This window comes from Pseudoalteromonas tetraodonis (assembly GCF_002310835.1).
GTDB lineage: Bacteria > Pseudomonadota > Gammaproteobacteria > Enterobacterales > Alteromonadaceae > Pseudoalteromonas > Pseudoalteromonas tetraodonis.
The window spans coordinates 288,357-519,042 of the sequence record NZ_CP011042.1; the positions used below are offsets into that span (position 1 = coordinate 288,357).

The 230,686-nt window shown below is 39.6% G+C and carries 192 protein-coding genes, 4 pseudogenes, 1 riboswitch and 1 other annotated feature (1 of these 198 running past the window's edge); of the genes and pseudogenes, 106 read left to right on the forward strand and 90 right to left on the reverse strand.

Going from position 1 to position 230,686, the window contains the following annotated elements; all coding sequences use genetic code 11:
* The 3 genes in view from PTET_RS17040 to PTET_RS17050 are tightly spaced (at most 47 nt apart) and all read left to right on the forward strand, a layout consistent with a single transcriptional unit that may run on beyond the window.
* Positions 1-26: the final stretch of a flavodoxin family protein gene (locus PTET_RS17040; protein WP_096039010.1), read on the forward strand. It extends 439 nt beyond the left edge of the window; only the last 26 of its 465 coding nucleotides appear in the window; its start codon lies off the left edge, out of view; its stop codon occupies positions 24-26.
* A 47-nt stretch (positions 27-73) separates the two neighbouring features.
* A complete protein-coding gene (locus PTET_RS17045) occupies positions 74-598 on the forward strand; it encodes a DsrE family protein (RefSeq protein WP_013462991.1) in 525 nt (174 codons plus the stop codon).
* Positions 598-1,215, forward strand: a complete 618-nt coding sequence (locus PTET_RS17050; RefSeq protein ID WP_096039011.1) for a GDSL-type esterase/lipase family protein — start codon at positions 598-600, stop codon at positions 1,213-1,215. Before PTET_RS17045 ends, PTET_RS17050 begins: the two co-directional genes overlap by 1 nt.
* 35 nt (positions 1,216-1,250) lie before the next feature.
* Here PTET_RS17050 and PTET_RS17055 read toward each other — a convergent pair.
* Positions 1,251-3,499, reverse strand: a pseudogene (locus tag PTET_RS17055) (TonB-dependent receptor).
* Between the two features lie 280 nt (positions 3,500-3,779).
* Between PTET_RS17055 and PTET_RS17060 the strand changes: the two are divergent.
* The 5 genes from PTET_RS17060 to PTET_RS17080 all read left to right on the forward strand — a co-directional run bounded on the left by PTET_RS17060 (position 3,780) and on the right by PTET_RS17080 (position 9,775).
* Positions 3,780-4,787, forward strand: coding sequence for a LacI family DNA-binding transcriptional regulator (locus PTET_RS17060; protein WP_010389326.1), 1,008 nt, complete (start codon positions 3,780-3,782; stop codon positions 4,785-4,787).
* Between the two features lie 169 nt (positions 4,788-4,956).
* Complete coding sequence (locus PTET_RS17065) at positions 4,957-6,195, forward strand: MFS transporter (protein ID WP_013462994.1); 1,239 nt, start codon at positions 4,957-4,959, stop codon at positions 6,193-6,195.
* A gap of 15 nt (positions 6,196-6,210) precedes the next feature.
* A complete protein-coding gene (treF, locus tag PTET_RS17070) occupies positions 6,211-7,707 on the forward strand; it encodes an alpha,alpha-trehalase TreF (RefSeq protein ID WP_013462995.1) in 1,497 nt (498 codons plus the stop codon).
* 103 nt (positions 7,708-7,810) lie between these two features.
* Complete coding sequence (locus PTET_RS17075; protein WP_096039012.1) at positions 7,811-8,500, forward strand: response regulator transcription factor; 690 nt, start codon at positions 7,811-7,813, stop codon at positions 8,498-8,500.
* Between the two features lie 72 nt (positions 8,501-8,572).
* Positions 8,573-9,775: an IS256 family transposase gene (locus tag PTET_RS17080; RefSeq protein WP_096039013.1), complete on the forward strand. Its 1,203-nt coding sequence runs from the start codon at positions 8,573-8,575 to the stop codon at positions 9,773-9,775.
* A gap of 78 nt (positions 9,776-9,853) precedes the next feature.
* Here PTET_RS17080 and PTET_RS17085 read toward each other — a convergent pair whose 3' ends face one another.
* From PTET_RS17085 to PTET_RS17100, 4 genes are read right to left on the reverse strand one after another with little or no spacing between them, the layout of a single operon-like run.
* Entirely contained in the window at positions 9,854-10,627 is a 774-nt protein-coding gene (locus PTET_RS17085; protein WP_024602690.1) for a CsgG/HfaB family protein, read from the reverse strand.
* Entirely contained in the window at positions 10,627-11,049 is a 423-nt protein-coding gene (locus tag PTET_RS17090; protein ID WP_036983769.1) for a curli assembly protein CsgF, read from the reverse strand. Before PTET_RS17090 ends, PTET_RS17085 begins: the two co-directional genes overlap by 1 nt.
* On the reverse strand, positions 11,043-11,435 hold the full coding sequence (locus tag PTET_RS17095; protein WP_036983770.1) for a curli production assembly/transport protein CsgE: 393 nt from the start codon (positions 11,433-11,435) through the stop codon (positions 11,043-11,045). The genes PTET_RS17090 and PTET_RS17095 overlap by 7 nt, the downstream gene beginning before the upstream one ends.
* Positions 11,436-11,476: 41 nt before the next feature.
* Positions 11,477-12,913 carry a curlin gene (locus tag PTET_RS17100; RefSeq protein WP_069439121.1) on the reverse strand — a complete coding sequence of 479 codons (1,437 nt, stop codon included), beginning with the start codon at positions 12,911-12,913 and terminating at the stop codon, positions 11,477-11,479.
* Between the two features lie 570 nt (positions 12,914-13,483).
* On the opposite strand from PTET_RS17100, the gene PTET_RS17105 reads away from it, so the two are divergent.
* From PTET_RS17105 to PTET_RS19250, 3 genes and pseudogenes are all read left to right on the forward strand, one after another.
* Complete coding sequence (locus tag PTET_RS17105) at positions 13,484-15,991, forward strand: S8 family serine peptidase (protein ID WP_036983773.1); 2,508 nt, start codon at positions 13,484-13,486, stop codon at positions 15,989-15,991.
* Positions 15,992-16,210: 219 nt separating this feature from the next.
* Positions 16,211-16,483: a hypothetical protein gene (locus PTET_RS19245; protein WP_069439123.1), complete on the forward strand. Its 273-nt coding sequence runs from the start codon at positions 16,211-16,213 to the stop codon at positions 16,481-16,483.
* Positions 16,484-16,575: 92 nt separating this feature from the next.
* Positions 16,576-17,013: pseudogene (locus tag PTET_RS19250) on the forward strand (glycosyl hydrolase family 18 protein); the annotation flags it as partial.
* Positions 17,014-17,129: 116 nt separating this feature from the next.
* On the opposite strand, the gene PTET_RS17120 reads toward PTET_RS19250, so the two are convergent.
* Positions 17,130-17,612: a putative 4-hydroxy-4-methyl-2-oxoglutarate aldolase gene (locus PTET_RS17120; protein WP_036983776.1), complete on the reverse strand. Its 483-nt coding sequence runs from the start codon at positions 17,610-17,612 to the stop codon at positions 17,130-17,132.
* Between the two features lie 348 nt (positions 17,613-17,960).
* Here PTET_RS17120 and PTET_RS17125 point away from each other — a divergent pair, with 348 nt between their 5' ends.
* A complete protein-coding gene (locus tag PTET_RS17125) occupies positions 17,961-19,424 on the forward strand; it encodes a carbon starvation CstA family protein (protein WP_013463008.1) in 1,464 nt (487 codons plus the stop codon).
* 72 nt (positions 19,425-19,496) lie between these two features.
* Here PTET_RS17125 and PTET_RS17130 read toward each other — a convergent pair whose 3' ends face one another.
* Complete coding sequence (locus PTET_RS17130) at positions 19,497-20,015, reverse strand: TetR/AcrR family transcriptional regulator (protein WP_096039014.1); 519 nt, start codon at positions 20,013-20,015, stop codon at positions 19,497-19,499.
* Positions 20,016-20,191: 176 nt separating this feature from the next.
* On the opposite strand from PTET_RS17130, the pseudogene PTET_RS17135 reads away from it, so the two are divergent.
* From PTET_RS17135 to PTET_RS17145, 3 genes and pseudogenes are all read left to right on the forward strand, one after another.
* Positions 20,192-20,809 (forward strand): annotated as a pseudogene (locus PTET_RS17135) (glutathione S-transferase).
* A 14-nt stretch (positions 20,810-20,823) separates the two neighbouring features.
* Positions 20,824-21,516: a cupin domain-containing protein gene (locus tag PTET_RS17140; protein ID WP_096039015.1), complete on the forward strand. Its 693-nt coding sequence runs from the start codon at positions 20,824-20,826 to the stop codon at positions 21,514-21,516.
* A gap of 120 nt (positions 21,517-21,636) precedes the next feature.
* Positions 21,637-22,038 carry a SpoIIAA family protein gene (locus tag PTET_RS17145; RefSeq protein ID WP_096039016.1) on the forward strand — a complete coding sequence of 134 codons (402 nt, stop codon included), beginning with the start codon at positions 21,637-21,639 and terminating at the stop codon, positions 22,036-22,038.
* 198 nt (positions 22,039-22,236) lie between these two features.
* Here PTET_RS17145 and PTET_RS17150 read toward each other — a convergent pair whose 3' ends face one another.
* From PTET_RS17150 to PTET_RS17160, 3 genes are all read right to left on the reverse strand, one after another.
* Complete coding sequence (locus PTET_RS17150; RefSeq protein WP_069439127.1) at positions 22,237-23,181, reverse strand: carbohydrate kinase family protein; 945 nt, start codon at positions 23,179-23,181, stop codon at positions 22,237-22,239.
* A gap of 125 nt (positions 23,182-23,306) precedes the next feature.
* Complete coding sequence (locus PTET_RS17155; protein WP_036983783.1) at positions 23,307-25,700, reverse strand: TonB-dependent siderophore receptor; 2,394 nt, start codon at positions 25,698-25,700, stop codon at positions 23,307-23,309.
* Positions 25,701-25,866: 166 nt separating this feature from the next.
* Positions 25,867-27,096, reverse strand: a complete 1,230-nt coding sequence (locus PTET_RS17160; RefSeq protein ID WP_036983784.1) for an MFS transporter — start codon at positions 27,094-27,096, stop codon at positions 25,867-25,869.
* Between the two features lie 175 nt (positions 27,097-27,271).
* On the opposite strand from PTET_RS17160, the gene gtfA reads away from it, so the two are divergent.
* Positions 27,272-28,744 carry a sucrose phosphorylase gene (gene gtfA, locus PTET_RS17165; RefSeq protein ID WP_076921972.1) on the forward strand — a complete coding sequence of 491 codons (1,473 nt, stop codon included), beginning with the start codon at positions 27,272-27,274 and terminating at the stop codon, positions 28,742-28,744.
* Positions 28,745-28,816: 72 nt separating this feature from the next.
* Here the strand turns inward: gtfA and PTET_RS17170 are convergent, their stop codons facing one another.
* On the reverse strand, positions 28,817-29,848 hold the full coding sequence (locus PTET_RS17170; protein ID WP_016900594.1) for a LacI family DNA-binding transcriptional regulator: 1,032 nt from the start codon (positions 29,846-29,848) through the stop codon (positions 28,817-28,819).
* Positions 29,849-29,929: 81 nt separating this feature from the next.
* A complete protein-coding gene (locus PTET_RS17175) occupies positions 29,930-30,823 on the reverse strand; it encodes an AraC family transcriptional regulator (RefSeq protein ID WP_069439129.1) in 894 nt (297 codons plus the stop codon).
* Positions 30,824-31,018: 195 nt separating this feature from the next.
* On the opposite strand from PTET_RS17175, the gene exaC reads away from it, so the two are divergent.
* From exaC to PTET_RS17200, 5 genes are all read left to right on the forward strand, one after another.
* Entirely contained in the window at positions 31,019-32,539 is a 1,521-nt protein-coding gene (gene exaC / locus PTET_RS17180) for an acetaldehyde dehydrogenase ExaC (RefSeq protein ID WP_064663761.1), read from the forward strand.
* 302 nt (positions 32,540-32,841) lie between these two features.
* A complete protein-coding gene (locus PTET_RS17185; RefSeq protein ID WP_028834199.1) occupies positions 32,842-33,447 on the forward strand; it encodes a DUF998 domain-containing protein in 606 nt (201 codons plus the stop codon).
* Between the two features lie 104 nt (positions 33,448-33,551).
* Complete coding sequence (locus PTET_RS17190; RefSeq protein ID WP_096039017.1) at positions 33,552-33,770, forward strand: hypothetical protein; 219 nt, start codon at positions 33,552-33,554, stop codon at positions 33,768-33,770.
* Between the two features lie 61 nt (positions 33,771-33,831).
* A complete protein-coding gene (locus PTET_RS17195; protein ID WP_096039018.1) occupies positions 33,832-34,359 on the forward strand; it encodes a GNAT family N-acetyltransferase in 528 nt (175 codons plus the stop codon).
* A gap of 515 nt (positions 34,360-34,874) precedes the next feature.
* Complete coding sequence (locus PTET_RS17200) at positions 34,875-36,347, forward strand: S41 family peptidase (RefSeq protein ID WP_013463025.1); 1,473 nt, start codon at positions 34,875-34,877, stop codon at positions 36,345-36,347.
* A 73-nt stretch (positions 36,348-36,420) separates the two neighbouring features.
* Here PTET_RS17200 and PTET_RS17205 read toward each other — a convergent pair whose 3' ends face one another.
* From PTET_RS17205 to PTET_RS17250, 10 genes are all read right to left on the reverse strand, one after another.
* Positions 36,421-39,414 (reverse strand): TonB-dependent receptor, encoded by a 2,994-nt coding sequence (locus PTET_RS17205; protein ID WP_024602712.1) that lies wholly within the window; start codon positions 39,412-39,414, stop codon positions 36,421-36,423.
* 74 nt (positions 39,415-39,488) lie between these two features.
* Entirely contained in the window at positions 39,489-42,146 is a 2,658-nt protein-coding gene (locus tag PTET_RS17210; RefSeq protein WP_013463027.1) for a glycoside hydrolase family 16 protein, read from the reverse strand.
* Between the two features lie 271 nt (positions 42,147-42,417).
* Entirely contained in the window at positions 42,418-43,206 is a 789-nt protein-coding gene (locus PTET_RS17215) for a sterol desaturase family protein (protein WP_013463028.1), read from the reverse strand.
* The gene (locus PTET_RS17220; protein ID WP_013463029.1) at positions 43,199-43,849 is read right to left on the reverse strand and encodes a CDP-alcohol phosphatidyltransferase family protein; all 651 of its coding nucleotides are present in this window, start codon (positions 43,847-43,849) and stop codon (positions 43,199-43,201) included. Before PTET_RS17220 ends, PTET_RS17215 begins: the two co-directional genes overlap by 8 nt.
* A gap of 28 nt (positions 43,850-43,877) precedes the next feature.
* Positions 43,878-44,516 carry an ATP-binding cassette domain-containing protein gene (locus tag PTET_RS17225; RefSeq protein ID WP_013463030.1) on the reverse strand — a complete coding sequence of 213 codons (639 nt, stop codon included), beginning with the start codon at positions 44,514-44,516 and terminating at the stop codon, positions 43,878-43,880.
* Between the two features lie 24 nt (positions 44,517-44,540).
* A complete protein-coding gene (locus tag PTET_RS17230; protein WP_096039019.1) occupies positions 44,541-46,256 on the reverse strand; it encodes an ABC transporter permease in 1,716 nt (571 codons plus the stop codon).
* Complete coding sequence (locus PTET_RS17235) at positions 46,253-47,530, reverse strand: ABC transporter substrate-binding protein (RefSeq protein WP_013463032.1); 1,278 nt, start codon at positions 47,528-47,530, stop codon at positions 46,253-46,255. Before PTET_RS17235 ends, PTET_RS17230 begins: the two co-directional genes overlap by 4 nt.
* Positions 47,517-48,341: a DUF547 domain-containing protein gene (locus PTET_RS17240; RefSeq protein ID WP_013463033.1), complete on the reverse strand. Its 825-nt coding sequence runs from the start codon at positions 48,339-48,341 to the stop codon at positions 47,517-47,519. Before PTET_RS17240 ends, PTET_RS17235 begins: the two co-directional genes overlap by 14 nt.
* A complete protein-coding gene (locus PTET_RS17245; protein WP_041695985.1) occupies positions 48,322-50,475 on the reverse strand; it encodes an FAD-dependent oxidoreductase in 2,154 nt (717 codons plus the stop codon). The genes PTET_RS17240 and PTET_RS17245 overlap by 20 nt, the downstream gene beginning before the upstream one ends.
* Before the next feature lie 14 nt (positions 50,476-50,489).
* Positions 50,490-52,844: a TonB-dependent receptor gene (locus tag PTET_RS17250; RefSeq protein ID WP_013463035.1), complete on the reverse strand. Its 2,355-nt coding sequence runs from the start codon at positions 52,842-52,844 to the stop codon at positions 50,490-50,492.
* A gap of 231 nt (positions 52,845-53,075) precedes the next feature.
* On the opposite strand from PTET_RS17250, the gene PTET_RS17255 reads away from it, so the two are divergent.
* Positions 53,076-53,489 carry a hypothetical protein gene (locus tag PTET_RS17255; protein ID WP_013463037.1) on the forward strand — a complete coding sequence of 138 codons (414 nt, stop codon included), beginning with the start codon at positions 53,076-53,078 and terminating at the stop codon, positions 53,487-53,489.
* A 359-nt stretch (positions 53,490-53,848) separates the two neighbouring features.
* On the opposite strand, the gene PTET_RS17260 is transcribed toward PTET_RS17255, so the two are convergent.
* From PTET_RS17260 to PTET_RS17275, 4 genes are all read right to left on the reverse strand, one after another.
* On the reverse strand, positions 53,849-55,516 hold the full coding sequence (locus PTET_RS17260) for an RluA family pseudouridine synthase (protein WP_029610025.1): 1,668 nt from the start codon (positions 55,514-55,516) through the stop codon (positions 53,849-53,851).
* A gap of 151 nt (positions 55,517-55,667) precedes the next feature.
* Positions 55,668-57,716 carry a S9 family peptidase gene (locus tag PTET_RS17265; RefSeq protein WP_013463040.1) on the reverse strand — a complete coding sequence of 683 codons (2,049 nt, stop codon included), beginning with the start codon at positions 57,714-57,716 and terminating at the stop codon, positions 55,668-55,670.
* A gap of 128 nt (positions 57,717-57,844) precedes the next feature.
* On the reverse strand, positions 57,845-59,071 hold the full coding sequence (locus tag PTET_RS17270; protein ID WP_028834183.1) for a threonine/serine exporter family protein: 1,227 nt from the start codon (positions 59,069-59,071) through the stop codon (positions 57,845-57,847).
* A gap of 123 nt (positions 59,072-59,194) precedes the next feature.
* Positions 59,195-60,418 (reverse strand): glycosyltransferase family 4 protein, encoded by a 1,224-nt coding sequence (locus tag PTET_RS17275; RefSeq protein ID WP_013463042.1) that lies wholly within the window; start codon positions 60,416-60,418, stop codon positions 59,195-59,197.
* 508 nt (positions 60,419-60,926) lie between these two features.
* Between PTET_RS17275 and PTET_RS17285 the strand changes: the two genes are divergently transcribed.
* The 3 genes from PTET_RS17285 to PTET_RS17295 all read left to right on the forward strand — a co-directional run bounded on the left by PTET_RS17285 (position 60,927) and on the right by PTET_RS17295 (position 65,561).
* Positions 60,927-63,377 carry a S9 family peptidase gene (locus PTET_RS17285; RefSeq protein WP_013463043.1) on the forward strand — a complete coding sequence of 817 codons (2,451 nt, stop codon included), beginning with the start codon at positions 60,927-60,929 and terminating at the stop codon, positions 63,375-63,377.
* A gap of 242 nt (positions 63,378-63,619) precedes the next feature.
* A complete protein-coding gene (locus PTET_RS17290) occupies positions 63,620-64,237 on the forward strand; it encodes a LysE family translocator (protein ID WP_013463044.1) in 618 nt (205 codons plus the stop codon).
* A gap of 121 nt (positions 64,238-64,358) precedes the next feature.
* Positions 64,359-65,561, forward strand: a complete 1,203-nt coding sequence (locus tag PTET_RS17295; protein WP_096039020.1) for an IS256 family transposase — start codon at positions 64,359-64,361, stop codon at positions 65,559-65,561.
* Between the two features lie 39 nt (positions 65,562-65,600).
* Here PTET_RS17295 and PTET_RS17300 read toward each other — a convergent pair whose 3' ends face one another.
* The 6 genes from PTET_RS17300 to PTET_RS17325 all read right to left on the reverse strand — a co-directional run bounded on the left by PTET_RS17300 (position 65,601) and on the right by PTET_RS17325 (position 71,135).
* Positions 65,601-66,161 carry an LPP20 family lipoprotein gene (locus PTET_RS17300; RefSeq protein ID WP_013463046.1) on the reverse strand — a complete coding sequence of 187 codons (561 nt, stop codon included), beginning with the start codon at positions 66,159-66,161 and terminating at the stop codon, positions 65,601-65,603.
* Positions 66,151-67,449: a transglycosylase SLT domain-containing protein gene (locus tag PTET_RS17305; protein ID WP_013463047.1), complete on the reverse strand. Its 1,299-nt coding sequence runs from the start codon at positions 67,447-67,449 to the stop codon at positions 66,151-66,153. The genes PTET_RS17300 and PTET_RS17305 overlap by 11 nt, the downstream gene beginning before the upstream one ends.
* Before the next feature lie 9 nt (positions 67,450-67,458).
* Positions 67,459-68,244: an ETEC_3214 domain-containing protein gene (locus tag PTET_RS17310; protein ID WP_013463048.1), complete on the reverse strand. Its 786-nt coding sequence runs from the start codon at positions 68,242-68,244 to the stop codon at positions 67,459-67,461.
* Between the two features lie 67 nt (positions 68,245-68,311).
* Positions 68,312-69,148 (reverse strand): TonB-dependent receptor, encoded by an 837-nt coding sequence (locus tag PTET_RS17315; protein WP_138765091.1) that lies wholly within the window; start codon positions 69,146-69,148, stop codon positions 68,312-68,314.
* 54 nt (positions 69,149-69,202) lie between these two features.
* Complete coding sequence (locus PTET_RS17320) at positions 69,203-70,270, reverse strand: hypothetical protein (RefSeq protein ID WP_013463050.1); 1,068 nt, start codon at positions 70,268-70,270, stop codon at positions 69,203-69,205.
* A 274-nt stretch (positions 70,271-70,544) separates the two neighbouring features.
* Entirely contained in the window at positions 70,545-71,135 is a 591-nt protein-coding gene (locus PTET_RS17325) for a MarR family winged helix-turn-helix transcriptional regulator (RefSeq protein ID WP_236613548.1), read from the reverse strand.
* 160 nt (positions 71,136-71,295) lie between these two features.
* Here PTET_RS17325 and PTET_RS19255 point away from each other — a divergent pair, with 160 nt between their 5' ends.
* Entirely contained in the window at positions 71,296-71,748 is a 453-nt protein-coding gene (locus PTET_RS19255) for an alpha/beta fold hydrolase (RefSeq protein ID WP_236613549.1), read from the forward strand.
* 384 nt (positions 71,749-72,132) lie between these two features.
* On the opposite strand, the gene uvrA is transcribed toward PTET_RS19255, so the two are convergent.
* Complete coding sequence (gene uvrA / locus PTET_RS17335; protein ID WP_013463053.1) at positions 72,133-74,700, reverse strand: excinuclease ABC subunit UvrA; 2,568 nt, start codon at positions 74,698-74,700, stop codon at positions 72,133-72,135.
* 339 nt (positions 74,701-75,039) lie between these two features.
* Here uvrA and PTET_RS17340 point away from each other — a divergent pair, with 339 nt between their 5' ends.
* Positions 75,040-75,657: a LysE family translocator gene (locus tag PTET_RS17340; protein WP_096039021.1), complete on the forward strand. Its 618-nt coding sequence runs from the start codon at positions 75,040-75,042 to the stop codon at positions 75,655-75,657.
* A 75-nt stretch (positions 75,658-75,732) separates the two neighbouring features.
* Here the strand turns inward: PTET_RS17340 and PTET_RS17345 are convergent, their stop codons facing one another.
* Positions 75,733-76,575, reverse strand: a complete 843-nt coding sequence (locus PTET_RS17345) for a LysR family transcriptional regulator (RefSeq protein WP_096039022.1) — start codon at positions 76,573-76,575, stop codon at positions 75,733-75,735.
* Between the two features lie 121 nt (positions 76,576-76,696).
* On the opposite strand from PTET_RS17345, the gene PTET_RS17350 reads away from it, so the two are divergent.
* Both PTET_RS17350 and PTET_RS17355 read left to right on the forward strand, forming a co-directional pair.
* Positions 76,697-78,682 (forward strand): ligand-gated channel protein, encoded by a 1,986-nt coding sequence (locus PTET_RS17350; RefSeq protein ID WP_096039023.1) that lies wholly within the window; start codon positions 76,697-76,699, stop codon positions 78,680-78,682.
* Positions 78,683-78,951: 269 nt separating this feature from the next.
* Complete coding sequence (locus PTET_RS17355; RefSeq protein ID WP_096039024.1) at positions 78,952-79,806, forward strand: PA4780 family RIO1-like protein kinase; 855 nt, start codon at positions 78,952-78,954, stop codon at positions 79,804-79,806.
* Between the two features lie 180 nt (positions 79,807-79,986).
* Here the strand turns inward: PTET_RS17355 and PTET_RS17360 are convergent, their stop codons facing one another.
* Positions 79,987-80,421: a hypothetical protein gene (locus PTET_RS17360; RefSeq protein ID WP_244186388.1), complete on the reverse strand. Its 435-nt coding sequence runs from the start codon at positions 80,419-80,421 to the stop codon at positions 79,987-79,989.
* Between the two features lie 501 nt (positions 80,422-80,922).
* Here PTET_RS17360 and PTET_RS17365 point away from each other — a divergent pair.
* From PTET_RS17365 to PTET_RS17405, 8 genes are all read left to right on the forward strand, one after another.
* Positions 80,923-81,417 carry a GNAT family N-acetyltransferase gene (locus PTET_RS17365; RefSeq protein WP_096039026.1) on the forward strand — a complete coding sequence of 165 codons (495 nt, stop codon included), beginning with the start codon at positions 80,923-80,925 and terminating at the stop codon, positions 81,415-81,417.
* Positions 81,418-81,713: 296 nt separating this feature from the next.
* On the forward strand, positions 81,714-82,784 hold the full coding sequence (locus PTET_RS17370; RefSeq protein WP_096039027.1) for a DUF4297 domain-containing protein: 1,071 nt from the start codon (positions 81,714-81,716) through the stop codon (positions 82,782-82,784).
* Positions 82,784-84,424 carry an SMC family protein gene (locus PTET_RS17375; protein WP_096039028.1) on the forward strand — a complete coding sequence of 547 codons (1,641 nt, stop codon included), beginning with the start codon at positions 82,784-82,786 and terminating at the stop codon, positions 84,422-84,424. Before PTET_RS17370 ends, PTET_RS17375 begins: the two co-directional genes overlap by 1 nt.
* Before the next feature lie 704 nt (positions 84,425-85,128).
* Positions 85,129-85,638: a M23 family metallopeptidase gene (locus tag PTET_RS17385; RefSeq protein WP_096039030.1), complete on the forward strand. Its 510-nt coding sequence runs from the start codon at positions 85,129-85,131 to the stop codon at positions 85,636-85,638.
* 103 nt (positions 85,639-85,741) lie between these two features.
* The gene (locus PTET_RS17390) at positions 85,742-86,086 is read left to right on the forward strand and encodes a 5-carboxymethyl-2-hydroxymuconate Delta-isomerase (protein ID WP_096039031.1); all 345 of its coding nucleotides are present in this window, start codon (positions 85,742-85,744) and stop codon (positions 86,084-86,086) included.
* A 48-nt stretch (positions 86,087-86,134) separates the two neighbouring features.
* Positions 86,135-86,536, forward strand: a complete 402-nt coding sequence (locus PTET_RS17395) for a hypothetical protein (RefSeq protein ID WP_147154761.1) — start codon at positions 86,135-86,137, stop codon at positions 86,534-86,536.
* Positions 86,537-86,590: 54 nt separating this feature from the next.
* Complete coding sequence (locus PTET_RS17400) at positions 86,591-87,067, forward strand: hypothetical protein (protein ID WP_096039033.1); 477 nt, start codon at positions 86,591-86,593, stop codon at positions 87,065-87,067.
* Between the two features lie 156 nt (positions 87,068-87,223).
* Positions 87,224-87,589, forward strand: a complete 366-nt coding sequence (locus tag PTET_RS17405) for an energy transducer TonB (RefSeq protein WP_174818650.1) — start codon at positions 87,224-87,226, stop codon at positions 87,587-87,589.
* A gap of 385 nt (positions 87,590-87,974) precedes the next feature.
* Here the strand turns inward: PTET_RS17405 and PTET_RS17415 are convergent, their stop codons facing one another.
* On the reverse strand, positions 87,975-89,564 hold the full coding sequence (locus PTET_RS17415; RefSeq protein ID WP_096039036.1) for a tetratricopeptide repeat-containing sulfotransferase family protein: 1,590 nt from the start codon (positions 89,562-89,564) through the stop codon (positions 87,975-87,977).
* 110 nt (positions 89,565-89,674) lie between these two features.
* Positions 89,675-92,089 carry a TonB-dependent receptor gene (locus PTET_RS17420; protein WP_096039037.1) on the reverse strand — a complete coding sequence of 805 codons (2,415 nt, stop codon included), beginning with the start codon at positions 92,087-92,089 and terminating at the stop codon, positions 89,675-89,677.
* Between the two features lie 374 nt (positions 92,090-92,463).
* On the opposite strand from PTET_RS17420, the gene PTET_RS17425 reads away from it, so the two are divergent.
* Positions 92,464-93,558, forward strand: coding sequence for an NADH:flavin oxidoreductase/NADH oxidase (locus PTET_RS17425; RefSeq protein WP_096039038.1), 1,095 nt, complete (start codon positions 92,464-92,466; stop codon positions 93,556-93,558).
* A 76-nt stretch (positions 93,559-93,634) separates the two neighbouring features.
* On the opposite strand, the gene PTET_RS17430 is transcribed toward PTET_RS17425, so the two are convergent.
* The 3 genes from PTET_RS17430 to PTET_RS17440 all read right to left on the reverse strand — a co-directional run bounded on the left by PTET_RS17430 (position 93,635) and on the right by PTET_RS17440 (position 96,734).
* A complete protein-coding gene (locus tag PTET_RS17430; protein ID WP_096039039.1) occupies positions 93,635-94,501 on the reverse strand; it encodes an EamA family transporter in 867 nt (288 codons plus the stop codon).
* Positions 94,502-94,693: 192 nt separating this feature from the next.
* Positions 94,694-95,695, reverse strand: coding sequence for a Gfo/Idh/MocA family protein (locus PTET_RS17435; protein ID WP_016899601.1), 1,002 nt, complete (start codon positions 95,693-95,695; stop codon positions 94,694-94,696).
* Between the two features lie 37 nt (positions 95,696-95,732).
* Complete coding sequence (locus tag PTET_RS17440; protein ID WP_096039040.1) at positions 95,733-96,734, reverse strand: AraC family transcriptional regulator; 1,002 nt, start codon at positions 96,732-96,734, stop codon at positions 95,733-95,735.
* An 89-nt stretch (positions 96,735-96,823) separates the two neighbouring features.
* Here PTET_RS17440 and PTET_RS17445 point away from each other — a divergent pair, with 89 nt between their 5' ends.
* The gene (locus PTET_RS17445; RefSeq protein ID WP_096039041.1) at positions 96,824-98,434 is read left to right on the forward strand and encodes a GMC family oxidoreductase; all 1,611 of its coding nucleotides are present in this window, start codon (positions 96,824-96,826) and stop codon (positions 98,432-98,434) included.
* Here PTET_RS17445 and PTET_RS17450 read toward each other — a convergent pair.
* The 3 genes from PTET_RS17450 to PTET_RS17460 form a co-directional block, all read right to left on the reverse strand.
* A complete protein-coding gene (locus tag PTET_RS17450) occupies positions 98,431-99,240 on the reverse strand; it encodes a class I SAM-dependent methyltransferase (RefSeq protein ID WP_096039042.1) in 810 nt (269 codons plus the stop codon). The genes PTET_RS17445 and PTET_RS17450 overlap by 4 nt on opposite strands.
* A 6-nt stretch (positions 99,241-99,246) precedes the next feature.
* The gene (locus tag PTET_RS17455) at positions 99,247-99,645 is read right to left on the reverse strand and encodes a hypothetical protein (protein ID WP_028834167.1); all 399 of its coding nucleotides are present in this window, start codon (positions 99,643-99,645) and stop codon (positions 99,247-99,249) included.
* A 67-nt stretch (positions 99,646-99,712) separates the two neighbouring features.
* On the reverse strand, positions 99,713-100,132 hold the full coding sequence (locus PTET_RS17460; RefSeq protein WP_013463075.1) for a DUF3429 domain-containing protein: 420 nt from the start codon (positions 100,130-100,132) through the stop codon (positions 99,713-99,715).
* 299 nt (positions 100,133-100,431) lie between these two features.
* On the opposite strand from PTET_RS17460, the gene ahpC reads away from it, so the two are divergent.
* Positions 100,432-101,001, forward strand: coding sequence for an alkyl hydroperoxide reductase subunit C (gene ahpC, locus PTET_RS17465; RefSeq protein WP_008115650.1), 570 nt, complete (start codon positions 100,432-100,434; stop codon positions 100,999-101,001).
* Between the two features lie 164 nt (positions 101,002-101,165).
* A complete protein-coding gene (gene ahpF, locus PTET_RS17470) occupies positions 101,166-102,743 on the forward strand; it encodes an alkyl hydroperoxide reductase subunit F (RefSeq protein WP_096039043.1) in 1,578 nt (525 codons plus the stop codon).
* A gap of 95 nt (positions 102,744-102,838) precedes the next feature.
* Here the strand turns inward: ahpF and PTET_RS17475 are convergent, their stop codons facing one another.
* The 4 genes from PTET_RS17475 to PTET_RS17495 form a co-directional block, all read right to left on the reverse strand.
* The gene (locus PTET_RS17475; RefSeq protein WP_013463077.1) at positions 102,839-103,030 is read right to left on the reverse strand and encodes a DUF3185 family protein; all 192 of its coding nucleotides are present in this window, start codon (positions 103,028-103,030) and stop codon (positions 102,839-102,841) included.
* A 48-nt stretch (positions 103,031-103,078) separates the two neighbouring features.
* Positions 103,079-105,103, reverse strand: a complete 2,025-nt coding sequence (locus tag PTET_RS17480) for a hybrid sensor histidine kinase/response regulator (RefSeq protein WP_096039044.1) — start codon at positions 105,101-105,103, stop codon at positions 103,079-103,081.
* 336 nt (positions 105,104-105,439) lie between these two features.
* Positions 105,440-106,303 carry a patatin-like phospholipase family protein gene (locus PTET_RS17490; RefSeq protein ID WP_407681292.1) on the reverse strand — a complete coding sequence of 288 codons (864 nt, stop codon included), beginning with the start codon at positions 106,301-106,303 and terminating at the stop codon, positions 105,440-105,442.
* A 65-nt stretch (positions 106,304-106,368) separates the two neighbouring features.
* A complete protein-coding gene (locus PTET_RS17495) occupies positions 106,369-107,343 on the reverse strand; it encodes a GlxA family transcriptional regulator (RefSeq protein ID WP_096039046.1) in 975 nt (324 codons plus the stop codon).
* Between the two features lie 151 nt (positions 107,344-107,494).
* On the opposite strand from PTET_RS17495, the gene PTET_RS17500 reads away from it, so the two are divergent.
* Complete coding sequence (locus tag PTET_RS17500) at positions 107,495-108,082, forward strand: cysteine hydrolase family protein (RefSeq protein WP_033103066.1); 588 nt, start codon at positions 107,495-107,497, stop codon at positions 108,080-108,082.
* 120 nt (positions 108,083-108,202) lie between these two features.
* Here the strand turns inward: PTET_RS17500 and PTET_RS17505 are convergent, their stop codons facing one another.
* Entirely contained in the window at positions 108,203-109,627 is a 1,425-nt protein-coding gene (locus PTET_RS17505) for a sensor domain-containing diguanylate cyclase (RefSeq protein ID WP_096039047.1), read from the reverse strand.
* 223 nt (positions 109,628-109,850) lie between these two features.
* On the opposite strand from PTET_RS17505, the gene PTET_RS17510 reads away from it, so the two are divergent.
* Positions 109,851-110,744 (forward strand): cation diffusion facilitator family transporter, encoded by an 894-nt coding sequence (locus PTET_RS17510; RefSeq protein WP_013463085.1) that lies wholly within the window; start codon positions 109,851-109,853, stop codon positions 110,742-110,744.
* 42 nt (positions 110,745-110,786) lie between these two features.
* Here PTET_RS17510 and PTET_RS17515 read toward each other — a convergent pair whose 3' ends face one another.
* Positions 110,787-115,286 carry an EAL domain-containing protein gene (locus PTET_RS17515; protein WP_096039048.1) on the reverse strand — a complete coding sequence of 1,500 codons (4,500 nt, stop codon included), beginning with the start codon at positions 115,284-115,286 and terminating at the stop codon, positions 110,787-110,789.
* A gap of 159 nt (positions 115,287-115,445) precedes the next feature.
* Here PTET_RS17515 and PTET_RS17520 point away from each other — a divergent pair, with 159 nt between their 5' ends.
* The 3 genes from PTET_RS17520 (at position 115,446) to PTET_RS17530 (ending at position 118,105) form a co-directional block, all read left to right on the forward strand.
* Positions 115,446-116,000, forward strand: a complete 555-nt coding sequence (locus tag PTET_RS17520) for an isochorismatase family protein (protein ID WP_096039049.1) — start codon at positions 115,446-115,448, stop codon at positions 115,998-116,000.
* 130 nt (positions 116,001-116,130) lie between these two features.
* Positions 116,131-117,597 carry a methyl-accepting chemotaxis protein gene (locus PTET_RS17525; RefSeq protein ID WP_024601071.1) on the forward strand — a complete coding sequence of 489 codons (1,467 nt, stop codon included), beginning with the start codon at positions 116,131-116,133 and terminating at the stop codon, positions 117,595-117,597.
* Positions 117,581-118,105 carry a DUF6436 domain-containing protein gene (locus tag PTET_RS17530; RefSeq protein ID WP_013463088.1) on the forward strand — a complete coding sequence of 175 codons (525 nt, stop codon included), beginning with the start codon at positions 117,581-117,583 and terminating at the stop codon, positions 118,103-118,105. The genes PTET_RS17525 and PTET_RS17530 overlap by 17 nt, the downstream gene beginning before the upstream one ends.
* A 106-nt stretch (positions 118,106-118,211) precedes the next feature.
* Here the strand turns inward: PTET_RS17530 and PTET_RS17535 are convergent, their stop codons facing one another.
* Positions 118,212-118,769, reverse strand: coding sequence for a TMEM165/GDT1 family protein (locus tag PTET_RS17535; protein WP_096039050.1), 558 nt, complete (start codon positions 118,767-118,769; stop codon positions 118,212-118,214).
* Positions 118,770-118,852: 83 nt separating this feature from the next.
* A riboswitch (yybP-ykoY riboswitch) is annotated at positions 118,853-118,955 on the reverse strand.
* Between the two features lie 178 nt (positions 118,956-119,133).
* Between PTET_RS17535 and PTET_RS17540 the strand changes: the two genes are divergently transcribed.
* Positions 119,134-119,445 carry a hypothetical protein gene (locus PTET_RS17540; protein ID WP_013463090.1) on the forward strand — a complete coding sequence of 104 codons (312 nt, stop codon included), beginning with the start codon at positions 119,134-119,136 and terminating at the stop codon, positions 119,443-119,445.
* A 95-nt stretch (positions 119,446-119,540) separates the two neighbouring features.
* Here the strand turns inward: PTET_RS17540 and PTET_RS17545 are convergent, their stop codons facing one another.
* Positions 119,541-121,166, reverse strand: a complete 1,626-nt coding sequence (locus PTET_RS17545; RefSeq protein WP_013463091.1) for a methyl-accepting chemotaxis protein — start codon at positions 121,164-121,166, stop codon at positions 119,541-119,543.
* Between the two features lie 1,166 nt (positions 121,167-122,332).
* Between PTET_RS17545 and PTET_RS17550 the strand changes: the two genes are divergently transcribed.
* The gene (locus PTET_RS17550; protein WP_013463092.1) at positions 122,333-122,905 is read left to right on the forward strand and encodes a YolA family protein; all 573 of its coding nucleotides are present in this window, start codon (positions 122,333-122,335) and stop codon (positions 122,903-122,905) included.
* A gap of 43 nt (positions 122,906-122,948) precedes the next feature.
* Here the strand turns inward: PTET_RS17550 and PTET_RS17555 are convergent, their stop codons facing one another.
* From PTET_RS17555 to PTET_RS17565, 3 genes are all read right to left on the reverse strand, one after another.
* Positions 122,949-123,386, reverse strand: coding sequence for a hypothetical protein (locus PTET_RS17555; RefSeq protein ID WP_013463093.1), 438 nt, complete (start codon positions 123,384-123,386; stop codon positions 122,949-122,951).
* Between the two features lie 240 nt (positions 123,387-123,626).
* Positions 123,627-124,007: a hypothetical protein gene (locus PTET_RS17560; protein WP_024606317.1), complete on the reverse strand. Its 381-nt coding sequence runs from the start codon at positions 124,005-124,007 to the stop codon at positions 123,627-123,629.
* Positions 124,008-124,179: 172 nt separating this feature from the next.
* Positions 124,180-125,399, reverse strand: a protein-coding gene (locus tag PTET_RS17565; RefSeq protein WP_236613520.1) for an IS3 family transposase whose coding sequence is annotated in 2 segments (ribosomal slippage) — positions 124,180-125,111 and positions 125,111-125,399 — 1,221 coding nt in all. Because the reading frame shifts where the segments join, the coding sequence is not laid out codon by codon here.
* Positions 125,005-125,121, reverse strand: a sequence feature (AL1L pseudoknot). It overlaps the preceding gene by 117 nt.
* A gap of 91 nt (positions 125,400-125,490) precedes the next feature.
* On the opposite strand from PTET_RS17565, the gene PTET_RS19080 reads away from it, so the two are divergent.
* Both PTET_RS19080 and PTET_RS17570 read left to right on the forward strand, forming a co-directional pair.
* Positions 125,491-125,655, forward strand: a complete 165-nt coding sequence (locus PTET_RS19080; RefSeq protein WP_157743020.1) for a hypothetical protein — start codon at positions 125,491-125,493, stop codon at positions 125,653-125,655.
* Positions 125,656-125,775: 120 nt separating this feature from the next.
* Positions 125,776-126,450 carry a hypothetical protein gene (locus PTET_RS17570; protein ID WP_013463096.1) on the forward strand — a complete coding sequence of 225 codons (675 nt, stop codon included), beginning with the start codon at positions 125,776-125,778 and terminating at the stop codon, positions 126,448-126,450.
* Between the two features lie 582 nt (positions 126,451-127,032).
* Here the strand turns inward: PTET_RS17570 and PTET_RS17575 are convergent.
* From PTET_RS17575 to PTET_RS17585, 3 genes are all read right to left on the reverse strand, one after another.
* Positions 127,033-127,362, reverse strand: coding sequence for a hypothetical protein (locus PTET_RS17575; protein WP_147154729.1), 330 nt, complete (start codon positions 127,360-127,362; stop codon positions 127,033-127,035).
* A gap of 105 nt (positions 127,363-127,467) precedes the next feature.
* Positions 127,468-127,767, reverse strand: a complete 300-nt coding sequence (locus PTET_RS17580; RefSeq protein WP_013463102.1) for a hypothetical protein — start codon at positions 127,765-127,767, stop codon at positions 127,468-127,470.
* A gap of 50 nt (positions 127,768-127,817) precedes the next feature.
* Positions 127,818-128,987 (reverse strand): acyltransferase family protein, encoded by a 1,170-nt coding sequence (locus PTET_RS17585; RefSeq protein ID WP_041695990.1) that lies wholly within the window; start codon positions 128,985-128,987, stop codon positions 127,818-127,820.
* Positions 128,988-129,137: 150 nt separating this feature from the next.
* Between PTET_RS17585 and PTET_RS17590 the strand changes: the two genes are divergently transcribed.
* The 3 genes from PTET_RS17590 (at position 129,138) to PTET_RS17605 (ending at position 131,608) form a co-directional block, all read left to right on the forward strand.
* Complete coding sequence (locus tag PTET_RS17590) at positions 129,138-130,283, forward strand: sensor histidine kinase (RefSeq protein ID WP_013463100.1); 1,146 nt, start codon at positions 129,138-129,140, stop codon at positions 130,281-130,283.
* Entirely contained in the window at positions 130,261-130,875 is a 615-nt protein-coding gene (locus tag PTET_RS17595) for a response regulator (RefSeq protein ID WP_013463099.1), read from the forward strand. The genes PTET_RS17590 and PTET_RS17595 overlap by 23 nt, the downstream gene beginning before the upstream one ends.
* Positions 130,876-131,413: 538 nt before the next feature.
* Positions 131,414-131,608, forward strand: a complete 195-nt coding sequence (locus PTET_RS17605) for a (2Fe-2S)-binding protein (RefSeq protein ID WP_013463106.1) — start codon at positions 131,414-131,416, stop codon at positions 131,606-131,608.
* 106 nt (positions 131,609-131,714) lie between these two features.
* Here PTET_RS17605 and bfr (PTET_RS17610) read toward each other — a convergent pair whose 3' ends face one another.
* Positions 131,715-132,179, reverse strand: coding sequence for a bacterioferritin (gene bfr / locus PTET_RS17610; protein ID WP_008112262.1), 465 nt, complete (start codon positions 132,177-132,179; stop codon positions 131,715-131,717).
* Positions 132,180-132,190: 11 nt separating this feature from the next.
* Positions 132,191-132,664, reverse strand: coding sequence for a bacterioferritin (bfr, locus tag PTET_RS17615; protein ID WP_013463107.1), 474 nt, complete (start codon positions 132,662-132,664; stop codon positions 132,191-132,193).
* A 381-nt stretch (positions 132,665-133,045) separates the two neighbouring features.
* Between bfr (PTET_RS17615) and PTET_RS19085 the strand changes: the two genes are divergently transcribed.
* On the forward strand, positions 133,046-133,207 hold the full coding sequence (locus PTET_RS19085; RefSeq protein ID WP_013463108.1) for a hypothetical protein: 162 nt from the start codon (positions 133,046-133,048) through the stop codon (positions 133,205-133,207).
* A gap of 135 nt (positions 133,208-133,342) precedes the next feature.
* Here PTET_RS19085 and PTET_RS17620 read toward each other — a convergent pair whose 3' ends face one another.
* Entirely contained in the window at positions 133,343-134,197 is an 855-nt protein-coding gene (locus PTET_RS17620; RefSeq protein WP_013463109.1) for a cation diffusion facilitator family transporter, read from the reverse strand.
* A gap of 266 nt (positions 134,198-134,463) precedes the next feature.
* Here PTET_RS17620 and PTET_RS17625 point away from each other — a divergent pair, with 266 nt between their 5' ends.
* From PTET_RS17625 to PTET_RS17640, 4 genes are all read left to right on the forward strand, one after another.
* On the forward strand, positions 134,464-134,952 hold the full coding sequence (locus tag PTET_RS17625) for a GNAT family N-acetyltransferase (RefSeq protein ID WP_013463110.1): 489 nt from the start codon (positions 134,464-134,466) through the stop codon (positions 134,950-134,952).
* 70 nt (positions 134,953-135,022) lie between these two features.
* Positions 135,023-136,375, forward strand: coding sequence for a DNA-3-methyladenine glycosylase 2 family protein (locus tag PTET_RS17630; RefSeq protein ID WP_013463111.1), 1,353 nt, complete (start codon positions 135,023-135,025; stop codon positions 136,373-136,375).
* Positions 136,372-136,839, forward strand: coding sequence for a methylated-DNA--[protein]-cysteine S-methyltransferase (locus PTET_RS17635; RefSeq protein ID WP_013463112.1), 468 nt, complete (start codon positions 136,372-136,374; stop codon positions 136,837-136,839). Before PTET_RS17630 ends, PTET_RS17635 begins: the two co-directional genes overlap by 4 nt.
* An 80-nt stretch (positions 136,840-136,919) precedes the next feature.
* Positions 136,920-137,504 (forward strand): thymidine kinase, encoded by a 585-nt coding sequence (locus PTET_RS17640; RefSeq protein ID WP_013463113.1) that lies wholly within the window; start codon positions 136,920-136,922, stop codon positions 137,502-137,504.
* On the opposite strand, the gene ltaE is transcribed toward PTET_RS17640, so the two are convergent.
* The gene (ltaE, locus tag PTET_RS17645) at positions 137,487-138,491 is read right to left on the reverse strand and encodes a low-specificity L-threonine aldolase (protein WP_013463114.1); all 1,005 of its coding nucleotides are present in this window, start codon (positions 138,489-138,491) and stop codon (positions 137,487-137,489) included. The genes PTET_RS17640 and ltaE overlap by 18 nt on opposite strands.
* A gap of 18 nt (positions 138,492-138,509) precedes the next feature.
* A complete protein-coding gene (gene rlmF / locus PTET_RS17650) occupies positions 138,510-139,442 on the reverse strand; it encodes a 23S rRNA (adenine(1618)-N(6))-methyltransferase RlmF (RefSeq protein WP_013463115.1) in 933 nt (310 codons plus the stop codon).
* 129 nt (positions 139,443-139,571) lie between these two features.
* Between rlmF and PTET_RS17655 the strand changes: the two genes are divergently transcribed.
* The gene (locus tag PTET_RS17655) at positions 139,572-140,480 is read left to right on the forward strand and encodes an alpha/beta fold hydrolase (RefSeq protein ID WP_013463116.1); all 909 of its coding nucleotides are present in this window, start codon (positions 139,572-139,574) and stop codon (positions 140,478-140,480) included.
* On the opposite strand, the gene PTET_RS17660 is transcribed toward PTET_RS17655, so the two are convergent.
* The 3 genes from PTET_RS17660 to PTET_RS17670 all read right to left on the reverse strand — a co-directional run bounded on the left by PTET_RS17660 (position 140,449) and on the right by PTET_RS17670 (position 145,097).
* Positions 140,449-141,891, reverse strand: coding sequence for a tetratricopeptide repeat-containing sulfotransferase family protein (locus tag PTET_RS17660; protein ID WP_013463117.1), 1,443 nt, complete (start codon positions 141,889-141,891; stop codon positions 140,449-140,451). The two genes, PTET_RS17655 and PTET_RS17660, sit on opposite strands and share 32 nt — an antisense overlap.
* Before the next feature lie 144 nt (positions 141,892-142,035).
* On the reverse strand, positions 142,036-144,606 hold the full coding sequence (locus PTET_RS17665; RefSeq protein ID WP_013463118.1) for a TonB-dependent receptor plug domain-containing protein: 2,571 nt from the start codon (positions 144,604-144,606) through the stop codon (positions 142,036-142,038).
* Positions 144,607-144,938: 332 nt separating this feature from the next.
* Positions 144,939-145,097 carry an oxidoreductase-like domain-containing protein gene (locus PTET_RS17670; protein WP_076921669.1) on the reverse strand — a complete coding sequence of 53 codons (159 nt, stop codon included), beginning with the start codon at positions 145,095-145,097 and terminating at the stop codon, positions 144,939-144,941.
* 104 nt (positions 145,098-145,201) lie between these two features.
* Between PTET_RS17670 and PTET_RS17675 the strand changes: the two genes are divergently transcribed.
* Positions 145,202-145,624, forward strand: a complete 423-nt coding sequence (locus PTET_RS17675; RefSeq protein WP_013463120.1) for a hypothetical protein — start codon at positions 145,202-145,204, stop codon at positions 145,622-145,624.
* An 83-nt stretch (positions 145,625-145,707) separates the two neighbouring features.
* Complete coding sequence (locus PTET_RS17680) at positions 145,708-147,069, forward strand: leucyl aminopeptidase family protein (RefSeq protein WP_013463121.1); 1,362 nt, start codon at positions 145,708-145,710, stop codon at positions 147,067-147,069.
* Between the two features lie 39 nt (positions 147,070-147,108).
* Here the strand turns inward: PTET_RS17680 and gloA2 are convergent, their stop codons facing one another.
* Together gloA2 and PTET_RS17690 are read right to left on the reverse strand one after the other, a co-directional pair.
* Positions 147,109-147,495, reverse strand: coding sequence for an SMU1112c/YaeR family gloxylase I-like metalloprotein (gene gloA2, locus PTET_RS17685; RefSeq protein ID WP_008464296.1), 387 nt, complete (start codon positions 147,493-147,495; stop codon positions 147,109-147,111).
* Between the two features lie 80 nt (positions 147,496-147,575).
* Complete coding sequence (locus PTET_RS17690) at positions 147,576-148,655, reverse strand: ketoacyl-ACP synthase III (protein ID WP_013463122.1); 1,080 nt, start codon at positions 148,653-148,655, stop codon at positions 147,576-147,578.
* Positions 148,656-149,048: 393 nt separating this feature from the next.
* Here PTET_RS17690 and PTET_RS17695 point away from each other — a divergent pair, with 393 nt between their 5' ends.
* The 5 genes from PTET_RS17695 to PTET_RS17715 all read left to right on the forward strand — a co-directional run bounded on the left by PTET_RS17695 (position 149,049) and on the right by PTET_RS17715 (position 152,521).
* Positions 149,049-150,287, forward strand: a complete 1,239-nt coding sequence (locus tag PTET_RS17695) for a sensor histidine kinase (protein ID WP_096039052.1) — start codon at positions 149,049-149,051, stop codon at positions 150,285-150,287.
* Complete coding sequence (locus PTET_RS17700) at positions 150,284-150,808, forward strand: response regulator transcription factor (RefSeq protein WP_096039053.1); 525 nt, start codon at positions 150,284-150,286, stop codon at positions 150,806-150,808. The genes PTET_RS17695 and PTET_RS17700 overlap by 4 nt, the downstream gene beginning before the upstream one ends.
* Positions 150,809-150,831: 23 nt before the next feature.
* The gene (locus PTET_RS17705; protein ID WP_096039054.1) at positions 150,832-151,251 is read left to right on the forward strand and encodes a thiol-disulfide oxidoreductase DCC family protein; all 420 of its coding nucleotides are present in this window, start codon (positions 150,832-150,834) and stop codon (positions 151,249-151,251) included.
* Between the two features lie 78 nt (positions 151,252-151,329).
* Positions 151,330-151,608 carry a peptidylprolyl isomerase PpiC gene (gene ppiC / locus PTET_RS17710; protein WP_008464312.1) on the forward strand — a complete coding sequence of 93 codons (279 nt, stop codon included), beginning with the start codon at positions 151,330-151,332 and terminating at the stop codon, positions 151,606-151,608.
* A gap of 76 nt (positions 151,609-151,684) precedes the next feature.
* A complete protein-coding gene (locus PTET_RS17715) occupies positions 151,685-152,521 on the forward strand; it encodes a substrate-binding periplasmic protein (RefSeq protein ID WP_096039055.1) in 837 nt (278 codons plus the stop codon).
* Positions 152,522-152,530: 9 nt separating this feature from the next.
* Here the strand turns inward: PTET_RS17715 and PTET_RS17720 are convergent, their stop codons facing one another.
* The 5 genes from PTET_RS17720 to PTET_RS17740 all read right to left on the reverse strand — a co-directional run bounded on the left by PTET_RS17720 (position 152,531) and on the right by PTET_RS17740 (position 156,409).
* Positions 152,531-153,190: a DsbA family oxidoreductase gene (locus PTET_RS17720; RefSeq protein ID WP_036983869.1), complete on the reverse strand. Its 660-nt coding sequence runs from the start codon at positions 153,188-153,190 to the stop codon at positions 152,531-152,533.
* Positions 153,191-153,309: 119 nt separating this feature from the next.
* On the reverse strand, positions 153,310-154,530 hold the full coding sequence (locus PTET_RS17725) for a M24 family metallopeptidase (RefSeq protein ID WP_096039056.1): 1,221 nt from the start codon (positions 154,528-154,530) through the stop codon (positions 153,310-153,312).
* A gap of 138 nt (positions 154,531-154,668) precedes the next feature.
* Positions 154,669-155,277: a flavin reductase family protein gene (locus tag PTET_RS17730; protein ID WP_036983871.1), complete on the reverse strand. Its 609-nt coding sequence runs from the start codon at positions 155,275-155,277 to the stop codon at positions 154,669-154,671.
* Positions 155,278-155,288: 11 nt separating this feature from the next.
* Positions 155,289-156,014, reverse strand: a complete 726-nt coding sequence (locus tag PTET_RS17735; protein WP_096039057.1) for an SDR family NAD(P)-dependent oxidoreductase — start codon at positions 156,012-156,014, stop codon at positions 155,289-155,291.
* Complete coding sequence (locus PTET_RS17740) at positions 156,011-156,409, reverse strand: thiol-disulfide oxidoreductase DCC family protein (RefSeq protein WP_016899157.1); 399 nt, start codon at positions 156,407-156,409, stop codon at positions 156,011-156,013. The genes PTET_RS17735 and PTET_RS17740 overlap by 4 nt, the downstream gene beginning before the upstream one ends.
* A gap of 120 nt (positions 156,410-156,529) precedes the next feature.
* Between PTET_RS17740 and ppc the strand changes: the two genes are divergently transcribed.
* The gene (ppc, locus tag PTET_RS17745; RefSeq protein WP_096039058.1) at positions 156,530-159,175 is read left to right on the forward strand and encodes a phosphoenolpyruvate carboxylase; all 2,646 of its coding nucleotides are present in this window, start codon (positions 156,530-156,532) and stop codon (positions 159,173-159,175) included.
* 122 nt (positions 159,176-159,297) lie between these two features.
* Positions 159,298-160,227 carry a cytidine deaminase gene (gene cdd, locus PTET_RS17750; RefSeq protein ID WP_096039111.1) on the forward strand — a complete coding sequence of 310 codons (930 nt, stop codon included), beginning with the start codon at positions 159,298-159,300 and terminating at the stop codon, positions 160,225-160,227.
* Here the strand turns inward: cdd and udp are convergent.
* On the reverse strand, positions 160,216-160,971 hold the full coding sequence (gene udp, locus PTET_RS17755; RefSeq protein ID WP_008112319.1) for a uridine phosphorylase: 756 nt from the start codon (positions 160,969-160,971) through the stop codon (positions 160,216-160,218). The genes cdd and udp overlap by 12 nt on opposite strands.
* A 412-nt stretch (positions 160,972-161,383) precedes the next feature.
* Here udp and PTET_RS17760 point away from each other — a divergent pair, with 412 nt between their 5' ends.
* From PTET_RS17760 to PTET_RS17795, 8 genes are all read left to right on the forward strand, one after another.
* The gene (locus PTET_RS17760) at positions 161,384-162,493 is read left to right on the forward strand and encodes an arginase family protein (protein ID WP_013463135.1); all 1,110 of its coding nucleotides are present in this window, start codon (positions 161,384-161,386) and stop codon (positions 162,491-162,493) included.
* Between the two features lie 97 nt (positions 162,494-162,590).
* On the forward strand, positions 162,591-163,292 hold the full coding sequence (locus PTET_RS17765) for a substrate-binding periplasmic protein (RefSeq protein WP_041695991.1): 702 nt from the start codon (positions 162,591-162,593) through the stop codon (positions 163,290-163,292).
* 120 nt (positions 163,293-163,412) lie between these two features.
* Positions 163,413-164,702, forward strand: coding sequence for a hemolysin family protein (locus PTET_RS17770; RefSeq protein ID WP_013463137.1), 1,290 nt, complete (start codon positions 163,413-163,415; stop codon positions 164,700-164,702).
* 209 nt (positions 164,703-164,911) lie between these two features.
* Positions 164,912-166,075, forward strand: a complete 1,164-nt coding sequence (locus tag PTET_RS17775; protein ID WP_013463138.1) for an efflux RND transporter periplasmic adaptor subunit — start codon at positions 164,912-164,914, stop codon at positions 166,073-166,075.
* 11 nt (positions 166,076-166,086) lie between these two features.
* Complete coding sequence (locus tag PTET_RS17780) at positions 166,087-169,218, forward strand: efflux RND transporter permease subunit (RefSeq protein WP_013463139.1); 3,132 nt, start codon at positions 166,087-166,089, stop codon at positions 169,216-169,218.
* Positions 169,218-170,627 (forward strand): efflux transporter outer membrane subunit, encoded by a 1,410-nt coding sequence (locus tag PTET_RS17785; RefSeq protein ID WP_013463140.1) that lies wholly within the window; start codon positions 169,218-169,220, stop codon positions 170,625-170,627. Before PTET_RS17780 ends, PTET_RS17785 begins: the two co-directional genes overlap by 1 nt.
* A 138-nt stretch (positions 170,628-170,765) precedes the next feature.
* Positions 170,766-171,386, forward strand: a complete 621-nt coding sequence (locus tag PTET_RS17790; protein ID WP_013463141.1) for a TetR/AcrR family transcriptional regulator — start codon at positions 170,766-170,768, stop codon at positions 171,384-171,386.
* A 309-nt stretch (positions 171,387-171,695) separates the two neighbouring features.
* Positions 171,696-173,318, forward strand: coding sequence for a diacylglycerol kinase family protein (locus PTET_RS17795; RefSeq protein ID WP_013463142.1), 1,623 nt, complete (start codon positions 171,696-171,698; stop codon positions 173,316-173,318).
* A 42-nt stretch (positions 173,319-173,360) separates the two neighbouring features.
* Here PTET_RS17795 and PTET_RS17800 read toward each other — a convergent pair whose 3' ends face one another.
* Together PTET_RS17800 and PTET_RS17805 are read right to left on the reverse strand one after the other, a co-directional pair.
* Positions 173,361-173,669 carry a VF530 family protein gene (locus tag PTET_RS17800; RefSeq protein ID WP_013463143.1) on the reverse strand — a complete coding sequence of 103 codons (309 nt, stop codon included), beginning with the start codon at positions 173,667-173,669 and terminating at the stop codon, positions 173,361-173,363.
* Between the two features lie 97 nt (positions 173,670-173,766).
* Positions 173,767-174,069 carry a DUF1496 domain-containing protein gene (locus tag PTET_RS17805; protein WP_013463144.1) on the reverse strand — a complete coding sequence of 101 codons (303 nt, stop codon included), beginning with the start codon at positions 174,067-174,069 and terminating at the stop codon, positions 173,767-173,769.
* Between the two features lie 102 nt (positions 174,070-174,171).
* Here PTET_RS17805 and PTET_RS17810 point away from each other — a divergent pair, with 102 nt between their 5' ends.
* Positions 174,172-174,405 carry a TIGR02647 family protein gene (locus PTET_RS17810; RefSeq protein WP_008112333.1) on the forward strand — a complete coding sequence of 78 codons (234 nt, stop codon included), beginning with the start codon at positions 174,172-174,174 and terminating at the stop codon, positions 174,403-174,405.
* A 9-nt stretch (positions 174,406-174,414) separates the two neighbouring features.
* Here the strand turns inward: PTET_RS17810 and maiA are convergent, their stop codons facing one another.
* Together maiA and hmgA are read right to left on the reverse strand one after the other, a co-directional pair.
* Positions 174,415-175,044, reverse strand: coding sequence for a maleylacetoacetate isomerase (maiA, locus tag PTET_RS17815; RefSeq protein WP_016899147.1), 630 nt, complete (start codon positions 175,042-175,044; stop codon positions 174,415-174,417).
* Positions 175,045-175,051: 7 nt separating this feature from the next.
* Positions 175,052-176,353 carry a homogentisate 1,2-dioxygenase gene (hmgA, locus tag PTET_RS17820; protein WP_096039059.1) on the reverse strand — a complete coding sequence of 434 codons (1,302 nt, stop codon included), beginning with the start codon at positions 176,351-176,353 and terminating at the stop codon, positions 175,052-175,054.
* 152 nt (positions 176,354-176,505) lie between these two features.
* On the opposite strand from hmgA, the gene PTET_RS17825 reads away from it, so the two are divergent.
* Complete coding sequence (locus PTET_RS17825; protein WP_013463147.1) at positions 176,506-176,937, forward strand: MarR family winged helix-turn-helix transcriptional regulator; 432 nt, start codon at positions 176,506-176,508, stop codon at positions 176,935-176,937.
* A gap of 48 nt (positions 176,938-176,985) precedes the next feature.
* On the opposite strand, the gene PTET_RS17830 is transcribed toward PTET_RS17825, so the two are convergent.
* The 3 genes from PTET_RS17830 to PTET_RS17840 all read right to left on the reverse strand — a co-directional run bounded on the left by PTET_RS17830 (position 176,986) and on the right by PTET_RS17840 (position 184,606).
* Entirely contained in the window at positions 176,986-180,174 is a 3,189-nt protein-coding gene (locus PTET_RS17830) for a TonB-dependent receptor (RefSeq protein WP_013463148.1), read from the reverse strand.
* Between the two features lie 327 nt (positions 180,175-180,501).
* On the reverse strand, positions 180,502-183,708 hold the full coding sequence (locus PTET_RS17835) for a TonB-dependent receptor (RefSeq protein ID WP_096039060.1): 3,207 nt from the start codon (positions 183,706-183,708) through the stop codon (positions 180,502-180,504).
* A 43-nt stretch (positions 183,709-183,751) separates the two neighbouring features.
* The gene (locus PTET_RS17840; RefSeq protein WP_013463150.1) at positions 183,752-184,606 is read right to left on the reverse strand and encodes a S1/P1 nuclease; all 855 of its coding nucleotides are present in this window, start codon (positions 184,604-184,606) and stop codon (positions 183,752-183,754) included.
* 236 nt (positions 184,607-184,842) lie between these two features.
* Between PTET_RS17840 and PTET_RS17845 the strand changes: the two genes are divergently transcribed.
* Together PTET_RS17845 and PTET_RS17850 are read left to right on the forward strand one after the other, a co-directional pair.
* Positions 184,843-185,712, forward strand: coding sequence for a type 2 periplasmic-binding domain-containing protein (locus PTET_RS17845; protein WP_013463151.1), 870 nt, complete (start codon positions 184,843-184,845; stop codon positions 185,710-185,712).
* On the forward strand, positions 185,712-186,659 hold the full coding sequence (locus tag PTET_RS17850; protein WP_016899144.1) for a hypothetical protein: 948 nt from the start codon (positions 185,712-185,714) through the stop codon (positions 186,657-186,659). Before PTET_RS17845 ends, PTET_RS17850 begins: the two co-directional genes overlap by 1 nt.
* 125 nt (positions 186,660-186,784) lie before the next feature.
* Here the strand turns inward: PTET_RS17850 and ushA are convergent, their stop codons facing one another.
* On the reverse strand, positions 186,785-188,404 hold the full coding sequence (gene ushA, locus PTET_RS17855; RefSeq protein ID WP_013463153.1) for a bifunctional UDP-sugar hydrolase/5'-nucleotidase UshA: 1,620 nt from the start codon (positions 188,402-188,404) through the stop codon (positions 186,785-186,787).
* Between the two features lie 75 nt (positions 188,405-188,479).
* Entirely contained in the window at positions 188,480-188,674 is a 195-nt protein-coding gene (locus tag PTET_RS17860) for a hypothetical protein (RefSeq protein ID WP_013463154.1), read from the reverse strand.
* Positions 188,675-188,969: 295 nt separating this feature from the next.
* Between PTET_RS17860 and PTET_RS17865 the strand changes: the two genes are divergently transcribed.
* Positions 188,970-189,713 (forward strand): peptidylprolyl isomerase, encoded by a 744-nt coding sequence (locus PTET_RS17865; protein ID WP_096039061.1) that lies wholly within the window; start codon positions 188,970-188,972, stop codon positions 189,711-189,713.
* A 309-nt stretch (positions 189,714-190,022) separates the two neighbouring features.
* Here PTET_RS17865 and PTET_RS17870 read toward each other — a convergent pair whose 3' ends face one another.
* Positions 190,023-190,442 carry an MAPEG family protein gene (locus PTET_RS17870; protein WP_029609943.1) on the reverse strand — a complete coding sequence of 140 codons (420 nt, stop codon included), beginning with the start codon at positions 190,440-190,442 and terminating at the stop codon, positions 190,023-190,025.
* Between the two features lie 153 nt (positions 190,443-190,595).
* On the opposite strand from PTET_RS17870, the gene PTET_RS17875 reads away from it, so the two are divergent.
* A complete protein-coding gene (locus tag PTET_RS17875; RefSeq protein ID WP_096039062.1) occupies positions 190,596-193,478 on the forward strand; it encodes an insulinase family protein in 2,883 nt (960 codons plus the stop codon).
* A 102-nt stretch (positions 193,479-193,580) separates the two neighbouring features.
* On the opposite strand, the gene PTET_RS17880 is transcribed toward PTET_RS17875, so the two are convergent.
* Positions 193,581-194,963 carry a Na+/H+ antiporter NhaC family protein gene (locus tag PTET_RS17880; protein WP_096039063.1) on the reverse strand — a complete coding sequence of 461 codons (1,383 nt, stop codon included), beginning with the start codon at positions 194,961-194,963 and terminating at the stop codon, positions 193,581-193,583.
* 303 nt (positions 194,964-195,266) lie between these two features.
* On the opposite strand from PTET_RS17880, the gene PTET_RS17885 reads away from it, so the two are divergent.
* Positions 195,267-195,782 carry a GNAT family N-acetyltransferase gene (locus PTET_RS17885; RefSeq protein WP_096039064.1) on the forward strand — a complete coding sequence of 172 codons (516 nt, stop codon included), beginning with the start codon at positions 195,267-195,269 and terminating at the stop codon, positions 195,780-195,782.
* Here PTET_RS17885 and PTET_RS17890 read toward each other — a convergent pair.
* From PTET_RS17890 to PTET_RS17900, 3 genes and pseudogenes are all read right to left on the reverse strand, one after another.
* Positions 195,779-196,387 carry a PqiC family protein gene (locus PTET_RS17890; protein WP_013463162.1) on the reverse strand — a complete coding sequence of 203 codons (609 nt, stop codon included), beginning with the start codon at positions 196,385-196,387 and terminating at the stop codon, positions 195,779-195,781. The two genes, PTET_RS17885 and PTET_RS17890, sit on opposite strands and share 4 nt — an antisense overlap.
* A complete protein-coding gene (gene pqiB, locus PTET_RS17895; protein ID WP_096039065.1) occupies positions 196,387-198,042 on the reverse strand; it encodes an intermembrane transport protein PqiB in 1,656 nt (551 codons plus the stop codon). The genes PTET_RS17890 and pqiB overlap by 1 nt, the downstream gene beginning before the upstream one ends.
* Positions 198,039-199,267, reverse strand: a pseudogene (locus tag PTET_RS17900) (PqiA/YebS family transporter subunit). The gene pqiB and the pseudogene PTET_RS17900 overlap by 4 nt, the downstream one beginning before the upstream one ends.
* A gap of 130 nt (positions 199,268-199,397) precedes the next feature.
* On the opposite strand from PTET_RS17900, the gene PTET_RS17905 reads away from it, so the two are divergent.
* The gene (locus PTET_RS17905; protein ID WP_013463165.1) at positions 199,398-200,168 is read left to right on the forward strand and encodes a substrate-binding periplasmic protein; all 771 of its coding nucleotides are present in this window, start codon (positions 199,398-199,400) and stop codon (positions 200,166-200,168) included.
* On the opposite strand, the gene PTET_RS17910 is transcribed toward PTET_RS17905, so the two are convergent.
* Positions 200,169-200,978 (reverse strand): thioesterase family protein, encoded by an 810-nt coding sequence (locus tag PTET_RS17910; RefSeq protein ID WP_013463166.1) that lies wholly within the window; start codon positions 200,976-200,978, stop codon positions 200,169-200,171.
* A gap of 239 nt (positions 200,979-201,217) precedes the next feature.
* Here PTET_RS17910 and dnaK point away from each other — a divergent pair, with 239 nt between their 5' ends.
* From dnaK to PTET_RS17965, 11 genes are all read left to right on the forward strand, one after another.
* Positions 201,218-203,134, forward strand: coding sequence for a molecular chaperone DnaK (gene dnaK / locus PTET_RS17915; protein WP_013463167.1), 1,917 nt, complete (start codon positions 201,218-201,220; stop codon positions 203,132-203,134).
* Between the two features lie 215 nt (positions 203,135-203,349).
* Positions 203,350-204,489, forward strand: a complete 1,140-nt coding sequence (gene dnaJ / locus PTET_RS17920) for a molecular chaperone DnaJ (RefSeq protein WP_013463168.1) — start codon at positions 203,350-203,352, stop codon at positions 204,487-204,489.
* A 104-nt stretch (positions 204,490-204,593) separates the two neighbouring features.
* Positions 204,594-205,055, forward strand: coding sequence for a Cys-tRNA(Pro) deacylase (ybaK, locus tag PTET_RS17925; RefSeq protein ID WP_096039066.1), 462 nt, complete (start codon positions 204,594-204,596; stop codon positions 205,053-205,055).
* A gap of 182 nt (positions 205,056-205,237) precedes the next feature.
* Positions 205,238-205,606 (forward strand): response regulator, encoded by a 369-nt coding sequence (locus tag PTET_RS17930; protein ID WP_058155943.1) that lies wholly within the window; start codon positions 205,238-205,240, stop codon positions 205,604-205,606.
* Positions 205,607-205,741: 135 nt separating this feature from the next.
* Positions 205,742-205,993, forward strand: coding sequence for a hypothetical protein (locus PTET_RS19260; RefSeq protein ID WP_013463170.1), 252 nt, complete (start codon positions 205,742-205,744; stop codon positions 205,991-205,993).
* Positions 205,994-206,156: 163 nt separating this feature from the next.
* Positions 206,157-206,420, forward strand: coding sequence for a CBU_0592 family membrane protein (locus tag PTET_RS17940; protein ID WP_029609945.1), 264 nt, complete (start codon positions 206,157-206,159; stop codon positions 206,418-206,420).
* Positions 206,421-206,591: 171 nt separating this feature from the next.
* The gene (locus PTET_RS17945) at positions 206,592-208,322 is read left to right on the forward strand and encodes a sensor histidine kinase (protein ID WP_013463172.1); all 1,731 of its coding nucleotides are present in this window, start codon (positions 206,592-206,594) and stop codon (positions 208,320-208,322) included.
* Entirely contained in the window at positions 208,315-209,676 is a 1,362-nt protein-coding gene (locus tag PTET_RS17950; protein ID WP_096039067.1) for a sigma-54-dependent transcriptional regulator, read from the forward strand. The genes PTET_RS17945 and PTET_RS17950 overlap by 8 nt, the downstream gene beginning before the upstream one ends.
* A gap of 174 nt (positions 209,677-209,850) precedes the next feature.
* Positions 209,851-210,807, forward strand: coding sequence for a porin (locus PTET_RS17955; RefSeq protein ID WP_013463174.1), 957 nt, complete (start codon positions 209,851-209,853; stop codon positions 210,805-210,807).
* An 11-nt stretch (positions 210,808-210,818) separates the two neighbouring features.
* Positions 210,819-212,294, forward strand: coding sequence for an SLC13 family permease (locus PTET_RS17960; protein WP_096039068.1), 1,476 nt, complete (start codon positions 210,819-210,821; stop codon positions 212,292-212,294).
* 188 nt (positions 212,295-212,482) lie between these two features.
* Positions 212,483-213,901, forward strand: a complete 1,419-nt coding sequence (locus PTET_RS17965; protein ID WP_096039069.1) for a coniferyl aldehyde dehydrogenase — start codon at positions 212,483-212,485, stop codon at positions 213,899-213,901.
* 63 nt (positions 213,902-213,964) lie between these two features.
* On the opposite strand, the gene PTET_RS17970 is transcribed toward PTET_RS17965, so the two are convergent.
* The gene (locus PTET_RS17970) at positions 213,965-214,690 is read right to left on the reverse strand and encodes a tetratricopeptide repeat protein (RefSeq protein ID WP_013463177.1); all 726 of its coding nucleotides are present in this window, start codon (positions 214,688-214,690) and stop codon (positions 213,965-213,967) included.
* A 316-nt stretch (positions 214,691-215,006) separates the two neighbouring features.
* Here PTET_RS17970 and PTET_RS17975 point away from each other — a divergent pair, with 316 nt between their 5' ends.
* Both PTET_RS17975 and PTET_RS17980 read left to right on the forward strand, forming a co-directional pair.
* Positions 215,007-215,870, forward strand: a complete 864-nt coding sequence (locus PTET_RS17975; protein ID WP_013463178.1) for a DUF6279 family lipoprotein — start codon at positions 215,007-215,009, stop codon at positions 215,868-215,870.
* Between the two features lie 111 nt (positions 215,871-215,981).
* Positions 215,982-217,004 (forward strand): GGDEF domain-containing protein, encoded by a 1,023-nt coding sequence (locus tag PTET_RS17980; protein WP_147154726.1) that lies wholly within the window; start codon positions 215,982-215,984, stop codon positions 217,002-217,004.
* Here the strand turns inward: PTET_RS17980 and PTET_RS17985 are convergent.
* Positions 217,001-217,939: a LysR family transcriptional regulator gene (locus PTET_RS17985; RefSeq protein WP_096039070.1), complete on the reverse strand. Its 939-nt coding sequence runs from the start codon at positions 217,937-217,939 to the stop codon at positions 217,001-217,003. The two genes, PTET_RS17980 and PTET_RS17985, sit on opposite strands and share 4 nt — an antisense overlap.
* Positions 217,940-218,057: 118 nt before the next feature.
* Between PTET_RS17985 and PTET_RS17990 the strand changes: the two genes are divergently transcribed.
* The 9 genes from PTET_RS17990 (at position 218,058) to PTET_RS18035 (ending at position 230,608) form a co-directional block, all read left to right on the forward strand.
* Positions 218,058-219,227 (forward strand): efflux RND transporter periplasmic adaptor subunit, encoded by a 1,170-nt coding sequence (locus PTET_RS17990; protein WP_013463181.1) that lies wholly within the window; start codon positions 218,058-218,060, stop codon positions 219,225-219,227.
* Positions 219,228-219,236: 9 nt separating this feature from the next.
* The gene (locus PTET_RS17995; protein ID WP_096039071.1) at positions 219,237-222,386 is read left to right on the forward strand and encodes an efflux RND transporter permease subunit; all 3,150 of its coding nucleotides are present in this window, start codon (positions 219,237-219,239) and stop codon (positions 222,384-222,386) included.
* Positions 222,379-223,791, forward strand: a complete 1,413-nt coding sequence (locus tag PTET_RS18000) for a TolC family protein (protein WP_013463183.1) — start codon at positions 222,379-222,381, stop codon at positions 223,789-223,791. Before PTET_RS17995 ends, PTET_RS18000 begins: the two co-directional genes overlap by 8 nt.
* A gap of 8 nt (positions 223,792-223,799) precedes the next feature.
* Positions 223,800-224,825 (forward strand): zinc-binding dehydrogenase, encoded by a 1,026-nt coding sequence (locus PTET_RS18005; RefSeq protein ID WP_013463184.1) that lies wholly within the window; start codon positions 223,800-223,802, stop codon positions 224,823-224,825.
* A 292-nt stretch (positions 224,826-225,117) separates the two neighbouring features.
* A complete protein-coding gene (locus tag PTET_RS18010) occupies positions 225,118-227,373 on the forward strand; it encodes an acyl-CoA dehydrogenase (protein WP_013463185.1) in 2,256 nt (751 codons plus the stop codon).
* 323 nt (positions 227,374-227,696) lie between these two features.
* Positions 227,697-228,014, forward strand: a complete 318-nt coding sequence (locus PTET_RS18015) for a heavy metal-binding domain-containing protein (RefSeq protein ID WP_010388994.1) — start codon at positions 227,697-227,699, stop codon at positions 228,012-228,014.
* A gap of 240 nt (positions 228,015-228,254) precedes the next feature.
* Positions 228,255-228,959, forward strand: a complete 705-nt coding sequence (locus PTET_RS18020; RefSeq protein WP_096039072.1) for a polysaccharide deacetylase family protein — start codon at positions 228,255-228,257, stop codon at positions 228,957-228,959.
* Between the two features lie 519 nt (positions 228,960-229,478).
* Positions 229,479-229,988, forward strand: a complete 510-nt coding sequence (locus tag PTET_RS18030; protein WP_013463188.1) for a hypothetical protein — start codon at positions 229,479-229,481, stop codon at positions 229,986-229,988.
* A gap of 107 nt (positions 229,989-230,095) precedes the next feature.
* Positions 230,096-230,608, forward strand: a complete 513-nt coding sequence (locus tag PTET_RS18035) for a DUF4410 domain-containing protein (RefSeq protein ID WP_010388992.1) — start codon at positions 230,096-230,098, stop codon at positions 230,606-230,608.
* Positions 230,609-230,686: the final 78 nt, after the last annotated feature.

Consider the following 230,686-nt stretch of genomic DNA (forward strand, 5'->3'; position numbering starts at 1 on the left):
CGCATTCACATATTCAGGCTAGTTAATCACGTTAAATAGCGTTAGGCTAAACAAAAAGTAAAAAGGATGATGTATGAAAACGTTACTTATTGGCTCAAGCTTACTTTTGGCTAGCTTTAGTACTCTTGCTGCAGAGCCTGCGCCTGTTATTAAAGACTATGGTTATTTTTATAATGTGCCCGAGAATGTGTCTGATTTAAGCCAAGCGCAGTTTAAGATAGCTTTTGATGTAGGTAAAGGCGCTGAAAAGGGCGCGCAAAATAATCATATTAATTCGTTAGCGCGATTTATTAATATGCATGTGGCTCACGGCGTAAAACCAGAAAATATTCAGCTTGCGCTGGTGGTACACGGTGGAGCCAGCGTTGATGTACTGCAAAACAGTGATTATAAAGCTCGGTTTGAAAAAGATAACAAAACCGAATCTTTAATTAAACAGCTGCTTGCTAATAACACGCAGGTATATGTATGCGGGCAGTCGGCAATGCATATGAAGGTAGCAGCAGATCAGCTTATACCTGGGGTGAAAATGGCGCTTTCTGCGATGACTGCGCATGCGCAGTTACAGCAACAAGGCTATACATTGAATCCGTTTTAATGAATATTCTGTGTTTTGGTGATTCCAATACCTTTGGTATTTCTCCTGTTGATGGCAAACGGCTGAGCGAAATTGAACGCTGGCCTACTTTATTAAAGCAGCAGTTGGGCACCGGCTTTGAAGTGATTGAAGCCGGGGAGCCTAATCGTACTTTAGTCAATAACCCCCCGTTTATGGGAGATAAATCGGGCATTAAATATTTAAAACCGTATCTGGAAGCGCACACTGTTGATGTTGTTATTATTCAGCTTGGCACCAATGACTTAAAAGCACGTTTTGCACTGTTTGTTATCGATATTGGCAAAGCGCTTGAGGAGTTAATTTTAGCCATTAAAGCCTTTTATCATTGTAAAACAATATCAAAGATAATCATTATAAGCCCGCCCAAGGTTCGTGAAGTGGGAAGTTATAAAAGCATTTACGCAGGTGCAGGTAAAAAAGCTGAACAATTATCCATTGAGTTCAAAGCCGCCTCTGATCGTCACACGTGTGAATTTTTAGATTGTTATCCGCTGATAAAACCATGCAAGAAAGAGGGCATACACTTACCCGTTAGTGCGCATAGAGAGCTTGCTAATAGGTTGACACCTATAATAAAAAAAGCCGCCGTGTACTAAACACCGCGACTTTAATTTATTGCTTAGGGAGTGTATTAAAATGCGTAACTAACACTTAAGCGTGTTGTACGCGGCATAATGTAACGGCCATTGGGGGCGTCGGCATTGCGTGGGTCGCCTTCAGTGATGCCTTGCTCGTCGGTTAGGTTATCTATGGCTAATTGCAGTTTAATGCCTTCCATTGGTTCAATAATTAAACCTAAGTCTACTTTTTCGTAGCCATCAAGTGTCACGGTGTTTTCGTTATTACCAAAGCGGTCATCCACCGCTGAAATTGTTCCATATAAAGTGGCATACATGCCGTCTACTTCAAAGTCATAGCTTGGTGTTACACGTACTTGCCATTTAGGCTGGCGCTGTGCTTCATTGCCTTTATTTTCTGGACTTTCAGTGATTTCGGTTTGTTGTAATGTGGTATTTAAATTAACAGAAAAGCCAGATTCATGATTAAAGTTGTAATCAAGTTCAACACCATACGCTTCGTTGGTTAAAATTTCAGCCGGCACACCCGGGCGACTTACAAAGGTATCGCCTTTTACTTCATTGACAAAAAAGGTGGCGTAGAAGTCGGTAGAGTCTGAAATAAGCTTGTAACCTAGTTCGCCCTGCGTTACTTCTTTAATGAGTTTTTCACCCCCTTGGTATGCGCCAAAGTTATCTCTAAAGTCATCAAAATATGGCATTTTATAACCACGGTTAACACGTGCAAACACGCCCATGTCGTCATTAATTGAATAGTTTAAACCGGTTGTCCATGAGGTTTTACTTTCATCGTAATCAACAGTTTTAGTGATAATACCGTCAAGGTCTTCATCAACACTGTACTGCACATCATGGTTTTCTTTACGTACACCTAAATCAAGCGTAAATGCATCTGCAAATTTATATTGGCTTGTAAAGTAAAGGGCATTGGTGCGTGCATCGCCTGTTGAGCTAATATCGTAATTAAAACCACACCCGTCAGTGTTTTGGTTACATTCAATACCATTTAATAACTCACCACCAGCTTCCAGCACATGATACGCGGTATTACCTAAGCTCCACCAATCGCTCGCAGATGTGCTTGCTGTGTAATAACCAAAAGTGGCTGATAAGTCACCAAATTGTTTTGAAAAAGCTAAGTCGTTAGTAAACGAGCTTATTTCTTTTAATACTACCCAGCGACCCAGTTGCTGAATCGCAGTGTCACTAGCATATTCGGTGTTAGTTACCGCACCGAATGCCGTTTGGCCATTGTCGGCCACTTCACCAACGGTTGTTGCTGAACCATTGGGTACTAGGCCAAATGTATTGGCATCGCCTTTGGTAATATTGAAGCGATCAATAAATTGCCAGCCATTATCAAATTCAAGTTTAATACTACCGCCGGATACATGGCCATCCCATCCTCGGCCATCACCTAGGTCAATGTCGTGTGGTTGCGCATTTGGGCCGGTAAAAATCGTCGCTTGACGGTTAAGTGTGCCAAGTTGGGTATATTCAGCATCAATGCCATTAACATTGAGTGGTGTTGGTAGGTACCATGCGCCATGATCGTCTGTTTGACGGGTATAAAAGTTAAGCTCGCCATTGTCTAACTCTTTAGTAATGTTAATTGTAAATTGGCTGCCTTTTTCAGAAGTAAAGCCTGCATCACGGATACCAGGAGAGCTTTTAACATAGCCGCCTACCATAAAATATAGGTCGTCGGTGATTTCACCACTTACTACAGCATCAACCCGTTGTAAGTCGTAATCTGAGGTGGTGTATTTAAATAAGCCTTGAGTATCTTCACTGCCACGTTTTAATCTAAAGTTGGTTGTTAAACCAGGCTGACCATTGGATAGCACAGGATTAGGACCACCACGCAGTGCTTCCATTGTTTCGATCGTTTCATCGATTCTAAATAACGATGAGTTTTCTAAAAATGAAAGAGTAGGCGCAGGGTAAACTGGCGAGCCTTCAATACTGAGTGTTAAAAATGGCGCATCACCACCTCCTGGAAACCCACGCACAAATACGTTGGCACCAGACTCACCGCCAGAGCTTTCAACCCACACACCGGGAACGGCTTTAAATAAGTCAGCAGTACTTTTAGGTGATAATTTTATAATTTGTGATGAATCAATATTTGTTACAGCGTAGCTGGCATCAATCTTTCTGATCCCAACACCTGCGGGTGTACCAGAAACGCAATTCGCTCAACTTTTTTTTCTTTTGCTTGTTCTGCTGCAAGAGCAGCGTGTGTGCTTAGGGCTAAAGTAATTGCACAGGCTAGCATGCTTTTTGTTTTATTGAATTTCATGTGTGAGATTCCGTTTTTAGTGTGTTAAACAGTGTGTATTACAGCGAGATTGATTAAATTTTAATGTAAACAGGCTGTATAAATTGAAACTCTAGAGATAAATGCAAACGTTTGCAATATTTATTTGTAAATTATTTATTAATAAGGGCTGTTGTTTTATTGAGCGTAATTACACAAGAGCGTAATTTTTAAGTTAATGGGCAAGCCAGTAAAAAATAATAATGCTATATTGTCAGTAAGTTAGATATAGCAACAGCCGCAGTGGAGCGTTTAGGGTTTTATGAATAATAAAAAAATTAAATTAGCTGATTTAGCAAAGCTTGCTGGGGTGTCTACCTCAACGGTTTCGCGCGCGCTGAATAATAACCCGCTCATTAAGCAAGAAACCCGCGACAAGCTTCAGCAGCTTGCAAAAAAACATAATTTTAGCCTTAACACGGCGGCTAGCCGTTTGCGTACGCAAAAGACCAATGTTGTTGCCGTCATTATTAATCTTGATGAGCAAACCGAGCAATCAATCAGCGATCCATTTTTACTCAAGGTAGTGAGCGAAATTAACCTTGCGCTTAATCAACAGGGGTTAGAGTTGTTGTTATCTAACTCTATTATGGCGCAAGATGACTGGGCTAATTACTTTATTAATGGCCGCCGAGCAGATGGCATTATTGTTGTGGGGCAAGGAAAAAACCAAACTAATATAGAAGCGGCTGCCGATGCAGGTATTCCTTTAGTTGTATGGGGGGATCCAAAAACACAAAGCAATTATCCTATTGTCGGCAGCGATAACTACTTAGGAGGAATGCAAGCGACCGCTCATTTAATAGAACACGGTGCTAAAAATATTTTATTTTTAGGCGATCCTGAGCATGGTGAAATTAGTGAAAGGCATCGTGGTTACGCTGCTGCACTTTCTACCCATAAACTTGAGCAGCATGTTATATCCATTGATCTTACCAGTCGCTCTGCGTATCAAGCAATTAATCAATTATTACGTGAAAAAGGGTTGTATTTTGACGCGATTATGGCCTGTAGTGACATGGTTGCACTGGGGGCGATGAAAGCGCTGAAAGAGCGCTACGTGAGTATTCCCAACGATGTGGCTCTGGTTGGATTTGATGACATTGCCATGGCTGATATCAGCCATCCTTCACTTTCTACAATTAAACAAAACACCCAATTTGCTGCGACTTTGTTAGTTAAAAAGTTAATACAACAGTTTTCAGGTGAAAAAGTCGAATCACAAGTTATTGATATAGAGTTAATTACTCGCCAATCAAGCAAACGTTAATCTAGTATGCATGTATATTAATTGTTAAATTTAAAATGCAAACGATTGCAATGATATTTATTCTACTCTAAACTCAGGATTCACTGACTAACACACACGGTAATTTACCAGTTATGGGTAATTTGCTTTATAAACGTTATGGCGTATGTCGCTATAAACGAGGCACGCAATGAGTAAAATAAAAATCACACTGGCAATTGCTGCAAGCTATTTTATTTTCGCAATTTTATTAAATAGCGTAGGCACTGTTATTTTGCAGGCTATAAACACATTAGGGGTAAGCAAAACAGAAGCGTCGGTTTTAGAGGGGTTTAAAGACTTATCAATTGCAATAATGTCATTTGTTGTTGCTTCATTTATACCACGTTTAGGCTACAAGCTTGCAATGCTGCTAGCACTGATAGTTGTCGCTATAGCGTGTTTGAGTACGGCTGTAATAAGTGACTTTTACATGTTTAAAGTGTTATTTGCTGCTGTGGGTTGTGGTTTTGCGGTCGTTAAGGTGTCGGTTTATTCAATTATTGGCCAAGTGACTGAGGATGCAAATAGTCACTCATCATTACTGAACACCATAGAAGGCATTTTTATGGTGGGTGTATTAAGTGGCTATTGGGTATTCACCGCATTTATAGACCCTGTTGATAGCAATGCCTGGTTGAACGTTTATTACGTATTAGCAGCGCTTACGCTTTTGGTGATTATCAGTGTCGTAATAGCACCAATAAAGCCTGCTATCAAAGGTCAAAAAAGCAACTCGGGTTGGAGTGACTTTATTGCTATGCTCAAACTTACCTATCAACCGTTAGTGCTGATTTTTATTATTAGTGCATTTTTGTATGTGTTAATCGAGCAAGGGGTAGGGACTTGGTTGCCTACATTTAATAATCAAGTTTTGCAATTACCAGTAGCTATTAGTATTCAACTAGCGAGTATTTTTGCCGCAGCTCTTGCTTTAGGGCGTTTAGTGGCGGGCCAAGTATTAAAGCATATTCATTGGTTTGTAGTACTTAGCTGTTGTTTAGTTGCTATGGCTGCATTGATCATTATTACCTTACCACTAACGGAAAACTTACCTAAAAGCGAGGTGAATAGTTTATTTGATGCGCCTCTGGCGGCGTTTGTTTTGCCATTAATTGGCTTTTTTATGGCACCCATTTATCCGGTACTCAACTCAGTCATGCTCAGTGCGCTTCAAAAGCATCAACATGCTGCAATGACAGGGTTAATCGTTGTGTTTTCAGCACTTGGTGGCACCACAGGGTCGGTGATAACCGGGTATGTATTTGAGCACTTTAGTGGCCAGCATGCTTTTTATCTTTCACTTGTGCCCATTAGTTTAATTTTTATTAGCGTGATTATTTTTAAAAAACGCACCCATGCCATTTCACAACACGCAGTCAATAGTTAATAGATTAGGACAGTTATGAGTTTTTTTAATAGCCAATTATTTAAAGATGTACAAACACAGCACATATTTAGCGACTGTAAAACGTTTGCTGATGCAACAGCGCGTGTTGATTGGCAAAGTGCCTGTAAACAGTATGAGCAAATAGCACCCCTTGATAAAACTCAATTAAGAGACTTTGTTGATGCGCATTTTATAACAACACCCTTATTAACAATGAAAGGGGCTGCAAATACCACCAGTGTAAAAGGCTACATAAACTCACTGTGGAGCGGCCTTCGACGTGAAGCCGATACACCCAAAGCTAATTCTTTACTCGCTTTAAAGCACAGCTATATTGTGCCTGGTGGACGTTTTCAAGAAATTTATTATTGGGATAGTTACTTTACTGCGCTAGGTTTAATTGATGCAGATAAAAGTGATGTAGTAGAAGACATGCTACAAAACTTTATAGACTTAATTAACGATTACGGCTGCATTCCAAATGGTAACCGCAGTTATTATTTATCGCGTTCACAACCGCCTATTTTAGCGCTGATGGTTGATCTTTTATGGCAGCACACTCACAGTAAAACACATAATTTAGCTTGGCTTAAATTGTGTGTTGAAGCTTTAACAAAAGAGCACGCATTTTGGATGCAAGGAGCAGATACACTCAGTGATACGCAAACAAGTGTAAAACGCGTGGTAACAATGCCATGTGGTGGGGTATTAAATCGCTATTGGGATGATGAGGCGGCTCCTCGCGCAGAGTCATTAAGAGAAGACTTAGCGCTTGCATCAGGGTTTAGTGATGATAAAAAAACTGAGTTTTATCGTAATATTCGTGCTGCGTGCGAATCTGGGTGGGACTTTAGCTCGCGCTGGTTAGCCGAGTCAAACTTACTAAGCTCAATTCAAACGACAGATATTGTACCTATAGATTTAAATTGCCTACTGTACAATTTAGAAAATCAGCTTAGTGAATGCTTTAAATTGCTTGGCAATGAGCAACAATCACAAACGTACAGCGACTATGCTGTAAAAAGAAAGTCACTTATTAATCAATATCTTTGGAGTAATGAGCAGCGTTTTTTTGTTGATTATAATCATAAGCTATCTAAGCCGTCTGCTATTTTAAGTGCAGCGGCAAGTACCCCGCTTTTTGTTAATTTAGCCTCGCAACAGCAAGCTGAACTGGTTGCAAACGTATTGAGCGAGCAGTTTTTAAAAGTAGGTGGTATTGTAACAACGGTTGTTGATACTCCACAGCAATGGGACAGCCCGAATGGCTGGGCTCCATTACAATGGTTTGCGGTAAAAGGCTTGCGTAATTATGGTATTGATCAATTAGCTACACGCATAATGAAAAATTGGCTAACAATGGTAGAACAAGATTTTATTGAAAATAAATGCTTGTTGGAGAAATATAACGTATGCACACCGCAACAAAAAGCCAGCGGGGGTGAATATCAAGTACAACAAGGATTTGGTTGGACTAACGGTGTTACATCACGCTTTTATACCCTTTTATAGGGTAACTAAACTCATTGGCTCATACCAAAGAAGCATTGTGTTTTGTAGTTAGTTTAGGTAATGTGGCGATTGTTGTAAATCTAATGTTTCAAGGATTGGTTATATGTTAAAAAAAAGCTCAGCTTTTATTAAGACAACGCTTCAATCGTCTTTCCATTCTCAAAACTACACAGTTATTTTAAGAACACTTCAAGCCATTTTTGGTGATATAAAAATGGACAGTACTATCCCACATATTGATCAGCGTGGTGCTTATGACATTTTTCTAATTGATGGATCTCAAAATGATTGGCAGGACTTGATCCCAGCAGATTTAATTTGTTTGGCTAAACAGCATAAAGTTGTGCTTTTTAATGTAGAACTAGAGCAAGTATGTGAAAAAAACTTATTAATCAATCATTTTAATGGGGTATTTTATAAATCGGCAGCAGCAGAAGATATATTTAAAGGCTTAGTAAGAATTTCTACTGGTGAGCTTTGGTTTACTCGTAAAGTAATCTCTAAGGCCTTTAGTGATATTCTAAGTGTCGCCTCTTCGTTTAGCTCCTTAAGCGAAGATATCACATTAAATGAAGCTGACTATAAACATTTAACTAAACGAGAAAAGTCGGTTATTCATTTAATAGCACAAGGAGCGAGTAATAATAAAATAGCGGACAAACTAAACATTAGCGACCACACTGTTAAAACTCACCTTTATAGCGCATTTAAAAAAACTAATTCGCGTAATAGAGTTGAATTGGCCAATTGGGCGCAAAGATATATTTCAGTATTATTACCCGTTGAGAGCTAATCGTTATTTGTGTTTGGGTAGTGTTTAGAAATCTGTGTCATTTCAGTAATATTAAGAAAACAGGAGTGACACATGACTCAATCTTTCGACTTCAACAAAGCATTAGCTGAACTTCAATCTGGTAAAGGGTTAACTGGTGAAGATGGTGTTTTAACACCGCTAATTAAACAATTAACTGAAGCTGCACTCAGAGCAGAGCTAGAGCAGCATCTAGAATCTGATCTGCAACCAAACCGTAAGAACGGCACTAGCAAGAAAACCGTTAAATCATCTGTAGGTCAATTTGAACTTGAAACACCAAGAGACCGCGCTGGCTCCTTTGAACCGCAACTTGTTAAGAAAAACCAAACTAAGTTAACGCCAGAAATTGACCAAAAAGTCCTATCTATGTTTGCGTTAGGCATGAGCTATCGTGATATTCGCAGTCACATTCAAGAAATGTATGGCATTGAAGTATCAGAAGCCACAATAACCGCTGTGACTGACCAGCTAATACCAGAGCTTAAAGCGTGGCAATCTCGCAGTCTTGATGCGTTGTATCCATTTATCTGGCTTGACGCTATTCACTATAAAATCAAGGAAAATGGTCGCTACGTTAGCAAAGCGGTTTATACTGTGCTGGGTATTAATATTGAAGGCCGTAAAGAATTACTTGGCCTCTACGTATCAGAAAGCGAAGGTGCTAACTACTGGTTATCAGTGCTGACCGATTTACATAATCGTGGCGTATCCGATATTTTAATCGCCTGTGTTGATGGACTAAAAGGTTTCCCTGAAGCCATTGGCAGTATCTATCCTGAAACAGAGGTTCAACAGTGCGTTATTCATCAAATTCGTAACTCGATGAAGTACGTAGCCTCTAAGCACCAAAAAGCCTTTATGGCTGACTTAAAACCCGTTTATCGTGCAGCAACTAAAGATGCCGCAGAAGCAGCACTGGATGAGCTAGATGATAAATGGGGCAAGCTATATCCCATTGTTATCGACTCTTGGCGTCGTAAATGGACGAACCTGTCGGTTTACTTCAAGTACCCAGATTACGTGCGAAAAGCCATTTATACCACCAATGCTATCGAGGCGGTTCACCGCCAGTTTAGGAAATTGACCAAGACTAAAGGCGCATTCCCGAATGAAAATAGCTTGATGAAATTATTGTATGCAGGCATATTGAACGCCTCGAAGAAATGGACAATGCCAATCCACAGTTGGAACCTGACATTGTCGCAATTAGCCATTCACTTCGAAGGTAGGTTAGATGGCGTGATAGATATTTAGCAATTTAGGCTGACACAGAATTCTGAACGCCCTCTGTTTGGCCACATCAATGACGTTGTGGCCATCTACAAGAGTACGTTAAGTTGCCTGTTTAGCCCATAAGCCTTTATCAATACCTTTGGTGATAAGATCTGTAAGCGCTTTTTCTATTGCTTGCGTTACGCAAATGCTCATTGGTTCATTATCACTAAAGCCCGCCTCAGCTTCCGCCAGACGTTTATAGCTAACATACCTAAAAAAACCTGCTCGCATTTCTTGGCTCAATACTTTTTTGCTGGTGGCTACTGATAACAATACCTGGCCAGTTCTTACATCTACGGCACGTAAATAGATTGATATTGCATCTTCACGATATAGCTCTGATGCGCCAATACCAAAATATTCCATTCCTAAGCCACCCGTTTTTACATTAGTGTCGTAACTAATTATACCGCCTTCTAAAATGATTTTCGCAGTGGTTAACGGCGGTAGCTCGCCTTGATTAGGGTTAGTCGCTTGTGCCGCTCTAATAATTTTTCGCTCAGTCAAAATATTTTGCAAACCCTCACGTTCAACCGGCGTAAACCAGTCAGACTCATGTAATGCTTGCACTAGAATAGAGTTTGCACCTTGAGTGACTGCCGTTGAAAAAGAGCTAACATTAGTCTGTGGTTTATATTGACCGGTTTGATCGCGAAATGAATAAACCGAGACTGGAATGCTGCCCGCAGGTTTAGGTAAGCTTTTTAAATCAGAAAAAACATCTGTTGGCTCTAACGTTACCGCACTTTGTTTTGACGGAGGGATTAAATTACCCATAGTAGAGCAACCACTAAGAGAAAGAGCGATTGTTATTATTATTAATTTATACATTATCCAAACCTCGGTACTTCGATAACCACAACCGAGTCATCAATTACATTTGTTATTCTAACCGTGATAGTGTCGGTTGTACTGGTGATCACTTCTATTTGATAATCACCGCTCATAAAAATGGAGTCTTGATTAAAAATACTGTCTTCAATATTTTCCCCAAAAGCCATGTCGGTGATTTCTCTCACCATTCGATTTAAGTATGTCCGCTCTAATGAATCTTTAAACTGGTCTGCATACCCTTTTTCGACAACCGGCGCTTTATGTTTATTTTGTGCTTGTGCCTTACTAAGCAACATATTGGCATTGAGAGGGTTGCCACCAAAACTCGGGTTAATAGGGGTATAAATAATTTCAGTTGCGCAGACTGAAAAGCTTAAAGTTGTTATTATTGTTAATGCTATTTTTTTCATTGTTACCATCCATTCAATGCCATATCAGGACTCGCTGTTTGCATATTCGATCGCGCCATGGCGTCCATTACAGAGTGCACTGCTTGCTCTACTCGCTCGTCCAAAGGCTCTAACTTTCGTCCCAAATGGGTTGCATAAATAATCTTATGATTCATTATCAAAACTAATTTAGTACCAGCACGGGGTATAACTGTTTCTTTTATTTCTACATTAAAGCCAGCTGTTGAAGGCAGTTCACGCCAATAATTTGAAAATTCACTGTAAAATTGATACCCAAAGCGACTAATACTTTTGTTTAGTAATAATCCATCGATTTCTAAATCAGCACTGGCATTACTCAAAGGAGTAAAAAAAGTTAAAAGTATAAAAAGATAGATATATTGTTTATTTTCCATAGTTAAAATAAGGGAGAGGGTTACTCTCCCCATCTCATCAATTACATTTGTGTAATTGTTGCTGTATTACCATCACCAAGTTGAGTGACAGAGAATGTACTGTTAAAGCCAATTGCGCTACCTTCAACAGTGTTGTAGTTACCGGTTTGAGTAACAGAGAATGAAACGTTTTCACCGCCTAATAAAAACGGTGAATCTCCAGTTCCACCTACCCAGTTACCTTCGCCTTGCTGTGCAATATCAATAGAGTGATTACTGCCTTCTACCATTAAGTCAATAACGTTAATATCACCATTTTGAGCAATATCAATTTGGTTTGCGTTACTATCAAGGATACCCGCTAGTGTAACAATCGCCTCGTTTTGATTACCGACTTGATTAACATCAATATCGTTATCGTTTGAAGTGAGAGAAACATCAGGGTATGAAGACTGCACTAAAATTGCGTTTTCATCGCCACCTGATTGGCTAAGATCAACATCGTTACCGCTACCATTAAAGTTAGCTAAATGAACCGAGTTAAAATCACTAACCTGGGTTACTGTAAATTCATTATTTGAACCAATGACACCCATGTATGCTTCATTAGTGTTACCAACTTGCATTGCTGTAAGCTCATTGTTATCGCCCATTAGCTCAGTAGTCGCAAGGTTTTCATCACCAATTTGATTAACTGTTACTTCATTGAATGAACCGTCAAAAAGACCAGACTCAATAGCATTATTCGAACCTTCTTGGTCTAGTTTTATTTCATTATCATTACCAGCAATATCAGTGAATGTAACGATGTTACGTGAACCATCTTGGCTAACGTCAATGTCATTTTCGTTACCGCGTAATGAGCCTACTTTAAATTCATTCCAGGTGTCTGTTTGTTCAATTTCAATAATGTTTTCATCGCCTGATAAGCTAAGTACTTCAAATTCTTGCCACATACCAGACTGAGATGAAATAATTTCGTTACCATTACCTCTCATGTCCATGTTGTAAAACCAGTGACCGCCATTTCCTTGTTCAACGTCAATATTATTATCGCTACCAGTGATAATATTGATTGATTCATTGTTTTGAAATAATCCTTGGCCGAATTGAGAAACATAAACGCCGTTGTTATCACCCGTTATGCGCGTAATGAACCCATTAGCAACACCATCTTGTGCATAAGTTTGTTGGTTGTTATCACCTGTTGTTTCAACTTCGGCGTAATTACCATTTTGTAATTGAGCTATTTTAACATCGTTGTTGTTACCGATTTCAGTAGCTAGTGCAGTATTGCCATCGCCATCTTGAGAGACTAATGCCGTGTTGTCAGAAAATGATTGGTTAACTGTTACAGCATTCTCAATACTTTTTACAGATACTTTAGCTGCAAGCTCAGAAGTTGAACCCGCTTTTGTTTCTGTGTTTGCGTTTGCTGTAAAGCTGGCGCCCATTGCAATTGCAATTGCACAGCTTAAAAGTGATTTATTCAATTTCATTATTATTCTCCTTGAAAGATAAAATAAAATACCTTGATTATTTATTAAGTTTTAAAAAGGTATTTTCGTTGCAGCATGCCGTGCTGCCATAATGTGTGATTAGCTTTTTATTCTTAAACGTAAAATGCTGTTTTAAATATGAATTAGGGTTTGGTCATTAGTACTTGTTAAGGTGGTTTGCCATTCACTAATTCATAACTGCTCAGTCACTATATTCTTCAATGAGTTCATTTTGAATCATCTTTTTTAATGGTAATTTAAATTCATAAATTTCAATTACTTACTCGTTTAATTTGTGTTTTCTATCTATTTACATAAAAAAACCAGTAAAAAATAATTAGTTAATTACATGTTAAAAATAAGTTATTTAATTCATTAAAATGGCTGTTATTAGTGTTTTTTTACTGTATTTCTAGTTAAAAATAATGGTTTTGTTCCTGATTTTGTTTTTTTTACTTGAGTTAGTGACTGATTACCCGTTTTCTTAATGCTTGCCACGTGATTACTTAAATTCATAAACGTAAATATTTCGCTTAGTAAAGCTAAGTTAACTTAATTACGGATAAAACAATGAAAACAAAATTATCTATTATTACACTTGCACTTTTACCTTGTTTAGCTGCGGCTAAATTGCCTGATGTTAACAGTACAACTCAAAAAGTAACTGCGAGCAGTGACTCGATTATTGTTAAATATAAAAAGAATGCTTCGCCGGAAATGCGTAAGCAAGCTCGTTCGTTAGTAAAAGCAAAAATATCAGATCTAAATAACGATGAAGTTGATGATAACTTCACTTCGTTGTTTTCTGGTCGCCTTGCTAAATTTAAAGTATCAGGAATGAGCGCTAAAGAAGCAATTGAGCGCTTAAAATCGCATCAAGCTATTGAGTACGTTGAGCCTGATTACCGAGTGAGCATAGCAAGTGCAACGAATGATCCTCGTTTTGATGATTTATGGGGCTTAAATAATGAAGGCCAAACTGGTGGTACTGCTGATGCAGATATTGATGCGCCAGAAGCATGGTCAATTTCAACTGGTAGCCGTGATGTTGTTGTAGGTGTTATTGATACCGGTGTAGATTATAGTCACCCTGATTTAGCTGCGAACGCGTGGGTAAACAGTGGTGAAATTGCTGGTGATGGTATCGATAATGACGGTAACGGTTATATTGATGACGTTCACGGTATTAATGCAATTACTGATGTTGGTGACCCGATGGATGACCAAGGCCATGGTACACACGTATCAGGTACAATTGGTGCCAGTGGTAACAATGGTGTCGGTGTTGTTGGTGTAAATCATGATGTTTCTATTGTTGGTTGTAAGTTTTTAGCCGCAGATGGTACAGGTTCTACCTCTGGTGCTATTAAGTGTATCGATTACATGGTTGGCCTTAAAAATGCGGGTGTTAATCTGCGTGTGTTAAATAATAGCTGGGGCGGCGGTGGTTTTAGCCAAGCGTTAGCTGATGCGATTACGGCTAGTGAGCAAGCTGATATTTTATTTGTTGCTGCTGCGGGTAACGATGCGGTTGATAACGATCAAAATCCACATTACCCATCTAACTATGAAAACGACAACGTATTATCGATAGCAAGTACTGATAGCAGAGATAATATGTCTAGTTTTTCTCAATGGGGCCTAACAAGTGTTGATATGGGCGCACCTGGCTCAGGTATTTTGTCGACCGTTCCTGGTAATAGCTATGCTACTTATTCAGGTACATCTATGGCAACACCGCATGTAGCTGGTGCTGCTGCACTTGTACTTTCAGTTAATCCTGATTTAACAACACTAGAGCTTAAAGAATTACTTATGTCTAGTGGTGATGCTAATGCAGCATTAAATGGTAAAACGGTTGCAGGTACACGCCTAAATGTTAATCAAGCGCTAATAGATGCTGATCCAACTCCAGGCTTTAAATTATCTGTATCGCCGGTTTCTCAGCAAGCGACTGTAGGTGATACGGTTACTTATACCTTTACGATTGGTTCAATTTCACAATGGGATGGTGACGTTTCACTGGCTTTAGCTTCAGATCTTTCAGGTGCATCACTAAGCGCAACTACTGCTCGTCCGGGCGATGAAGTTGTTCTAACAGTTGCAACTAACAGCGATACTCAGTGGGGAAATTACGACTTTACTGTAACTGCGACATCAGACGAGCAAGTTAAAGAACAAACTGTTAGCTTAATGCTTCAACCTGCTGGTTTAAATGACTTTACTTACAGCAGTGATGAAAACATCGCTATTCCGGATAATTCTCCAGAGGGCGCAAGCTCGGTTATTACGGTTGCTGATGATTTAACTATTTTTGGCACCACTGCTGATGTAGATATTACGCATACTTGGTCTGGTGACTTAGTACTTACGCTTATTTCAGCGCAAGGTACAGAAGTAACTTTACAAAGCAATGAAGGTGGCAGTGCAGACGATATTGTTAAGTCATTTACATCAAGCGTATTTAATTCTGAAGTGGCAACTGGAGATTGGACACTTCATGTTGAAGATACAGCTGGTGCAGATACGGGTAATATCAATGGTTGGTCACTTACATTTAGCGCTATCGGTGAGGTAAGCCCACAACCACCACAAGCTGGCTTTAGTGTTTCAGCACAAGGTTTAACTGCTACATTTGTAGATACAAGTCGTGATGTAAATGATGACATTTCACAGTGGAGCTGGAACTTTGGTGATGGTTCAACATCAACAAACCCAAATCCTACACATGTTTATGCTCAGTCAGGAAGTTATGAGGTTGAATTAACCGTAACGGATAGTGAAAATAACTCAGATACATTCACTCAAACAGTGGTTGTTAGTGATGTTGAAATTGAATTGAGCTTAAAACGCGCTAACAAGTCACGTCTTGATACTATGCGTGTTGAGTTAAACTGGGCAGAAGTAGGGGCTGAGTCACTTAGCTTATACCGAAATGGCGAACTAGTAGATACCGTATCGGATAATGGCCGTTACCGTGATTACGTACGTAAAGCAACATTACCGGCATACGACTACCAGTTATGTATATCTGAAAACGTATGTTCGAATATTATTACGGTTTCATTTTCTGAATAAAACGTTTACCCCTTAGACATCCAAAGCCCAGCAATGCTGGGCTTTTTTATGGAATATCCCTTCTTAACTTTATAGTTATAAATAATTAGTTGATTTTATAATGTAACTATTTTGTATGTGTTTTTGTGCATTGTTTTCTTGGTATTTACGATATCCATGTTAAGTTTGTACCTGAAAGGTAAAAAATAATGAGTATAAACATTGTTAATGGAGGAGCCAATGAGCTCACGTAAAATAATAACAAATGCCTTTAATCTAAGTGCTTTATTGTTAAGTTTTCTTAGTTTAAATGTACACGCGTCTATTGATTGCAGTGCGTTAGAACAGTGGCAAACAGGCCAGACACACGTTGCTGGAGATCAAGTGCAAGTGCAAGCGTATGAAGCTAGCTGGTGGACACAAGCCAATCCAGTGGAGAATGCTGGTGATTATAAAGATTGGAAAATTCTGGGTGCATTTGACAACGCTGTCATTAAAATGAAATTCCCTTAATTATCGAGTTAATGCCAGCAGACGGTTTTCAACTAACCGATAAAGACAGCGTTGTCGTATCGACGCAAGCAATTGATAACGATGGAGAGGTAACCACCGTTGAGTTTATTGAAAAATATGAATTTGACGGCGTTGATATTGATTACGAATACCGATCTTCAATGAACGACTCAGGTCACCCCGATGATTTTCCTATTTCCAACGCGCGCCGTGCAGAATTGAATGCCTCATACCAAGTGCTAATGATAAAAGTACGTGAAGAGCTATATCGTGCAGGTGAAGCCGCAGGTAAGCACTATTTACTCACTTTTGCGTCTCCATCTTCTGGTTATTTATTACGAGGTATGGAAACCTTTCAAGCGGTTAAATATCTGGATTATGTAAACATTATGTCTTACGACTTACATGGCGCATGGAACTCACATGTAGGGGACAATGCTGCCTTATTTGACACCGGTTTAGACTCATAATTAACACAATGGAACGTATACGGCACTAAAGAGTTTGAAGGGATTGGTTATTTAAATACCACGAGCCAGGCGTAACCGATGTATGGTTAGCACTTTAATGTAAAACCTTAATGTTAGATTTTATATAAAGCAGCTTTCGAGCTGCTTTTTTTATCGCGAACAGTCACTTTTATTGTTCAAAACAAGGCTTTATTACTAATAATTAATCCATTGACATCAGCATACACCCAATCACCGGTATTAATTGTGGTGTTTAACATATTAACCGGGTGATCTTTGGCACCTAAACCGCGCTTAGTGGTGCAGCGCGGCGTAGCGCCTAGTGCCATCACGGGTAAATCAAGCGTGGCAAGAATTTCAATATCGCGGCAGCAACCATTAATAATAATGCCTTGCCAGCCATTTTTTAGGGCTCGCTCTGCAATCATATCGCCAATGAAGGCAAAACGTTTACTAGCAAAGCCATTCACAACCAACACTTTGCCTTCACCATTTTCATGTAATATATTGCCAGCAAATGAGTTATCGTCTGGGCAGGTGACAGTCACTACTTGACCATAAAAGAGAGTTTTATTACCAAAGTGTTGCAAGCCACTGTCAGCGACTTGCACATGGTCGCGATGTTCATCGTATAAATCGGGCGTAGTAAACTGTGTCATTGAGGGCATCCTTGTTTTTTGTAAAGCCACGTAGGCCAACGGCAGTACATTTAAAGTAGTAATAATGTTTATCGTAGGCTAATTAATCATTCAGGTGTAGCTATTGTTGCAAATTGGCGTATAGATTTTAGTCGCAATATAAGTACTTTTAACGTTTTTTAACGCTTTTTTATAAGTAACTTATGCTGTTACTTAGTTTTATTTTTTGAATAAATTTGATTTTGCCAGAGCATTAGCCAAACGTCTCATTGTTGCGTGCTTTTTCAAATGCTACGTTCAATTGTTATTTTAAAATTTGGGCTGTAATAATTGGCCCTATACACACATACAAAAAGAGAAGCGTGCTTTATGATCATCTTTTTTATTTGCCTAACTATTTTAATTTTAGGCTATAAGTTTTATAGCCCGTTTGTTGAAAAGCAAGCGGGCATGGATTCAACGGTCGACACACCACAAAAACGCTTTAGCGAAGGTGTTGATTACGTTGCAATTCACCCTGTTCGTGCATTTTTGATTCAATTTTTAAATATAGCAGGCGTAGGCCCCATATTTGGCCCAATATTGGGTGCATTATATGGTCCGGTTGCGCTTGTATGGATTGTGCTTGGTAATGTTTTGGGTGGCGCTGTACACGACTTCTTCTCAGGAGTAATGAGTATAAAAGAAGACGGTAAAAGCTTACCGGAAATAGCTGGGCACTACTACAACGTTGTATTTAAAGGCTTTATGCTTATTTTTACTGCGATGCTACTATTTTTTGTTGGTGTTGTATTTATTATGAGCCCGGCAGGATTATTAAGTAACCTTGATATATTTAAGGATACAATATTTGCAAATAATACCTTTTGGGTTTTGGCCATTTTAGCTTACTACTTTTTAGCCACGTTATTACCCATTGATAAAATCATCACTAAGTTTTACCCTATTTTTGGTTTGTTAATGATCGTAATGACAGTAGCTATTGCGGTATCACTGCTAATAAACGCACCACATTTACCAGTAGCGGGCGACTTTTTAGCATACTTTGAGGCTGATCACGCTCATGACTTCTTAGCACCAAATCCTGATGGACTGCCCACTTGGCCGCTGCTATTTATAACCATTACCTGTGGTGCTATTAGTGGTTTTCACTCAACGCAAGCCCCTATTATTGCCCGTTGTTTAACCAACGAAAAATACGTACGCCCAGTTTATTATGGTGCGATGATGTGTGAAGGCATTGTAGGTTGTGTTTGGGCATTAGCGGGTATTGCTGCATTCCCTGAAGGCTATGCGGGTTTAAAAGCTATGCTTGATCTTGGTGGCCCAGGTTTGGTGGTTAACCATATTGCAAACAGCTACTTAGGTGTATTTGGCGGTATTATGGCAATTATTGCTGTTGCTGTTTTCCCTATTACCTCAGGCGATACGGCGTTTCGTTCACTGCGCTTGACTGTGGTTGATGCGTTTAGTATTCCGCAAAGTTTACGTAATCGTTTATTGCTAGCAATCCCTATTTTAACCATTGCCTACTTTATGACTAAGCTCGATTTCTCTGTGATTTGGCGCTACTTCGCATTCTCAAATATGCTGCTTTCTACCAGTGTGTTGTGGCTTGCGACCAAGTACTTATTTGACCGTGGTACATTCCACTGGATCACTAGTATACCAGCAGTAATCGCTACAGCAGTGACCTTGTCATACATAATGACCGCGGCAATAGGGTTAAACTTATCAAGTGATTTAGGTAAACCGATTGGTGCAGCGGTGGCTGTTATAGGGTTTATTGTATTAGCTGTTGTGCATTCAAAGCATAAAGTGCGTACGGCTTAATAAATCGTAATCTTAAAAATGTAAAAGCGAGCCTTATTAAGGCTCGCTTTTTTTATACTTGATCGCCAATCGCTAAAAAGTGGCTTGTTCGAAGTAGCTGATATCATCTAGGGTTTTACTAATCATCATCGCACCCTCTAATAAGCTCACTGTTTGTATTGCCGCGCGAGCAGGGTTTTCTTCACCATTCGCAGCGTGTGCTTGGGTTAACCAGGCTAAATTTTTATTAAAAAACCGCTGAACTTCAACCCGCACTTTATCAGGTAGGCTGTCGCTTTCTGCGCCGAGCAAGCCACATAAACACATTTTTTTATCAATCACGAGTGCATTTCTAAATAACTGAGTGTAAATATCAATAGGGTTTTTACCGTTTGCTTTGTGTGTCTGCGGTTCACCAAGTACAGCCATAAAGGCATCGGTATATTGATGCGCAAGCTCTGCACCTAAATCAGCTTTAGTTGGAAAGTGATAATGCACACTGGCACTTTTAATACCAACTTCACTGGCCAACTCTCTAAAGCTAAAATTGCTATAGCCACCAAGTCTAACTTTATTTTCTGCTGCTTTTAACAGGGCCGCTTTTTTTGTCATTTTAAACTTCCTTCATATCGCTGCAAAAATTATCAACCAGTAGGTAGTTATTTTCAAGCTCTTTTATTTTTAGTTTGCAAAGGTCGAGATCTTAATATAAATTACCTATCAGAAGGTAGGTAATTTATTCTTGCCAGTATTAGTTCAAACTGTGGTAAAAATATAAAGAGATAATTATGGAAATTTATGACGTAGAAAACTTTCCTAATCCATTACATGTACGTATTGCGCTTGCTGAAAAAAGGCGACTGATAAAGTAGAGTTTGTTGCTGTCGATTTATTAAATGGTGAGCACCGTACTGAGGCTTTTTTAACTAAAAACCCTTAGCAGGCGTACCTGTTTTAGAGCTAGATGATGGAACGTTCATAACAGAAAGCACCGCGATTACTGAATATATTGATACCGCTTTTGCAGGCCCTTCATTAACCGGTGTTGAGGCAAAAGAACGCGTGGTGATTAATATGATGCAAAAGCGTGCGGAGTCTATGGTGCTTGATGCTGTAGCCAGTTACTTTCATCATGCAACGGATGGTTTAGGCCCAGCGCTTGAAACCTATCAAAATGTTGCTTGTGGAGAAAAGCAAGGTGAAAAAGCGCGCCAAGGCTTTGTTTATTTTAATACAGTGTTAGCCAACTCTGCTTATGTTGCCGGTGAGAATTTTAGTGTTGCAGATATTACTTTGTACGCCGGTCTGGTGTTTGCAGGCTTTGCAAAAATAGCTATTCCAAGGAGCTATCACATTTAATAGCATGGCAAGAAAAGGTCGCTCAACGTCCAAGCATTGCTGTTTAGATATGGAGTCAAATATGAAAATTGCAGCTGATTTTAGCGAACGTGTTGTTGTACATAGCGAATCGTTAGAATGGATAGCCTCACCGATGGCGGGTGTTGATAGGCGTCCACTTGATAGAGTGGGCGATGAGGTTGCACGCGCAACCAGCATTGTACGTTATGCGCCAAACAGCCATTTTTCTGCTCATACACATACCGGCGGTGAAGAATTTATTGTGCTTGAAGGTGTTTTTCAAGATGAACATGGTGATTTCCCCAAGGGTTCTTATATTCGTAATCCGCCTGAGTCAAAACATACACCAAGCTCTGAAAACGGGTGCGTTATATTTGTAAAATTATGGCAGTTTCAGCCAGAGGATAGAGAGCATGTTCGCTTGCAAACTAATACCATGTGCAGCGTTCCTCACCCTGAGTTTAGTAATGTAAATGTAGTTTCTCTTTATAAAGATGCCATTGAAGAGGTGAGTATTTTAGCATTTGCACCTAACAGTGAAATATCGTTAAACGCCTTGGGGGGGGGCGAGCTTTTAGTTCTTGAAGGCTCGCTTGAAGAGCAGGGCGATACATTAGTAAAGCACAGCTGGTTAAGAGTGCCGCCTAACAGCGAAATTAAAGCAACAGCAGGCAGTGAAGGAGCCAGAGTGTGGCTTAAAATCGGTCATTTAACAGATGTTGAAAACCAAATAGCACGGCTTAAAAATGCATAATTAAGCATTTAATTAAAATGGGCACAATAAAAGTGATGTGCCTGTTTTTTGATCTACTTCACTATTGGTTACTAAGCTATCACCTATACTTGATGCTCATATTATTGCGGAGTTCGGGTTATGGTAAATTTAACACACGGCTTATCTATTGGTATTGAGCGCTCTGGTTGCGAGTTTTTTTTAACCTTAAAAGCCATAGGCACACTCACTCATAAAGATTATGAAGTGATCACGCCGATGATAGACTCTGCGCTTGGCGAAGTTAAACATCCTATTGTTAATGTACTCATAGATGGTACTGAGCTTGATGGCTGGGAACTTAGAGCCGCATGGGATGATTTAAAACTTGGCTTAAAACACAGCAAAGAGTTTAAAAAAATAGCCATATACGGCAACAAAGACTGGCAATCAACCATCGCTAAATTAGGCAGTTGGTTTGTATCAGGTGAAATTCAATATTTTGAGAACGCCACTGCGGCTTTAGAATGGTTAAAAAGTAATGATGAAGAAGCGGATGCTTAAATAAAGGCCATAATCGGCCTTTATTTTTAAAGTATTTATACCAATTCGCTTAATTAAGTGATCTATTTTGAGGCAGGAAAAACGTGTTGATAGCTAGGCAAAAAGTTTGCTATTTAGTTGTTCAAAATGAGAATTTTTTAACGCAGATAGCGACACGTTTAGCCCCATAAAATGATTAAGTATTATTGCGGATTGGTATTATACCTCTTGAAGTGTAGGTAATGCGGGAAATGCCCCCTTGGCTAAGCAGGCTTTAGAGCCACAGCGCAAACCAAAATTTAAAGCGTGCTTTACTAGATGCTCATTATTAATTTTTTCGATGAGCGGGCTATTTTCATCGGTGTGATTTAAATAATATAACACGCCTGCAATAAACGCATCACCGGCACTGGTAGTATCCACAGCATTAATGATTGGCGCCGATTCGTTTAATATAAACGCCTTATGGTAAACCGTTGCCGGTGCAGGGCCATCGGTTAAAAATACCAATTTAACACCTATATTTAAAATAGATTGTAAGTAATCATCAGGTGCATGCTGTGTTTGCTCAGCTAAAAAGTTCAGCTCATCACGCGATAGCTTAACAATATCGCAATAGGCATAACACGCGTGTACATTGTGTTCAATGTCATTGCTATTTTGCCACAAGCTATAGCGTAAATTTACATCAAAGCTAACGAGTTTATGGTTGTTTTTAGCCAGCTTTAAAGCACACACGGTGGTGTTTGCAATGGCTGGATTGGTTAACGTGTTGGAACAAAAGTGTAGGGTACTCAATTCATCCCATTTGATATGGTTTAAGTGATCACTCGTTAACAGTAAATCGGCGGTATTGTGGCGATAAAAATTAAAGCTGCGTTCACCGGTTTCATCTAAACTCACAATAACTACGGCCGTTTGAGAGTCTTTAATCGTAAATAAGTACTCTGTACTTACTTTATATTGCTCAAGCGATTTACTTAATTGTTTAGCAAAGTAGTCATCACCCATACCGCCACAAAAAGCAGCCTTGCCGCCTAACTTTGCATAACCTACCGCTACATTGGCAGGGGCACCTCCTGCAATGGGCAAATAAGCACTGTTTTGAGAATCTTGTGGCAGCATATCAATAAGTAGCTCGCCGAGGCTAAGTAATTTGGTCATAGTGTAAATCCTAAAAAACCCAGCAGAGCTAGGTCAAAATTCAAGGGAGAATTATTAAAACTAATTAAAGTTAGTGTAACAATCGCTGAAAAACATAGCTTCAGCGTTTGTTACACTAAAGATGATTAGTTAAACGCGTATTTAAGCGTTATTGATGTTGTGCGGCCATTAATAGTACGGGCGCGAATAATGTTATTATCTGGAATTGAGCCTTCTTCAGCTTCTGTAATACCTACCGTATCGAATAAGTTATTTACATTAAGTGCAATATTAAGGTTTTCAGATAAATCGTAACTTACAAAGCCATTTACTTGAGTGTAACCGTCAAATTTAAGGTCGTTATTGTCTTGAGCGTAAGCATCAGTAGTACCAATAAAGTTGACACCGGCAGCACCTTTATCAAAGCTATAACGAGCCATTAAAGAGTAGATTAAATCAGCTTGGCGGCGTGGCGTATTACCTACCACTTCAGGGGTAAGTGCATCCTTAGCAATTTCTGCATCAGTCCATGTTAAGTTACCACGAAAATCCCATGCATCGATGAAGTAAGTTGATTCAATTTCAATCCCTTTTGCTTCGTACTCACGGTCAAAAAAGGTTTGCGATGTTGCTTCAAAGTTTTGCTCTTCTGTTTCTGCATAAAACGCTGTTGCAAAAACTGAGAGTGAATCAAAACGTTTTTTAACCCCAAATTCATACTGGTTTACTTCATCAACGGCATCTTCATCAGCAACCGAACCGTCAGCGCGTACTTTACCAAATAAAAGTCGGTCAGCATTTGCACGGCCACCTTTACTCAATCGTGCAAATGTCGCAAGGCTTGAGTCTATTTGGTAGTTAGCCCCAATTGAATAGGATGCATAATCCCAATCGTAATTTACTGGGCTAGCATTTGCGGTATCAATGCCTGCTACATTTTGTTCAGGAACTGAAATCACTCCATCGCGATTCATATCGACCGTTGAGGTAACGGCACCTGCGTAGTTGCCGCGTGCTTCACCACTATCGTAACGAGCACTGGCGTCAATACTTACATCCCCCACTTTTGTTGAAAATGAAACATACGGGGCGCGGGTATCGTATTCTGTATCGTAATCACGCTGACAACAGTTACCCCAAAAAGGCGTTCCGTATGCATATAAACCATTTTCAGAAAACTCTGTACCATCAGCAGCTGTTACATTTAGTAGCGCCGCATTATCGCCTTTAAGCTCCATTAGGTAAGAGTTCCATAACCATGACATAGCAATATTTTGCGTTGAAGCGTAGTAACCAAACGTAACGCTTGTATCATCGTTTAGTGATTTAGTTAGTTTGAAGTCGTTCACAATAGAGTCAAAGTCGTTCATTGTGACGTCAAATGTATGAATACGCATGGCTAAATCGTCATTAAATGCAGCCCCGGTATTTGCATTACTAAGCGTTGCACCTGCGCCGCCAATACTTTGTGCAATAGCAGTCGCGCTGCCTACTTCAGCAGGAATAAGTGAATTAAAGTTACCGCTCACAGAGGATTTACGAAAACGGTTTTCAATACGCCAATCGTTATCTAAGTCAAACACGGCTTCAAAACCCACTGAGTCAACTTGCGGGTTCATACCATCGCGAATATCGCCGCTACTAATTTGATTTTCGCCATTTAAACGCACTGTTTTAGTAAATAATGCCGAATGCGGGGTATCCGATTGTGCGTCAAACCCTGGGATTGAGTCACCATTTGCATACATTGGCATTGGTAAGTAACCCACGCTTTTGTCATCTAAATGTTTGTAATAAAGACGCACGTAACCGTTTTCAAAGTCTTTTGTAAGGTTGGCTTTAATTTGCCCACCTTTATTTGATGTGTAACCTGTTTCACGCGGGCCTTCACCTTGGCGCACAAAACCACCTACATGAAAACGTACGCTATCACTAAGGTAAGTGCCGTATTCAAAGTCTGTACGAATAGTGTCGTAATCAAGGCCCAGTGTTGTAGAAATACTGCCTGATTCGTTTTCACCATTTTTAGAAATAAAGTTAATTATGCCGCCCGGTGCATTACTTGCTGCAGTCGAGGCCGAACCACCACGAATTGATTCGATAGTTTGTACGGTATTATCTAGGCGCATAAATATATCAGCGTTACCAAAAGCAATATCACCGTATTGCATAACGGGTAAACCGTCTTCTTGTAATTGTAAAAACTTAGCACCACCAGAGGCCACAGGTAAGCCGCGTACAGCAATGTTTGCGTTACCTTCACCGCCGGTTGATTCTGAGCGTACGCCCGGAATAATTCTAAACGCTTCAGCAGTTGAACGGGGTGTAGATACTTCAACTTGAGCAAGCGATAGGCTGCTCACTGATGAGCTTGATGCCATAATGGTTGTACGACGTGGTACACCGGTTACAACGATAGTCTCAAGACCTTTGTTAGCTTGCGCTTGTGTGTTTTGCTCTTCTTGTTGTGCATAAACGCCTTGGCTTACAGCCAGCGCTAAAGCACTCATTAAATATAAAGGTGTGTTGTGTGTTGTCATGTGAACGCCTCGTTTTGTGAGCCCGAAGGGGTTGTTATTTTTACTTAATCGATTAAGTAAAAATAACAAATCTTTTACAATAAGCAAATTATTTTATTCTTTATTTGCTGTTTTTTTACTCATCTATTGATTTATATAGTGTTTTTTTAGCACTCAATTTGTTGATTTACTCAGTTATTAGGTTGCTCTCTTGTAAAGCGCTGGCTGATGGGTCACGGAAATAGTTAAAAAGCATCGCTAAAAATAAAATAATGGCAAAGCCGGTTGCAAGATAAAAACCATAACGTACATGACCAAAGTAATCGCTGATCATACCCATAAATAAAGGTGCTAATGCGGCTGAAAGTGCAGTGAAAAATAATATAACCCCAGCAACTGCGCCATGTTGTTGTACCGGGAAGCACGATATTCCTTTGGAGTTTAAGGTCGGGTAAACCATCGACATAAATAACCCTGAAAGCGGCAATAAACCAACAGCCCAATCAACGCCACCGACTAAAGTACCCACATAACATAGTGCAATACCTAAACTTAAGTAAGCCATAACACCTTGCCAGCTATAGCGGTTTAATAACCACACCGCAATAAAACGCCCTGCGGCACGCAGTATAAAAAATATGGTGAGTGCATAGGTTGCCAAAAGGGGCCAAGAGCCCGTGTAGTCTTTTAACAGCGTCGGCATCCATACATAAATGGCAACCTCGGTTGCAACATAAAGCGCAATGGCGAGCGAAAAGCCAAGCGCGTAGGGGTTTTTTATCATTTTCATGGTGGTAGCAAGTGAAGCGGGCTTTTCAGTGCTTTTAACAACGCTCGGATACTCTGCACGCCACGCTAAAAACGCTAAAATTAAGCACATAATACCGGCAATAATATATAAATAAGTCCAACTTACATTTTGTACCAGTAATACACCAACAAGTGCAGGCCCAACAATGGCACCAATACCAAAAAAGCCTTCTACTTTGTTCATGGTTTTAGTGTGCTCTGCGTTGCTATGAGAAATATCACCTAATAACGCTAAAGCGCCGGTTTTAAATAAGCCAATAGCTAAGCCAATACAGCAAAGCAAAAAAATAAAAAATATAAAGCTGCTACTAATGGCGAATAAAAAGCAACTCGCAGAAAATAGTAATAACCCAAGCATAATCGTTTTTTTACGCCCGAGGCTATCGGCTAAAAAGCCTAAAAATAATCCGCTAAAGGCAATGAGTGCCATAGGCGCATAGTGAAATGCGCTGGCTTGGGTCATGCTTAAACCAAATTCAGTTATGAGCTCGGGAATGATCATGCCAACGGCATCGGAGGTCATGGCAAACATAAAAAACATCATATATGTGAGCCAGCGAATTTGTTGCAACGGATCGCTGCTTACGTGTGTGTGTGATTTTGTCATGTGCTTTTCCTCGTTAAATGCGTTCTTAACACCCAGTAAGTCAGTCAGTTACTGATTATAGTATTAATGTCGCCACGATATTTGTATGTAAAATTTATAAAAATAACTTGTAAATTCGTACGTGCTAGTTAAAGATATATCTTAATCGATTAAGTTTCAACATGGTAATCACACAATGATGAAGAATAAAGTTCAATTGATCACATACGCTGATCGAATTACTGGCCAAGATATAAATGCACTTACCACTCTTTTACATGGCCCATTAGAGGGCGTTTTTGGTGGTGTGCACTTATTGCCATTTTATAACCCAATTGATGGCAGCGATGCAGGCTTTGACCCGATTGATCATAGTGAAGTTGATTCTCGAATCGGTACTTGGGACGACATAAAGGCACTCGGTAAAGACCATGATTTAATGGCTGATCTCATAGTGAACCATGTGTCGGCGCAATCTTTTCAGTTTCAAGATGTACTGGCTAAAGGTAAAGCGTCAGAATTTTGGGATTTATTTTTAACCAAAGAGGACGTGTTCCCCAATGGCATGAGCGAGGCTGAGCAGCAAGCTATTTACCGTCCACGCCCAGGCAGTTGTTTTACGCCAATGAAATGCGGTGATGGTCAAACGTATGATTTTTGGACCACTTTTACCGATAATCAAATTGATATAAACGTAAAAGTAGAGGCAGGAATTGCGTATTTAAATAATGTACTTACTAAGTTCTCTGCTAACAACGTTAATATTATTCGTTTAGATGCAGCGGGTTATGCCATTAAGCAGGCGGGTACTAATTGTTTTATGCTAGATGAAACGTTTGGCTACTTAGATAACTTATCAAAGCAAGCCAACGATTTAGGCATGGAAACCATTGCAGAAATTCATAGCCATTATCAAACACAAGTAGATGTAGCTAAGCGCGTTAATATGGTTTATGACTTTGCGTTGCCACCACTTATTCTACATAGCTTGTTTAATAACAATGCGGATGCATTACTCAAATGGCTAAAAATATCGCCGCGTAATTGTTTAACGGTACTAGACACCCATGATGGCATAGGCATAATTGATGCAGGCCCAATGGGCGAAAAACCAGGCTTATTAAATGCAGAACAAATTGATAACCTAGTAGAAACCATGCATGCAAATAGTAACAATCAAAGCCGCCAAGCAACAGGCGCGGCTGCCAGTAATGTCGACTTATATCAAGTAAACTGTACTTATTACAATGCATTAGGCGCTAATGATTTTGACTATTTGCTGTCGCGAGCAATTCAATTTTTTGCGCCAGGTGTACCGCAAGTTTATTACGGCGGCTTATTTGCCTGTGAAAACGATATGGAACTGTTAGCAAAAACCAATGTTGGCCGTGATATAAATCGCCCATATTTGAACGCGGCTAAAATAGAGCAAGCCCTTAATAAACCGGTAGTAAAAGGGCTCATAGAGCTAATTAAAATGCGTAATGAACATCCCGCATTTGCAGGTGAATTTTCGGCTCAAGGCGGCGCAAGTGTTTGCTGTTTAATGTGGAAGCTTGAACAACAATCAATTTCTTTGAGGATTGACTTTGCAAGCCGTACTGCACTTATTACGCAGCTTAATGGCACTCAAGAAAGCACTCTAAACTTACAAAGTTTATTGGCTTAATAGCTTTATTTGTTGAAAACCAAAAGCCAAGCAGTTTCTGCTTGGCTTTTTTATTTGCTTTATTAACAGTGCTTAGCTACTTGCACCAATATCGAGTGCGTAACCTACTTCATATTGTTTTTCTTCTTTAGAAATAAATAAGTTAGCAGCCATAACGCCCTTTTCTTGGCTATTTTGATGAATTGTAGTGAGGCGAGGTACAAAACGAGCGGCTTCTTCTATGCCATCAAACCCCACAATACGCAGCTCACTGCCTATTTTTATCCCTTGTTTTATGGCTTCTCGCATGGTGGCAAGGGCAATTAAATCGCTCATGCATATAATCACGTTAGGGCGAGGAGAGGCTGTTAATACCTCTTTTGCGGCAATATTTGCAAAGCGCTCACTGCTTTCAGGAATATTCCAAATGCGGTCATCGGCAACCGTTATATTGGCCTCACTTAAGGCGCGTTGATAGCCACGCAAACGTTGATGCGAAATAGATTGGCCAGTTTCAAATTCGTGATGTTCGTATACCCGGCACAATACATTTTCATCAAGTAATCTTAAACCTAATATAGCCACTTTATCATCTTGATTATGCAAAACATGTTTGGCTATTTCATAACTGGCTTGCTCGTTATTAACATTAATTGAGGCGTTACGGGCAATGTCAAAATCAACCGTCACCACATGTTTAGAGACTGTTTTTAGTTGCTCTACTAGTGCTTTATTGCGCGGGCGACCATAACAAATAAAACCATCGACAAAATCAACAACGCTGTTGAGGTTGTCACTGTTGCCTGAAAACAATAAAACATTAATATTATTTTTTTCAAGTACCGAGGTTACTCCCCGCATAAAACTGCTCGCAACAGGGTCTGATACCATGTATTCCACGCTATCAGGAAGGACTAATGCAACAATATTAAACGTGCCACTTCGCAAAGATTGCGCCGCTTTATTAGGGCCATAATACCCCAGCTCTTTGCACGCTTTAAGTATGGCTTCGCGGCGTTTAGCAGAGAGTTGATCCGGGCGATTAAATGCATTTGATACCGTAGCATTAGACACACCTAATTCTTTGGCAATACTCTTTAATGTCCAGCGGGTGGGTTTACTCATCGGTGACTCATTACTACTTACAACATTGCAAACAATCTAGCATATTAGGCTGTTTAATATAACAAAAACTGTTGTGTTAGGTTAGTGGCGACACGCTTTTGGTGCAATACCAAAAGTTTGCTTAAATAAACGACTAAAATGACTGGCGCTATTAAAACCCAGATCGTAGCACACCTTGCTTATAGCGTGGCCTTCTAATAAAAGCGTGCGGGCTTTTTTAAGCCTAAGTTGTTGCTGCCAAAGTGCAGGGCTAGTACCAAAAGCAAGTTTAAATTGCTGGTAAAACTTACTACGACTCATACAGGTTATTTTGCAAAGGGTGTTTATATCGAGGTTTTCGCTTAAATGCTCCTCAATATAATGCAGTGCATCACTCACGTTACTTTTTAGGCGCAGCTTATCGCAGTTTGCCAGCAATAAATCACGGCTCTGTTGTTGTAATAAACGGGTGATCAATTCGTTTAACGATAAATCAATTAAGTAGTGTCGCTCGGCGCCTTGCTCACTAAATAAATGCACCATGCGCTCTAATAATTGCTGCGTTTGAGTATTATGTTGGGTATGCACTAAATTAGGGTTGTATTCAAACAAGGCATCGTTTGCAAAACTTTGCTGCATATTAAGCGCATTAGCCACATTGGTTATTTTATCGGTGCTTATTTCAATGGCTAAACAGGTGGTGGGTGCGTTTAAGGATGCATGCGGAAAATCAATTAGTACGCCTTGCTCAGGTGCTAATACAAACGATTCATGTGGTAAAAACGCTTTGTGGTATTGACTGCTCTCAACATGCATTATTTTTTTACCACTGAGCATGGCACAAAACAGTAATTCGTTTGAGTGCAACGCCACTTTTTGCGCACTTTTATAGGTATCGTAAATACTTAGCTCGGAGTTATCGGCAGCAAAGGTCACTTTGTTTTCAATCAGTACATCAAGTTGTTGGCGTTTTTTATTTAACTGAGATGTGTGCATGTTCAGCCTTTTTTAATCGTTATAGAGCGTTTTTAATGTGGACTCACAGACAACTTTTTTGGACAGCTAAGCAAGTTTTTAAGCGCTTATTGGTCTAATGTCAATCAATACCGATTAAATATAAAGCAAGTTGCTACATTACTCTAACAAATTTCGGCTTAGACTTTTAGCTAACAACAACAAGAGAACACACATATGATTTACGCAAACCCAGGTTCAGCAGACGCACTCGTCACATTTAAACAGCAGTATGGTAATTACATTGGCGGCGAGTGGGTTGCCCCAGTCAACGGCCAGTACTTTGATAATATAAGCCCAGTAAATGGCAAGGTATTTTGTAAAGTACCGCGCTCAGATAAAGACGACATAAACCTTGCACTCGACAAAGCCCATGCAGTAAAAACCCAGTGGGGCACCACCTCAGTCGCCGAGCGCAGCAATATACTATTAAAAATTGCCGACCGAATTGAACAAAACTTAGAGTTACTTGCTGTGGCCGAAACATGGGATAACGGCAAAGCGATTCGCGAAACCCTTGCCGCTGATATTCCACTAGCCGCCGATCACTTTCGTTACTTTGCAGGCTGCCTGCGTGCTCAAGAGGGCAGCATTGGCGAAATAGACGAAACCACGGTGGCGTATCATTTTCATGAGCCACTAGGCGTTGTAGGACAAATTATTCCGTGGAACTTTCCATTATTAATGGCCGCATGGAAATTAGCGCCTGCACTTGCAGCGGGTAACTGTGTAATATTAAAACCCGCCGAGCAAACACCTGCCTCAATCTTGGTGTTAATGGAAATTATTGGCGATTTACTGCCAGGAGGTGTTTTAAATGTGGTAAACGGCTTTGGTAAAGAAGCAGGTGAAGCACTGGCAACCAGTACGCGCATTGCTAAAATTGCTTTTACAGGCTCAACTCCTGTGGGCTCACATATTTTAAAATGTGCAGCTGAAAATATTATTCCTTCAACGGTAGAGCTTGGGGGGAAATCACCTAATATCTTCTTTAGCGATGTTATGGAAAAAGACGACTCATACCTAGATAAAGCAATTGAAGGTGCCATTCTTGCCTACTTTAACCAAGGTGAAGTATGTACTTGTCCATCACGCTTGTTCATTCAAGAAGATATTTATGAGCAATTTATAGAACGTATTTTAAAACGTACTAAACAAATTAAACGTGGCAACCCGCTTGATAGCGAAACCATGGTAGGCGCACAAGCCTCTAAAGCCCAGTTTGATAAAATTTTAAGCTACATTGAAATTGGTAAAGAAGAAGGTGCTGAAGTATTAACTGGCGGCCATGTTGAGCAATTAAGCGACGAGCTAAACGGCGGGTATTACATTCAACCTACACTATTAAAAGGGCGTAATGATATGCGCGTGTTCCAAGAAGAAATTTTTGGCCCCGTTATTTCAATGTCGACCTTTAAAGACGAAGCCGAAGCACTTGAACTGGCTAACAGCTCAGAATTTGGTTTAGGCGCAGGGGTATGGAGCCGTAATATGAATCGTGCTTATCACTTTGGTCGCAAAATAGAAGCAGGTCGTGTATGGACTAATTGTTACCATATGTACCCAGCACATGCAGCGTTTGGCGGTTATAAAAAGTCTGGTATAGGCCGCGAAACTCACAAACTCGCGCTTGATCATTACCAACAAACTAAAAACTTGCTAGTAAGTTACAGCGAAGATCCGCTTGGCTTTTTTTAATAACGCGTTTTAGTTTAAACAAACAACCTATAAGTAATGAAAGCGCTACATTTTTGTAGCGCTTTGTTTTTTTAAAACTAATACCGATAGCATTTGATTAGTGGTTAATTATAATGATAAAGAAATGATTTATTAATGAGGCGCTGGGTTGAAAAAGTAGATTAAAGGTTCTAGCTCAGGGCTGTTATGACTAGGTTTCAGGCTGTTTGTACAAGCTCACAGCTCGTCACTCGAAGCCGGCTCATTTTCTCCTCTGTGTTCAAAAAGGCTTTAATGAATTAATCACAAAAAGGATTATGGTGATGTTTGAAACGATTGCGATTTATTCAGGGTTAATAGCCACATTATGGATTTTCATTGGTGTTTATGTAGCAAGTCGGTTTTATGAAGGTTACAGTCATTCTAAACAATTTTGTAGTGAATTAGGTGCAACGGGAAGCCCAACTGAAAAACTGTCACCGCTAATTAATAATTATCCTTTAGGTTTTCTATTTTGCTTTTTTGGCTGGTATTTGGCGCAATTGGCTAATGTTTCTATATTGGTTAATATTGTTGGTTGGTTAGTTATTGTGCATGGTATTGGTACCTGGGTTGCGGGTTATTTTCCTATGGATGCTGACCCATTTACTAAACATCCAACTTTTAGCTGCAAGGTTCACTCTTGGGCTGGTTTTATTATGTTACTTTCGCTGGTTGTAGCACCAATATTAATAGCTATTAGTCCAACCACAGAAATTACTCCTTTATACTTTCGTGTTTTTTCAATTGTTTCTGTTATCGCCACAGTTTATTATCTGTTTGCTATGGCTAAAGCAATAAAACTACAAAGTAACCCTGGTAGCTATCAACGTATCTCTTATGGTATCCAATTAAGTTGGTTAAGTGTTTTTTCAATAGTGTTAATGTAATTTTAAACTAATTTAAATCGCCTCCAATAATTTAGTGACTTAACTCACTAACGACTATGATTTATTTCAGCTTATTATTTGGCTCCACAACTCAAGGAAGGCTCATGAATATAAACCACACTAAATTCCGTTTTATTTTACTAAAAGGTGTTCTAGGCTGGGGAATTCCTACCGCTATTTTATTTCAATTAATTATGTACTTTACAGGTGAGCAAGATTTTTTTGATGGAATCATTTCATCTTTAATAATATTTCCTTTAGTAGGCATATTATATGGATATTTTTTGTGGCATTCGAAATATAAAAAAGAGCGAAATAACTGAGATAACAACCTTAATCACTTGTTTGTTGAAATTTTTTAGCTGTGATTACAAGGAGGTTTGAGTGAACATTTGTGAAACCCAAAGGTTGCTTATTCGGCAGTTTTCAATTGATGATGTGCCGGCATTAAGTGAAATTCTTAATGACGATGAAGTGATGAAATACTCAATTCGTGGTGTGTGCGATGAAGCCGCAACTGGTGAATTTATAAAGTGGTGTTTACAATGCTACGGATCATACGGTTTGGGCCCATGGGCACTAATAGATAAAAACAGTAACCTACTTATAGGGTTTTGTGGTGTTTCTCCACAAAGTGTCGCGGGTAACGAAGAGCCTAATTTAGGGTATCGATTAGCGGTCGATTTTTGGAATAAAGGCTTAGCCTGCGAAGCGGCTAAAGGTGTTTTAAAGTATGTGTTTACGCAAACTACTCATCAATCGGTCGTTGTTATTATTGAACCTGAGCATATTGCGTCATTGAAAGTAGCAAAGAAAATTGGCTTTACAGACTACAGTACTCATGAATTTCATGGTCGTACCGTACAGTTATATCGATTAACTAAGGCGCAGTGGAGTAACTCACTTGTTTAAATAATACTATGTAGGTAGTAAGCTGAAAGAATAGTTAGTGTTGATTTGTTAAGTATCAGTTTTTAAAAAGGAAATTTTTAATGGATATAGATTCTCATATAGTTCAACTTGAAAAAAACAACCGAAAGTTATTTAGTGCATCTCATTATTTGGGGCTTACGATAGCGATGGCTGTTATTGTTTTGTTGTTAATGTTTTATTCAGCCCATTGATAGGGCTTGCTTGTTCAGGTTTTGCTGCTTTCTTTTTGAACTTTTTCTATTCACAGTATAGCTTTAGAAAACTCAACGCCCGCATAACACTACTGCAAACCAAAATTGAACAAACGTCTAAGTAAGGTGTTGCTCTAAATTTAAAGCCAGTTCATTTTAAATCTTACTCGTTGTTAGCTGCTTTTAATGTTGTTAAGTTACTGCTATAAAAATAATTTGCTGATACTTATTTGATTTAAGGTATTTTTAGTTCCACCAAATGGGTTTACAGTAATTATATAACCTAATTTAAAATGGATTTTCATGAACATAAAAACAAAAATAGTTAGCCGTACTTTATTGAGTGCTTTATTAATTACGCCTACCTTGAGCATGGCAGAATTAGCAGTTACTCCTCAAACACCAGAGCAATGGCGCAGTGTTACTGATCGTGATATTGAAGCTGCTTACAGTATTTCGGCAAAAAACCACCCCGGTATGTTTGATGTTAACAACCCAGTCTTTCCTGAGCTATTAAAGCAAGCAAAAGCAGAAGCACTTGCACTGTCTGCCAAAGCGAGCGGGCCGCAGGTTCATGTTGCGGCAATTGCGCGTTTTAGTACTGTGCTACAAGATGGTCATGCAGGTGTGTTTTCAAGCGTTGAACGACCTGCTCGTCGTTGGCCAGGTTTTAGTGCCGTTTGGCGGGGTGATGCATTAAAAGTGTATTACAGTGAAACAGATAATATAAATAAAGGTGATGTGATAAGTGGTTGCGATAGGCAAAGTACCGAGACGTTAATGCGACAAAGAGTGTTTAAATTTCATGGACAGGTTACACAACCTGGGCATTGGTGGCAGCAAGGTTGGCGGTTACTAATTGATGAGGGCAACCCATTTTTAACACCTCTAAAAGAATGTCAATTTGTTAAAGCCAATGGGCAAGCTTACAGTAAAACCCTTGATTGGTCTGTTCGGCCAAAGAGTGTAAGTAAGCATTTAACACATGCCTATAATGGGGATGAGCTTACAACCGATTTAACTTGGCCTGCGCAAAACATAGCGTGGATTGCTATGCCCAGTTTTGCAAATAACGATAAGCAAACTCATGATTACAATAACTTGTATAAAAAAGTGACTGATCAACGTTCTAAGTTACTCAGTGCAAAAACGGTGGTTTTAGATCTTCGTCATAACCAAGGTGGCTCGTCGTATTGGAGCTTAAAGCTTGCAAAAGCGTTGTGGGGTGAGCAAGTTGTTGAACAAAAAATGGATAACTACTCAAAAAATAGCCGAGTTTGGTGGAGAGCGTCAAAAGATAATACTAGCCATGTTAAATCATTAATTGAAGTGTTGAAAGATCAACCTAAAGCACAAAAAGAGTTTAAAGAAATAGCTGCAGGTATGGCGCAGTCACTTGAAAATAATAAGCTATTTTACATCGAAGAGCCGCAAAGTAAACCAAACCAAAGCGATAGCACGGTGCCAGAGAGTGACTTTAAAACACAGGTTTTTGTTATTGTGCCGCCACAGTGTGCAAGTGCGTGTCTTGATGCCATTGATGTATTTAAGCAGTTTTCAAACACTCAGTTATTTGGCGCGCCAAGCAGTGCTGACTCACTGTATATGGATGTTCGATTAGCTGAGTTACCCTCAGGTTTAGGTAAAGTGATAGTGCCTAATAAAGTGTATGTGAATAGAGCAAGAGGAAAGGGCGATTATTATAAACCCGATATTGCCTATAACGATATTGATTGGACAACCGATAAGCTATTAGAAAAAATTAAACAGTTATAAAAAAAGCCGCTCAATGAGCGGCTTTGACTTTTCAACTATAAGGGGTAATCAAAAACTGTATTTGGGCAATGTATTAATTGCCCATAGAGTATCTAACGCCAAAGGCATAACGAGGGCCGTATTGAGCCGCGCTTAAGAACTGACTTTCGAAGCGACTGAATGAACGCTCGGTTTCGTTGGTTAAGTTCACACCTTCAAAGAATACCGTTGTGCTTTCGTTAACTTCGTAGTTCACACTAATATCCCACTGTAAGTACTCTTCTGCGTATTGTGGAGGAGCCGTAGCACCTGAGTCAGGTAAACCTTGCGCAATTAAGTACTCATCACGCCATGCACCGGTAATTTTCACCGATAAGCCATCTTTTTCGTAAAAGCCTTGTATGTTTGCAGAATCACTTAAACCAGCTAATACTGCTTGAGAGGCAAGGTAGTAGTTATCGTACTCTACATCACCATCAACAACGGTGGCATTAAAGCCTGCACCAAAGCCTGAGTCGCCAAACAAGTGCTGAACAGCAAATTCAAAACCGTTTACTTTACGTGAACCAACGTTTTCAGGTGAATTGATGGTCCATTCAATCAGCGGATCAGTCGCTGGATCTGGTAATATACGGTTGTTTTCACCAATGCCTACGCCATTAGCTACAATTTCATTGTAAATTGCAGTGTCAGTTGCTTGATCTCCACGACCTTCAATGGCGGCTACTGCATTGTTCCAACGCTCACCTAAATACACATCATGTAAACCTTCAAAGGTAGTTTTTACCTGGGTGTTATCAATCCAATTATCTACGTCTTTCCAAAATAGACCAACAGCAGCGTAACTGCCTTCGCTGTAATAATACTCAAGGCTTAAATCTAGATTAGTTGATTTAAATGGCTCTAAGTTTGGATTACCACGGCTACCACTTCTTGAATTTAATTTAGGTGATGGTGTTAAAGCCAAGTTACCTAACATATCGCCAAGAGTTGGTCTGGTGATTGTTTGTCCCCATGATGCGCGGGTTACTAAGTCATCCGTAAGATCGACTTTAATATCAATCATAGGAAGTAGTAAGTCGTATTGTCCTTCATAGTCTACTTCAACTAATTCGCCACCAGCGGCAAATTGAGTTAACCACTCTGAACCGCCTGCCCAGTAAACTTGTTCCGCTACACGACTTTTTGCTGGGCTTACAATATCAGTTTCTTCATAACGAAGACCTAAGTTTACAAATACGTCGTAGTCGCTAACGTTAAATACCCAGTTGCTAGAAAGGTAAACACTAATGGTTTCTTCTTCTACTTCGTTAGTTGGGAAGTTATCAAAGCTACCAATTCGGTAATAATCACTACCAATTACGTCTTCGGTCAAATAAGCACTTTGACGAGCAAATGCTTCATCAAGGTCATAAGTGTAAGCATAACCTGGCGCTACGCCGTTAGGACCAAATGAAAATTCATCAAGGAATCCGCTTAAATCAATCCTTTCGAACATCGCATCTGGGAAAATTTCAGCGAATGTACCGTTGTTAAAGCCAGGTGCATTGGCGTTATTAGAGCCGCCCCAACCACTGAGTGTTTGCTTAGTGTAAGCCGCACCAAATTTAACGGTTTCAAGACCAATATCTGTATAAGTAAATAATTTACCGTCTAATTGTACTTGAGAAACTTCTGACTCACCTGGTGTTCTGGTAAAAATACTGAAGTTAGAACCAATTTGATTTGGACTTACTTCTTGTGTGCCGTTGTTCCAATTAATATTAAAACCCGGTACATCGCCTTCGCGGAAAAAGTATTCTTTAGTAGATAACTCTGCTGAGCCCAAAATAATACGGGCATTAGAATTTAAGCCAGGATCTTTGCCATTATCTGTTGTGGTTTTTGAAGTATGGGCATCAAAGTTAAAACTAAGGTTTTCTGTTGCTAACCATTCAACATTGATACCGGTTGCTTTTGAGTCTACCTCGGCAGTTTCACGAAATGCCGTGAATGAGGCATCATCACCGGCTGAGTTATAGTAAATAGCGGTGCCATTTTCATCTAGCTCATAGGCATTACCATTACCACCAAACGAACCGTTCCAAATACCCCACGATAGTGAGTTATTACCTGTTGTTGCATTTGAGATTGTGTGATCTAGTGTAAACGTTAAGTTATCTGTTGGTGCAAACTGAAAAGTGGCTTGCGCATTTAAACGTTCACGCTGAATATCATCTTTTGAAAAGCTGACTTCTTGTGGGAAGAAAGCGGCAGATACAAACTCACCATTATCCCCAGCATTTGGATCGAAAAACTGCTTAGCTGGGTTACCATCTGCATCCATTGGGCGGTTATCAATTATGTTTTCAGCATCAACCGATAGGTTAGGGTTGACTAACCAAGAGCGTACATTGGCTGCTTGGCGCTGAAAATCACGGCGGTGGTATGAAAAGTTAGCTGAAAAACCAAACATTTCGTCAGCAAAAGTATTGCTGTAAATACCTGCAATTTCAGGTGTTACTTCATCACCTTCTTCTACCGATGTATCGTGAATGCCTTTAGCCATCAATGAAAAGCGCTGACCCGGCTTTTGTAGAGGTTTAGCGGTAACAATATTTACAGTTGCACCAAGGCCACCTGTTGGTGTATCCGCACGCGCTGTTTTCATAACTTCAAGTGAACTAACGCCTTCAGATGATAAGTTCTCAAAGTTAAATGAACGCGTAAAACCGGTGCCTGCCATTTGACGGCCGTTAAGTGTTACAAGGTTAAACGATGGGCCAAAACCACGTACGGTAATTTGGCTACCTTCACCGTTTGAGCGACTTACCGATACACCCGTAATACGTTGTAGCGATTCAGCTAAATTAGTATCTGGAAATTTACCCATTTCTTCAGCAGAAATGGCATCAACCACGCCTGATGCGTCACGCTTTACATCCATTGAACGGATTAATGAACCACGAATACCTTTTACTTCAATAACTTCTAGTTCAGGTTCGGCAGTATTTTCTTGCGCAGCATAAGCGAAGTTAAATGTGCTTGCAGCGATGATAAGTGACACAGAAGCCGCTAGTGGGCTTTTTTTAAACTTATTTGTGTTCATAATTGCTCTGCTTTTACTTAATTTATTACGGTAAGTAGGTACTTTTAATTTAGTACCTACCACTGAATTAGGGTTTATGGGTTAGCGATAACCACATTGTCGATACGATAAACTGCACCTTCACCTGTTCCCCACGCTGGGAAAACCATCAGTACATTGATATCGCTAATGTCTAAACCTGCATCAAATAATGATTGCACTGTAAACGTGTATGTTTGCCATTGCCCAATAACCGGTACTTCACCTTCAACGCTTTGTGCAAGAGGAAGCTCTACCGCCGTTGCTGCACCTGTTGACTCAATTTTAAATGTCCACACTGAGTCAGGATCATTTGGTGGTGTCACCATTTTCATTTCAAATTGCACAACACCATTTGCTAATATTGCTGATGCATCAAAAGAAACACCTTCGTCAGCTAAAAAGCCCATTACTGTTGGTGTAGCACCAATAACAAACTCAGCCACTGTGCCGTGTTCAGCATCGTCAGTTTCTTCAGTCGGTGTAGAGCCACCACAACAGTCCCAAATACTCCACATATCTGCGGCTGTATCTTGGAAAATAGTGATTTCATCGCCTGCTGATGCACTCGGATCGTACATTTTAGCGTTATCAACACGGTAAACCGCACCTTCACCTGTGCCCCATGCTGGGAATATCATCACTACATCAATGGCACTAACATCTAAACCTGCGCCCGCTAAGTCAGCGAATGTAAAGGTATAAGTTTTCCACTCACCAGCAACGGGTGCATCGCCAGCATCGGTTAATGGAAGCTCTACCGCTGTATCGCCTTCATTAGATTCAATCTTCATTGTCCAAACAGCTGCTGGATCATTTGGATTTGACATTACTTTTACATCAAACTGTAGTACACCATTTTCTAAAATACTTGTTGCATCAAATGGTTTACCACTACCACCGGCTGAGGTGCGAGTATTAAAGCCCATTACAGTGGGTGCTTCGCCAATGCTAAACTCTGCGGTTAAACCGTGTTCTTCATCATCTACTACCTCAATTGGTGTTGAACCGCCACAACAATCCCACATTGGCCAATCTAGATTTTGTCCGTCTGTGAATAGGTCAACTTCTGGGCTTCCAGGTAAATCACCTTCAATCGCAACATTGGTAATTAAATATTCAGCGCCTGCACCTGTTTGCCATGCTGGGAATACCATTAATACATCAATGGCACTTAAATCTAAGCCTCTTTCTTGTAGTAAAGAAAGTGGGAATGTATAGGTTTGCCATTGGCCAGTAACAGGAGTAACACCTTCATTACTATCGCTAAGGGCTACATCGCCGGTATTAGGACCACCATCACCCGCTTCGGCTTTTAATAACCAAGTAGTTGAAGATGTTGGTGGCGTTACTACTTTCATATCAAAGGTGAGTCGGCCATTTAAATCAAGTAGAGGTGATGCATCAAATGGAGATGAAGTGCCAGTAAAATCATCAGAGAAGTGACCACCGCGGGTAGAGAAGCCAAGCACAGTCCCGTTATTATCGTTAATGTTAAACTTAATTACCTCGCCTTTGTCAGCGTCAGTAATGGTTTCTGGTGTTGTTCCACCGCAACAATCCCATGCGATCCAGTTGGCATTTAAGCTGCCATCAAAAATATCAAGATTCTTTGCAACACCATCACTTGGCGGGGTAGGTACAGGGGCTTTACCTTCAACAAGTGCATCTTCTAGGCTATCGTAACCTGGGCGTACTGTTTCACAGCCTTTACCTGTGGTTGGGTTAGAGGCACATTCGTAAACACGCACGTAATCAATTTCAAAACTTTGACCTTCTGCAAATGCTGCAGCGTCAACGCCTAAGTTATTTACGTTTTCAGGCCAATCACCACCAACAGCATTGTTTAAAATAAGGTAAAAGTCTTTATCAAATGGGGCATTATCCCAATGCGTTGTTAGCTCGCCGCTACCTTGTTCAAAGTATTCAGCAAACCAACCTTTATGCTTTAAGCCAACAGGTTCATCTTTTGAATTGTAACGAACTTCAGAGCGACGTTGAGTGGCGTATAAATAGCCATCTACGTACCAGCGAATTTCGCCTTCTTGCCATTCAATTGCGTAAGTATGAAAATCGTCTGCAGGATTCATCCCTTCAGGGAATGTATACGCTTTACCAGAACTTGAGTTATTTGGCCATTCGCGACCATAGTGAAGTGTGCCATGAATATTAGCTTCAACGGTGCCATCTTCAGCAACTGTTTTTAAATTTACCGCTTCTAAAATATCAATTTCGCCAGAGCGCGGCCAAGTACCATATTCTTCATCGGTTGGCATCATCCAAAAAGCTGGCCAGCTACCTTGACCCGAAGGTAACTTTGCACGCATTTCAAAGCGGCCATAAGTAAAGTCTGCGTTGTAACGGGTGTTTAAACGGGCTGATGTGTATGGTTTTTCTGCGCCTTCTTCTGCAGGTAAGGCGACTATGTTTAGTACACCGTCTTTAATAAAGGCGTTTTCTTCACTGTCGGTATAACATTGTTTCTCGTTGTTACCACCGCCAGCGCAGTTTAATTCAAAGTTCCACTTGTTAGTATCAATACTAGTGCTGTCAAACTCATCGTTCCATACCATACGCCAGTCAGAGACTGGTTCAGTAGGGTTTACTTTTTCAATATCTGTAGTAGTGGTTGCTGCGTCACCACCACAACCCGCCAGAGATGCTAATGAAATAGCAGCCAAAAGGCGAGTAATGCGTGTTGTTTCAATGTTCATAACTGAACCCCGTTCAACTGATTATTGTCAGAATATAGTGTATTTGTTGATTTTTTCATTTTTGTAAGCGCTTACATTTTCATGTGTGATAAATGTAAGCGCTTACAAATAATATGGGGGATTTTTAACTGGGTCAAGAATTTGTTTAAATAATTTACAATTGATTTACTTTTAATAGGGTGTTTTTGTTAACAGGAACGGTTAAACGCCCAAGTAATGTTATAAATAAAGGTTTAAAAGGTGTACATGGGCGTTTTCATTAGCCGTATTGCTATTTTTTAAATGGCATTATTAACAATTGCCACAAGGATGAATTTTGTTCGGGGTTTGGGTATTGGCTCAAACCAAGTGCAATACGTTTATCAGGCTGGCTTGCCTGTGATTTATAGCTGCCAAAAAGTCTATCCCACCAAGTTACACTAAACCCAAAGTTACTGTTTGTTTCTTCGGGGTTTTGGCTGTGATGTATGCGGTGCAGCGCTTGGGTGATAAGGATGAGGCGCAGTGGTTTTTCTATTGCGCTTGGCAAGCGAATATTTGCGTGGTTAAACAGTGCTAACCCATTGAGTGTTATTTCAAATATAAGTACTGCAATGGCGGGCACGCCAAGAGCAGTTATGGCGGCAAGCTTTATCAATATGCTAAGACCTATTTCAATAGGGTGAAAGCGCAGCCCAGTGCTTGTATCTACGTGCGCATCAGCATGGTGAACACGGTGTAAACGCCATAAAATTGGAATTTTATGAAATAATCTGTGTTGCCAATAAATCAGTATATCTAGCAACAGCAGGCTAAGTATAATTGCTACTGAAAGAGGCATAGTTAGTTGATTAAACACACCGATACTATGTTCTTGGTTATAAAGCGCGGCGGCGGTTAACCCTAAAGGAACCGCTAACCGAGCAATCACTGAAGAGGTAAATACAAGACCAAAATTCGCAACCCAACGTTTAGTGGCTTTTATGGGCGATTGCCGTGCAGGGGCTTGCCACTCAAGCAGCATCATTATGACTAAAATACTTACAAAACATCCAAGCCGCCACCATAATTCGTTATCCATTGATAGCCTCCGTTTTACTGATATTAGCTTCTAGTTGTTTTAATGTGTGATAACCGCCATAAATACGGGTGAAAATCGTTATGGCGCAAGCTGCAGCAAATAAGCTGGCCATTATGGCAAAGTGCTGCGGCCAAATACAAAAGGCAACAAATAAGGCAATGGTTTCTGTGCCTTCGGTTAAGCCATTTAAGTAGTAAAAACTTTTATATTTAAATTGTGGTTTGTCGAGTTTAAATTTTTCAGCGGCAATCGCAAAGGCCAAAAAGCTGGAACCGGTACCTATAAAAGTAGCCAGTAAAATAGCACCTGCAATGGCATTTTGTGCTGGATTAGCCAAAATAAAGCCCAGTGGAATCGCTGCGTAAAATAAAAAGTCGAGAGTAATATCTAAAAACCCACCCGCGCTAGAACTTTGATTAGCATAGCGGGCTAATGCGCCATCCAGTCCATCTAAAATTCTATTCAACGCAATGGCGATTAATGCGCCATACCACATTTCAAAGGCAAGTAAAGGCACGGCAAACATACCCACTAAAAAACCAAAAACAGTGAGTTGATTAGCTGTAATGCCGCTTTTATTAATGAGCATAACAACCGGTGTTAGTAGTGGCTTTATAATGGGGGTAACAAATTTATCTAACATACGTATTGCCTTGAATATGAGTCAGGTTTTAAGCATCAGTGCCTAAAGTAATCACTTTGCCAGCTGTTGCCTCGGCGTCACTGTGGTCGTGCGTAACCATAATGGCAGGCAATTTATGCTCGCGTATTTGACTAAACACCAGTTCGCGGGTATCAACACGCAATTGGGTGTCGAGTTTACTAAAAGGCTCGTCGAGTAAAATAGCTTTAGGTTCGCTGAGCAACATGCGTAGCAGTGCAACACGCGCTTGCTGCCCACCAGATAGACTGTCGGGATGGCGGGCTGCCAATCCTGTTAAGCCAACTTGTTCTAGGGCGTGGTCTATTTTTTCAAGACGCTGCTTTTTATTGCCTTTGGGCATAGCAAAGGCAATATTTCCTGCCACTGTTAAATGCGAAAACAATAAAGCGTCTTGGTAGAGCACCCCAATATGGCGTAAATGCGGGGGTGTGTTATCTATATTTTGATCATTTAGCCATACTTCGCCTTGTGCCCTAAAGTCTTTGGGCAAACAGCCTGTAAGCCAATTTAATAAGCTTGACTTGCCACTGCCCGATGGCCCCATAATGGTGAGTATTTCGCCGCCATTTACTTGCTCGTTTAAGCTTAGTAACAGCTCGCCTTGACGGTAAAGCTGACAATCTTTGATGTGTAATGATGACTGCATTAAATAGCCTTAATGGTTTTATAGTTAAGCGCGCGCTTTAAAAAAGTATTTAGGTAACACCCATGCCACACCAAAACCAATTAGCGGTAATGCCATTTGTAAAATGGCGTAAACTGCACTGGTGCGTCTGCTTGCGCCATTAGCAAGGGTTACGGCTTCGGTGGTAATGGTACTTATACGCCCGCCACTGGCTAAAAGTGTAGATAAATATTGGCCAAAACTAATCGCCAGTCCAAGCGCTATCGCGATTAAAATAGGGGCGAATAGTTGTGGCAATTTAACCTGTAAAAACACCTTGCAGGGACTTGTCCCCAAGCTTGCGGCAACGCGCGCTAATCGAGGGTCTAAACGCCTGTAACTATCGGCAATAGATAAAAAAACATACGGTAAAACAAATAAAACGTGCACAAATATCACATTAAAAAAGGCATGCTGGCTATTGAGCAGTTGTTGTAACCACACAATACCAAATAAAAACGCAATACTGGGCACTAATAAAGGAAGATAAATAATTAACTGTGTCCATTTCGACATGGGTTTCGTGTTTAACTGCTCGGCTTCTAAGCACAGCAATACCATAGTGATAGCAAACAGCGTACTTATTACCCCTATTATTAAGGTATTAAACAAGGGAGTATGTATTTGTGTAAATGCATGTTGAAAATGCAGAAATACCACGCTTGAGGGCACGGTATCCGGAAAACGCCAATAGCCCGCTATTGACCACATCACTAACCCAATTAGCGCAGCAACAATAAAAATTAAAATTAGACTCGTGAAAACATGAGTAAATGTGCAGATCAATTGATGTGCATACTGGCGGCGGCCATTAATAAGTGATTGCTTAAAAACTAGAGCAATGATTTTTTCAAGCAATAGCCACGTTAAGAGTAGTCCAACAGTGACCGCTAATTGTAACAGGGCACCCGCCGAGGCTTTTATTCGCAGGTTTAAATCTACATCGTTAAACCAGTGCATTATAGCAACGGCTAAAGTGGGAGGGGTATTTGGGCCAAGAATGAGTGGCATTTCAACGCTGGCGCTGGCATAAGCAAGTACTGCAAAAATAGGTAAACGTAACAGTGGGTATAAACTGGGTAGCACCACTTTAAAAAACGCCACCATAGGGTAATAACCTAAATTAACCGCAATTTGATGCTGTTTGCGTAGCTTTTTGCCAAGTTCGGGTTGCGCCAAAACACTCAATGCAATCAGTAGTAAAAAAGGTAACTCTTTAAGCACAAGCCCAATAATAATGCTCCAGCCAAAAGCGTCGTAAGGTAACGCGCCTTCTGGCGCTAATTGCCAGCCAGTTAACCATGGAGAAAATAAACGAGTAAATAACCCCGATGGCGCAATTAAAAAACTCACCGCAATCGCGGCAGCGGCATGCGGAATAGCCAATATTGGACTTAAAATATATTCAATGCGTTTAAGCCACACACTATTAAAAAACGCGCCAAGCATAATGATCATCAGCACAAACGCGATTAAGGTACTAATAAGCCCTGTTCGTATGCTCAGCTCTACCATGTGTGTCAATCCAGGCGTTTGCCATAATGCGTTAAATCCTGCTAAGCCAATATTTGTTTCATTGAGTGCCGGCGCCCAACCAAAGGCAGGTAAAAGCACGCCGATTACCCCCCCTAAAACGGGTAAAGTAAGCAATGCAACCAAACAGTAAGGACTTAGTTTGACCAAAAAGGTAAATAGGCTATTTGAAGCGGGTACTTTATTCATTGGCTAACCCCATAGCGCGTTTGCCAACCTTGCATTATGGCATTAACCCAACTTGGGTGAGGCTCACTGAGTGTGCGTTTTATGCTATTAAAAGGCAGCGCACTTGGGTGCGGTTGTGTGGTTTTAAATAAGGCTTGTTGCTGGGTATTTAGCATTGATTGGATCAACACGGTTTTATCGCCCCAAATAGTGGGCTTTTGTTTATGAGCTTGCGCTTGAGGGCTTAATAAAAAATTAGCGACTAACTGTGCGCCTTGTGCATGGCTTGCATTATACGGTATTGCTACAAAATGGGTGTTACTTAAACTGCCATCATGCATAGCATAACTGCGGGTGCTGGTGGGTAAATCAAAGCGTTGTACTGCAGCGGGCACTTCTGGCGCTGAAAAGGTAAACCCGATACTAAGCTCAGTATCGTCAATTAAGCGGCGCATTTGTGCGCCACTTTGCATAAAATGTTTGCCGCTACGCCAAAGCGTAGGGTGTAATTTATTTAAAAATACCCACAAAGGGTTGAGCACCTCAGTGGTGTTTTTATCTGTAGCTGGCTGGTTTAGCTGTGCTTTTAATTCATCATCGTTGTTGTTATGTAGTACCACTAAAGCGTATTTTAAAAAGCTCATGCCTAAAAAATCAGGCGGCTTTGGGTAACTAAAACGCCCAGGGTTTTGCGCGCTCCAAGTTAATAACTGATGTAGGGTGGTGGGTAATTGATTCGTTGTGCTGCCATCTATTGCTAGGCTGTCGTAATAAAAAGTGAGCGACGCTTGCCCCCAAGGCGCTTCCATCCCGTTTGTAGGCAAACCAAAATCAAAGTTTACCGCGGGGTTATTATTAGGATCGGTTAATGCAAAATTTGGCAGCGTCTGGGCCCAGTCTTTAAGCAGCAAGTCATGCTTACTCATAGCGGCAAAGTTAGCGCCATTGATCCAAATTAAATCGACACTGCCTTGAGCGTGATTATTGGCTGATTTTTCTGCTAATACTCGGCTTACTGCTTCGCTGGTATCGCTTAATTTTACATGCACTAATTCAATATCATATTGCGCTTTGACCTGCTCAGCCACCCATTGAATGTAGGCATTTATTTGCGGATCGCCGCCCCATGCATAAAAATAAACGGGTTGGTTTTTACCTTGGCTTTGGATAGTTTGCCAGCGAGTATCAGAGGGAGAGGTTGCCATGGTTTTAAAGCTAGCAACTAAAACAATGCACAAAGCAATACTCAAAAAACAATATCGGCTGAGTATTTGTATTGGCTTAACGACGTGCATTTAAATTCCAGTTGTAATCTAAAAATTTAATTTTCATGTCATTATTTTGCAGCGCTTTTTGTTGAGCGGGTAGCAGTTTTAATGCATCAGCGTATTGTGCTAAAAACGGGTGTAATGTGTTTGCTCCTTTAAAGCCTTGTTCAAAATCACCGCCGTACCATTTAAAAATAGACGATACATTTAAAGTATTGCCTGTTGCCATGTTGCGGGTGTTGTCTGACAAAAAACGAACAGTTTGCTGGTGTAATTGCTCTTCTAGTTTATCGGCCGAGTAGGCTTCTTCACGAAGTGCAGGGCAACCAATACTGGCGCAGTTTACTGCAAAGTGAATACGCGGGTCGTTGTATTTACCACTACCACGAATTAACTCATGCTCTATATCATCAAGGCTGCGTGTTTTACCTAGCAGCGAAATAAACTCTTTGCTCCACGGTGAACTAAAAAAGCTACCTAACTCTTTGATTGATTCAATATTAGGGTACTGCGTTAATATTAGTTCAACGGTAAAGGCATTATAGGCATTAATTAAAAACGCCAACTGTTTGTGTTTACCCCACGTGTTAAATTCACCTGGTGTGATGGCTGTTAACGTATTTAAATATGCTTTTAATTGGGTATGCTCGTGTTTAATTGCAGCGTAATCAACCTCAGTGCTGTGCCCATGATTAATAGCGACAACATGTTTAGTTAATAGCGTGTTCCAACTATCGTGCAGGTTTTGTGCACTACTTTTAAACGCCGTGACCAGTAGTGCACTTAAAACTAAAAACTTCAATAACGTATACAAAGGCTTAACCTCGGCGCCATGCATGGTATTTTTCAAGCATGTTTAAAACAGTTTGTGGAGCATGGTTACGTTTCCATTCACCAGCGGCATATTTGTTGCCTTCTGCCCATGTTGGGTAGCTGTGAATTGTGCCTAGAATTTTATTAAGGCCAAGGCCGTGTTTCATGGCTAAAACAAATTCAGCAATTAAATCGCCTGCATGCTCAGAAACCACAGTAACTCCGAGTATTTTGTCTTTTCCTTTAGGGGTGATCACCTTAATAAAGCCATTATTGGCGCTCTCAGTAATGGCGCGGTCTAACTCTTCAAACTCAAAGCGGGTGATTTCATAGTCTATGCCTTTATCAATCGCTTCTTGCTCGTTTAGGCCTACGCGCGCGACTTCTGGATCAATGAAGGTGGTCCATGGAATAACACGGTAATCTACTTTAAACTTTTTAAAGTGGCCAAATAAGCCATTAACCGCCGCGTACCACCCCTGATGAGCCGCAACGTGAGTAAACTGGTACGGGCCTACAATATCGCCTGCGGCAAAAATATTAGGGTAGAGTGTTTCTAAGTAGTCGTTAGTTACTATGGTTCGATTAGTTTCTATACCAAGCTCTTCAAGGCCATAGCCTTTGAGGTGTGCGCTTCGGCCAACGGCACACAGTAGCTCATCATATTCAATATCAATTTCGGTGTCGTTGTGCTTCACCACGAGGTACTTTTTACCCTCGCGTGCTTCACAGCGCAGCGCTTGGTGTGAGGTTAAAATATTAACGCCACTATCGGCCAATGATTGGTGTGCAAAAGCTGACACTTCAACATCTTCTTTGATCATAACGCGCTGAGTCATTTCAACTTGCGTCACACTTGAGCCTAAACGAGCAAAGCTTTGTGCAAGCTCACAACCAATCGGGCCCCCACCTAAAACAACCAGTTTTTTGGGCGCTTCGTCGAGCTCGGCAAATTTGCTCCATAAAGTATCGCTGGTAACGTAACCGGTTTCTTCAATACCTGGCAGTGGCGGTATAAACGGGCGTGCACCGGTGGCAATAACAAGTGTGCGAGCGGTAAGAGTTTGCGTGCTGCCATCGTTAAGTTTAATTTCCACTGTCCACGGGTCAATCAATTTTCCATAGCCTTTTAAAACCTCCACACCTAAATTTGTGTAGCGCTCTATGCTGTCGTGCGGGGCTATATCAGCAATGACTTGATGTACACGTGCCATTACTTTTTTAAAGGAAAACTGCGGTGTAGTGTTTTCAAGGCCATAGTTTTCGCCATGGCGCATTTGCTGTGCTATTTTTGCACTTTTAATAATCGCTTTACTAGGCACACAGCCAGTGTTTAAGCAGTCACCACCCATTTCGCCGGCTTCAATTAAGGTGACTTTGGCTTTTACTGCGGCGGCAATATAGCTGGTAACTAAGCCGCCTGCACCCGCGCCAATAACAATCATGTTACGGTCGAATTTTTTGGGCTTAGTGTAGTTTTTATAAACCCGTTGTTTTTTAAATACATTTAAAATCGCTTTCGCAATCAGTGGGAATACACCTAATAGAGCAAATGACAGAATTAAATCTAGTGACAAAATGCCCGATAAACGCTCAATTTGTGCAAGTTGAGTACCGGCATTCACAAATACAAAGGTGCCTGCCAACATACCAATTTGGCTCACCCAATAAAAAGTCCACGACTTAATAGCGGTTAAGCCCATTAATAGGTTAATTAAAAAGAACGGAAATACCGGTACTAAACGCAAAGTAAAAAGGTAAAAAGCGCCTTCTTTATCTACGCCTTTATCTATAGCAGCTAAACGCTCAGGAAACCGTTTTTTAATGGTGTCGCGTAATAAATAGCGTGACACTAAAAAGGCAAGGGTAGCACCAATCGTTGAGGCAAACGACGCCACCAGTAAGCCTTCTACTAAGCCAAATAATGCGCCTGCGGCCAATGTTAAAATAGCTGCGCCGGGTAAAGAGAGAGCCGTTACTACCACATAGAGTAAAAAGAACCCGCCAATAACTAACAACGGCGATTGCGCTTTGTATTGGTTAAACTGATCCATCGACCCTTTTAAGCCATCGAGTGTAAGTAACTGGTGCAAATTAAAATGAAAGAACATGCCAATACCGGCTGCTGCAATCAATAATAACAATAGTTTTTTAATCATATTATCTCTTGGGCTTAAAAGTTATGCGTTAGGGTAAGCTTGGCGTTTATTGGTAATTCAGGGAATGCTAATGTTGCGCCAAAATAGCCGCCTTCAAACACTGGACGCCAGTTATCTTGATTTGTGACGTTGTTCACATCTAATCGCAACTTAGTGCTAGGCGTAAACGCGTAGCTGGTATTGACGTTTAACGTGTATTGGTCACGAATTTTCACTGTTTGTAAAAAATCTAGCGGGTAACTCTTTGTATATAAAGCTGAAAAACCTGCCTGCCATTTCTCATTAATTGAATAACTACCATTAACGCTTAACGATTGCTCAGGAATACCTTGTACTTGGCTATTTGAAGGGGCAAACGCTGTATAACTTGGCGCGCCTATACCATTACCGGCAATAATATCTGGGCGTGAGTTATCAAACGCATCAGCAATTTGCGCCGAGTCTTGGCCAGTCGCAGAGTTATCGTAGCGTGCGTCAATATAGCTATAACCTGCACTTAACCAATATGGGTAAGCGTCGTAAAATACTTGGCCTTCAAAACCTGAGGTACGAATACCGGTATTGCTGCCATCGCGGTTGCGTAAACTACGGCGCTGGCTAAATAGGGCGCCATCAGCATACCAATCGCTGTTGGTAGGCGCATATTTTAAGCCAAATTCTACCAGCGTGTTTTCGGTTGCAAAGTTTTGCGCACTAATCGTGTTGTCACCACCTAAGGTGTTACCACCGGCCATACTATTTGAAGTCGCTTCGTTGTAACTTGCTGCGCCGTAACTTGTAAAATCAGTATTGAGCTTGTAATTAAAACTGATTTGGCCAGATTGCAGCGTGTCGTTAATGCTATCACTGGCTGCTGTTTGTCCTTGTGGCGCTATGGGATCGTGTGCTTCTACATCATAATAATCAAGGCGGTAACCCACACTGGTACGCAGTTTATTTGTCCACTGTGAGTCTTGTTGTATAGCAAAGCCAGTTTGCCAAGAACGCGAGTCGGTGGTGTCTGATAAGTTAAAATCACCACTGCCATCACCGTTTATATCGTATTGACCACCTGGAGATACAAATACACCGGGGCGCAGCTCAACTAAGCGTGCTTTTTGCGCATCGGTTAATGGAATACGACGGTTTGAAAGTGGACCCGTTAAATCAATTGGCGTGTCGGCCTCGGTGGTAAATTGGCTGTATCCAAGTACTTTGTTGTAGCGCACATCAAAGGCTAAGATAGTCTGCTGTTCATTATTCCATTGATACGTTAGTTCAGTGCGGTTTTGTGCGGTATCGGCACCATCTATAATTTCAACAAAACTGTTTTGAGCCACTTCATCACGTTTTAAGTGCTGAAAATAACTAATATTTTTAAGCGACGCTTTATCTGAAAGCTCGCGCTTATAAATACTGTGTAGTAGGTAAGTAGTGGCTTCGTTTTGGTTATCAGGGTCGGTAAGTACGGTGCTGCGATCAATGTTAACTAACCCTGTAGGAGATACAATTGAACCCGCTGCGGGTACTGTGCTGCCGTTTGCTTGAACGCCTTGGCCGGTAATGTAAAGACCATGGTCGATGAGTGCTTGAGTAGGGCGGTTAATACCGGCGTTGTCGGTAAACTCAACCTGATATAGCTCAAAGTTAATATCCCAGCTGCTTTTATCATCAGGCAATACTCGCAGTGCTGCAAAAAGACTGTCACTTTTAGTCCCTGAGTAATCGTAGTAGCTTCCATGATCAAGGTGTTCATAACTCACACGAAAACCAATTTTGTCTTTTACAATCGGTGCGGTGTAATCAAGCTGAGCGGTGTATTGATCCCAACGACCCGCAGAGAGCTTCGCTTTACCTTTGTGTTCTTCAGTGGAGGCTTGCTTAGAGTGTAAATTTACAAAACCACCATTGCGCTGGCTTGAACCAAACAATACTGGAGGAGCGCCTTTAACTACATCTATTTGTTCTACCGCGTTAAATGATAACGGCACACCAAAGCCGTTATTACCTGCTTGGCGACGAGTTCCATCTTGAAAAAGCTCACCTAATTGGCCACGAATAGTGGGTAAGCTTGGTGCACCAAAGCCACTGGCGGCATACGTATTAGGGCTCACAGCAAGTACATCTTGCAAGGTGGTAATGTTAAGTTGTTCTATTAGCTCTTTTGAAATAGGCGTGACTGAACGTGCTATATCTTGCAGTGCTAAATTATCGCCAAAGGGGCCATTTATGGTTGCATCTTTAACAGAAAGTCCTTGAGAATTTAAACTTTGGCCCGCTACTTCAATACGCTCTATGGCATTTTCTGTTACAGGCTTTGTTGTAGCAAAAGCAATAGCGGGTGTATTTAATAAAGCGGCTATAGATACGGCCAAGGATGAATATTTCAAACGTTTTCTCTCTGTAATTGTATGTTGATGGTTATAAAAGACCGAAAGGCTTAAAAATAACTTTCAGCAATTTAACAATATTGTTATTTATTAAAATATTAAAAATAGCTGCTTTGTTAATCGATTTATTAAACAAGCTTAACAGCTATTTACAATTATTATGAAATAAAAGGGAGTTTGTACGGTCTTTATTGCTTATTAGTTTATTTATATCTTTTTTAAGGAAATTTTATGACAGGTTCAATGAATACTGATGTACAAAATCGTTTGCAGTGGTCTTTATTATCGCTTCGGTGTGGGGTGTTTATAGTGATGGTAATGTGGACGCTAGATAAATTTGTAAATCCGGGGCATAGCGCCCGTATTTTTGAACATTTTTATGGGATCAGTGGCTCTACCGATACTATTGCTTATATTTTAGGTGCACTGCAATTATTGCTAGTAATAGCATTTTTGGTCGGTATTAAAAAACGTATTACTTACGGTGCTATTTTTATAATGCATGGTTTATCTACGCTTTCTTCATATAATCAATACATTGATGGCTTTAATAATTTACTGTTTTTTGCGGCGTGGCCTATGTGGGCTGCGTGTTTTGCGCTTTATTTATTACGCGATCAAGACGTAAAATTTACGATTAAATAATAAAGGCAAAAAAAATGGTTATAAGCGTTAGCCTATAACCAATAAAGTACACAGGGAGTGTAGGAAGTTCTGTTGTACGCAGTAAACGGTTAGTTACCCATTTACTGTGTGTCATCAAAAGCGCTTATTGGCGCTTTTAATCAAATAAAGTGGACTGTAATAAATACTTATTTTTATAAAAGCAAAGCTAATGCCAACTTTTAATGTATTGAAATATATAACTATTTATTATTTATAAGTAGAGGCTTTGCATAATGCAGGTAAATTTTTCTATATTGCAACGGTAAAGGTTACCGACTTTGCAATATAAAAAAATGGCAAGGCTTTTTAAAACAGAGGGGAGTTTTAGTATCGCTGATTTAAAAATCAGCGGCTACTTCAAATTCTAAACGTTGATGAGAAATAGGGTGGGTGAAGGCTAAATACTCGGCATGTAAATGTAAGCGCTCTGCCTCTTCACCATAATGAGTATCGCCAACTATCGGGGTATTTAAACCTAATTGATGAGCGCAATGTACCCGTAACTGATGTGTACGCCCTGTTTTAGGGTATAACTGCAGTCGGGTGGTGTTGTTTTTGCGCTCCAGTACATGCCATGTTGTTAACGACGGTTTACCGGTTTTATAACACACCATTTGGCGTGGTTTATCATCAAAGTCGAGCACAAGAGGTAAATTAATCACTCCGCTATTCTCAGTAATATTGCCCGCCACTAAAGCAACGTAACGCTTTTCAATTGTGCGTTCAATAAACTGTTTTTGCAGCGCTTTATGCGCGCGCTTATTAAGCGCAATAATTAACAGCCCTGAGGTCGACATATCTAACCGATGCACAATAAGTGGGCCAGAAGCCGCGGGGAACTGAGTTTTTATACGCATGTACACTGAATCATCAATATTAATCCCTGGCACCGATAAAAACTCCGCGGGTTTGTTTATTACCAGTAAATCATCGTCTTGATAAACAATAGTTAAGTCTTTTCCTTTTGCAGGGTTTGTTAGTAATGGATTTTCTTCAACATTTAAGCCTTTTAGCATATGACCTAAAATGGGTTGGCATTTGCTATAACACGATGGGTAATAATGTAAGTGATGCCTAATTGCTGATTTAGGCGGTGCACCCCACCAAAATTCGGCCATAGCCACTGGTTTTAAATCGTGCTTGTATGCATATTGTAATAATTTAGGGGCGGCGCAATCCCCCGCTCCCGAAGGTGGAGTGTGCTCAGGAAGTTTGGCAAAAATAGCATTCAGATCGGTCACTTCACCGTGTGCATTTAAAAATTGGTATTGAGCAAATAATTTCTTTTGTAGGTTTTTTGAGAGTGTTTTGCGGCGCTTTTTTAATCCGTTAATTTCACCCAGCATAGCTGCTTGGGTTTGCTCAAGCGCTGTAATTTGCGTTTGCCAGTCTTGCTTTAATGCCTGCAGTTGTTTTTTCTCAACAATACTTTGCCCAGCTAAGGTTGTTTTAAGTTGTTCAAAGTCATCGGCATTGAGTTGCTCTTGGCCAGTTTGGCGTTGCTCTTTTCGCTGTTTGCGGGTCACTTGCATGGCTTGTTGTTTGGCTACAAGTTGCTGTTCATAATTTTTACGTGCTGTAGCTAATTGCTGCTCAAGGGCTTGATAATCTTCACTGTTTTCTAATGCCGTAATTTGCGCATTAATGGCGTTAATGATTTGGCTTTGCTGACTAAATACAGCATCGTCTATGTGTTTAAGTGCCACATTAGGTGCAAAATTCAGTTGCTCATCTATGCCCGCTATTTGCCCCGAATAGGCGCTAATAAATCCCAGTTGTTGCGCCTGATTTTGAACGACGAGCACACCAAACATTTTACCCGCATCAATATCATCCGTATCTAAAATAGCCTTATCTAGCTTTTTTAATTGCTGTTGTAATTGCTGTGCAGCGACAACGGCCAAAGGGTGCGGTTTATAATAAAATGGAAATGTAAACTGCTCAGGCAGAGCAAGGGAATCGACGTTTTCATCAAAAACGGTAAAGCAGCTAGCAGGGTTTGACATGGCAGTAAAATTAGCAGTTAACAAAATAATTGCCGAGAGTTTAACATAAGCTGTGCTATGTCACTAAGGATGCGTGCTCGCCAATTTAGACCTATAAAAAAGGCCAACATTTTTATGTTGGCCTTTTAAAATTAAACGCGTTTATAAGTGCTTATTTATTTGCGTCTTTGACTTCTTTTAACTTAGCAGCATGGTCAATTTCAAACGCAGGCATCTCTTTTTTGCCTTCCATTAAATAGTTGTCCATCCAGCGCATTAAACGCAAGCTGTAGTCGTATTGCGCTGCCACTTTACGGTTACCATGACCTTCACCTGGGTAATAAACAAGACGTACATCCTTACCTTGCACTTTCATGTAGCGGTAAAGCTCCATAGATTGTGCAGGGTGAACGCGAGGGTCGTCTTTACCGTGCATAATAAGCAGAGGTGTTTCAGATTGGCCTGCCCAGTAAATAGGGCTGCGTTCTAAGTACCACTGCCATTTATCCCATGGGTATGAACGCGCATGAACTAGGTTCATTTCGTTAGAAATATCAGTAGTACCAAATTTAGACAGTTGGTTGGTGACACCCACAAACATAACGCTTGCAGCAAAGTGTTTGGTTAGTTTTGTTGCGCCCCACGCCGATGCATAACCACCGTAAGATCCCCCAGTAATACCAACACGTTTAGTGTCTACTAAACCCATATCAACAAGGTGATTTTTAAAATCAACTAAATCGTCAAACTCTTTACCTGCGTAATCGTTTTGGCCTAATTTTGAGTAATCTACGCCTTTACCTGTAGAGCCTCGGTAGTTGGGATAAAACACCGCATAGCCACGTGCTGCACCCATTTGACCTGGGCGTGAGTAGTTAGTGACCCAGCCGTCTTTATCATGGCTTTCAGGGCCACCGTGTACCGACATAATCAGTGGGTAGCGTGTGCCTTTTTCATAATCTAATGGGTAAACGAGCACGCCATCAAGCTCAACGCCGTCGCGTGCTTTAAGGGTAATGGTTTCTTGCTTGGCAAAGCGTTTATCATTTAACCAGCTATTTGAATCGGTTAAACGTGTTGCTTTATTACTGCGCACAATAAACACTTCGTTAGGGTGTTTTGCGGTATTACCACGAAGTGCGAGTGTTTTATCTGAATCTGAAACACTCAATTGTGAGGCAATAAATTCACCTTCGTTGACTAATTTTTTGTATTTATTAGAGCCCGTTTTAATGCTCGCTACAAAACTTTGCGTGCCTACATTGGCAATAAAGTTAAGTGTATTACGCTTATGCGACCATTCAAAATCAACAACGTGACCCATAAAGTCAGGTAACCATTCAGTGATTTCAGCGGTTTTAGTGTCAGCAATAAATAAGCGGCCTGTTGCAGGGTCGTGCTTATCTTCTGCACCTAAAATAGCAATGTATTTACCATCATGCGACAGCTCTGCATCACCTAGCTTGCCTTCAGTTTTAAACGATAAGGTTACTTTATTGCTAGCAATATCAAACAAATGCCACATAGATTTTGTGTATTTATCATCAATCAGTGCCGTGGGTTGAGTTTTAACCAGTAGCTTTTCACCATTAGCAGCCCAATTAACGTCACTCACGTAGTTATCAACGTTGAGTGCGGTGGGGGTAAGTGGTTTATCCGCTTTAGCTAAGTCAACAATAAAAAGCTGCTTGTTCTTTAAGCCCATTTCATATACTTCAGCTTTAAACCCAAGTTTTTTAAGTTCTTTTTCTGACTTGTCTGCTGCAGGCATCGCTAAAATAGCCACCTGTTTGTTGTCTGGGCTTAATTTGTAGCTTGAAATTGATGTGTCTTTTAAAGCAAGAACAGGTTGTGCTTGGCCGCCATCAACAGGGATTTGATATAACGAGGTAAATTTATCGTCTTTTAGCTTGGCTAAAAAATAAATTGTTTTACTGTCGTTTGACCATTCTATGCTTTTAATATTAACCGAGCCGGTAATGAAAGGACGTTCAACGCCTTTATCATCAACAACATAAAGCTCACTGTAATTACTGCCATTCTCATCAACATATAATGTACGCGGTAACGATCGTGTAAACGCAACGTTGTCGCCATCTGGGCTAACACTGGTTTGGATCACAGATTTAATTTTTGGAATGTCTTCAACAGTGATGGCCGATTGCGCAAATGCAACTGAGCTTGAAAGCCCAATTGCCAGCGCTAAGCTAGTTTTTAGCATTGTTATTTCCTTTGCTTTATAAGATTTACCTCATTATAACAATGTGTAACCAATATACTAAAAAATGCGATTAATCCTCAAAAGAGGACGTTAAGTGAAGTGATTCTTGTGCAATACCGCGCATACATTTATAGACTCTTTTTAGGAGGGAGCGCCACGTTTGCAAAAATAAGTCCTGCCACGAGCGACATAAAAATTAAAAACGTTTGCTGTCCAATATGCTCAGCGTAAACAAAGTCTTGGCCTTCAATGAGTGAGTTTAAACCTATGTACGTTTTGCTCCCCGGTACCAACACAATTAAGCCTTGCATAGCTACAATGGAAGCAGGGGCATTAGCAACTCGATTAAATAAGTTACTAAATACGCCCACTGAAAATGCGCCAACAAAGGTACCTAGCGTGTAATCTAAATACATGGCAGAGCCAATACTGGTGCCGTAGGCTATAAATCCTGAAGCAATAGACCAAGCAGCATGTTTAAACTTAGTTCTAAATATCACAATTAAGCTGCTACATAGTAAAAATATAGCCAACCAAGCTGTCCATTTAGGCAGTGGCTCTGGCTGTACAAAATCAGCTTGACCAAAAATAGCAAAGCCAATAGCAATACCAATAAATGCACCAAAATAAAGTTTAAACAGCAACATAAACGAGTCCATAACGCGTGCTGTGCCAGATACTAAATGCCGCGCTGCGAGTTCAGCTAAACCAAGTGCCAGTGCTAGGCCTGGAATAAACACAATAATGGCCGACAGAACAATTAAACGAATATTAATATGCGCATCTAAATGAACGCTAATGGCACACGCCAGTACCGCTGAAACAATCGCCACTAAGGGTTCTAACATGTGGGCAACGCGCTTGGAACGAGCCGACCACAGCACAAATAAATAAACAACAAAGGTTAATAAACCAGACCACAGCACGTCATTCCAACTGGTGCCCATAAGCATTGCAAATGCGCCGCCAGAGGTAGCAAAGGCAATACCTGTAATCACTCTATTGTAAGGGTTTGGGGCATCAAAAATGATATCAAGTTGCTGATCAACTTCTTGCAACGTTAATTCATCATTAAGCATTTTATTAACGAGATCATCGGTATCTGCAAGTGAGCCTAAGTCGTGATCGCCAGGGTCTACACGGGCTACATGGGTGTATTCATCTTCATGACCATCAGTCCAAATAACAAAGGTAACCGATGTTGGCGACATGACAAACGATGATTTAAGACCAAGGTAAGTCGCCACTTCCATTAAATGGGCTTCTAAGCGATATGCCGGTGTACCGTACTTATGAAGCATTTTGCCCAATTTAACGATAAATTTGCGTTTTTCTGTAAACGTTGCGGTTTTCAAATTTGTTTTGAACCAACTATTAAATAACTAAGCTAAAAATATAGGCAATAATGCTAAAATTGCCCAAGTTTATTTGCGGCGATTTTAAACACAAATCGCCGTCTGTCTAGTCATTTCTCACCGTTATTTTTTATTTTTTTCTGCTATCCATTGCGACATGTATTGTGTGCTGCGCATGGTGTGATGTTTTAGCATTTGACCGGTGAAATTTTTCATTCTATGCGCAGATAAATTTTGGCTTACTAATTGAATTTTTTCGATTAAATTGTCGCTCAACTGCGCTTTATCATAAAGTGTATTAAGTAACTCATTACCAGCTTTTTGTGCAGCTATAAACTCAGCCTGATTGGTATAAATTGAGACAGCAGCGTTTGCAAATTCTTCTGCATTTTGAGTGATAGCACCAGGCCATGGTAAATGGTTATGCATACCTTCGCTACCTATTGGCGTGGTGACGCTTGGGGTTTGCATGATCATGGCCTCTAAAAGTTTGCCTTTTATGCCAGCACCAAAACGAAGCGGGGCTAAACAAACGCGCGCGCTTTGCATTACTTCATAAGCATCATCTGCCCAGCCTTTAATTAAAAAACCGGTTTTAGGGTTATTGAGTGCGGTGGCTTTAGGTGGTGGGTATGAGCCATAAATGTGCAACTCTGCCTGCGGTAGTTGTTTGCGGATGAGCGGCCAAATTTTTTGTAAATACAGTACTGCATCCCAGTTAGGGGCATGCCTAAAATTACCAATAGTCATAAAGTGTTGGCGCTGATCATACGATTTAGTTTGCTCAGGTAAGGCGCTTAAATCAACCATAAATGGTAAATGATGTAACACACTAGGCTCAACTTTAAACACTTCATTGAGTAGTTCCATCTCATAGCTTGAGATAATTAAGCTTAAGTCACAGCGTAAAATAGCGGCTATTTCACGTTTAGCTATGTCTGATAGTAAATCGCTATGGTTGAATTCACGCTCACCTTTATGGGCTTCATGGCGGGCATTGCGCAGGCATTGTAAATCTTCGGTGTCTAAAATTTTAAGTGCATTTGGGCAATGCTTATCTACGCGCCAGCCAAATTGTTCTTCCATCATAAAACGGTCGAACATAACAATATCTGGGTTGTAGGCTTTAACGTAATCATCAAAACTATCGCAGTTAAGTGCGATGCTTTGACTGGTGATGCCGTAATCGTTCAGATTTACCATGTGCTCTGTAGGTTGTGCAGGCGTAGCAAATTCAACATCCCAGTTTTGCGATTTAAACGCATTAAGTAACGACATCATGTGCGTACCCGCAGCAGACGAATTGGGCTCTGGCCATACATAGCCAATTACCAGCACTTTTTTCATTGGCTAGATCTCTTATTATTAGGGTCTGTTGACCTTTCAAGGTTAAATTTGCAGCAGTCTGTTTGGTATTTAGGCAAGGCAGAGCCTATGTGGTGTGGTTGTTCCCCACAAATAGGCGATAACGCAGCATCAATACCAAACAGGCGCTGCCCGAAGGGTTCTGCCTAGGGGCGATTTACTCTTTGTTGCTCGGTTTTTACTTAGCCCACTAGGTTACAAACTTCGCGCCGCGATTAAACCGCCCCTAGTTTGAACAAATTATAATCCGCAAAGGTCAATAGACCCTAGTTTATTTGCGTGCTTTTTCAGCAGTGTAAATACGCTGCGTTTTGTTTAGTCGTAGTACATAACGACAACACAGTAACGATAAGTAAATAATCGCGTAGTTTAACTTATTCGCCTTACTTAAGCATCATTTAGCTGATTTTATCCTTGCTTAACACTTTATGAACAAGGTAAAACGTGTTTATATAGCGGGTAATATTTAACAATAAAAAAGGATGAAAACATGAATGCTTTTAGGCTATTTATTGCCTTGGTAGGCTGCATTGTTTTATTGCCTGCAAGTTATGCAGAGCAAGGATATCAAACCCCTTCACCGGCGCTTGCGGCATTAGTCGATGCTAAGTTAGCACCAACTAGCTCTTTATCAAATGATGGTCAATGGCTTGCTCTGTTTGAACGCAAGCGTGTTGTGTCGCTTGATGAGCTGGCCAAAGAAGAATTTAAGCTTGCGGGAATTAAGCTTAATCCTGCTAACTTTTCACGCTCACGGGTAAGTGCAAAGTACAGCGCGTTAGAGCTTAAGCATGTTCAAAGTGGAACAGTAATAAACGTTAATAATTTGCCTCAGGGGATTATTCGCTCGCCGCGTTGGTCAGCAAATAGCGAACATTTAGCGTTTATTGTTGAACAACCGGATAACGCACGGCTATGGGTTTATAGCGTTAAAACCAAACAAGCTAAGCAGTTAAGTGAGCTTGCACTTAATTCAGTATTAACCGCTACGCCTTATCAGTGGTTACCCGATAGCACGGCGATTGTGGCTAATTTAGCGGTAAACTTAGACAAACCAAGATTAACCAATGATACCCAAAGCACAGTGCCGGTTATTCAACAAAGTACTGGCGAAAAAGCCCCAGCAAGGACTTATCAAAACTTATTGACCAGCCCGTTTGATGAAGCACAATTTAAATTTTATGGTCAAGGTCAATTAGCGTATATCACGCTTGATGGCAAAGCACAGCCGATTGGCCGTGCCGGTTTATTTAAATCGTTTTCAATTTCGCCTGATTCAACCAATATTTTAGTCGCGACCATCGACGAGCCATTTTCGTATCAAGTCCCTTACAGTCGTTTTGCAACTACATGGCAAATATGGGGAATGCGTGGCTATGCATTAGTAGAGCTGGCAAAGCAACCTCTTGCCGACAACATTCCACAAGGCTACGACAGTGTGCGTACAGGTCGTCGTGATTTTGAGTGGCGAGCCGATCAAGGTGCTGAAGTCATATGGGCCGAGGCACAAGATGGCGGTGATATGAAAACTGAGGTTGAATATCATGACTACCTTTACAGTTTACGAGCGCCATTTAAACGCGACCCTAAATTATTTGCCAAAGTAGAGCGTCGTTTTGCGGGTATACAATGGGGTAATGATAATATTGCCATGCTAAGTGATTGGCGTTTTAGTGACCGACAAGTGCGCACTTATGTAATTCAACCACGTAATGCCGATAGTAACCGCGTGTTATTTTCAGAGCGCAGTTATAACGATGCCTATAAAGATCCAGGCAGTGCAATTTACGAGCGTAACGATTTAGGTGTTAGCGTAATAAAAGTTGTTGGCGGACGTTACATTTACTTACGTGGCGATGGCGCGTCTGAGCAAGGAAACATTCCTTTTTTAGATCAGTACGATGTTAAAACGAATAGCACCAAACGTTTATGGCAATCAGCAGCGCCTTATTACGAGCGTGTGCGTGCATTGTTAGACGATGAAGGCACAAAATTCATTACTATTCGTGAGTCTAAATCGCAGCAGCCAAACTTTTTTATTCGCGATTTAGATAAAGGCTCGCTAACACAGCTTACTCAGTTTGAGCATCCTTACCCTGCATTTAAAGGCGTAACCAAAGAGCAACTACGTTATACCCGTGATGACGGTGTTGAGCTTTCAGGTACGCTTTATTTACCACCAGGGTATGACAAAACACAAGGGCCATTACCGGTATTGATGTGGGCATATCCACTTGAATATAAAGATAAAGCAGTTGCATCACAAGTGCGTGAATCTGAATACGAATTTACCTACATAGGTTATTGGGGCCCTATGCCTTACCTTGCGAAAGGGATTGCGGTGTTTGATGATCCTAAAATGCCGATTGTAGGCGTTGATGGCAGTGAGCCAAATGATCACTTTAGAAAACAGCTAGTCTCTAGTGCTAAAGCAGCGGTTGATGTACTGGTTGAAAAGGGCATTGCCGATAAAGATAACATTGCTATAGCAGGGCATTCGTATGGTGCGTTTATGGTGGCTAATTTATTAGCACATAGCGATTTATTTAAGGTAGGTATTGCCCGCAGTGGTGCGTATAACCGCACATTAACGCCGTTTGGTTTTCAGGGTGAAGAACGTGATTTTTGGCAAGCACAAAGTGTGTACGCAAACATGTCGCCGTTTTTCCATGCTGAAAAAATTAACGAACCTATGTTAATGATCCACGGTCAAGAGGACCCTAATTCGGGCACTTTTCCAATGCAAAGTGAGCGTATGTACGCAGCGCTTAAAGGCTTGGGTAAAGAAGCGCGTTTAGTGATGCTTCCTTACGAAGCTCATGGCTACCGTGCCCGTAAAAGCTTATTACATGTACTGTGGGAGCAAGAGCAATGGCTTGATAAGTACTTGTTAAAGGATAATGTTGAACCAGTTGATATGGACGAACAACCCATTCAATAGTGTATTATGCCGTGAGATTAAGAATATCCCCTCTCAATCTCACGGCACTTTGCGCCGAGTTATAGGCTTCGAGCTTCGAGTATCGGGCTTAGAACCTCAGGCTAAGCTCGGTGCTCTTAACCCGATCCTCGAAGCCGTTATTTCTACCTTACTGATAGTTGTTTTACCTTTCACCTTTGGCTTTTTTCCTTTACCCTTTCATTCATAATTAACACTATTTTTTAATCTATTGCGAGCTTTAAATGATTGATGTAGCTGCACTTGCGGTATTTATTCCTACCTTCTTTTTTGTATCAATTACACCCGGTATGTGTATGACACTGGCCATGACCTTAGGCATGAGTATTGGCGTGCGACGAACTTTATGGATGATGATAGGTGAACTACTCGGTGTAGCAACAGTTGCGGTAGCCGCGGTGCTTGGTGTAGCCAGTGTTATGCTTAATTACCCCAGTGCATTTGATATTTTAAAATGGCTAGGTGGCGCTTATTTAATCTACATTGGCATTAATATGTGGCGTGCAAAAGGAAAAATGTCGGTTGATACGCATAACACAACAGCCGTGAGCCGATATTCATTATTTTCACAGGGGTTTGTAACCGCCATTGCCAATCCAAAGGGATGGGCGTTTATGATTTCCTTATTACCTCCTTTTATTAACGTGCAATACAGTGTTGCGCCACAGTTAGCGGTGTTGGTGGCCATTATTTTACTTTCAGAGTTTATCTGTATGATGATTTACGCAACAGGTGGCAAAAGCCTGCGGTTATTTTTAACTAAAGGCAATAACATCAAGTGGATGAACCGAATTGCGGGGAGTTTAATGGTGCTAGTGGGGGTTTGGTTAATACTAGGGTAATTTATTGTAGTTATTTAATTAATATAACAACCCTAACTTATATTAGGGCTGTTATGAAACGCTTAGGTAGTGTTTAGAAATCTGTGTCATTTCAGTATTATTAAGAAAACAGGAGTGACACATGACTCAATCTTTCGACTTCAACAAAGCATTAGCTGAACTTCAAGCTGGTAAAGGCCTTACTGGCGAAGACGGTGTTCTAACACCCTTAATCAAACAACTCACCGAAGCGGCTCTTAAAGCTGAATTAGAGCAGCATTTAGAATCTGAGACCCAAGTTAACCGTAAAAATGGTTCAACCAAAAAAACAGTTAAGTCATCCATAGGCCAATTCGAACTTGAAACGCCCAGAGACCGTTCAGGTTCGTTTGAACCTCAGCTTGTTAAAAAGAACCAAACCAAGTTAACGCCTGAAATTGATGAGAAAATCCTATCTATGTTTGCTTTAGGTATGAGCTATCGAGATATTCGAGGCCACATACAGGATATGTATGGCGTTGAGGTATCAGAGGCCACCATCACTGCCGTAACAGGCCAACTGATACCAGAGCTTAAAGTATGGCAAGCGCGCAGCTTAGACACGCTTTACCCGTTTATCTGGCTTGATGCCATTCATTATAAGATTAAAGAAAATGGGCGCTACGTGAGTAAGGCTATTTATACCGTACTAGGTGTCAATATCGAGGGCCGCAAAGAGTTACTTGGTTTATATATCTCTGAAAGTGAAGGGGCTAACTATTGGTTATCAGTATTAACAGATTTACATAATCGTGGTGTATCCGATATTTTAATTGCCTGTGTTGATGGACTAAAAGGCTTCCCTGAAGCAATAGCAACAATCTATCCTGACGCCGAAGTGCAGGAGTGCGTTATTCATCAAATTCGTAATTCGATGAAGTATGTTGCTTCAAAGCACCAAAAAGAGTTTATGGCTGGCTTGAAACCCGTTTATAAGGCTGCCACTAAAGATGCAGCAGAAGCCGCTCTCGCCGAATTAGATGCCAAATGGGGCAAGTTATACCCTATCGTTATCGAGTCTTGGCGTCGTAAGTGGGGCAATCTGTCGGTTTACTTCAAGTATCCAGATTACGTGCGAAAAGCTATTTATACCACAAATGCAATTGAAGCTGTACATCGTCAGTTTAGGCGACTCACCAAGACTAAGGGAGCATTCCCTAATGAAAACAGCTTGATGAAATTATTGTATGCAGGCATATTGAATGCCTCGAAGAAATGGACAATGCCAATCCATAATTGGAATCTGACATTGTCGCAATTGGCCATCCACTTCGAAGGTAGGTTAGATGGTGTGCTAGATATTTAGCAACTTAGGCTGACACAGAATTCTGAACGCCCTCAACGCTTATTTATCTAGCGCTTTAAGCTCATCAGTTGTTGTTTTTAATTTGAATTCACGATAAAGCATATCTTCATCATTAGGGCTTAAATTCTTTCCTGACGTTTCGATTAATTTATCAAATAAAGGCTTAGTATTTTCCATAGTTACAAGCGCACATAACTGTTTCTTTCCATCTAAGCGAGCAAAACCAATTTCTTTAGCAATAGCCCCTACTAAGCTTTGCTCAGCTACCTGTTTACTTATTTGCGTAAATGATGAATTAGTCGTCGTTGAGTCTTGCTGTTGGGTTTGTTTGTTTATTAGTGTATCCATTACTTGCGCTTTAGCACTAATTTGAGTTGCTAGATCGGCACGTGCATTGGCAATAGCTTGTGCTCTACTTGCAGCCATATTTCCCGTCCATACTACACAGCTAGATGAAGCCAAACCGCCCTCGGGTGCAGTAGGTTGTAAAACCCAGCTTGGAACAGAATCGTTTTCAGCAAGAGGTTGAGACTTTTGTGGTGTTGTACCACATGCTGTAATAACTCCAGCAACTGCCAATATTAAAAGTTTATTTCGCATGATTTACTTCCTTATTGTTAAGGTTCCATTGTTCTAAGTTTTTTTGATATTGAATATCTAATTTACTTACCTTTTGTAAGTACTTTTTTGTTTCGTCGTACGGTAAATTATTTATAAGTTGTGCGTATACACCTTCGCTATCTAATTGGTTTATTAAGGCTACCGCTTTATTTATATTCGTACTTCTATTTAAGTTAAATGCTTTAGCTACGTTACCAGCGCCAGTATTATAAGCTGCAATGGCACAATATCTTCGGCTTATGGGATTATTAATTTTGCGCAAATATCGAGTCGTTAAAATGTCTAAGTACCCAGCACCGTAAGTTATATTAGTTTTTGGGTCGAATAATTCTTTAGCTGTAGGAGCTATATCCTTTTTAAATTGTTTGCGAGCAACATCTAAGCCTGCTGAGTTTGGCACTATTTGCATTAATCCAAATGCTGGAATATGCGATTTTGCATTAGGATCAAATGACGACTCAGCATGTGAAATAGCTAATAGTAAAGATAATTGGTCTTTAGAAAACTGGCTATAATAAGTAACAAAAGGCGCTACTTTTTTTTGTAAATAAGTATCGGGTAGAGCGAAAGTATGCGACTTAATGCGTTTGTAGGTAAGGTTTTGCTCTTTTGTTTTTTTTAGCGCATTATTTAAATTACTAATACGTTGTTCTTTTTCTTTGGTAAGCTGCTCTTTTTGGATATCAATTTGTGCTTTAGGTAATTGCTCGTTTTTATCTAAACTACTCAATGATTGCTCGTGTTGAGAAGTAATTTCATTAATTAATGCGACTTCGCTTTCATGTTTGTCTGGCTGTGCTTTTATATCAACTTTTGCTGTTTTTACTGCTTTATCGAGTAAGCTAAGGTCTTTAAAAATATCAGTTAAAACCGGCGATAATTTAACATTATTTAACAATTGATTTGTTGTTAATGCTTCTTCTTGAGAAGTCGCTTTTAGTCCTGTTTCATTTGAGTCTTCAAGTGTTTGTACAGTCACGGTCGAATTTTGTTCATCAATAATAATACGTGTTTTTTTATCCGCACTATATTCAACACGTTCTAATAATGAGCTTTGTACAGGTCTTGACCAGTTTTGCAATAATCTATCTCTAAATTTATCGTATTCCTCGAGATATGCTTGTCTGAATGCTTGATATTCCAACTGATGATCGTTTTTAAAAGTGGTTTGTTTTGCAAGTTGCTGTTTTTTAAATTCTTCGAACGTCGGCGTGGTAGCCCCGCTGTAAGCACTAAATAAAGCAAAAAATAATAAAGTGTGACGCATTTTTTATCCTTAAAAATAAGCGTTAAATTCATACTTGGTCAGTAATGAATCAGAGATGTATTCACTAGATAGCTCAGATACTGCATAAAATGTAGCCGCAGTGTTAGCAAGTATCTCGGTTGTTTTAGCTAAGGCTTTTTCGTCATCTTGAGTAAGCATTAACTCATCAAGTTTAAATAAAGCTTTTTGCGTTTCATCAAGTAATGGTGCGTAGTTACTAAAGCCAACGCTAAGGTTCAAAAACATACCTTGAGCATTTAACTGTTTTGACTGCATATAATATTTAATATTATGAGAATCAAAATAAAATTCGTTACTTGATTTTATAACATCGCTTAGACTATTAACTCTGAGCATTTTTTTATTAAAAGGTATTAAGGGTGTAAATTCCGGTACCATAGCTTTATCGTATTTTAAGCTATGTACGGCGATGCCGACTATACGAGTATTTTTATTAATAAGTGTGAGTAAATATTTCGTATTTTTGTAATACCTATATTCGTAATCAGTATTCAAAGATGATGTTTTAATTACTTGCGGAATACCTATTTTTTTTTCAGCGTAAGGTAAGTAGTTGCCAATATCTAGCGCAGTAATCTTTTTTTCTTCGATTTGGTTCGTAAAGTGAGTAATGAATCCGTTGTACCCTTCAATTATGAGTGCTTTACTATCGGCCCAATTTCCAAGACCCATTAAAGTAACCATAAGTAAAATAAAGTAACCTTTCAATTTAGCTAACAAAGATTTATTTTCTTCAGTGTTAGCCTCAGGCTCTAAGTTATTTCCTACAGACATTTTCATCCTTAAAATATAGTTTATCAGTGTTAAATATAACTGTTTAAAACATGGCTTAATATAATCGCTAATAAGAATCGATAGCAGTATTTTTTAACTTTACAATGCTATTTATTAAATTAGTTGTGCTGTCTTGATTGGCTAAATGAATTAACTCGGTTTTTGAGCGTTTAGAGTAGCTCAAACCTTTTCCTTCAAAACGTTGTTGCCAAATAGACTTTTTGCTTTGTGTATCTATTTGAAGTTTTAACTGTGTAATTACAAGTTTACTTTGTGCTTTTATTATCGAGTTTTTAACTAAATAGGTCACTTCGCAAGCCGAGTTTGTTAATTTATATCCATGCTGTAAAAGTTGCTCAGTGAGTAACTCTGTAAGTTGAGAGCTATTTTCGCCCGTTACTTTTAAGCAACTATTTTTTGCGCCTAGCATTGCTTGTTGTTGTTTTATTTTTTCTTGTTGGCCTTCTTCAAGATCGGCTTTACTAATTGAAATAGCTGCATATACAGTACAGTTAATAGGGTCTACATAACGATCATATACTTTTGCGCTTTTTAATAGCTGATTGGTTTGAGACTCAATCACCGATTTGTAATCAGAATGGCTTACTGTGCTTGATGAGGTGTTTTTAATTATTTCTTTCACTGAAATATCAGTACTTAGTAATTTTGCGAGCTCTTCACGCGCATTTTTAGCTGACCGACGTTCATCAATTGTTTTTAAACCAGAGCATTGTGAAGAGCCTGAGCTAGCTAATTTTTCATCATCAACAATATCTATTCCTACCCACTTAGGCTGGGCATTCTTTGCATAGTATGAGCTGCAACTACAATGTGATGCTGCATTAGTAAGGAAAGGACTTAGCGCTATTGCCGCTAATAGTAGTGAGGATGTTCTAGTAGTCATAGTTTTACCAACAGCAATAAGGCCTAACACAAAATTGGTAGGCCTTAACTTAAATTACAAACGGTTTGAAGTTGTTGCTAGAGTTAGCTTTGCGTTATCCGATTCACGCTCGACAAGCCGTGTTTGGCCTTCAATAACAAACTTAAGTTCGTCAACGTCTAATGTTAAGTTGCTCGCTTTTTCATAATATGCTTTTGCTAATTCTAAATCATTCGCTCTTTCTGCGCACACACCATTGTTGTAGTTTATAGCCAGTGATTCTGAATACTGACTTTGAGCTTTTGCAAAGGTTTTGCAGGCGTGGTCAGGCATGTCTTTTTCTGCAAATTCAACAGCGAGGTCTAATAACTCTTCTGCTTTATCAGTTAAATCTGAATCATCAGATTCCATCAACTTTACATTTTTAGTCACTTGGTGTGGTGCAACATCTTGTTTTAATTCTTCTATTACAGCGGCAAGTGCTCTGCCTCGTAATACAGAGTCAGATGGATGAGGGTCGTCACCTTTACATACTTTACTACTTGATAGGCGTGAATATTGTTTAGTAAAAACAATTTGCCCTGTTTCTACAGATACAGCCTTAGGTTTAAAATTTACTTTCGCAATTTTTTCTGAACACTTAATGGTTATTTCTCTAGACTTCTCACACTTGTACCATTTATCACCTTTTTGTATACATTCACTGTCTTTTTCGTAGTAAGTAGAGGTATCTACATCAGCAGTGTAGTCAGCAGTGATAAGTGTATCTGCGCCTGTAAGTTTACCTAGGCGGGTTCTGTTTTTTGAGTTACTGATATCACTTTCATTAAACCGTTGTTGTTCTATAATTTTACTAAGAGAAGCTTTATCAACAAAGGTAAAGTAAGGTTGGCCATTCACACGAATATTTGAAAGGTTTGTTTCAATTATACCTGTAGCTGCGTTTCTGTTATTTGAAATAACTGCAAGACGCTTCATTTTCTCAGTGCCACTTTCTTTAGCCGCTTTTGTGTATGTAATAGGTAATTCAGCAGTTGTGAAAGAGTTATTTAAACTAGCAATACCTCCATTAATAGTTTCAGTAACTACACAGCCAGAGAGCATTACACTTGATACTAAAGCGATTTTTATTCCCTTTATCATACAATTATTCCTTTATTAAGTTAGTGTTCATTTTCACTTTTTAACACTTGTAACTAGATGGGTCAACCTTATAGCTAAAAACTCTCATTAAAACGGTTCTTTTTTCTTATTTTAAAAAAGGTACAAGGGGGGAATACCTTTACAATTTAAAAAGATGCATGAATTTTATAACTATAATCGAATCCATCTTTACCTAATTTCATGTAAGAAAAACGACTAAAGTGGCTGTTATCATTCTTTAACTTATTGGATAAATTTTTAAGTGGGGTGTACTTTATTTAATAGCATTTTCTACTGGGCAACCACGCTTTCTACATACACCTTCGTTACATAGTTTGCATATTTTACGGGCTTCTATCTGCTCGCTTGTTAGGCTGCTAAGCGCTAGTTCTATCAAACTTAAAAAGCTTTGTTTTTGTTCATCATTAAAGCTATTTAGTATTTTAGAGGTGGCTGTTTCTCGGCTGTTTAGTACTCTTTTAACCCTTTGACTTCCTTTATCAGTTACGTATAAAACAACAGAGCGAGCATCCTTTACCGATTTACGCCTCTCTACAAGCTCTTCTTTTTCAAGCGTATTTATTAATCTAACCGCACCAGAGTGCGTTAAGCCTAAAACCTTGCTCAGTACATCTATGGTTTCATTTGGGTGGTTGTAAATAGTGACGAGTGCCGATTCGTGGCTTAAGCGTCGCCCGCCTAATTCGGCAATCTGCTTTTCAATGTCATTAGAAACAAAGGTGGCAAACGTGCCGATTAAATTTGATATGTATTTTTCATTTTTCATAAATTCAATTGTATGTGATTCGATCACATAAATATAGTGACAAGTTAAGTACGCTCGTTTATTGTGTGATTCAGTCATGTATATCAATTAAATAAAAAATGATTCAGAAACATTACGTTATACAAAAAAGTTTAAAACTATATTAGATAAAAAAATGGCCTAAATAGATGAAGGCGAAGGCGATCCTATTGTGTTTTTACATGGTAATCCTACATCTAGCTACCTTTGGCGAAATGTTATGCCATATTTACAAGGAAAAGGGCGTTTAATTGCTATGGATATGATTGGATTAGGAGATTCGAAAAAGTTAGATAACACCCATGAAAGCAGCAAATACACATTTGCACTTTTAGAAGCGTTGGGCGTGAACAGTAATGTTACTTTAGTACTGCACGATTGGGGCTCTGGTGTTGGTTTTAACTGGGCTAATACACATCGTGATGCAGTAAAAGCGATTGCCTTAATGGAAGCAATTGTTACCGATTTTCCAACATGGGATGACTTTCTTAAGGACTTACATGGCCCAATTAGCACCTTGCGCTCTGCTGAGGGTGAAAAAATGGTGCTTGATGATAACTTTTTTATTGAAACAATATTACCAGCGACTATTTCGCGTCAATTAACGCAAAAAGAACACGACGAATATCGTAGACCCTTTATAAATCCGGGGAGGATCGCCGTGCAATTTTAGCAGGGCCTCGCCAACTTCCCATTGCCGGAGAGGCTGCCGATACTGTCGCTTTAGTAAAAAGCTATGCGAGTTATTTAGCCAACTCTCATGATATTCCAAAGCTATTTATTAATGCAGAACCAGGTGCTTTTTTAGTTGGTTACGCAAGAGACTTTGTGCGCACATGGCCAAACCTAGCTGAGGTAACCGTGAGCGGTATCCACTATCTTCAAGAAGATTCGCCGAATGAAATAGGCGAGGCTATTTCTAATTGGTTATCAAAATAAAAACGGCGTGTATAAATTAATCTGAATTGCAGATATTGAATTCATCCCAAGAAGTTATTTTAAGCGTTAACTACTCTATAGGTAACGCTTTTATAAAATTAAAAGCGTTATTCTTTAACTATTTCAGTAAAAATGGTGCTGTTTTACTCGCTTTTACATTTGCCACTTTTTCAGGTTTACCTTGTGCAACTATATGCCCGCCTTCGTCGCCGGCTCCTGGGCCAATATCAATAACCCAATCACTGTTGCTGGCTACTTGCATATCGTGCTCGACCATAATAACGGTATTGCCAGCATCAACTAAGCCATTTAACTGCGTCATTAACATGGCCACATCTTTAGGATGTAGACCAGTGGTTGGTTCATCTAAAACATAAAGCGTATCGCCGCGCTGAGCACGTTGTAGTTCAGTGGCCAGTTTTATACGCTGGGCTTCGCCACCTGAAAGCTCAGTAGCGGGTTGCCCTAAACGTAAATAGCCAAGGCCTACCTGTAGCAGTGTATTTAGCGCGCGTTCAATAGCGGGCTCATCGTCAAAAAATGTATGCGCCGACTCAACCGTTAAATTAAGCACATCGGCAATGGTTTTATCTTTATATGTAATCTCGAGTGTTTTCTGGTTGTAGCGCTTAGCATTACACACAGGGCAGGGTGAATAGACACTAGGTAAAAATAACAGCTCTATACTAACAAAGCCTACACCTTCGCAGTTTTCGCAGCGGCCTTTTTTAACATTAAACGAAAAACGACCGGCATCGTACTTACGCGCTTTTGCTTCATTGGTATTAGCAAACAATTTTCGTACATGATCGAATAAGCCTGTGTAAGTTGCAAGGTTTGAACGAGGTGTGCGGCCAATGGCTTTTTGATCAACCGTGATAAGGCGTTTTATATGCTCAATGCCTTGCGTTATTTGTCCTTCGGTTGTTATGTCGAGCTCTTGCTCGAGCAGCTCAGCGTTGTCTGTTGGTATTTGTGGCTGCGATTTTTGCCCAAGTGCATCGTAAACCAGTTCAACAAGCGCTTGGCTTACTAAGCTCGATTTACCTGAGCCAGATACCCCCGTAACACTTGTAATAACCCCAAGTGGAAATTCTACATCGAGTTTTTGTAAGTTATTACGCTCAATATTTTTAAGCGATAGCCATGCTTTTGGTCGGCGTTGTTTGTGTTGTTTGTGTTGTATGTGAGCTAGGTGATTTTCTTCATTTTTAAATAAATACTGGCTAGTATGTGAGCTGCTAATTTGTTTTAAACCCTCAACAGGGCCGCTGTAAACAATATTACCGCCGTGTGTGCTAGCATTTGGCCCTACATCGACCACCCAATCGGCATGGCGAATAACGCTTACGTCGTGTTCAACCACAAAAACCGAGTTACCAGCGGCTATTAGTTCATCTAATGCGGCTAATAAGGCTTGCGTATCTGCAGGGTGTAAACCTGCCGATGGCTCATCTAACACATAAACTACACCAAATAACTTTGAGCGAATTTGCGTTGCAAGCCTTAGGCGTTGTAATTCCCCTAGCGATAACGATGGGGTTGTGCGCTCCAGTGATAAATACCCTAAACCAAGCTTAGTTAACGCTTCAACGCGTTTAAGAATATCGCCTGCTATACGCTTTGCCACTATAGCTTTTTCTGGATTTGCAGCGTTACTTTTAGCAGGCTTGCTAGCGGCAATACTTAATGTTTGCGCAAGTTCGCTAAGTGTTAACTGCGAAATTTCACCAATATCAAAGCCTGCGACTTTAACCGATAACGACTTTTTTTTGAGTTTTTTACCATCACACTGTGGGCACGATGATACTTGCATATACTGCGACACGCGCTTTTTAGTACGCGGGCTTTGAGTGCTTGCAAACGATTGTAAAACAAAGCGTTTAGCACTCGAAAACGTACCCATGTAACTAGGATTTTCTTCATTTTTAATAGCAGCTTGGGTTTGCTTAAGCGTGTACTCGGGAAACACTGGCACTGTAGGGGTTTCGTCGGTAAACAAAATCCAATCTCGGGCTTTTTTAGGCAGGGTATTCCAAGGTTTATCAATATCGTAACCTAAAGAGGTAAGTATACGGCTTAGGTTTTTACCTTGCCAAGCCGGTGGCCATGCGGCAATGGCGCGATCCCTAATTGATTTAGTGGGGTCGGGCACCAGTAGCTCTTCGGTTACGTTAAATACGCGGCCAATACCATGGCACTCTGGGCATGCCCCTTGTGGCGTATTTGGCGAAAACGCATCGGCATAAAGAATGCCTTGCCCTTTGGGGTATTCGCCTGCGCGCGAATATAACATTCGCAGTGCGTTAGAAATAGTGGTTACGCTACCCACGGATGAACGCACCGATGGCGCACCACGCTGTTGCTGGAGTGCGACCGCTGGTGGCAGGCCTTCAATTGAATCGACATCAGGCTCGTCTACCTGATCTATTAATCTGCGCGCATAAGGCGATACCGAATCAAGGTAACGATGTTGCGACTCGGCAAATAACGTTCCAAAGGCAAGAGATGATTTACCAGAGCCAGATATACCGGTAAATACAACGAGTGAGTTACGGGGGAGGTTTAAATCCACATCTTTTAAGTTATGAACACGTGCGCCTCTTACTTCAATACTGTGCTCAGGGTTCAATAAAGCCGATTTCGCATTAGTAACCGCGTAAGTACTTTTAGGTGTAGCTGCCATGTAACTTACTCCTTTTTGATAACCTTATATTTATTAAAGTTCAAGGGTGTGAATACTACCGTGGTAAAGCTGAATAAGCGCTTAGTATATGTTACAAAGCGAATATGCAACCATGTCGCTATTTTTCTATATTGAGAAACTTAATGAATCAACGCTAATGAACCACGGCCAAGAAGTGCCTAATTCTGTAATATGAGCCCCATGCAATATGAATCAATAAATTAAAACCCCGTGTCTCCTGTATCGGGTCAGATCATTTGTCTTTAATCTTTGCTCTTTTCATTTACCCTCTGGGATGAACCTATCACGACTTTATTTTTAACTTATTGCGAGCTTTAAATGATTGATGTAGCTGCACTTGCGGTATTTATTCCTACCTTCTTTTTTGTATCAATTACACCCGGTATGTGTATGACACTGGCCATGACTTTAGGCATGAGTATTGGCGTGCGACGAACTTTATGGATGATGATAGGTGAACTACTCGGTGTAGCAACAGTTGCGGTAGCCGCGGTGCTTGGTGTAGCCAGTGTTATGCTTAATTACCCCAGTGCATTTGATATTTTAAAATGGCTAGGTGGCGCTTATTTAATTTACATTGGCATTAATATGTGGCGTGCAAAAGGAAAAATGTCGGTTGATACGCATAACACAACAGCCGTGAGCCGATATTCATTATTTTCACAGGGGTTTGTAACCGGCATTGCCAATCCAAAGGGATGGGCGTTTATGATTTCCTTATTACCTCCTTTTATTAACGTGCAATACAGTGTTGCGCCGCAATTAGCGGTGCTGGTGGCCATTATTTTGCTCTCAGAGTTTATCTGTATGATGATTTACGCAACAGGTGGTAAAAGCCTGCGGTTATTTTTAACTAAAGGCAATAACATCAAGTGGATGAACCGAATTGCGGGGAGTTTAATGGTGCTAGTAGGAGTTTGGCTTGCAATTAGTTAACTATAAACAAGCCTTAACCTGAACTTAGGTTATTTAAATAGCTGAAAATGATGCGTTAAGTGCCTTCACTGCAGCTTATGTTTTTGCTGCTAACGTGTCGCGTGCAGGCGTTAGAGCAAATACATCGTAATGGGGAAGTTGCCAATCAGTGCATATTTCTAAAAGTTCTCCTGTAGCTAAGAAATTGCGTACTTCAGGCTCAGGCAAAATAGCATAGCCTAACTCGTCGAGAACAAATTGAATCACAGTTTGCATATTATTAATGGTAATACGCGCTTTTGGTAGTGTTGTACTTACGCCGCGAGTAAGGTGTGTAAGCGTCGGATCAACAGCTATATGCGCAATGCGGTTATGCGCTTTTAGGTCATCCAGTGTGATTTTTGGTTGCTGTGCTAGTGCATGATTTTTATGAACACACAGTATTAATGGCCAACTAGCGAGCTGGCGTGCAATTAAGTTTGAGTCTTCGAGAGGGCCAATCGCCAGCACTAAATCTATACCTGTTCTGATCATATCAATCGGCTCGTCAGAAAGCGTTAAGTGCACATCTATATCACTAAATTGGCTAATTAAATGCTTTACAGGCTCGCTTAATAACCCACCACCAAAACCAACAGGGGCGGCTAGTTTTAATTGCCCACTCGGACAATTTTGTAAATGCTGTAATTGTTCTGATGTAGCTGTTGCAACGGCAAGCATTTGTAAACAACTTTGATAATACAGTTCACCCGCCTCGGTAAGCGTTAATTCTCGAGGGCTGCGATTAAATAAACTCAAACCTACATCTAGCTCTATTTGTTTTATTTGCTGGCTAATTGCAGAGGTTGTCATTAAAAGGTCTGCGGCAGCTTTACTCATACTTCCCGTTTGTACTGTGCGAACAAATATATTCAGGGTTTTAGTCAACTTATCACTCATACCGTTAAGCCTTACTTAAATTAGCTTTAATAAAAATAGCGTTGAGAAGAAGGGAACTTCTCACTATTATCGCAAACGCTAATTATTATCATTTACATGCTAAATGTCACGGAGAAATATCATGAACACGGTAAGTTGTAAGTTAAGGCCGGTAACTGCATTTATTTTAAGTACTTTTGCAATTGCTAACCCTGCTTTTGCTGATGAAAAAAAACAAGATATGGAAGTAATGGTTGTCACTGCTTCTGGTTACGTACAAATGCTCAAAGAGGCACCTGCAAGTATTAGTGTTATCGACAGAGCGCAGCTAGAAAAACGCTTTTATCGTGACTTAACTGACGCAATGGCTGATATTCCGGGTGTAATAGTGACTGGCGGAGGTGACAGAAAAGATATTAGCTTGCGTGGTATGGCAAGCCAATACACGCTTATTTTAATTGATGGACAACGCCAAAGTTCAAGAGAAACACGACCAAATAGTGATGGCCCGGGCGTAGAAGGTGCTTGGACGCCGCCAATTTCAGCGATTGAACGTATTGAAGTAATACGTGGCCCTATGTCGTCGCTATATGGCTCTGATGCTATTGGTGGTGTGATCAATATTATTACCCGTAAAGCGCCAGAGCAGTGGTATGGAGAACTGCGTTTAGACAGCACCATTCAAGAGCAAAGCCAGTCAGGTGATATAAACCAAGCCAGCTTTTTCACTTCTGGTGGCATTATTCCAGATCTATTGGGCGTGCAATTATACGGTCAATTTTCAAAGCGAAATGAAGATGATTTTACTGCAGGATTTCGAGGCAAAGAACAAAGTAACGTAAAAGCTAAGTTCACATTAACACCTAATGATAGTCACGAATTAATGTTTGAACTTGGCTCGGCAAAACAAACATTAGATGAAACCCTCGGCAAAACAGTTGCCGAGCTTGCGCCAGGAGAAAGCTGTGGTCGACGTGGCTGTCCTGAATCAGCAACTACTGAGTATGAGCAACAAACATACTCTATGTCACACAATGGTTTTTATGACTTTGGATCGTCGCGTAGTTACATTAAATACGATAAGTTTGATAATAACTCACGTGAAATGTTTGTCGAAAATACCGACATTCAAACAACTTGGAGTTTACCGCTATTTAGTGATCATAACTCTACGTTTGGTGCGACCTATTTAAAAGAGTCATTGGATGATTATACAAGTAATAAAATTAGCGACTTAACCCATGTAGAAAACGAGCAATGGTCAGTTTTTGGTGAAAACGAGTGGGCAGCAACGGATGACTTTAAGCTTACCGCAGGCCTACGTTACGATCATGATGGCAACTTTGCCGGTCATTGGAGTCCACGTTTATACGGTGTTTATAGCGCATCTAAAGCGATCACCATCAAAGGCGGCATATCAACGGGTTTCCGTGCGCCAAATATTCGCCAATCTACTGCACAGTGGGGACAAGTGAGTCGTGGCGGTAATATTTATGGTAACCCTGACTTAAAGCCTGAGCAATCAGTCAACTATGAAATGGGTGTTTACTATGATTCTGGACGCGATTTAAGCATATCGACAACCGTTTTTTATAATGAATTTGATGACAAAATAACCCGTATAGCATGCCCATTAACGCAGTGCACAGATGGTCCAAATCAGTTCGGCTCCATGCCAACTACGTACATTAATGTGGATGAAGCCATAACCCAAGGTGTTGAGCTATCAGTAGATTACGATATTTCAACTGAGATTGATGTGAGTGCCAGTTATACCTACACCGACTCAGAGCAAAAAACTGGTCAATATAAGGGGAGCCCACTTAATCAGCTACCAAAACACAGTTTACAAACGTCTTTAAATTGGCGTCCAACAGATAAGTTAGGCGGATGGTTACGTGTGCAATATCGTGGAGAAGAAAGCCAGCCTACCACAGGGCCTTCACAAAGTAGTTTAATTGCTCCTGATTATACCATTGCCAATTTAGGCGCTAATTATCAGCTAAGTGACAGCGTTAAACTTGGTGCTGGAATTTACAACTTGCTTGATAAAGAGATCACAGAGCAAGAGTATGGCTATGTTGAAGATGGCCGTCGCTATTGGGCGTCTTTAGTGTGGCAGTTCTAAACACTTTTTAATAATATAAAGTAAACGAGTACGCTAAACCGTGCTCGTTTTTTTGGTTTTATTTAGGTTCTTGTTCAATAATGTTTAAAAAGCAAAAAAGGCGGTTGGCTTTTTAGCTGTAGTCGCTTATTCTAGCTGCGTATTTAGTCATTAAATGTAACTTTAAAGTTTACTAATAATTTATAACTTTCTTCAATCCCCAAAGGTATGCCTCGTTTGAACCACATAGCAAAACAAAAAGCCAACCCTGTATTTTTAGTAGGTGTCGTTTGAAAATACCTAAACGCTTACAGCCATTAGTTGATGATGGTTTTATTGATGAAGTGATCAGCCGTTTAATGAGCGGTAAAGAGGCCGATGTATTTGTGGTGGCCTGTGGCGATGACATTCGCTGCGCTAAAGTATACAAAGATGCCAGTAAGCGCAGTTTTAAAAAAGCTGCACAGTACCAAGAAGGACGAAAAGTACGTGGTGGCCGCCAAGCCCGTGCTATGGGTAAACGTTCAAGTTACGGCCGTCAATTAGAAGAAGAAATTTGGCAAAATGCCGAGGTTGACGCACTCTCGCGTTTATCCTCAGCAGGTGTTCGGGTACCGCAAACTTACGGCTGCATTGACGGTGTATTGTTAATGGAACTTGTAAGTGATGACGAAGGCGATGTTGCACCACAACTTGGCGCGGTTGATTTAACTGAGCAACAAGCCATTGAGCAACATATATTAATGATGCACTACATTAAACTAATGCTATGCGCTGGGATTATTCACGGTGACTTATCGGAGTTTAACGTACTTGTAGATAGTAACGGCCCAGTAATTATTGATTTACCCCAAGCGGTTAATGCCTCTGCTAATAATAGCGCCGAAGCTATGTTTGCCCGTGATGTAAATAATATGCGCCGCTATTATGGCCAATTTGCACCGGCGTTATTACACACGCAATACGCCAAAGAAATGTGGGCACTGTTTGAAGATGCTAACTTAACTCCGCACTCAGTGCTAAGTGGCGAATTTGAAGACGATGGCGAAGCTGCGGATGTTGATTCAGTACTTGACGAAATTCAAGCCGCCTTTGATGAAGAGCAAGAACGTAAAGAACGCATTCGCGACGCTGATGAGCAATAACCCTTAATTTACGTGCTGAGTTTTATATAGTTTTAACTATTAGATCAAAACTTAGCATGTAGGTATGAGCCATAAGGGATGAGTTTAGCTCGTCACTGCAAAATCTAAGTTAGTTCTGTCATTACTATCAACGGGAACCGACAGGTGTGCATTTAACTAAAAGCAGCTTGATACTATCCATTAATTAAATGCCATTGAGCCTGCAAACACATATTCATTATCAATGTAATAGCTGATAAATTCTTCCTCATTAAAATCACATTTATAAAAAAAAGACGTTGTGACAATCTTTTTATTATTTATGGTTATTTCGAATTCAGCCTGTGATGCTTTATTAAATAAAACACTACACTTAGTATTTAAGCCTAACGAATAAACCTTACCATCAATTTCGATACTGTTGTTGCCTAAAGTAATTTCATTGGGAGTTGTTAATAAATGCAAAAAGTAATAGAGCCCTGTCAAATAGAAAAAAGGAGAAACAAACAAAGCAGCCTTTATCTTTACAGACTCAGAGTCATGTAAATAATAGGTAGAGATCATGGATATTATTGAGAACAAAACAACCATAACAAAATTTGGAGAGAGCCAGTTTTTGGTAAATTTAAATATCATCTTCGATCGCAGAGGTAAGAGTGACGGTCGACTCAATAATTTAAGCAAACAGAAACTAAGGTTCTAAATTTGTAGCCTATCTTATTAAATTAACAATGGTATTTCTATATTTAAGCGCCTGAATAAAATATGCACTTCGCCCATTCCCTTGTTTGCCTGCTAATCTTTTTGAACACTTTATTGTGATATCGTACAAAGCCCACCTTGTCGTATTTTCGACAACTTTTTAAGCATAAACGAGAGAGTCCTTAATGACTAAAGTTGACACTTATGCGAAGTTAGACAAAGAGCGAGAAGCTGTTAGTCAGAGCTTTTCTGTATGACGTGAAGTTTTATCCGCTTGTTGGCAGTTTTTTCAATCCATTCTTAAAATTTATTTTGTTGTTATTTTCGAGTAGTTATCGTTTAATAACATGATGTTTTTTAAAGATAACTACTAGCGAATCTTCATCTCTTTAGTGAAAGCTAATGTCGGACCACACATAAGGAAATAGGTATAAAATGGACACTACAATACGAAAAGCTGAATCAACCGATATCGCTGCAATAAAAATGCTGTGGCAGTTTTACCAATATCATCAGAGTATATTTGATTTAGAAGATGTTGGTTTAGATGGTTGCTATGATATTGATGAAGAATATTTAGAATGTGTAGTGCGTGGTGAGGAAGACTGCATTATTTATCTTGTACTCGTTTCTAACCAAATTGCTGGTTTTGCTACCGTAGAACCAACTGAGATCGTTGGCAAAGAAATACCTGAGTTGGCTGATATTTTTATTCTACCCAAATATCGAAAACAGGGCATTGCCAAATTTGTTATTCAAAACTTGATGCCTGTTGAAACAAATCAGTGGCATGTAGCAGTTCATTTAAACGATAGTTCAGCGTTGAAATTTTGGAATAGTTTGTTTGCTAAATTAAACGTTGTGCGTGTTGATAAAGTTGATCCCCCTGAAACAGAAGGCTACCACGAGTTTGTTATCACAAATAACTAGCAAGATTAACGTCTTCTGCGCTTAAGTAAAATTTGGTAAAGAGCGATAATAGGATATTCAGGTGAGTCGTCATTAAAATAGTGAGAATAAGAGGGAAACCTTCCTCTTTTTTGCATGTTTAAATAAGCTACAGTAAGCATAATATTTATAGCTGGTAATAACTTACACTATTTGTTATTAATATACGTTCACAAAATAAGGACGTTTTCGCGCTAAAATAGTGAAAGTGTCGTCTGATAAAGTTGTTATAAGCCGTAAATTGGCATGGAGTATACCTGTGATTCTTGTAAAGGATTATGATGGAATTAGCTAAAAGCCTTATTGATGTGCCTCAAACAGAACGAGGTGGTGAAATAGCTCAAAGAGGGTTTGACTTTCAAGCCTGTTGGGCTCTTTCTCATATGTTTGAATATGAATTACAAGATAAAGAATACGTTTTTGTTTTTGAATATCACGATGACGTACTTATTCTTGATTCAGAGAACCTTCCAAAAAAAGCTACGTTTGCCCAAGTTAAAACTAATGAGAAACCGTGGACATTAAGTAAATTAATTACGGCTACAAAGAAAAAGCCTATTTCATTTATTGGTAAGTTATTTGAGCAGAAAAGCAAATTTGACAATTCAGATATTGAATTATTGTTTGTTTCTAATGCTTACTTTAGTTTTGATAAAAGAAACAAGTTTAAGGCAGATGAAATTAAGGAAGAAGATCAAAAAATTGTACTAGATAAAGTATCTAAGCAATTATCTAGTGAGGATGCCTTGGAACTCTCAAAGTTAACATTCTTAACATCTGATTTGAGTTTAGAAGATCACTCTGCACACTTAAAAGGTAAAATTTGTGACTTCTTTGAAAGCTATTTCGACGATAGTATTGAAATTAATCCTACATCATTTGCTAGAACTCTAGAAAGTGCATGTAGAGACAGAGCGAAAGTAAGATCATCAGATATTCGAAGCTTCGATGAGCTCATCAGAAGGAAAGGTTTTACTTCTTCATTTGTAAAAGACACGCTTAATAATATTTGCGCAACAAAGAGCTTACAACCTGATTGGGAAAATGCTCGCTCGATATTCGCTGATATGGGTAAAAGCCCTATTCAATTACTGTCATTGCAATCGACTTTTACGCGTATAAGTATCTCAGTAAAGTCATCTACAAGTGTCGAGAAATTGTACTTGGAAAAAGCTGACTTGTTATTCGATAAGCAAGCAGTAGAAAAATCTATGACTATGTATATCTTTGAATCAATTAAATTATTAGAAGTATCTCTTCCTGATTATTCTTTAGCCCTAACTGACCCTAAAAAAGAGTGCATCATTGTTTATTCAGTAATAAAAAATATTATAGGAGGCGAGGAATAATGAGTCTCATACATTTTAAAGATATATCTATCCTTTCTCGTAGAGATAAAAAAGGTTTTAGCTTTGATTTTTCACCTACTGTTAATATGATTTTTGGTGAAAATGATACAGGTAAATCTAGTTTAATAAAGGCGTTATACTTCACGCTTGGAGGCGATTGTCGGATTGATAAAGATTGGAAAGATGATGATATTATTACCAAGGTTGGCATAAGCGTTAAAGGAAAAAGTTATTCATTTATTAGGCATAATAAAAGGATTTCAATATTCCTAAACTCTGACGATGCAAAACCAATAGTAGCGTCTAGCCACATGAGTGCTATTGCAGATAAAGTTCGGGAAATTTTCGATTTTAATTTACAGCTATCTTTCAAGAAAACAGGCAAACAAAGCCAAGCTAATCCTGCATGTTTATATCTACCGTTTTATATTGACCAAGATAATGGTTGGCATACTGTTTTATCATCATTTCTAGGTTTAGCGATGTATGATGATTGGCAAAAAAACTCTTTACAGTTTCACTCAGGGATGAAACCAAAAGAATATTATGAACTGGTTGGTGAAATAAAAACAATACAGCTTGAGTTAGAAGAACTTAGCGCAACACTCACCGTAGTTCTTGCAGCTAAGAAAAGATTTGAAGAGTCATTCGGCAGAGTCTTATTTGATATAGATATTGAATATTATCAAGATTTGCTGAATAAGTTTTTAGCAAAATGTCAGGAACTAAACGAAGAAGAATCAGAGTTTAGATTAAAACTATTAAGCTTACTCTCTGGTAGAGACTCAATAGCCAGTGAAATTGATGTATGCAGAAACCTCATAGAAAACTTTGATGACCATACGACTAGTGATGCTGCAGAAAAATATCACATGTTCGAAAATAGGGAGCAAATTTTAGAAATTCTTCCTCAAATGTATGACGAAAAACAAGCTCTAGACGACCAAATAAACTCAATTAAAGAAGAGTTGCGTCAGTCGAAAACATTGAGTTCAGAGCTAAACTCAATGATGCAAGAGGTTAGAGGTGAATTGACATTACAGGACGTGATTAAGTCTCAAGCGAGTAAAGAAGTAGAGTTTACTTTTGATGAACAAATAAAAAGCCTTCATGAAAAAATTGGTGCTCAAACGACAGCTTTAGAAGCGTTGATTAAAAAACAAAATGAGTTTACTGATAAAAAACGTACCCAAAGTATTAACGATGATTTCAAATCTTATCTATCGATCGCACAGGAGAAGTTAGGTATAGGTTCGCCTATTATTGCTCCCTTAATCCAGTATGGGAAAATAACAAAGAGTAAGACAGGAAGCAGAAGCCCAAGATCTATTTTTGCTTATCATTATGGTTTACTCAAAACAATGGAAAAACACTCTTCAGTAAGTATGCTACCTATTGTAATAGATTCACCTAAACAGCAAGATCTTGATACTGAAGGTACCGAGAAGCTAATTGCTTTATGTACTGAAGATCTAGGGAAGAATAATCAAGTAATTATTGGAGCTGTATCACTCGAAAGTAATATGCATGGTTACCACCAAATAGAACTTACAGAAAAGTATAGTTTATTAAAATCAGAGGGGTATGAAGAAGCTTATAACCAAATTATGCCTTTTTATGAAAGAGGTATGTGCTATTAACGGCTTATAACAAGTCGTTAAAAAAGGACAAAAAACAGTTGGCTTTTGCCACTTCGTCGCTATTTATAGCCGCTTAACGAGGCGTTTTTAATCGAATGGATTTACATATGAAGAAATGGGTGCTTAAGAAAAGAATTTTTATGATAGGTTTTTTACCTTTCATGGGGGTATTCGTCGCACTTCTTTTAAATTTTATTGCAGGCTCTGCTTATACAACGTCACTAAATCAAAGTGCAATTCGCGTATATTTTATGGGGTCTGCCATGTGGTCGGTACTTGCGCTTTTTTCAGGGGTATATATGTATTCCAAATGTAGTTCTATGAATCATCTAAAGTTTATCCTTGGGGTATCGTCGGTCAGTTTAGGTATTACTATACCTTGGATAATAGGTATGTCGTAGTAACTAAAACATAAAAAGTGGCTATGGTGCTCGATATCCGCTTTTGGCACTTTGCAGACAATCGATAATGTAAGTCGAAATTAGTGTGTTGATTTAACGCGCTTAATTCGGTTTAATATCAGCTAATAAATATGCTGAGTAATGCAGGGACAGCTTAGGGCAGCGCATTTCATTAACTTGGCCTGATGTTACATAGGTCACTAAAAGCCCCCCCTTTATCAAGTAAAGCCCATTGTATAAATAGTTCCCACGCTGACACCCATACAGGGAGTGCTTCAGCTAATATGTGCCAAGGATAGCTCATTGAAAAAATTAAGGTTTCTACTTGTTCTACTTAATGCCGCTTTCCTTGTAGGGATGATTATACCAGATGAAACTGTTATTCCTGTTGAGGGTGCAACACCCAACGATTGGAACCATAATACTTTTTGGTATGAGCCATGGGGAAGCTCTGTGGTCCATAAGGGAATTAATATATTTGGTAAAAAAGGAACTACCACACTTTCTTCTAGTAAAGGCTTAGTCATTTATACGGGCACAATAAGTAAATGCGGGAATGTAGTGGCAGTTTTAGGGCCTAAATGGCGTATTCACTATTATGCGCATATGGACAGTTACTCTGTTACAACGGTTACTGTTGTTAAGACTGGCTCAGTTATTGGTGTTTTGGGGGATTCAGGTAATGCCCAAGGAAAACAGCAACACATTCATTACTCAATCTTATCAATAATTCCAATTCCTTGGTTAGCTACAACACAGACTCAGGGTTGGAAAAGAATGTTTTTTTTAAACCCTCACGAAATGTTTATATAAGTTGTATTGAAAAAAGTGTTTAAGACAGGTATCGATATGAATCTCATTCACAAGTAAGGTGCTGTAAAACATTTACATCAGCGATTAATATTAAGGAGAATATATGCCTCATTTTATAATGGACTGTTCTGAAAGTTTTTTTGGGGAACATGATGAGGAATACAATATTGAACAAATTCATTTTGTAGCTCACACTACAGGTTTATTCGATGAAGGTGATATAAAAGTTAGAATAAATCCATTTAATACTTTCTCTGTAGGGAATAAGCGTGAAGACTTTATCCATGTGTTTGCCCATATAATGCAAGGAAGAACAACAGAGCAAAAAGCGAACCTCTCACGAGTAATTGTTAGTAAGCTTGTTACTTTATTTCCTGAAATTTCTAACATTGCAATAAACATTAGTGATTTTGAAAAAGCGACATATTGCAATCGCACGATGCTTTAGCCAGCTATTATCTGCTATTTAACATAGTTTTGGATGTTTATAAAACGTATGAGTAACTCTCAACTACAAAATCTAATATCTCTTTATACTGCTTTTGCTTTTGTACCTACGTTATTGCTTTATTTGATTTATAGTATATTTGGTTGGGTTGTATTTTCACTTACATTAAACCCTTTTTTGGGTTATTTTTTGGTGGGTGGTGCTTATGGTTTATGGTCACTCCATTCATTAATAAAAACGATGAAAAACTTAACGGTATTAAAGCATCCTATTATTGTGATAGTTGGATTGTTATTAGGTTGTAGTTTTTGTCCTGTCGTTTTAACAACGACTGAATTTAGTACGATGAAACCACAAGAATATATTTTTATGTATATTATTATTGCACCCTTTATAGCGACTTTACATTTGTTTTATTTATATAAAAAACAGTTGGCTAGCGTCTCTTGAACGATTACTTTAACTATTTCTCAGTGGGCTTTATTAAACAAGGAGAACACAGGTATGGAACCAAATTATTCAGAATATTCAATTTCAGAGCTAGAAGAGTCATTACGTGCTATCGATCAAGAAGCGTATCCTGAAAGAACAAATGAACTAAAGAAAGAGTTAAATAATCGCCTTGTAAACCCAACAACGAGTTATGAAGTTGAGGATGGTTTTGAGGCGAATGAACAATTTTATAAATGTCCTCATTGTGAAGAAAAAATTGGATTTTTTTCTAAAGCGTTACAAAGTTGGAGCAAGATAAGAGAGTGCCCGCAATGCAAAAAACCATTTGCAGTAACCTTTAATATAAAAGTGTTTTTCGTTGCGCTTTTACCTATGGTTATTTTTAATTATTTTATGATAAAACCTGTTTTAGGATCACTGGGATTAAGTAAGTCCATTGGTTTGGGGATAGTTTGTGGTGTGTTAATTATTATATCAACCCGCTTGATCAGAGTTGGTAGCGAAAGTAACACTACAAAAGAGGTTTAAGATAAATTTTGAAATGTTTTGTCTAGGTTTATACGCTTTATAGAAAAGCGTTTTTTGTTGGGAGTATTTTAGTAAGTTCGTTTAGTGTTGCTGCACACCTTGGTAAACTTAAACACTAGTTGTTCATTTTACTGAGCATATTTTTAGGAGTAGTCTTTGAAGTACATAACTATATTTTTAGTCCTTTTACTGGTTGGTTGTAATAGTATTAATGAAGCGGCAAATTCAAGTACTGTGTATATCAATGCGCAAACAGATTCACCTGCTAAATGGGTTGTGAAGATTGAACCAAAATATCCTGAAGATGCGGCTAAAAAAAGCGTAGAGGGCTACTTAAAGTTCAAAGCAATAGTTAATGAAGTTGGAGCGTTAGAAAGAGTTGAAGTAATTGAATCTGCCCCAAATGGTGTATTTGAAAAGGAAGGTTTACGGGCTTTAAAGCTATGGAGATTTAAGCCTGCGTTATTAAATGGTAGGCTGGTTAAGGTTGAGTACGCTGGTACTCTCGAGTGGAAGTTATAATGTCTCTAGGGATGAGCATATCATGGAGATCTAAGCAACCTAAACAAAAACGATGTGATAGGTGTGAACTGTATTATTCTGAATTTTTGGATAAATGTACGCATTGTTCCGATTTAAACGAAGCACAATTACTTATGCTTAAGGCTAAACACCAAGAATCTCTTAAACAAAATGCTAAGCTTGGTAAATACTTATTTATAGCTGCTGTTGTAATTGGTGTATTACTTTTTGTTAGTTTTTTATGGTAGCGTTGGGTTTTTCCTTAAGTGGAAGAGGGTAAGTTAACAGAGAAAAACCCCCAAATACATTCAGCTTAAAAACTCATATCCATCCGGTAACTTTAAAATTTATCACACTGAACTATCCGTCCAACTAACAGTTGTTGTTATTTAATTAAACCTAAAACTCCTTGATTAACTAAATAAGTCTGCGCTTCATCAGTATGGGGCTTAAACTTTTTCCAGCGGCCTATGGCCTTGTTGTTAAGCGGTTGGCGCACTTGCATTTTGCTGGCGGTTGAAACTGGTGCGGTGTTTAAATGAAAATCAAGGCACTGTGGTTGCCAGTCTAAGTCGCAATAGCTCACTAATTCTTTTATTTTTTGCTCTGGTGCGGCGATGAGCTCTTCGTATTTTACTAGTTTAATATTGCTGTGCAGGGTGCTGAAGTGCTGCATCAGTTTATAAAAGCGGCTGTAAAATTTAGCGGTGTCGAGTAAGTCTAAGGAGTACGCGTAGTAGGGGTTATTAATAGTAAATAGCTGGCGATAGTTACCAATACAGGTGTCCATGGGGTCGCGAAGTAGGCAAATTATTTTAGCATTAGGCAGGGCTTTGGTAATTAAATCGATATAAAAAAAGTTAAACGGTAGCTTATCAATAAAGTGTTTATGGCTGCCGGTTACAACACGGGTTGCTTCAAGGTAAGTGCTGCCAAGTTTTGCAAAATCAAGCTGGTAAGCCTGGCTTAAGGTATCTGTATCGAGTACTTGAGGCGTGTGCGTTTGGCTAAGTTTTTTTACACTTAGGCCAAAGTCTTGCAGTTCTCCCGCTGATTGTACGTCGCTGTGGCTTGATAAAATGCGTTCAACTAATGTGGTGCCAGAGCGCGGCATGCCTAATACAAAAATTGGCTCACTGCTTTGGTTGCCAGCCGTTTGTTGGTTTTTGTATTTATCACTGAGCTGTTTTATATGTGCAAATAAAGCCTCAGACGCTTGGTTATCAAACGCCTTATTAGCAAGTTTTGCTGCTTTACCTTGTTGTAACGCGGCAAAGGCTGCTGAAAACTCTCCTAAGTCTTGATATTCTTTTGCTAGCGCATGACCTATATGTAGTTTAGCGTCGGGATGATTGACCTGTTCGAATACATTTTTTAATCGCGCTATGTGGTTATTATGTTCGGTGACTTTAGTTAAATCGGCTAAGGCAAAATGACTTTGATGATGAAGCGGGTTCAGTGCAATGGCATTTTCAAACGCTTGCTGTGCTTTATCAAACTGGCCTAAAAATTTAGCACACACCCCATAGTTATAATAAAACTGCGGCTGACGAGTATTACTCGCCTCAGCTAAACTTAATGCGCATATAAAGTAGTCAGCAGCATGCTGATGTAAACCCGCTTGGGTGAGCGCGACGCCTAATGTATCGGCATCAAGTGCTTTACTAATATGTTCAATCTTAACGCTGAGGGCGGTGTTTTTTGCTTTTTGTAAATTGCCGGTAAGGGCGTAACACTTGGCAAGTTGCGCTGTATATTCAATAGACTGGGTAAAGCTTAATGCTTTTTCAATTAGCTTTATCGCTTTATAAATTTGACCAACCTGTAAATTAACCATAGCGAGCAAAAAGTAGCCATCAGCAAAGTCTGGTTTTTGTGTTACCAGCTCAACCAGTGCTTTATGCGCTTGCTGAATGTTGCCTTGGTTTAAGTTGTTGATAGCGCTTTGGTGTAGTTGCTTTAAGTTTGGCTGCATGAATACTCTTATAAATAATGTACTTACAAAATAAAAAGGCTCAAATTAATTTGAGCCTTTTTATTGTACTTAAACTTATCGCTTAATTATATTCCCAACGTATCGTTTAATTATATTTCAAACTTATAGTTAAATTTAATGCCAACAGTAAGCGGGCGATTAATAAAGTAACCATAGTTACGTTGTATGTCTGCGCCATTGGCTGTTGTAATATCCGCATCTGAGCGACGAACAGAAGTCACCGCATATTTATTAAATAGGTTATCTACATATAAAGTAGTCGACCACGCATCGGTGGTTAATTTAGCTGAAATATTACTTAAGCTATAACCCGGGAGTACTTCACCGTTGTCACGTAGGCCTACTTTTGAAATTACATCACTTTGTGCAGTTAAACCATAGTTAATATCAAGGGTTTTGTCGTTAAACACTTCTGTTTGGTAGTTAATACCCATAGAGAACTGGTGCTCAGGTGAGCCCGGTAAACGGTCGCCATCTTTTGCGCCATCAGTGCCATCGGCATTAAATAAATACGGAGCGTCTGAGGTTAGTTCTGCTTTTGTATAGGCATAAGTTGCATAGGCTGTAAATGAGTCTGATAAAATTGCACGCGTGGCAATTTCAATCCCTTTCGCATTTGCGCTACCAGCATTTGATAAGTAAGGTAATTGGCCTACTGTTGTTGCACCGGCAATTTGTGCGTTATCCCAATCTACATTGAATAGCGCAGCATTAAAGTGTAATTGGCTTCTCATCCAGGTACTTTTAAAACCTAGCTCATAGTTAGTGGTTGTATCGGCATCGTATAGCATTTCATCAGGTGTACCACAGCCTGTTTGTTGGTCTTCAGGTAGAGGTGTAGGGCAAGGCACTAAGCCATTTGAGCCACCAATTCTAAATCCTTCACTTATAGTTGCATACGCCATCACTGAATCTGTAAATTGGTATTTAGCATTAAATTTGAACAGATTACCGTTGTCACCGGCTTCGTTCTCTTCAAAGTTAACTGAAACCTCATCAGGTGCAGCACCTTCATACAAGGTATTTGCTAATGGGAAATCAAAAGCCGCTTTTGATTCTACGTCGTATTCGTAAAAACGCGCGCCAATGGTAATGTCGAGTTTATCGGTTACCTGGTAACCCACTTCACCAAAAAGTGCTGATTCAGTGACTTTGCTACCAGTAATTTCTAAATATTCTAAAGAGTCTGGTCTAAGTTGTGCGCCATCGAAATTATCAACCGCGAATTGATCAAACCCTGGTGTGTACTCTCTGCTTGATGCATCGGTGTCAGTTTTGTTGTAAAAACCACCAACAATCCAGCTTAAATCGCTATCGCTTTGTGAGACTAAACGCAGTTCTTGGGTAAACGTGTCTTTTTCGTCAATTTCACGGGTATAGGCTGAAAACGAGGGAAACTCTTCGTAGCCATAGTCTAAGCGAATTAAAAGATCTGTTTGGTCACGTTGCCCATCGGCGTCAAATTGTGAAATACCGGTGGCTGATACTAGCTCGGCAAAACCTAAGTCGGCTTTAAGTTCAAGGCTCAGTAATTGGTCTTCTTTTATCCGTGGCTCTTCATAACGGTACGCTGACTCGTATTTGCCAATGCGATCACTTAAGCCATTGTTAGCATTAAGGCTGTTGTGATGAACAATGGAACGACCCTCAGTATCTTGCTTTTGATAGAAGTAGTTTAATGTGCCTTCGAATGACTCGTTTGCCTTGTAACGTAATGAAATACGCCCAGTTGTGGTGGTTTCACCGTTGGCGTCTTTTACATTTTTAAGATTGCTGTTTACTGCATCAAGGTTTGTCCAATCAGGGTCGGTAATCGAAACACCTAGTTCACGAACGGTGTAGGCGTAGTCAATAAACCCTGGGTCTTCATAAATATTTAAGCTGGTACGAACAGCAAGTTTGTCTTCAATTAATGGTAAATTGAAGATAAAGCCCGCTTCACCACCGACCGAATCACTTTCTTGAGTTTGAAAAACATCACCAAATACTTCACCTGAGGTGAAATCAAGCTCTGGTTCTTTAAGCATGTAACGAATAGCGCCACCAAGTGTGCCTGCCCCATATAATGTGCCTTGCGGCCCAATAAGCACTTCCACACGCTCTATATCAACTAAACGCATATCAACTGAGACAGGAATTTCATTAATATAAGTGGCAACAGTGCCACCATCTGATGAAGGCCCTGATGAATTAGTATTTAAACCACGGACTATAATAGGTGAACTGGCACGGCCACCTTGATCTGTAATTGTTAAGCCCGGTACCCAACGTGCTACATCGGCCAGCTCACTGATGTTTTGATCTTTCATTACATCAGCATCGAGCGCGGTAATGTTAAGAGGCGCAGCTTGAATTGAGCCACTTCGGCGCGTTGCTGTAACCTCAATAACTTCAAGCGATTTGTTCTTTTCAATAACTTGCTCTTGAGCCACTGCATTACTGCTAAATAATACACCGCTCAGTGCGCTTGATACAGCCAAGGTTAACAGGCTTGGTTTAAACATAAAAAGTGATCCTAGTTCAATAAAATGTGTTTATAAATGAGCGGTAATAGTATCAGGGTGTTTTAGTGATGGAAATAAAAATATGAATTTTAATTCACTTTTTTAGAATAAAAATATAAAAGTGAGTTTGAGTGTTTCGCGCTGTATATTAAATAAACAAAGGCGTTGCTTTAAAATCAACCAAAATAATAATTGTGCCTAATATAGATAAAAACTGGATAATGAATAGTTTAAAACGACATTACTTATATTTTTATAAACACTATAAAAATGAATATTCCCCCCCATAACCTTTATAAATACATGTTTAATTATTGATAACACCAACAGCACAGTTTAGCTGTGGCTGTGAGTCAGTTATATGAGGATTTATAATGTCAAAGCTGTTTTCACCATTGTCACTTGGTAAATTAAGCCTAGAGAATAGAATTATTATTGCACCCATGTGCCAGTACTCGGCCAACAATGGGGCTGCAAGTGACTGGCATACCATTCATTTAGGGCAATTGAGTTTAAGTGGAGCGGGTTTACTTATTTTAGAAGCGACGGCCGTTAATCCCGAAGGGCGAATTAGTTACGCCGATTTAGGATTATGGGATGATACTACCCAAGCTGCATTAGCAAAAAGTTTAACGGCCGTAAGACAATACAGCCCAATGCCTATTGGTATTCAATTAGCCCATGCAGGTCGAAAAGCGTCAACCGATAAACCATGGGATGGCGGTGGGGCACTTATGCCCGATCACCTCAATGGTTGGCAAACGGTTGCGCCATCAGCCATTGCCTATGATGAAAACAGCCCCACTCCCAAAGCGATGAACCAAGATGATATAGATTCGCTCATAAGTGACTTTGTTAATGCGGCAAAGCGCGCTGACGAGTTGGGCCTTGATTTAATAGAAATACATGGCGCGCACGGTTATTTGCTACACCAGTTCTTATCGCCGCTGGCAAACAAACGTGATGATCAATACGGTGGTAGCCTAGAAAATAGAATGCGATTATTACTCGACGTATTTAAAGCTGTAAGATCGGCATTTCCAAGCAATAAAGCGGTGGGTGTACGTATTTCAGCAACCGATTGGGTTGATGATGGTTGGGATTTACCGCAATCAATTGAACTGGCAAAAGTGCTTGACGCGTTAGGGTGTGACTTTATTCATGTAAGCACTGCGGGTTTAAGCCCTGAGCAAAATATACCTGTTGCTAAGAATTTTCAGGTGCCGTTTGCAACCGCCATTAAACAGGTTGTGAATATGCCAGTGATAGCGGTGGGTTTAATTACCGAGGCACAGCAAGCTGAAAGTATTATTAGTGATGAACGTGCTGATGGTGTCGCTTTAGCGCGGGGTATTTTATATAACCCACATTGGCCTTGGCATGCTGCGGCCGAGTTGGGCGCGCAAGTGCAGGCACCAAAGCAATATTTGCGCTCAAGCCCACATGGCAAGCCATCCCCTATAAAATAGTGAATGACTTAACTACAAAACCCAAGCAAATAGCGTGGGTTTTGTGTGTCTCGGTAGCTTAATATTTAATTAAATATTAAGCAGCGGGCTGCTTTTTACTGTTTGACGTTGAGCTGCCAACCGAGGCAATAATAACTAATAAAATAGCAAGCCACTGCCAAATGCTAAGTAGTTCACCTAAAATAACTAAGCCAGCGAGTGCTGCAATAGCGGGTTCAAGGCTCATCATAATGCTAAACCCTTGCGGCGACATATTCCGCAATGTGATCATTTCTAAAGTGTAAGGTAGGGCACTTGAAAGTACCGCAATGGCAATACCTAACGGAATAATATCCCAAGTAAATGCGGCACTTTGTGATATGCCTCCATAAGGTACAAGCACAATAGCTGAAATGGTCATGCCCATCGCTACCGTTGCGCCACCAGAGCTTTGGCTGCCGGTTTTTTTACCAAATAAAATATAACCTGCCCAACACGCACCCGCTGCTAGAGCTAAAAATACGCCAATTGGATCTAAACTTTCTTGGCCTTTCATATCGGGTAACAGTAATAATATTCCGGTTATTGCGCAAGCAACCCAAAATAAATCACGCTTTCGTCTTGATGAAAATAACGCAACGGCAAGGGGCCCTGTAAATTCAAGCGCAACACCAATACCCAGTGGAATACGTTCAATGGCGTAATAAAATAGAATGTTCATGCCGCCTAGGCTCAAACCATAAATTAAGATGGGTAAACGCTGGCTTGCAACCGGAAAGTGTCTCCAAGGTTTAAAAATTAAACAAAGAATAGCGGCAGAAAAACCTAAACGTAAGGCCGTTGTGCCCTCAGGGCCAACAATAGGGAAAAGCTGCTTAGCCAGTGAAGCCCCAGACTGAATAGTGATCATTGCAAGCAATATGCATAAAATAGCCAGTAATAGCTCTTTGGTTGATTTTTGCATGGTCGTCCTTAAATATTGCCATTTAATTGCGGCGCATATTACCTGCTTTTACCTACGCAGGTAAATGTAAATTAACGTTTTACATGGAGTCCCCAGTGATGAGAGGCTATCACTGGGCTGAATGAAAAATAAGCGTTACTCTTTTTAAGATTGAGGTGGCGGGTAATGAGGGCTGACTGATTGAGTAAAAATTTATAGCTCAGCTTTACTATCGGCAGGGTATATAACGCCCAATTGTGCGCGGGCGGTATCGAGTACCGTCATCACATCGCGTGAAAGCTGGTGGTTGTTAATATGTGACTCTAATGCATTTTGCTCAATCATCTCAATAAAGTGCGCCACTTCATACTTCATAAAATGCTCATCAAAATCTGCACTTATTGTTTCTTTTTGGCCATTATTAGCGATGAATTCCACTTTTTTAAGTTGCGATACAGCTTCAATACGAATACGGCCTAACTCACCTTGTATTTCGGTGATGTTCTCGCCTTGCGATATTTTTGAATAACTAATTACCGCTTGTTTATCTGCATAATTTAAAAGTACATCGCCGGCACCATCAACACCGGTTTCTAGTAATACGCCACTGGCGTGCACACTGTTTGGTGCGCCCCACAGTGCTATAAGTAAATAAAGTGGGTAAATACCCAAGTCTACTAATGCGCCATTTGCAAATTCAGGCAAAAAGGTATTAGGGCGCTCGCCGTTTTTGAGCTTATCGTAACGTGACGAATATTGGCTAAATTGGCCAATAAATTTACGCGGTGTACCGATTCTTTTTAATGCGTTTTTTAAAACAGCAAAGTTAGGTAAATGCGTTGTCATCATCGCTTCCATGTACAAACGTTGATGTTTTTGAGCAGCCGTTAAAATAGCAGTAAGCTCATGACTATTTGCTGCTGAGGGTTTTTCGCCAAGTACGTGTTTGCCCGCAGCTAAACATTGCACTGCATAGTCTTTATGCAGGCTATTTGGTGCGGCAATATATACTGCCTCTACAAGCTCGTCTTGGCAAACAGCGTCAATGGAGGTAAATATTTTTGCTTGAGAATGAGTGGGGTGATTAGCTAAAAATCGCTCAGCGCTACTTTCTGCCCGAGAACACACACCGTATAAATTAAAATTACTCAGAGTACTTGCCGCATCAAGTAGGGTGTCGCTAATAAAATTGGTACCTACAATCACAAAATTCATGTTTAGCCTTTTTATGTATTTTACACAGCTTTGCAGTTTAACAATATTTTGCTCTAAATGCGCGGGCAGAGCAGTTAAACCAGCGTTTTACACTGGCACTTAATGTGGCTTGTTCTTGATAACCTAACAGCTCGGATATTTGTGAAATAGAAAATTGGTTTTGCATTAAATAGTGTTCACATAATGCGCGGCGAGTGGCATCTTTTAGTTTTACAAAGCTGGTGTTATGTTTTTTAAGTTCACGATGCAAGGTGCGAGGATGCAGATTAAGTGCCGTTGCTATCGTTTGGTTTGAGCATTGAAAAAGGGGCAGCATGGGTCGAATAAGTGCACTTACTTGCGAAGGTAACGACTGAGTATGCGCATTATTAGCGGCTAAAAAGTTTAATGCGGCTTGTACTTTGTGTTGTTCAGAAACATTAAGTGGCAATAATAAATCGTTTTTGGCGATTAAAATACCGGCGCTATTTCTGTGTTCAATAACGTTACAGCCAAAGTGTTGATGATAAGCCCGTATATTTGCATCAATCTTTTGCGGTAAAAATACCTTAATGGGTTTACATTGATTTTGGCTCACTTTTTTTAAGGTAGCGAGCGCCAGTGCAATTGTTAATTCAATAACTTGATTTATAACAGGTAAAGGCTTGAGTTTTATTTCGAATGATAAAAATATATTTTGGTCATCTTCAAGTGTATGCGTGGTTAAATTAAGTGCGGGTGTATGTAAGTGCAGGTATTTAATTACCCATGTAAGCGCTTCACCTAAATCAGTTCCACTTTTAGCGGCGATAGCGATATGCCCTAAAATATCAAAACTTTGTTTGCTAGCGAGTTTAAGGCCAAAACTTGGGCAGTTTAAGCTATGAGCGCAGTATTCTAAAAGTTCGGCATAATGGCGATAAGTTAAGCTTTGGGTTTCAAGGGAGTTTAACGTTACCTCAATGGCGCAATGGCGCATGATGCATGCTGTATCACCACCTAGTTCGGTAATTAATGTATCAATTCCCTGTAAAGAAGTGGCTTTAATTAGGCTGCTCATAACAATTGCATTAGTGAAGAGGTGTCTAAAAATATCAAGTTTTTAGTAGATAATCCATGCAAAGTAGTTTTTTTAATGGGAGATATTTTATGCATACCACCTCATTTGATTACATTGTGATTGGCGCAGGCAGTGCTGGCTGTGTTGTTGCCTCGCGATTATCTGAAAATAAAAATGTGAGTGTGTGTTTAATTGAAGCCGGCGGCCGTGACCAAAGTGCCATGGTGCAAATGCCTGCGGGAGTTGCAGCTAGTGTGCCTTATGGCATTAATAGCTGGCATTACAACACGGTGCCACAAAAAGAGCTTAATAACCGCTGTGGGTTTATGCCCAGAGGTAAAGTGCTTGGTGGTTCAAGTTCAATCAATGCCATGGTGTACATAAGAGGGAATAAAAAAGACTACGACAACTGGGCCGCTATGGGAAATACCGGCTGGGATTATACCAGTTTGCTGCCTTATTTTATCAAAGCTGAAAACAACAAAACCTTTACCAACAGCCCATATCATGGTGTAAATGGCCCCTTACATGTGCAAGAGCTAAGTTTACCAAGCCCAGTTAATCAGCTGTTTTTAAAAGCATGCCAAGAGCAAGGCGTAGCCCTTAATGACGATATTAATGCGCAGCAACAGCTAGGTGCGCGGTTATCGCAGGTCACTCAACATAAAGGGGAGCGTTGCAGTGCGGCAAAAGCGTACTTAACACCTAATTTAGCTCGTAAAAACTTAACCGTGCTCACTGATGCGCAGATAAATAAAATTAATTTTTGCGGGAGAGCTGCAACTGGTGTAACAGTTGCCGTTAATAATAAAAGCTATGTGCTAAATGCCCATAAAGAAGTTATTTTAAGTGCCGGTGCGATTAACTCTCCCCAACTTTTAATGTTATCGGGAGTGGGGCCTGCAGATCATTTAAAGCAGCATAACATTGAGCTTGTAACGCCATTAGAAGGTGTAGGCAGTAATTTGCACGATCACTTAACCGTTGTGCCATTATACAAAGCAAAATATTCGCAAGGCACATTTGGAATAAGTGCCAGCGGTGCGTTTAATATTGCAAAAGGATGCGTTGATTGGTTTGCCAAACGCGAAGGAAAGCTGACCAGTAACTTTGCCGAGTCGCATGCGTTTGTAAACTTATTTACAGATTCTATTGTGCCCGATGTGCAACTTGAATTTGTTATTGGGCTGGTGGACGATCACAGCCGTAAACTGCATTATGGCCATGGATACAGTATTCATAGCAGCATAATGCACCCTAAAAGCCGCGGCACTATTCGTTTAGCGGATGCCAACCCTGTAAGTGCGCCACTCATTGATCCTAATTATTTAAGCCACCCCGATGATTTACAGGTTATGCTACTTGGGCTTAAAAAAACATTGAGCATAATGCAAAGCAAAGCGTTTGATACTATTCGTGCAGATATGGTGTATCCGCTTGATATTAATGATGATGCGCAGCTTATTGAGTTTATTAGGCAAACAGCCGATACAGAATATCACCCCGTAGGAACCTGCAAAATGGGCCAAGACGATATGGCTGTGGTTGATAGCGAATTACGTGTTCACGGTGTGCAAAATTTACGGGTGGTAGACGCCTCTATTATGCCCAGTATTATTACCGGAAATACCAATGCTGGGGTAATAGCAATTGCAGAAAAAGCAGCTGACTTAATAAAGCAAGCTGCACTTTGTGACTAACTTGACTTATAAAACGCTGTTAACCATTGCTGCCAGTCTTGCTCTAGTTTGAGCATTTGCTGGTGCTTTTTAGCGGAAAAATGTTTGTTTTTATCTTCATCCGCTAAAAACGGCCCCACACGACAAAGCGGGCAATAATCATCAGTTAGATAATTAGGGGTTGTTAACATATCACTTAGTTCGGGTAGTGTATTTTCACTAAATACATAAGTAATACCGCTGGTGTCTTTGACGTGTTTGTCACGGTCGACATTGCGAATTTTATAGCCATCAAAGCGACTGATATCGAATGACATTTGTCCTTGATATTGTGCGTTTAAATGGGTATTTAAACTCCCCTCAATATTCCACTCACGATACGGTTTAACATCTTTTGAGGTTATATAGCATAACCCAGGGCCTTGTGGGTTCAAGGCAAACTCATTGGCATATTTTATAAATTGATGCAGTAACGCACGGTTAAGCACGTTCATGCTGTTATTACGTGTATTTTTCTCAAATGCGTCGCGACCAATAAACGCAGGAATAAGTGGAAATTGAAAAATCACTACATCAAAGCTGTTTAGGTGCTCGGCTAGTTGTTGCCAACATTGTGTGTTGGTGACATCAAATTCATTAAGCACATCAATTTTATGTGCTTTAAGTGAGGCAAGCGCGTTATCGGGATATTTTTCTGTAAGAGTTGCAGCTGCATCATAGGTTGAGGCAACTAACTTTTGCGGTTTAATGTGGTTGTAAAGCGCGTTTGAAAACGATAAGTCGCCATCACCTACCGTGAGTATGTTCCAATTTGGGTTTAAATACATATTAAATTATATGTTTTTATTAGTAACAGGCGATGTGTCAGGATGCGGTGTATTAATCAGCTGTTGATGCAACCTATACATAGCTAAACGCGTTTTTAACCCTTCAATGGCAACTTGTTTAAGAATTAAGTTAAAGGTAATCAAAATAGCAAACACAATATGAATAGGGCCATGAGTAAAACCGGCTTGAGGGTCGTAAATGGCTAAGCCAAATAAAACAAACAACACCACCATAAATATTTCAATGAGCTGATTTGAATAAAAAGAAAGACGCCCCTCACTTTTATGATCTTTTTTTATGCTAATAGCGCAAAAAAACGGGATAACTTTAATTTTAAAAGCCGCGTTTTTTTCTACAAAATTCTCACCAAGGTCAGTAAGCTGTTGGCGTAATTGGTCTATCATGGTGTGTCCTCTCAATACAGTGCGCGGATGTTACCCTATTACAGACCAATGGTTAAGCCATGGCGTGTTATTTAGGGTAAATACTCATACCAATAATTAAGATATGACACACAAATACCACTGATGTGAGCACAAAACGCATTTTTTGATAATCTTTATGATAACCCTGCCACTGTATTGTGGCCTTTTCAAAAATCAGTACTAACCAAAAACTCGCGCCTAACCAAGCAAGCATCCACTCAATCGGTAAGAATGATAAAAACGGAATAGGAATGACCGGTAGCACTGCTTTAATCGCATCAGCAAAGCTCTGCTGGCCTGCATGCCATAAGTTACCCGCCATAAACGCTAAAATAGCAATGCTGTAAAAACTAAAAAACTCTAAATTTACACTGTTACTGCCAAACATGAGCGGCCAGCCCACACAGCCTAAAAATGGCAATAAGCCTAAATAGCCAAGTTGAATGTGATTGACGAATTTTTCCATAAATGAAATGCCTTTGAAGGTTGTGTAATGTAAACCACGTTATTGTAGCAAGGATGTGCAGTGTAATCTTATTAAAATCTATATAGCGCAACTGACTATGAGTGGTAGTTGAGTTGTAACTGCTTTAACGCTTAAAAGTAAGCAGTAGATCACTCCTTGGGTTTGCAATCTTAAAAATCGATTGTTTTAATCTAAACAATCAATTTTATTTAATTTCTCAATGGCCTTATTGTATTAATCAAGCCAACGCATACAGCGTTAACTTTTTATAAATACACTAAACATAAATGAGGAATACTATGAGCACTTCATTGATTAACACAAAATTACAACCTTTCAATGCAACAGCTTACCACAATGGTGACTTTGTAGAACTCACTGAAAAAGACGTATTAGGTAAGTGGTCTATCTTTTTCTTTTACCCAGCTGACTTTACGTTTGTATGCCCTACAGAGCTAGGTGACCTTGCAGATCATTACGCACAGTTACAAGAAATGGGCGTTGAAGTTTATTCAGTATCAACAGATACACACTTTACGCACAAAGCATGGCATGACACGTCAGACACAATCGGTAAAATTACTTACCCCATGATTGGTGACCCAACAGGGCGCATTACACGTAACTTTGGTGTAATGATTGAAGATGATGGTTTAGCACTTCGCGGTACATTTGTAATGAACCCTGAGGGCGAAATTAAAGTTGTTGAAACACATGACTTAGGCATTGGTCGTAGTGCTAAAGAGTTAGTTCGTAAAGTGCAAGCAGCCCAATACATTGCAACACACGATGGCGAAGTTTGTCCTGCATCTTGGCAGCCAGGTGAAGACACATTAGCACCTTCACTAGACCTAGTTGGTAAGATTTAAACCTTACCACTAACTAAATTTAGAGTAGAACATGACTCTAATACCAGTGAGCCTGTATAGGTTCACTGGGCACTCTCCCACGCCATCACACGTTTCTAAAATTTCGCACATGCACTGATGGCATGGGAACCTTGCTGTTTTAATTTTCCTTAAGGGGCTAAGCAATGTTAGACAACAACATAAAGAACCAACTAAAAAGCCATTTTGAATCGCTGACTCAGCCTGTTGAGCTGCTTATCGCCTTGGACGACAGCAAAAAATCAACAGAAGTAGAAAGTCTAGCAAACGATTTAGCGTCACTAAGCGATAAGTTTAGTGTAATAAATAATCCCGATACTAGCGCCCGCAGGCCTTCTATGGTGGTGCATTCACCAGAAAAAAACACCCATATTACCTTTGCAGGTGTTCCTATGGGACACGAATTTACTAGTTTAGTGTTAGCGCTATTACATACGGGTGGTCACCCTAGTAAAGCAAGTAAAGATGACATTGAACAAATACAAACACTTGAACAAACACTTAATTTTGAAGTGTATATTAGCTTGAGTTGCCAAACCTGCCCGCAAGTTGTGCAGGCACTTAATACTATGGCAGCAACAAATAGTAATATTAAAGCCACCATGATTGATGGGGCATTATTTCAAGATGAAGTTGAGCAAAGAAACATACTGGCGGTACCCGCTGTTTATTTAAATGGTGAACCTTTTAGCCAAGGGGCCATGAGCCTCACTGATATTTTAAATAAAGTGGATAGCAAAGGTGCACAGCGCCAAGCAGCATCACTCAATGAAAAGTCGGTGTTTGATGTACTTGTCGTCGGTGGTGGGCCAGCTGGTGCTTCGGCAGCTATTTATTCAGCACGTAAAGGGCTCAATACTGGGGTTGTAGCAGAGCGATTTGGCGGTCAAGTTGCTGATACATTAGCGATTGAAAACTTTATTTCAATAAAAGCAACGCAAGGGCCAAAAATGGTGGCTCAGTTGGAAGAACACGTTAAAGAATACGATGTTGATGTTATGCACAACCAACGCGCGGCAAACCTGCAAAAAGGCAGTAATGGGTATGATATTACGCTAGAAAATGGCGCTGTATTAAAAGCAAAATCACTCGTGCTAGCAACCGGTGCACGCTGGCGCGAAATGAATGTACCCGGTGAGCAACAATATAAAGGCCATGGCGTTGCATACTGCCCGCACTGTGATGGGCCTCTATTTAAAGGTAAACCGGTTGCGGTTATTGGTGGTGGTAATTCAGGTATTGAGGCGGCAATTGATTTAGCCAATATAGTTGAACACGTTACTGTACTTGAATTTGCTGATACGTTACGCGCCGATGAGGTACTTATTCGTAAAGCTAATAGCTTAAAAAACATCACTATTATTAAAAACGCCCAAACCACGGAAGTACTTGGTGATGGCAAAAAAGTAACGGGGTTAAGTTATACCGACCGCCTTAGCGGCGAGAGTAAACAGTTGAACTTAGCCGGTATATTTGTACAAATTGGTTTAATACCTAATACCGAATGGTTGAAAGACAGCGAGCTTGAACTGAGCCAATTTGGTGAAATACTCATTGATGCCAAAGGCGCAACATCGTTACAAGGCGTTTATGCTGCAGGTGATGCAACCACTACGCCATTTAAGCAAATTATTATTGCGATGGGGGCGGGCGCAACAGCAAGCCTAGGTGCGTTTGACTATTTAATTCGTCAAACGCCCGATGCAGAGCAAAGCGCTGCTTAATAGTGTTTTAGCTTAAAGTCTCTTGATATAACAGCTCTCACCCATAGCTGTTTGTTCACCCAAGCCGCCCTCTCCAAAGGCGGCTTTTTTGAGCGCTATTTAAGTCGGGTAATACCCACTAAAATACAGACTGCGCCACCAATAAAGCCAAGCCAGGCTTCCATAGGTGTTTCGCCGTTTAATGCGCGGGTAACCTGAGAGGCTGCTGAGTCATAAACGTCATAGCCCCATATTGCCAGTGCGATACCAATAACAATAAGTACAATACCAATAATTTTATTTGTCATAATGATCCTTTGTTTTCTAGTGCAAGTTAATCTGAGCGACACTCGTTATTATAATGTGGCTACGCTCAGCCTTTTTAATGTATTTGTAATTGCTTCTTCTATTGCTGGAAGCTTAAATGGTTTGGCTATAAACATATCCATGCCCGCTTGTTTACAGCTTAGTTTATCTTGGGAAGAAGCATTAGCCGTCAGAGCGACGATATATGTGCTTTTGGGGCTACAAATGTTACTAGATCTTAATTGTTTGGTAGCTTCAAAACCATCAAGTATTGGCATAATACAATCCATAAAAATAAGATCGTAATGCTTTTGTTTGCACTTTAAAATTGCGTCTTGGCCGTCTATGGCAAAGTCTGATTTTATATTAAACTTATCCAGCGCAGCTTCTAATACAAGGCGGTTTATTTCGTTATCATCAACCACCAGTACTGATAATTTGGCACCATGATTATTAATCAATTTAAGACTCGGTGTCTGTATTTGTTGTTTGCCAAGTTCAATCGGGATAGTTAAGGTAAAACACGTACCCACATTAACCTCACTCGTTACTTCAATTTTGCCATTCATAAAACCAACGAGTTCTTTAACAATTGCTAAACCTAATCCGGTGCCGCCTTTATTGTTGTTAGCATCAACCTCTTGGGTAAAAGGCTTAAATAATGAGTTTAAATACGCTTTACTCATGCCGCGACCCGTGTCGGTTATTTTAATGGTAAGTAAAGGGTGTTTTGTGTCTAATGCTAATTGCGAATAGAGAGAAACAGATCCATGCTCTGTAAATTTTAACGCGTTACTTAGTAAATTAGAGACAATTTGGCTTAATCGAGAGGTGTCGCAGTATACCCAAACATCATTAGGAATGAGATTAGTGGCTAGCAGTTCAATGTGTTTATTACTAAACAATACCGAATATAAAGAAACCAAATCGGTAAATACCGTTTTAAGTAGAGAGTGGTGAGGCTCCAGTTTTAACTCACCATGATTTATTTTTGAAAAATCGAGTACTTCATTAATAATACTTAATAAAATGTCAGCACTTCGAAGGGCGACTTTAATTTTTTCTGCCCGCTTGTCATAATCGTGTTCATCAATGAGAGTCGCTAACATTCCCGTAATACCATTAAGCGGGGTTCTAAGCTCATGACTAATTTTGGCAAACAGCATACTTCGGTCTTGGAGGAGTTGTTCTGCAAGTGCTTTTTTTTGTTTTAACTCTTCGCGTAACTTAACGGCTTCAGTTATATCTTGAAAAGTACCAAATAATCGCACACATTTGCCGTTGTTAAACTCGGCCTCTCCAAAAGTCGACACCCAAATATTTTGCTGCTTTGCGGTAACTATTTCCAGCTCTAAATGCCATTTTTCACCCTTAGATACCGCATTTTCTACCGCTTTATTAATGCTATCTCGACTTTTACCCGCTTTATAAAATTCAATGGCTGTTTCCATGTTTGGAGTATAGCCTTCTTCGGCTTGATGAATACGTCGAGTTTGCTGGCTCCAAAAAATGCTATTGTCTATTAGGTCGACTTCCCATGTGCCTATATTTGCAACGCTTTCAAGTTTCAATAAGGTGTCACTATTTTTAGTGAGATTAACTTTATCCTGATTGCGCGCAAATTCTGAGCCCAACCACTGAGCTAATAATTCAATATAATCATAAGCTTCATCGCTAAAAGGGGCGCATTCTTGAGCTGATGAAAAGTTAACAGTTCCAAATACGTCAGTACCTATTCGTATAGGCGCTCCAATATACGCCTCCAATTGGAAATTAATATAGCAAGGATGATTTGCAATACTACTTTGCGACGCATTATGAAACGCCAGTGCAGAGTTGGCCAACAAAGTATGTGTACAATAGGTGCCGTTTAACTCAAACTCAGTACCAATAGCAAGAGAATTGTCAGGGGTAATAGCATGTAAAACAGTGTAAGAATTATTTTTTACGCGGCTGATAATAGCCAAATCGAGCTGAAAAACATCGAGCCCAAAAGCAAGTAAGTCTGCAATTTTTTGATCAAAGCTAAGCTGTTGATCAGAGACTATATTATGAAAGCATCGAAGAAAATTCACAAAAAACCTTAATTTATTTAGTACGTACACAAGAACACAAGCAAGCACTATGCCTAAACATAATCTATTTTTTGACAATAAGCCATTAACACATAATTCCTTACTACATTAACTCGCGGGTTTAAAAATTAATAGCTTGAATTAGATGTAAATTCAGGTTGTATCACTATGTAGTTCTTCTGAGTCCACGCTGTTTATTAATAACCCTTCTTGTATTACCTGTGTATGCTCAAGCACGTTGAGTAACGTTCACCATAAACATATTTTATAATTTCAATAGCTTTGGGTGTATGAGTAAATGCAATTTTGACTTCGGGCAATCTGTTTGGAATGGTTTTATCGCTCATAACCATTGCTACCAAATCTAGGGTTATCCAAGTAACTTTTAGCTTCACTTATGCCCATTTGATAGCCTGAATTGAGTATAGCTCGATTTTTAGTGGTGCGGCCGACTTTAAACCCTGTTGGTGGTGCAATAATATTTATTTTGCAATCTGACGGAGCATTGTGCAAAAAATCAATACTGTCATTATAATTTTTAGAACGCTGTATGGCGGCCTCTGCAAGCGCTGGGCTCTGTTTATAGAGTTGTTTAGTTAACCACGGTACTTTGTTGTCTTTTTTACGATAGCCTAAAGGTTGGGAGAGGATAACTGTTATTTCTGATGCACCCATTTCATAGGCTTTTTTTACCGGAATAGAATCGGCAACGCCACCATCGGTCATTGCGATCCCGTTTATTGTTGGGTAATCCCGATAAGCGATTGGGATGGCGCAAGAGGCTTTTAATTGCTCAACCATTTCATTGCCCGTTGCTTGCAAATAGTGAGCTTTACCTGAATCTATTGCCGTTGCAACAATATAAAAATCGTAAGGAGATTGCGAGAATTCGTCGGTATTCAAGGGGATTTCACGAACTGTTTCTTGCCACAGCCAATCTAAATCAAATAGATGGCCGCCTTTGATAAAACGTGCGAGATTAATAAATTCTGGCCTGCAGGAGTAATCGGTGATCACTTTGTAGTTGCGTGTTGGCTGCTTACATAAATAGGCTGCCACATTTGTAGCACCAGCTGATACTCCAAAATACCGATTAAAGGGTTGATATTCTTGCTCTAAAAACTCATCAAGTACACCTGCAGCAAAAACACCGCGCATTGCACCACCTTCAACGACTAACGTATGATTATTGTTCGTCATGCTCATTTCCATCCTTTGATAATACCCCATGCTAACAAGTGATTTGCGTATGTGCGAGTAACTTTTTATTGCGGATCGCTACTTTTAAATTGCTTTCTGTAAGCGGAAGGTGAAATAGAGAAAGCGGCTAAAAACTGTTGTCGAAAGCTAACACTCGATGAAAACCCAGATTGATTAGCAATTCTATCTATATTGTGGTTACTTGTTTCTAATAGCTGCTGCGCGATGGTTAGACGTTGACTCAGCAGCCATTGTGTAAATGTAGTGCCCATTGCTTTTTTAAAAAGTCGAGAAAAATTACGGCGACTCATACTTGCTTTACTGGCGAGTTCATCGATTGTTAAAGGTTTAGTTAAATTTTTTAGTGCCCAAGTGATAGCCGGCTCTAAACGGTTACTATCGATGTGTCGAGGAATGGGTTTTTCTATGTACTGTACTTGTCCTCCACTGCGGTGAGGCGCCACAACCATGCGTCTGGCCACGCTGTTGGCAATATCTGCGCCGTGATCACGACGTAATAAATGTAGGCAACAATCAATTGCGGCAGCGGCGCCTGCTGAGGTAAAAACATTTCCTTCATCAATGTACAGTACATCGTTATCAAAGTTTACTTTTGGGTATTTTTTTGCGAAGTCGTTAGCCCATACCCAGTGGGTTGATGCTGTTTTGCCATCCAATATACCTGCTTCAGCAAGCACAAAAGCGCCTAAACATAAACCTACCATTCTTGCTCCACGAGCATGTGCACGGCGAAGTGCATTAAGTAAAGCTGTTGAGGCGGGTATATCAGGATCGCACCACGCGGGTACGATGACAGTATCAGCAGTTTCAAGTATTGACAGGTCTTGTTTTATTTCTATGGGAAAGCCAGAAAGTGTTGGCACCAGACCTACCGTTTCTGTACATACTGTGACTTTATATGGACGAGCGCCCACGCGGTCTAAGTCTTCACCAAAAATACTACACGGAATAGATAGGTGAAATAAACTGATATTGTTATAAGCAACAATCGCAACGGTATGTTCACAGAGTAATGTCATTTTGGCCTAATATCATCGACTACCGTCCTTTAGGACACTATTTGCAACCGACTATAAAGTATAAGCTGTCACGGTGCAAACGCAGCAACACGGCTGTCACAGCCGTGATAGCTTATAAACTTAAATTTAACTCGGTATTAAAGGATAAATTATGACGACGACACTTCGTGAACTTAATGGGCTTGACTCAACACCCGCTTCACTTACAAACGCCACACTTATATTTGTTGATTATCAAAATACTTATACACAAGGTGTTATGGAGTTAGAAGGGTGGCAAGATGCTCTTAATAATGCGGCAATTTTACTGGCTGATGCACGTGCTGCTGGTTCTAAAATTATTCATATTATGCATGATGGTGGTGAAGGCTCGCCTTACGATATTAATGCTGAAATAGGCCAAATACACTCAAGTGTCGCGCCAATTGCGGATGAAAAAGTTATCGTTAAAACAGCTCCCGATAGTTTTGTAGGAACAGACTTAGGCGAACAAGTAGATGTAATTGGTAATAATAAATTGATCATTGTTGGGTTTATGACCCACATGTGTGTGACATTTACAGCGCAAGGTGCATTTTTAAGAGGTAACCACGCAACGGTAGTCGCTGACGCGTGCGCTACAAGACCATTACAAACTTCAGTGAGTGATGTGTTGGCATCTGATCTACATAAAAGTGCCTTAGCAACCATTAATGACTTATATGGCGTGGTTATCCCAAGTGCTGATGACTTAAGCTAATAAAGTGTTTTTAATTTATAAATTTAAATGGGCAATTTATTGTTCATTTAAATAGCACAAAGTGGTTATTAATATAATGATATGACTTTCATTGTGAAAAGAGTAATTTATGATTGTTTATTATTCAAAAATACATATTTGATTTCTGCCAGCTTTCTTTGCTTTATATAAAGCAATGTCAGCGCTTTTTATTAGGGTTTCTGTGTGTGTATCTGCATTTGGATAGCTACAAAAGCAACCAAAGCTAAGTGTTATGTAAGGGGCAATAGGAGAGAACTCATGCGTAATATTCAATGCTTTTATTTTTTGCTCAATTAACAAAGCAAATTTATGGCATTGCTCTATATTCGTAGCAGGTAAAATGATTGCGAATTCTTCACCGCCATAGCGAGCTGCTATGTCACCCTCACGCTTACATAAACTTTTTAAAGCACTAGCAACGTGTTTTAACGTTTCATCGCCTTTGTGGTGGCCATAATTGTCGTTATAGCGCTTAAAAAAGTCGATATCACACATAATTAAACTAATTGGTTGGTGCTGTCTTGCAGAGCGTTTAATTTCGCTCTTTAGGGAAGTATCAAAAAATCGGCGGTTGGCAATGTCAGTAAGTGCATCGGTGTTTGCTAACTTATTTAATTTTGTATTAGCGTTAATTAATTGTTCTTGGGCTAACTGCAGCTTTTTTTTATAGTTTATGTTTTTGAGTGCGTTATTAATAATTTCGCCTACGAGCTTGATTCTTATTAAATCTATTTTGCTCCAGTGGCGTTTTGTGTTAACACAGTCACAGCCAATAAAACCAACAAGCTCTTTGTCAAAGCGCAGGCCAACACATAAGACAGACTGAATACTCTGCGCTTCAAACTCTGCTTTTTCTGAATTCGCTTCCGGTGGTAACTGAGCAACATCATTAACTTTAAATAGGTGTGTTAAGTTCATTACATCAAAAAAGTAGGGTAGTTCGGCTTTAGGGACGTTTTGCAACCTATCTTTGTAGGCAGTTATGCCGGTGTTCACCCATTCATGCGTATTGGTTAAAGTTTCACTATCGGTATTAAATTCAAATAAGTAGCTTCTATCTGCTTTACAAACGGTGCCTATGGCTTTGAGTGCAAAGTTAATTTGTTGATCAATATTGTCATTTTGAATATCAATTAGTTTGGTGGATATTTTTGAAATAATATGGTCAAAATTATATTGCTCTGCATGACTATGGTCTTGCTCTAAAGTGATCATAGAAACAGAGTCATCAATGATTGAGTGGTTCACATTTAAAAGCTGAGGCGTGAATTCACACTCTAATAAAACAGCTGTTATAGTAGATGTGAATAATTGCTCAACGGTAACAACCGTATCATCATTAAAGTCGCGAAGCGTAATACTGTTAAAAACATCGCTGCTAAGCGCGTCGTCACTATTTATGTTAAGTAACGTTTTGGCATGTTGGTTTAAGATGTAATTATGTGTTTTATTGTCATAAACAATCACCGCTAAATTAATTAGATTAAAAACCTGCCAAATTGTATTGTTTGAGTCATGGCTCACTGGTTTCTCCGCATTAAAATATGAAAACTACCCATATTTATGAATTAATTATTATTTTTGTATCTGCTTAGTTATTTTTAGTACAGTTTTTTGTATTTTACTAAGTTTTTAGTGCGTTTATTTGGCCTACGTATTACAATTGTGACTGTATATCATTACGTATTTCCCAATTTGCTTTATTTCATAAGCTTACTTTATTTTTAGTGAAGGTCTATTATATTTCATGACAGAAATAACCACACATCACGCTTCTCGTCGCCGTTTGTTAATTGCACTTGCAATTACCTGCTCATTTATGGTGATTCAATTAGTGGGTGCGTATTACGCAAACTCACTTGCAGTACTTGCTGATGCAGGGCATTTGTTTGTTCATAATAGCTCTTTGTTCATTGCTCTCATTGCGTCTAGCTTTGCTATTCATTTAGCTAAAACCTATAACGATGGCCATCAAAAAGCAGAGCTAATAGGGGGGTTGATCAACGGCGTTTTATACCTAGCCATTAGTTCACTTATTTTATATGAGGGCACTGAGCGCTTTATGCATCATAAAGGGGGACATGAGCTGGTTATTAATAGTTACTTAATGTCGGTAATTGCTGCTATTGGTTTTTTATTTCATGGCGCAGCGGCATGGGTGCTTTATAAAGGCCGTAAGGCGAGCATTAATGTGTATGCCGTGTTTTTACACTCGTTTTTTGATTTAATATCAACGGTTTCTACTTTTGCTGCTGGTGTACTTATATACATAACAGGCTGGAATGTAATTGATATTTTATCGAGCATGTTAATTGCGTCTTTTGTCTTGTTTACCGGTATTAAGGTCATTATTAGCTGTCTCAAGGGGTTGCGTTCAAATAAAGCTAAGTTACCTAAAGTGGCCGATATTGAAACAGAAATAACCACCATGGAACATGTTGCAAATGTGCACAATGTCACTGTTGTTCGTAAAAACAAAAAGGTTATTGTTGGTGCTCATGTTGTGCTAAAACAACACTGTACTATAGAAAAACATGATGAAGAGTGCCGCTTAAAGGTAATTAAACTGCTTGCAGATAAATTTAATGTGCGCAACAGCGTATTACAAATAGAAAGCTACGAATGCAAGCACATACACTAATGCGTTAAACCTAAAAGCGACTTAACTAAGTCGCTTTTAGTTTCATATCAAATCAATAATTTTTTCGAAGCACTCCGGGCTCATTAAATCGTTAGCACTCATAGGGCGAGCAAGGTAGTAACCTTGTAGCTGATGACAGCCAATATTTTTTAAAAATTCTAGCTGCTCCCGCGTCTCTACCCCTTCTGCAATACAATATAACTCTAAGTTTTCAGCGAGTGAGTAAATCGTTTTAATAATAGATTCATCCCCTTTATCAATACCAATACTATTAACAAAGCTTTGATCTATTTTTATCACATTAATTGGAAATTGACTCAAATAAGTTAACGATGAATAGCCAGTGCCAAAATCATCAAGAAACAGTTTGAACCCAGCAGTCTGTAAGCTTTTTAGTTGCATAGCTGCTTTGTATTTATCTTCTAATAGCGTGTTTTCTGTAATTTCTAAACGAAGTTGTTGTGGTTTTATCTGTGCTTTTTCTAGTATGGAGCTGAGCTGCTGCGTTATGTTGGCTTTTAAAATATGTTTTGGAGACAAATTTAACGATATGTAAAACAACGGGTTAATGTTCAAAAGTGGAGCAAGCTCAGTAATTGCACGCTGTAATGCTTGCTCAGTTAGCATATCAATTAAGCCAGTCTCTTCAGCAATAGGTATAAATAAAGCGGGAGAAACCGGTTTGCCTTGGTTTTCCCAGCGCATGAGTAATTCAACCCCACTTATTGTTTTATCTAGTGTATTAACAATAGGTTGATAGTGATTAAAAAACAGATTGTCCCTAGCAGCATCTTTTAAGTCGTTTTCAAGAATAAGCTTTTGTTTAATTTGCTCATTCATTTTTTCATTAAAAAACTGAAATCCATTTCTGCCTGCTTGTTTAGCATGCATCATGGCAATATCTGCGTTACGTATGAGGGCATCGGTCGATGTTGCATCGTATGGGTACAATGCAATACCAATACTGGCTGATATATTAATAGCGAAGTCTTCAATAATAACCTTGTTAGCCAGCTCTTTGCTCATTTCGTTGAGAGTGTGTTGTAAAGAGGCCATTGAGGTAACGTTTTCAACTAACACTAAAAATTCATCACCACTTTGGCGGCCAAATGTAGCGTCATCACCTAAGTATTGGCTCACTCGCTCGGTAATATTGCACAATAGTTTGTCACCCACTGCATGGCCAAAAGAGTCATTGACGGGTTTAAATTTATCTAAATCTATAAATATAACAGCGCATTGCGAATCGTCTTTAGCGGCGCTTGTAATGGCATTTTCGATTTTTTGATTCATTAAACTACGATTAGGTAAGCCCGTTAACGCATCGTAATTAGCAAGGTAGCGTAACTCATTTTCAGCGCGTTTCTGCTCTGTTAAATCGGTAATAACAATAACATAATAACTGACTTTATCTTTTTCATTAGCAACGGCTGTGGCACTTAAATGAATAGGGTGTTTTTCAGCTTTTGTGGTCTTTACATAAGCATTTGTTCGCCAGTTTTCTTTTGGTTTAAGTGCTTTTAAAATTGTTGCAAACTCTCTACACTTAGCTTGACCAATGGCATTAATAAATAATTTTGAGGTAACAATCCCCTCTCTGCCTTCATCAGAAAACACATCCATAAAGCTGTTATTGGCTGAAAATGGCACGAGGTCTTCATCTAAAATAAGTAAAAAGTCATTTATTTGACTAAATGCTTCGCCTAATATTTTGGCTTGTTGTTCGTTTGCCAGCTGCTCGGTAATATTAGTAAAAATACCCGACACATAAAGAGGCTCTTTAGTGTCTTCATTATAAATAGTTTGCCCCAAATCATGAAACCATAACCAGTGCCCATCTTTGTGCCGTAAACGATAAGTAGCTTGCCAATGTTTTTGCTTAGTTTGGTTTGTAAAAGTATTCCATTTACTTTGTAGCCTGCGACGCTCATCAGGATGCATAATATTAAAAAAACTACTTATATCGATGCGTTCAGGTAAGTTCTCGTAGCCAAGCTCTGCGCCTCTATCTGTATTTACTGAGTTATCTGCAAAGCTATAGTTCCATACACCGCTTTTATTACTTTTTAGTGCCAGCTCAGTTTGTGTTTTAGAGTGCACAGCGGCGCGGTGAGCTTGTTCAATTGCAATTTTACGGCTTCGGTATTGCCAGAAAAATAAAAACAAAATAACAACAATAGCAATAAAATATAAAGTATATGCAATAGGAGACTGCCAAGGGGCGTAAGCTACACTAAATTTTAACTGTATGGGGTCACTTGTGATCACCCCATTTCGCTGTTGAGTAGACACAGACAAAATATAATCACCAGGTTGTAATTTAGTAAAAAACACCTGGTTAGATTTTAAATCGTTGTAGCTCAAAGACGAAGGGCCTGTAAGCTCAACTTTGTAGTAGGTTTTATTAATATTTTTATAATCAAAATTTGAAAACCGAACCGTTAAGCCCATATCGTCGTGCTTAAGCATTAATGGATCAGTGCTGTATTTTGAAGGGGAGTAATTAAGGGCTTGTGAAAACAAACTAATATTAGTAATTGCTAAGTTATTATTGATTTTTCGCTGTTCATTATCAAATTGCTCTGGGTCAAACATTAGCACGCCGCTACGGTTACCAAACGCTAACTCGTTGTTGTGTAACCTTAATGCTGCTAGTGCTGTAAAGTGATTGTTACTTAAGCCATCTTTTATTGTGTACGTGGTGATGTTAAGCGTATCTAAATTAAGTTGATAAAGACCGTTATCAGTACTTATCCATAAAAAGTCTTTATTATCTGCAATAAGTTTAAAAATAGAGTTAGTATTTAATGAGTTGTGTTTATCAAATACATGCACTTGCTGATATGTTTTAGCGTTTACTGCAATTAAGCCTTCTTGGGTGGTGGCTAACCACAGCAGCCCTCGCTTAGCATCGTAATAATAATTCTCTACTGTATGGTAAAGATTGTTTTTTGCTGTTTTAGATTTAAAAATAGTAATTAAAGTCGCTGTTTCTTCGTTGTATCGATAAAGTGTGTCAGAGGTACTTAACAGTAATTCGCCAGGGAAAGCCTCAGAGGGAGTATGAAACGTATATGCAAGCATAGGCGATACCTGCTCTTTTAGTCCATTAATAACTCGGTTTTCGCCTGTGTTACCATTAAATATATAAAAGTTATCATTGTTAATATAAGCAAAAGTATCGGGTGCAACTTGTGCAATGCCGAACGTATAGTCGGTATTTAACTTGTACTGAGTAATGTATTTGTTTTTTTCAAATGTTGTTGTTTCTTTATTAAAGAGATCGAGCCCGGAAAAAGTTGCTAGCCATAGGTAGTTATCGCCTTTGCCATATGCAGGGAAAATATCACCTATAGCCGATAGGCCATAGACCGCTTTGCTATCTTTAGATTGTAGATATAAGTCACTCTTTTGGGTTTCTAAGTTATACTGAACAAGCCCATCGTCAGTGCCTATCCACAGTAATTTACTATTATCTTGGTAAATAGTGTTTACAATATTATTTTCAGGTAAGGTTATTTTTTTAAACTTTTTTGTTTGTGCTGCCCAAGTAAATATTCCATGTGTTCTAGAACCTAACCAAAGTAAGCCCGACTCATCAAACATAATATCGTTTATCGTGTTCTCTGTTACGTTGTAGTTACTATCTTTGAAGTTTAAAATAGGGCTAATGCTTGTGTTTTTTCTATCGAATTCAAATAACCCACTTTCTGTGGCAATAAACTCACCATACGGTGTGTTTATATAATCCCAAATATTATAGTCACTTATCAAAGTTGTTAATGCTGAAGGGTTTATATTTTTAATTTCATCAAAAGCAATCCGATACATTCCTTCAACCGTACCAATTAACAAACCGAGCTCATCATCTATGGATAAAAATTTAACATTGTTGCTATCATTTGTAACTTCTTGAATGTCGTTAAGTGTTATTTGTTGTAGGTCGTTATTGGCAAAGTTATAAACATATAGCCCCTGATCGGCACCAATATACAATGTGTTTTGGTATAATGATAATGCTCTAATAAACATATTTTCATCGGGCAAAGATGAGATGAGTGTTAGATCTTTTGATGTTTTACCATATCGGTAGATGTGCGAATCAATAGAAAAATAAAAATGCGCCGGTTGTTCAGCAACAGCTTGAACAGGAGAGAACTTTTCTTGATTTTGGTTTAAGTGCCCTGAATATATTAGCTCTGCTTGCAAGGTATTAGGGTTAATCAAATAACTTCCAGCAAGTTGAGTATTAACCAGAATTTGGCCGTCAATTGCTTTATAAATACTATTAATGTAGTTATTTTTTAAACCCAATTCGCTCTCGTAAGGCGTGACTTGGTATCCGTCGAATCGGTATAAACCTTCAGTTGTAGCAATCCATACATAGCCCATGTCATCTTGGAGTGATTTCACTATAAAGCTTTGCGACAATTGTTCGTTGTTAGTGACACGTTGTAATTGTTCTGAATAAGTTTGTGAAGCAAAACTATGCTGCGAGCAAACAAATATAAACATATAAACAATAAAGAAAAACTTACTCAAAAGCACTTACCCTTACAACGAACAAGGTTGATATTAAATGTTGGCGTAATATAACATGAGTTTAATCCAAAAATTACAAAAAGCATTAAATGTAAACTGTTTGTTGTTTTTTTTGTTGTTTTTTACAAGGTTAATCTAGTTATAACGTAAGGACATAGTATGAATTACGCAGGAAATATTAGAGCAGAGCACAGTATACTTTTAGTTATCGACTTACAAAGTAAGTTAGCACCAGCGATTGCTTCGTTTAATGGCACGCTAGATTGTGCTCTGCAGTTAGCAAAAGCAAGTGCTATTCATCAAATTCCTTCAATAATTACAGAACATTATAAAAAAGGACTAGGTGAAAGTGATAAGAAAATAAAATCTGTGTTACCTAATGCTCGCTATTTTGAAAAAATTAACTTTAGTGCCTGTGCACAAGAGGGGTTTTTAGATACTCTTGCGCAATTAAATCGCCCACATATAGTTGTAATTGGCACTGAAGCGCACGTTTGTGTGTTACAAACATGCTTAGATTTATTACAGCAGGGGTATGCGGTCACTGTGGCAGCTGATGCAGTAGCATCAAGAAACACAGAGCACAAAGCTATTGCACTAGAACAGCTTCGTCAAGCCGGTGCTATAGTCTCTTGTGTAGAGACCATCATATTTCAATGGACAACAAAAGCAGGGACGTCTACCTTTAAACAAATACTACCAATTGTTAAGTAGCGCATTAAAAACGGTTTTAAATCAAATAACTTGTACTTTGTTTGATTTGAAATAATAAATAGCTAGCTGTTTTGAGTTTAAATATCAGCTGAACGTGTTTAAATTAGAACACAATTAATTTAAGGTTTTTATGTCTAGTGTAAGTCGGTTATTCACAATTATTTTTAGTCTTTTGTTTATTGAGTCTATAGGTATTGGTCTTTATTTTGGCACCCTGACAGAAGCATTTCTTGTCGGCTTACCGTTATGTTTGCTCCCCATTTGGCTTTTAAAAACCCAACCCGATAGCAAAATGACACCGCATGTTGTTGCGGCTGCAATTATGATGTTTTCATTTTTACATATTCAACAAGCCTATGGCCTTATCGAAGTGCATTTCGAAATATTCATTTTCTTAGCCATGCTAATAATGTTCATAGAGTGGCGAGTGTTTATTACCGCTATTGTGTTTGTAGCTATACACCATTTATCTTTTTACTATTTGCAAACACAAAATACTGGTTTTTACGTATTTGATCCAGACCGACTCGCCTTTTCAACAGTGCTTATTCACGCAGCGTATGCCATTGTGGAAGCGCTTGTAGCTGGTTTTATTGCCGTAACATTAAATCGCGAACGCCGTGCGGGTCTATCGTTAAGTTATGCCACAGAGCAAATAATGCAAGATCCAAATCAAGTTAAGCTTTCTATGCGAGCAGATGACACAACAAGCAAAGCGGTAGTTGGTTTTAATACTTTGCTTGAGTACTTATCAGATGTGATTAAGCAAGTTCAAGTTCAGTCTGACTCTTTAAAAAATAACTCTAAAGAGCTTATTCATGTTCATGATGAGTTAGCCAATAGCGCGCAGCAACGAAACGCGCAAACAGATGATATTGCTAATTCAGGCGCACAAGTTGCGCATGGTTTTAAGTTAGTTGAACAAGAAAGTGATACTTTAAAACAACAAGTTAATAGCATTACTGAATCAGCCAATGTTGCGCTGGAAGAAGTATTACAAACCGACAGAAAAAGCACCGAGCTACTCACCTTGTTAACAAACACTGAAGAGCAGTTAAGCCATTTAGTGGCCGCTGGGGATGTTATTACTAGTTTACTCAATGAAATTTCAGGCATAGCCGACCAAACTAATTTATTAGCCCTTAATGCTGCAATAGAGGCCGCACGAGCGGGTGAGCATGGCCGAGGGTTTGCTGTTGTTGCCGATGAAGTACGCTCGCTTGCAAATAGCAGCCAAGCAACAACAACCAAAATAGCGTCTACGCTTACTGATCTGGTAAATAATAGTCGCACGTCAACTCAGTCGATGAATCAATGTGTGGAATTTGTGGTTGATTTAACAAAAATAAGCGCAACGATGAAAGAGAATATTTCGTCAATGAGTGATCAAATTCAAGCGGTATCTGCCAGCACTAACTCAGTAGCTCAAGTGGTTGCCGAACAGGCTGGAAATACAGAGCAAATAGCAATGAGTACAGATCAAATGCGCCAAAATCAGTATCAAGAGACTAAAATAGTTGAGCAGTTAACGGCTAAAGTGCAGCTGATAGACGTAAGTATTGATGTATTAGAGCAAAGTATTGCAAAATTTAAGTAAGTCTCGTTATTTCACCATTAGCTTAATTTGTATATGGCTTGCTTTTGTTGTGTCGGCACTTGTTTACTTTCAGCTAGGGCAGCTAAAGCCCTTTGATGAGGGTAATATGCTTAAACAACAAAACTGGTTTTCGCAATTTAAAAACCAAGTACTGTGGCAAAACAAAGACAGTGCTCAACTTGTGATTATTACGCAAGAAAATTGCGGCTGTACAATTCAAGCACAGCCTCATTTATCAGCCCTGCAACGCTTTGCTACAAACCAAGGCGTTGAAGTGCAAAATTTTGTATTAAATAATGAGTTAAAGTCAGTGATCCCTGCCACACCTGCCGCCGTTTTAATTGATAAAAATGGTGAGTTTGTTTATGCAGGGCCTTTATCTGAAGGGCTGGCATGCTCTCAAGGTAGTGGCTTTGTGGAAACCGTTATTAGTAATTTACAGGCCGGATTTAACTCATCATTATTAATAGCGGATACAAAAGGCTGCTATTGTGTAAATAACGCCTAAATCATATACCCTTATATAAAAAGCGCTTACAACTAACTTGTATAAAAGTAGGCAAGCGCTTTTTATTGTTTAACGATTAAAGAGTGATTTAAACGTTATTTAATCATTATATAGTCACTAAACCATAAATACCCAACAGTACAAAAACACTGGCTGCTATCGCTCTTACGGTATTTAATGGAATTCTTTTTAGTAACGCCTTACCGGCATAAATAACAGGGACATTGGCAATTAACATGCCTACTGTAGTACCCAGCGTAACCCAAAGTACTGATTGATATTGTGCACCGAGCAACACGGTTGCAATTTGTGTTTTGTCCCCAATTTCAGCAATAAAAAATAAGATTAAGGCCACTAAAAATGCACCATAGCGGTCGTATTTATGGCTCACTTCTTCATCTTTATCTGGAATAAGTAACCACAGCCCTACCACAATAAAGCTTATATTGACTATCCAAGGTAAGTATTCGACGGCAAAGTTCCCGCTTAGCCAATCACCAAACCATGCAGATAAACCATGATTAATAATAGTAGCAACGAGAATGCCTAAAATAAGTGCAATTTTATTTTGAAAGCGAGCAGCTAATAGTAAAGATAAAAGCTGGGTTTTATCGCCTATTTCAGCAAGGGCAACAGTGACGGTAGAGGTTAAAAAAATATCCATTAATATAATCTTCAGGCGGGAATACTAAACCAAGGCAAACAGCTATCTCCCGCCATGAGGATAGTGTCTACCTAGGTCTCGCCGATAACGCTTGCTACAACATTACAAACTTACCATGCACATGAGGTGCAATTATGTTGATAAGTTTACTCATTACTGAGCGGGCTACTCCCCTAAGAGGGCAGCAATTATTCCACAAAGTTTAAAGCAGGTAAATATATGCGGGTAACTTTTAAATTTAAAAGGTGGCTTTGTGGCGTTAGTGCACAAATAAACTTGCTTTTGGCTATCAAGTTAGCTGTAATAATAAACAGAAGGAAGTTGAACAATTTGAAATTATATGCACGTGTAAAGGAATTTAAATATGCAATCAACAGTCGTTAAATCAACAATGGCAACCATTCAAAATGGAGTTATGAAAGCGGACGGAAAGTTTTGGATTACGCAAACTGACTTAAATTTTGAACCTTTTAATGAAAAATTAGGGTTAGAACCATATACAATTGCCCGTGATACAATTTTAAAAGTGGTTGAATGTAAAGGCAAAGGCGCAGGCCTTGTTCCAATAACAGCTGATGCGATAGAGGTTTTCACGCAAGATGGCAGCTCGTATCAGTTTATACTCTCAAACCCCAGTGATTGGATAAATATATTGTCAAATCAAACTAGTGCTTAAAGTAACAAGAATGCCATCAATTAATAATTTTAAATGATGGCAAATAAGGCTTTCATTTAAGGTATAACTCCTAACATGCGGCAAAATGAAAGTACCTAAACTTTAAATACATTAACTTGCCCTTGTAGCATTGCCGCAAGCTGTGCAAGTTCTTGCGATGCCTGTGCATTTTGCTGTGAGCTTTCGCTAACCGACGTGATACTCGCGCTAAACTCATTAATATTACTGCTTAGCTCATTTGCGACCATTTTTTGCTCCTGTGTTGCGGTTGATATTTGAGTATTCATATCTGCAATTTCAGTAACTTCACGGTTAATTTCGCTGAGCACCTGCGAAGAATAATTAGCATGGTCAACACTCTCTTTAGCGCTGCTTTCTGCGTTACCCATGGCATTAACAGCTTGCTGAGCCATGCCTTGTAGTTTAGTGATCATTTCATTAATACTAGCGGTTGCCTTTTGAGTATTGTGGGCAAGTTGCCTTACCTCATCGGCTACAACGGCAAAACCACGACCAGAATCGCCAGCTCTTGCTGCTTCAATAGCTGCATTTAAAGCTAACAAGTTAGTTTGCTCAGCAACGCTTTGAATCATCATAACAACTTGGTTTATATCATTGGTTTGTGTGTTTAGATCTGTGATGAGCTGCGTATTTGTATTAACTAAAGCTGAGAGCGTATTTATTGACTCTATATTATCAGCAACAGCTTGTTGCCCTTGGCCTGCCTTAATGTCGGCACTTGTTGCCTTGTCGGAGGTTGTTTGCGCGTTTTGAGCAACTTGTTCTATTGCACTGCTCATTTGAGTAATTGCAGTTGCAATCATAGCCGATTGTTGCTCTTGCTGCGTTGCTGTACTGGCAACCTGAATACTAATAGAGTTCATTTCTTCAGCTGCAGAGGCAAGTGTCAGTGTTGCGCCTGCCATATCTTTTACTAAACCTTGGATCCGAAGTAGCATATCATTAAAGTTAGATGCGGTATCTGCAATCTCATCTTTGCCCTGAACCTCAGCACGAGCTGTTAAATCAGCATTGGTCGCAATGTGCGTTATGGTATCGCGTAATGACATTAATGGATTTTGTATCGAAGAATAAATAAAGTAAGCAACAATCAGTAACAGTAAAATCAATATCGCGATTGTCACACTCATTATCAATTTTATAAATTGATAATTCTCATCAGCTTTAACTTTAAAATCACTTGCTTCTTTAAGCTGTAAATCAATTAAAGCTTGGTAGCTGGCACTCAGCGGATCAAATAATTGGTAAAGCTCATAAACAAATTGCTTTTGTGGGATTAATAAAAACTCACCACTATTAATGCTTAAAATTAAATTATTTAAGTGCGTAAGCACGGGCTGTAGTTTGCTTTCAACGTTATCTACTAAGCGCTTTTCTTCAGCTGTTAGCTGTGTGCTCAGGTAGGCTTTCCATTCATTATCAGCCGTATTTCTAGCATCATTAATATTCGCTAAAAGCGCTGATTTGGTAATAGACTCAGCACGATACTTGTGAAGTAAGTCAACAATATTTACAGCGTAATTATCTGACACATGTTTAATTTGCTTAAGTGGTACGACACGGTCGTCGTATAAACTATCAATCCCTGCTACTAACCTTCCCATTGTGTTTATTGAAAAAAACGATGTAATTAAAAAAATCATAATTGGTAGCAATGCAAGCACGGCTAAACGGGTACGCACAGAATAATTGTTTAACATAGTTATCCAAAATTACAGCAATAATAAAAAAGTATAATATGGATAAAAAATTTTACTGAATTTTTATATGAAAATTATTCAGGGTTTATATTTCTTGCGCTTTAAGTTAATAACTCAAGTCTCATTTCAAAAAGCTTTTACTCGCATAATCCAATCAATCTTTATTATTGTTACTGCAGATAGGGGGTAGGTAATCTTGTCATTGTTTGCAACACGCCAAGCAAATTATGTGTGATTGAACTGCGCTTAGAGCGAGAAACAGACGGTCAGGTAAACTCGTTTTTGGACAGAAACGTGTCAGGGACTTTTCTAAATTAGCAACGCACAGATAGCAATACGTACGGCTGTGTTTATCAGACCTGTTTATTCAATAACTTTATCGAGTCCGTTCAAAAGTACCGTTCACATCACGCGTGTAACTTTCCCGTGTGCAATTCGTTATTAGCGCTTACATGGCAAGGCCTCTAGGTTAATACGACAGTGTAACCTAGAGTGCCGCCGCACCTGTTTTTAATGTGAAATGGTAGATACACCGGCAATTATTTTAATAAATACTCACCTTTTGCTTATTCGTAAAAGTGCTATGCGTTAAATTATGATTAAGCGGAACTAAGGCGACAGGTTAATTTTTTCAGCGCCGCAGATAGTTAAAAAATTTTGTTAGTATCAAAGAAACATAAAAAATGAAGGTAACCAGGCACGAGGCCTGGTTGAAAATCAACGATAGTAAAATGGCATGGATGCCACGTTCTAACCGCCAATCTTTTACGGCAATTTAAGATTACACTGCGGTTGGGGCACTATCAATATTAATGAGCACGCGAATGAAAATAGATATTCATTATAAAGTGAAAGTAGAAGGAAGGTTTTCTATTAATTTAATTTCCCTAATTTCTGTAGCCCAATTGGTTATAAGTTTAATAGGTTAATTGTTAGGTAGGGGGTATTGCAGGTCAAAGTGTGATACCCCATTATTTTAGCCGCTAAAATTAAAGTTTCACCGGTGAAACTCAGTTGTTGGATGAAGGTCTTGTGTTTGATTTTCTGCTATCAGTTAACAAATATAAAAATTAATTATTTATCATTATGTTTTCATTTTTTGACAATGCTAAAGGCGTGAACTATGAATACCTTTCAATTGATATTAAAAGGGAAATTCAAGGACTATGAAAATAAATTTAATTAATTGCCTGCTATCTGTAGTCATAGCAACTGGTGTAAGTAATATGAGTTATGCTGAGGAAGTTCCGCGCAGTCAACAAGTAATTACCTCCCTTCCTGTACTCACTAGTCAGAATGCTCCAGCTCCTGCCGAAATCAAAAACATCCGCATGGAGTCTGAATTAATGGCTCGAGCATCAGCTCCGCCGCTATCTTCAATGTGGGTATATGCTGTTGGTTCAACTGATTGTGGGTGGGAGTCCACTGTTGGTATGACAACAACTGCATGTGATCATGGGGGAGAGCAGCTGCGTACTGCTGTTTTAGAAATTGGTTATGGTTATAATCATATTGCTTGGATGAACGGTGGGTTACTTCCGAGTTCCACAATGTACTCAAGTACGCCTGTTTGTGTGACTGGTAGTAATTACACATGGCCTTGTACCGCTGGGCAAACTGTCGTGGGTTTCCTCAATGAATACAATGTCGATGGTCATCAAAACGGATTATTCAAATACCAAAATACTTCGACTAATTCGCCATGGAATACTATGTCAGTCCAGATCAGTATTCTTTGATTTATTAATGATGTAGGCCAGACATTCTGGCCTTTTTATATTTCTAAATACGAATGTTAACACCAGTACTTTTGTCTTGCATGATAGACATAGCTGATTCTAACATCTTCAAAGTAGTCTCGTCATTGCGTGACAGTGCGCCTTGGATGCCATCACGCGTTTTTTGAATGAAGTTATATCGTGTTTCATCACTGTGTGCACCTGCCAGTTCGCCTCCATTTACGGGTATTTTCATAGTCATAGCCATGAAAGGCCTGCCGTCATCGAGAGACATTTCTCCATTGCGGATTTGAGTGTTGGCCCAGTCCCGCATTTCTTGCCGGGTCATACTAGTGAAATCCGCCTGTTTTGTGCTGCTGTCAGTCTTATCATTGTCTGTTTGTGCTGCTGTTAATGCAGCCGAAAATGACGTTGAGGCCTCTGTTGAAGGCTTGGTACGCTGGTTCCCATTAAAATAATGTACGTTTGCATCAACTCGCATAGGTTCTTTTCCTTAGTATGATCGTATGAGTGATATTAACTGCAAAACCTGCGCCATAATTATACACTTATAGTCTTTTGAAAACGCCTTTAAAAAGTTTATTTAAATTAAGTTGTTGAAGGTAATTCATCGTAAAGTGAAAAGCTTAATACAGAGGTGTTGGACGGCAAAGGCTTTCCGGTAACTGGAATATTTACTAATAGGCTTGGCTCATAGGCCTTAAATTATTCAGGATAAAGCCTAATAAAAGAAGGTTTTGAAATAAGCAATATTAAAGTGAAATATTGGGATCGAGATTGATACAAAGATGAGGGATATAGAAATCAATATCCATTTCAATTTTTTGATTTCTTTTAAGTGATTTGCATTTTTAAGCGATTCATTTAGCCGCTGAATATTTAGTTCAACTTCGTGTACAGTCTCCTGAGAGACGAGCGCTAAATCTTTAATACTATCAACAGAGCTTTTTAAGTTTTTCTCTGTTGCTAGTATATGAGTATCAACGCTCTTAATTTCCAGTGATTTCTTCACATATTCAGATAAAGAAATACCTTCCTTTTGCGCCTCACTACTTAAAGACTCTTTTAATTTATCGTCAATTCGGATGCTTAGAATAGCCATTCTAAAATACCTCTGATGTATACGGGTGTAAACAAAGCGTATACGCCTATTTTTAAAGGCGCAACAGGTTATTTTAGATGAAAACTGTGTATGACAAAATGAGATAATAGGCACGCTGTCGAATGTATACAAATGAATCGCCCCGAGTTCATCGGAGACCAGTTTGTTTAAGTCAGGCCACTTTACCTGACTCGTTTAAATTATCATAGTAGTCTGTTTCATATTGAGCTGGTGAAATATACCCAATTGAAGATAATAAGCGTTGATTATTAAACCAATTGACCCACTCTAACGTTGCGTATTCAACAGCATCAACATTCTTCCACGGGCCATTTCTGCGAATAATCTCTGTTTTAAATAATCCATTTATTGTTTCAGCCAATGCATTGTCATAAGAGTCACCCACACTGCCTATAGACGCTTGAATTCCAGCTTCAGCAAGTCGCTCAGTGTATCGTATAGACAAATATTGGCTGCCTCTGTCGCTGTGGTGAATTAACCCTTCGGGGTTGCCACGATGCCAAATAGCTTGCTCTAACGCATCAAGAATAAGCTCTGTGTGCATTGTCGTTGATACACGCCAACCTACAATGTATCGTGAAAAAACATCTATCACGAAAGCGACATAAACAAACCCACTCCATGTGGCAACATAGGTGATGTCAGCTACCCAAAGTTGATTTGGCTGCTCAGCAGTAAATTGACGATTAACTAAATCAAGTGGCTTATCTTGTTGCTCGTCAGGTATCGTTGTCTTATGTGCTTTACCCCGACGAACACCTTGAATTCCCATAACTCGCATCAATCGTTCGACTGTACAGCGGGCGACTTGATGGTCGTCAAGCTGTAGCTGCTTCCATATTTTTCTTGCACCATAAACTGACATATTATCCTCCCACACTTCGCGAATGAGTATTATCAGCTCAGCATCACGCTTTTTGCGGTTAGACAGTCGCTCAGGCTCTCTTTGTATCTGTTTATGAGAATAATACGTTGATGGTGCAATCGGCAATTCCTTGCAAATTGACTCGACACCGTAATGCTCTCTGCAAGCATCAATAAAATCCACTATTACTTCTGTTTGCGGTCGAGCTCCGCTTGGGCGAAAAAAGCGGCAGCTTGCCTCAGGATATCATTCGTTCGCTTGAGCTCTTTATTCTCGCGCTCTAAGACGGCAAGGCGTTCTTCAGTTGATTGCGTATTAGAAGAGGGTTTAGACGGTTGAGCTTGAGATTTCTTGACCCATGCTCTAAGTGTTTCTGGGGTACATCCCAGTTTATCTGAAATCGATACTAGCGCAGCCCAAAGAGAAGGGTATTCATGCTGTTGTGTGGTAACAAGCCTAATTGCACGTTCACGAAATTCTGATGTATAGCGATTTGATTTTTTCATAGTTCCAGTTTCTCAAGTTATTGAGTCTCTGGCAAACACGGGGCGATTCAGTTTTGCAATTTTAAGAAACTATGACGGACATGATTTCAAAGTGACTTTGGTTGATAGCAATGGAGATAGAGTTGCTGGCGGATATAGCGTAGCAGTTTCCACTTCTATCTTTAATGCAGGCACTTATTATTGGGAAGTTGAAAATAAAACAACAACTGGATCTACTTATGGTGGAATTACTTATGAAGTAAGATCTGGTGGCTAGTTAAACTTTCTATTAACGACTCAGCCCTATGAGTCGTTAATAGAAAACAATCTAAAATAAAAGCTTAAGTTTTATAAAATTATGTCGATAAAAGAAAACGACATATGAAAAAGGATTTTTATGAAAATCAGCACCAATCTACTACCTACTCTATTTGAAAGTAAAATATCTATTTTTACAAACAGTGATGATGAAAAAATAAAAAGCTTTTCTACTAAAACAAGCGAAAGTGGCTTAAAAATTAATATAAACACAACTCACCTTGATCCTAAAGTTAAAGAAAAAAAAGACAATAATGCTTTTGATTCATCATTAATTGAGGGAAGTGCATATGAAAAAGTATTTAAAAAAGAAGAGCTCAACTTTTCTAATATGAGTATAAAAGAACTTCATAGTATTGTTAAAAATGTGAATGAAATGGAACGAGAATACACACAAAAATACGATAGTGATGAACCAGTTAGATTAGGTAAGTCAGGAAACCCCATAATATCCAAAAAAAGAGAAGATATGAATAGTTTAGAGTCTAAACTTAGGATCCTTTCTTATGGTGGAGGGGATGTAGATCCTGATAAAAAAATTAATGTTATGGAGTATTTTTCTAATAGTTCAGAGAAATTAGATGGACTTGCTAAAGAATATCCTGAACGTCAGACTTATCAAGTAAGAGCCTCTTACATGAAAGAAATAATTAATACGTTTGATAAATTTATATCAGACGATACTTTTGATTTATATCAAGAAAAGGCTGCTTTATTGTTAACCGACAAAAAGAAAGTCGATGTTTTTATTTGAAAAAAGCCTAGAACATAGCAAAACAGCTAACAGCTTATTGAACACCATTTTGGTGGTTTATAACACACCGAAACGGCGTATATTACATACCCTGATAATTTCACCAATAATTACCTTTGTAAACAAGTAATTAAAACAGCTAGGAATTAAGCATGTTATTTTGCCCCAAAACGGCGTTTAATAATGTTATTGGACAAAATTAGATTTCTACTTAAAACACAGGAATAAATTTAACTTTTTCAGTGTCCGGTTATCGCTCAAAAAAGCCCTTGAAAAGTTGCTCATTTAGCAATCTAGGTTAACACTATCAAGAAAACAGGTGTATATTTCCGAAAACGACCTTTGAAGCCATAGAAACGGAAGTTTGCTTTCGAAATATAGCAATACAGGCTTTAAAACCGGAAGTTTACTTCCGTTTTGTGCTTTAAGATTATAAGCTTGTATCTAGTAAAAGCTGAGAAGTCCAAACTCGTTTCTGCCCCAAAATGAGTTAACGTAATAACTCTATAGGTCGACTTTGAGCGAAGCAGTCAATCAAAAGTTTTGATATCTGAAGTCAAGATTTGATCCTCGTCGGCTTTTTCAAAACGAATGGGCACGAGCTTTTGTAATAGTGGCAAAACAAGTAAAGGAAGGCTCAGAGCGATTAATAACACAAACAACGGCATTTGCACTACTCAGCGCTCTCACCAATGCATCAACAGGGGTTATATCATCAACAGATTCAATAAAACAATTGTCTTTCTCAAACTCACTGATATCGTCGAAATATGCTTCAGGCGAAAACCAATATAACTCAAGCGACTTAACTACCACGTTATTGTTGTTTGATAGTTTTTTCCCTAAAACGATGAGGGGTTCGGCTTTTTTACCTAAACGGAGCTTAAGCAAAAGCGTTTTTATCAAATCCATGTGCTTACTATATGCCCAATAAAATAGTGACATGTTTTATCGTGCATTATTAGGTACATTAAAACAATAGTTACTTTTATGGACTACCAGCGTTTGTACTTTAAACTATTGGTTAATTAATTTAATCCATTCAATTGGATTCGAGACAATGAATTGATATTTATTACCATCTTTTAATACGATTTCAATTGCATCATGTGTATAAGGCAAAATACCCGCAACTTTACCAGAGCACTTACTCACTTTTACAATTTCACACCGTGCAAACATATAAGGCCCTAACCCAAATTGTGCATTCAACGGCGCAAAATGAATATCGGTGTTGGTTAGCCAAAATTTGCCGTCGGCTTTGATTGCCCCTTGTTGAATCGTGGCGATGGTCGATTTGATTGTTATTGCATGCATAATAGTATTCCTTTATGTGGTGCTTTTAAGTCATTACCAAGTGACGATATTTAAGCTGACTGTATTACCTTTCTCTTGGTTTGCCTACCGTTAAGTAGTGCGCCCAACCACGTATTTTTAACTAATAATAAATAACTTATTTGACCTATAAGTAATGTAACAACCACGCTAACTATAAACTTTACTAAAACTGGCCAACTAGTATTAATTAATGGCATCTGAATATAAATCAGCACTGGCACATGTATTAAATAAATCCAATATGATGCATTTGAGATGCTGCGACTGAGCTTACTTTGGTGATTTAAAAAACGATGCCCAAGTAAAAACGTTATGGCGGTTAACAAAATAACACTCAGTCCTTGTGATAAAACATGCAATACATGTAGCTCTCCCGCTGCGGCAAAATACCCAGTAGTTGCGGCGGCAATCACTTCATCTAAGCTTGGCGCGGCTGGTAATAAAGAAAAATAAGCAGTCAGTGATAGTGCAACACCCAAAATAAGAGGCCATAAGTACTTATTATATGACCAAATGAGTTGCTGTTTTTTATTAAGCCCCACTCCCAACCAATAAAAACTGCCGTAAAAACCATACGACCATAACTGTGGCGTGAGTTTATCAGGAGCAGGAAATGGAATAGATTGCCCCATTAAAGAAAACGTTAACACGATGGGAAGTACAACCCACATAAATAAAGGGTGAGCGCTAAGCGCATCGAATTTATTGCCTAATAAGTTAGTTGTTTTCAACAACCAGTGAATTAAGCAAAACTGGAATAAGTTCCACAAAAACCATAAGTGCATAGTGCTAACAACAGGCTCTTTAATAACTTTAAACACAGCAAAAATCGGCGGTATTGGATTAGCTATACCGGCTCCAAAACTCAAGGCATGGTAGTAAACGGCAAAGCTTAACGGTAAAAATACAATAAAAGGCAGTAGAATATGTTTACTGCGATGATGTAAAAAGCGCGCGTTGCTCGATTTATCTATTAAAAGTGCACTGCAAAACCCTGCAATAATAAAAAATAACGGCATACGAAATAAGTGCAGCGTATGCGTAATATAATCAAATAGACCATGTGTGCTTGGGTCTGCCGTAAACCAAATATTGCTAAAGAACGGACTGTAGGCTAAAGCGGCATGAAATACGATGCCGAGCAATAGCGCGAGGCTGCGTAAATTATCAATGTAGTGTAATCGACTGTCTTTATTCATTAATGTGCCCAACTAACTTTTATTAATCAAGCATAAATGAATGAGGTTTCATGGCACTAGTCACAAAGCTCATAGCCCGAGCTATGACAGATGTCACTGTTTTTACAACGTGAGTTCTGCAATAATTGCTAAAAAAATATGGCCACAGTAATGGAATCAACTATACGACATACAACCGATTGGCATTTTTCAACATTGGCATCGTGGCTTGGGGTGACATCGGCGTGTGCCTATTATGCCAACTCAGAATTAGCACTATATTTGCAAATCATAGTAAGTGGTTCCATTTTAGCTATTTTGCTGTATGTGTTAAAACAACCCAACAAATTTGTTCACGGCGTAGCGCTTGGCTATTTCTTGCTTATTTTGGCAATGATACAACTGAGTTCAACATCCTTAGTTTTTATCCACCTAGTGATGTTTACCGCGGTTTTTAGTCCTCATTTTTCGCTTCCTAAGATACTGGCTTGTGTTGTGGCCGCCATGCTGGTGTATGGTTTAACGCATTATGCGCGCTGGGAAAATGGCATTCCTTGGATCACGTTTACAATTTGGTTTTTCTTTTGCTTGATGAATTGGTTTGTCAGTCGCCGGATTGTCGAAAGTTTAAATACACATTACCAATCCCGACAAAACTATAAAGAGTTAAAAGCCACCCAACACATGATGGGGGCGATGCATGCAGCGCAAGAGCGACAAAATATATCACGCGAGCTCCATGATTCACTCGGCCATAAGCTTACCGCGCTCAGCATTAATTTAGATTTTGCTAAAAGAGCTGCAAATGAAGCCACCGTTGAAACCCTCTCTCTTTGCCACCAACTTAGCCAAGAAGTATTGGCAGAGGTGCGCGAAATCGTTTCCACTCAGCGCAATGACAAAACGATACTTAAGCAAGCTCTTGAGGCCATTTGCGAACTAACACCTAATTTACACTGTGATCTCCAACTAAGTAAGGAGACAGAGCAGCTCCCGCAAGACTTTGCCCTGTGTGTATTGCGGTTTACCCAAGAGATGATCAGCAACACCCTTAAACATACCCAAGCAAACCATTTTACTTTGCATGTAAATGTCTCCCACGTTGGCCAACAGCCGCTGTTAATTGCAAAAGCGTATCACAATCAACCAGAGACCCATTTACCAAAACAAGGGAACGGATTAGCAGGATTAAATGAGCGAATGGCACAATTTGGTGGTGAATTTTCACAACACCTTGAGCAAGAAACACTGATCAATACCATGACCCTACCACTAAATTTAGAAGAAAAAAGCCATGATAAAGTGCCTACTAGTTGAAGATCAGACCTTAGTTCGTTTAGGCCTCGCTAATTTACTTAACCTCGATAACGCCATTAATATAGAAGCCCAAGCTGAAGATGGCTTGCAAGCGCTTGCACTATTAGCTGAGCATAGTTTTGACATTGCTTTACTCGATATGAGAATGCCGAATTTAGATGGGCTCGGGGTGCTGCAAAAAATGCGCGAGAAGGGTGATAAAACCCCCGTGCTAATCATCACCACATTTGAAGATTGTGATGTATTAGTCAAAGCCCTTAATCTAGGTGCTCGTGGATATGTACTTAAAAACATTGAACTTGAAGAACTCATTAGCGCTATCAAGCAGGTCGTTGCAGGTGAGCGAGTATTGCAAAGTGCGGTGACTGATTTTCTACTCAAAAAGCAACTAAGCCCTCAGCTCTGCTTAACAGGCAAAGAACAAACCGTATTGCAGTGTTTGTCTTTAGGCATGTCGAACAAAGTGATTGCCAAAAAGTTAGATAACTCTGAGGGGACTATTCGTAATCATGTGTCACAAATCCTTGCTAAATTAGAGGTAAAAGACCGCACTCAGGCCGTTATAAAAGCCATTAATCACAACCTAATTTAACATGCGAAGAATACCAAATTACTATTTTCGATTAGGCTTAAGTGGTGCAATCAACATAAATAAGAGTAAACAAAACCAACTAATATACAAACAGGCGACTATCCATGCGAGCTTTACTAGGCGTTCCACTTTTTGTGACCTAGCAATGAGTATGATTGGCATCACCCAAATCTTGATTTCAGACATTAAAGATCTTCAGTCTGCTCATGGCACAAACCAGAAATAGCCTACGCATTAATTCTATATTTATACATTAAGGCTTCTTCAGGCTTAATGTAATTCATTTTAATCATTCAACTATTTACCTAAATCTAAACCTACTTAAATTTAAGGCGAGACTTTAGTTAATAAATCTCGATTTAAGTGCCATACCTCGATTAAAACTCAAACAATTCTCAAGCTGCCGCGAATTCTCAATTTAAGTGGCGCTGGCCAAAAAAAATGCAAAAAAATCAATTTTTATAAAAAACCAATTGATAACTATTTTCGTTTAGATTAGTATAAACCTACTAAATGAAATTGAGAGTTGTTTGTATTCATGTATATTTGTCTTTGTCACGGTGTGACCGATAAAAAAATTGAGCAAACCATCGACGATGGTGCTACTACCATGCGCGAGCTAACTAAAGAGCTTAAAGTGGGCAGCCAATGCGGTAAGTGTTGTTGTTGTACTAAAAAGATCCTCAATCGTAAACTGATTCAAATTGCAGATATAACCGATCAAGTGGCTTAAGAGTAATCTATATAATTACCCCTATCTAAACGAATTGGTTTAACATTTAAAAATTAAACATAAAAAAAGCAGCCTTAGCTGCTTTTTTTGTATTTATAACTTTAACTTACAGTTGCGATTGTAAGTAGTTTTCAAGCCCAGTGTTTTTGATCAACAGTTGTTGTGTTTCGAGCCAATCAATTTGTTCTTCTTGCTCATTTAAAATGTTGTCGAGCGCTTCACGGCTAATGTAATCTTTCTTACTTTCAGCGAGTTTAATGGCAGCACGTAGCTCGTCTACGGTATCAAGTTCAAAGCTCATGTTAGCGGCAATCATTTCTTCGCTGTTTTCGCCTATACGTAAACGTCCTAAATCTTGAAGATTAGGTAAGCCTTCTAAAAATAAAATACGCTCAATTAAACGGTCGGCGTTTTTCATTTTTTGTATCGATACTTTGTAATCAGCTTTGTCTAGTTTACTAAAACCAAAATCTTTAAACATACGTGCATGTAAAAAGTATTGGTTAATACCCACAAGCTCATTAGCAAGTACTTTATTTAGTGCTGCAATAACGTCTTTATCGCCTTTCATAATATAAGTCCTTATTCGCCCATTTGAGCTTGGTGATAGTTTTGAGTGCCAATTTTGTCAATCAGACCCAATTGTTGCTCTAACCAGTAGACGTGATCTTCTTCGGTATCAAATAATAGCTTTTCTAGAATTTCACGTGATTGATAATCTTGCTGTTGTTCACAGATGGCAATAACTTCTTTAACACACTCAACCACTTCAAGTTCTAAGGTTAAGTCGTTTTGCATCATGCTTTTTACATCGTCACCAATTAACAGATCACGACGTTTGGTCATGTTTGGTACGCCTTCTAAAAAAAGAATACGCTTGATTAGCCAGTCAGCGTGGTCTTTTTCTTCTTCCATTTCATGGTTAAGACGCTCATAAAGTTTGTTTAAGCCCCAATCATCGTACATACGAGAATGAATAAAATACTGGTCAATAGCAGCTAATTCGTTAGCTAACAATGTATTGAAGGCGTCGATTACTTTTTGATTACCTTTCATAGCGCTTATCCTAAAAATTCTAATTGTGGCTAGTCTAGTATATAGGCACAGAATTGCAAGTAATTTACTTATAAATCATATGGTTAATATTGAGTTTGATTCTTGTTTAAGTTTGCATTGCTGGCTGACAAATGGACAAGTTGTTATTTGTATTTTAGATCAGCAAGTTACATTTTTTATAACATAAAAAGGCATACTTACTAAGGTTATTAAGTAAAGTATTGCAGCTATTCTAAGTGTTGAGGTTGTTCTTTTACGCTTTATTACTTCGAATTCTGGGATGAATACAGTAAAACTGAAATATTTACACAACTGAGTTTTTTCACTCAATTTATTTTGTAGCCACTCTCGTAATCTAATTATTGCTATTGTAGCGGGGTGATGTCTTTGCACCCAGCTCACGGCTCTGTAATTAATGAAGTAAGAAAGGCTAAGGAGCAGGGAAGTGGACATTTATTGTTTACACAAATATCCGTGAAAAAAGCAGATAAAGCTGAAAACTTAATGCTGCCTCTTGCAGCAGCAACTATCAGTACTCTTTAATTTAATTAATTTGTGATAATACTTATCTATCGTATTTTTGTAGCGGTTTAAATAAAAACCGCTGAGAAGTCTATCTAATATAAGTAAACCTACTTAGAGCTTTAATGTAATCATTTTGGTTATTGAAAACAGTGATTAGTAACACTCGATTACACAGTGCTCAATTGCAAATTCATCATGTAAATAATGTTTAATGGCGTTAAGCTCAATAAGGGTATCTGTTTGCATCACAATTTCACAGTGTGTGGTGTTATCGTCGAGTTGCCATGCTTTTATTGATTTTATTTGAGTAATGGCAAACTGTTGCAGTAACTTTTTACTGATAAGTTGCTGGTCAAAACCAATGGGGGCTGCCTGCATTAAAATGCTGCAGCTGGCTTTAAGTAATAATACGCCGTGATAAATAACATACAGTGATATCAATATCGTCGCTATTAAATCAACTACATACCACTGGTATAAAATAATTAAAGTACCGGCAATAATAACCACAATAGAGGCCATGGCATCAGACACATTATGAATAAACGCCGCCTTTATATTCATGTTGTTTTTAGCGCCGGCTTTAAAGGTTAATAATGCAGTGACTAAATCAATGAATAGCGCTACTGCAGCAACCCACACAATGATCCAGCCATTGATAGGTTGAGGGTTTAAATAACTACTTATGGCCTCAAAAATTAAATAACCACCGATGACTATTAACGTGGTGCTATTAAAAAGAGTTGCTAGAATTTCTGCACGTTTGTAGCCAAAATGGTGGGTTGTATCAGCTTGCTTATTGCCAATTTTTCGAGCAACGAGGGCAATAAAAATTGAGGCCGCATCACTTAGGTTATGTAATGCATCGGCAATTAATGAAAGACTGCCGGAAAATACGCCGCCAACAACTTGCACTGCAGTCAGTAAAACATTTATAAATACGGCAAGAGTGAGCTGTTTATCACTTTGGTTATCATCAACGTGACTGTGTGAATGACCATGACCCATTTTAGTTAAACTTCCTCATTGCTTTACTGTGTACTCATAATGACAACTTTTTGCCATATATAAAAGCGTTGTTTTAATTTGTTTTTTTAATGCCCTAATGAATAAATTGAAATAAGCTCATGAACGTTACTTATTGAATATAAAACGATATGCTAGGGTATAAATAAATGTATTAATGGCTTAAATTATCATAATTAGTTAAGCACTTTTTATATTAAATTAGATGCTTACCAGGCATAAAAGTAGTTTTTTAAGGGTCAATAACAATGAACACAGCAATAGAAATTCGCGATGCAAAGCCAAGTGATGCAAAAACAATTCTACACTTTATCAATGAGCTTGCTATTTACGAAAAAGAACCTGATGCAGTTAAAACCGATGAGCAAGCCATTTTAAACACCCTGTTTTGTGAAGGCGCAACGGCGCACAGTTTAATATGTTTACAAGATGATGAGCCAATAGGCTTTGCAGTATATTTTCACAACTACTCGACTTGGTTAGGTAAAAATGGTCTTTATCTAGAAGATTTATACGTGAGCCCAGATAGCCGCGGAAATGGCGCTGGTAAAGCCATTATGAAAGAACTGGCAAACAGAGCAATCAATAAAGACTGTGGTCGCTTTGAATGGGTGGTACTTGATTGGAATAAACCCGCGATTGATTTTTATAATAGTATGGGCGCTGAGCCACAAAATGAATGGATTATATATCGTTTAACGGGTCAGGCATTAATTGATTTTGCAAATAAAGATTAGTGCCGAATATGGCCAGTAATACGCTTAGTTTTTGCTAAGCTAAGCGCTACCTAATTTACAAGAGCATTTTATGGGTGATCAGCACTGGCAAAAAGCACGTCAAAGTCGTGATGCGCGTTTCGATGGGCTTTTTTATGTAGCCGTTAAAAGTACCGGTATTTATTGCAGGCCAATTTGCCCTGCGCCCACAGCTCACGAAAAAAATGTAGTCTACTATCAGTTTGCGCACTCTGCCGCGCAAGCTGGTTTCAGGCCTTGTATTCGTTGTCGGCCCGATAGTGCACCAGGAAGTGCGGCTTGGCAGGGAACAAAAACAACGGCTCTACGAGCCAAGCAATTAATTGATCAGGATAATCAGCACGACTGCGAAAAGCTCGCCACGCGTTTAGGAATAAGCAGCCGTTATTTAAGGCGATTATTTTCTCAATATTTTGGCATTTCTATCACGCAATATCGATTGTTTAACCAATGTCATTTTGCAAAAAAATTGATTCAAGAAACTAGCTTACCGCTTACCGAGATAGCGTTTGCCTCAGGCTTTAAAAGTGTTAGGCGTTTTAATGATGCTTTTTTAAAACAACTTAATATTGCGCCCTCAGCGCTCAGAACCGCCAAGCACCCAGCTGATATTGGGCTCACCTTAATTTTGCCTTTTCGTCCGCCGTATAACTGGCAGGCATTGCATGGGTTTTTAGCAAAACGATTAATTCAGCCAATAGAGTGGTTAACGCCAACCAGTTATGGGCGTACTTTTACTTATAAATCGTGTAGAGGGCGTTTTGATGCTGAGTTTGTTGCAGATAAACATCATTTTCGGGTGCAAATTGATATAGATAATACGCAATATTTACATCCAGTTATTAACAACATTCGCCGTATACTTGATTTAGATGCAGATACTTATTTAATTGAGGCGCATTTAAGCGAACACATTAATAATGCATTTCCACTTACTAAAGGCTTAAGGTTACCGGGTATTTGGTCAAGTTTTGAGGCGGGAGTTAGGGCTGTACTTGGGCAACAAGTCAGTGTAGCAGCGGCGCACAACCTAGTGACTAATTTAGTAACACAGCTTGGTGAAAAGCAACACCAACAGGTCTATTTTCCTGAGCCTGAAGTGTTAGCACACAGTGATTTTGCATTCTTTAAAATGCCACAGGCGCGTAAAAATGCATTGCATAACCTCGCTGAATTTTGTGCCGTGAATCCAGATTGTGATGACTTAGATCAATGGCTTAGTTTAAAAGGGATTGGCCCATGGACGGTTAATTATGCAAAGTTACGCGGCCAAAGCCAGCCCGATATTTTACTCGATGGTGATTTAGGGGTTAAAAAAGCCCAAGCGGCAGTACGTTCTTTTGAACCTAAGAACTGCGCACCATTTCGATCTTACTTAACTTTTCAACTTTGGCAGCAATTATGATAGTGCAAACCAGTTTACCCAGCCCGATTGATGACATTATTATTCAGGCAACTGAAAAAGGTATTAGTTATGTGGGGTTTTATCCACCGGCCAGTTATATCAGTACGCCTTTAAACGAGATAAATAATTCGCATGTTTTATCTTGTGTGGCGCAGCTTAATGAGTACTTTGCTCATTCGCGTACCGAGTTTGATTTAGAACTCGATACTGGCGGTACGCCATTTCAGCAAAGTGTATGGCAAGCATTGTGTAGCGTACCCTATGGAAAAGTGGCGACTTATAAAGATATTGCCGAGCAGTTAAACAACCCTAAAGCTGTGAGAGCGGTAGGGGCTGCAAATGGAAAAAACCCAATCAGTATTATTGTGCCGTGTCATCGTATTATTGGCGCAAATAAAAAACTAACTGGTTATGCAGGTGGTTTAGAGCGCAAGCAATGGTTACTAGAGCATGAAGCAAAATAAATAGCTAAATAACGTATCCAAATTTGTATTCTGAGCACTTTAAGGTAGCATAAGCGCACTTTTTATTTGAAGGCACGACAATGGCGCAATTATACTTTTACTACTCTGCAATGAATGCAGGTAAATCAACCACCTTACTACAATCTGCATTCAATTATAAAGAACGTGGTATGGAGCCGGTGATCCTCACGGCGGCTATCGATGATAGAGCCGGAGTGGGTAAAGTATCCTCACGTATTGGCTTGCAAGCAGATGCGCATATTTATGATGCAGATATAGATGTTTTTGCGCTTATTCAAGCTCTTAATGCAGATAAAAAACGCCATTGTGTGCTGGTAGATGAATGTCAGTTTTTATCAAAAGACCAAGTTATGCAGTTAACCGATGTGGTTGATGAGTTAGGAATACCCGTATTGTGTTACGGATTGCGCAACGACTTTAGAGGGGAGCTGTTTATAGGGTCACAGTATTTACTTGCTTGGGCTGATAAGCTAATTGAGCTTAAAACGGTGTGTCATTGTGGGCGTAAAGCAAATCACGTATTACGTACCGATGAAAATGGTGAGGCTATTGCCGATGGTAAGCAAGTAGAAATTGGCGGCAACGACCGTTATGAGTCGGTGTGCCGCAAACATTATAAAGCCGCGTTAAATATGGGCCGTTAAGGCTTTAATAAAGGTATCTATATCCGCTTGGGTAATACCTAAATGGGTTACTAGCCTAAGTTGCTTACTTGGGCTAATAAGAATGCCTTGTGCTTTTAAATCGGCTGCTAGCTTTGTGATGTTTATGCTGTTATCAAACGTAGCGTAAACCATATTTGTGGTATTACTCATATTTACTTCAAAGCCTGAAATTTCACTTAACTGCTGTGCTAAATAACGCGCATTAGCGTGATCATCGACTAAACGTTGAGTGTTATTTTCTAACGCATATTGCCCCGCAGCAGCTAACATACCCGCTTGGCGCATACCGCCGCCAAGCACTTTACGCCAGCGTCTTGCTTTAGCGATTAACTGCTCAGAACCTAATAATAATGAGCCAACAGGTGCACCTAAGCCTTTTGATAAACAAATAGAGACTGAATCAAAGTGTTTGGTGATTTCTTTAATATCAAGGTTAAGCTCGGCTGCGGCATTAAATGCTCGCGCGCCATCTAAATGCAGTGCTAAGTTATGTTGATCAACAAATTCACGTGCTTTAATTAAATAATCAATACCCAGTACTTTGCCACCTATGGTGTTTTCAAGGCTCAGTAATCGCGTTTTCGCAAAGTGGCTATCATCGGGTTTTATTGCAGCAGCAATTTTAGTAAAACATAGGCTACCATCGGCTTCATTTTCAATAGGTTGTGGTTGAATAGAGCCTAAAACGGCAGCGCCACCGCCTTCAAACTTGTAGTTATGAGCACTTTGCCCACAAATATACTCATCACCTCGCTCACAATGCGCCATTAATGCCAATAAGTTTGCTTGCGTGCCGGAGCTACAAAATAATGCATCGGCCACATTAAAACGCAATCTAGCATAGGCTTCCAATTGGTTAACGCTTTCATCATCACCGTATACATCATCGCCAACCGGGGCATGATACATAATATCTCGCATTTTATTGCAAGGCTTGGTCACTGTGTCTGAGCGAAAATCTATCATGAGTGGTCCTTATGGTTGTTATATGAATTCTTCACAAATTTGTTCACGGGTCGTTTTATCAAAATAACTCCACGCAATAAAGCGACTGACTTTTTGCCCTTGTGCCATTTCAACGATTTTATAGTCGCAAATAGGGAGCTGTTTTAGCTGTGTTTGTAAAGCAGCAAGGGTCTCTTTTTTAGAAACCAACGAGGTGAACCAGATCACTTGCTCACTGAACTGAGCGCTTTCTTTGATCATGTTAGAAATAAAGGTCAGCTCGCCGCCTTCACACCATAACTCATTACTTTGGCCACCAAAGTTGAGGGCGTTACTGGGGGCTTTACCTAAGTTTTTCCATTTACGCTCACTGCCTTTATTGGCTTCTTCTGCGCTGGCATGAAATGGCGGGTTACACATCGTTAGGTGATATAAATCTTTCGCATTAACCACCCCTTTAAAAATATGCTCGGGATTTTTTTGTTGTTTAAGCGTTATTTTTAAATCATTAAACTGAGCGAGCTGCTTGGCTATTTTTATTGCTGCTAAATCGATGTCGCTGCCAGTAAAGTGCCATTGGTATTCGCTATTGCCCGTTAGCGGGTAAACTAAGTTAGCGCCAGTGCCTATATCAAGCACTTTAATTTGTCGGCCAGTGGGAATAACCTGCTGATTATCTTCGCTGAGTAAGTCAGCTAAGTAATGAATATAGTCAACTCTTCCTGGAATAGGTGGGCATAAGTTGTGCTTAGGTATGTCCCAAAAGTTAATGTTGTAATGACTTTTTAATAGCGCCTGATTCAAGGTTTTTACAGCTAAGTTATTACTAAAATCAATACTTTGATTGCCTGCTGGCGTCGTAATTAAAAAAGCAGTTAACGAAGGGGTTTGCGAGGTAAGCAAATTAAAATCGTAACCATTTTTGTGTTGATTGCGCGGATGTAATTTAGAACGAGTTGATTTTGCTTTCATGAGGCTTTTTTAACAACAGGAATAAAAGCCAATAGTAACAAATACAGACAGAAAAAGTGCATAATTTTCCCTTTGGCTTACCAGACATTACTGGTAGGATGAGTTGTTAGCAATTATAAGGAATTCGCTTTGGCAGTTACTCAACAATCTGTTTTTATTAAATTAGATGACCATCAAACACTGCATTTGCGCCGTATCGCCAACCAGAAGCCGAGCGGCCCTGTGGTGTTATTAATTCATGGTGCGGTAGAAAATGGCAAAATATTTTACACTCATAGCAATAAAGGGTTAGCGCCTTTTTTAGCTGAACAAGGGTATTGTTGTTATGTCGCTGATTTACGCGGGCGTGGTGAAAGTAAACCTGCTATTTGTAAGCAAGCACGGTATGGACAAACTGAGGCGATTGTTGAAGATATTCCGGCATTTATTGAAAAAATTGAACAGTTAGAGAGTAAAAAACCTGACTTTTTAGTTGCTCATTCTTGGGGTGGGGTGTTGCTTAATAGCGTGTTTGCTCGCTTCCCTGAGCTGATAAACGATGTAAAAGCGTGTGCCTATTTTGGTTCAAAGCGTTCGCTATTTAATAACCACCCTAAAAAGTTATTTCAGGCCAATTTAATTTGGTATTTTATGGCGCCAATATTAGCGAAAAAACACGGTTATTTACCAGCAAAACGCTTAAAGTGGGGCAGTGATGATGAAACTCAAAAGTCCCATTATCAAAGTATGCAGTGGGCTAAGAAAAATCCGTGGATAGACAGTGATGATGGCTTTGATTACGCTAAAACATTAGCAAATCTCACGCTTCCTCCGACGTTACATATTGCGGCAGTAAAAGATAAAGCATTGGCACAGCCTATCGATATTCAAAAGTTTATTGATGAGTCAGGTACTGGGGTGCAAAAAATGCAAATATATGGCCGCCGCTTTGGGCACAAAGTAGATTACGACCATATTAATATGCTTACCCATCCACAGGCACGCCAAGAACAATTTATAGATGTGCTTAATTGGTTTGAGGCAACGAGAGCAAACTAAGTAAAGGGGCTTCATAACGCTGCCATTTATCAAGGCTTTTGTTATTTACAGGTTGCCTGATGGCATGTTTACTGAGCGTTGTAACGGCGCTTTTATTTTTGTAAAAGTCTAAACAAGTCTGTTCAAATTCACAGCCAGTAAAACTCAATAGTGTGGTTAATTGATCTTTAGGGTTTTCAATTAACTGCTCATAACTTAAATTATAAATAGCTAAGCGGTTAAATTGCTGCCAATGGCTCATCAGTTTTTCATAAAGCTGATGGTACAAAGTAAATTCATTTAAATCACAAAAATAGGGTTCGTTTTCAGCAAAGTAATTAGTAAACACTGAAAATGCGGTTGCATGAAAGTTGCGACTCAGGTTAATAAACTTAGCGTCTGGGAATAGAATATAAATTAACCCTAAGTTTTGGTAGTTGCTAGGCAGTTTATTGATCACAAATGCGCAATTGCTCCCAGAAGAACTTAAGGTATCTAAATATATAGCTCTGGCTTGGTTAATTAAAGGCGTTGCTAGCTTAGTTAAGCATTGAGGGTAGCGTAACCCTGTTTTATGTTCTAAAAAAGCGACGACCTTATTACTAATACTGGTGTCTTCTCCAAGCGTTGCCCATTGACTGTGTCCTGCTAACATCTGCTCCAGTAAGGTTGAGCCGCTTCGTGGCATACCAATAATAAACACGGGCGTAACAGGATACTGCTTATTTAGGTTTGCTAAATTGAGCACACTTTCATTATTATATTCAATAAGTTGATCATAAAACCCAATTAAATCTTCAGTATTAAATTCACTGAGTTTGTGTTGTTGCTGATTGGCAATCACAAAATAGTTAAACGCTTGATCAGTATCGTCTAACTTGTCGTAACTTTTAGCTAAAGCATAGTAGCAGACCATTTTTAAGCGTAGGTTATTTGTTTGCGTTAAAAAGTGGTGTAACTGATCGATGTAATTATTTGCTTTATTAAAGCGCCCTAATTGTACCAATTCAAATAAAACATAAGCCGTAACTGGTGCTATTCCAAGCTTTAATGCTTCCTCAAACGTGGCATGCGCTTTATCAAGCTCGCCAAAGGTTAAATAGTGCTGGGCTAAATAATAATGAGTGTCTGGGTTGTCTGCGGCAATACTTGTTGCGTATTCGAGTACTTTTTGCGCATCTTCAGGAGAGTTGACCGCATTAAATGCATCACTTAGTGCATACAAAGGTTCTAATGCATAAGGGAGATGCTGACACGCTCGTTGTAGTATATAAACAGCGGCATCAAATTGTTCTAAACGCAGTGCTACTTTACCTAAGCCAAACAGGGCGTCACCATTATCAGGCTCTGCTTGTAATAGCATTTTGTAATGAAACTCAGCTTCTCTGAGCTTGTTTTGTGATAATAACTGGTCCGCTTTTTTTAGTAGCATAATACAACTAATATTCTTTTTAATTACTATAACCCCAAAGTCACAAAAAATGCGAGTGTAAAAGTCATTTTAAATGGGTTTATAAAGGGCAATAAAAAGGCGAAATGCATTACACATTTCGCCTTTGATTATTATTAACACATGTTAGAAAGTATAGGTTGCTTTAGCGTAGTAAAAGCCACCATTAATTCCGTATGGAGATGTTTCGTAGTACTTACCACCCCAGTTGTTATTTGGTGCCACTGTGAAATCAAGTTTTTCTGCTTCTTGATCCAGTAAGTTTTGTGCACCCAATGAGAAGCTAATTGAGTCATTCATGAAGTAAGTGACTTCAACATCTAACGTGACTGCTGCGTCAGCCATTTTAGCTGTTTCATCATAATCTACGTGAACGCCTTGGTACTCACCAAAGTAGTTAAGGCGAGAAAATGCTGAAAAGCTTTCCCATTGTTGTGCCCAGCTCAGTGTTGCACGGTGATTAGGTAAGTCATTTTCAAGACGGCTTACTTTAAATGCACCAGTTATATCACTTGAGCGTGTTACTTCTGTTTCATTCCAGTTGTACGCTAAGCTAAATGTAGAGCTACCACTGAACAATTCAGCTGAGTAGTTAGCAACTAAATCAACACCTTGTGTAGTGGTATCAAAGTCATTAGTAAAGAAACTAACTTGCGCAAGGTTTTGTACGTTAGGTACGCCCGCAGCTTCAAGCGTGTCTTTATCTGCTTGGCTAAGTTCAATTTTATCTGATTGGCTAATACGGTCATCTACTTGGATGTTGTAGTAATCAACCGTTAAGAATAAATCGCCAATAGTATACACCGCACCAAAGGTGTAGCTTTGTGATTCTTCAGGCTCAAGTTCAGTACCACCTAGTTGAATAGCAATTGGGTTTGTAGGTGGTAGCAAAGCCGAATCTACTAGTACACCACTGCTTAAGTTAGTTTGTACGTTACTAACATTCGCTTGGCCTACGGTAGGCGCACGGAAACCGGTGCTGATAGAGCCACGAATATTTAGATCTTCAGTCAGGTGGTATTGACCCATTAACTTATAGTTAGTGGTTGAACCAAAGGTATCGTAATCTTCGTAGCGAAGCGCTAAGCCCATTAAGAATTCTTCAGTAAATGGCGCTTCAATATCAATATAAGCTGCATAGTTACGACGGTCATATTCGCCTGCATCTGATGGTTTAAATCCAGGGAAACCGTTAGAACCTATACCAAAACCTTGATCAGTTAATGGACCTGCAATAAACGAAGCCTCATCACCTGCCACTACAGTAAAGGTTTCTTCATGCCATTCTAAACCACCGGCAATATTTACATCGTAAGCTAAATCAAAGTCAAACCCTTTTGAAATATCAAAATTAAAGTTTTTCTCTAATTGTTCATATTTACCTGGGCTAAAATCACGCGGGCTATCTGGACCCAGTGAAGCATTGATTGTGTCGTATATAAAGTAGCGAGATTCGTTATACCCTACCGTACCACTTAGATCATAATAAGCGCCTTCTAAAAAGCCGCCAGTAAACTCACCTTTAGTACCGATAGTAAGTGACGTATCTGTAATATTACCACCAAAGTTTGGTGTAAAACCGCCCGGAAGCATTTCGTTAAATGCGAAACAATCAGGGTTATTTGCTACACCATTAATGTAGTCAGGGTTATCAAGAACGTTGTCATCAATCATGATTGTTGGACAGTTACCGCTCATATCACCGGTTAAATCACCAACAAGCAGTGTTTCGCCACCATCATTTGAGTATGCACCAGGGCGAGTATGTGGGTTACGGTAATAAAAACCACCGCGTACATCACGCTCTGAGTAGTTACCAAACATGTAAAATTGTGAGTCGTTAGTAAGTTCTAAACCAACATTACCAAAGATAGAGATGTCGTCATCAACCTCTGGTGCACCCCATACTTGAGTGATCGGAGCAATGTCTGGTACTCCAGCCTTGATAAGTTGAGTTGCATCGTAGCGTTGAACTGAACGGCTGGTCGCATCGGCTGTTTTGTACTGAAAGCTTAAATTTGCAAAACCGCTATCGGTAAACGGTAAGCCCACATTACCTGAAATTTGGGTTGTATCACCGTCGCCCTCGTAATATTGGCCTTTACGAACTTCGAAAGATCCGCCTTCCGAGGCATCTTTAAGTTGGAAATTTAAAACCCCAGCAATCGCATCAGAACCATATTGTGCAGCGGCACCATCACGAAGTACTTCTACTTGTTTCAGTGCAATACTTGGAATTACTGAAATATCAGCACCTTGCGCACCATCGTTAATACCACCACCTAAAAAGGCGATAACTGAAGCACGGTGACGACGTTTACCGTTAAGTAAAATTAGTGTGCTATCTGAAGGTAGTCCGCGTAAGTTTGCAGGGCGCACTAATGAAGCAGCATCACTGATTGGCATTGAGTGTACGTTTAAAGAAGGAATAGCCCCTTTTAATAGCTCTAGCATATCAGTGTTACCTGATTTACTTAGCTCTTCACCACCAATAATATCGATAGGTACAGGAGAGTCACCAATAGAACGAGGCGCAGAGCGCGTACCTACTACGGCAATTTTTTCTACATTTTTGTTAACTTTAACTTCGGTTTGCTCTTCTTGAGCAATTGCTGAACCAGAAACAAATAAGCCTGCGGCTGTTGTTGCTAGAGCAAATTTGATGGCCTGTTGAAGCGCATTGCTTTTTAATTTCATTCTAAATATCCCCAGTTAGAATTGATTTGTATAGTCTATTTAATGACTTTATTGTGGACGGTTCACATTCAATGGGGAGCAGATATTGCCAACTCACTCCTAAAAGCTTAATAAACTAAGCGCACCTCCTGTGAGTCCTCGAAATAGACTATAGATAAAAAAACTAAAGAGGGCAATGGGTAATTAACCACTATTTAACAAGTTGAAACAAATGATTTATCTAAAAATAACGCAGAGTTAATCATAAGTAGGGCAGGGAAAGGGGGTAAAAGCAGGCATTGATACATAGTTATTAACTAAATAAGCTATTTTAGCTACTTTCTATTATTGAATTAAACTGACTTGCTATTGATATTTTCACCATGATGTTTTTTCCACTGTGCAAGTTTTTCTTTGTACTCATCCCATACGCATGGACAGCAACTACCGCCGCCGCAGCACTCATCAGATTTTGGCCTTTCGGGTTTAGTGTTGGGTATGTTTTTTTGCATGTTTTTAATTAAAACTGAGGAAAATGAACTTTAAGAATAAATGATTGAATAAACCGTGTAAATTATTCTTTGTGAACTGAAAGCGCTGTGTGAGAATACAGGCTATGCGATTATATAAAGTTATCCATCGTGCACCCTGGCGGGTTGCTAAAATAAGTAAAAAGCGACAACAACTACGCTTTCGTCGTGCTATGGTCGCGCTTAAAATTGCGCTTGCCCAAGAAAGGCAAGAAACCAAAGAAATGCTAATAATTTATAGGCGTTATACCCAAGGGCAAACAAATAAAGCAGAACTAAAACGCGCCAACGAGCAGTTTGTTGATATATTAAAAGGACTAGGGCTAGGCGTTTTTGCGTTATTACCGTTTGCACCATTAACTATTCCACTGGTTGTTAAACTAGGGCAGTTAGTAGGTGTTGATGTATTACCGAGTTCTTTTAGTATGAATAAGCCGATTAAAGAAATTGATCAAGAAATTGCTCAACAAAACCAAGAGCAAGACTCAACGCCCTCAAAGAAGAAGTAAGCTAGCAGAACATAATTAGCTATACCTTTTAATAGTGCTTATTGTTATGCTAAGGCATCATTTTCTATTATGTGAGTCATTTAATGAGTGCTTTACTTCGTCATACCTCTTCAGGAATTCCTCTATCTTTTATCGTTAAAAACGAACTAACCGATTGGCTTACGCAGCAACCGAGTTTTGTACAGCGCTGGCTAGCAAACACAGATTTTGAAAAATCAGGACTCGCACTAGTACCAAACCCAGAAACGGGTGAACTAAGTCAGGTATTTTGTGTAATGCAAAGCACTGATGATTTTTGGGCCGCTGGCGAGCTTGCCAGTAAATTACCTGCGGGTTGTTATCAAATTCAAGGTGATGAGTCTTTAGTTGCTCAACTTGCTTTAGGCTTTGTCTTAGGTGGTTATGAGTTTAGTGAGTACAAGCAAAAAGCCACAGCAAAAGCTCAGCTTGGCATTGCTGATAAAACATTATATGAACAAGTAAAACAACAAGCGGACGCCATTAATTTAGCACGCGATTTAGTTAATACCCCAGCTGCTGATATGATGCCGCAGCATTTATCGCAGGTAATGAGTGACCTAGCAGATACATTCGACGGTGAATTTTCGCAGTGGATAGGTGATGAGTTATTAGAGCAAAATTACCCAACTATTCACATGGTAGGGCGCGCGAGTGAAAATAAACCACGATTACTTGACTTGAAATGGGGGGCAGTCGATGCGCCACAAATTACGTTAGTCGGTAAAGGCGTGTGTTTTGATTCCGGTGGACTGGATTTAAAACCTAGTTCAGGCATGCGCAACATGAAAAAAGACATGGGTGGGGCCGCGCATGTTATTGCCCTGGCTCAGCTAATTATGGCCGCTAACTTACCAATACGCCTTCGTGTTTTAGTGCCTGCGGTTGAAAATGCTGTTTCGCGTAATGCATTTCGCCCTGGCGATGTAGTAAAAACCCGTAAAGGTATTATGGTCGAAATAGACAATACCGATGCAGAAGGGCGACTAGTGCTGTGTGATGCACTAAGCGAAGCACAAAACGATGATCCTGAATTAATCATTGATTTTGCTACACTAACTGGTGCGTGCCGTATTGCGTTAGGTACGGAGTTACCGGGGTTTTTCTCAACGGATCGCGCTGTAGCAAATGCCATTATGGACTCGGGAATGCAAGTTAACGACCCTGTTTGGCAATTGCCGTTATTCGAACAATACAAACCATTTTTGAAAAGCGATGTGGCTGATATGGCTAACTGTGCAAGTACGCCATTTGGTGGCGCAATAACCGCTGCGCTTTATTTGAAAGAGTTTATAGAGCCAAATACACCATGGGTTCACTTTGACGTAATGGCATGGAATTTACGTGCATTACCCGGGCGTCCAGCTGGTGGTGAAGCACTGGGTATTCGTGCAGTATTTACTTACCTACAAAATCGATTTAACTAACCTGAACTTGGATTAAGGTTTACCTTGAGTTATTTGATGTTAAAGTGCATATAACTCAAGGGGTAAGCCATCTGGATCGGCAAAAAAGGTGAATTTTTTGCCGGTTATTTCATCTTCTCTAATATTTTCGACGATGACATTGTGTGACTCTAAATAATGTTTAGCAGTATTAATACACCCAACTTTAAATGCTAAATGTCTAAGTCCTTGTGCTTCGGGGTAGCTTGGTCTACTTGGCGCATCATTAAACGAAAATAATTCTAACTGACTACCATCAGGTAAAGCTAAATCGAGTTTGTAAGACTGACGCTGTGCACGATAATGCTCATTAATAATCGTGAGTTTTAATATTTCACTATAAAAATGTTTAGAGCGTGGGTAGTTGCTACAAATGATGGCTACATGATGAATGCCTAGTAGTTGCATATATTTTCCTTAAAAAGCAAAAAGCGCACTAAAAGCAGTGCGCTGTTTATCAATACATGTGCATGTTTATATATTAGCTTTTAGCTAGGCTCTGCGTCTTTACACGCTTTTACAGCCGGTGCAACAAGCTCTAAACCCGTTTTATCACACGGTGGAAGCTCAGCATCACTAACAGCAATAGGCGTTACTCGCTCGCCCCATTTTATATAGCTTGCCGCCCAAGTAAGGCCAGCCCCAAATGCCGCCGACATAATGTTTGCATGCGGTTTAATTAAGCCTTGCTCAACGGCTTCACACAATGCAATTGCAATGGTGGCAGCAGAGGTGTTGCCATATTCACCAATATTGACCATTACTTTTTCGTCATCCACTTTTAAGCGATTTTGAATAGCTTGAATAATGCGTAGATTGGCTTGATGCGGAACTAGTACATCGATATCGTCTAACTTAAGATTGGCTTGTTCAAGCACGTCGTCACAGGCTTCACTCATGCCTTTAACGGCACGTTTAAATATTTCACGGCCTTCAAATAAAAGGTCTGATGGACCAATTGGCTCATATTTATTTAAATCACTGCCAAAATTAGTAATGTGTAAAATATCACGATCTTCGCTGTCACAACCGGTTTTAGTCCCTAATAAGCCTGCAGGAGTTTCTGCTGCTTCAAGCACAACGGCACCGGCACCATCACCAAATAATACTGCGCTGTCGCGTCGTGCCCAGTTTACATACCACGTCATGCGCTCAGCCGCGATAACGACAGCTTTTTTGATCATGCCAGCTTGAATTTGCGCTGTCGCAGCTTGTAAAGCATATAAGAAACCAGAACATGCCGCGTTGGTGTCCATGGCTGCAGCGCCTGTGGCACCAATATTTTTTTGTACTAATGAGGCGGTGTTTGCGACTACTGTTGAGGGGGTGCACGTTGCTAAAATAACTAAATCGATATCTTTTGCATCTACGCCAGCACAAGCAATGGCATGTTTTGCAGCCACACTAGCAAGTTCAGCAGTACTTACATGGCTAACTCTTCGTGCCTTGATACCTGTGCGTGTGGTGATCCACTCATCGGTTGTATCTACAATTTCACTTATTTCGTCGTTGCTGATGCTTGCTGGTGGAATGCATTTACCCCAACCAGTGATATGTGCGTAAGGCATAGTGTGTTCTCTTAAAAGTGGTATGACGTGTTCGTCTAATGAGGACGTTATATCAAAAATTAGCTGTTAACACTAGTTTATAGCATGGTTTGCTTAGTAATTACTGCTATTTTACGGACTATTTGCTGCATTTTTGTTTAAAGGTAATTGACTTGTTTTTATTGTGTTAATTAAAAGCTTTTAATGATTATGCCTGTTTTACACAATAGCTCATAGGCTTTCTAAGCTTAATAGAATACAAATACTTTGTTGACCATATATGCTTGAGTGCGGCTGAGTGAGCAGCTAATATGGGGCGCATATTATGAAATCATTACTTAAAAAGCATTACTTAAAAAGCATTATTTATAATGGATAACAAAGCAATGTATATTCAGTCAGGTGAATCTTATTGTGTTAATTAAAACCGATCCTGCTATTAGCCGGTTATTAATGCTGCGCAGTGGCGCCATTGCTGTGCAGCTTATTGCGGTGTTAAGCGTTTATTTTTTATTAGAGCATCAAATTGCGCTCATGCCGTTGCTAGCCGTTATTACGCTTGAGGCGGTTTTTCAGTTAGCAAGTATCTTTGCTTATAGAAATGTTAGCCAAGCAAAGCCTGTTGGCATGCTGATGCAACTGACCGCTGACGTACTTTTTTTAACTATTTTGTTGTCTTTAAGTGGCGGTGCAACTAACGCATTTGTGTCGTTATTATTGTTACCTATTATGATAGCGGCAATTACATTGAGCGCTCGTGGGCTTGCCTATATTGCTGTGCTGGCTATCGCTGCCTACAGCATGTTACTGATTAAAATGCCAGAGCATAGCATGCACCAAATGAACATGAGTGGCCACTTTATTGGCATGTGGGTTAATTTTGTTATCAGTGCCTGCGTGATTGCGTTGGTTATTGGTGCAATGAACCGTGCTTTACAACAACGTGAGCGCACTATTGCTAAAGTTAGAGAGAAACAGTTGCGTAGTGAACAACTGGTTACCCTCGATGGCGCAGCGGCGCAAATTACTCATCAATTAGCAACGCCTATTGCTAATTTACAATTATTGTTTGAAGAGCTTGTAGAAGAGCATCCCAACAATGAAATTATTCAGCAAATGCAATCACCCTTGCTGCAATGCCGCACTCAGCTTAATGATTTTAGAAAGCTCTCTATGCAGCTACGAGATAAAAACACGCAAATACCTATAAAAGCAGAGCAGCTGCAAAATCAAATTCATGATACGTTGCTATTACAATACCCTAATCAACAAATAAACTGGCTTAATGAGGCGCCTAAAGCCACATTAAAAAGTGATGCCATGCTGCTACCTGCTATTTTAAACTTATTACAAAATGCAGCGCTTGCTAACGAAAAAAAAGGCCAAATGCAATTAGAGTTGAGTTGGCAACAGCCAGATGCGCAAAGTATTGCGTTAATTATTCGGGATTTTGGCGCTGGTTTTTTATCCTCCGAGTTAGCGGAGTTAGGCGGGCAGCTCATGCCCAGCGAGCAAGGCATGGGAATAGCGGTTATGCTATCAAATGTTACGTTTGAGCGTTTAAATGGTTCGTTAACTGTTTATAATCACCCCGATGGTGGGGCGGTGGCCAAGATACAAATGCCACTATTAATAACCGAGTCGGCGCTATGAAGCTGCTAATTATTGAAGATGACATTAACCTTGCTACCACTTTGGTAAGGCGCTTAACAAAACACAGCTTTAACTGTGAGGTTACACATAACCAAACAGAGGCCTTACTTAGGGCTCGCCAGCAGCAACCTGATTGTATTTTATTAGATATGAAGTTAGCAGATGAAAATGGGCTGGCGCTTATTGCACCGCTGCGACACTTGTTACCCAAGGCGCATATTGTATTGCTTACCGGCTTTGCAAGTATAGCTACAGCCGTAGAGGCGATGCGCTTGGGCGCTAATGACTATTTAACTAAGCCTGTCGATATGGCAAGCTTATTAAAAGCGCTAAAAGTAGAGCCGGTATCGACAGTAACCGAAATTCCTGAAGAGATTATGTCACCCGAGCGTTTAGAGTGGGAGCATATTCAACATGTATTACACAGTAACAACGGTAATGTATCAATGACTGCAAGGCAGCTTAATATGCATAGACGCACTTTGCAGCGCAAGCTACAAAAAAAACCTGTGCAGCAATAAGCCCTCACTTGAGCAAGCAATTAATGACCCATACCGCCGCGCTAATAAAAAGCCAAAAAATTATACTGTTCGATGCCCAGTGCAAGCTTTGTAGTGCGTGGTGTAATTTTATTATTGCTCAAGACCCTCAGGCCATGTTTAAACTGTGCAGTGTACAATCGCCAAAAGGGCAGCAAATATTAATGCACTTTGGCTATTCGACAACTGATTTTGCCTCTATGGTTTACATTGAAAACGCTCAAGCATTTATACAAAACCATGCATTTTTTGAGGTGATTAAACGGCTAGGCTATCCGTGGAAACTTAGTGGTATATTTAGTGTGTTGCCAAATCGTTTTAACAATTGGCTTTATGATAAAATTGCATCAAATCGATATACCTTATTTGGTAAATATCACTATTGCAGGATCCCTTCAAAGCAAGACCAAGCCCACTATTTATAAGTGCTTTAATAGATGCCTGAATGTATTGGCTGTGCTAAAATCGCGGCGTTTAAATTTAAGCATTAAAAAGGCACTTACATGGCAAATACGGCGCACGCACTGCATATTTTAGTAAAACATAAAGAGATTGCAGAAGACATCATCAAGCAATTAGGCAAAGGCGCAAAGTTTCAAACTTTAGCTAAAAAGTATTCGTCATGCCCATCGGGTAAAAAAGGCGGTGATTTAGGTGAGTTTAGACGAGGTCAAATGGTTCCACAGTTTGATAAGGTGGCCTTTAGTGGTGCAATTTTAGAACCGCATTTAGTAAAAACGAAATTTGGTTGGCATGTTATTAAGGTACTTTATCGCACATAAACTAACGCAATTTTAAGTTGCCGCTATACTTATTATTTGTTCAGTTTGTTACATGCTAAAGCAACTTGGAATAACTATGAAGCTTATTATTTTATGCTGCAGTTTGATTTTAATGGCAGTGTCATTTTTTGCCAGTAGCACTGAGCAAACAATTACCCTTAAGCTTGGCAAACCAAGCATCCAAGGCATACCAAAAAACTACTATATTTTAGCGTTATTAGAAAAGAGCTTTGCAGAGGTTAATGTAAAGCTCAATATTGCCTACAGCATTGAGCCAATGAATACTAAGAGGATTTTGCAAGAGCTCAAACGTAACGGTGATGTTGATTTAGCTTGGTTAACTATGCCAAGCGCCCTCGCAGAGCAAAGATATTTAATCCACACAAGTTATCCTATTTATAATGGGCTGCATTCAAAGCGCTTGTTCATGGTTAAACAAAGTCGGTTAAAAGAATTTTCTGAGATCAAAACCTTGGCACAGCTAAAACCATTTATTGCGTTGCAAAAACAAAGTTGGTCAGACTTTTATGTTTTAAAAAACAATGGTCTAACAGTTAATGGTGATTTGAGTTATGAAAGCATGTTAAAAGCGTTAGATGAAGGACTTGGCGATTATTTTCCGCGTTCAGTTACAGCAATAAAAGCCGAAATACGTAAACACCCTCAGTATAACTTTGTTATTGAGCCACATATTATGCTGCAATACGATAATTACTATTATTTTTACGCAAACGAAAATAACAAAGCAATCATTGAGTTATTAGAGCAAGGCTTAACAAAGTTAGCAGATAGCGGTGAGTTGAACGCGCTTTATGAGCGCTATTATCATGATGTTGAGGACGGGCTTAATTTAAACAACAGACAGGTGTTTAACTTAAAAATTAATAATGTTAGGCCGCAAAATGCAGCCTAACCCGAAAAATTATTGCTCCTGCTTGGCTTCTTCTTCACTTATTTGCTTAAGTGCTTGAATAAACGATTCACTCGGTTGCCCACCGGTAAGCGCGTACTTATCATTTATAATGAAAGTAGGTACTGAGGTTATTCCCATTTGTTTAAAGTTATTTTGCTCTTGGCGTACCGCTTGTACGTATTTATCTGAGTGTAAAATTTCTCTGGCAGTGTCTTTGTTAAGGCCTACTTTTTCTACTACATCCAGTAATGCATCTTCTTGATTTAAATATTTTAAATCGGTGAAGTGTGCCTCAAAAAACGCCAGTTTTAACTCAGTTTGCTTACCTTCTTCACGAGCCCACATTAGCAAGCGATGTAAATCAAAGCTGTTGATCATGATGCGTTTACCGTCAAAATTAAAGGTAAAGCCAGCTCGTTCACCCGCATCCGCCATGTTTTGACGATTTCGCGCGCTTTCTTCTTCGGTTAAGCTGTATTTTTGCTGCAAGTGCTCGTTTAAGTCTTGCCCTTCAAGTGGCATATCCGGATTAAGCTCAAAAGGGTGCCATGTAATATCCGCACTCATTTCGTCTTTTAATTCTGCCAATGCGGCTTCTAAGTTTTTATACCCAATAATACACCATGGGCACATTACATCTGAGACGATATCTATTTTTAAGTTTTTCATAAGGATCCTTGAAGGATTGCTTTTTAATAACAATGGATATTGGGATGAAGTTTAGTTTATCAATCATTGAACATAAAAAGAGCAGCGAAAGTGCTGCTCTTTTATTGAATGTTTTCAGGTTAGCTGTTTAAACCAAATGGGTCGTCAATGCTGTGGCTTGGCTGGGTAAACCAACGCGGTCCGTCATCTGTCATATAGAAGTGATCTTCTAATCTCACACCAAACTCATCTGGAATAACCAGCATTGGCTCGTTACTAAAACACATGCCTGTGGCAAGCGGGGTTTTATCGCCGCCCACTAAGTATGGCCATTCATGAATGTCTAAGCCAATACCATGGCCTGTGCGGTGTGGGCAACCTGGTGTTTGGTATTCAGGGCCTAAGCCTTGAGCTGCTAAGTAACTGCGGGCTGCTTCGTCAACCGATTCACAGGTTTTGCCAATGGCGGCTTGATTGAAAGCTGCTAACTGGGCTGCTTTTTCAAAATCCCAAAATAGGCGCTGGCGACTGGTTGCTTCACCAAATACATAAGTGCGGGTAATATCAGACAGGTAATCGTGTACTTTGCATCCGGTATCAATAAGGACCATGTCGCCTTTTTTCAAAATTTGTGGATCTTTTACACCATGAGGGAATGAGGTAGCAAGGCCAAACAATACAATACAGAAGTAATTTCCCGGAGCACCTACTTTTTGATGCGCTTTTTTTATAAATTCTTCGACTTCTACTGTACTAATTCCTTCATAAAGCATGCTCGCCGTAGCCTGATGAACCGCTAAAGTCATATCCATGGCACATTGCATTAATGCTAATTCATTGGCTGATTTATGCATTCTACAATGTGCGGTTACAGGTTGTGCGTTAACTAGTTTTAACCCTGAACTGGCTTTATTGATGCCATCAAAAATAAAAAACTGTGCGCTTTCATCAATGCCCACGGTAGCGGTGTCACTAATATTCAGTTGTTTAAGCACTTTAACGAATAGCTCAAAAGGGTTCTCGTGTTCTTGCCAGCCGTGTATTGGGCCATCAATGACTTTAAAGCCATCTAAAGAGCCAATTTCAAAATGGGGGGCAATGTATTGCACCTCACCCATGGCGGGTAAAATAGCGCCGACTAGTCGTTCACTGGCGTACCATTTCATACCGGTAAAATACGTTAAGTTAGTACCTGCATTTAAATATATCGCATCAATATTATTAGCTTGCATATAAGCTTGCGCTTTGGCCATACGCACTAAATACTCATCGGCCTGAATTGGCGTTACTGAGTGGGTCATATTGCTTAAACTAGCAAGTGCTTGTTCGGGTGTGTGTGTACCAATACCAACTGTGGTCATATATTTTTCCTACAAAATTTTGCATAGTGTGTAGGCTAAATGCGTTCAATTCAAATTAATTGCGATTAGTGAACAAGGGATTGAACAAATAGAGGAAGTTATCAAGTCCCTCATTCCCAAGGACTTGATAACCTTGGGCTATTTTTTCGCGTAGGGTAAACGATTGAGCTTATTCGCCGTGTGGTAGCTATCTAATCCGGTTACTGCAACGGTATCGATGGCTTGTAAGTCTAAAAAGCCATCACTTTGGAGTGCTGATTTATCTACATAAACATCCATTATTTCGCCAATAACCAGCTCAGTGCCATTAACAGCTAAATGCTGATTCTCTACAAATTTTACTGCGTATTTTAGTCGGCTTTGTGCAACAAAAGGCGCTTTAAAGTCGTTTAAGTACTCTGTTTTGAGACCGGTTGCATTAAACTCAGACTCATCTTTAGCGTAACGTGCCGATGTTTGGTGTGCCTGCTGGTAAATATCACTATTTACTTGGTTAATAGTATAAACGCCTGTTTCTATAATATTTTCGAATGTATGCCTTGGTACGCTGTGCGGGCGCATTATCATGCCTACTAGCGGTGGGTGAGCGCCTAAATGAATAACTGAACTGACAATGGCTAGATTGGTATTACCTTGTAAGTCTTGTGTGCCAATTAAGTTTGCACTTTTAAACCCTGAAAGTGAATTGATAAAGTGTGTACGGGTATGTTTTTCAAGTGCGGCTATGCGGTCTTTCGAAAAATGCATGTGTTTGTTCCTTACCATTTTATGGTGTTTCCTTGCCAATCTAAGTAGGCAGGTTCGCCGTTGAGTTCTAGCTGTGGGTTTTCGTAAGTAAATTTAAATAATTGCTGAGCAACAAAATCAGGGGTAAACAGTTTACCTGCGGGCACATTTTTTTGAAATGGCTTAGAGAGCTGTGTATCTGTAGTACCTGGGTGAAATAAAACAAGTTTGGTATTTTTAGCGCGACGAGCAAGTTCAATGGTGGCTGTTTTAAATAGCATGTTCAGCGCAGACTTGGATGCGCGATAGGTATACCAGCCACCCAATTTATTGTCGTTAATACTGCCTACACGAGCGCTTAAAGCAGTAATTGTGCAATGAGTTTTGTGATTAAGCAATGGCACTATACTTTGTAAGCACAGCAGGGGGACAAGTGTATTAGAGTGCAAAAGCTGCATAAAATAATCACTGTTAATTTCTTCGAGCTTTTTTTCTGGCATGTGCTGGTCGTTGTGTAATTGACCATTAAATATTATTACCTGAGCAAGCTCAATTTGTTGTGACTTTAACGACTGGGTTAGCTCATTTAGGCTTTGCGCCGAGTAGTCGCTGTGGAAATAGGTTACCCTGTCATCATTATGCTCAATATTCGATGAGCTGACACAAATTATATTAAATTGTGCTGCTTGCTGATTTAAATGACTTACGTAGGATTGTGCAATGGCGCTACTGGCGCCAAATAAAATCACTGTTTTCATTTTTCACCTTTAGATTTGATATTGCATTGACCATTACTACACTGCGCATTGGGCATTAAAAAACGGCTTATATGATGGCGGTATTTTGCAAAAAAAGTGTAAGCATGATCGGCAAAAAAGCGAATTACGGGCAAACGAATTATTTTAAGCCAACGGTATTTGCCAACGGTGCGCCAAGCTTGATAAGTGACGTCTAAGCCGTAAATCATCTGCCCCTTATCAGTTTGGGCGTGCAATAAATCCATGGCATTTTGTTTATCGATTGCAGGAAAACGTTCACTAAAATCATCCGCATTTAAATCTTCTAGTGTAATTTTATGATCAACATCGGCACGTTTTAAATGTTGCATTTCTGCATTGCACAGTGGGCAATTGCCATCGTAAAAAATGATCATGTTATCGCTTTGTGTTTATTTTACATATGCTTTTTTACGACAAGACAATGCAAATGGATCTATTAAATATTCCCTCTTAGTGATATTAATAGGTCTCCAAGAAACGAAGGAGAGCTAGAAATGAGTGAACAATATGCCGCCTTGCGAGGTAATGTAAATCTACTTGGTCAATTATTAGGACAAACTATTAAAGATGCCCAAGGCCAAGAGATTTTAGATAAAGTAGAAGAAATTCGGGCTTTATCAAAATCATCTCGCAGTGGCAATGAAGCCGATCGCCAAGCGTTAATTGATGTACTCCATGCGCTTAGTGATGAGGAGCTTTTACCGGTTGCCCGTTCATTTAATCATTTTTTAAACTTAGCTAATGTTGCAGAGCAGTTTCATACCGTATCACGTTTTAATGATGTTGGTTTTTGCCAACTAAATCCTCTCACTCAAACATTAAAAACGTTAGCAGCAAAGGCCGAACTAGGTCAGCTTAATCATAATCATTTAGCCGACACACTCTCAAAACTCCACATAAACTTAGTACTAACCGCTCACCCAACCGAAGTGACTCGCCGTACTATTATTAACAAACATGTTGAACTAAGCGATTGTTTAGCGTCGCTTGAGCGAACCGACAACCTTGCGCAAGAGCGCGAAGCGATATTAAATCGAATTGCGCAGCTTATTAGCCAAGCTTGGCATACTGACGATATTCGTCGTTCTCGTCCAAGCCCTGTTGATGAAGCTAAATGGGGCTATGCGGTAATTGAAAATAGCTTATGGGATGCCGTGCCACGTTTTTTACGTGAGTTTAGCCAGCATGTTAAACAGCATTTGAGCCTTGAGCTACCAGCCAACTACAGCCCGATAGAATTTACGTCGTGGATGGGGGGAGATCGGGATGGTAACCCGTTTGTAACCGCTGAGGTGACTAAGCAAGTACTCGATCATGGCCGTTGGATGGCGCTGGATTTATACCAGCGTGATTTAGAAACTTTGTGTGCTGAACTTTCAATGTCTGATGCCAGTGATGAGCTCATTAAACTGGCAGGGCAAGAGTTTGAACCTTATCGAGCCGTGCTCAAAGAGCTTAAAAACCAAGTAGCTGAAACAGTGATGTACTTAAGCGCTAAAATTAAAAACAAGCGTACAGAATCACAAGATTTAATAACTGATATTAACCAAATTAAGCACCCAATTGAGGTGTGTTATCGCTCATTGTTAAAATGCAATATGCAAGTGGTTGCTGATGGCTTGCTATTAGATGTGATCCATCGTGTAAATAGCTTTGGTTTGCGCTTGGCAAAACTGGATGTACGACAGGATTCGTCAAGACACAGCGATGTGTTTTCTGAATTAACTCGTCATTTAGGTATTGGCGATTACAATCAATGGGAAGAGCAAGACAAACAAGCTTTTTTACTGACAGAGCTCAATTCACGTCGTCCGCTAATTCCTAGGCATTGGCAACCAAGTCCAGAAGTGCAAGAGGTGCTCGACACCTTTGATGTTATTGCGCAACAAGATGAAAAAACCTTTGGTTTATACATTATCTCTATGGCACGAACTGCCTCTGATATATTAGCAGTGCAGTTATTACTTAAAGAGTCTGGCTGTGGTTTTGAACTGCCTGTGGCGCCTTTATTCGAAACCTTGGATGATTTAAACGATGGCCACAACGTCATCACTACACTTTTAAATAACGAGTGGTACCGTGGACACATTAAAAACACCCAAAATGTAATGATTGGCTATTCAGACTCAGCCAAAGATGCAGGCATGATGGCTGCTGGTTGGGCACAATATGAGGCAATGGATAAGCTCGTACAACTAGCGGATGAACGCGGTATTGAGCTTATTTTATTCCATGGCCGTGGGGGTACGGTTGGCCGTGGTGGTGCGCCTGCTGCACAAGCATTGCATTCTCAGCCGCCGGGGTCGTTAAAAGGCGGGCTTAGGGTAACAGAGCAAGGTGAAATGATCCGCTTTAAATTTGGCCTGCCTAATGTGGCATTACAAAGCTTAAATATTTATGCGGGTGCGGTACTACAAAGTAATTTATTGCCACCACCAGAGCCTAAATCACAGTGGCGCGAAGTAATGGCATTAATTAGCGATGTGTCGTGTCAGCATTACCGTAATGTGGTGCGCCACGATGAAAACTTTGTGCCTTACTTTAGAATGGCGACACCTGAATTGGAACTGTCAAAATTACCTTTAGGCTCAAGGCCTGCAAAACGAAATCCAAATGGAGGGGTTGAGAGCTTACGTGCTATTCCATGGATTTTTGCGTGGAGTCAAAACCGGTTAATGTTACCTGCATGGTTAGGTGCATTGAGCGGGCTTAAAGCCGCGCTTGAAAAATACGGTATAGAAACCTTAAGTGAAATGAGCTTGCAATGGCCATTTTTTAGGGCGCGTTTAGAAATGCTAGAAATGGTATTTAGTAAAGCGGATAGCTGGTTGAGTGAGCATTACGATAATGCGCTGGTGGAAGAGATGTATAAGCCGCTGGGTGTAGCTTTACGTGATGAACTTGGTGAAGCTATAACGTTAGTGCAATCATTAAGCCCACAAAAAAGCTTATTGGCTGATCAGCCTTGGATCAAAGAGTCTATCGGGCTTAGAAATCCATACACCGATCCGCTGAATGTATTACAAGTTGAGTTATTACGTCGTTCTCGTGGCGATGATAAAGGCAATGAAAACGATATAGATAATGCTTTGATGATCACTATGACCGGCATTGCAGCGGGTATGCGTAATACAGGTTAATCCAAAACTAGATTAGTTTTAGAGGGAACACACGACGTGTTCCTTTTTTTTACGTTGAATAGGCTGGTATTTAGTTTGCCAACCTTTTACACTACTTGGCCATTGATCAAATAAAAACTATTATGGCTTCAGCAACTTTTAAAGTGCAACATAATACAGCACTTAGCAATTCACACATTTCATTAAACGTAGCGCAAACGCAAGCTCTACGCAGTCAATTAAAAACTCAACGCGGTATTTTATACCCAAACGATATTTCAGCGCTTTGCACCGAGCTTAATGTTAGCGAAGATATTTTATTACAAGGCTTAGTGCCTATGGCTTCAGAGTTTTCGGTTGCACCTATTTCCAAATTTCATGTCGGCGCAATTGCAAAAGGGCTCGATTCACAAGGAAACACTACTTTTTATTTTGGCGCTAACGCTGAGTTTGACCATCAAGCACTTAGTTTAGTGGTGCACGGTGAGCAATCTGCCATTAATAATGCCTGGTTAAATGGCGGTAAAAAAATTCTTAAAATAGCGATTAGTGATGTCCCATGTGGGTACTGTCGTCAATTTATGAATGAACTCGCTGATGCGAAAGAGCTTGATATTTTACTGCCAGCACAAAACTTTAAATTGGCAGAGTTATTACCTCATTCATTTGGACCAACCGATTTAGGCAATGAGCACAGCTTATTTAACCCAGCAGAGCAAACTAATTGTTTTGAAAACAAACAACTTGATGAAAAGCTGATGAGCTATGCTTTAGCGGCTTATGTGCCATACAGCCAAAATTACAGTGCAGTAAAAATAAGTACGTTTGAAAACGGTGATTTTTATGGCAGCTATGCAGAAAATGCAGCGTACAGCCCGAGTTTATCGCCATTACAAAGTGCTGTGAGTCAGTTGTTTTTAGCAGGACTGAGCTTTGATAAGCAAACAGTTAAATCAGTTACGTTATTAGAAACGGCTGGTCATGAAAACCAATCAGGGGTGGCAAAAGCCGTGTTAGCAAGCTTTACTGGCTTGCCAACACTTGAGGTTATTAGCGCAACATTAGCCAAGTAACACTTTAGCGGCTTCAAGTACCACGGCAACCGATTTTTTCTCAATCTCGCCGTGGTCTACGTTAGGAATTTCTTGACGTGTTCTATTTACTAATACACCTGCAACACAGGCTGCTTGTAGGCCAAGAGCGGCACACATAGTAAATAAAGTAGCCGATTCCATTTCGTAGTTCATCACGCCTAGTTTTTGCCATTCTTCACAGCTACCTTGTAATGACTTAGGAACATAACCAGAATGCGTATCGTAACGCTCTTGTCCTGGGTAGAAGGTATCGCTTGAAGCGGTGATACCGATATGAAAATCGATGTTTAGGTTTTCACAGGCTTTTACCATTGCTTGAGTGGCAAAAAAATCAGAAACAGCAGGGTAGCACAGCGGTGCAAAATGCTGACTCGCGCCATCCAAACGAACTGAGGCTTGGCTAATTAAAATATCGCCTTCGTTAATGTGCGGCTGAATCGCGCCTGTTGTGCCAATGCGAAGAAAGCTACGTACGCCAAGTTGAGCCAGTTCTTCAACCGCAATTGACGTTGAAGGGCCGCCGATACCGGTTGAACATACAACCACTGAGTGGCCGTTTAATTGGCCTAAATAAATGTGAAACTCACGCGTTTGAGCAAGGCAGGTTGGATTATCTAAGAACTGTGAAATGCGTGCTGCACGATCTGGATCCCCTGGAACAATAGCCAGTTTTGCACCTTTTAAATCATCAATACACAGTCCTAAGTGAAATACCTTTTCCATAACTAAGCCTTTTTAATAAGAGTTGTTGTCAATTTAACATGATTACGAGAAACCTAAATGAAGTACAGGACGGATGTCCGTATTGATTTATTCATCAACTCTGAATATTCAATCAATGGCTAAAATTACTAACAAAATGAGCCAGTTGACTTGTTTGCTCAGACACTATATTCATACCTCAGAGCAAACCAGTAGCTAGCTAAAAGAGTTGTTAGCTAAATTTTAAATTGTTTATATTCATAAGGTTAGTTAGTAGGTTTTGTATTGTTTTGCCGCTGACCTAACCTCGCAAAACACAACGTTCAGTGATTTTTATAACCACAGACAATTAATTTTTAATTTATTCAGCGTTCGTCGTTTTGCATAACTACTCAATAATAGACAAGATATTCAGATTGAAAAAGGGTTTACAATGAGCACACAATTTCAAGCATTTAAAAATAAAGTTGAACACTGTTTATGTGCACCTGGCGACGGTGTATTCACGGTTAATACGGCAAAAGAACGCAAAGCAGCACTCAGAAATAAATTATATGGTCAAACTGAAAATGTCGATGCTTTATGGCGTGACTCGCTAAATGAATTACCTAACTCACCCCACAAAGCGGTTATGCTGGGGATTAGCTCTGATTGTGGTGGTGGTATTTTACGCGGTGCAAACTGGGGGCCTTTATTTTTACGTTCAGCTTTAATTGACCAGCAAACACAGTGTCGTTCATTTGACTTAGGTGATGTGCGCGTAATACCGCATTTATTACACGATAAATACTTAAACGAGGCAACAATTACCAATTGCCAAAAAGCGCTTTATGGCAATGACAATAACGATCATTTCGTAAGTCCACTGTCTATTACCGAAGATGTATGTGACAGCTTTTATGCAACATTCCAAGATAAAGGCATTTTTGGCATTGGTGGCGATCATTCTATTAGTTACCCGCTGACAAAAGCGTATTTAAAAGCCAAACGCGAGCAAGGTAAACGTACGGCAATTATTCATTTTGATGCTCACACCGACTTACTCGTAGAGCGTTTGGGTATCGATTTATGTTTTGGCTCTTGGTGTACCCATATTTTAGAATTTTTACCCGCGCCACATCATTTAATTCAATTTGGTATTCGCTCAAGTGGTAAGCCTAAATCACATTGGGAAAGTACCTTTGGCGTTAAACAGCACTGGGCTGCTGAAATTATTGAGCGTGGCGCAGCCGCTGTTGCTGCCGATACAATCGCGCAACTAAAGGCTGACAAGGTTGATGAAGTGTATGTAAGCTTTGATATTGACGCACTAGATGCTCAATTTGCTTCAGCAACAGGTACACCTGAAGAAAATGGATTAACACCACAGCATGCGCTTGATATTTTGTCAGCCATTGCCGATGAGTTTCCAATAACCGGTGCAGATATGATGGAAATCGCGCCGTTTACCGACAGCTCATTAGTGGGTCAATCAAGCTCAGAGACGACGCTTAGAGAAGGCGCTAAAATTTCAGCATTCTTAATTGCAGCAATGAATCGTTAATCCTAAAGGTCAAAATTGGCTATTTGTAAATAATCCGCTATATTAAATTTGCTTTAATCAAAAAAGTAACATCTTAAATTTTATATAGTGGGTTATTGTGACTAAGTGGTATTGTGTATTATTGTTCATTGTAAGTCATCATTGTGCGGCTAAACTTACTGTTGTAACAGAGAACTTTGCGCCTGCGCAGTATCTGGACGCGAATAACAATTTAGTAGGTGATGCTGCCGATAAAGTCCGATTAGTGCTTGATAGCGCAGGTATTGATTATTCAATTTCTGTAAATGATTGGAGTATGGCTTACAATATTGCACTGAGAGATCCCCAAACCTGTATATTTTCTATTTCTCGTTCGCCTGAGCGGGAACATAATTTTATTTGGTTTGCTAAGCTTGCCCAATTTGACACTAATTTTTACTCCCTTAAAAGCAAAGGTATTTCCTTAACTAATTTAGAGCAGGCAAAGCAATACCGTATTGCGGTTTTAAAAGATAACTACAGCCATCATTACTTACTTTCAAAGGGCTTTAAAGAAAACGAAAATTTAATGCTGTTTAGTAGTTTTGATAATATTTTTAAGATAATCCAAACCCGAAGTTCGAGTATTGATTTAGTTGTTATACCAGCGCAGCGAATAAACCATGAACAATCTCATTTATTAAATAAATTACAACTCGAATTACTTATGCCCATCAATGCCCATCAAGCCCCTTTATATTTCGCCTGTAATAAAAATCTACCCGATAACGTAAAGCAACAACTTAGCGCGGCTTTTTCTTCATATGAGTCTAAACTATAAATATTAAGCTTTTGATTTTTATTAGTTATTAATATTATTTAAATATCAATTGCCCTGTCTATAAAAGCGTCTATAATCCAGCTGCTTTTGCTTGTAAAAGCGATTATTTTGGAGTTATAAATGGGTGATTTAATCGGGATTGCGTTATTAATCTTGATGAGTGCGTTATTTGCGATGTCAGAAATTTCGATTGCCGCTTCACGCAAAATTAAGTTAAGAGTAATGGCGGACGAGGGCAATGTGCACGCTTTGGCGGTTTTAAAGCTGCAAGAGCAGCCTGGGGCTTTTTTCGCCATGATCCAAATTACGCTCAATGCGATTGCGATATTAGGCGGGATTGTTGGCGAGCAAGCATTGTCTCCTTACATGCAAGAAATACTACAGCTGTTTTATCAAGGTCCATTACTTGGGCAAATTAGCTTTGTATTATCGTTTTTAATTATTACCTCGTTATTTATTTTATTTGCCGATTTACTACCAAAGCGTTTAGCGATGATTTTACCTGAGGCCGTTGCCGTGAGGGTGGTGACAATTATGCGCTGGGTTACTTTTGCGCTCACGCCACTGGTATTATTTTTTAATGGCTTAACCAATATTGTTTTACGGGTGTTTAAAGTGCCCAGTGAACGTGAAGATATTGTGACCACTGAAGATATTGTTGCGATGATGGATGCTGGTGCTGAATATGGCAGTTTACAGCAACAAGAGTATGATTTAATAGGAAATGTATTTGATTTAGAAGCGCGTTTCTTATCAAGCGTTATGTCACCGCGTGAGCAAATTGTTTATTTTGATATTGATGAATCTAGCGACGATATAGCAAATAAAATTATAGATCACCCGCACAATCACTTTTTAGTGTGCAAAGGCAATCTTGATAAGTTAATTGGCTCTGTTGAGTCTAAAGATATTTTACGCCAAGTACTCAAAGGTGAGGCGGCAAATATTAACGATGACATGCTTGATAAAGATATTTTTTACTTGCCCGAAACATTGAGTTTATCTGAAGCGTTAAATGCGTTTAAAACCGCTGTGCATCCTTTTGCGGTGGTAGTTAATGAGTATGCTTTGGTGGTTGGGATTGTTACGGTTAAAGATTTAATGAAAGGTTTTATGGGCGATTTAATTACTCATCAAAGTGAAGAGTTAATTATTGAACGCGACGCGAGTTCTTGGTTAGTGGATGGCTTAACCCCGATTGTTGAGCTGGCGAAGGTACTTGAAATTGATGAATTTCCTGATCAAAATCATTATGAAACCGTGGCCGGATATTTAATTTATACCATGAAACATATTCCTAAACGCGCAGAGTTTGTTTTATTTGCAGGTTTTAAATTTGAAGTTGTGGACGTGGAAGGAATTCGTATTGAGCAGTTACTAGTATCTAGAGTTAATACTGACAACGAATAATGACAGCCAACATAGCTTAAGAGCAGCCAATGAAAGTTCATTGGCTGCTTTTTTATGGGTGTCGCTTAAATAACTCAGCTATTGTTTGTGTTATTTGTGTTACTTATCTATTCAATTGTAAAAATGTGTAAATGTTGCTCAGTGGCTATTTTTAATTGCTGTACTATAGTTTAGAATGATCGTTCATTCTAAACTAAAAGGTATTTGACATGCAGCGTTCCCGCATCGCTTTTTTTGTATTTTCGGCCCTCGTTGGTTCTGTTGCTCTAAGTGGTTGTGATCAGGTAGCTGAACAACCTAAGGCTTCTGCTCCTGCAGCGACACCTGTTGGTGTGGTCACTTTAACAAGCCAAGCTATTACACTTAAAAAAGAATTACCAGGGCGTGTTAGTGCGTTTCAAATTGCTGAAATTCGTCCTCAAGTCAGTGGCATTGTTCAATCTCGGTTATTTGAAGAAGGCACACAGGTTGAGCAAGGCCAAGCGCTTTATCAAATTAATCCTGACATTTTTGAAGCAGAACTCGCAGCCAGCAAAGCGGCCGTTGCGCGCGCAGAGGCTAGTATTGCAAGCAGTAAATCTAAAGCGTCGCGTTATAAAGAATTACTAGAAATTAAAGCGGTAAGCCAGCAAGACTTTGATGAAGCAGATGCAGCATACAAGCAAGCATCTGCAGAACTATTAACGGCGAAAGCACAGTTACAAAGCGCGCAAATTAATCTTGATTATAGCCATGTTTCTTCGCCAATTAGCGGCCAAATTAGTAAATCAAGTGTCACTGTCGGGGCACTAGTCAGCGCAGCTCAAACCACAGCATTGGCAACCGTTACTCAGCTTGATCCAATTTATGTAGATTTAACCCAATCAAGCAATGAACTAACCAAGCTAAAAAGAGCATTGGCATCGGGTTCTTTAGGGGTTGATTCAACCACGCAAACAGATGTTGAACTTATTATGGAAGATGGCTCTGCGTATCCCCATAAGGGAACATTACAGTTCTCTGAAGTGACGGTTGACCCAAGTACGGGTTCGGTAACGTTACGCGCGAAGTTTCCAAACCCTGAAAAACTATTGCTACCTGGTATGTATGTACGTGCTGAGGTTGTTGAAGGGGTGAAATCTAATGCAATTCTCGCTCCTCAACGCGGCGTTAGCCGCAATACTAAAGGCGAACCTACTGCTATGGTTGTTAGCAAAAACAATACCGTTGAAAGCCGTGTATTAAAGGTAGAGCGTACTTTGGGCGCTAACTGGTTGGTAACCGACGGTTTAGCTGATGGCGATCAATTGATTGTGGAAGGGCTACAGAAAATTCGCCCAGGCGCACCGGTTGCTGCATCACAAGTACAGTCATCAGCAAATAACAGCCAATAACGGAGAATTTCATGTCACGATTTTTTATCGACAGGCCTATTTTTGCATGGGTACTGGCTATTGTGGTGATGCTTGCAGGTATTATTGCGGTTAAAAGTTTACCCGTTGCTCAGTATCCGTCTATTGCACCGCCTGCTATTACGATTACTGCTAACTACCCAGGTGCTTCTGCGCGTACTTTAGAGGACTCGGTGACCCAGGTTATTGAGCAAAAAATGAAAGGTTTAGATGGCTTGTTGTATATGTCATCGACCTCTGAATCAAGTGGTTCAGCAACATTGACTCTTACCTTTGATGCAGAAACTAACCCTGATATTGCACAAGTGCAAGTGCAAAATAAACTAGCAACAGCTACGCCATTATTACCTGAAGAAGTGCAACGACAGGGCGTTGTGGTTGCTAAGTCATCGTCTAGTTTTTTACTCGTTGTTGGTTTTGTATCGCAAGATGGCAGTATGACCAACATTGACATTGGTGATTATGTGTCATCAAACGTGCAAGATATTGTTGCGCGTGTTGATGGGGTGGGCGAAGTACAATTGTTCGGCTCTCAATATGCAATGCGTATTTGGCTCGATCCGGCTAAGTTACAAAGCTATAAACTAACGCCAAACGATATCTCTGCGGCAATAAAAGCACAAAATGCGCAAGTGTCGGCAGGTCAGCTCGGGGGCATGCCGTCATTGGCAGGTCAACAGCTTAATGCAACGGTAACGGCTCAAAGCCGATTACAAACACCTGAGCAGTTTAAAGATATTTTAGTTAAAACCAACAGCGATGGCTCGGTAGTGCGTTTACAAGATGTTGCTGATGTGGAACTCGGTGGTGAAAACTACGGTGTTGTAGCGCGCTTTAATGGTAAACCGGCATCGGGTTTAGGGGTTAAATTAGCCAGTGGCGCAAACGCTTTGGATACAGCACAAGGTGTAAAAGATGCACTTGAAGAACTTAAACCATTTTTTCCAGAAGGTTTAGAGGCGGTTGTGCCTTATGACACCACTCCTTTTGTTGCATTATCAATCGAAAAAGTAGTACATACCCTAATCGAAGCGGTTGTTTTGGTATTTGTTGTAATGTACTTATTTTTACAAAACTTCAGAGCAACTATTATTCCAACCATTGCGGTGCCTGTCGTATTGCTAGGTACGTTTGGTATTCTATTTACCTTTGGGTATTCCATTAATACCCTCACGATGTTTGCGATGGTACTGGCCATTGGTTTACTCGTAGATGATGCGATTGTTGTTGTCGAAAACGTTGAGCGTTTAATGACCGAAGAAAAGCTCTCTGCGGTTGAAGCAACGCGAAAATCGATGGATGAAATTAAAGGAGCACTGGTAGGTATTGCGATGGTGCTGTCGGCTGTATTTATTCCGATGGCATTCTTTAGTGGCTCTACTGGGGTTATTTATCGTCAGTTCTCTATTACCTTAGTGTCGGCGATGGGGCTGTCGGTACTGGTTGCGCTTATTTTAACTCCCGCACTGTGTGCTACGTTATTAAAGCCTAGCCATGTTCACACCGATGGTAGCTTTATTGGTCGTTTTTTCTCAGGCTTTAACCGTGGTTTTGATAAAACCAATAAAGGTGCGCAAGGTTTTGTTGGCCGCATGATCAAACATTCTAAGCGCTACCTGCTTAGCTATGCATTAATTGTAGGCGGCATGGTGGCTATTTTTTCAAACTTACCAACGGCATTTCTACCCGATGAAGACCAAGGTATTTTGTTTAACCAAGTAATGCTTCCTGCAGGCTCTACTACAGAGCAAACGCTTGAAGTGGTTAAAAAAGTTGAAAACCATTATTTAGAAGATCAATCTGAAGCCGTTAGTTCAATTTTTACGGTAACAGGTTTTAGTTTTGCAGGCTCTGGACAAAACTCAGCAATTGGCTTTGTTAGCTTAAAGCACTGGGATGAGCGCCAACGTGACGACCTATCAGTGGGCGCCGTTGCAGGAAAAGGCATGGGGTATTTTTCAACGATTAAAGAGGCATTTGTATTTGCATTTCCACCTCCGGCGATTGTTGAACTTGGAACCGCAAATGGCTTTAATATGTTTTTACAAGACCGTGTCGGTTTAGGTCATGATGAGCTATTAAAAGCGCGTAATCAGTTATTAGGTATGGCGAGTCAAAGTCCAATATTGGCAGGTGTTCGCCCTAATGGGCAAGAAGATATGCCTGAGTTACAGCTGGATATTGATCTTGCAAAAGCAGAAGCGCTTGGTGTGTCGCAAGGTGATATTAATAGTACGCTTTCGACGGCGTGGGGTAGTAGTTATGTAAATGACTTTATCGACCGTGGTCGCGTGAAAAAAGTATACCTGCAAGGTCAAGCCGATGCGAGAATGGTGCCTGAGGACTTAAACAAATGGTATGTGCGTAATAAAAACGGCGATATGGTGCCATTTTCAGCATTTGCTAGTTCTTATTGGTCTTATGGTTCGCCTCGCTTGGAAAGGTATAACGGCTTTTCAGCAATGGAAATCCAAGGCAGTGCAGCGCCAGGCTACAGTACAGGTCAAGCCATGGATGAAATGGAGCGTTTAGTTAAGCAGTTACCACAAGGTATTGCTTCTGAATGGACTGGTATTTCATATCAAGAGCGATCAAGTGGCGGTCAAGCGCCGTTGTTATATGGATTATCACTGTTATTTGTATTTTTATGTTTAGCTGCGCTTTATGAAAGTTGGTCAGTACCATTTGCAGTAATGATGATTGTGCCACTGGGGATTTTTGGTGCGATTGTAGCCGCCTTTATGGGTAACTTATCAAACGATATTTACTTACAAGTGGGTTTATTAACCACCATAGGTTTAGCCTCTAAAAATGCCATTTTAATCGTTGAGTTTGCGATTCATAAAATGGAAGAAGGCTTAAGCTTAGTTGACTCGGCGATTGCCGCTGTACGCCTTCGCTTACGTCCTATTTTAATGACCTCAATGGCCTTTGTGTGTGGTGTGCTTCCATTAGCTATTGCCTCAAGTGCTGGTTCAGGTGCACAAAATGCATTAGGTATTTCAATTATTGGTGGAACACTTGCCGCCTCGTCATTGGTTGTTATTTTTGTACCGTTGTTTTTTGTTTTAGTACGTAGACTGTTTTCAGGAAAGGCTAAAACCACCTCCGAGGAGGAAGTATAATGAGTTTAAGAGCAATCAGTTTTAGTGCTTTTACTTTAGCAATTTTATCTGGATGTCAGTTAGCTCCTCAACAAGAAGCGCTAAATTTACCTGTCCCTGATGCGTATGCATCAGAGACAGGGGATGAGCAGGTGTCCTCGTTACAATGGCAGCAGTTTTTTAATGATGAAAAACTTAAAACACTGATATCACAAAGTCTTGAACATAATAAAGACCTACAAATAGCTGCTTTAAATGTTCAGCGCGTGCGTGGTTTGTATCAGATTGAAGATTCAGCGTTATATCCATCACTGGATTTTAATGCATCAGGAAGTCGTCAGCGTTTACCCAGCGATTTATCAGCAAGTGGTCAACCACAAATAAGTTCTCAATACAGTGCAACGGTAGGCATGACGGCTTACGAGTTAGATTTATGGGGTAAAGTACGCAATCAGTCAGAGCAAGCATTACAAACGCTTTATTCAACTCAGCTGAGCCAATACACCATGCAAGTGTCGTTAATTACAGAGCTTGCTAATGCATGGTTAAATTACGCGACAGATCAACAGTTGTTAGCGTTGGCACAAGAGACGTTATCATCGCAGCAAGCATCCTTATCATTAACCCAAAAAAGTGTTGATTTAGGTGCCGCTTCTAAAATTACGCTGGAACAGCTTAAAAGTACGGTAGCCACAGCGAAAGTTGATATTGCTAAATACCAACGTTTAGTGAAACGCGATAAAAACGCGCTTGATTTATTAGTAGGTAAAACGGTAGGTGAGGATTTACTGCCAAGTAAGTCATTAAATTATTTATTAGACTTGCCTAGTGTGCCTGTGGGTTTACCTTCTGATTTACTAACGCAGCGACCAGATATAAAAGCAGCAGAGCATCAGCTGTTAGCCGCTAACGCTAACATTGGTATTGCCCGTGCAGCGTTTTACCCGAGCATTAGTTTAACTGCCAATGCAGGAACTGCATCACGTGATTTAAGTAATTTATTTGATGCAGGCTCAGGCACATGGAGCTTCATGCCATCGGTAAATTTACCTATTTTTAATATGGGTCGAAATCAAGCAAATTTAGATGTCGCTAACGCAGAGCAACAAGTTGCTGTAGCAACGTACCAGCAAAAAATACAGCAAGCATTTCGTGAAGTTGCTGATGTACTTGCGGATAGAGAAGGCTATAACGCACAGTTAATGGCTCTTGAGGAGTTATTACAAAGCCGAAAGACAACCTTTGAATTATCGCAGGCGCGCTACGACAAAGGGGTTGATAGCTTTTTACAAGTGCTTGACGCTCAGCGAACTTGGTATAGCGCAAGGCAGCAATTGATCACGGGCCAACAAGCTGTGCTTGCAAGCCAAATCAATTTATACAAAGCGGTTGGCGGTGGCTGGCAGACCACTACTTCAACCGTTAAGTAAATTAGTACGCATAAAGCCTGTTAACAATAAAAGGTTTTATGCGTGATTAAAGTAATGCCCGTTTAGCGTTTATTTTTTGTGATCAAAGCAGTAAACGCTAAATATTTCGAGTTGAGAGACTCGATACTGGAGTTTCAAATGAAACCTAAAAATAAAAAACACCTAGATCCGGTGCAAGCACAAGCGCGTCGCGAGCAGGTATTAACCGCCGCTGCTGATTGTTTTCGTCGCAAAGGCTACCATGGCGCAGGTATGGCAGAAATAGCTAAAACAGCCGGGATGAGTGCCGGCCATATTTATAATTACTTTGAAAGTAAAGAAGCCATAATTGAAAGTATTATTGAACAAGATATGGAAGAAATGTTTTCCATATTTCAAGAGTTTGAAGATCAACCTGGCGATATTTTAACAGTGTTACTTGATGGCTTACACCATGGTGTGCAGCGTCATATGGACACGGGGGCCTGCGTAGTTGACTTAGACATGATGGCAGAGGCCAGTAGAAACAAAAAAGTCGCTTTATTACTACGCGAGGCTGATACGCAAGCACGTAACAGAATGCGTGATTTATTAGTCAATGAAAGTAGTTTAATAAAATCACATTCAGAGCAAGAACTCGAAAGCCGCATTAATGTGATTTTCTCAGTGATGGCGGGACTGCTATTACGAAAAATGTTATTTCCTGAATTGACCGAGGAAACTGTATTGATTGCACTGCGCCCAGCGATGAAAACATTACTTATGCCATTTGATAAATAATAAGTTGAAGCATTAAATAACTATGAATATTTGACTGATATTGTTGTAAATATGAAAGAGTTATATAAATTAAGCTGCTTTTATTTAAGCGTAATCAATAAAAACTGAGTACGATGTTTTAGCGTAAAGTTATTCCTTTTTTATATTAAAAAAGCATTGATTAACAGTGGGTTATAGCCAGTTGATGTGATATCAACGCCGGTGGCGAAACGACAACAAACAAGATAAATTGCTTTTTTGGCGTATTACTTGCAAATTAGGACTATATTAAAGGCGCTAATATGGCGCTGCCAACTTAAAGGAGAGCACATGTGGGCTGCAGTCAGTTATCTTGTAACAGCATTAGTATTTATAGTACTGGGATTAAAGGTTAATTCTGTTTACTTCGCGGTTGCGTTTTTTTGGACGGCGCTGTCGCTGATATTGGTCAGCGGTGCTTATTTTTTTAATGCGGGAAAAATATTCAGAAAGCGAGAAAATGGCGTTATCCCTTTTTACATTCGTTGGGCATTTGTTCCTTTTTTGTTAGGTGCACAAATTTATAATGCATGGTCACGCAAACACGATAAGGTACCCCCAATTCAACAAATAAACGATAATTTATTTTTAGCATGTCGTTTGTTTCCCTCTGATATAGATACATTAAAAGAAAATGGCATTACCGCTATTTTAGATGTGACTTGTGAATTTGATGGACTTGAGTGGACATCTACCCAAGAAAATATTAGTTATTTAAACATTCCTGTTCTTGATCATAGTGTGCCTACTCACTCGCAATTAAACCAGGCAATTAACTGGATCCATCACCATATAAAGAAAGACCGTCGTGTTGTGGTGCATTGTGCATTAGGTCGCGGACGTTCGGTGTTTGTTATGGCAGCGTATTTATTGAGTCAAAATAAAGAAGCTGATGTACATGACATTCTTGCTCAAATCAAAGAAACACGTGAAACAGCCAATCTTAATAAACGCCAATTACGCCATTTAGTTAAGCGTCATCGCAGGGGGGAGCTACTGATAAAAAATAAAGCATATTTAATTGCTAATCCTGTATCAGGCACTAAGTTATGGTCTGAAAAAGAGCATTTAATCGTTACACGTTTATCTGCTTATTATGATTTAACCATTTTAAAAACTACACCGGAACAAAACGGCATTACATTGGCTAAACAAGCTATAGAGCACGAGCCTGATATTATAATTGCCTGCGGTGGAGATGGCACAGTCACTGAGGTTGCGAGTGTTTTAGTGGGTACGTCTTGTCGATTAGGAATTATACCGTTGGGGACAGCTAATGCGTTGGCCCATGTGCTGATGGGAATAAAATCTAAATTTATTCCTGTTGAGCAAGCGTGCGATTTAATAATTGATGGTCAGACAAACCTGATCGATACCGCATATTGTAATAACGATTTGATGTTATTGCTAATTGGCATTGGCTTTGAGCATGCAATGATTGAAAAAGCAGATAGAGAGTCGAAAAATAAATCTGGCCAGCTTGCTTATTTAAATGGGTTTTTACATTCCTTTGGCGAGAATAAAGCGCAAAAGCTGATGGTTAAACTCGATGATAATGAGCCTGAAGCTATTAATACAAATAGCTTTATTGTCGCTAATGCTGCCCCATTTACAACCCTTTTAGCCCAAGGTGGGGGACAACCCGACCACCGTGATGGATTATTAGACGTAAACTGGTTAACGCCAAACAAAGACAATGAAACCACAGTATTGAGTATTGCTGAGCTAATGTTTAGCAGTATCACGCAAACACATTTTGCTATTAACTCGCATTATACTAACGCAAAACGTGTAGAGATAAGCGCAGATAAAACGCTAGATTATGTAATTGATGGTGAGGTTAAATCTGCCGATAAAGTGGTAGTGAATATTAACCCTGCTTCATTGAATGTAATATGCCAAGAACAAAACTAACTGACTAAAAATGGCGTAAATATTACGCCATTTAGCACTCATTTATTTTTTAATAGAGGGCCATACAAAATCTGATGTATCAGGTTGCGTGGGCTCTGTTGGTTTTGGTTTATTTCTGGGTTTTCGTAGCGGTTTATTACTCATGGTATGAATATAAAGTGCTTCTACTTTATCTCTTGCCCATGGGGTTTTACGTAAAAATTTTAAGCTTGATTTGATACTCGGAGAATCAGTAAAGCATTTTATGTTTACTTGTTCACCCATTGCTTTAAAGCCTAAACGTTGCTCTAGTTCTACAAGAATTTGCTCTAAAGTTATCCCATGTAGCGGGTTTTTTGGTTGATTATTCATAGTCACACTGCTTTTTTAAACTGCATGTATTGTAACGTATCCCACCGCATCTTAATAGTTTGGAGATGGCTGGCAGATTCCAGATTGTTAATCTTGATTAATTTACAGTAATAGTTGCAGGCTTCTTGGGGTAAATAAGGTTACCTTGCTTATCAAGCTTTAGCCAAATCAATTGACTGTTGTTATGTTGGGGGTACTTTGCAGCACAAATAAGCGTAACTGAGTGAACCTGCAGTATAGCTCCTTCGCTGTAACGTTTATTATCATACCAGCACTCAGTGTTAGTGTTTATAAGCTGGGTAGCATCAACAATAGGAAGCGTTTTTATTGTGCTAGCGAAGCTTAAAGCTGAAAAACACAAGCATAAAACAGTAATAAACGAAGTAAAATAATAACGCATCAAAAACCTCCAGTGTTTAAAATAAGTACACTTAGCAAAAAACATGCTAGGGTAAGTAAGACAATATAAGTAAAACACAGAACAATAAAAAGGTGAACTGATATGCTATTTAATCAAACCATGATTGACGAATTTACACTACTAGCAAAATTTCCACGCGAGAGCAAAATGCAGGGAATTAAACTTCATTCAGACGCTGAACCCGCCTTACTAAGCGCAGCACAACGTTTGTTCGATAAAGGGGTTATAGATAGCCCAGATGGCGGTTATTTAACCGAACTGGGCTTAGATTTAATTGAGCATGTGACGGTAATACACAGTGCACTTAAAAGTTAATTTACTCTATTAGTTTGCATCAGGTTGATTTTCAGGGGCTGCATCAATAAAGGCTGCCAACTCATTACAACGCTGATATATGGCTGCTATTTTAGGGTAGGCAGCCATATCTACTTTAAAACGAATGGCATTAAATACCTGCGGTACTAAACATACATCAGCTAAGCTTGGCGACTCGCCTGCGCAAAATGTATTTTTACTATCGAGCATGCGTTCTATTTTTTCAAAACCCACTTCAACCCAGTGGCGGTACCATTTATTTTTTGCTTCATCATCAACATTGAGTTCACTACTTAAATACTTAAGCACACGTAAATTATCAATCGGGTGAATATCACACGCAATTGCATAACTTAAATTGCGAATATGTGCTTTTTGCCATGCATTACCAGGCAGTAATGGTGTTTCAGGGTATTGCTCTTCAAGGTACTCTAAAATTGCTAGAGATTGACCTAATACGCCGTCTTCCGTTTCTAAAGCAGGTAAAAGTCCTTGGGGGTTTTTCTGTAAGTAATCTGTGCTTTGTTGCTCTGATTTTAGTAAGTTTACCGGCACCAACTGGTGATCAATATTTTTTAGGTTTAATGCGATGCGCACACGATACGCTGCAGATGAGCGAAAATAAGTATAAAGCTTCATAATCTAATTACCCTTGATTGCCGTTAAAGTGTTTTTTAATTGTGCGCCAGCAGTCAGTGTAATTAGCTTGACGCTCTTTACCTTCTAATGCGTATTTAGTTGGCGATATTACATAACGTGACTCAAACATAAACGCCAGCGTATTATCGTAGCGTTGTGGTTCTAAGTCCGCATTTGACGCTTTTTCAAATACATCCGCCTCAGGACCATGCGGCGACATACAGTTATGTAAGCTCATCCCTCCAGGTACAAAACCATGCTCTTTTGCATCATAAACGCCTTCGATTAAACCCATAAACTCACTCATAATATTACGGTGATAGTAAGGCGGGCGGAAGGTGTTTTCAGCCACCATCCAACGCGGTGGGAAAATAGCAAAATCGATATTTGCAACGCCTTCAGTGCCTGATGGCGAGGTTAGTACCGTGAAAATTGATGGATCGGGGTGATCAAAGCTAACGGTATTCATGACATTAAAGCGAGCTAAGTCGTATTTGTAAGGCGCACTATTGCCTGTCCAAGCAACAACATCAAGAGGAGAATGACCAATATCACAACGAAACATATTGCCATTAAATTTAGCAATCAGTTCAAATTCGCCTTCGATGTCTTCAAAAGCCGCTACTGGATATTGAAAGTCGCGGTCGTTAGCGTAACCATTTGCGCCAACAGGACCGCGCTCAGCAAGAACATAAGCATGGCCGTAGTTTTCACAAATGTACCCACGGGCTGTGTCAGTTAATAATTGAACCTGAAACTTAATGCCGCGCGGAATGACCGCAATTTCACCGGCTTTAATACTTAAATGCCCACACTCAGTTTTAAGTAATAACTCGCCGTGTTGTGGTACAAATAACATTTCGCCATCGGCGTTATAAAAAAAGCGTTTGTCCATTGATTTGTTGGCGACATAAACATGAATGCCAATACCGGCTTGCCCATTGGCGCTGCCATTTGCAGCCATAGTGATTAAGCCATCAATAAAATCAGTAGGTGCTGCTGGTATATCAATGGGATCCCAACGAAGCATGGTGGGCGGCGTGGGCACTTCAGTAATAGGTGCTGTTCTAATTAAGCCATTGTCTATGGCTGTGTAATCGCCTTGTACAACTGATGGACGAATACGGTACATCCACGTGCGGCGGTTATCGGCGCGCGGAGCGGTAAATGCAGTGGTACTAAATTGCTCTGCGTATAAATCGTATTTTACTTTTTGCGGGCTAAATTGCCCTATCGGTAATGCACCAGGCAGCGCTTCGGTTTCAAATTCATTACCAAAGCCGGTCATATAGTTTAATTGTGTCGCCATTACTGACTCCTGTGAAAGTGGGGGAGTGTTATATTTTTGTTATTTACGCTAAGATACTCTCAAGTGAGACTAATATCAAACACACTGATTATGACCCTTGTAAATAAAAGTGAACAAATAAAAGTCGTATGTAAATAAATAAGTGATTCAATATGAAAATAGATTTAACGACATTTTTGCCTTACCAATTAACACACTTAGCAACACAGGTAAGTAATGATTTTTCGAGTATTTATAAAAAAGAGTTTGATTTAACTATTCCTCAGTGGCGAATAATGGCTAATTTAGCGCAATCAGGCCAAAGCACAGCTAAGCAATTATGCATTCAAGCAGATATGGATAAGTCGACAGTATCAAGGGCAGTAAAAACGCTAATTGATGAAGGGCTTATTTATAGCGAGTTAAATAAGCATGATAAGCGCGCTGCATTTTTGATGCTAAGTGATAAGGGCATGGCTTTATATGAAAAAATAACGCCACAAGCATTGCAGTGGGAGCGTGCATTATTAAGCTGCCTGTCGGATGCTGAACAGCATCAGCTAATCGCAATTTTTGATAAATTAAAAAATAAATTACAGGCATAAAAAAGCCCACAAAGTGGGCTTTTAAATACACTAATTTAATCAATCAAATTAGAACGTGTAACGAACACCTACACGCATTTCCCATAAAGACGCATCGCGTTGTACAGACTGTTCAGCACTACGTGCACTGAAGTTTGAGTAAACGTATTGACCTTGGTCATTAATATTTACTTCAACCATCTTATTACCCACGAAAGAGCCTTTTCTTAATACACCCCAATCATCGTTTAACATATTCGTTAAGTTATCGATTACGAAGAATGCTTCACCTTTATGGCCATCCATAAAGCCAGGTACTTCTTGAGTGATTTTAAAGTTAAATTTAACGAACCAATCAGAGTTCTGTTGGTTACGACCAGTGATTTCACCACGTTTAAGACCTTCAGATGCGATAAAGTCATTAAACTCATTGATTTCATCAGCACTCATGTTGTAGACAACGTTTGGATCATTTTCAAGTGGTACATACAATAATTGACGCGCGCCATTAGAGTTTCTATCACCAAATTGAATATCGCCCGCACCCGTGTCGCGATTACTCTTGTAGGTAAAGCTATATGGTAAACCTTTGTATGCTTCACCAAATAGGTTAAAGCGGGTGTTATAACCATCGAAGAACTCGTGTTTATAACCTAGGTTTAATGTAAAGCGATGTGGGATTTCGTAATCAGATGATGCCACGCCAGGGTTACCTGGGTTTGATGTTGCTAGGTTACCGTAGTTTGAGCTGGCTACAGAGCTAGTCATTGGGTTTACATCATCTGCATCAGTGTAAGCGTATGAGAACTGAACGCTAACGCCATTATCAAACGCTTTACTTACTGCAGCAGATATAATTGAAGACTCACCACTATCACCATTCACATTTGTTAGTAATAGTTCACCACTACGATATTTACCTGGATTTAATGGATCTTCTTTTCTTTCATAGATAGGACGACCATCAAAAGTAGTTTTACCAGAATCTTGTAAAGCAATATCTACAAGAGTCGCTGCATCTCGCTTCTTAGTGTAAAGGTAATCCAAAGCAATAACATAGTCGTTTTCTGTAGTATATGTAGCACCTAAAGAGTACTTCCACTCTGATGGGATTTCAAAGTTAGGATCTACCGCGTTTGTTGTAGCATCACCCGAACCAATTTCAGTATTTGCTACTTTATCAAACATATCTTGTGGAACGTCGTAACCTGGAGTACCACCATTTACATTTGGCGTATCAAATAGGTCAACTAGAGTGACTTCATCATCACCAGAACCAACTTTATAAGAATTACTGATATCGCTGATATAAGCACCAATATTGGTGATACCATCATTTGAATATGAGTTAGACAACCATACATTAGGGTTACCGCCTGAGAACAAACCAACACCCGCACGTACTTCTAGTGCATCGGTTGCATACCACTCAAAACCTACGCGTGGTTGAATTAAATCAATACCGTCAAACGTTGACTGATTGCTAAAACCGTAACGATTAGTGAAATTCTGATTTAATGTTGGTTTGTCATCGCTTGAATAGCTGTCGTAACGAAGACCAAATGTTAATGATGCATCGATATCTGAAAAGCTGTATTCATCTTGTACATAAAATGTATTTTGTGAATAAGCAAAGTTAGCAGCTGCATCATTTGGGTTATTCGTACTTGCAGAGTTATTATAATAAACTGCATTAGCAATCCCATTTCTGTATGCGTCAATCGAAGCAAAACGCCATTCACCTTCAGTATGTTGTACGAATTGGTTAAATACTTCTAACTTTTCATACTCAAAACCAGCGGTAATCGTGTGCTGATCAAGGTAGTAGGTACCTGAGAATTTAGCTGTTGTGGTATCGTAGTTTAAATCATTTGATTGACGAGAGTCATCAGGACCAACGTACACCGTGGCATTATCTGTGCTGATTTGGAACTCACCAAAACCGCTTGCTGCGTCTAAAGATTGAACGCGAGCGTCAAGCTCTGATTTACCTAAACGAACTTCAGTTGAAAAGTTGTCATTCCAATCAGAGTAAAGTGATGCAACGATTGAAGTGAACTCTGCGCCTTGCTCATAAAAGTGGCTGTCAAATGCGAGCTCATCACCATCTGCATCTGATTGCGATAAAGTAAAGCCATCATTGTAGTTATAAATTAGGTTAGCACGGTGGTCATCGTTGATGTTCCAATCTAGCTTCACTAAGATTTTTTCATCTTCTACTGGTGAGCTAGCTGGTGTTGCACCGGCTTCGTAACCATAAACATCACGTGTAATTTGTTTAATTTCATCAATTTCTGCAGAAGACACTAAAGATGAATAGTTAAACTGTTTAACACCTTCAAGTTTTTCGTAAGAAGTGAAAAGGAACAGCGTGTCATTAATTAGCGGTAAACCAACATTAAAGCCATAACGTTTTTCACTGTAATCGCCGTTATCAACGTCATTACCTTCAATCTTATCGCCTTTCATCGAATCGTTAGTGTAATCGTAGAATACACCACCGTGAATGTCGTTGCCGCCAGATTTGGTAACTGCATTGATGTTACATGATGTAAAACCACCATATTGAACATCAAAAGGGGCTAATTCTACCGCTACTTGCTCGATTGAATCAAAAGAGAACGGAGCGCGAATAGTAGGGTAACCGTTTGAGCTTAAACCAAAGTTATCGTTCATGCGAACGCCATCAAGGGTTAAGCTGTTAAAACGTGGATTACCACCACCACAGTTGATTGAACCACGGCTATCATCGATAGCAACGCGAGGGTCAATACGAATAATATCTTTTAAATCACGGTTAATAGCTGGTTGATTTTCAAGATCGCTTAATGTGAATGTTGAAGCAGGACCCGTACCACCAGACATAGTGCTAATAGGACGACCAGTTACTACAATTTGTTCAACATCTGAGATATTTTCAAGTGAAGTATTAACAGGGTAGTCGCTACCAATGTTCAAGATAATATTATTGAACTCTTGGTCAGCGTAGATGTCTGAGTCTACAATTACTTTGTAAGGGCCGCCAACGCGAAGACCTTTAGCAGTAAAGTAACCAGCGTCATTTACTTCAGTTGTTTTAACAGAGCCTGAAGGAACATGTAAAATAGTAATTTTAGTTCCTGCAGCAGGGTTACCGTTAGGACCCTTTATTTGACCTTTAATTGCAGAGGTTGTTTCGTTTGCAATTGCAGCACCACTCACACCAACACATGCTGCTATAGCAAGTGATAGAGCTGTTTTGCGAAGTTGAATTTTCATTTTATTTTCCCGTGTAGTTAAATAAACTTTTAATAGCTTTTTTATTTTAATTTTGGATTAAGCGACCGCAAAATACACTTAACCCAAAATACTTACATAGTGTACCTCATTTGTTTGTTACAAATAAAATACAACTGTAATTTTTTTATTATAAAACACTTTATTTATGAAATTTAGCATTTTATCTATGTTTCAATATTTTACCGTGCAAATAGTAAGTAGTTTTTATGACAAACAGATGAAAAGTGATTTTTTCCATAAAAAAAGCCATTACATTCATGTAATGGCTTTTTTAATTTTACGAGTTTTTGATGTACAGGCTATGTATTAAAACTTATAGCTAACACCAATTTTAGCTTGCCAAGCTGATGAGCTAGTTTGATATTGGCTATAGTTACGAACATCAGCGCCATTAAATCTGCTATCAATTATATAACGACCTTGATCGTCTAAGCCGCCAAAGTCGTAAACTGCTTGGTCAGAGAAACCTAAGCGCTTTTCTACGCCCCAGTCACTGTTTAATAAGTTGGCAAAGTTATCAATCATAAAGTAAACCTCACCGCTATGACCTTTTGCAAAACCAGGGATCTCTTGTTTAACGCTAATATCCATAGTGGTAACCCATGGTTGCGTACCTGAGTTACGGTCTAAGATTTGGCCTCGCTCAGAAATACCCGCTCTATTAAGTAGTGTCTCAAGTTCACTCCATGATAGCCCTGATTCATCCCAATTTACATTGGCATCATCTGCACCAGTTGGAATATACGCTAAATAAGCTGAGCTTGAATAAAAGTCACGCGTATCACCTAAGTCACTATCTTGATACATACCCATAGTATAGCTAAATGGACGACCAGAGCGACGTTCGAAATACACATTAAACCTTGTGGCATAACCACTGAAGAACTCAGTGTTATACGCTAAATTAACTTTAAAGCTATGCTCTACTTCATACGCACCACGGGCAGCAAAGTCTTCATTTCGGCTCTTAGTGATATTGTACTGATAGTTGCTTTGTGCACGTGAAGAAGAACCTGAAGACGCTTCTGTTACATCTTGATGCGCATAGCTTGCTGAAATATAAAGGCCATTTTCCCACTCTTTAGCTAGTGCTGTTGTAATAATAACAGAACGACCATCATCAGTTGAGTTAGTCATTGCTATATCAAAGTTATCAGCTAAATCACCGCTGTAAATACTTTCATAGATGATACGCTCGCCGTCGGCCGCTACACCTACAGGTTTAATGGCGGTGTTATGCCACACAGCTTCGTTTTCTTTTTTGTGATAAGCAATTTCTGCTTGCCATTTAAAGCCTTCACCTAGTAATTCAGAATCAAAGTCGTACTCAAATCCAAGTTGTGCACGAATACTTGACGGTAGTTCAAAGTTAGGATCAACATAGTTAGTGCTACCTGCACCTTGAACTAAAGAGCCTTTTATGGCATCTGGTACTTGAGTGATATCAGCTTGATTATTAGCATAATAATCGTTAATAGCACTTTGAGGTGCATCTACAAAAGTAATGCCATCGTTTTGGAATGAGTTATTGTACCAAACGTTAGGGATACCACCTTGGAAACGACCTACACCACCGTTAACTGTTAATGCTTCTGTAGCGTAATACTTAAAGCCAATACGCGGTAGAATAATATCTAACCCATCGAGGTTTTCTTGATTGCTAAAGCCATAGGTGTTTAAAAAGTTTTCGTTGAGTGTTGGTTTATCATCAGAAGATAAACGCTCATAACGAACACCTGCCGTTACTTCTAAATCATCACCAACATAAAAAGTATCTTCAATGTAAAGTGCTAATTGATTACGGGTTGCGTCGTAAGCAGTGTCATTAGGGTTATTTGTAAAGGCATTGCTGTAGCTAAAATCGTACTTTCCTTTGTAGTTACCTACTTCACGATTTTCGAAACCATTAAAGTTATCAAATTCCCATGAACCGAGAGAGTTAGCTGCAAAAAGGTTGTATAAGTTTAACGACTCATATTGCATACCAAAGTTAATTTCATGCTCGTCCATTAAATAAGTGGCATCAAGAGAAAGTGTTAAATTTTCTGTTGCTGAGCTATTTGCATGGCGAAACTCATCGGTACCAAAGTTATAAGAAGGCCCGCGGAAGTATTCTTCAACTTTAACGCTACCAATATCAGAATTTGTTAAACTTCTCGATGATACATCTTTGTATGCAATACCGATTTCAGTTGAAAAGTCTTCATTCCAATCTGAATATAGCTTGGTAGCAAAGTTATTAAACTTGGTTGCGTAGGTATAACGACTTGATGCAAACTGAACTGATGTGCCACCAGTACCAAAGTTTGTTTCATCTTTGTCATCTTGCCACTGATAGGTAAAATCTAAGCGATGATCATCAGCAATGTTCCAGCTTAATTTTACAAGTAATGTTTCGTTGGTGTCTTTAGGGTCGCCTCCAAGAGAGTCTGTTAAGCCGTATTCGTTATTTAGAATATTAAGGAAACGGTTATAGCTTTCTTCACTCACATCGTATTCGTTGGTTGCGCCTGAACCTTCAAAACCATAATCTAAATCTAGTTCACTCGACCATTTGTTGTAGTTAACAAAGTAAAATAAGGTATCGTCTATAAGTGGGCCGCCAACATTAAAACCGTAGCGTTTTTCAGTTTGATTAGGTTCTACTTGTTCAACAATGTATGTGCGGTGACCATCGTCATCTAAAACAGGGCGGTTATCAGCAAACACTTGAGATATGCTGTCTACATCGCCAGCAATATCTGGTGTCGATGTTTCGTAAAAACCAGAAAACTTAAGTTCGTTAGTACCTGACTTAGTTACCGCGTTAATAGTACCACCACCAAAGTTGCCTTTAGAGGCTGAAAATGGAGAAACATCAACAGATATTTGCTCAATCGCATCAAGGGCTACAGGGGGCTGCGAAGTAGGGTAGCCGCCGTAACTTAAACCAAAGTCGTCATTTTGGCCAATACCATCTACAGTTAAACCATTTGTACGTGGGTTGCTACCGGCAAAGGTTAGCTCGCCGCTACCATTAATACTAGCAAGTGGGTTTAAACGTGCGATGTCTTTAATGTCACGATTAAAGCTAGGCATATTATTGATAGTATCTTCGCCAAACGTACTACTAGAGCCACCTGACTGTTGTACAATTTTATAACCAGAGACTTCAATCTTTTCAATGTTTAGCGGCGCTAATTGCGATGTTAATCTGTAAGTTTCGCCAAGGTTTAAAAAGATGTTTTCAACGGTGGTATCGTTAAACGTATCAGAGTCGATGATCACAGTGTAAGGTCCACCAACACGCAAACCATTCGCAATGAAAGTACCACTTTCATTGGTCGTTAGTTCACTAATTGTGCCAGTTGGTTGATGAACAACCTTAATTTTAACGTTTGCAGCGCTCGCACCTGAAGGTGTGGTTATTTTACCACGCATTGCAGATGAAGTGTCAGCAGCCATAGCGCTTGTTGAAACTCCTAGAGCTAGAATTACAGCCCCAGTTAATTTCGAAAGGCGAAGCTTAGTCATAATGTTGATTTCCCATGTAGATGATTTAAGTTAGAAACTAAATTTATTTTTGTGTTTGCTGTGTTAAGGCCATTTTTGATTGCGTGTTAGCAGGATCAAATAATGTATTTAACAATCCAGCCAAGCGAATTCCCGCTTGTTGCAAGCGTGTTTTCACAATAGGGGTGTTGTTGTAGATATAGTCGTAGCTAATCTGTTCTTCTGTTGAGTCATATATTTTTAGGGCTAAGTTGTGCGACTCTTCAAGCCAGCTTGCTGGTGTACTTTGTAAATATTCACTAATTAGCTCGCTGTTGTTGGTATTTATAAACTGAGCGTATTCAGTAAAAGATAAGTTTTCGTTTTCTACTAACTTGGTATCCCATAAGCTATGAAGATTGGTTTGTTGGTTAAAAAAAGAAACCTTAACGCGATTGCCGCCTCTATCTTCTGCTCTTCCTGCATGAAATGGTTGATGGCTGTCGCCGACTAAGTGCACCAAAAAACGCAAGCTAAACTGTTTGGCCGCAAGGCTTGATTTATCATCTTTCAACACGCGGATAGAGTAGTGAATGCCTTCTAATATGTTTGTTACTGATTCTTTGTGTTTAGTGTGGTCGTGGTCAAAACTAAAGGTCGCGTTGTCATCAGCATTAATGTAATGCCAACGAGATGATTTTTTTTGCCAAAAGTCACCTGGTGCAGATCGCATTTCGTCAGGCCATGTTGAAATCTGAGCTAAAGATTCGCCGTTGAGATAGGGGATAAGTGCAGTCTTAGTAGTTTCGCTTATGTGCGACTCTGCAATTTTACCCACTACACGATGCCCGTTTTGGCCCCAAGCATTACAATCTGTGCTTGCAAATATTGCACTAATTAAAAGTGTTAAAGAAAGCGAATATTTTACATTTTTGTACATTGAAGCATCCTAGTTAGTGTGACATTTATTTTGTAAACGCTGATAAGGTCAATTGTCCTCATTTTTTTGGTTGATAGAAAGGACTCAATAAAATTCATATTTTCTTGTTTAAAATTGTTTTTATTCAATGGCTTGGGTTTGACAGGTAAAATTACCTGTTGTAATAAGTAATTAAAATTGTTCAAATGAGCTATTACTCTAATTTAAATGGGTGTTTTTTGAATATTAAGAAGTTAATGTTGCATAAAACAGCGATTGTTATATTTATGTTTCTGGGCGTGTTGCTAAGTTGGTTTTCAGGTCAAGTTATTGTGGGCGAAGAAGATATAACATTCCCAGTGATAATAGAGACATCAACGACATGTCAAACAACGGCAACGGCTAATAAGAGTCAACTTATAGTATTTACCCCCTCAAAATACGTTGCTCAGTTACTTACTCAAAATCTCTGTGGCGACAAAGTAGTGGCAAAACAGTATGGCTCTGTCATTGGCTATTGGGGATATAGAACCGTTGATAGCTTAGAGTTTGTAGGTAAAGGTATTGCAGATTTAATTTTAGCGAAAAATAATATCATGGATGCGTTTAAGGCTGAATCTACTTACAACTATCAGCCTGTGGTTGGCTTTTCTGATTACACTGCATTTTTTATCTCTTCAAAAGAAAAACCTAAGATCAGCAAACAATATTTTTTAGATAAAAAAATCGGTCTGTTAGATTATCCAACGAGTCGCTCAGGACACATTTTACCCAAGCAAGCCTTTAAAGAGCTAGGCCTAAACATTGCTCAGCTAAAAATAACCTATGCGAGTTCACACAATGAGTTGAGAGAATTATTGGCGAACGGGGAAGTAGACCTTATTGCCTCTTTTTGGAGAGAAAGTGACAGTCAGCGTTTTTCAAAAAATTATATTACGCCTATTAGTAGTAATGTGGCAGGCACCCGTTGGTACTTAAAAATGCAGCATAACAATACTGATTTACTCTGTGCTGTACAGTCTCACTTATTGAGTATGTCTAAGGAACAATCGTTTCAATATTATCAAGATGTTGAGCCATATTGGCAGTGCAATAGTTACCCCGTTACCTTTATAGGGGAGTCGTAATGAATAGGTTAATATGGATAATATGCACAATTTTTTTATTCTTGGTTTTCTCGTCAGTATTTTATTTTTCGACAATACAAAAACAACAGCAAGTAAATAAATTACAAATAATACAAATAGAAAAACGAATCGCTTTAGACTTACCTTTGTTAGATTTATCAAATGAGCTGCTTAAACACTCAGGTAATAAAGCAGCTTTACTTAATTATATTCAAACCTTAAACACCTTTATTGATAGTACCGGTATTGAGGTTGTAGCTATAACGCCAAAACATGAATTTGATGCTTCTTTAAAAACTTCCACAGAGTTTATTCGAGAGTTAAATAGTAATAATGGTGTGGTGTTTATTGTTTTGTCTTTGAGGCAGCCGTATTTTACGCGTGATGTGATAGCTATTTATGGGATGCTTTTTATTCTTAGCATATTACTAACATACCTAATAAAATTAGCATATATCAACAAAAATGATGATAAACAGGTTATTCACGCAGAATCAAATACTACAGAGTCAAAACCATTAACCCTGATTATTGATTTAAAAAGTAAAACCTTATCTAGTAGCGTTTCTTTGGAGCACCAAGTGGCTTTGGCAAACAAACCTCTATGTTTTTATTTAGCGCTTGTTGAATATTGCACTAACAATCCAGAGATCAAGCTTAATCATAACAAGAATGTACCCGAGGAATTGATAGAGCTTGCCAATAAGTATTTCTATCGTTTAGTTGAGCTTGGTCATACAGTAAGAAAACGTCCAAACTTTAATAACAGTCTAGAGAAAACATTAAGTGAAATTCGTGCGGCACTGGATGACGTGTTAAATGATTGCCCTGAACAAAAGGGATTATACTACCCACCGAAAGCATTTGGAGAGGGCTCACGCTCACGAATGCACAGTTATGGGTTAGCAAATGTGGGTCAAGGAAATATAGAAATAATAGGAAAGTAATCGTGCTTTGCTACTTAACCATAACTCTGATTAAGAGAGCTTAAATTGGTTTGGTTAGCACATAAACCTCAACGATGAGTGTCATGACTATATCAATGACACTCATCACTGTTCAATACAGATTACTATTTAGGTGCAAACTCATGTGCATCAACAGGGCTGTGCTCTGCAAAAAATCGTTTTAATGCCTGAGCGTCCGTTTCATCGGTGCTTACGAATCCTTTCATGTGAGTAATTTTAGGGTAACTATCGCCACCAGAAGCATTATATTCATTAATACTCATGCGGTATGTTTTGTTTATATCAAGCGGCTTGCCGGCGATGAACACGTTAGTTACTTGATCCTCTTTAAGCTCAAAGGCTAAGTTGTGGTATTGCATGTAGGCTCCAGAGTCTGGTGGGAAACGCGTCACGACATTTAAATAGGTTAAAATATCATTGCCTTTGAAATCGATATAAGCGACACGGTTTTTAAAAGGCTGTACTTTGAGTATGTCTTTATAACTCACGTCACCCGCATTGATGCTATCGCGAACACCGCCACCACTGATAATGCCAAAATCGGCACCTACGGTATTCATTTGCGCTTGAATAATAACGCGGGCAAGGTTAGTTTGCTCAAAGCGTACTTTATTTCGATCTCCCTCGAGTCTGTCATTCACAAAGCCAATTTTACCTTCAATTTGCTTTGCCCCTTTTTGTTGGTATGCCGCTAAAAAGGTTTGCAGTGCTGGATCTGGTTTAATGTAATTTGCAGCAAGTACGGATTTTACGCTACCGTCTTTTTGCTTTTTATCTACGTATAAATTAACGGGCAATAATTGATAACTTAGCAGTGATAATTGACCGTTTTCTAATTTAAACTCCGCTTTACCCACATACTTACCCCATTCATGGGCTTGCATTATCCAGGTTCCATTTTGTCGATCAGGTTTACAGGCTAAACCTGGCTTAAAATTCTCATCTGTGACATTTTCTGCAGCCATACACACTGGCTCTTGGGAATGGCCACCAATAATCATATCAAGGGCATTTTTATCTAAAGAGCGGGCAAGTGTGACATCACCTGGGGCATTTATTCCATAATTGGCATCTACATAATGCCCCATGTGCGTTACCGCAATGGTAATGTCAGGATTGTATTTTGCTTTTAATGTTTGGGTAAGTGAGGCGGTTATTTCAACCGGATCTTTAAAATCTAAATGGCCAATGTATTGCGGGTTACCAATTTTAGCGGTGTCTGTCGTTGTTAACCCAATTACAGCAATGGTTAAGCCGCCTTTGTTGAATATTTTATAACGTTCAAAGATAGTTTCATTAGTTTGTTTATCAAAGATATTAGCTGATAAAAGAGGGAAATTAGCCCATTGCTGTTGCTGTCTTAATACACTTAATGGATTATCAAACTCGTGGTTACCTAGTGCCATTGCGTCATAGCCAATTTTCGACATGCCTTTGAAATCGGGCTCAGCAAATTGTAGATCTGATTCAGGGATACCGGTATTAATATCGCCACCTGATAATAATAAAACCTGATGCCCTTGTGCTTTTGCATCGGCTCTTAGCTGGTCGATTAGGGTTTTACGCGCAGCCATACCATATTCGCCTTTTTCATTATGCCAAAAGCGACCATGATTATCATTGGTATGAAGAACAGTTAAATAGTGTGCTGCAGGTTTATTGACTGAGTCACTGACACAGCCATATAAACCAAGAAATAAAATGAGAAAAACAAGAATACGCATAAAATACCTATCGATTAACAAAACTCAGTATAGTAGGCGGCTAGTTTAAACTAGTTCGAGGTTAAAAAAACGCACTTATTCATATTTTTCAGCCAATGAGACTTCACGTTGCTGCTCTACAACCCGTTTTCTGCGTGCGAGCTCATCATGTGCGTATTGAGATTTTTGATGATTTACATCAATCATCCATTTCAAAAAGCTGACGGGAAGCTGGGTGTATGGTTCACCTTGGTGTAGCCCAAAGTCACAAATAGTCGTGTTGTTTGCCATTATATTTACTCCTATCACTGTGTAGGCTGATAATAACAAAAAAAGAGTGATTGATAAGGGGCTTTTTAAGTACCTTGCTAGGCTTAAAGTTAATTAAAAAAGAGTCACCGTGATGTACACCAAGGCACTCAGACAATTAACTCTCCATCACGTGTTTAAAATTAAAATGTAAACAGTTGTAACTACAGTGTAATTACTTTGATATGAATTGTAGCGTTAAGTGCTTATGTATCGATTTATAAAATGAATAACACTACTCTATGACGCCTAATGACAATAAAAAATAGGAATAATAATGAAGAAGCTTATCTTAGCGTCAATTTTAACTGCAGCGAGCTTTTCAAGCGCAGCAACCATAGTCGAAATGCAAACGAGCCAAGGAACGATAGAAATTAACTTGTTTGATCAACAAACACCTAAAACAGTAGAAAACTTCCTAAGTTATGTTAATGATGCAGCGTATAACCAAACAGTAATACACCGCTCTGTTGATAAGTTTGTCATTCAAGGAGGAGGTTTTACTTTTTCTGACAAAATGGATCCCATTACAATCAAGCCAGCGGTTATTAACGAACCTGTTTACTCAAATGTAAAAGGCACAATTGCCATGGCAAAGCAGGGCGGCAACGAAAACAGCGCCACTAGCCAATGGTTTTTTAATATGAGTGATAACAGCCAAAACTTAGATTTACAAAATGGTGGGTTTACCGTTTTCGGACAAATAACAGCACAAAGCCAAGAAACTTTAGATAAAATAGCGGCCTTAGTTCATTGTGCAGAGGTACCATTGGTTGGTATTACTAAAGAGCAATGTTCAGATGAAAATGTGGTTATTAGTAATCAAAACTTAGTATCAATACAAACGGTGGTTGTGCTTGATGACGATCCTAATTCAGCACAAAATTTAACACCTAAAGAGAATACATTAATTGATAACGTAGAAGTGACACCACCACAAAGTTCAGACTCTAGTGGCAGTATGGCATGCTTATTAGGCGCACTATTGCTTGTAGCACCTAGGTTAAAACGCACTAAATAAGCCGTAAAAATAACGGCGACTTATCATAGCCGCCGTTTTTTAGTTAGGGTCTGTTGATCTTTGCGGATTACAATTTGTTCAAACTAGGGGCGGTTTAATCGCTGCGCGAGGTTTGTAACCTAGTGGGCTAAGTAAAAACCGAGCAACAAAGAGTAAACCGCCCCTAGGCAGAACCCGAAGGGCACCGCCTGTTTGGCATTGATGCTGCGTTATCGCCTATTTATGGGGAATAACCACACCACATAGGCTCAGCCTTGCCTAAATACCAAACAGACTGCTGCAAATTTAACCTTGAAAGGTCATCAGACCCTAGTTGTAAAGTACGCTCACCAGTAACATTACCCATATTACAAACACAGATAAGCAGCCTAGCAAAAATACTCTAAAACGGGCTCTTAAATGATTACTACCAAGGTGAATGAGGCTATGAATAATGCGTGTCGCTACAAATATACACGCCAATACTGCAATAGGGACACTCGCCATATTAAGCTGTAAAGCAAGTAAACAACCCGCATAAAAAAGCACAGGTATTTCAAATTGATTGCTAAAATTACGATCAGCGACTCTGACATGATCGCCCGCATTATCAAGTCGCATAGCAGCAAAGTCACTTAACTGTATGTGTTTGTTTTTAGCCGCCGCAAAACGTCGTTTTCCCATTATTACCATCACAACTAATGAAAGTGTTACCTGAACGAACATGGCTATTATTATTATCTTTTCCATAACTTACCTTATTATTTATATTAACTATTCACAATGTGTTACACAATTAAGTGCTAATTAGTAGCATAGTATTAATTGATAATGGTAGTTTATAAGTGATTTAGTCTTTTTATAACACTAAGCCCATATTTAACAGCAATGGATATAACTAAAATGAAACACATCATCGGCTTAAGTGCAATTGCACTGGCAATATTAAGCGGTTGTTCGAATACCGCCACACTTACTCAATCACCACAAACGTCACTTTTATCACCAACGCTTGTTGTCAGTCCTAACGATAACCGTGAATATAAAACACTAACACTTGCCAATGATATTGAAGTGATTTTAGTTTCTGATCCAAGCGCAGAAAAATCGGCTGCTTCATTGAGTGTCGGCGTCGGCCTGCTGCACGACCCAATGAGCCAGCAAGGTATGGCGCATTATTTAGAACATATGTTGTTTTTAGGCACTGAGCGCTACCCTGACACTAAAGGGTACTCTGATTTTATGACTAAAAACGGCGGAGCGCATAATGCCTATACGTGGCTCGATATTACAAACTACATGTTTAAAATTAATAACGATGCGTTTGATGAAGGCTTAGACCGCTTTTCAGACTTTTTTAAAGCCCCTAAGCTTTACCCAGAATACACAGAAAAAGAAAAAAACGCAGTGAATGCTGAGTGGTCAATGCGTCGTGAAATGGACTTTTTTGGCCAATTTAAACTTGCACGTAAAATGATGGGTGAACACCCAGCTAATCGATTCTTAATTGGTAACCTTGAAACGTTAGGCGATAAAGCTGATAGTTCATTACACAAAGAAACTGTTGATTTTTATAATAAATATTATTCATCAAATATTATGAAAGTGGCGTTAATTTCTAATTTACCGCTTAAAGAAATGCAGAAAAAAGCAGAAAAATACTTCGCTGATATTAAAAATAAAAATATTGAAAAGCCAAAAGTATCAGCCAAGCTAGATTTTGATAATGCCGGTGGTAAACGTGTTTTTTACTCGCCAAACGAAGACGTTAAACAATTACAGCTCGACTTTACAATCACTAATAATCAAACTGAATTTGCAGTAAAACCTAATCGTTTTGTTGCCTATTTACTTAGCAATGAAATGCCAGGTAGCCCAGCACAAATATTACGTGATAAAGGCTGGGTATCGCAGTTATCAGCATCTGCTTCACCAAATCAATATGGTAACTATGGCTCTTTAAATGTGAACATAGAGCTGACTGATGAAGGCATGAAAAACCGCGAAGCCATTGTTGCGATTATTATGCAATATATTGATTTAATTAAACGTGAAGGTGTTAATAGTAAGTACTTTAATGAAATTCGTACCTCTTTGAATAACCAGTTTAAATTTTTAGAAAAAGGCGATGAGTTTAACTACGTCAGTGCGCTGACTCAAAGCATGCAAGATTATCCGTTAAATCATGCGATAAACGCACCATACTACTACGCTAAGTTTGATGCTGATGCGGTTAATAATGTACTAAAACAACTTAACGCAGACACCTTACGTGTTTGGTATATTTCTCAACAAGAAGACACTGATTCACAATTACATTTTTATGATGGTAAATACCGAATTAGTGATATTAGCGACGCAGAAATTGCCAGCTGGGAAAAACCAAGTGAATTTAATTTAGCCTTACCAAGTGTTAACAACTTACTGCCAGAGAGTTTTGCAATTAAAACGCAGGCTTTTAAAGAGCAAAAACACCCAGAACTTAGCTATGATAAAAACGGTGTAAAAATTTGGCGCCAAGCAAGCCAGCAGTTTGCAGAGCAACCCAAAGGTTTAGTTGAGGTGTATATCAACACACAAACAGGGTTGCGTGATATTAACTCAACCGTCCTTTATTCTGTGTGGGCAGATTTATATAACACTCAATTAAGTCAGCTACGAACCGAAGCGGCTATTGCCGGTATGAATGTTAATTTAAGCTCAAGCAATGGCTTAGTTTTATCATTAAGTGGTTTTACCGATAAACAAGATACCTTACTTAAACAAGCGTTAGCTGGATTTGACGATGAAATTTCAGCACAAGCATTTAATCAAGCGATTGACCGTTATCAACGTGATTTACTCAATCAGCAAAAACAGTTCCCGTATGCACAAGCGTTTAGTGAATATTCAAAACTGACTCGAACCGGTAGTTTTGATACTGACGCGCTTATTAAGGCAGCTCAATCACTGACACTCGCTGATTTACAAGCATTAAAGCAAAGCACCTTAGCGAATAATAACTTACGCGTATTTAGCTATGGTAACTATAATCAAAAAGATATTGATGCCATTGCTGCTGAATTAACGGCTATTTTACCAAATAATCATACAAAATCTGAGTTTGCTCGCAGTAAAGCTTGGTTACCACAACTAGGTGAAGCGCGCGTATTACACAAAGATATTGATGTAGCTGATGTAGCCGTTGTCGATATGACCATTCACCCAACGCCAGGTTACAAACAAAAAGCGCAGGCGGCGGTTTTACAAGGACACTTTAGAACAATCGCGTTTGACAAAATGCGTACCGAAGAACAACTAGCTTATGCGGTAGGGGCATTAGCGCGTCCTATTGAGGATTACTCTGGTATTGGATTGTTTATTCAAACGCCGGTTAAAGGGCCAAAAGAAATTCAAGTACGCTTTGATAAGTTCAAAAAAGAGTACGCTTCTGAGCTTAATGCCATGAGTGAAGAGACATTTGCACAGCTTAAAAATGCAACGTTGGTCTCGTTAAAAGAACAGCCAAAGAATTTAAGTGACGAAATGAGTCCATTGATTAACGATTGGTACCGTGAAAACTTTGATTTTGATTCAAAACAAAAGCTAATTGCAGAAGTAGAAAAGGTCACCCTTGCTGATATTAAAGACTACTACCAGCAAACCATGTTAAATCCACAAGCAGCCCGCTTAAATGTGCAATTACGTGGCAGTAAGTTTAGTGATAGCGAGTTTGCAGATTTGCCAAACCAAACTAAAGTGACGAGTTTAGATGCTTACTACAGCGATATAAAATTGCAAAAGTAAGTTGAAATTACTCAAAAACTAAACAAAACCCAGCCATTGTTGACTGGGTTTTGTTTTAACGGCGTTAATTATGGTTTTAGTAAAATGGCTACCATTGCCATGTTAGGCCATAAGTAAAAAGCCAATTATGGCAAAGCCTGCAGCAATTAAGGTATAAGGTAATTGCGTTACAGCATGACTGATCAAATTACAGCCAGAGCCTTGTGCTGCTAGTACGGTTGAATCAGAGTAAAAACAGGCTTGGCTACCAAATGAAGACGCTGAAAGTAATGCGCCAATCACCAATGGAATATTTGCATCAACCGCCGTCGCAAGGGGCATGACAATAGGAATTGAAACCGCAAAAATCCCCCAACTTGAACCCGTCGCAAACGCTAATATCGACATCGCAAAAAATACCACCGCAGGTAAATAGCCAGCGGTCATATACGGGCTTAAGCTGCCAATCACAAATTGTGGTAAGCCAATTAAATCGCATACATCTTTAAAAATAAAGGCGGCAATCACGGTTCCAATTGCGGGGATCATACTTTTAAAACCATCCAGCATACGCTCAATCATTTCGCTAAAGCTCATTAATTTTTGTAACGCATAAAATGGCAAAGTGACAGCCATTGTCGCTAATAGACCTTTGTACACATCTATTTCAAAATATACGGTAAATGCGACTAATAAAATAATCGGCAACAGAAAGTTATATAACTTACCTTTAGGATCCGCATCTTCAAAGTGTTCCTCCGCTGCTTTTACTGCATATTCATCGGCGGTTTGTACTTGAGTATAAATCGCAGGCTCTAAAGTAGGAGCGTGAGTTAGCGCCTGTTGCTCGGCTTTTTTCATGGGGCCAAAAGTAGGGATCACGCCGGCAATAACCAGCACCACAGTCAACACCGCAAACCAGGCATAAAACATGTACGGAATGGCTTGAATATAAACGGCAATGCCTTTGCCTTCTTCTGCAATGCCGTTATCGACTAACAGGCCACCAAAAAATACAGCCCACGTTGACAAAGGGACGAGTACACAAATAGGCGCTGCCGTTGAATCAACAACGTAAGCGAGCATTTCACGACTCACTTTAAATTTGTCGGTGATCCGCTTCATGGTTTCACCCACGGTAAGCGCGTTTAAATAATCGTCAATAAATATCACGACACCCAAACAAAAGGTCATAAATAAGGAGGATCGTTTACCTCGGGTGTACTTTAAAGCCAAACTACCAAACGCAGAAGCCCCTCCAGTGCGCACTAATAAGGCAATAAGCGCACCAAAGCCGCCACACACAAGTATTAACCAACCAATGGTTTCATCTGTCATTACTTTGAGTGATGTGCTGGCAAAACTTGAGAGAACTTTGCTAGGGTCAGCTAAAACAAGGCCAACTAATGCACCAATCAGTAACGATAAAATAGGGCGGCGTAAAACAACAGCCAATACAACCACTACCGCAGGCGGCAGTAGAGTTAACGCAGAAGGTTCAAGCATTTATAAGATCACAAAATTAAAAGCAGATTTAAAAAGTAAACTGCTTATACAAAAACAAAGAAGATGATAAGTTTGTTGTTAAATCATTTTCCAAGTCACTGCTTTTGCACGCGTGAAGGGCACTTAAAAAATTATGTTAAATTAATAGTTTTAGTGAAACGCGTTGGCTTTGGCGCCAGACGGAGCAAGGAATGCATGCCGCTATTGTTGTGCCTTTAAAAACATCGGCGCAAAAGTAATCTTCTTTTTTATTTCAGTCAATAAAAAAATATCGGGTCGTGAAAAATATTATCAGGAGTTATTTTGAATATTGCTTTTACAACAGAGCGCTTACACATACGCTTCGCACAAATAGCAGATGCGGCGGAGTTACTTAAGTTGGTTAATCAGGCTAATTTCACCAAATACATTGGTGATAAAGGTATTTATACTTTAGGCGACGCTAAAAAATACATCAAAGACAGTTTTATATCTGCCCATAAGCAGCATGGCTTTGGGCCTTATATAATCGCATTACATGATGAAACACTAGTTGGTATTGTTGGGTTTTATCAGCGAGCTGTTCTGCAATATCCCGACTTAGGGTTTGCGCTAAAAGACGGTTTTGAAAAAAAGGGCTATATTTTTGAAGCGGCAAATACCTTGATAAGCCATAGACAAAACTTGGGGATTAACCAGGTTTCGGCGATCGCCCGCAATGATAACCGCGCATCAAAAAATGTATTACAAAAGCTCGGTTTTAAAACCCAAGGTCAAGTGATCATAGAAAGCACTAACATTTCGGTAGATGTATATTTACTTAATACAGAGCGAAATTAAATTCGCGCTTTTTCAATTTCTTTTGCCGCAAGGATGTTGATTTGTTGCCACATTTTTTCAAGAGTAGCCACCAATGAATCATAGCCATCATCATTGATTGGCATAACAGATGAGAAATTATGGATGCTTAGTAAACGCCTACCCGATTCTGGGTGAGTGTAGTATAAACGCCATAGCCCTGAAATATCTGCATTACCTTGCAGATCACCGTTAAAGTGGTGTAGTTCGTATTCTAATTCGTAAAATGTTTGTTGCTGTTGGTCAGTAATAACGGGTAAGCCTTTAATAACCATCCAGTTTGTCATGGTATTAAATAATGTTTGCTGCGCGCTGGCACTGAGCATAACATCTGGCGACTCACCCCATAGATGATAATTAGCAGCATGGATTTGATTACTATCTACTTTCATAGCAATACCCCGATTATTCAATGCGCCTCTTAGGGTGACTGTTTGCACGCGCAGTTGTGCCTGTGTATCTTGCACATTTCGCGAAGAGTCATTAATGGGCTGCTCAAATTGGTAATACTGAATTGTTGTTTGAATAGCAGAGCTGCAACCACTGATAAAGATCACACCCGTTAAAAGTAAAAATAGTGCCTTCATTATTGCTTCCTCGGTTGTGGATCGTTAGGTAGTGATTTGTCAAAAATGAGCATATTAGGTTGCTCGTTTAAGCCACGGGTAAGAGGCTGAAACTCTTCTGTTAAACGTTTAATTTGTAGCAGTGTTTGCTCAAGTTGATAGTGCATTTGAGAGCCTGCTTGATAGCTTGCCATGGTTTTATCAAACTGGCGCATGGTTATTTCAAATTGTTCCATACTTTTGGTTATTTTTTCGAGATTACGATTAAAGTCGCCAGGTAAATTTTGTGTATCGGGCTTATTTAATAATGTGCGCATCTCACTGGCCAGAGCTTGATACTCGCTAAAGGTTGATTGCATTTTTGCCAAACTGTCTTCAATTTTTAAATTATTCACTTTATTAAGTACATCCGATACTTGATCGGCAAGTACCGTTATACCGCTCGATACACTAGGAAACACATCGTATTGAGCAAGCTTTTTAAGCTCGCTTTTTGGGGTGTCGGTATAAAAGTCAAAATCGACGTAAACTGCACCGGTTAGCAAATTACCCGGTTTAAGTGACGCTCTCATGCCATTTTCAATCCACTCGTTAATGCTTGTTTCCCAATACTCTTTTGCTACCGAGGTGATATGGTATAAACGACCATATTCTACTTTTATCAATACCGGAACTGCGGTATTTTTAGCGCGAAAATGAGCCGGTTTCCCATCTATAATTACATTGGCGGGCGCTTCAACCACTGTGCCGACGCGAGTACCTCTATACTCAACTGGCGCACCAACACGGAGTCCTCTAATCGATTGTTCGAATTCAATAAGGTAATAATCAAAATCATAGAAACGCTCTTCTAAAGCTTTCTTATAACTTTGACTCAAAGAAAAGCTATGACCATCTTGTGCTAAATCGCCAGGGGCTTGCTGATCAGGTAAGCCAACAGAAATACCGCCTTTTAATAATTTGCTTAGTGAACCGGTATTAATATTTATGCCATCAGCAGAAAGATCTATCTCAATACCTGAGTTAACCCAAAAAATAGAGTTTAAAGTGATCAGGTTCTCATAGGGGGCTTTAATAAAAATACCGTATTGCATTGCTTGGTTTTTCCAATCAAAGGTGGCGGTTTCTATTTGGCCTATTTTGTAGTTTTTGAAAAATATACCAGTACTCACATCAAGTACCTCAGCATTGTAACTGAGTAACTTAAAGCGTCCACCTTGAACATGTTTACCAATTAATGCGGGCTCTTCTTGCAGGGTAAAGCGCTTTTTAAGTCGGTTACTTTCTCCCGGTGAAAGCTCTAAATAAACCCCTGAAAGTAGGGTACTCATACCACTGATCCCAGTTTCATCAATGCGTGGCTTTACTACCCAAATACTGGCATCTTCGGTGAGTAAATTATCATAGTTTTTATCTATTTGTGCTCGGGCAATTACACTGTCTTGGCTGTCAGAAAGGCGGACGTGATCAATTTGACCTATTTTAACACTTCGCACTTTTATTTCTGTTTTACCAGCAATAATCCCCTCTGCTTGGGGCATAGTGATGTAGATTGTTTGCCCTTTATTTAATTGATACTGATAAAGCATCCAAACACCAACAAATAAGGCAACCACAGGAATGATCCAAATTGCAGAAATACTTGATTTTTGTGCTACGTTAGCTGTTTTAGTCATGCTTTATTCTCTGCGTTATTATTTTTGGTGAGTCCCACAGTAGGCGAGGGTCAAATGCGTGTGCCGCCATCATTTGGCATAATACCATAACGGTAAAAAAGACAATGCCCAAACCGGGTGTAACCGACATTAAATTTCCTAGCTGCACCAGTGCAACTAATATAGCCACAACAAACACATCAATCATAGACCATTTACCTATAAATTCAGTAAGTTGATACACTTTTGTGTAACCTTTTGTATGCAGGTTAGCGGGTTTTGTAACCATAAAACACAAAAAGCTTAAAATAAGCGCTTTGGCTAACGGTACCACCACACTGGCAAAAAATATAATAATAGCAATAGGATACGATCCACTATTCCATAACGTAATAACACCCGAAATAAGGGTTGCAGGTGTTTCATCCCCTAGGCTAATAGTGTACATAATGGGGAGCAAATTCGCAGGAATATAACAAATCAGAGAAGTAACTAACCATGCAGCCGCTTTTTGTACGCTGTTGGGGTTTCTTAAATACGTTTTACTGTGGCAACGAGGGCAGATTGATTCAACGCTTAGTTGATGGCAAACATGGCAGGCTTTTATATTCTCATCAATAGCCCGCTCAGCGGTTGAAGTATTTTGAAGTGTAGTGGCAGGGCTTACTTGTGACCACAGCCTAGCACGATTTAAACGCGTCAATGCACTAACATAAAAAATAACAAATCCCACATAGGCAAAAAAACTGATACCAAAGCTAACTTCAGCCAATGACATTATTTTTACCATGCTAACTAAAACACCAATCAGAAATATTTCTGACATGATCCAAGGCTCTAGCGTTAAAGTGAATTTTAATAGTCTTCTTGCAACTGCTTGCGGCAGTGCTTTGAGTGCGCCTAAATGCAAAGGGATCAAAATAATCAGCAAACTCATAGGTAAAATAATAATGCTGATATCGATAAATAGGCCGAGTAGGTCACTATCATAGTTAAATAAAATCCGTGCTGCGTCGGGCAGGGTAATAGTTTGGGTAATACCATTACTACTAAAAGAGATAAACGGATAAAACATACTGCTGAGCAACATTAATAACGCGCTTAAACTCAGTGCGACTATTTCAGTGTCATGGTTTATATTAATACCGCGGACTTTATGGCTACAGCGTGGGCACAATGCCACTTGTTTGGCATTAATCTCAGGAATATCAATGATAAGATCACAGCTTGGGCAGGCAGTTTGCAAAATGTTAGCTTATAATTAATTCAATAATTTAAATATTGCTATAAATAATAGTTAAATACAAACGCTGCGGCTAAATTACTAAAGAAAAGTAACCCCAACAACTGAAAATAAAAACGGATTAGGTGAAAGAGTGAAAGTTGTATTTTTATTGGCCTTAGTGTGTTTATGTGGTGATAGTTTTGCATTTGTTAATGATAATAAGCAGCAACGAGTCATTATTGCGGCTAACCCTACTGTTGCGCCTTATGTAATAAGTGAAAATGATTCAGGTATTCAGCTCGAGATTGTAAAGGCAGCACTTAACAATCAAGACATAAATGAGGTTGATGTACATTACATGTCAAATCAGCGTGCAGATGCTTTATTGAACCAAGGCCATGTTGATATTGCATTAAATTACTCGGGTATTTTAATTTCTGGCATATATCGAAGCCAATCGGTTGTTAGTTATGAGAATGTGGTGGTGAGTCTTAAAAAGAGTAACTTCACTATTAATAGTATTTACGATCTGGCGACTAAAAGTGTTTTAGCATTTCAAAATGCGCCTGCTTATTTACCCAAAGAATTTGGTCATAACTTGGAAAACTTGAGAGGCTATGAAGAAGTATTCAATCAACAAGCGCAGATACACCATTTAATGGCAGGATGGGTTGATACGATTATTCTCGATAGACGTATATTTCTTCACTACTTAAAGGAATATCAAAAAACCAATACCACTAAAGATTTTGTTATTCATGCTATTTTTCCACCTGCGGCAAGACCTGCGTATTTTAACAATGATTTGCTGAGACAGCAGTTTGACAAAGGCTTAGCAAATATAATTCAAAGCGGTGAATATCGCACCATAATGCTTAACTTAGATAAGCAATATACACAGCGCGATTTCACTGCTCTTTAATTAATCAAATAAAGCAACAGTTTGACGGGTGAGCGCAATAAGCTCACCCGATTGCGACCAAATACAGCCATCTTCTAAGCCGTAGCCATCTTTTGAATGATGAGTGATTGCTTCAAAACCCAACCATTCACCTGGCACTAAATTAGGCTCTTGTACAAATTCTAAATACCACGACATGCTACTAGCCGGTGCAGGTTGCTTAAACATTTGTAGTAATGTTGGTGGCCATGCGTCAGTAAGAGCAATAACATGAGCTTCTGTAATTTCTTGTGGCGTGTGTTTAAATCGCATCCAACCACCAAGGTGAGAGGTTTGCGCACTACTAAACGGCATGGCACCTTGCTGTGGGCATAAATCAACATGCTGAAAAAATTCTGGCATTTTCCCAGGTACAAAGCCTAAACAATGGGCTTCGTTTACAGGGTGTAAGGTTAACGACTTTGATACCGGCACATTAATTGATGAGTTACGATTTTTGGCAAAACAGGCCTGCACGATGACACATACCGCATCATCTTGAATCGCTTTGGCGAGCACTTGGGTACTGCTTTTACCTTCACGTAATATTTCTACCGATAATAAAAACGGTTTTTCAGCTAATAATGGCCCTACAAAGTTTGTACTTAAAGAAAGCAGTCTTCTTGATGAATCAACTTTATTGCGCATTGCTTGATAAAGTAGCGCAGCAGAGAGGCCACCAAAAGCAGTACGACCTTGGCACCAGTTAGCAGGAAACTGCATGGTATTGGTTAACGGGTCAGTTTCCTGACTCGCTTGGGCTGCTTGTTTTAATAATTGTTCAAAGTGCACAAATAATGTCCTTTTGCTGTTATTTGCTGAATTTATATCACACCCAAACTCATCAGACCAGACAATAAATAAGCTCCCAAATTACAAAAAATGAGCAATCCCTACTCTTTTTAGGGTTATTTAGTAAATAAATTAAAAAAAATGCGTTTTTTTTCATTTTTACAGTTGAATTAAGTTTGTGGCATCCCTATTAACTAGTCATCGAATGTATTAACGAATTTAGAAGTTGGAGAAGATTCATGGGTAGAATTATTGGAATCGATTTAGGTACTACTAACTCTTGTGTTGCAGTACTTGATGGTGACAAAGCACGTGTTATTGAAAATGCGGAAGGCGATCGCACAACCCCGTCTATTATTGCTTACACGCAAGACGGTGAAACGTTAGTAGGTCAACCTGCAAAACGTCAAGCGGTAACTAACCCAACAAACACGTTATTTGCAATCAAACGTTTAATTGGTCGTCGCTTTGAAGACGAAGAAGTACAACGTGATATCGGCATCATGCCTTTCAAAATTATCAAAGCAGATAATGGCGATGCATGGGTAGAAGCAGGCGGTGAAAAACGCGCTGCACCACAAATTTCTGCTGAAGTACTGAAAAAAATGAAGAAAACGGCTGAAGACTTCTTAGGTGAAGAAGTAACTGAAGCGGTAATCACAGTACCGGCATACTTTAACGATTCACAACGTCAAGCTACAAAAGATGCGGGCCGTATTGCGGGTCTTGAAGTAAAACGTATTATCAATGAGCCAACAGCTGCAGCCCTTGCATACGGTATGGATAAAAACCGTGGCGAAAACGTAGTAGCGGTATACGACTTAGGTGGTGGTACTTTCGATTTATCAATCATTGAAATTGATGAAGTTGAAGGCGAGCACACATTTGAAGTACTTGCGACAAATGGTGACACTCACTTAGGTGGTGAAGATTTTGATAACCGTGTAATCAACTACTTAGTTGCTGAATTCAAGAAAGATCAAGGTATCGATTTACAAAATGATCCGCTTGCTATGCAACGCGTTAAAGAAGCAGCAGAGAAAGCAAAAATTGAGCTTTCATCAGCACAATCTACAGAAGTTAACCTTCCGTACGTAACCGCTGATGCATCAGGTCCTAAGCACATGAACGTGAAATTAACACGTGCTAAGCTTGAGTCACTGGTTGAAGACTTAGTGACTAAGTCGATTGAACCGCTTAAACGCGCACTAGCTGATGCTGACCTGTCTGTGAACGATATCAACGATATCATTCTAGTGGGTGGTCAAACGCGTATGCCACTTGTTCAAAGAACAGTTGCTGAATTCTTTGGTAAAGAACCACGTAAAGACGTTAACCCTGATGAAGCGGTAGCTGTGGGTGCTGCGATTCAAGGTGGTGTACTTGCAGGTGACGTGAAAGACGTACTATTACTAGACGTATCACCATTATCTCTAGGTATTGAGACGATGGGGTCAGTAATGACAGCACTGATTGAGAAAAACACCACGATTCCTACTAAGAAATCGCAAACATTCTCAACAGCAGAAGATAATCAATCTGCAGTAACCATTCATGTGTTACAAGGTGAGCGTAAACGTTCAAGTGATAACAAATCGCTAGGTCAATTTAACCTAGAAGGCATTCGCCCAGCACAACGTGGTACGCCACAAATCGAAGTAACATTCGATGTTGATGCCGATGGTATCTTACATGTATCTGCAAAAGATAAAGATACAGGTAAAGAGCAAAAAATCACTATTCAAGCATCTTCTGGCTTAAGCGATGAAGAAGTTGAAAAAATGGTTCGTGATGCAGAAGCGCACGCTGAAGACGATAAAAAGTTTGAAGAGTTAGTAGCTGCACGTAACCAAGCTGATGCACTTGTTCACGGTACACGTAAGCAAATTGAAGAAGCGGGTGATGCTCTGCCAAGCGAAGACAAAGACGCGATTGAAGCGGCTGTTGTTGACCTAGAAGCAGCAATTAAGAGTGACGACAAAGCAGAGATTGAAGCGAAAACGCAAGCGCTTGCTGAAAAGTCTCAAAAGCTAATGGAAATCGCTCAAGCTAAAGCACAACAAGCTGGTGGTGACGCTGGTGAACAACAACAGTCAGCTAAACAAGATGACGATGTTGTTGATGCAGAGTTCGAAGAAGTTAAAGACGACAAGTAATTGTTGCTAACGCTTCTCGCTAATTTAAAACACATGACCAAATCAAGTGTTTGAGTTAGGATGAACACATGAGGCGCGTAGGCTAAAGCTTAACGCGCCTTTTGCATGTAAAGAGAAGTGAATAAAACGCTTTAAAAATTCAATGATAAATCGATATGATTTATCGGTTTGTCCAGCAGCTAACGCTGTAAATAGAAAAGAGTAGTGTGATAGATATGTCAAAACGCGATTATTACGAAGTCCTCGGCGTAAGCAAAGATGCGAGTGAGCGAGACATAAAAAAAGCGTATAAACGCTTAGCGATGAAATATCACCCCGATCGTACCGCCGGTGATAAAGACCTTGAAACTAAATTCAAGGAAGTTAAAGAAGCTTACGAAATACTGACTGATGCGCAAAAGCGTCAAATGTATGACCAATACGGCCATGCAGCCTTCGAACAAGGTGGTGGCGGTGGTCACGGTGGCTTTGGCGGCGGCCAAGGTGATTTTGGTGATATTTTTGGTGACGTATTTGGTGATATTTTTGGTGGCGGCGGTGGTCGACGTCAATCACGCCAGCAACGTGGCTCAGATTTACGTTACAACATGGACTTAAGCTTAGAAGAAGCGGTTCGTGGTAAAGACGTTGAGATTAAAGTACCTACTTGGGTTAGTTGTGAACCATGTGATGGCAGTGGTGCTAAAGCGGGTTCAAAGCCAAAGACATGTACAACCTGTCATGGTGCAGGCCAAGTACAAATGCGCCAAGGTTTTTTTGCCGTGCAGCAAACCTGTCCGACGTGTCATGGCCAAGGTCAGATCATTTCAGATCCTTGTAATAAATGTCATGGGCAAGGCCGTGTAGAAAAAACTAAAACGCTATCGGTTAAAATCCCGGCAGGCGTAGATACTGGCGATCGTATTCGCTTATCAGGTGAAGGCGAAGCAGGCATGCATGGTGCACCAGCAGGTGACTTGTATGTGCAAGTATCTGTTCGTGAACACAAAATATTTGTTCGTGAAGCTAATAATTTATATTGTGAAGTACCAATAAGCTTTACCACCGCAGGCCTTGGCGGTGAAATTGAAGTGCCAACGCTTGATGGGCGTGCAAAGCTTAAAATACCGTCAGAAACACAAACGGGCAAAATGTTCCGTATGCGTGGCAAAGGTGTTAAGTCAGTACGCAGTGGCGCTCAAGGCGATTTAATTTGTAAGGTTGTGATTGAAACGCCAGTTAATTTAAACGAGCGTCAACGTGACTTACTTAAAGAATTAGATGAAAGTATGGGCAAAGACAGCTCAAAAAACCGCCCTAAAGAGCAAGGTTTTTTTGATGGGGTTAAAAAGTTTTTTGATGACTTAACTAAGTAATTAGTCGGATCAATAGACCCTAGTAAAAACGGCGCTTTTTTAGCGCCGTTTTTTTATGTTTAATGTGCTAAATTATTAGGGAAATTTATTTTGGACTTTATCAGATGACCCCCGCTATAGAGCAGCTAAAAAAAAGCGATATTAAGTTTGACATACTTAGTTACGAGCACGATATAAACAATACTAATTACGGCCTCGAAGCGGTTGAAAAGCTTAATCTAAATAGCGCCCAAGTATTTAAAACCCTAGTGCTTGAAACCTCAGAGCAACAGCTTATTGTAGCGGTGACTCCCGTCACTCAGCAGGTTAATTTAAAACAGCTTGCGAAGCTTTGTGCAGTAAAAAAAGTGATGATGGCAGACCCACATAAAGTGCAGGCGAGTACCGGTTATATTTTGGGAGGAGTAAGCCCCCTTGGCCAAAAAAAACGGCTAAAAACATACATACACTCCAGTGCGTTAGATTTTGAAATGATATATGTTAGTGCCGGAAAACGAGGGTTAGAAGTAACACTAAGTGCAAAAAGCTTAGCACATGTAATCCAAGCTTCGTTTGCAGTTTTTTAAACTTTTGTTTAGCTAAAATAAGGGGATACAAGTATCCATCTGATTACTTGCGGCAATAGGTATTGTTAACTAATGTTGTTACTACACATAACACGTTTTTGTTAATACCTTTTAGATTGGCGTGTCGCCTTTACTTTGTTTTAACGAAAATTTGCTCGCAGCTATTTTGGTAAAACATACGCATGAAAATACTTGTTGTTGATGATATGCCGTTAATGCGTCATGTATTAATTAATATGTTAAGGCAGTTAAATTATAAAGATATTGTTGAAGCCACAGATGGGCTTCAAGCATTAAACATACTGCAAAATCAAATGTTTGATTTGGTTATAACAGACCTTCATATGCCTAAAATGGATGGCATTACTTTACTTGATAATATTAGAAAAGATGCCGAGCTGAAAAACCTTCCTGTACTTATGGTGACCTGTGAAGATAGTTCTTCGACTGTCAAAAAAGCGATTAATGCTAAAGTGTCAGGGTTTATCGTAAAGCCTTTTAATATGAATGTGTTATCAGCTCAATTAACCCGTTTATCGATAAAAGCCTAAAGCGAATCGTTTATAAAGTAGAGTTATCTACCGACTGTTTAAAAAATGTATTAGCGCAACAGCCGTTCATTATTTTCTACCCTGATGTGATAGCATTATGCTATTAACTAATCGTAAAGTAATTATTGAGGAAGTATGGCTAAGCCCAATAAAAAAGGGCCTACAAAAACGGTCGATATATTTTGTTCTGCGTGTAAGGCACCGTTATTCAAATACCGTAAAGGTGGCAAAGGTGCTTTAGTAAAATGTTTTATAGAAAGAATAACCCAAGATCACACCCATACTGAATGCGTATGTCCAGGCTGTGAACGACCTTTTGCCCGCCCCACAATTATAAGAGGAACCCCCGCCTATAAAATGATTGGTGGTAAAGTCACGTTTAAATAAACGTTTCGTTTATAGCCTAAAGTAGTGCGGGGCGGACATAAGCCCTTGTTTGCTTTTTTTGCACTGGTAAACTTCGCTGGTTTTGCTGTTTCAATGATTGAAAAAAACCCTCCCCATGGATTGGGCCAGTCAGTTGGGTTTTAAAATGGAAAAGGATAGACGTGTGATCGCACTTTTATTTGATATTGTTGGTATGAGTGGCACTTTTTTAGTGGTTGGTTCATTTTTTTTGCTGCAACTAAATAAAGTTTCACCTAAAAGTTTAACGTATAACTTAATGAATTTAAGTGGCGCTATTTTGTTACTTATTAGCCTTTGTTATAACTTTAACTTAGCAAGCTTTGTGATTGAAATATTTTGGATTGCAGCCTCATTAATTGGCTTATACAAATACTTTAAAGACAAACCTGTCGTTGTAAAAGCGTAAATTAAGCTAAAACAGCACACCTTAAAAGGTGATTAAACCGTGGAATGTAATATTTCACGGTTTTTTAGTTTCAGTACAATTGTTAACAAAAAGTTTCTTCTGCAAAGGGGGATAACTCGTTACAATATTAGCTATTACTTATTATTGGCATCATAGTTGTCATAGGCGTTTATGTTCTCCATCCCCAAAAAAATTATTTTTGCCTGTATATTGTTAGTACTATTATTGGTGGTCACCTTTTCGTTTGGTCGTGCTTATGATTTAGGGCAAGCCAAAATTCAAGCTGATCAACAAGTCATCCAATTAAATAATTATATCGATAACGAACTCGCTCGATTTGCGGCTATCCCTCAGCTGCTAACTGAAAATAACGTATTGATTCGTTTTACTAATAATGAATCACAACACTTTAATGCAATTAACAATTACCTTGCTGATATTCAACAAGCCAGTGGTGCCTCAGATGTATACATACTAGATACTCATGGCGATGTTATTGCCAGTAGTAACTGGCAAACCGACTATACATTTTTAGGTAGTAACTTTGCATTTAGACCTTATTTTAAACAAGCGTTTGCCGGTGAAAAGGTCGCATACTTTGCACTTGGTCAGCGCTCAAAAGAGCGCGGAATTTATTTTTCCCAAGCTATTTACCTAGATGGAAAAGCCATTGGCGTGGTGGCGCTTAAAATTAATGTCGCTAAATTTGAAAACGATCGTTCGCTTTTAAATACCTCAAAAGGAAGCCATTTTTATTTGCAACTTGCCGATAATATTATTGCCATGTCGGATGAACCCGCATGGCGTTTAAATAGTTTTACAGAGCTTGATATTACCGCGCGTCGTGATATTAAACAGCGCCGTGCTTACTTAGATCATCAACCGTTACAAATTAAACAACAGCGCTACAAAAGCCAAGGCATTGAGCAATTTAAAATTGCTAAAGATGAATACGTTGCCGCCTCAAGACCCTTAACGCATCTGAATGCAACCATGACAGTGCTTGTTGATATTTCAAACATTAACGCCTTACAGGTGCCTAGATTACTATGGCTAGTGTTATTTTATTGGGTGTTTATTTTTGTTGGATATAGCTTATTGGCACGCTTTGCCGGGTATAAAAAATTACTGTATTCGCGTCACAGTTTAGAGCTCGAAGTACTAGAGCGTACTCAAGCACTCGAAAAAGCCCAAACCGCATTAGTACAGTCGGCAAAGTTAGCCACCATAGGGCAATTGAGTGCGGGCATTAATCACGAAATTAATCAACCGCTCAGCGCAATGAACACCTATTTAGCCAGTGCTAAAATTTTCCTAAAAAAGGGAAAGCTCAACGCATTAAATGAAAACTTAATCATTATCGAGAATTTAGTAGAGCGGGTGCATAAAATAGTGGCGCAGCTTAAACACTTTAGTAAACCGGCGACCATGCAACTTCGGCCTCATCCACTGTCGGCGTTATTAAACAATGCGTTGATGATCACCCATCCGCAACTTAAACAAGACGATGTTAACGTAAGTGCACCGCAGTTTTCGCAAGAGATCACTGTGTGGGTCGATGCGTTAAAGTTTGAACAAGTATTGGTTAATGTGATCACCAATGCATCACAGGCAATGAAAGGTGAGCCAGTTAGAGAGCTCAGTTTTGATGTTGAATGCTTTGAAGAGCGCGTTAAGCTTTCTATATTAGATAGTGGCTCTGGTATTGAGCATCACGTATTGGGGTCTATTTTTGAACCTTTTTATAGCACCAAATCAAGTAACGGTTTAGGGCTGGGCTTATCGATTTCAAAGCAAATTATTGAATCATTTAATGGTTACTTAACTGCACATAACCGCCCTGAAGGCGGTGCGCAATTTATTATTAGTTTATCAAGCATAGAGGCCACTAAAAATGATTGAAGCCGTTGTTTGCAAACAGATTATTGTTATTGATGATGAAGCGATGATCCGCGATTCATTGAATCAGCTATTAACGCTCGAGGGGTATGAGGTACAGTGTTTTAGTGATGCAAGTGTTGCCTTAAGTCGCTTAAATCGTAGTTTTTGTGGCATTGTACTCAGTGATATAAACATGCCCACTATGGATGGTTTAACCTTTATTGATCAGGTAAAAGCATTTGATAGCGAACTACCCGTGATATTTTTAACCGGTTATGCTGATGTTTCTGTTGCGGTAAAAGCGATGCAACTAGGCGCGTATGATTTATTTGAAAAACCACTGAACGAAAATTTATTAGATTGTATTGCCAGAGCCTCAGATAAACGTGCTTTAGTAATGGAAAACAGAGCGCTGAAGCGCGCGGTTGAGAAAACGTCGGCGCCCGGTGTACGTATTTTAGGTGATACGCTTAAAATGCAGCATATGATGAACCTACTCAACACGGTGATTGATACACCAGCTGATGTGCTGATTGAAGGTGAAACTGGCACAGGTAAAGAATTGGTTGCCCGTTATTTACACGACCATAGTAACCGTTCAAGCTGTCAGTTTGTGGCTATTAACTGTGGGGCAGTCCCAGAGCAATTAATAGAAAGCGAACTGTTTGGGGCTATCAGCGGAGCCTTTACTGGCGCAACACACGATCGCAAAGGTAAATTTGAGTTTGCACAAGGCGGCACCGTTTTTTTAGATGAAATTGAAAGCTCTCCTTTATCGCTTCAAGTTAAATTACTACGGGTGCTTGAAGAGCGAAAAGTAACCCCCGTTGGTGCTAATAAAGCCATCGAGCTTGATATTCGTATTGTCGCAGCCACCAAAGTCGATTTACTTTCGCTGGTAGAAAAAGGTGAGTTTAGAGCCGACTTATATTACCGACTTAGTTTAGTAAAAGTCAGCATCCCTGCATTAAGAGACAGAAAAGCAGATATTCCACTGTTGTTTAAACATTTTAGCTCTATAGCTGCGACCCGCTTTCATAAACCGTTAGGGGCGCTCAATATAGAACTACAACAACGTTTACTAGCGCATGATTGGCCTGGCAATGTGCGGGAATTGAGAAATCAAGCCGAGCGCGCGGTATTGCTAGGCCCCGATCTGGCATTTGCACAAAGTGACTCAAGCAACAGCACGCTATCATTAGATTTGAGCCTAGCCGAAAAGGTCAGCTTTTATGAGCAATCCTTAATTGAAGAGGCGCTAGAGCTTAACCATGGCAGCATTAAAGACTCCATGACAACCTTACAAATTGCGCGTAAAACCCTCTACGATAAAATGAGTAAATATAACCTTAATCGAGATATGTTCACCGATTAATGGGTGGAAATGGTGATATTGAGTGTTTTTTATGTGTGGAAACCCGCACATTTCAGTGTTTGTTTTTAAACCTTTATTTTTTAAATCACTGAAAATTATTGTTATTTTTTAGTTGGTCATGTTCTTGCTTTGTAGGCGCAGACAACAAGTAGCATCACATAATTAGGACACATAATGAAAAACAATATATTCCAAGGTTCAGTACTTGCTGCGTTATGCAGTGCTGCCACGTTACCTGCAACCACTTTTGCTGCAGACTACACAGTGTATGGTAAAGCCGAAGTACAAATTGCTAACACCGATACAGGCATAATGCGTTACGCTGACGAAGGCACGCAAATAGATGCCCCTTTTTCGCGTATTGGCATTAAAGGTAACCATAAATTAAATGAGTATTTTACCGCGGTATTTAAATACGAAGTTCAAGTAAAAGGTTTTGAACACGACGACACCAATGAGCCTTTTGCAGCACGCAATACTTACCTTGGTCTAAAAGGTGCTTTTGGTGAAGTGGTCGTAGGGCGAAACGACACGCGTTTTAAATACTCTGAGGGCAAGCTTGATAACTTTAACGAAACCCAAGCAGATATTTCACAAGTTATTGCAGGACAAGATCGCTTAGGCGATACCATTACCTATACCTCTAAGTACTGGCACAATGCACAGTTTTCATTTACCTATGCGCCAAAAGATGACAACAAAGATAACGAAGCAGGATTTGCGGCAACTCTTATTTATGGTGATCGTAATTTAAATAAAACACCTTACTCTATTTCAATCAGCCATGTTGATTCGCTTAATAACATTAAAGCAAGCCGTATTGCGGGTGTGTATAAGTTTGAAAAATTACAATTAGGGGCATTGTACCAGCATTCAGAATCGATTGACGGCGCTAAGTCTGGCAACGGTTATGTACTAAGCGCAAGCTATAAGTTAGACAAATGGGTACCTAAAGTACAATTTGCAAAAGATGATTCAAAACTACGTCAAACATCAGACGCTACCCAGTGGACCACGGGTGTAGATTATGTATTTGACAAGCAAACCACAGCTTACCTTTTATACACTGACCTCGACCTAGAAGAAAATGCTGATAGCAGTGTTGCACTTGGTCTTAAATATAAATTTTAAGGGCTGAACAAATGACAAAACGTATTTTAGAAAATAACGCGAATAAAAAGCCATTTATGCAATGGCTGTTTTTGTTACTTGGCCCATGTGTCATGCTACTTACTTGCTTAGTTGAGCCGCCAGTAGGTATGTCGGCGGCAGCGTTTAAAACCGCAGGCTTAGCATTTTGGATGGCCTCGTGGTGGGTGAGTGAGGTAGTGCCTATTCCTGCTACTGCGTTACTCCCTTTAGTGATTTCGCCGATTGTTGATATAGCCGCGATAAAAAGTGTTGCAGCGCCTTATGCGCATCCGCTGATCTTTTTATTTTTAGGTGGCTTTTTAATCTCAATAGCGATGGAGCGTTGGGGATTACACAAGCGTATTGCATTAAAAACAATGCTTTATGCGGGTAAAAAACCAAGCTTACAAATTTTAGCGATGATGTTAGTGACTGCATTTTTATCAATGTGGATGTCTAATACCGCTACAGCAGTAATGATGCTACCTATCGCTTTATCTATTACCCATTTAGTTAAAAGCTCAGATCCTAGTAATGAAGGTTTTGGTAAAGCCCTTTTACTGTCGATTGCTTATGGCGCGAGTATTGGCGGTATTGCTACTTTAATCGGTACTCCACCAAATGCATTAATGGCGGCGTACCTATCAGACAGTTATCAGATTGAAATTGGCTTTGCCGAGTGGATGATTGTTGGTGTGCCTTTAGCGCTCGGTATGTTGCTGATCAGCTGGATTTGGTTAACTAAATTCACTTATAAGGTCGATGCGAATGTACAAGCGAACAAGCGTATTAATACTAAAGTGGTATTCTCTTCACAATTAAAAGACTTAGGTCTAATGCAACGTGCTGAAAAGGGCGTGTTGTTTGTATTTGTGCTTGCCGCTATTTGTTGGATATTTAGACCTTTATTAGGCGATGTTACCGGGCTTAAAATTTCAGATACCGGTATTGCTATTGCCGCTGCATTATTACTGTTTGTACTACCGGCAAATAAAGGCAGTGATGCGCGTATTTTAGATTGGGAAAGTGCCGCTAAAGTGCCGTGGGGTGTGTTGCTTTTATTTGGTGGCGGATTAACACTTGCCTCGCAAATAAAGTCATCAGGATTAGCTGACTACATTGCCAATATGATTGAAGGGGCGAGTACTATTCCATTAGTCATGAGCATTCTTGTTGTGGTTGCGCTGATTACGTTCTTAACCGAAATAACCAGTAATACGGCAACAGCAGCAGGCTTTTTACCACTGCTAGGCCCCGTTGCTGAGTCAGTAACAGGCAGTCCGTTAGTGTGGGTTATTCCAGCTGCGATTGCGTGTAGTTGTGCGTTTATGATGCCAGTAGCCACACCACCCAATGCGATTGTGTTTGGCTCGGGTGAAATTAAAATGAAAGACATGATCCGTGCTGGCTTTGTGTTAAATATTGTCGCTATTGTTTTAATTACCTTAGTAACAATGACCATAGCAGCCCAAGTTTTTGGTTTTTAATAACCCACTTTAATCAACTAACAAAACAGATAACCGATGCACACAAAAGCAGTGCATCGGTATGCGTTCCAACCAACCTGTTGAGTGTTTTTGCAATCCTTTACCTCGTGTTGCAAAATCACTCTTTATTGCTCGAGTAACAGAACAAGGTTATAGTCTTGAAAACGTTATAAATCGGGTAGCCTATTTTGAACACTGACACATTATCTACAGGGTCTTTGCGTTCGCAATTTAATGAACTAAAGCATGCTTTTGAAGACACCCCTTATTTACCCATTGAGCAACGTCTTGCTTTACTCAAAAAATTACGCGCTAACATTGTAACGTTAGAGCAAGACTTGATTGCTGCAGTATCTAAAGATTTTGGATACCGAACGGCGTTCGATACCTTAGTGGGGGATATTTTGCCCACCATGCAGGGACTTGCGCATATTATTAAAAAGCTACCTCGCTGGTCTAAGCCTAGTCAGCGCAGCGCGGGGTTAAGCTTATGGCCCTCAAAAGTAAGTGTCACCTATCAGCCTATTGGTGTGGTGGGTGTGATTGCACCATGGAACTATCCCATTCAACTAGCATTGGTACCTGTTATTACTGCGATTGCAGCGGGTAACAGGGTGATGTTAAAGCTCAGTGAATTTACGCCTAACACCAATGCCGTTATTGAAAAAATATTTGCAGATGAATTAAGCCAACACTGCACAATTATTCAAGGTGGTAGCGACGTGGCAAGTGAGTTTTCATCATTGCCGTTTGCGCATTTACTGTTTACAGGCTCGACGGCTGTTGGCAAGTTAGTTATGGCCGCGGCCAGTAAAAATTTAACGCCAGTAACATTAGAACTCGGCGGAAAATCGCCCGTTATTGTGTTAGAAAAAGCCGATGTAAATAAAGCCGCGCGTGCTTTATTATTTGGAAAAATGGCCAATGCAGGGCAGATATGTGTAGCGCCTGACTACGTGTTTGTTCCTAAAGCAGTAGAGCATCAATTCATTAAAGCGCTTTGTACCCTTTATAAAAAACACTTTAAGCAAGGTGTTGAAGGTAAAAACCTGACCTCGATTATAAGCCCTGCACATTATCAACGTTTGCTCGGTTATTTAGAGCAAGCACAAGAGCAAGGCGCTAAAATTACTAAACCGCTTGAACAAAACCAGCAAGATGGCGAAAAGCATCGTATGGGTCTGCATATTGTTACGCACGTAACAGATGAGATGACATTAATGCAAGAAGAGCTATTTGGTCCCATTTTACCCATTATGAGTTACGACAAATTAGAGGACGTGCTTAATTATATTCGATTACGCGACCACCCATTAGCCCTTTACATTTTAGGTCAAGATAAACAGGCGCAACAGTACATTATTAAGCAAACACTTAGCGGAACAGTTGCGGTAAACGACACATTAATACAAGTAGCTGCCGATGATGTGCCGTTTGGTGGCGTGGGGCATTCGGGGATGGGGCATTATCACGGCAAAGAAGGTTTTCTCACCTTTAGCCATGCAAAAAATACCTTAGTCTCTGGCTCGGTTAACCCGCGCATTGGTTTATTACTTAAACAAAATAAATTACTGATCAAAGTGCTAAAGTGGCTTTATGTAAAATAGCCTGTAGCGTTTAAAACAAAAAAGCTGAATGAATCACTTCATTCAGCTTTTTTAATAGCTAACTTAAAACAGGCGTCCTTCGCCAGCATACGTTCCCGCTAAAATTTTGGTATAAATTGCATCGGCTTTTTCTTTTGCCTCAGCTACCTCTTTAGGAAGCATAGTACGTTCATCAAGTTTACGGCTGTGACTGGCTTGCATGTTGCCGTTATACTCGGCAATGGTATTCCACACATACGACATTTCAAGATTTTTTGGCATTCCTAAGCCTTCAAAATACATCAGTGCTAAATTAAACTGCGCCAATGTGTAATTATTAGCAGCGGCTTTTTCATACCATGTTCTGGCGGCTTTATAATCTTGGCTAACACCATCGCCATTTGCGTACATTACACCTAAGTTATACTGTGCTGCGGGAAGGTTCTTATTTGCTGCTTTTTCAAATAAGGTTATGGCCATTTGTTTGTCTAATTTAACGCCATTGCCTTCGTCATATAAAACCGCAAGTGCAAACATTGAATCTACATGGTTCTTTTTAACGGCTTGTTGGTACAGCTCAGCTGCTTTGTAATAATCACGGGTAACGCCATGGCCACCTTCGTATAGCTTACCTAATTCGTAAATACCCGGTGCATAGCCTTTGTCAGCTAAATAATTAAACTCTTTAAGTGCTTCTTCAAATTCACCCGCATTAGCAGCTCTGATCCCTTCTTCTAGTCCAGCATGAGCAAGAGGGGTAGCGAGCATAATACCGGCCAGTAGCAGTGCTTTAAAATTAGACTGTGACATAAGCATGTCTCCAAATTAGTTGTCGTTCTATGTAAGCGCCATAAAAGTAAAACTTACCTAGTGAATCTATTAGGGATAGGTAAAAAATTATGAGCTAAATTAATAACGCCAACGTTTATAACCTAGGTATACAAACGTATTAACAAGTAGTTTTAACTATAGCTCAAAAATTCTAAACTTAAGCATATAGTCATAATATAAATTGCGTTAGCTTGCGATTCTATAGAAAAATGAAAAAAATAAAAGCGAGCAATAGCTTACATAATTACTTATGATGATTTTTGGCAACCAAAGCATCATAAAACGGGGTCTGTTAATGTTAAATAATTTAAAAAATATAAAACTAAGCAAAATTATTTTTATAACCAGTTTATTGTTTATTGCCAGTTGTTCTACTTCCTTTGCTTATAACAACCTTGGTTGGCTGTCTTCGTTTTGGATAGACGATTATGTCGACTTAAACAAAAGCCAATCAACGCAGTTAAAAGTGATTATTAATAACACCCGAGATTGGCATCGAGAGATTGAGTTACCAAAATATAAAGCCGATTTACTCGACTTAAGGCAGTTGCTCGATAAACAAGCCGATACAGCGCAGTTAATGGCAAAAATAACACAGGTAAAGCAGCATTGGCGTAATTTACTTTTGTACGCGAGTGATCCCTTAATTGAGCTGGCAAAAACGTTAACTCCATCACAACGCAGTGAAATGGTAGAAAACATTCGTGAGCAAATTAATGATGAAATAAAAGAGCACGCTTCATTAACCAAAGAGGAGCATCAGCAGTCTCGTTTAGACAAGCAACTAGACTACTACGAACAATGGCTTGGTAAGCTCACCTCAGAGCAGCGAACGCTAGTGTCACAAGCCAACAGTGAATATATCAGTACCAGCAATTTATGGTATGACTATAAACTAACTCGGTTAGGTGCACTTGAAGCACTGTTTAATCAGCAAACCCTTGATGATGCCCAATTTGCGCATCAGTTACGCACTATCATTACAGAACGAGAGCTGTTTATGAGTGCTGAACTCATTGAGAGAAATGAGGAAAATTTAAGGGCATACGCACAGTTGCTGGTTAAATTAAATCAAACCTTAAGCTCTAAACAAATCGCACATGTTGATGAGGAATTTGCTGACTTGGTTGGCACAGTTAATGAACTGCTTACAGAATAGCTGCATTTAACCAATCCTTTTTGCTTATTTTAAAGGGGGTTGTTAAGCATAAAATTGTGATTATTGCATTTCAGGGTTAACATAAACGATTAGTTTTGATTTAAGTTTTTTATGGATATAGCCGCTCTTAACAGTACAAAAATATTACGTAAGCATGTCTTAAAATGGATGTGTTTATTTTTTGGTTTGCTGTCATTTATTTTTGCTGTGTTTAACCTATCAAAAAATCATTTTTATATTGTAGGCGGCTTAGAGGTGTGTTTTTCCGCACTTTGTTTTTATATTTTTATACAATTGGTTAAAAACAAGCAACGAAACTGGTATGCCATAACGGTTTGTATGACTGTAACGCTCGTTATATTATGTGGAACCTTTTTGGCACCACTTAAAAATGGTCTGTTTTTGTGGGCGTTTTCTTTACCCATTTTGTATTATCTACTTCTTGGTCGAAAATACGGTATTGTGTTATCGGCCACACTTTTGGTTATGCAATCATCAGTGTTGATTTATAAATTACCAAGCCCTTATTTTTCCTCTTTTAACCTAGCGCTCAACTTACTGTTTATTTATATTATTATATGGGTCATTTCTCATGTTTTTGAAGGAAATAGGGCCGAATTTTCGAAGCGACTTAAAAACTTGGCCTTACTTGATCCTCTCACGGGGGCAGGAAACCGTTTATCTATGAGTCATTATTTTGAAGTGGAGATAAAAGACAAGTCACAGCTGTACTTGTTTTTAATTGATCTTGACCACTTTAAACAAATAAATGATGAATACGGCCATGATGTAGGAGATAAAGTGCTGGTTGAGTTGGCAACTCTATTTAGGATTACTTTTGCAAAAGGGTATGTGTTTAGGGTAGGGGGTGAAGAATTTTCTTTAATGAGCAATTTTGATAGTGCACAATCCGCGCTGGCAAAGGCTGAAAATCTTAGACAAGCCGTTGCAAATAAATATATTGAAGCCAATGGTATAACCATAAATTTAACAGCCAGTGTTGGCGTTGTTAAGTACCAACAACAAAATTTGGCTGAATTAATAGCGCAAGCAGATAAGCAACTTTATAAGGCAAAAGATGCGGGGCGCAATGCGGTTTTTTCTGATATTAACCTCTGTGCAAATGCGGCTTAATACATTTGATCAAAATTAGGAATACTGTTCTCCCAAATCGGTCTTTCTTTGCCAATGTATTCACGCACGGCATCAAAAAACAATCGTGTTCTTACCGGTAAATCTCGGTGTGGGTATACAGCATACATTGCACTGTGTTCCATTAATTTTACATCGGTAAGTAAGGGCACCAGTTGCCCATCAATCACTTCTTTATCTAAAATAAATGCCGGCGCTAAAAAGTAGGTGGTGCCAGAGAGGGTTTTCATCAGTAATACTTCTGCATCGTTTGCTCTAAACACACTTTTTATTTTTTGCTCGCAGTGCTCGCCAGTGTGGTTATAGTAATTTATGCCTTCTACCCGCAGTGAGTTGCTGGCATAACTGGCCGCTGGCAATTGTGCCAAATCAGTGATTGTTATTGGCATACCGTATGTTTCTATAAACGCTGGCGCGGCTAATAGTAACAAACGATTACGGGCAATTTTACGAGCAATTAATGATGAGTCTTTGGGTTCACCCACTCTAAACGCTAAATCAAATCCTTCAGATACAATATCAACCAGTCGGTCATCTAAACGCAGTTCTACTTCCACTTGTGGAAAGCGTTTTTGGAAATCGTTGATCACTGGCTGTAAGTAGCGTCGACCTATTAAAGTCGATGCGGTCACTTTTAATACGCCGCGAGGCTCTTGGTGGTAGTTTTCTGCTATGCGCACCGTTTCGCCAAGCAGGCTTCGCAGCTCACCCGCTTTTTTTATCATTTCAGCGCCCGCTGCTGTAAGAGAGAATGAGCGGGTTGTTCTGTTTAATAGTCTTACCCCAAGTTCATCCTCTAACCGACTAATTTGCTTAGAGATCACTGAGCGGTCAATATTTCGTATTTCGGCTGCTTTTGCAAATGAGCCTTGCTCTACCACTTCAAGCAGCATTAATAGTCGACTGGTTGTATCCATTATTTCATTACTTAGTGAGTATTGATGCCATTTTGGCACTAATGAATTTAAAAATCTATTGTTTTTGTCATCAAGTATGTTCCGTATTATGCAATGCTAAATTAAAAGGAGCGTCGTTATGAACAAACACTTAATTGCTACAGCACTATCTGTTGCATTAATCACACTGGCCGGTTGTGCCGATGAAAGTACAGCGCAATCAGCCCCCGCACAGCAACAACAAGCTATTGATGTAGCCGAAGTCTTGGTTAAGCCAGTTCAAAGTTGGCATACCTATACAACACGCTTAGAGTCACCGCAAAAAGTGGCATTAATGCCGCGTGTATCCGGCATTATTGAGCAAATTGAATTTAAAGAAGGGGATAGCGTTAAACAAGGCGATGTATTATTTCGTTTAGACGATCGCTCATTCGCTGCAACCGTTGACAGTTTAAGCGCTCAGGTAAAAAGTGCTCAAGCAGCACTTGAACAAGCAAAAAGCGAAGCATCGCGTGCTGTACGCTTAACTGAGCGAAAAGCCATTTCGACTGAGCAAGCACAAGCGCGTACATCGACTTTACGTCAGCGTGAAGCACAACTTGCTGCACTGCAAGCGCAGCTTAAAGCTGCAAAGCTCGATTTAGAGTTTACGTCAGTGGTTTCTCCTATTGATGGCGTGATTTCTCGCGCAAATATTACCAAAGGTAACAACGTACTTGCAGGGCAAAGCGTGCTTACTTCAATTGTTTCTAATGACAAAATGTACGCTTACTTTGATGTAGATGAACGTACTTGGAATAGCGCATTTGACGAAGTAACAGCTGCAAGCAAACAGCCTGTTGTAATGCAAAAAGTAGGGCAAGACGATTTTAACTATAGCGGCCATATTAACTTTATAGATAATCAAATTAACGCATCTACAGGCACTTTACGCGTTCGTGCGGTATTTGATGATCGCAGTAATGAGCTGCGCTCAGGCTCATTTGCACGCATTAAGTTAGCTGCTAATGCAGTGCGTGAAACTGTCATTATTCCAGACAGAGCCATAGGCACAGATTTAAAAAATCGCTTTGTGTTAACTGTAGGCGAAAATAATGTGCTGCAATATAAATTGGTTACTGTAGGTGAGCGCTATGGACCGTTGCGAGCCATCACATCAGGACTTGAGCAAGGCGATGTTATTGCTGTAAACGGCCCTGCTCGTGTAGGACCCGGTATGCCGATATCACCAAATAAAGTGGCAATTAATACCCAAGGCGTGGCATTTACGCTAAGTGCTAACCCTGCCGATTTAGTTGCTAAGCAATAAGGTTATTAGATGAAATTTTCACACTTTTTTATACAGCGACCGATTTTTGCGGCCATGCTGTCGTTGATTATTTTAATTGCAGGTAGCATTTCATTATTTCAGCTGCCTGTCAGTGAATACCCAGAAGTCGTACCACCGACAGTGGTTGTGACTGCCAGTTATCCAGGTGCGAACCCGACGGTTATTGCACAAACAGTGGCAACACCGCTTGAGCAAGAAATAAATGGCACCGAAAACATGCTGTATATGTTTTCACAAGCAACCAGTGACGGACGTATGACGCTCACGGTGACATTTGCGTTAGGCACTGATTTAGACCGTGCCCAAGTGCAAGTGCAAAACCGAGTAAATAGTGCGCTGCCGCGTTTGCCACAAGAAGTGCAACGTTTAGGGGTTGTTGCTGAAAAATCATCACCCGATTTAACCATGGTGGTGCATTTATATTCACCCCAAAACAGCCATGACACCGCGTATTTATCAAATTATGCCGATTTAAATATTAAAGATGAAATAGCGCGTTTACCTGGTGTGGGTGATATTCGTTTATTTGGTGGCGGTAAATATGCAATGCGAGTTTGGCTTAACCCCGATGCGCTAGCATCACGTGAGCTTACTGCAAGTGACGTGGTCAATGCACTACGCTCGCAAAATCAGCAAGTTGCAGCAGGTAGTTTAGGTGCGCAACCGATTTCAAATGACAGTCAGTTCCAAATTCTATTAAACGTCAAAGGACGCCTTAATAGCATTGAAGAGTTTAAACAAGTCATTATTAAAGTTGGGGAGCAAGGGCAGCTTACGCGTTTGTCAGACGTGGCACGTGTTGATTTAGGCCAAGATTCTTATGCATTGCGTGCTGAGCTTGATAATCAACCCGCTTTAGCGATGCCAATATTTCAACGTCCAGGGTCAAATGCCATTGAGCTCTCTGATCAGGTGCGTGAAACCATGGCACGTTTATCAAAAGACTTTCCTGCAGGTGTTGAATACGACATTGTTTATGATCCAACGGTATTTGTTCGTGGCTCAATTGATGCGGTAATCGCCACTTTACTCGAAGCAATCGTGCTGGTGGTGATTGTGGTTATCGTATTTTTACAAACCTGGCGCGCGTCTATTATTCCGTTAATTGCGGTGCCTATTTCACTCATTGGTACCTTTGCAGTAATGCAGTGGCTTGGGGTGTCTATTAATACCTTATCGCTATTTGGTTTAGTACTGGCAATCGGTATTGTGGTTGATGACGCAATTGTGGTTGTAGAAAATGTTGAGCGAAACATAGAAGATGGCTTATCACCGCTTGAAGCCACCCGCGTGGCAATGACGGAAGTAACCGGCCCTATTATTGCGATTGCATTAGTATTATGTGCGGTATTTATTCCGACGGCTTTTATTACTGGGCTTTCAGGGCAGTTTTATAAACAATTTGCATTAACCATTACGATTTCAACGGTAATTTCGGCGTTTAACTCATTAACGCTGTCGCCAGCACTGGCCGCTTTATTGTTAAAATCACATGATGCCGAGCCTGATGCGTTTACCCGCGTGCTTAATAAATTATTTGGCCGTTGGTTATTTCAACCTTTTAACCGCGTGTTTGACCGTGGTGCTAAAGGGTATGAAAAGCTGGTACAAAAGCTTATTCGTATGAGTGTTGTGGTTATGGTTGCGTATATTGCTTTAGTTGGCGGTACGATTAAATTGTTTGATGCAGTACCGGGTGGGTTTATTCCACAACAAGATAAGCAATACTTAGTCGCTATTGCGCAGTTACCTGACGCTGCCAGTTTAGACCGTACAGAAGCGGTGGTAAAACAAATGCAGCAAATTGCATTAGAGGTCCCTGGGGTTGCAAACACCGTGGCGTTTCCTGGTCTTTCAGTGAATGGTTTTACTAATAGCCCAAATAGCGGCATCGTATTTACGCCACTGGCGCCTTTTGCAGAGCGTACTGATCCGAGTATGTCGGCTTCGGCTATTGCAGCGCAACTAAACCAACGTTTTGCGGCCATTGATGAAGCCTTTGTCGCTGTGTTTCCGCCACCGCCAATTCAAGGCCTTGGTACCACAGGTGGCTTTAAATTGCAAATAGAAGATAGAGCTAACAAAGGCTTTGAAGCCTTATTTAACAGTTTGCAATCAGTGATTGCTGCGGCGCAAAAAGATCCAGCGTTGATGGGGCTGTATTCAAGCTTTAGAATTCAAGTACCACAAATGGATATTGATATTGACCGTGAGCAAGCGCTTATTCAAGGCATTCCATTAGATGAAGTGTTTAATTCGTTGCAAATTTATTTAGGCTCAGTGTATGTAAACGACTTTAATTTATTTGGCCGTACTTACCAGGTTAATGCCCAAGCTGATGCTGATTTTAGGGTAGACCCAGAGCAAATACTAAACCTAAAAGTGCGTAATCGTGCCGGTAATATGGTGCCACTAGGCTCAGTATTAACGGTAACGCCTACTATTGGTCCTGATCGTGTAATGCATTACAACGGCTACCCTAGTGCAGAGCTTAATGGCAGCCCAGCGCCTGGTTATAGTTCTGATCAAGCGCAATTGGCGATTGAAGCTGTACTAGCTAAAACATTGCCTACTGGCATTGAATATGAGTGGACTGAGGTAACGTACCAGCAAGTATTAGCAGGTAATACCATGGTGTATGTATTCCCTCTGGTTGTATTGCTGGTGTTTATGGTACTGGCTGCACAGTATGAAAGCTTACGTTTACCACTGGCCATTATTTTAATTGTACCTATGACTATTTTCTCAGCGTTATTAGGGGTGTGGTTTGTAGGTTCAGACAACAACATATTTACCCAAATAGCGTTGATTGTACTGGTCGCATTGGCTTCTAAAAATGCCATCCTTATGGTGGAATTTGCTAAAGATAAGCATGACACTGGGTTATCACACCTTGAGGCGATGTTAGCGGCGTGTCGATTACGTTTACGCCCAATTTTAATGACATCAATTGCGTTTACCGCAGGTGTTATACCGCTTGTATTGGCAACCGGTGCTGGGGCAGAAATGCGTCATGCCATGGGTAATGCGGTGTTCTCGGGTATGATTGGTGTAACTGTGTTTGGACTATTATTTACACCGGTGTTTTATATGCTGGTGGTAAAAAAGCAGCGCGTTGAGGAGCCTTCGCATGACTAAATTTAACTTAAGCGCTCTTAAATTATCGCCATGGTTGAGTTCTGCATTAGCGGTTGCTGTGTTATCAGGTTGTGCGAGTAAAATTGACACAGCCGTTCATCAACAACAGATTAATGAGTTTGTTGCCAAGGCAATATCTGCAGAGCAGTTTATGGGTGAAGATGAGCAAAACTGGTGGCACAAGCTGGGCTCAACGCAGCTAAACCAACTGGTGATCAACGCACTTGCTAATAATTACGACTTACAAACTAGTCAGCTGGTATTAAAAAGTGCTTTGGCGCGTATTGGCGAGCAACAAGCGCAATACTTACCGCAAGACGGTGTTGCGGTTGGTGCAAAGCGAAGCGGGCTAGGCGATACCAATAGCAGACAATCAAGTGCGAATGTAGCACTTGATTGGCAGCTCGACTTATTTGGTCGAATTACTGCGCTAGTCGATGCCGCGAATTCACAAGCAATGAGCCAAGCTGAGCAAGTTAGGTTATTGCAAATTGAAGTGGTGTCGGCTGTGGTTAAAGGCTTTGTGAGTTATCAAGGTAATCTGCAAAAGCAGCAAATTATTGAGATGCAAATAGAAGCGCTTGAACAAAGCATTCAAGTGCTACAGGCCCAAGTTGATGAAGGTGTGGCTAATGAGCTCGACTTAAACCGCACTATGGCGCAACTTAGGCAGCAGCAAGCCTTGGTGCCAGCAATTGAATATGCGAAGTACCGTGACTTATCTACTTTGGCCGTATTAAGCGCGCAAACTACGCAATCACTGAGCATTAATGATGAACGTACTATATTAACTAAGGCATTTGCGGTGTCATTGGCAAAACCTAATGATGCAATAGCATTAAGGCCTGATATAAGTCGTGCTTTATTTGATTTTAGCCAAGCAAATAGCCTGAGTGTGGCAGCCAGCAAAGCTTTATTGCCGGATATTAGCTTAAGCGGCTTTGCAGGCGTGTTAAGTTTAGGGAGCAACGGTTTTAGTGATACCCAGCAACAATGGCAAGTAGCGCCGCAATTGCAGTGGTCATTATTAAGTTACCCTGCGCTTTTAGCACAACGCGATGCGCAGCAGTTTTTAAGCCAAGCGGCGTATACCGATTACCAACAAGTGGTATTAAAAGCGATTAACGAGAGTGAACTTTCATTGCAATACTTGGTCAATCAAGCACAGCAATCGCGCTTTGCTGATGAGCGTTATCAATTTGCTAATAATGCATTTTTACAAGCACAAGCAATGTACGAAGAAGGGCAAATTCCTTACTTAGAGTTGTTAGATGCGCGTCAGGATGTTTTAATAGCGCAAGAAAATGCCGTTGATTCAACTATTTCATCGCTACTTGCTAAAGTAAATGCCTACCAGTCATTTAATGGGCGATGGAGTTACGCGTTAAGTAATACTAACAAGTAGAGTTTTTGATGCCTAATACTGCAGATACAAACCCAAATACTATTCCTACATTAATGCGCTCTATTGTGTTAAATGAGCCCAATGAGGATATTAACTTATCGGATACTCAGTTACCTGTGCCTCAGTGCACAGGTAATGAGCTATTAGTAAAAGTAGAGTACGTTGGTTTAAACCCGGTGGATGCACAATTTGCCAAGTCTGGCTTTTGTACGTGGCAATACCCGCATGTTTTAGGCTTGGATGCAGTGGGGACAGTGGTTAAAGCGGGTAAAGGTATTTTCCCGGGGGTAGGGGAGCGTGTTATGTGGCACGCCAGCGTAGGTGAGCAAGGGGTACTGAGCGAATACGCAAAAGTGCCTAATTATGCGGTGTCTATTATTCCCAAGCAATTAGCCAGTGACAAAGCTGCAACTTTACCCTGCGCCGGAATGGCGGCATTGATCAGCTTAGATAAACTATCAGTAACTGAGGGCGATACACTTTTTGTTGAAGGTGGTGCTGGCGCTGTAGGGCAATTTGCTATTCAGTTTGCCAAGCAGCGCGGTGCAGATGTATTTACCACCGCCTCTAAGCGCAATCATAAGTTAGTTAAGCAACTCGGCGCCGATGTGGTCTTTGATTACAACGATAAAGCCTTATGTGACAAAATTCGTCGAGAGTTAGGTCCACAAGGGTTTGACGCTGTTATTGATATTATGGGTGGGGAATCGACCATTCAAAATATCGAACTAATGCGTTTTTGTGGTCGTATTGCTTGTTTAAATCCACTCCCTAACTTCGAACAGCAGCTAATGTATCGGCGTGCGCCTAATATTAGTATTGTCTCCTTAGGAGGTGCGTGGCTAGCTAACAGCTTATGTGCGCAGCAGCGGATGAGTTTTATGGGTAATTTGTTGCTTGAAACGGTAGCAAATGGCGAGATAACTCCCCCAGAAGTTTTAGCTGTTGATTTTAATGCAAACGCTGTTTCGGCTGCACTAAATAACCAGTTAGCAGGTGGTTTTACTGGCAAACAGGTAGTTAAAATAAGTTAGACTCGATTTAATCTCTCGCTTTTAAAAAACGCAGCCTAATTTTAGGCTGCGTTTTTTTGTTTCTACTTTATTACCAAATCCGTATTTGCGGCGCCAACAACCAGAATTATTAAATTTTTAACAAAAAAAATAACAATTCAGCGTACAGATGTAAGCCTTTTATTTCAACAGTTTACGTTCAGGTAAAGAAAATAAATTGCAAAAACTGTTAATTAATTGAATAGAGTAATTGATCTAAAGCGATTTTTATGACGTAATGTAGGTATTATTTATCTGGTCGGATGAGTTCGTTATGAGTTTACGTACAAAATTAAAAAAAGTATTACCAAGCATTTCAGTTACTGAGCAAGAAGCGCTAGACGCTGGCGATGTATGGCTAGAAGGGTCTATCTATCGAGGTAAACCAGATTTCAGCGCGCTACGCGATGTACCTGCGGCTAAATTAACCGCAGACGAGCAAGCGTTCTTAGATGGCCCAGTACAAGAATTACTTGGCATGATTGACGATTCAGTCATTCAAAATGGTATTCATTTACCAAACGACATTTTAGAGTTTTTGAAAAAAGAGCGTTTCTTCTCGCTGATCATCCCTAAATCGTTTGGCGGTTTAGAGTTCAGCCCATACGCTAACTCAACAATTGTAGGTACAATTGCTACTAAAAGCTCAGCGGTTGCGGTAACCGTAATGGTACCAAACTCGTTAGGCCCGGGTGAGTTACTTCTTCACTTTGGTACAGAGGAGCAACAGGCACACTACTTACCACGTCTTGCAAATGGTACAGACATTCCATGTTTTGCACTAACCAGCCCAGAAGCAGGCTCTGATGCAGGCGGTATTCCAGATGTAGGTACTGTAACTAAAGGTATGTACAACGGTGAAGAAGTACTCGGCTTAGAAATCACATGGGACAAACGCTACATTACACTCGCGCCAATTGCTACTGTACTTGGTTTAGCGTTTAAAGTGGTTGACCCTGATGGTCTACTAGGTGGTAAAGAAAACCTAGGTATTACCTGTGCACTTATTCCAAAAGAGCACCCTGGTGTAGAACTTGGTAACCGTCATGATCCTATGGGTATCCGTTTTTACAACGGTACTACACGTGGTAACAAAGTATTTGTACCAATGGACTTTATTATCGGTGGTCAGAAAAACATCGGTCGCGGTTGGCAAATGCTAGTTAGCTGTTTAGGCGCAGGTCGTGGTATTTCATTACCAGCATTAGGTGTAAGTACAGCACAAGTTGCATTTAAATCAGCTTCTGAGTACGCAGCAGTGCGTGAACAGTTTGGTTTATCAATTGGTCAATTTGAAGGTATTCAAGAAAAGCTAGCTGACATTGCAGGTAAAACATACCTACAAGAAGCAATGCGTGTACTGACAACTGAAGGCTTAGGCATGGGCTTAAAACCATCGGTAGTGACTGCAATTGCTAAATACCATATGACAGAGCTTGGCCGTGATGTGCTTGACTCAGCAATGGATATTCAAGCGGGTAAAGCGATTCAGAATGGTCCTCAAAACACGCTTGCTAGTGGTTATGTGGCGCAGCCAATTGCCATTACGGTAGAGGGCGCAAACATTCTGACTCGTAACCTGATGATCTTTGGTCAAGGTGTTATGCGTTGTCACCCATACTTACAATCTATGGTTGAGTCTATCCACAGCGATGACAAAAACGCAGATGCAGAATTTAATGGTATTTTACGTAAAACAATTGGCTACAGTACAGCAAATAGCTTACGTGCATTCCGTTTAGGTGTATTACCGTTTACTGCTGGTGCAAACTCGGCATTACCAGAAGTACGTGACTACGAAAAAGCAGTGCATAAACTATCAGCTAAATTAGCTGTATATGCTGACTTTTCGTTACTAGTACTTGGCGGTAAATTAAAGCAAGCTGAGATGCTTTCAGCACGCTTAGGCGATGTAATGAGCTTCTTATATGCAGCTATGGCATCTATTAAGTATTACGAGCAAAAAGTAGCAAGTAGTGAGCGCGAGCAAGCGGCTCCTTACTTCCATTATGCGACTCGTTTTGCATTACAAAGTGCTGAAGAAGCATTGCACAAGTTTTTAGATAACTTCCCTGCAAGTGGTACTCGTAAGTTCATTCGTTTCATTACCATGAACTACTCAACTAAAATGCCAAAAATCAGCGATGATTTAATTCGTGAATTAGCGAAACAAGCTCAGCTTGATACAGCATTTAAAGCGCAAATTACCCATTTAGTTAAGCCAATTGAAGGTGATGGTCATCACATCAACGAGCAAGCTTACAAAGCTAAAATGGCGTCACTTGAGTTATTAGCAAAAGTGAAAAAAGCGCTACGTGCTAAAACCTTTAAGCCGGGTACGCGTTTTTCAATCACACTTGAAAATGCACTTGCTGCAAAAGTAATTAACGACGCTGAATTTGTTCAGTTAAGTGATTATAACAAAAAGCGTGAAAAAGCGATTCGTGTTGATGAGTTCGACTTCGATATGAACATCCTAGACGACAACGCACAGCCAGTTAATCCGCTTAAAAGCGTGGTTAACCAATAAAATTCAATAATGCAAAGCGCCTGCAGTTTAGGCGCTTTTATTGATACAAAATTAGTGTGGAGTCCTGCTTGAGTAACATCAAGCGGGGCTTTTTTATGGGGGTGATTTAAGCTCATAACTAATGACGACTAATTTGATGGTACAGAACATTATTAAACGTTGTTTTAGTGTATTTTAACAATGGGTGGTAAATAAGCTACGTAATTACTTGTTTACATTAGAGTTGTTTAGTGGAATTATTGAGCGTATATAATATACGCTGTTTTGAGGGTTATAACCCCCAAAGTGGTGTTTAATAAGCTGTTATGTTTTAGGGAAAAATTATGATTTATACGACAACGGAAACTGTTCCTGGTAAGGAAATCGAAGCTGTATTGGGCATAGTTAATGGCAACATGGTTCAGTCTAAACATGTTGGTCGAGATATCATGGCTGGTTTAAAAGGAATAGTGGGCGGCGAACTCAAAGGCTATACCGAGATGTTGATGGAAGCTCGAAATGTAGCGTTAGAACGATTAATAGAAGATGCAAAAAAGTTAAATGCCGATGCAATAGTAGGAATACGATTTACAACTAGCTCAGTTACTGATGGGGCATCAGAAATATTAGTGTTTGGCACAGCCGTTAAACTTCGAACATAACAAACAATTTAAGCAGATTCGAAACGCTTGGCATTTTTGGTGTTTTCTTCCAAAGCCAAGAAATGAGGACGCTTTCCTCTTTTCTGCACTGTATTAAAAGAACACCCTGACTAAAAGTTTAAAGTTGGCAATGTGTTAACTTATTTGTTAAAAAGAAATTAATAAATATATTAGTGGGGCGCTGGCAGAGATATGCGCGATGAGCACACTATAAAATTGTTATGCGCAAATGGAGTCTGCATGAGTAAAATAATCAAACTATCAGCATTAGTGCTGATCATATTTATTGCTTTATGGCAGCTGAGTAAGAATGAAAAATTTCAATTTTTTGGTAACCTTATAGATCGAGTAGAAACAACTGAAAAAGTAGTCGCATTAACTTTTGATGATGGTCCGACTAGACTTAAAACAAAAGAATTTCTCCAAATCCTAGATGAATCAGAAATTAAAGCTACATTTTACCTAGTCGGCAAAGCTATAGAAGAAAACATTCAAGAAACAAAAAATATCATTGATAAAGGTCATGAAGTTGGAAACCATTCATATACTCATCAACGAATGGTTTTGAAAAGTTATAACTTTGTTGCAGATGATCTAGAAAAAACTAATGAGTTAATTACAGAGGCAGGTTATAAAGGTGAAATACATTTTAGACCACCTTATGGTAAAAAATTGTTTTCGCTACCTTATTATCTAAATAATAATAATATAACTACCGTTACGTGGGATGTGGAGCCTGAAACTTATTTAGATAAAAATGCTAGTGCAAGTGATATATCCGATTACGTTGTCCAAAATACTAAGCCAGGGTCAATTATTCTTTTACATGTAATGTTTAAATCTAGAGGTAATTCAATGGCTGCGGTACCTTTAATTGTTCAGCAGTTAAAAGATAAAGGTTATCGCTTTGTTACAGTATCTGAATTAATAGGCAGTAGCGCATAACAAGGTGCTTAAAAGGACTAAAACAGTTTGCTCGTTTTTTGCAAAGTACCGCAAAAAAGCCAGCCAACCATTTTAGCCTCTTAGCAAAGCGTTAGGGTTACAAGGAGTTTCGGTGAAATATATAGCGTTCTTATTTGTTTTTACTTTGGTTGGTTGTGTGTCAACACCACCCAAAGCTATAAATGAATTTTATAACGGGAAATATCTTCGATAATTCCAATACCTACTGTTAATGCTGCCATTAAAGTAAGCCAATCTTCTTATGTTGAATATAATATTTTGCCCAATGGCACAAGACAACTTGCACTAGTAGGTGAAGCAGGTTGGAATCGGTTCTATCAACAGCTAATCGAGATAAAACCAACAAACGACAATTCTACATTGGTACAAGTCTATGAAATCAGCTCGGCTTGGAAAAAACACACGAGTAGAATAGTTGGTTGGCTTAACGGTAAGGAAGCTGAAGGTTGTGGTGTTTGGTAACCCTAACAAGGCAATTATGGGTGGGACGTCTAAAGCTTGGCTGGCGCTCATTCTTCGCTAATTTTAGCCAAGCTTCATACGCTCCATATTGCGGCGTTAGGTGCTATGTCGGTTAAATTTGCTTTGCCTCATTTTTTAGAAGGGATTCAGACGCAGGAAACATATTTAAAGTGGCTGACTCGTAAGGCAGTTGCACACATAAAAAGAGATCGAAATAGAGGGAACGTAGTCGCAACCACATCAAGTTATAAAGTGGCAATTCATGAAGCGGTTTGTGAATCCGGTGGTTTTGATTTTTACACTGGTGAAAAACTAGATTGGACGTTGCTTAGTCAATATAACAACGATGATTCTAAAAAACTCAAACGAGAGTATAAAAAGCGGTTTGCTCTTTTACCTTCTGTAGATCATGTGGACGACGGACTATCTCATGCAAATTTTAAAATTTGTGGTTGGCGTACAAATGATTGTAAAAACGACTTAAGCCACGAAGAACTCGTCGATGTTTGCAAAAAGATCATAAGGCATTATGAAAAACGCACCTAACAAAATAATTATGTGGGACACAAACACGCAGGCTCTGCTTCGCAGTTTAGCCTACGTGTTTGTGCCCCATATTTAGAAGTTAGCTATTCAAGGAAATTTAGCATTCAATGAAAAACTTTATTTTAATCATCTTAGTAAGCTTAATTGCGGGTTGTGCTGCAAACATTAAGCAATCAGTAAAAACATCGAACATGCAGCAAGGAGCCATACCAAATAGTATATCAGTAGCTATATCCTCATCTAATTCAATCTCTAAAAGTAGAGATTTAACTAAAAGTATCACTGAACTTAATACATTAATAACTACAGATTACAAAGGTAATTTGATACCAAGCAACTCATCTAATCAGGCTGATATCTCCGTGGAAATAACAATAGAGCATTTTCGTTATGTTTCAGGGTTTGGTCGATTTATGGCTGGTGTAATGGTAGGTGATGCCGAATTGATGCTAAACGTTAAGCTCGTAGACCTATCCACAAACCAAATAGTTAGTGAATCGCAGCTAGACACTCGTTCAGAGTTTAGTGAAGGAATATTCGGTGCTACAACTTCTAGACAGTTAGAAGCTATGTCTAAAAAGATAGTTGATATCATCAATTCAAGTGCAAAGAATAGCTAACAAGCAATCAGGCAGGGACAAATGCTAGTTGGCCAAACAACGGCCAAAACGCTCCCATGAGCACCTGTTGTAAGGTGT

Bases quoted from the DNA above. Each gene is read 5' to 3' on its own strand.
- PTET_RS17045 (WP_013462991.1), top strand. From the start codon at position 74: ATGAAAACGTTACTTATTGGCTCAAGCTTACTTTTGGCTAGCTTTAGT.
- PTET_RS17050 (WP_096039011.1), top strand. From the start codon at position 598: ATGAATATTCTGTGTTTTGGTGATTCCAATACCTTTGGTATTTCTCCT.
- PTET_RS17060 (WP_010389326.1), top strand. From the start codon at position 3,780: ATGAATAATAAAAAAATTAAATTAGCTGATTTAGCAAAGCTTGCTGGG.
- PTET_RS17065 (WP_013462994.1), top strand. From the start codon at position 4,957: ATGAGTAAAATAAAAATCACACTGGCAATTGCTGCAAGCTATTTTATT.
- treF (WP_013462995.1), top strand. From the start codon at position 6,211: ATGAGTTTTTTTAATAGCCAATTATTTAAAGATGTACAAACACAGCAC.
- PTET_RS17075 (WP_096039012.1), top strand. From the start codon at position 7,811: ATGTTAAAAAAAAGCTCAGCTTTTATTAAGACAACGCTTCAATCGTCT.
- PTET_RS17080 (WP_096039013.1), top strand. From the start codon at position 8,573: ATGACTCAATCTTTCGACTTCAACAAAGCATTAGCTGAACTTCAATCT.
- PTET_RS17085 (WP_024602690.1), bottom strand. From the start codon at position 10,627: ATGTATAAATTAATAATAATAACAATCGCTCTTTCTCTTAGTGGTTGC.
- PTET_RS17090 (WP_036983769.1), bottom strand. From the start codon at position 11,049: ATGGTAACAATGAAAAAAATAGCATTAACAATAATAACAACTTTAAGC.
- PTET_RS17095 (WP_036983770.1), bottom strand. From the start codon at position 11,435: ATGGAAAATAAACAATATATCTATCTTTTTATACTTTTAACTTTTTTT.
- PTET_RS17100 (WP_069439121.1), bottom strand. From the start codon at position 12,913: ATGAAATTGAATAAATCACTTTTAAGCTGTGCAATTGCAATTGCAATG.
- PTET_RS17105 (WP_036983773.1), top strand. From the start codon at position 13,484: ATGAAAACAAAATTATCTATTATTACACTTGCACTTTTACCTTGTTTA.
- PTET_RS19245 (WP_069439123.1), top strand. From the start codon at position 16,211: ATGAGCTCACGTAAAATAATAACAAATGCCTTTAATCTAAGTGCTTTA.
- PTET_RS17120 (WP_036983776.1), bottom strand. From the start codon at position 17,612: ATGACACAGTTTACTACGCCCGATTTATACGATGAACATCGCGACCAT.
- PTET_RS17125 (WP_013463008.1), top strand. From the start codon at position 17,961: ATGATCATCTTTTTTATTTGCCTAACTATTTTAATTTTAGGCTATAAG.
- PTET_RS17130 (WP_096039014.1), bottom strand. From the start codon at position 20,015: ATGACAAAAAAAGCGGCCCTGTTAAAAGCAGCAGAAAATAAAGTTAGA.
- PTET_RS17140 (WP_096039015.1), top strand. From the start codon at position 20,824: ATGAAAATTGCAGCTGATTTTAGCGAACGTGTTGTTGTACATAGCGAA.
- PTET_RS17145 (WP_096039016.1), top strand. From the start codon at position 21,637: ATGGTAAATTTAACACACGGCTTATCTATTGGTATTGAGCGCTCTGGT.
- PTET_RS17150 (WP_069439127.1), bottom strand. From the start codon at position 23,181: ATGACCAAATTACTTAGCCTCGGCGAGCTACTTATTGATATGCTGCCA.
- PTET_RS17155 (WP_036983783.1), bottom strand. From the start codon at position 25,700: ATGACAACACACAACACACCTTTATATTTAATGAGTGCTTTAGCGCTG.
- PTET_RS17160 (WP_036983784.1), bottom strand. From the start codon at position 27,096: ATGACAAAATCACACACACACGTAAGCAGCGATCCGTTGCAACAAATT.
- gtfA (WP_076921972.1), top strand. From the start codon at position 27,272: ATGATGAAGAATAAAGTTCAATTGATCACATACGCTGATCGAATTACT.
- PTET_RS17170 (WP_016900594.1), bottom strand. From the start codon at position 29,848: ATGAGTAAACCCACCCGCTGGACATTAAAGAGTATTGCCAAAGAATTA.
- PTET_RS17175 (WP_069439129.1), bottom strand. From the start codon at position 30,823: ATGCACACATCTCAGTTAAATAAAAAACGCCAACAACTTGATGTACTG.
- exaC (WP_064663761.1), top strand. From the start codon at position 31,019: ATGATTTACGCAAACCCAGGTTCAGCAGACGCACTCGTCACATTTAAA.
- PTET_RS17185 (WP_028834199.1), top strand. From the start codon at position 32,842: ATGTTTGAAACGATTGCGATTTATTCAGGGTTAATAGCCACATTATGG.
- PTET_RS17190 (WP_096039017.1), top strand. From the start codon at position 33,552: ATGAATATAAACCACACTAAATTCCGTTTTATTTTACTAAAAGGTGTT.
- PTET_RS17200 (WP_013463025.1), top strand. From the start codon at position 34,875: ATGAACATAAAAACAAAAATAGTTAGCCGTACTTTATTGAGTGCTTTA.
- PTET_RS17205 (WP_024602712.1), bottom strand. From the start codon at position 39,414: ATGAACACAAATAAGTTTAAAAAAAGCCCACTAGCGGCTTCTGTGTCA.
- PTET_RS17210 (WP_013463027.1), bottom strand. From the start codon at position 42,146: ATGAACATTGAAACAACACGCATTACTCGCCTTTTGGCTGCTATTTCA.
- PTET_RS17215 (WP_013463028.1), bottom strand. From the start codon at position 43,206: ATGGATAACGAATTATGGTGGCGGCTTGGATGTTTTGTAAGTATTTTA.
- PTET_RS17220 (WP_013463029.1), bottom strand. From the start codon at position 43,849: ATGTTAGATAAATTTGTTACCCCCATTATAAAGCCACTACTAACACCG.
- PTET_RS17225 (WP_013463030.1), bottom strand. From the start codon at position 44,516: ATGCAGTCATCATTACACATCAAAGATTGTCAGCTTTACCGTCAAGGC.
- PTET_RS17230 (WP_096039019.1), bottom strand. From the start codon at position 46,256: ATGAATAAAGTACCCGCTTCAAATAGCCTATTTACCTTTTTGGTCAAA.
- PTET_RS17235 (WP_013463032.1), bottom strand. From the start codon at position 47,530: ATGCACGTCGTTAAGCCAATACAAATACTCAGCCGATATTGTTTTTTG.
- PTET_RS17240 (WP_013463033.1), bottom strand. From the start codon at position 48,341: ATGCATGGCGCCGAGGTTAAGCCTTTGTATACGTTATTGAAGTTTTTA.
- PTET_RS17245 (WP_041695985.1), bottom strand. From the start codon at position 50,475: ATGATTAAAAAACTATTGTTATTATTGATTGCAGCAGCCGGTATTGGC.
- PTET_RS17255 (WP_013463037.1), top strand. From the start codon at position 53,076: ATGACAGGTTCAATGAATACTGATGTACAAAATCGTTTGCAGTGGTCT.
- PTET_RS17260 (WP_029610025.1), bottom strand. From the start codon at position 55,516: ATGTCAAACCCTGCTAGCTGCTTTACCGTTTTTGATGAAAACGTCGAT.
- PTET_RS17265 (WP_013463040.1), bottom strand. From the start codon at position 57,716: ATGCTAAAAACTAGCTTAGCGCTGGCAATTGGGCTTTCAAGCTCAGTT.
- PTET_RS17275 (WP_013463042.1), bottom strand. From the start codon at position 60,418: ATGAAAAAAGTGCTGGTAATTGGCTATGTATGGCCAGAGCCCAATTCG.
- PTET_RS17285 (WP_013463043.1), top strand. From the start codon at position 60,927: ATGAATGCTTTTAGGCTATTTATTGCCTTGGTAGGCTGCATTGTTTTA.
- PTET_RS17290 (WP_013463044.1), top strand. From the start codon at position 63,620: ATGATTGATGTAGCTGCACTTGCGGTATTTATTCCTACCTTCTTTTTT.
- PTET_RS17295 (WP_096039020.1), top strand. From the start codon at position 64,359: ATGACTCAATCTTTCGACTTCAACAAAGCATTAGCTGAACTTCAAGCT.
- PTET_RS17300 (WP_013463046.1), bottom strand. From the start codon at position 66,161: ATGCGAAATAAACTTTTAATATTGGCAGTTGCTGGAGTTATTACAGCA.
- PTET_RS17305 (WP_013463047.1), bottom strand. From the start codon at position 67,449: ATGCGTCACACTTTATTATTTTTTGCTTTATTTAGTGCTTACAGCGGG.
- PTET_RS17310 (WP_013463048.1), bottom strand. From the start codon at position 68,244: ATGTCTGTAGGAAATAACTTAGAGCCTGAGGCTAACACTGAAGAAAAT.
- PTET_RS17315 (WP_138765091.1), bottom strand. From the start codon at position 69,148: ATGACTACTAGAACATCCTCACTACTATTAGCGGCAATAGCGCTAAGT.
- PTET_RS17320 (WP_013463050.1), bottom strand. From the start codon at position 70,270: ATGATAAAGGGAATAAAAATCGCTTTAGTATCAAGTGTAATGCTCTCT.
- PTET_RS17325 (WP_236613548.1), bottom strand. From the start codon at position 71,135: ATGACTGAATCACACAATAAACGAGCGTACTTAACTTGTCACTATATT.
- PTET_RS19255 (WP_236613549.1), top strand. From the start codon at position 71,296: ATGCCATATTTACAAGGAAAAGGGCGTTTAATTGCTATGGATATGATT.
- uvrA (WP_013463053.1), bottom strand. From the start codon at position 74,700: ATGGCAGCTACACCTAAAAGTACTTACGCGGTTACTAATGCGAAATCG.
- PTET_RS17340 (WP_096039021.1), top strand. From the start codon at position 75,040: ATGATTGATGTAGCTGCACTTGCGGTATTTATTCCTACCTTCTTTTTT.
- PTET_RS17345 (WP_096039022.1), bottom strand. From the start codon at position 76,575: ATGAGTGATAAGTTGACTAAAACCCTGAATATATTTGTTCGCACAGTA.
- PTET_RS17350 (WP_096039023.1), top strand. From the start codon at position 76,697: ATGAACACGGTAAGTTGTAAGTTAAGGCCGGTAACTGCATTTATTTTA.
- PTET_RS17360 (WP_244186388.1), bottom strand. From the start codon at position 80,421: ATGATATTTAAATTTACCAAAAACTGGCTCTCTCCAAATTTTGTTATG.
- PTET_RS17365 (WP_096039026.1), top strand. From the start codon at position 80,923: ATGGACACTACAATACGAAAAGCTGAATCAACCGATATCGCTGCAATA.
- PTET_RS17370 (WP_096039027.1), top strand. From the start codon at position 81,714: ATGATGGAATTAGCTAAAAGCCTTATTGATGTGCCTCAAACAGAACGA.
- PTET_RS17375 (WP_096039028.1), top strand. From the start codon at position 82,784: ATGAGTCTCATACATTTTAAAGATATATCTATCCTTTCTCGTAGAGAT.
- PTET_RS17390 (WP_096039031.1), top strand. From the start codon at position 85,742: ATGCCTCATTTTATAATGGACTGTTCTGAAAGTTTTTTTGGGGAACAT.
- PTET_RS17395 (WP_147154761.1), top strand. From the start codon at position 86,135: ATGAGTAACTCTCAACTACAAAATCTAATATCTCTTTATACTGCTTTT.
- PTET_RS17400 (WP_096039033.1), top strand. From the start codon at position 86,591: ATGGAACCAAATTATTCAGAATATTCAATTTCAGAGCTAGAAGAGTCA.
- PTET_RS17415 (WP_096039036.1), bottom strand. From the start codon at position 89,564: ATGCAGCCAAACTTAAAGCAACTACACCAAAGCGCTATCAACAACTTA.
- PTET_RS17420 (WP_096039037.1), bottom strand. From the start codon at position 92,089: ATGTTTAAACCAAGCCTGTTAACCTTGGCTGTATCAAGCGCACTGAGC.
- PTET_RS17425 (WP_096039038.1), top strand. From the start codon at position 92,464: ATGTCAAAGCTGTTTTCACCATTGTCACTTGGTAAATTAAGCCTAGAG.
- PTET_RS17430 (WP_096039039.1), bottom strand. From the start codon at position 94,501: ATGCAAAAATCAACCAAAGAGCTATTACTGGCTATTTTATGCATATTG.
- PTET_RS17435 (WP_016899601.1), bottom strand. From the start codon at position 95,695: ATGAATTTTGTGATTGTAGGTACCAATTTTATTAGCGACACCCTACTT.
- PTET_RS17440 (WP_096039040.1), bottom strand. From the start codon at position 96,734: ATGAGCAGCCTAATTAAAGCCACTTCTTTACAGGGAATTGATACATTA.
- PTET_RS17445 (WP_096039041.1), top strand. From the start codon at position 96,824: ATGCATACCACCTCATTTGATTACATTGTGATTGGCGCAGGCAGTGCT.
- PTET_RS17450 (WP_096039042.1), bottom strand. From the start codon at position 99,240: ATGTATTTAAACCCAAATTGGAACATACTCACGGTAGGTGATGGCGAC.
- PTET_RS17455 (WP_028834167.1), bottom strand. From the start codon at position 99,645: ATGATAGACCAATTACGCCAACAGCTTACTGACCTTGGTGAGAATTTT.
- PTET_RS17460 (WP_013463075.1), bottom strand. From the start codon at position 100,132: ATGGAAAAATTCGTCAATCACATTCAACTTGGCTATTTAGGCTTATTG.
- ahpC (WP_008115650.1), top strand. From the start codon at position 100,432: ATGAGCACTTCATTGATTAACACAAAATTACAACCTTTCAATGCAACA.
- ahpF (WP_096039043.1), top strand. From the start codon at position 101,166: ATGTTAGACAACAACATAAAGAACCAACTAAAAAGCCATTTTGAATCG.
- PTET_RS17475 (WP_013463077.1), bottom strand. From the start codon at position 103,030: ATGACAAATAAAATTATTGGTATTGTACTTATTGTTATTGGTATCGCA.
- PTET_RS17490 (WP_407681292.1), bottom strand. From the start codon at position 106,303: ATGACGAACAATAATCATACGTTAGTCGTTGAAGGTGGTGCAATGCGC.
- PTET_RS17495 (WP_096039046.1), bottom strand. From the start codon at position 107,343: ATGACATTACTCTGTGAACATACCGTTGCGATTGTTGCTTATAACAAT.
- PTET_RS17500 (WP_033103066.1), top strand. From the start codon at position 107,495: ATGACGACGACACTTCGTGAACTTAATGGGCTTGACTCAACACCCGCT.
- PTET_RS17510 (WP_013463085.1), top strand. From the start codon at position 109,851: ATGACAGAAATAACCACACATCACGCTTCTCGTCGCCGTTTGTTAATT.
- PTET_RS17520 (WP_096039049.1), top strand. From the start codon at position 115,446: ATGAATTACGCAGGAAATATTAGAGCAGAGCACAGTATACTTTTAGTT.
- PTET_RS17525 (WP_024601071.1), top strand. From the start codon at position 116,131: ATGTCTAGTGTAAGTCGGTTATTCACAATTATTTTTAGTCTTTTGTTT.
- PTET_RS17535 (WP_096039050.1), bottom strand. From the start codon at position 118,769: ATGGATATTTTTTTAACCTCTACCGTCACTGTTGCCCTTGCTGAAATA.
- PTET_RS17540 (WP_013463090.1), top strand. From the start codon at position 119,134: ATGCAATCAACAGTCGTTAAATCAACAATGGCAACCATTCAAAATGGA.
- PTET_RS17545 (WP_013463091.1), bottom strand. From the start codon at position 121,166: ATGTTAAACAATTATTCTGTGCGTACCCGTTTAGCCGTGCTTGCATTG.
- PTET_RS17550 (WP_013463092.1), top strand. From the start codon at position 122,333: ATGAAAATAAATTTAATTAATTGCCTGCTATCTGTAGTCATAGCAACT.
- PTET_RS17555 (WP_013463093.1), bottom strand. From the start codon at position 123,386: ATGCGAGTTGATGCAAACGTACATTATTTTAATGGGAACCAGCGTACC.
- PTET_RS17560 (WP_024606317.1), bottom strand. From the start codon at position 124,007: ATGGCTATTCTAAGCATCCGAATTGACGATAAATTAAAAGAGTCTTTA.
- PTET_RS17570 (WP_013463096.1), top strand. From the start codon at position 125,776: ATGAAAATCAGCACCAATCTACTACCTACTCTATTTGAAAGTAAAATA.
- PTET_RS17575 (WP_147154729.1), bottom strand. From the start codon at position 127,362: ATGGATTTGATAAAAACGCTTTTGCTTAAGCTCCGTTTAGGTAAAAAA.
- PTET_RS17580 (WP_013463102.1), bottom strand. From the start codon at position 127,767: ATGCATGCAATAACAATCAAATCGACCATCGCCACGATTCAACAAGGG.
- PTET_RS17585 (WP_041695990.1), bottom strand. From the start codon at position 128,987: ATGAATAAAGACAGTCGATTACACTACATTGATAATTTACGCAGCCTC.
- PTET_RS17590 (WP_013463100.1), top strand. From the start codon at position 129,138: ATGGAATCAACTATACGACATACAACCGATTGGCATTTTTCAACATTG.
- PTET_RS17595 (WP_013463099.1), top strand. From the start codon at position 130,261: ATGATAAAGTGCCTACTAGTTGAAGATCAGACCTTAGTTCGTTTAGGC.
- PTET_RS17605 (WP_013463106.1), top strand. From the start codon at position 131,414: ATGTATATTTGTCTTTGTCACGGTGTGACCGATAAAAAAATTGAGCAA.
- bfr (WP_008112262.1), bottom strand. From the start codon at position 132,179: ATGAAAGGCGATAAAGACGTTATTGCAGCACTAAATAAAGTACTTGCT.
- bfr (WP_013463107.1), bottom strand. From the start codon at position 132,664: ATGAAAGGTAATCAAAAAGTAATCGACGCCTTCAATACATTGTTAGCT.
- PTET_RS19085 (WP_013463108.1), top strand. From the start codon at position 133,046: ATGTCTTTGCACCCAGCTCACGGCTCTGTAATTAATGAAGTAAGAAAG.
- PTET_RS17620 (WP_013463109.1), bottom strand. From the start codon at position 134,197: ATGGGTCATGGTCATTCACACAGTCACGTTGATGATAACCAAAGTGAT.
- PTET_RS17625 (WP_013463110.1), top strand. From the start codon at position 134,464: ATGAACACAGCAATAGAAATTCGCGATGCAAAGCCAAGTGATGCAAAA.
- PTET_RS17630 (WP_013463111.1), top strand. From the start codon at position 135,023: ATGGGTGATCAGCACTGGCAAAAAGCACGTCAAAGTCGTGATGCGCGT.
- PTET_RS17635 (WP_013463112.1), top strand. From the start codon at position 136,372: ATGATAGTGCAAACCAGTTTACCCAGCCCGATTGATGACATTATTATT.
- PTET_RS17640 (WP_013463113.1), top strand. From the start codon at position 136,920: ATGGCGCAATTATACTTTTACTACTCTGCAATGAATGCAGGTAAATCA.
- ltaE (WP_013463114.1), bottom strand. From the start codon at position 138,491: ATGATAGATTTTCGCTCAGACACAGTGACCAAGCCTTGCAATAAAATG.
- rlmF (WP_013463115.1), bottom strand. From the start codon at position 139,442: ATGAAAGCAAAATCAACTCGTTCTAAATTACATCCGCGCAATCAACAC.
- PTET_RS17660 (WP_013463117.1), bottom strand. From the start codon at position 141,891: ATGCTACTAAAAAAAGCGGACCAGTTATTATCACAAAACAAGCTCAGA.
- PTET_RS17665 (WP_013463118.1), bottom strand. From the start codon at position 144,606: ATGAAATTAAAAAGCAATGCGCTTCAACAGGCCATCAAATTTGCTCTA.
- PTET_RS17670 (WP_076921669.1), bottom strand. From the start codon at position 145,097: ATGCAAAAAAACATACCCAACACTAAACCCGAAAGGCCAAAATCTGAT.
- PTET_RS17675 (WP_013463120.1), top strand. From the start codon at position 145,202: ATGCGATTATATAAAGTTATCCATCGTGCACCCTGGCGGGTTGCTAAA.
- PTET_RS17680 (WP_013463121.1), top strand. From the start codon at position 145,708: ATGAGTGCTTTACTTCGTCATACCTCTTCAGGAATTCCTCTATCTTTT.
- gloA2 (WP_008464296.1), bottom strand. From the start codon at position 147,495: ATGCAACTACTAGGCATTCATCATGTAGCCATCATTTGTAGCAACTAC.
- PTET_RS17690 (WP_013463122.1), bottom strand. From the start codon at position 148,655: ATGCCTTACGCACATATCACTGGTTGGGGTAAATGCATTCCACCAGCA.
- PTET_RS17700 (WP_096039053.1), top strand. From the start codon at position 150,284: ATGAAGCTGCTAATTATTGAAGATGACATTAACCTTGCTACCACTTTG.
- PTET_RS17705 (WP_096039054.1), top strand. From the start codon at position 150,832: ATGACCCATACCGCCGCGCTAATAAAAAGCCAAAAAATTATACTGTTC.
- ppiC (WP_008464312.1), top strand. From the start codon at position 151,330: ATGGCAAATACGGCGCACGCACTGCATATTTTAGTAAAACATAAAGAG.
- PTET_RS17715 (WP_096039055.1), top strand. From the start codon at position 151,685: ATGAAGCTTATTATTTTATGCTGCAGTTTGATTTTAATGGCAGTGTCA.
- PTET_RS17720 (WP_036983869.1), bottom strand. From the start codon at position 153,190: ATGAAAAACTTAAAAATAGATATCGTCTCAGATGTAATGTGCCCATGG.
- PTET_RS17725 (WP_096039056.1), bottom strand. From the start codon at position 154,530: ATGACCACAGTTGGTATTGGTACACACACACCCGAACAAGCACTTGCT.
- PTET_RS17730 (WP_036983871.1), bottom strand. From the start codon at position 155,277: ATGCATTTTTCGAAAGACCGCATAGCCGCACTTGAAAAACATACCCGT.
- PTET_RS17735 (WP_096039057.1), bottom strand. From the start codon at position 156,014: ATGAAAACAGTGATTTTATTTGGCGCCAGTAGCGCCATTGCACAATCC.
- PTET_RS17740 (WP_016899157.1), bottom strand. From the start codon at position 156,409: ATGATCATTTTTTACGATGGCAATTGCCCACTGTGCAATGCAGAAATG.
- ppc (WP_096039058.1), top strand. From the start codon at position 156,530: ATGAGTGAACAATATGCCGCCTTGCGAGGTAATGTAAATCTACTTGGT.
- cdd (WP_096039111.1), top strand. From the start codon at position 159,298: ATGGCTTCAGCAACTTTTAAAGTGCAACATAATACAGCACTTAGCAAT.
- udp (WP_008112319.1), bottom strand. From the start codon at position 160,971: ATGGAAAAGGTATTTCACTTAGGACTGTGTATTGATGATTTAAAAGGT.
- PTET_RS17760 (WP_013463135.1), top strand. From the start codon at position 161,384: ATGAGCACACAATTTCAAGCATTTAAAAATAAAGTTGAACACTGTTTA.
- PTET_RS17770 (WP_013463137.1), top strand. From the start codon at position 163,413: ATGGGTGATTTAATCGGGATTGCGTTATTAATCTTGATGAGTGCGTTA.
- PTET_RS17775 (WP_013463138.1), top strand. From the start codon at position 164,912: ATGCAGCGTTCCCGCATCGCTTTTTTTGTATTTTCGGCCCTCGTTGGT.
- PTET_RS17780 (WP_013463139.1), top strand. From the start codon at position 166,087: ATGTCACGATTTTTTATCGACAGGCCTATTTTTGCATGGGTACTGGCT.
- PTET_RS17785 (WP_013463140.1), top strand. From the start codon at position 169,218: ATGAGTTTAAGAGCAATCAGTTTTAGTGCTTTTACTTTAGCAATTTTA.
- PTET_RS17790 (WP_013463141.1), top strand. From the start codon at position 170,766: ATGAAACCTAAAAATAAAAAACACCTAGATCCGGTGCAAGCACAAGCG.
- PTET_RS17795 (WP_013463142.1), top strand. From the start codon at position 171,696: ATGTGGGCTGCAGTCAGTTATCTTGTAACAGCATTAGTATTTATAGTA.
- PTET_RS17800 (WP_013463143.1), bottom strand. From the start codon at position 173,669: ATGAATAATCAACCAAAAAACCCGCTACATGGGATAACTTTAGAGCAA.
- PTET_RS17805 (WP_013463144.1), bottom strand. From the start codon at position 174,069: ATGCGTTATTATTTTACTTCGTTTATTACTGTTTTATGCTTGTGTTTT.
- PTET_RS17810 (WP_008112333.1), top strand. From the start codon at position 174,172: ATGCTATTTAATCAAACCATGATTGACGAATTTACACTACTAGCAAAA.
- maiA (WP_016899147.1), bottom strand. From the start codon at position 175,044: ATGAAGCTTTATACTTATTTTCGCTCATCTGCAGCGTATCGTGTGCGC.
- hmgA (WP_096039059.1), bottom strand. From the start codon at position 176,353: ATGGCGACACAATTAAACTATATGACCGGCTTTGGTAATGAATTTGAA.
- PTET_RS17825 (WP_013463147.1), top strand. From the start codon at position 176,506: ATGAAAATAGATTTAACGACATTTTTGCCTTACCAATTAACACACTTA.
- PTET_RS17830 (WP_013463148.1), bottom strand. From the start codon at position 180,174: ATGAAAATTCAACTTCGCAAAACAGCTCTATCACTTGCTATAGCAGCA.
- PTET_RS17835 (WP_096039060.1), bottom strand. From the start codon at position 183,708: ATGACTAAGCTTCGCCTTTCGAAATTAACTGGGGCTGTAATTCTAGCT.
- PTET_RS17840 (WP_013463150.1), bottom strand. From the start codon at position 184,606: ATGTACAAAAATGTAAAATATTCGCTTTCTTTAACACTTTTAATTAGT.
- PTET_RS17845 (WP_013463151.1), top strand. From the start codon at position 184,843: ATGTTGCATAAAACAGCGATTGTTATATTTATGTTTCTGGGCGTGTTG.
- PTET_RS17850 (WP_016899144.1), top strand. From the start codon at position 185,712: ATGAATAGGTTAATATGGATAATATGCACAATTTTTTTATTCTTGGTT.
- ushA (WP_013463153.1), bottom strand. From the start codon at position 188,404: ATGCGTATTCTTGTTTTTCTCATTTTATTTCTTGGTTTATATGGCTGT.
- PTET_RS17860 (WP_013463154.1), bottom strand. From the start codon at position 188,674: ATGGCAAACAACACGACTATTTGTGACTTTGGGCTACACCAAGGTGAA.
- PTET_RS17865 (WP_096039061.1), top strand. From the start codon at position 188,970: ATGAAGAAGCTTATCTTAGCGTCAATTTTAACTGCAGCGAGCTTTTCA.
- PTET_RS17870 (WP_029609943.1), bottom strand. From the start codon at position 190,442: ATGGAAAAGATAATAATAATAGCCATGTTCGTTCAGGTAACACTTTCA.
- PTET_RS17875 (WP_096039062.1), top strand. From the start codon at position 190,596: ATGAAACACATCATCGGCTTAAGTGCAATTGCACTGGCAATATTAAGC.
- PTET_RS17880 (WP_096039063.1), bottom strand. From the start codon at position 194,963: ATGCTTGAACCTTCTGCGTTAACTCTACTGCCGCCTGCGGTAGTGGTT.
- PTET_RS17890 (WP_013463162.1), bottom strand. From the start codon at position 196,387: ATGAAGGCACTATTTTTACTTTTAACGGGTGTGATCTTTATCAGTGGT.
- pqiB (WP_096039065.1), bottom strand. From the start codon at position 198,042: ATGACTAAAACAGCTAACGTAGCACAAAAATCAAGTATTTCTGCAATT.
- dnaK (WP_013463167.1), top strand. From the start codon at position 201,218: ATGGGTAGAATTATTGGAATCGATTTAGGTACTACTAACTCTTGTGTT.
- dnaJ (WP_013463168.1), top strand. From the start codon at position 203,350: ATGTCAAAACGCGATTATTACGAAGTCCTCGGCGTAAGCAAAGATGCG.
- ybaK (WP_096039066.1), top strand. From the start codon at position 204,594: ATGACCCCCGCTATAGAGCAGCTAAAAAAAAGCGATATTAAGTTTGAC.
- PTET_RS17930 (WP_058155943.1), top strand. From the start codon at position 205,238: ATGAAAATACTTGTTGTTGATGATATGCCGTTAATGCGTCATGTATTA.
- PTET_RS19260 (WP_013463170.1), top strand. From the start codon at position 205,742: ATGGCTAAGCCCAATAAAAAAGGGCCTACAAAAACGGTCGATATATTT.
- PTET_RS17945 (WP_013463172.1), top strand. From the start codon at position 206,592: ATGTTCTCCATCCCCAAAAAAATTATTTTTGCCTGTATATTGTTAGTA.
- PTET_RS17950 (WP_096039067.1), top strand. From the start codon at position 208,315: ATGATTGAAGCCGTTGTTTGCAAACAGATTATTGTTATTGATGATGAA.
- PTET_RS17955 (WP_013463174.1), top strand. From the start codon at position 209,851: ATGAAAAACAATATATTCCAAGGTTCAGTACTTGCTGCGTTATGCAGT.
- PTET_RS17960 (WP_096039068.1), top strand. From the start codon at position 210,819: ATGACAAAACGTATTTTAGAAAATAACGCGAATAAAAAGCCATTTATG.
- PTET_RS17970 (WP_013463177.1), bottom strand. From the start codon at position 214,690: ATGTCACAGTCTAATTTTAAAGCACTGCTACTGGCCGGTATTATGCTC.
- PTET_RS17975 (WP_013463178.1), top strand. From the start codon at position 215,007: ATGTTAAATAATTTAAAAAATATAAAACTAAGCAAAATTATTTTTATA.
- PTET_RS17980 (WP_147154726.1), top strand. From the start codon at position 215,982: ATGGATATAGCCGCTCTTAACAGTACAAAAATATTACGTAAGCATGTC.
- PTET_RS17985 (WP_096039070.1), bottom strand. From the start codon at position 217,939: ATGGATACAACCAGTCGACTATTAATGCTGCTTGAAGTGGTAGAGCAA.
- PTET_RS17990 (WP_013463181.1), top strand. From the start codon at position 218,058: ATGAACAAACACTTAATTGCTACAGCACTATCTGTTGCATTAATCACA.
- PTET_RS17995 (WP_096039071.1), top strand. From the start codon at position 219,237: ATGAAATTTTCACACTTTTTTATACAGCGACCGATTTTTGCGGCCATG.
- PTET_RS18000 (WP_013463183.1), top strand. From the start codon at position 222,379: ATGACTAAATTTAACTTAAGCGCTCTTAAATTATCGCCATGGTTGAGT.
- PTET_RS18005 (WP_013463184.1), top strand. From the start codon at position 223,800: ATGCCTAATACTGCAGATACAAACCCAAATACTATTCCTACATTAATG.
- PTET_RS18010 (WP_013463185.1), top strand. From the start codon at position 225,118: ATGAGTTTACGTACAAAATTAAAAAAAGTATTACCAAGCATTTCAGTT.
- PTET_RS18015 (WP_010388994.1), top strand. From the start codon at position 227,697: ATGATTTATACGACAACGGAAACTGTTCCTGGTAAGGAAATCGAAGCT.
- PTET_RS18020 (WP_096039072.1), top strand. From the start codon at position 228,255: ATGAGTAAAATAATCAAACTATCAGCATTAGTGCTGATCATATTTATT.
- PTET_RS18035 (WP_010388992.1), top strand. From the start codon at position 230,096: ATGAAAAACTTTATTTTAATCATCTTAGTAAGCTTAATTGCGGGTTGT.